The sequence below is a fragment of the Lysinibacillus boronitolerans JCM 21713 = 10a = NBRC 103108 genome (assembly GCF_000772935.1).
GTDB lineage: Bacteria > Bacillota > Bacilli > Bacillales_A > Planococcaceae > Lysinibacillus > Lysinibacillus boronitolerans.
In genome coordinates, this window is sequence record NZ_JPVR01000080.1 from 230,687 (window position 1) to 395,027 (window position 164,341).

157 protein-coding genes (1 of these 157 only partly in view) are annotated in these 164,341 nt (G+C 37.9%); 4 read left to right on the forward strand and 153 right to left on the reverse strand.

Features of this window, described 5'->3' with window-relative positions:
- From CD31_RS19605 to CD31_RS19885, 56 genes are all read right to left on the reverse strand, one after another.
- A protein-coding gene (locus CD31_RS19605; RefSeq protein ID WP_036080268.1) for a glycerol-3-phosphate dehydrogenase/oxidase crosses the window boundary here: on the reverse strand, nt 1-92 show its 5' portion. 1,555 nt of this gene lie to the left of the window's left edge; only the first 92 of its 1,647 coding nucleotides appear in the window; it begins with the start codon at nt 90-92; its stop codon lies off the left edge, out of view.
- An 18-nt stretch (nt 93-110) separates the two neighbouring features.
- Nucleotides 111-1,604 carry a glycerol kinase GlpK gene (glpK, locus tag CD31_RS19610; RefSeq protein WP_036080270.1) on the reverse strand — a complete coding sequence of 498 codons (1,494 nt, stop codon included), beginning with the start codon at nt 1,602-1,604 and terminating at the stop codon, nt 111-113.
- Nucleotides 1,605-1,622: 18 nt separating this feature from the next.
- A complete protein-coding gene (mutL, locus tag CD31_RS19615) occupies nt 1,623-3,485 on the reverse strand; it encodes a DNA mismatch repair endonuclease MutL (protein ID WP_016991956.1) in 1,863 nt (620 codons plus the stop codon).
- A 15-nt stretch (nt 3,486-3,500) separates the two neighbouring features.
- On the reverse strand, nt 3,501-6,071 hold the full coding sequence (gene mutS, locus CD31_RS19620; RefSeq protein ID WP_036080273.1) for a DNA mismatch repair protein MutS: 2,571 nt from the start codon (nt 6,069-6,071) through the stop codon (nt 3,501-3,503).
- 128 nt (nt 6,072-6,199) lie between these two features.
- Nucleotides 6,200-6,859, reverse strand: a complete 660-nt coding sequence (gene cotE / locus CD31_RS19625; RefSeq protein ID WP_176408483.1) for an outer spore coat protein CotE — start codon at nt 6,857-6,859, stop codon at nt 6,200-6,202.
- Nucleotides 6,860-6,993: 134 nt separating this feature from the next.
- A complete protein-coding gene (locus CD31_RS19630) occupies nt 6,994-7,431 on the reverse strand; it encodes a YlbF/YmcA family competence regulator (RefSeq protein ID WP_036080276.1) in 438 nt (145 codons plus the stop codon).
- Nucleotides 7,432-8,976 (reverse strand): tRNA (N6-isopentenyl adenosine(37)-C2)-methylthiotransferase MiaB, encoded by a 1,545-nt coding sequence (miaB, locus tag CD31_RS19635; protein ID WP_036080279.1) that lies wholly within the window; start codon nt 8,974-8,976, stop codon nt 7,432-7,434. It abuts the gene before it with no gap.
- A 204-nt stretch (nt 8,977-9,180) separates the two neighbouring features.
- The gene (locus tag CD31_RS19640; RefSeq protein WP_036080282.1) at nt 9,181-10,449 is read right to left on the reverse strand and encodes a carboxylate--amine ligase; all 1,269 of its coding nucleotides are present in this window, start codon (nt 10,447-10,449) and stop codon (nt 9,181-9,183) included.
- Between the two features lie 115 nt (nt 10,450-10,564).
- Nucleotides 10,565-11,575 carry a histidinol phosphate phosphatase domain-containing protein gene (locus tag CD31_RS19645; RefSeq protein WP_036080285.1) on the reverse strand — a complete coding sequence of 337 codons (1,011 nt, stop codon included), beginning with the start codon at nt 11,573-11,575 and terminating at the stop codon, nt 10,565-10,567.
- Nucleotides 11,575-12,357, reverse strand: coding sequence for a DeoR/GlpR family DNA-binding transcription regulator (locus CD31_RS19650; protein WP_016991950.1), 783 nt, complete (start codon nt 12,355-12,357; stop codon nt 11,575-11,577). Before CD31_RS19650 ends, CD31_RS19645 begins: the two co-directional genes overlap by 1 nt.
- Entirely contained in the window at nt 12,354-13,355 is a 1,002-nt protein-coding gene (locus CD31_RS19655; RefSeq protein WP_036080288.1) for an ABC transporter ATP-binding protein, read from the reverse strand. The genes CD31_RS19650 and CD31_RS19655 overlap by 4 nt, the downstream gene beginning before the upstream one ends.
- Entirely contained in the window at nt 13,352-14,137 is a 786-nt protein-coding gene (locus CD31_RS19660; protein ID WP_036080291.1) for an ABC transporter permease, read from the reverse strand. Before CD31_RS19660 ends, CD31_RS19655 begins: the two co-directional genes overlap by 4 nt.
- Nucleotides 14,134-14,979 carry an ABC transporter permease gene (locus tag CD31_RS19665; RefSeq protein ID WP_176408484.1) on the reverse strand — a complete coding sequence of 282 codons (846 nt, stop codon included), beginning with the start codon at nt 14,977-14,979 and terminating at the stop codon, nt 14,134-14,136. The genes CD31_RS19660 and CD31_RS19665 overlap by 4 nt, the downstream gene beginning before the upstream one ends.
- A gap of 71 nt (nt 14,980-15,050) precedes the next feature.
- The gene (locus tag CD31_RS19670) at nt 15,051-15,887 is read right to left on the reverse strand and encodes an alkaline phosphatase family protein (protein ID WP_036080293.1); all 837 of its coding nucleotides are present in this window, start codon (nt 15,885-15,887) and stop codon (nt 15,051-15,053) included.
- Nucleotides 15,877-16,965, reverse strand: a complete 1,089-nt coding sequence (locus CD31_RS19675; protein ID WP_036080295.1) for an ABC transporter substrate-binding protein — start codon at nt 16,963-16,965, stop codon at nt 15,877-15,879. Before CD31_RS19675 ends, CD31_RS19670 begins: the two co-directional genes overlap by 11 nt.
- Nucleotides 16,966-17,200: 235 nt before the next feature.
- The gene (locus CD31_RS19680) at nt 17,201-17,578 is read right to left on the reverse strand and encodes an ELKS/Rab6-interacting/CAST family protein (RefSeq protein WP_244905015.1); all 378 of its coding nucleotides are present in this window, start codon (nt 17,576-17,578) and stop codon (nt 17,201-17,203) included.
- A gap of 314 nt (nt 17,579-17,892) precedes the next feature.
- Nucleotides 17,893-19,275 carry a sensor histidine kinase gene (locus CD31_RS19685; RefSeq protein WP_036080300.1) on the reverse strand — a complete coding sequence of 461 codons (1,383 nt, stop codon included), beginning with the start codon at nt 19,273-19,275 and terminating at the stop codon, nt 17,893-17,895.
- Complete coding sequence (locus CD31_RS19690) at nt 19,263-19,925, reverse strand: response regulator transcription factor (RefSeq protein ID WP_036080302.1); 663 nt, start codon at nt 19,923-19,925, stop codon at nt 19,263-19,265. Before CD31_RS19690 ends, CD31_RS19685 begins: the two co-directional genes overlap by 13 nt.
- Before the next feature lie 19 nt (nt 19,926-19,944).
- Nucleotides 19,945-20,697, reverse strand: a complete 753-nt coding sequence (locus CD31_RS19695; protein ID WP_036080305.1) for a lantibiotic immunity ABC transporter MutG family permease subunit — start codon at nt 20,695-20,697, stop codon at nt 19,945-19,947.
- A 3-nt stretch (nt 20,698-20,700) separates the two neighbouring features.
- Nucleotides 20,701-21,429 carry a lantibiotic immunity ABC transporter MutE/EpiE family permease subunit gene (locus CD31_RS19700; protein WP_036080306.1) on the reverse strand — a complete coding sequence of 243 codons (729 nt, stop codon included), beginning with the start codon at nt 21,427-21,429 and terminating at the stop codon, nt 20,701-20,703.
- A 1-nt stretch (nt 21,430) separates the two neighbouring features.
- Nucleotides 21,431-22,138, reverse strand: a complete 708-nt coding sequence (locus CD31_RS19705) for a lantibiotic protection ABC transporter ATP-binding protein (RefSeq protein ID WP_036080310.1) — start codon at nt 22,136-22,138, stop codon at nt 21,431-21,433.
- Between the two features lie 173 nt (nt 22,139-22,311).
- Nucleotides 22,312-23,178, reverse strand: coding sequence for a 2-oxoacid:ferredoxin oxidoreductase subunit beta (locus tag CD31_RS19710; protein ID WP_036080315.1), 867 nt, complete (start codon nt 23,176-23,178; stop codon nt 22,312-22,314).
- Complete coding sequence (locus CD31_RS19715) at nt 23,178-24,917, reverse strand: 2-oxoacid:acceptor oxidoreductase subunit alpha (RefSeq protein WP_036080317.1); 1,740 nt, start codon at nt 24,915-24,917, stop codon at nt 23,178-23,180. The genes CD31_RS19710 and CD31_RS19715 overlap by 1 nt, the downstream gene beginning before the upstream one ends.
- A 262-nt stretch (nt 24,918-25,179) precedes the next feature.
- The gene (locus CD31_RS19720; RefSeq protein ID WP_004224903.1) at nt 25,180-25,446 is read right to left on the reverse strand and encodes a stage V sporulation protein S; all 267 of its coding nucleotides are present in this window, start codon (nt 25,444-25,446) and stop codon (nt 25,180-25,182) included.
- A 179-nt stretch (nt 25,447-25,625) separates the two neighbouring features.
- Nucleotides 25,626-26,423, reverse strand: coding sequence for a TIGR00282 family metallophosphoesterase (locus CD31_RS19725; protein ID WP_036080321.1), 798 nt, complete (start codon nt 26,421-26,423; stop codon nt 25,626-25,628).
- 135 nt (nt 26,424-26,558) lie between these two features.
- The gene (locus tag CD31_RS19730) at nt 26,559-27,665 is read right to left on the reverse strand and encodes an acyltransferase family protein (RefSeq protein ID WP_036080322.1); all 1,107 of its coding nucleotides are present in this window, start codon (nt 27,663-27,665) and stop codon (nt 26,559-26,561) included.
- Nucleotides 27,666-27,746: 81 nt separating this feature from the next.
- Complete coding sequence (locus CD31_RS19735; RefSeq protein ID WP_036080325.1) at nt 27,747-29,255, reverse strand: lipopolysaccharide biosynthesis protein; 1,509 nt, start codon at nt 29,253-29,255, stop codon at nt 27,747-27,749.
- A complete protein-coding gene (locus CD31_RS19740) occupies nt 29,245-30,336 on the reverse strand; it encodes a glycosyltransferase (RefSeq protein ID WP_036080330.1) in 1,092 nt (363 codons plus the stop codon). Before CD31_RS19740 ends, CD31_RS19735 begins: the two co-directional genes overlap by 11 nt.
- 5 nt (nt 30,337-30,341) lie before the next feature.
- On the reverse strand, nt 30,342-31,694 hold the full coding sequence (locus CD31_RS19745) for an O-antigen ligase family protein (RefSeq protein ID WP_036080334.1): 1,353 nt from the start codon (nt 31,692-31,694) through the stop codon (nt 30,342-30,344).
- Nucleotides 31,691-32,872 (reverse strand): glycosyltransferase, encoded by a 1,182-nt coding sequence (locus CD31_RS19750; protein WP_036080337.1) that lies wholly within the window; start codon nt 32,870-32,872, stop codon nt 31,691-31,693. The genes CD31_RS19745 and CD31_RS19750 overlap by 4 nt, the downstream gene beginning before the upstream one ends.
- 127 nt (nt 32,873-32,999) lie before the next feature.
- Nucleotides 33,000-34,118: a glycosyltransferase family 4 protein gene (locus tag CD31_RS19755; RefSeq protein WP_036080340.1), complete on the reverse strand. Its 1,119-nt coding sequence runs from the start codon at nt 34,116-34,118 to the stop codon at nt 33,000-33,002.
- 94 nt (nt 34,119-34,212) lie between these two features.
- A complete protein-coding gene (locus tag CD31_RS19760; RefSeq protein WP_036080343.1) occupies nt 34,213-34,977 on the reverse strand; it encodes a tyrosine-protein phosphatase in 765 nt (254 codons plus the stop codon).
- 31 nt (nt 34,978-35,008) lie between these two features.
- Entirely contained in the window at nt 35,009-35,710 is a 702-nt protein-coding gene (locus CD31_RS19765; protein ID WP_036080346.1) for a CpsD/CapB family tyrosine-protein kinase, read from the reverse strand.
- Nucleotides 35,710-36,438, reverse strand: coding sequence for a YveK family protein (locus CD31_RS19770; RefSeq protein WP_036080349.1), 729 nt, complete (start codon nt 36,436-36,438; stop codon nt 35,710-35,712). The genes CD31_RS19765 and CD31_RS19770 overlap by 1 nt, the downstream gene beginning before the upstream one ends.
- Before the next feature lie 227 nt (nt 36,439-36,665).
- Nucleotides 36,666-38,225 carry a ribonuclease Y gene (gene rny, locus CD31_RS19775; RefSeq protein WP_036080352.1) on the reverse strand — a complete coding sequence of 520 codons (1,560 nt, stop codon included), beginning with the start codon at nt 38,223-38,225 and terminating at the stop codon, nt 36,666-36,668.
- Nucleotides 38,226-38,752: 527 nt separating this feature from the next.
- Entirely contained in the window at nt 38,753-39,817 is a 1,065-nt protein-coding gene (gene recA / locus CD31_RS19780; RefSeq protein WP_016992835.1) for a recombinase RecA, read from the reverse strand.
- 161 nt (nt 39,818-39,978) lie between these two features.
- Nucleotides 39,979-41,238 (reverse strand): competence/damage-inducible protein A, encoded by a 1,260-nt coding sequence (locus tag CD31_RS19785; RefSeq protein ID WP_036080562.1) that lies wholly within the window; start codon nt 41,236-41,238, stop codon nt 39,979-39,981.
- Nucleotides 41,239-41,254: 16 nt separating this feature from the next.
- On the reverse strand, nt 41,255-41,833 hold the full coding sequence (gene pgsA, locus CD31_RS19790; protein ID WP_036080355.1) for a CDP-diacylglycerol--glycerol-3-phosphate 3-phosphatidyltransferase: 579 nt from the start codon (nt 41,831-41,833) through the stop codon (nt 41,255-41,257).
- A 47-nt stretch (nt 41,834-41,880) separates the two neighbouring features.
- On the reverse strand, nt 41,881-42,816 hold the full coding sequence (locus CD31_RS19795) for a helix-turn-helix domain-containing protein (protein WP_176408485.1): 936 nt from the start codon (nt 42,814-42,816) through the stop codon (nt 41,881-41,883).
- 16 nt (nt 42,817-42,832) lie between these two features.
- Entirely contained in the window at nt 42,833-43,618 is a 786-nt protein-coding gene (locus tag CD31_RS19800) for a DUF3388 domain-containing protein (protein WP_026023397.1), read from the reverse strand.
- Between the two features lie 215 nt (nt 43,619-43,833).
- Nucleotides 43,834-44,091 (reverse strand): DUF3243 domain-containing protein, encoded by a 258-nt coding sequence (locus CD31_RS19805; RefSeq protein ID WP_004224939.1) that lies wholly within the window; start codon nt 44,089-44,091, stop codon nt 43,834-43,836.
- A 45-nt stretch (nt 44,092-44,136) separates the two neighbouring features.
- Nucleotides 44,137-44,865, reverse strand: a complete 729-nt coding sequence (ymfI, locus tag CD31_RS19810; RefSeq protein WP_036080361.1) for an elongation factor P 5-aminopentanone reductase — start codon at nt 44,863-44,865, stop codon at nt 44,137-44,139.
- The gene (gene yfmH / locus CD31_RS19815; RefSeq protein WP_036080363.1) at nt 44,862-46,163 is read right to left on the reverse strand and encodes an EF-P 5-aminopentanol modification-associated protein YfmH; all 1,302 of its coding nucleotides are present in this window, start codon (nt 46,161-46,163) and stop codon (nt 44,862-44,864) included. The genes ymfI and yfmH overlap by 4 nt, the downstream gene beginning before the upstream one ends.
- Nucleotides 46,160-47,431, reverse strand: a complete 1,272-nt coding sequence (gene yfmF, locus CD31_RS19820) for an EF-P 5-aminopentanol modification-associated protein YfmF (RefSeq protein ID WP_036080366.1) — start codon at nt 47,429-47,431, stop codon at nt 46,160-46,162. The genes yfmH and yfmF overlap by 4 nt, the downstream gene beginning before the upstream one ends.
- Before the next feature lie 170 nt (nt 47,432-47,601).
- Entirely contained in the window at nt 47,602-48,561 is a 960-nt protein-coding gene (locus CD31_RS19825; RefSeq protein WP_008178940.1) for an ABC transporter permease, read from the reverse strand.
- A gap of 1 nt (nt 48,562) precedes the next feature.
- The gene (locus CD31_RS19830) at nt 48,563-49,609 is read right to left on the reverse strand and encodes an ABC transporter permease (RefSeq protein ID WP_004224945.1); all 1,047 of its coding nucleotides are present in this window, start codon (nt 49,607-49,609) and stop codon (nt 48,563-48,565) included.
- The gene (locus CD31_RS19835; RefSeq protein WP_036080373.1) at nt 49,609-51,156 is read right to left on the reverse strand and encodes an ABC transporter ATP-binding protein; all 1,548 of its coding nucleotides are present in this window, start codon (nt 51,154-51,156) and stop codon (nt 49,609-49,611) included. Before CD31_RS19835 ends, CD31_RS19830 begins: the two co-directional genes overlap by 1 nt.
- Before the next feature lie 377 nt (nt 51,157-51,533).
- Nucleotides 51,534-52,619 carry a BMP family lipoprotein gene (locus CD31_RS19840; RefSeq protein WP_036080376.1) on the reverse strand — a complete coding sequence of 362 codons (1,086 nt, stop codon included), beginning with the start codon at nt 52,617-52,619 and terminating at the stop codon, nt 51,534-51,536.
- Between the two features lie 53 nt (nt 52,620-52,672).
- Nucleotides 52,673-53,401 carry a GntR family transcriptional regulator gene (locus CD31_RS19845; RefSeq protein WP_036080379.1) on the reverse strand — a complete coding sequence of 243 codons (729 nt, stop codon included), beginning with the start codon at nt 53,399-53,401 and terminating at the stop codon, nt 52,673-52,675.
- A 199-nt stretch (nt 53,402-53,600) separates the two neighbouring features.
- Complete coding sequence (locus CD31_RS19850; RefSeq protein ID WP_036080382.1) at nt 53,601-55,892, reverse strand: FtsK/SpoIIIE family DNA translocase; 2,292 nt, start codon at nt 55,890-55,892, stop codon at nt 53,601-53,603.
- A 154-nt stretch (nt 55,893-56,046) separates the two neighbouring features.
- Complete coding sequence (locus tag CD31_RS19855; protein ID WP_016992825.1) at nt 56,047-57,714, reverse strand: ribonuclease J; 1,668 nt, start codon at nt 57,712-57,714, stop codon at nt 56,047-56,049.
- A 279-nt stretch (nt 57,715-57,993) separates the two neighbouring features.
- A complete protein-coding gene (dapA, locus tag CD31_RS19865; RefSeq protein WP_036080389.1) occupies nt 57,994-58,893 on the reverse strand; it encodes a 4-hydroxy-tetrahydrodipicolinate synthase in 900 nt (299 codons plus the stop codon).
- 13 nt (nt 58,894-58,906) lie between these two features.
- A complete protein-coding gene (locus CD31_RS19870) occupies nt 58,907-59,944 on the reverse strand; it encodes an aspartate-semialdehyde dehydrogenase (RefSeq protein WP_036080392.1) in 1,038 nt (345 codons plus the stop codon).
- A gap of 82 nt (nt 59,945-60,026) precedes the next feature.
- Nucleotides 60,027-60,617: a dipicolinate synthase subunit B gene (locus tag CD31_RS19875; protein WP_004224962.1), complete on the reverse strand. Its 591-nt coding sequence runs from the start codon at nt 60,615-60,617 to the stop codon at nt 60,027-60,029.
- Nucleotides 60,611-61,390 carry an NAD(P)-dependent oxidoreductase gene (locus tag CD31_RS19880; protein ID WP_016992822.1) on the reverse strand — a complete coding sequence of 260 codons (780 nt, stop codon included), beginning with the start codon at nt 61,388-61,390 and terminating at the stop codon, nt 60,611-60,613. The genes CD31_RS19875 and CD31_RS19880 overlap by 7 nt, the downstream gene beginning before the upstream one ends.
- A gap of 9 nt (nt 61,391-61,399) precedes the next feature.
- Nucleotides 61,400-61,663, reverse strand: a complete 264-nt coding sequence (locus CD31_RS19885; protein WP_004224966.1) for a YlmC/YmxH family sporulation protein — start codon at nt 61,661-61,663, stop codon at nt 61,400-61,402.
- A 142-nt stretch (nt 61,664-61,805) separates the two neighbouring features.
- On the opposite strand from CD31_RS19885, the gene CD31_RS19890 reads away from it, so the two are divergent.
- The 4 genes from CD31_RS19890 to CD31_RS19905 are packed head-to-tail and all read left to right on the forward strand — an operon-like array spanning nt 61,806 to nt 64,275.
- Nucleotides 61,806-62,183 (forward strand): GntR family transcriptional regulator, encoded by a 378-nt coding sequence (locus tag CD31_RS19890; protein WP_036080396.1) that lies wholly within the window; start codon nt 61,806-61,808, stop codon nt 62,181-62,183.
- Nucleotide 62,184: 1 nt separating this feature from the next.
- Nucleotides 62,185-63,027: an ABC transporter ATP-binding protein gene (locus CD31_RS19895; RefSeq protein WP_036080400.1), complete on the forward strand. Its 843-nt coding sequence runs from the start codon at nt 62,185-62,187 to the stop codon at nt 63,025-63,027.
- A 2-nt stretch (nt 63,028-63,029) separates the two neighbouring features.
- Nucleotides 63,030-63,650, forward strand: a complete 621-nt coding sequence (locus tag CD31_RS19900; protein ID WP_036080403.1) for an ABC-2 transporter permease — start codon at nt 63,030-63,032, stop codon at nt 63,648-63,650.
- A 10-nt stretch (nt 63,651-63,660) separates the two neighbouring features.
- A complete protein-coding gene (locus tag CD31_RS19905; protein WP_036080407.1) occupies nt 63,661-64,275 on the forward strand; it encodes an ABC-2 transporter permease in 615 nt (204 codons plus the stop codon).
- A gap of 410 nt (nt 64,276-64,685) precedes the next feature.
- On the opposite strand, the gene CD31_RS19910 is transcribed toward CD31_RS19905, so the two are convergent.
- The 97 genes from CD31_RS19910 to CD31_RS20390 form a co-directional block, all read right to left on the reverse strand.
- Complete coding sequence (locus CD31_RS19910) at nt 64,686-65,909, reverse strand: M16 family metallopeptidase (RefSeq protein WP_016992816.1); 1,224 nt, start codon at nt 65,907-65,909, stop codon at nt 64,686-64,688.
- Between the two features lie 89 nt (nt 65,910-65,998).
- Complete coding sequence (gene pnp / locus CD31_RS19915; protein WP_036080410.1) at nt 65,999-68,113, reverse strand: polyribonucleotide nucleotidyltransferase; 2,115 nt, start codon at nt 68,111-68,113, stop codon at nt 65,999-66,001.
- An 806-nt stretch (nt 68,114-68,919) separates the two neighbouring features.
- Nucleotides 68,920-69,441 carry a DoxX family protein gene (locus CD31_RS19920; RefSeq protein ID WP_016994541.1) on the reverse strand — a complete coding sequence of 174 codons (522 nt, stop codon included), beginning with the start codon at nt 69,439-69,441 and terminating at the stop codon, nt 68,920-68,922.
- Between the two features lie 422 nt (nt 69,442-69,863).
- Nucleotides 69,864-70,133 carry a 30S ribosomal protein S15 gene (rpsO, locus tag CD31_RS19925; protein WP_004224992.1) on the reverse strand — a complete coding sequence of 90 codons (270 nt, stop codon included), beginning with the start codon at nt 70,131-70,133 and terminating at the stop codon, nt 69,864-69,866.
- 173 nt (nt 70,134-70,306) lie between these two features.
- Entirely contained in the window at nt 70,307-71,254 is a 948-nt protein-coding gene (gene ribF, locus CD31_RS19930) for a riboflavin biosynthesis protein RibF (protein WP_016994542.1), read from the reverse strand.
- Between the two features lie 12 nt (nt 71,255-71,266).
- Nucleotides 71,267-72,178 carry a tRNA pseudouridine(55) synthase TruB gene (gene truB, locus CD31_RS19935; RefSeq protein ID WP_036080413.1) on the reverse strand — a complete coding sequence of 304 codons (912 nt, stop codon included), beginning with the start codon at nt 72,176-72,178 and terminating at the stop codon, nt 71,267-71,269.
- Between the two features lie 107 nt (nt 72,179-72,285).
- The gene (gene rbfA, locus CD31_RS19940; RefSeq protein ID WP_004225003.1) at nt 72,286-72,627 is read right to left on the reverse strand and encodes a 30S ribosome-binding factor RbfA; all 342 of its coding nucleotides are present in this window, start codon (nt 72,625-72,627) and stop codon (nt 72,286-72,288) included.
- Between the two features lie 76 nt (nt 72,628-72,703).
- Nucleotides 72,704-72,982 (reverse strand): DUF503 domain-containing protein, encoded by a 279-nt coding sequence (locus CD31_RS19945; protein ID WP_010858486.1) that lies wholly within the window; start codon nt 72,980-72,982, stop codon nt 72,704-72,706.
- Nucleotides 72,982-75,264 carry a translation initiation factor IF-2 gene (gene infB, locus CD31_RS19950; protein ID WP_036080418.1) on the reverse strand — a complete coding sequence of 761 codons (2,283 nt, stop codon included), beginning with the start codon at nt 75,262-75,264 and terminating at the stop codon, nt 72,982-72,984. The genes CD31_RS19945 and infB overlap by 1 nt, the downstream gene beginning before the upstream one ends.
- Before the next feature lie 14 nt (nt 75,265-75,278).
- Entirely contained in the window at nt 75,279-75,587 is a 309-nt protein-coding gene (locus CD31_RS19955; protein ID WP_016994544.1) for a YlxQ family RNA-binding protein, read from the reverse strand.
- Complete coding sequence (rnpM, locus tag CD31_RS19960) at nt 75,584-75,862, reverse strand: RNase P modulator RnpM (protein ID WP_004269250.1); 279 nt, start codon at nt 75,860-75,862, stop codon at nt 75,584-75,586. Before rnpM ends, CD31_RS19955 begins: the two co-directional genes overlap by 4 nt.
- Nucleotides 75,863-75,998: 136 nt before the next feature.
- The gene (gene nusA / locus CD31_RS19965) at nt 75,999-77,138 is read right to left on the reverse strand and encodes a transcription termination factor NusA (protein WP_016994545.1); all 1,140 of its coding nucleotides are present in this window, start codon (nt 77,136-77,138) and stop codon (nt 75,999-76,001) included.
- A 24-nt stretch (nt 77,139-77,162) separates the two neighbouring features.
- Nucleotides 77,163-77,639, reverse strand: a complete 477-nt coding sequence (gene rimP / locus CD31_RS19970) for a ribosome maturation factor RimP (RefSeq protein WP_004269252.1) — start codon at nt 77,637-77,639, stop codon at nt 77,163-77,165.
- A gap of 334 nt (nt 77,640-77,973) precedes the next feature.
- Nucleotides 77,974-82,305: a PolC-type DNA polymerase III gene (locus tag CD31_RS19975; RefSeq protein WP_088364070.1), complete on the reverse strand. Its 4,332-nt coding sequence runs from the start codon at nt 82,303-82,305 to the stop codon at nt 77,974-77,976.
- A 270-nt stretch (nt 82,306-82,575) separates the two neighbouring features.
- Nucleotides 82,576-84,282 carry a proline--tRNA ligase gene (locus tag CD31_RS19980; RefSeq protein ID WP_036080425.1) on the reverse strand — a complete coding sequence of 569 codons (1,707 nt, stop codon included), beginning with the start codon at nt 84,280-84,282 and terminating at the stop codon, nt 82,576-82,578.
- A 131-nt stretch (nt 84,283-84,413) separates the two neighbouring features.
- On the reverse strand, nt 84,414-85,676 hold the full coding sequence (rseP, locus tag CD31_RS19985) for an RIP metalloprotease RseP (protein WP_016994551.1): 1,263 nt from the start codon (nt 85,674-85,676) through the stop codon (nt 84,414-84,416).
- A 46-nt stretch (nt 85,677-85,722) separates the two neighbouring features.
- A complete protein-coding gene (gene dxr, locus CD31_RS19990; RefSeq protein WP_036080428.1) occupies nt 85,723-86,868 on the reverse strand; it encodes a 1-deoxy-D-xylulose-5-phosphate reductoisomerase in 1,146 nt (381 codons plus the stop codon).
- Between the two features lie 61 nt (nt 86,869-86,929).
- Entirely contained in the window at nt 86,930-87,730 is an 801-nt protein-coding gene (locus CD31_RS19995; protein ID WP_016994553.1) for a phosphatidate cytidylyltransferase, read from the reverse strand.
- Nucleotides 87,727-88,521: an undecaprenyl pyrophosphate synthase gene (locus CD31_RS20000; RefSeq protein ID WP_004269258.1), complete on the reverse strand. Its 795-nt coding sequence runs from the start codon at nt 88,519-88,521 to the stop codon at nt 87,727-87,729. The genes CD31_RS19995 and CD31_RS20000 overlap by 4 nt, the downstream gene beginning before the upstream one ends.
- 309 nt (nt 88,522-88,830) lie before the next feature.
- A complete protein-coding gene (frr, locus tag CD31_RS20005; RefSeq protein ID WP_016994554.1) occupies nt 88,831-89,388 on the reverse strand; it encodes a ribosome recycling factor in 558 nt (185 codons plus the stop codon).
- Nucleotides 89,388-90,113, reverse strand: a complete 726-nt coding sequence (gene pyrH, locus CD31_RS20010) for a UMP kinase (protein WP_004269260.1) — start codon at nt 90,111-90,113, stop codon at nt 89,388-89,390. Before pyrH ends, frr begins: the two co-directional genes overlap by 1 nt.
- Nucleotides 90,114-90,328: 215 nt before the next feature.
- Complete coding sequence (gene tsf / locus CD31_RS20015) at nt 90,329-91,216, reverse strand: translation elongation factor Ts (RefSeq protein ID WP_016994555.1); 888 nt, start codon at nt 91,214-91,216, stop codon at nt 90,329-90,331.
- Between the two features lie 101 nt (nt 91,217-91,317).
- Nucleotides 91,318-92,037, reverse strand: coding sequence for a 30S ribosomal protein S2 (rpsB, locus tag CD31_RS20020; protein ID WP_004269262.1), 720 nt, complete (start codon nt 92,035-92,037; stop codon nt 91,318-91,320).
- A gap of 156 nt (nt 92,038-92,193) precedes the next feature.
- Nucleotides 92,194-92,772: a hypothetical protein gene (locus tag CD31_RS20025; protein WP_036080433.1), complete on the reverse strand. Its 579-nt coding sequence runs from the start codon at nt 92,770-92,772 to the stop codon at nt 92,194-92,196.
- Between the two features lie 9 nt (nt 92,773-92,781).
- A complete protein-coding gene (locus CD31_RS20030) occupies nt 92,782-93,084 on the reverse strand; it encodes an RNA polymerase sigma factor (RefSeq protein WP_036080436.1) in 303 nt (100 codons plus the stop codon).
- A 23-nt stretch (nt 93,085-93,107) separates the two neighbouring features.
- A complete protein-coding gene (locus tag CD31_RS20035) occupies nt 93,108-93,878 on the reverse strand; it encodes a FliA/WhiG family RNA polymerase sigma factor (protein ID WP_036080567.1) in 771 nt (256 codons plus the stop codon).
- A 438-nt stretch (nt 93,879-94,316) separates the two neighbouring features.
- On the reverse strand, nt 94,317-95,537 hold the full coding sequence (locus CD31_RS20040; protein WP_036080439.1) for an amidohydrolase: 1,221 nt from the start codon (nt 95,535-95,537) through the stop codon (nt 94,317-94,319).
- A gap of 28 nt (nt 95,538-95,565) precedes the next feature.
- Nucleotides 95,566-96,789: an amidohydrolase gene (locus CD31_RS20045; protein ID WP_036080443.1), complete on the reverse strand. Its 1,224-nt coding sequence runs from the start codon at nt 96,787-96,789 to the stop codon at nt 95,566-95,568.
- 20 nt (nt 96,790-96,809) lie between these two features.
- Entirely contained in the window at nt 96,810-97,214 is a 405-nt protein-coding gene (locus CD31_RS20050; protein ID WP_016994558.1) for a nucleoside deaminase, read from the reverse strand.
- Between the two features lie 274 nt (nt 97,215-97,488).
- The gene (locus CD31_RS20055; RefSeq protein ID WP_036080446.1) at nt 97,489-97,860 is read right to left on the reverse strand and encodes a hypothetical protein; all 372 of its coding nucleotides are present in this window, start codon (nt 97,858-97,860) and stop codon (nt 97,489-97,491) included.
- The gene (locus CD31_RS20060; RefSeq protein WP_004269269.1) at nt 97,860-98,363 is read right to left on the reverse strand and encodes a chemotaxis protein CheD; all 504 of its coding nucleotides are present in this window, start codon (nt 98,361-98,363) and stop codon (nt 97,860-97,862) included. Before CD31_RS20060 ends, CD31_RS20055 begins: the two co-directional genes overlap by 1 nt.
- Before the next feature lies 1 nt (nt 98,364).
- The gene (locus CD31_RS20065; RefSeq protein ID WP_016994561.1) at nt 98,365-98,997 is read right to left on the reverse strand and encodes a chemotaxis protein CheC; all 633 of its coding nucleotides are present in this window, start codon (nt 98,995-98,997) and stop codon (nt 98,365-98,367) included.
- Nucleotides 98,998-99,006: 9 nt separating this feature from the next.
- On the reverse strand, nt 99,007-99,453 hold the full coding sequence (locus CD31_RS20070; protein ID WP_004269272.1) for a chemotaxis protein CheW: 447 nt from the start codon (nt 99,451-99,453) through the stop codon (nt 99,007-99,009).
- A gap of 27 nt (nt 99,454-99,480) precedes the next feature.
- The gene (locus CD31_RS20075) at nt 99,481-101,553 is read right to left on the reverse strand and encodes a chemotaxis protein CheA (protein ID WP_036080449.1); all 2,073 of its coding nucleotides are present in this window, start codon (nt 101,551-101,553) and stop codon (nt 99,481-99,483) included.
- Between the two features lie 15 nt (nt 101,554-101,568).
- Nucleotides 101,569-102,723, reverse strand: a complete 1,155-nt coding sequence (locus CD31_RS20080) for a protein-glutamate methylesterase/protein-glutamine glutaminase (RefSeq protein WP_016994562.1) — start codon at nt 102,721-102,723, stop codon at nt 101,569-101,571.
- Complete coding sequence (locus CD31_RS20085) at nt 102,724-103,599, reverse strand: MinD/ParA family protein (RefSeq protein WP_016994563.1); 876 nt, start codon at nt 103,597-103,599, stop codon at nt 102,724-102,726. It abuts the gene before it with no gap.
- Nucleotides 103,596-104,789, reverse strand: a complete 1,194-nt coding sequence (gene flhF, locus CD31_RS20090) for a flagellar biosynthesis GTPase FlhF (protein ID WP_036080451.1) — start codon at nt 104,787-104,789, stop codon at nt 103,596-103,598. The genes CD31_RS20085 and flhF overlap by 4 nt, the downstream gene beginning before the upstream one ends.
- Nucleotides 104,786-106,819 (reverse strand): flagellar biosynthesis protein FlhA, encoded by a 2,034-nt coding sequence (flhA, locus tag CD31_RS20095; RefSeq protein WP_036080453.1) that lies wholly within the window; start codon nt 106,817-106,819, stop codon nt 104,786-104,788. The genes flhF and flhA overlap by 4 nt, the downstream gene beginning before the upstream one ends.
- Nucleotides 106,820-106,842: 23 nt before the next feature.
- Nucleotides 106,843-107,931, reverse strand: a complete 1,089-nt coding sequence (flhB, locus tag CD31_RS20100) for a flagellar biosynthesis protein FlhB (RefSeq protein ID WP_036080455.1) — start codon at nt 107,929-107,931, stop codon at nt 106,843-106,845.
- A gap of 1 nt (nt 107,932) precedes the next feature.
- Nucleotides 107,933-108,706 carry a flagellar biosynthetic protein FliR gene (gene fliR / locus CD31_RS20105; RefSeq protein WP_036080456.1) on the reverse strand — a complete coding sequence of 258 codons (774 nt, stop codon included), beginning with the start codon at nt 108,704-108,706 and terminating at the stop codon, nt 107,933-107,935.
- Nucleotides 108,707-108,710: 4 nt separating this feature from the next.
- Nucleotides 108,711-108,980, reverse strand: coding sequence for a flagellar biosynthesis protein FliQ (gene fliQ, locus CD31_RS20110; RefSeq protein WP_004269285.1), 270 nt, complete (start codon nt 108,978-108,980; stop codon nt 108,711-108,713).
- Nucleotides 108,981-108,993: 13 nt separating this feature from the next.
- Nucleotides 108,994-109,659, reverse strand: coding sequence for a flagellar type III secretion system pore protein FliP (gene fliP / locus CD31_RS20115; protein ID WP_036080458.1), 666 nt, complete (start codon nt 109,657-109,659; stop codon nt 108,994-108,996).
- Nucleotides 109,656-110,339, reverse strand: coding sequence for a flagellar biosynthetic protein FliO (locus CD31_RS20120; protein ID WP_036080460.1), 684 nt, complete (start codon nt 110,337-110,339; stop codon nt 109,656-109,658). Before CD31_RS20120 ends, fliP begins: the two co-directional genes overlap by 4 nt.
- 4 nt (nt 110,340-110,343) lie before the next feature.
- Entirely contained in the window at nt 110,344-110,706 is a 363-nt protein-coding gene (locus CD31_RS20125) for a response regulator (protein ID WP_004269288.1), read from the reverse strand.
- Between the two features lie 21 nt (nt 110,707-110,727).
- Nucleotides 110,728-111,951 (reverse strand): flagellar motor switch phosphatase FliY, encoded by a 1,224-nt coding sequence (gene fliY, locus CD31_RS20130; RefSeq protein WP_016994568.1) that lies wholly within the window; start codon nt 111,949-111,951, stop codon nt 110,728-110,730.
- A complete protein-coding gene (fliM, locus tag CD31_RS20135; protein WP_004269290.1) occupies nt 111,944-112,939 on the reverse strand; it encodes a flagellar motor switch protein FliM in 996 nt (331 codons plus the stop codon). The genes fliY and fliM overlap by 8 nt, the downstream gene beginning before the upstream one ends.
- Nucleotides 112,940-112,970: 31 nt before the next feature.
- Nucleotides 112,971-113,399: a flagellar basal body-associated protein FliL gene (gene fliL / locus CD31_RS20140; protein ID WP_036080462.1), complete on the reverse strand. Its 429-nt coding sequence runs from the start codon at nt 113,397-113,399 to the stop codon at nt 112,971-112,973.
- Entirely contained in the window at nt 113,389-113,610 is a 222-nt protein-coding gene (locus CD31_RS20145) for a flagellar FlbD family protein (RefSeq protein WP_016994570.1), read from the reverse strand. The genes fliL and CD31_RS20145 overlap by 11 nt, the downstream gene beginning before the upstream one ends.
- Before the next feature lie 94 nt (nt 113,611-113,704).
- Complete coding sequence (flgG, locus tag CD31_RS20150; RefSeq protein ID WP_036080465.1) at nt 113,705-114,646, reverse strand: flagellar basal body rod protein FlgG; 942 nt, start codon at nt 114,644-114,646, stop codon at nt 113,705-113,707.
- A gap of 86 nt (nt 114,647-114,732) precedes the next feature.
- Nucleotides 114,733-115,101, reverse strand: coding sequence for a TIGR02530 family flagellar biosynthesis protein (locus CD31_RS20155; protein ID WP_036080468.1), 369 nt, complete (start codon nt 115,099-115,101; stop codon nt 114,733-114,735).
- 15 nt (nt 115,102-115,116) lie between these two features.
- A complete protein-coding gene (gene flgD, locus CD31_RS20160) occupies nt 115,117-115,809 on the reverse strand; it encodes a flagellar hook assembly protein FlgD (RefSeq protein WP_036080471.1) in 693 nt (230 codons plus the stop codon).
- 2 nt (nt 115,810-115,811) lie between these two features.
- Nucleotides 115,812-117,083 (reverse strand): flagellar hook-length control protein FliK, encoded by a 1,272-nt coding sequence (locus tag CD31_RS20165; RefSeq protein WP_036080474.1) that lies wholly within the window; start codon nt 117,081-117,083, stop codon nt 115,812-115,814.
- A gap of 26 nt (nt 117,084-117,109) precedes the next feature.
- A complete protein-coding gene (locus tag CD31_RS20170) occupies nt 117,110-117,718 on the reverse strand; it encodes a MotE family protein (protein ID WP_016994575.1) in 609 nt (202 codons plus the stop codon).
- Between the two features lie 4 nt (nt 117,719-117,722).
- On the reverse strand, nt 117,723-118,172 hold the full coding sequence (gene fliJ / locus CD31_RS20175; RefSeq protein WP_036080477.1) for a flagellar export protein FliJ: 450 nt from the start codon (nt 118,170-118,172) through the stop codon (nt 117,723-117,725).
- A complete protein-coding gene (gene fliI / locus CD31_RS20180) occupies nt 118,173-119,498 on the reverse strand; it encodes a flagellar protein export ATPase FliI (protein ID WP_036080569.1) in 1,326 nt (441 codons plus the stop codon).
- A 5-nt stretch (nt 119,499-119,503) separates the two neighbouring features.
- Entirely contained in the window at nt 119,504-120,292 is a 789-nt protein-coding gene (gene fliH / locus CD31_RS20185) for a flagellar assembly protein FliH (RefSeq protein ID WP_036080480.1), read from the reverse strand.
- Complete coding sequence (fliG, locus tag CD31_RS20190; protein WP_008180783.1) at nt 120,285-121,298, reverse strand: flagellar motor switch protein FliG; 1,014 nt, start codon at nt 121,296-121,298, stop codon at nt 120,285-120,287. The genes fliH and fliG overlap by 8 nt, the downstream gene beginning before the upstream one ends.
- Before the next feature lie 15 nt (nt 121,299-121,313).
- Complete coding sequence (gene fliF / locus CD31_RS20195; RefSeq protein WP_036080483.1) at nt 121,314-122,906, reverse strand: flagellar basal-body MS-ring/collar protein FliF; 1,593 nt, start codon at nt 122,904-122,906, stop codon at nt 121,314-121,316.
- 120 nt (nt 122,907-123,026) lie between these two features.
- Complete coding sequence (gene fliE / locus CD31_RS20200) at nt 123,027-123,332, reverse strand: flagellar hook-basal body complex protein FliE (protein WP_004269303.1); 306 nt, start codon at nt 123,330-123,332, stop codon at nt 123,027-123,029.
- A gap of 26 nt (nt 123,333-123,358) precedes the next feature.
- Nucleotides 123,359-123,820 carry a flagellar basal body rod protein FlgC gene (flgC, locus tag CD31_RS20205; RefSeq protein ID WP_016994579.1) on the reverse strand — a complete coding sequence of 154 codons (462 nt, stop codon included), beginning with the start codon at nt 123,818-123,820 and terminating at the stop codon, nt 123,359-123,361.
- 3 nt (nt 123,821-123,823) lie between these two features.
- On the reverse strand, nt 123,824-124,216 hold the full coding sequence (flgB, locus tag CD31_RS20210) for a flagellar basal body rod protein FlgB (protein WP_016994580.1): 393 nt from the start codon (nt 124,214-124,216) through the stop codon (nt 123,824-123,826).
- A gap of 1,037 nt (nt 124,217-125,253) precedes the next feature.
- Nucleotides 125,254-126,033 (reverse strand): GTP-sensing pleiotropic transcriptional regulator CodY, encoded by a 780-nt coding sequence (codY, locus tag CD31_RS20215; RefSeq protein WP_004229266.1) that lies wholly within the window; start codon nt 126,031-126,033, stop codon nt 125,254-125,256.
- An 87-nt stretch (nt 126,034-126,120) separates the two neighbouring features.
- Nucleotides 126,121-127,521 (reverse strand): ATP-dependent protease ATPase subunit HslU, encoded by a 1,401-nt coding sequence (hslU, locus tag CD31_RS20220; protein ID WP_036080485.1) that lies wholly within the window; start codon nt 127,519-127,521, stop codon nt 126,121-126,123.
- Nucleotides 127,521-128,066 (reverse strand): ATP-dependent protease subunit HslV, encoded by a 546-nt coding sequence (hslV, locus tag CD31_RS20225; protein ID WP_004229270.1) that lies wholly within the window; start codon nt 128,064-128,066, stop codon nt 127,521-127,523. The genes hslU and hslV overlap by 1 nt, the downstream gene beginning before the upstream one ends.
- A gap of 21 nt (nt 128,067-128,087) precedes the next feature.
- Nucleotides 128,088-128,987 (reverse strand): tyrosine recombinase XerC, encoded by a 900-nt coding sequence (xerC, locus tag CD31_RS20230; RefSeq protein ID WP_036080487.1) that lies wholly within the window; start codon nt 128,985-128,987, stop codon nt 128,088-128,090.
- A 287-nt stretch (nt 128,988-129,274) separates the two neighbouring features.
- A complete protein-coding gene (gene trmFO, locus CD31_RS20235; protein ID WP_036080490.1) occupies nt 129,275-130,588 on the reverse strand; it encodes an FADH(2)-oxidizing methylenetetrahydrofolate--tRNA-(uracil(54)-C(5))-methyltransferase TrmFO in 1,314 nt (437 codons plus the stop codon).
- Nucleotides 130,589-130,607: 19 nt separating this feature from the next.
- Nucleotides 130,608-132,686: a type I DNA topoisomerase gene (gene topA, locus CD31_RS20240; RefSeq protein ID WP_016994084.1), complete on the reverse strand. Its 2,079-nt coding sequence runs from the start codon at nt 132,684-132,686 to the stop codon at nt 130,608-130,610.
- Nucleotides 132,687-132,777: 91 nt separating this feature from the next.
- Nucleotides 132,778-133,674 (reverse strand): DNA-processing protein DprA, encoded by an 897-nt coding sequence (gene dprA, locus CD31_RS20245; RefSeq protein ID WP_036080493.1) that lies wholly within the window; start codon nt 133,672-133,674, stop codon nt 132,778-132,780.
- A gap of 198 nt (nt 133,675-133,872) precedes the next feature.
- Nucleotides 133,873-134,775: a succinate--CoA ligase subunit alpha gene (gene sucD, locus CD31_RS20250; protein ID WP_004229280.1), complete on the reverse strand. Its 903-nt coding sequence runs from the start codon at nt 134,773-134,775 to the stop codon at nt 133,873-133,875.
- Nucleotides 134,776-134,792: 17 nt separating this feature from the next.
- Nucleotides 134,793-135,953, reverse strand: a complete 1,161-nt coding sequence (gene sucC / locus CD31_RS20255) for an ADP-forming succinate--CoA ligase subunit beta (protein WP_036080495.1) — start codon at nt 135,951-135,953, stop codon at nt 134,793-134,795.
- A 162-nt stretch (nt 135,954-136,115) separates the two neighbouring features.
- A complete protein-coding gene (locus CD31_RS20260; RefSeq protein WP_036080498.1) occupies nt 136,116-136,418 on the reverse strand; it encodes an EscU/YscU/HrcU family type III secretion system export apparatus switch protein in 303 nt (100 codons plus the stop codon).
- Nucleotides 136,415-138,304: a hypothetical protein gene (locus CD31_RS20265; RefSeq protein ID WP_036080501.1), complete on the reverse strand. Its 1,890-nt coding sequence runs from the start codon at nt 138,302-138,304 to the stop codon at nt 136,415-136,417. Before CD31_RS20265 ends, CD31_RS20260 begins: the two co-directional genes overlap by 4 nt.
- Nucleotides 138,305-138,360: 56 nt before the next feature.
- On the reverse strand, nt 138,361-139,122 hold the full coding sequence (locus CD31_RS20270) for a ribonuclease HII (protein WP_036080504.1): 762 nt from the start codon (nt 139,120-139,122) through the stop codon (nt 138,361-138,363).
- Between the two features lie 164 nt (nt 139,123-139,286).
- Complete coding sequence (gene ylqF, locus CD31_RS20275; RefSeq protein WP_036080507.1) at nt 139,287-140,165, reverse strand: ribosome biogenesis GTPase YlqF; 879 nt, start codon at nt 140,163-140,165, stop codon at nt 139,287-139,289.
- 57 nt (nt 140,166-140,222) lie between these two features.
- On the reverse strand, nt 140,223-140,792 hold the full coding sequence (gene lepB, locus CD31_RS20280; RefSeq protein ID WP_036080510.1) for a signal peptidase I: 570 nt from the start codon (nt 140,790-140,792) through the stop codon (nt 140,223-140,225).
- Nucleotides 140,793-140,897: 105 nt separating this feature from the next.
- Entirely contained in the window at nt 140,898-141,242 is a 345-nt protein-coding gene (rplS, locus tag CD31_RS20285; RefSeq protein WP_016994916.1) for a 50S ribosomal protein L19, read from the reverse strand.
- Nucleotides 141,243-141,358: 116 nt separating this feature from the next.
- Complete coding sequence (gene trmD, locus CD31_RS20290) at nt 141,359-142,096, reverse strand: tRNA (guanosine(37)-N1)-methyltransferase TrmD (RefSeq protein ID WP_026023516.1); 738 nt, start codon at nt 142,094-142,096, stop codon at nt 141,359-141,361.
- A complete protein-coding gene (gene rimM, locus CD31_RS20295) occupies nt 142,096-142,611 on the reverse strand; it encodes a ribosome maturation factor RimM (RefSeq protein WP_016994914.1) in 516 nt (171 codons plus the stop codon). The genes trmD and rimM overlap by 1 nt, the downstream gene beginning before the upstream one ends.
- A 374-nt stretch (nt 142,612-142,985) precedes the next feature.
- Complete coding sequence (locus tag CD31_RS20300) at nt 142,986-143,219, reverse strand: KH domain-containing protein (protein WP_004269410.1); 234 nt, start codon at nt 143,217-143,219, stop codon at nt 142,986-142,988.
- A 15-nt stretch (nt 143,220-143,234) separates the two neighbouring features.
- Nucleotides 143,235-143,507 (reverse strand): 30S ribosomal protein S16, encoded by a 273-nt coding sequence (gene rpsP / locus CD31_RS20305; protein ID WP_004269411.1) that lies wholly within the window; start codon nt 143,505-143,507, stop codon nt 143,235-143,237.
- 94 nt (nt 143,508-143,601) lie between these two features.
- The gene (gene ffh, locus CD31_RS20310) at nt 143,602-144,960 is read right to left on the reverse strand and encodes a signal recognition particle protein (protein WP_016994913.1); all 1,359 of its coding nucleotides are present in this window, start codon (nt 144,958-144,960) and stop codon (nt 143,602-143,604) included.
- A 12-nt stretch (nt 144,961-144,972) separates the two neighbouring features.
- Nucleotides 144,973-145,308, reverse strand: a complete 336-nt coding sequence (locus CD31_RS20315) for a putative DNA-binding protein (protein ID WP_016994912.1) — start codon at nt 145,306-145,308, stop codon at nt 144,973-144,975.
- A gap of 302 nt (nt 145,309-145,610) precedes the next feature.
- Complete coding sequence (ftsY, locus tag CD31_RS20320; RefSeq protein WP_036080514.1) at nt 145,611-146,882, reverse strand: signal recognition particle-docking protein FtsY; 1,272 nt, start codon at nt 146,880-146,882, stop codon at nt 145,611-145,613.
- Nucleotides 146,879-150,460 (reverse strand): chromosome segregation protein SMC, encoded by a 3,582-nt coding sequence (smc, locus tag CD31_RS20325; protein WP_036080517.1) that lies wholly within the window; start codon nt 150,458-150,460, stop codon nt 146,879-146,881. Before smc ends, ftsY begins: the two co-directional genes overlap by 4 nt.
- A gap of 3 nt (nt 150,461-150,463) precedes the next feature.
- Nucleotides 150,464-151,228, reverse strand: coding sequence for a ribonuclease III (gene rnc, locus CD31_RS20330; RefSeq protein ID WP_012293239.1), 765 nt, complete (start codon nt 151,226-151,228; stop codon nt 150,464-150,466).
- A 388-nt stretch (nt 151,229-151,616) separates the two neighbouring features.
- Nucleotides 151,617-151,853, reverse strand: a complete 237-nt coding sequence (gene acpP / locus CD31_RS20335) for an acyl carrier protein (RefSeq protein WP_009371143.1) — start codon at nt 151,851-151,853, stop codon at nt 151,617-151,619.
- Nucleotides 151,854-151,911: 58 nt separating this feature from the next.
- Nucleotides 151,912-152,658 (reverse strand): 3-oxoacyl-[acyl-carrier-protein] reductase, encoded by a 747-nt coding sequence (fabG, locus tag CD31_RS20340; protein WP_036080520.1) that lies wholly within the window; start codon nt 152,656-152,658, stop codon nt 151,912-151,914.
- Nucleotides 152,651-153,604: an ACP S-malonyltransferase gene (gene fabD / locus CD31_RS20345; protein ID WP_036080521.1), complete on the reverse strand. Its 954-nt coding sequence runs from the start codon at nt 153,602-153,604 to the stop codon at nt 152,651-152,653. Before fabD ends, fabG begins: the two co-directional genes overlap by 8 nt.
- 18 nt (nt 153,605-153,622) lie before the next feature.
- Nucleotides 153,623-154,615: a phosphate acyltransferase PlsX gene (plsX, locus tag CD31_RS20350; protein ID WP_036080522.1), complete on the reverse strand. Its 993-nt coding sequence runs from the start codon at nt 154,613-154,615 to the stop codon at nt 153,623-153,625.
- 2 nt (nt 154,616-154,617) lie between these two features.
- Nucleotides 154,618-155,190, reverse strand: coding sequence for a transcription factor FapR (fapR, locus tag CD31_RS20355; RefSeq protein WP_016994907.1), 573 nt, complete (start codon nt 155,188-155,190; stop codon nt 154,618-154,620).
- A 132-nt stretch (nt 155,191-155,322) separates the two neighbouring features.
- Nucleotides 155,323-157,368 carry an ATP-dependent DNA helicase RecG gene (recG, locus tag CD31_RS20360; RefSeq protein ID WP_036080523.1) on the reverse strand — a complete coding sequence of 682 codons (2,046 nt, stop codon included), beginning with the start codon at nt 157,366-157,368 and terminating at the stop codon, nt 155,323-155,325.
- A gap of 129 nt (nt 157,369-157,497) precedes the next feature.
- The gene (locus tag CD31_RS20365) at nt 157,498-158,646 is read right to left on the reverse strand and encodes a M20 metallopeptidase family protein (RefSeq protein ID WP_036080525.1); all 1,149 of its coding nucleotides are present in this window, start codon (nt 158,644-158,646) and stop codon (nt 157,498-157,500) included.
- A 174-nt stretch (nt 158,647-158,820) separates the two neighbouring features.
- Nucleotides 158,821-159,729, reverse strand: a complete 909-nt coding sequence (sdaAA, locus tag CD31_RS20370; protein ID WP_036080527.1) for an L-serine ammonia-lyase, iron-sulfur-dependent, subunit alpha — start codon at nt 159,727-159,729, stop codon at nt 158,821-158,823.
- Between the two features lie 14 nt (nt 159,730-159,743).
- Entirely contained in the window at nt 159,744-160,406 is a 663-nt protein-coding gene (gene sdaAB / locus CD31_RS20375; protein WP_036080529.1) for an L-serine ammonia-lyase, iron-sulfur-dependent subunit beta, read from the reverse strand.
- A gap of 351 nt (nt 160,407-160,757) precedes the next feature.
- A complete protein-coding gene (locus tag CD31_RS20380; RefSeq protein WP_036080531.1) occupies nt 160,758-162,407 on the reverse strand; it encodes a DAK2 domain-containing protein in 1,650 nt (549 codons plus the stop codon).
- 18 nt (nt 162,408-162,425) lie between these two features.
- Nucleotides 162,426-162,785, reverse strand: coding sequence for an Asp23/Gls24 family envelope stress response protein (locus tag CD31_RS20385; RefSeq protein ID WP_004269431.1), 360 nt, complete (start codon nt 162,783-162,785; stop codon nt 162,426-162,428).
- A gap of 108 nt (nt 162,786-162,893) precedes the next feature.
- Entirely contained in the window at nt 162,894-164,099 is a 1,206-nt protein-coding gene (locus CD31_RS20390; RefSeq protein WP_036080533.1) for a GGDEF domain-containing protein, read from the reverse strand.
- Between the last annotated feature and the right edge of the window lie 242 nt (nt 164,100-164,341).

Genomic DNA, 164,341 nt, shown 5'->3' on the forward strand with positions numbered 1-164,341 from the left:
GCACCTGTAATACCACCACCAATGACTAATACGTCAAAGCTATAGTGCTCTAGATAATATATAATTTTTGGTCGCTGCTCAAATGAAAACATACCTTTCTCCCCCAATAGCTATGATTTAAAAATTCGTGTTGCCTCAACAGCCTTCTGCCAGCCTGTATACAGAGCCATGGCTTGCACTTCATCCATGTGAGGTTGGTAGGTTTGCCCACTCACCCATAATGAGGATAAAGCCTCTTGGTTTGGCCAAAAGCTTGTCGCCAGTCCTGCTAAATAGGCTGCACCGAGGGCTGTCGACTCATTCAATTTTGCTAGTTCTACTTGTAGCTGTAAAACATCACTTTGGAACTGCATTAAAAATTGATTTTTGACAGCTCCACCATCTACACGGAGTACTTCAATCGGAGTACCTGCTGCTTCTTCCATTGCATCTAGTACATCTTTCGTTTGATAGGCTAATGATTCTAGTGTTGCTCGAATAAAATGTTCTTTTGACGTTCCTCGTGTTAACCCAAAAATGGCGCCACGTGCATCTGTATCCCAGTAAGGTGTACCGAGTCCAACAAAGGCAGGGACAACATAGACGCCATCCGTATTGTCTACTTTTCTAGCATAGGTTTCTGAATCCTCTGCTGTACGAATCATCCGTAGTCCATCGCGTAGCCATTGGATAGCTGATCCTGCTACAAACACACTACCCTCCAATGCATAGGTCACTGTCCCATCTATTCCCCACGCAATGGTCGTTAGTAAACCATTTTCAGATGTCACTGCCTGCTGTCCTGTATTTAAAAGCATAAAGCAGCCAGTGCCATACGTGTTTTTCGCCATTCCTTTGGTAAAACAAGTTTGTCCAAAAAGTGCGGCTTGCTGATCACCCGCAATACCAGCTATCGGAATTTTTTCTCCAAAAAATATACTTGGAGCCGTTTCTGTGTATATTTCTGATGAATTTCTCACTTCTGGAAGCATGGACATCGGAATAGCTAAAAGCTCGCAAAGTTCCTTATCCCACTGCAATTCATGAATATTGTAGAGCATTGTTCGAGCTGCATTTGAGTAATCGGTCACATGGGCCTTTCCCTTTGATAATCGCCAAACAATCCATGAGTCAATCGTCCCAAATAATAAATCGCCATTGTCTGCCTTTTCACGCGCACCTTCAACATTATCTAAGATCCATTTAATTTTAGTCGCTGAAAAATAGGCATCTAAGCGTAGCCCTGTCTTTTGCTGGAAACGTTCTTCATGTCCTTGTTCTTTTAATGCATTCACTATGTCCTGTGTTTGACGTGATTGCCAGACAATCGCATTGTAAATCGGCTGACCTGTGTGTTTATCCCACACCACTGTTGTTTCGCGCTGATTGGTAATGCCGATCGCATGAACCTCACTTGCTTCATAGCCACTTTCGGTTAATACAGCCGCAATTACGGACAAGATAGATCCCCATATTTCATTTGCATTATGCTCTACCCAGCCAGCCTTTGGAAAAATTTGTTGAAATTCCTTTTGTGCTACATGAACAATTTGACCTTTTTTATTAAATAAAATGGCTCTTGAACTTGTCGTTCCTTGATCAATCGCTAAAATAAATTCGCCCATCCATTTTCCCCCTCTCCCTTACATAACCCGTTTAAACATTTTTTCCACTTCATACGAAGTAAAGTGAATAAGCACTGGACGTCCGTGTGGGCATGTAAATGGATTATCTGCATTGCGTAAATCTCGTAGCAATGTTTCCATTTGCTCTTTTGTTAAATAATGATTGGCTTTGATCGATTTTTTACAGCTCATCATAATCGCTGCTGCCTCACGTAGCTTTTTGATATCAGCCTTTTTAGTTGTCAGCACCTGTTCAATTAAATCCTCAATGATTTCCTGTTCCTCCCCTTGTGGGAACCAACTCGGGTGTTCACGCACAACAAAAGATGACTGTCCAAATTCCTCTAAAAATACGCCTACAGCTTCTAATTCATGCCTGTGTTCTCGTAAGATCAATGCCTCATCGGCTGCATAATGGAATGTTAATGGTAACAATAATGCCTGACGTTCATGAGGATTGACTTGACCGACTTTTTCACGGAAAAATTCGTATTTAATACGTTCCTGTGCAGCATGCTGATCAATTAAATAAAAACCATCCTCCATCTGCGCGACAATGTATGTGCCATGGATTTGCCCTACTACTTCGAGTTCAGGAAAGGGTTCCTTTGTAGGCGCCTCTTCCAATACTTCGGAATGTGCCACTATAGTTACTTCATCTTTTATTTCAGCCTCCATTTGAGGTGTAGGCTGCCAACTTTCCTCTCGAACAGTAGAAATAGGCTTAGGTTCAACTATCTGCTCACAATTATTTTCTTGAATGGTTTGGACATCATATAATTTTTCTACGATGGCATTCATTTTCTCCACATCCATCTTGGGAGCAGGCTTCCAAATGTTTAATTGCTCAGTAGCTGGTTTAACGATTTTTTCTTTCTTTTCCATTTGCGGGACTCGAATAATGTTGCGTATTGTTTCACGAATGGTTTCTTCTATTAGCTTCAAAAGCTCAGGCTCTTTACTTAAACGAATTTGATGTTTTGCAGGATGCACATTCACGTCTGTTAAGTAAGGATCACCTTTTATAAATAGAACAACTATCGGGTAGCGCTCAATAGGTAAATACGTATGGAAGGCATCCACAATAGCCTTTTGTACTAAATAATGCTTGACCCAACGACCATTTACAAATAGGGACATATAATTTTTAGAAGCACGTGTTACCTCTGGCAAGGTTACAAAGCCAGAAATTTGATAATCATGTGACTCGCCTTGGAAAGACACCATTTTCTTGGCATTATGTACACCATAAATAGCAGCAAGTACTTGTTGTACATCTCCTCGGCCATTTGTTTGTAGTAATTGTTGACCATTATGCAGTAATCTGAAAGCAATTTGTGGGTTACCAAGTGCGAGGCGATTCATCAGGTCTATTGTATGCCCAAGTTCAGTTTGAATGGTTTTCATATATTTTAAGCGCGCGGGTGTATTAAAGAATAGCTGTGATACAGTTAAATCAGTCCCTTTACGCAACGGACCAGGCTTATGAGTGAGGATATGTCCACCTTCAAGCTCTAAATGTGTGCCAGATTCACCATTTGATGTAATCAATGTCATTTTAGAAACAGAAGCAATGGATGCTAAAGCCTCACCACGGAAGCCAAGTGTCCGGATACGGAATAAATCATGTTCCTGATGAATTTTACTAGTAGCATGACGAGAGAATGACATGAGTGCATCCTCTTCATCCATACCGCTACCATTATCTATTACTTGAATGGAAGTGAGACCCGCTTCTAGTAAAAAAACATCAATGGACGTACTTCCAGCATCAATAGCATTTTCCACAAGCTCTTTGACAACAGAAGCTGGCCTTTCTACTACCTCTCCTGCTGCGATTTTATTAGATAGCCATTCGTCCATAATTTGTATGTTTCCCACTAACGTATCACTCCTTTATTTTTTAGCGTTCACTAGCTCTTGCTGTAGCTCATATAAAATATTCATCGCCTGCATCGGTGAAGTACCTAGAATATTGACCTTTTCTAATTTCTTTAGCACCTTTGCCTCGGATGGAGAAATCGACTCTTCCTCTGCAAATAAAGACATCTGCACTGGTTGTTCAGCTATCACCTGTGTTTCGGCAACTACCTCTTTCCCTGCCTCAAAGTTCTCAAGTAATACACGGGCTCTAGCTAAAATTTCCTCAGGTAATTGAGCAAGCTGTGCCACATGAATACCATAGGATTTATCAGCCGCTCCTTTTTTTACCTTATGCAGGAATACGACCGTACCATTTTTTTCGGTTGCCGAAACATGCACATTTTGTAAGCGTGGCAAATCCTTTTCAAGTGCTGTCAATTCATGATAGTGCGTAGAAAATAACGTATTTGCCCCAATTTTGTCATGAATATATTCCATCATTGATTGTGCCAAACTCATACCATCATATGTCGATGTTCCACGTCCAATTTCATCAAATAGCATCAAGCTATTTTTTGTTGCATGCATAATTGCATGTTGCGATTCAAGCATCTCCACCATAAATGTAGATTGCCCTGCCGCTAAATCATCAGCCGCTCCAATCCGAGTAAAAATTTGGTCGGTAATAGGCAATCTCGCTTTTTCAGCGGGTACATAGCAGCCCATCTGTGCCATAACAACTATTAATGCAACTTGACGCATATAAGTACTTTTACCTGACATATTCGGTCCTGTAATAAGCATCATATTGTTCTGCTCTTCTAGGACACAATCGTTTGGTACATACATTTGCTTATTCAGCATTTTTTCAACTACAGGATGACGTCCTTCTATAATTTCTAGGGCACGTCCACCATGAAATTGCGGTTTCGTAAATCGATATTTTTCTGAGACACTTGCAAAGCTTAGTAAAACATCTAATTCACTAATGCTTGCTGCCAGTGCTTGGACACGTGGAATATAAGCTTTTAATACATCACGAATTTCTACAAATAGGTTGTACTCTAATGTTAAGCTTTCTTCTTCAGCATTTAAAATCAATGCTTCTTTTTCTTTTAGTTCCTGTGTAATATAGCGCTCCGCATTCGCCAATGTTTGTTTGCGCTCATAGCGTGTTAAATCTGCTAAATGAATATTTGATTTTGTAATTTCAATATAGTAACCAAAAATGCGATTATAGCCTATTTTTAAATTTTTAATACCTGTTTTCATACGCTCTTCTTGTTCAAGTTGGGCAATCCAATCCTTACCATTACGAGCAGCATAGCGAAGTTCATCTAAGCGTTCATTATAGCCATCACGGATAACATCCCCTTCTTTAATGGTAATAGGGGGATTATCGGTAATCGCTTTTGCTAATAATGCCTCGACATCTGAACATGTATCAAGGTCTGCACCTAAATGCTGTAACGTTTCTTTATTTGAACCCATTAACTGTTGCTGGATAGTTGGCACTTGGCGTAAAGAATCACGCAATTGGGCTAAATCTCGTCCACCCACATTACCAAAAGCAACACGACCAGCCAAACGCTCTAAATCATATACCTGTTTTAAGGATGCTTGAAGCTCTGTTCGTACAAAATATTCTTCCAATAAATCCGTCACAATCGCTAGTCTAGCCTCTATTGCTGAACGTGTGGCAAGCGGCTGGTGTAGCCATTGCTTTAATTTTCGCCCACCCATCGCTGTCACAGTGTCATCTAATAGCCATAAGAGTGTACCTTTTTGATCGCCACCACGAATCGATTGAATCAGCTCTAAATTGCGCTTTGAGCTAGAATCAATGCGCAAATAATTTTTCATTTCATTAAAAGTGAATGCCTGAATATGTGATAAAGATCTCATTTGCGTTTGATCAATATATGCTAACAATCGAAGACATGCAATTTGTAACGGTTGTGGTACAGCTTCTAAATAGCCTGCTGCTTTGTGCATAGGCATTTCATTCACTTCAATTGAAAGCACGATACCAGCATTGACGGCATGCTCTGCTAATAATAGCTGCAAACTATCCGTTACAATCAGTTCTCGAATGCCATATGCCTGCATTTGCATTAATAAAGCTTTCCCATCGCCTTCAATAGAAGACGCTACTGCCTCACCTGTTGATAAATCTAAATAAGCATAGCCAAATGTTGTGTCATCTAATTGCTCTGCCGCGCCAATAAAATGATTAGATTTACCATCAAGGGCCTTCCCTTCCATAATTGTTCCTGGTGTGATAAGCTGAACCACTTCACGTTTGACCACACCTTTTGCTTGCTTTGGATCTTCTGTTTGTTCACAAATAGCCACTTTATAGCCCTTTTGCACAAGTGTTTCAATATAATTTTTAGCCGAATGATGCGGCACACCGCACATTGGTATTCGCTCTTTTGCGCCTGCATCTCGGCTTGTTAATGTAATTTCTAAAATTTGTGAGGCATTGATTGCATCCTCAAAAAACATTTCATAAAAGTCACCTAATCTAAAAAATAAAAAGGCATCTTTGTAATCTTCCTTTACCTGTAGATACTGTTGCATCATTGGTGTATATGTTGTCATATCACTATTTACCTCGCTCTTGCCTTATAGATATATTTATTATAACAAAAGATACATGCGAAACGCTTCAATCACCTTTTTTAAGATGCTAGCATTTCGCATGTATCAAAAAATGATGTTTAGTAGACTTATCTTGGACGTTCATCAGGAAACGATGAAGACTCTAACACATACCTGCCTTCTCCTTCAGAACTAGAAGATGAGCTAGAACTAGAGCTTGATGAGGATGAAGATGAGGATGAACTTTCATCACTAAGGTTCCAATCTTCTTCATAGTCTAGTGGATGCACACTAATACAAATTGTTGTTTCACCCATTACTTCAACAATTACTTCACGTTCTACTACAATTTCAAATTTCGTACCACATGGAGAGATTATCGCTTCAATACAATTTGGTTCTTGTATCACACGTACACGAACATCATCACCAACACTAATTTCACCTTCTCGATAGTGAAGCTTCACTTTGTCTTTATAGTGAACCGTTTCAGAAAACACAGCTGTTTTCGAATGATTACTATAGGCATACCATACATTGACATCAAATTTCCCTGTTACTTCTACAAATTTCCCAACTTTTTTTGCAGAGCAAGTATGATTGATTACCCAGCATCCTAAAATACTTGTCGGTTTATTTGTTGGTGATAATGTCACACGTTCTTCCGTTCTCTTCTTCCCTTTGGCAACTACTGCTTTCGTCACGATTTGTCGTAAACGTTTCAGCGCAATTCCTCCTTCGACTCTTTTCACTCCATCATATGCAGGTAGCGCCCATTGGGTGAACATATATTTTTAGAGAATGAAATGGATCATTTAAAACTTTTCTGTGAGAGGCCTAAGATAGCCGCTGTAAGCTTCAATAGAAGAAGACGTAAAAAAAGCTCGAATGACAGCATTCGAGCTTTGATTTCTATCATCTTTTAAGAGCAGCTACCTGGCTGAGTGTTTTCTACATACGAGCCTGTTTCACCACGAAGTACATCGCCACCAGTTGAACGAATAATTTCATTTGTTACATTATTTGCGATTGTATTCGAAACAAGTTGCAATAAATCATTTACATCGCCTTGTGATTCTTTAAATTGTTGTACGACTGGGATGGCATTAATTTCTTCTTCGATTTTGGCAATTTTATCTTCAATCATTTTTAATGCTTTTTCTTTCCCTAAGTGTTGGAAATTAACAGCTTGTTTTTGTAAGCTTTTTAAACTTGCAATACGTTCACGTACATGTTGATTTTCATTAATTTGCGCTTCTGCTTTTTTGAAAAATTCAACCTCTGGCGTATTCGCAATCATATGTGCAATTTCGTGTGATTTTTTAATTAAATCTTCTTTTGTATATAAGACTTGTGTCATTTACGCTTCCACCTTTTCATTTTTTACTACTTCTACAAATTCACCAGTAAGTGAATAAGATGTAGTCTCTGTTATTTTTACTTTTACTAATTGACCAATTACTTCTGCTGGTGCTTTAAAGTTAACTAAACGATTTTTCCGCGTATAGCCCGCTAGCACATCGTCGCGCCGTTTACTTGTTCCTTCAACTAATACTTCGACAACCTCTCCATTTAAACGCTCTAATGCTTTGCGTGAGTATTCGCCCACCACTTCATTTAAACGTTGAAGACGCTCTTTTTTTACCTCTTCAGGTACATTGTCGATCATTTTCGCAGCTGGTGTGCCTTCACGTGGAGAATAAATATACGTAAACGCTGCCTCAAAGCCGACTTCACGGTACAAGGACAATGTTTCCTCAAACTGCTCCTCTGTTTCATTCGGATAGCCAACGATAATATCTGTTGTTAATGTTACTTCAGGAATTGCCGCTTTAATTCTATCCACTAAACCGAGGAAATGTTCGCGTGTGTATTTACGCGCCATAATTTTTAGCACGTCATTCGAGCCAGATTGTACTGGTAAATGGATGTGCTCCACTAAATTGCCACGTTTTGCAAGAACTTCGATTAAATGATCGTCAAAGTCACGTGGATGACTCGTTGTAAAACGGATCCGTGGAATATCAATCTTTCTTAATTCATCCATTAAATCTCCAAGACGATAATTAATATCCTCAAAATCTTTGCCATATGCGTTGACATTTTGGCCCAGCAACATAATTTCTTTGTAGCCCGCTGCCGCTAGCTCACGAACTTCAGCAATAATCTCCTCTGGTCGGCGACTACGCTCTTTACCACGTGTATACGGAACAATACAATACGTACAGAACTTATCGCACCCATACATAATATTAACCCAAGCCTTAATGGAACCAAGACGTTTTTTCGGCAGATTTTCAATGACATCGCCTTCTTTAGACCAAACCTCTATGACCATTTCTTTCGACATGTAGGCTTCTTTTAAAATGTTTGGCAGACGGTGAATATTGTGTGTACCAAATACCATATCGACATGTGGATAGCTTCTTAAAATTTTATTAACCACAGATTCCTCTTGCGACATACAGCCACATACCCCTATTAGCATCTCAGGGTTTTTTCGTTTATATTTCAACAGGAAACCAAGTTCTCCAAATACTTTGTTTTCTGCATTTTCACGAATAGCACATGTATTTAGCAAGACAACGTCAGCCTCTTCAATCACCTCTGTTGGTGTGTAGCCTAGCTGCATAAAAATCCCTGCCATTACTTCTGTGTCATGCTCATTCATTTGGCAGCCATAAGTTCGAATATAGAAGGTGCGATCTTTGCCCATTCCTGCGAACTCTTCTGCAATGCTAAAATCCTTATGATACTTGACATCTTCTTTCCCACGTTTTTTAGCATCTTTTAAGGAAGGAGCTGTAAAGACCCTCTCAAAATATTTACTATAATCCTTTTCAGGCTTGTCTTCTTTTTTGGGTTGATTGACTTGTTGATTTGCTAAGCGTTGTTCCTCATTCATCGCAATCAGGTAACTCCTTTCAAACGAAATCCATGCACTTGAATTCCCATTTTATTATTATACTGAATAGTTGATACTTCCTACAAGGTTTGCGCCTCAAATGTCGTGGTTTCGACTTAATTATATGAAGATAGGCGTAATTATCCATCAGCTCTGGCGTTCTATCCTGAAAGTTTTAAAGCCCTATCCTTCATTTCACATATGCTAACCATTGCTTTTGTTAAAATACTTGCTGTATTTTATCTGTAAATATGAATGATACAATTTCAGCTTTATCCAACGCTTTATATTCATATCTTCTTTATATAGTAATGCATCCGTGTATTGCCCATCTTTCTTTAGTTGCTTTGCTTCTATTTTTAATTTTTCATTCTTCATGTATTTAAATAACGTTTTTGGTGGAAGGAGTGACCATACATGCTTTGTCTGGACATATGTTCGTTCATGATGAACTTGGAATAAATAATCATCCACCACATATTGCATTAAATTATACCCGCTTGCGGTCACATAGTAGCTTGACGCCCCTGCGCGCAAATTCATTTCAAATAGCTTGTATTTCCCATCCCTGATGTCATATTTCATATCAAAATTAGCAAAGCCTGTATAGCCGATGTCCTCTAAAAAATACCGAATGGATTCCATTAGCTGTTCATCATAATCGGTCATGACCGCTAAAGAAATGCCTTTGTTTTGTGGAGATGGATCTTCAAGTAGCTTGTTGCTTACACACATTAACTTTACTTTTCGATCCCTTCCTACATATACGTCTAGAACACGTATATAGGAATCATCGCCTGGAATAAATTCTTGAACGATTAAGGTGTCTTGATAGCTAGAACGATAAATACAGCGAATGATGTGCTCCATCTCTTCGGCATCATGCACTAGATATATTTTTTTCTTTTCAGGAAAGGAACAGTTCGTATAGGTCACGGCATTGGAAGGTTTAATAATAATGGGATACTGGATAGGGAGGTCTCTATTTGGATGATGTTCCTTTGTTATGATGATGGTTTTGGGGTATTTTAACTGATATTTATCACAAAGCTGGTAAAACTTTTCCTTAGTTTGGACCATTTTTAGTAAAGCCTGATCTATATAAGGTAAAATAAAGTACTTTTCAAGCTTCTTTTTATTTTCAATGATAAGCTCAGCATAATAGCAGTCACACACTAATAGAATCAATTTCTTTTGCTGGCACTGCATGGCTACTCTGACTAGCGCTTGTACAAATAGGGCTGGGTCATCTAAATGTTCAACATATTGAAAATCCAGAATACCGCTATTTTGCGTTGCAATTCCCTGAGAGCCCCCCAAAAAGAGTGAGCGCATCGATCTTCCTTTTTTAGCTGGCTCAATGACAAGACTTTTCACGCGATAGGCTGCATAAAAAGAGCGGGCTACCCCGTAGGCATGTTGACCCGATTGTATAATAATTGGCAAAAAGGGTTGTTCTTTTATGGATGTCAATTGGACTCTCCTCACATTAAAAAGATGAATTTAATCATGTGTATGCGAGCTAAATTGTAGTTATGTAATACGAGTAAAAGGCACTATATCGAAGCTGTAGTGCCCTATACTCAACCTATAATGTAATCATTTTTTTAACTCGCTGTTCAAAGGAGACAACGGCTTGAACGCCATGACTCTTTAGTAGCTCTGTATTAGCAGATGTAAATTTACCTAAATCATCTGGGAAATGTGCATCAGAGGATACAGTAAAAGCAACTCCATGTTCAAGTAAGGTTTGTAAAAAACGAGGGCTCGGGCACATTTCCTGTACAGGGTAACGATAATACAGCCCGGCATTGATTTCAGTGGCGGTTTCAGTAGACGTTAGTGCCTTTGCAATACGTTTATACCAAGCTTCAAGAAACGCACGATCCTCCACCTGATAATTAAATACTTTAAAATTATCTAAATGGGCAACAAAATCAAACATATTGGAAAGAATCATTTTCTCAACTACTTTAAAAAATCGCTCATAATTTTGTTGTAAAGAAAGTTGATCCATTTGCTCAAAAAGATATTGTGTTTGCGGATTATCAAAGCCCCACCCATCGACAAAATGGACAGAACCAATTACATAATCCCAAGGATAACCAGCTAGTAAAGCTGTTAATTCCTCCTCTCCACCAACAAAATAATCTGCCTCTATACCAAGTCTCAACGTAATCCCATGCTGACGCCATTTTTCCTTTGCCTGCTGAATGGACGCCACAAAAGCATCTATGTTTTCTGTCATCACACGATCCAGCCAATAGCGCTGTACCTGCCCAATTTCACTATCATCCAGTCTCATATAGCGCTCAAAATAGGCACGTGTTTCTTGAAAACGATATAAGTGATCGACAATCCCCACCTCACGTAAGCCAAGCTGCTTTGCCTGTTCGAGATATAAATCCAACCATTCCTCACTATAACAGCCATTTTTCACGCGCTGTGCTAGCCGCTGTAAATGACAGGTCATTTGTTGCTTAGAGCCTTTTTCCGTTTCATCATCCGAATGAAAAAACTCCAGTGCCTGCGATGTACGCTCTAGCCAGCGAAATGAATAAGGCCCCTCTTCTAAATGTACGTGATAATCAATTGTCATCAGTTCTTCCCTCCATTACATATCGTCCATTTTTCCTCATAAGCCTGCCATTCTAATGGACAAGTGCTTTCGCAAAGAATTTCTGTACATTCATCAAGATGACAGATTTGAAAAAATGATTTGCCATTAATTTTGGATCCATCGGCTAATAAATAACTCACTTTGCTATGCTTGAGCATTTTCTTAGAAATAAGAGATTCATCCAAATCGTAATCATAAACAATGCCCTCACTCATACCACCACACGATAGAAAAGCCTTATCAAAATTCATATTATCTAGCATTTCTAACGTCATAGCACCTGCAACAGAAGATTGTTTTGGATTCGCCGTGCCCCCTAGTAATATGACCTTGCCTGTCATGCGTCGTTCTTCTATGGCTAAATTAAATTGAATAGCTGCTGCAATTGAATTCGTTACAACCGTTATATCTTCAACAGCTAGTAAAAAATCGGCTATATGTACTGTTGTAGTACCTGTGTCTACTGCAATAGTATCGCCGTCGCAAATGCGTTTTGCTGCCATCTGAGCAATTTGTCTCTTTGCGTCCTTGTGCATTTGTAGCTTGCGTAAAAATACCGGTTCATTGCGTACATTCGTATATTTAATAGCCCCACCATGAACCCTTGATAATAAATGCTGTTGCTCTAATTCATCAAAGTCTCGGCGAATTGTTTCTGGTGCCACCTGAAGGGCATCGGCAATATTAGCAACAATAATTTTTCCTTCTGTATCTAATTGTTTTAAAATAAATTCAAATCTTTCCAGTTTAGCGTAAGTCATGATAGCGCAATCACATCTTCTTGTGCGACATAACACTTATAGGATTTTCCCATTTCAATCGAGTACCCTTGTTGATGCAGTTGTTCCATTGTAAACGTCATTTCTCCTTCAAACGTAGTACGAATAATATTGCCGCTCATTAATGATTGTTTGGCAATTCCAGAGAGACACAAGTCTCCATCTCGTTGATCGAGATGCAGTGCTTCAGGTCGTATGGCAAATTTAGTGGATTGACCTATTAAAGATTTGCCAAGCATTTTTTCTAAAGATTGGCGTGGAAAAACATTATAATGACCGATGAAGTTAGCAATAAATTCATTATTTGGTCTCGTATAGATTTCCGTTGGCGTACCTGTTTGGGCAATGCTGCCATTATTCATAACGAATATTCTATCCGAAACAGCCATTGCCTCCTCCTGATCATGTGTAACTAGAATCATAGTCATATTTAATTTTCTTTGAATTGATCGTAAATCTGCTTGAAGTTTTTTACGAATTTGAGCATCGAGCGCGCTAAGTGGTTCATCTAATAGCAATACTTTAGGACGGACAATTAATGCACGAGCCAGAGCAACACGCTGCTGTTGACCTCCAGATAATTCTTTCGGGTAAGCATTAGCTTTCTCACTTAGATGAACAAGCGCAAGCATTTCATGAACACGCTGCTCCATATCTGTCTTATTGACTTTTTGCATACGCAAACCAAAAGCAACATTTTCGTGCACAGTCATATTTGGAAAAAGTGCATAGGATTGAAAGACCATACCTACTTGACGATCCTTCGGTTGTACGCCATTCATATCTTTTCCTTCAATCGAAATCTTACCTGCCGATGCATCTGTTAAGCCCGCAACAATCCGCAAAATGGTACTCTTTCCACAGCCACTAGGACCTAATAGTGTGATAAATTCTCCCTTTTGTATTTCCATATGAATATTGGTTAAAACAGATACTTGTCCATATTTTTTATGAAGCCCTTCAATAATAAGATAACTCATAGATTTGTAGCACCTTTCGATCGTTTTGTTACGATTGCAATGACGAATGTTAAAAGACCCATCAGCACGAGATAGATGAATACAACTGCACTAGCTATATGTCCACTTGTGCTAAGCTTTTTCATTAAATAAATTTGAACGGTTTCAAAGCGAGAACCGACAACAAGATTAATTAAGACAAACTCACCGAATAAGACTGAGAAGGATAACAATGCTCCTGCAAATAAGCCCGGATAAACGGTAGGCAGTAAAATTTTTGTGAATGCCTGCCTTTTCGATGCACCTAGCAATTGTGCCGCATCAAGTAGCTGTCTCGCATCTATATTTCTTAAACTATTTCGTGTACCTTGATAGATATAAGGAAGAATCCCCACAACATAGGCACCTAAAACAACGAATATCATCGGTATACCTATTTTGCTATAAACGCGTATAAGCCCAACAGCTAAAATAATGCCTGGAAAAGAATACACCATCACCACTGCCATCTGTATCCACTTTTCATATTTAGGAAAGTACAAGACAATGACAAAGATGGCTGGCACAATGACGAGGAGTGCGATACTAACTGCACCACCTGCTAAAAGTACTGAACGACCAAATGCCTGAATAAAATCGGTATCCCGAAACAATGTAGCAAGCCATTTTAGCGTAAGTCCCTCTGGCAATATCGATTTATTCCATTTTGTTGCAAACGCATAGAGCATTGTTGCTAACACAGGTAATAGTAAATACCCCACTAGCAGAAGGAAAAAGAAATCAGCCAAACCACGCTTTTTCATTTTACTTTCCTCCTTGTTTTAGAGATGCTCCATTCACTGATAAGCATGGCAGTCACCATTGTCACTGCTAATATTACTGCAATGGCGCTGGCTAGCTCTGGCTGAGCAAAAATATCACCTTTTATTAAGGAGCCAATACGAATCGCCACTAAATTATAATTACTGCTTGTTAATGCATAAGCAGAGGCATACGCACCCATTGCATTGGCAAACAATACACTAAAGGTTCCCACAATTCCTGGCAGCATAACAGGGATACCAATTTTCATCCAAAATTGCCAGCTGGATGCCCCTAGAAGGGCTGCTGCCTCCTTCCACTGTTGTTGAATCCCATCATAAATGGGGTAGAGCAGCATAAGCGATAATGGCAGCTGAAAATAAATATAAATTAGTAACAATCCGCTCCAACTGTAAAGTGAAAAGGACGTCAACACATCAATATCCCATTTGTCAAATAACAATGTAAATAAACCACTATTGCCAAGTAAAACGATAAAAGCAAATGCTAGCGGAATACCTGAAAAATTGGAGGTTAAGTTCGTTAGTATTATAATTTTCTCCCGTACTGGCTCTGAAAACTTCATCATGGCATAAACCGCGAACAATGTGATAAGTAACGCAATCATAGCCGAGATAACAGATAATGTAATACTATTTTTAAAACCTTGGAGAATGTAGTCGTTCGTAAAAATCGATTCATACTGCTTCAATGTAAAGCCCTCACTATTTTGAAAGCTTGTAATGAGCATATATAGTAGCGGTACTAAGAAAAACAGTAATAGTAATACAAGAAAAGGCGAAAGCCAAGCAATGGATTGCCGCTTCGATATCAACACACTCACTTCTTTCTATAAATGACTTGCGGCTTATGGGGATAATAGCCGCTCCTTACAATAAGAGCGACTACTACTATTTAAACCTCTTTTGGTGTAAACACACCGTCTAATAAGAGTGGCACCATATCATCTGCAGGCTTGATATTTAATAAATGACAGCACAGTGGTGCAACTTGTAATTGTGAAATAATGCCTTCTTTTATACCAGCCTTTACAGCATCTGAAATGACAAAGAGCGGGACATGACGATCCTCATGCGTTGTGCCGCCATGATTCCCATCTCTTGTCATGCCATGATCAGCCGTAACGATCACCTCATAGCCCTGTGCCATACACTTTGGAATAAATAATGATAATAAGGCATCCATCGCTAAAACACGATTGCGATATTGGGCAGAATCCGCCGTAAATTTGTGACCATCATCATCGACATTCATTGGATGAATATAAAGGAAATCAGGCTGCTTTTGATCCATTAACCATGATGCATCGGCAAACACATGACTATCTGGATAATGATCCTCAAAATAAAATATACCGTTGTCAATTGGTAATTGTGTATCGAGTTGTATCCTGTCCTCCATATGATTAAATGGTGCTCTATTATAAAGTTCACTCACCCAATAATAGGCGGAGGCTGCTGTAGATAAACCGTGCTCCTTTGCGACATGAAAGACACTTTGCCCGTTCGATAAACGCACTGTCATATTGCTGGTAACGCCATGGACAATAGGGGGAGTACCCGTTAAAATCGTCTCATACAATGGTCTCGATAAAGATGGCACCTCTGAGCAAATCTTATAGCGAGCAGCCACCTGACGCTCGACTAGATGGTGTAAGAATCCCATATGTGTACAGGCTGTATCAAAGCGTAATGCATCGATGACAATGAGAACCACTTTGTTATTTTGCATGGATTAACACCTGCTCTTGATAAAGTTGAGGGATTTGCTTTGTTGTTTCTTCCCATTTCTTTTGATCTTTTACTGGCTGTGCATTCGTATACATATCAGCTGGTAATAATAAATCCTTTACATCTTGTGGAAGTTCAACGTTGTCTCGAATCGGACGAGCATAGCCTTTTGCTAAATTTTCTTGACCAGCGTCAGATAAAATGTATTCACGTGCTAGCATGGCAGCATGTGGGTTTTTAGCATATTTATTAATAACTGTTGCATAACCAGAAGTAACAGATCCTTCCTTTGGTATCACTACATCAAAGCGCTCCTCGTCGATTTGGTGACGATAGCCTAATGCATTAAAATCCCATAAAATCGCAACATCGATTTCACCTTTTTCTAGGTTCGCTACTGATGGATCCCCCTGTAAACGACCTTGCTTCGCTAATTCAGCAAAGAAATCTATACCTGGCTGTATGTTCGACTCATCTCCACCAAATGCCATAGCAGCTGCTAATATGGCAAACTGTGCTTGGTTAGCTGTTAATGCATCCCCAATACTGACTGTGTAATCTCCATTTTTCAGATCTTCCCATGATGTTGGAGCATTCTTCACATTATTTTTATCTGTCAAGAAAGAAATGGTACCTGTATAGCCAACAATCCAGTGTCCTTCATCGTCTTTTGCCCAATCAGGTATTTCATCCCAATATGATGTTTTGTATGGTAATGTTAAGCCCTTGTCCTTAGCGATTGGTCCAAAAGCAATCCCGACATCTCCAATATCTGCTGTAGCATCTTCCTTCTCTGCTTCAAACTTCGCTAACTCCTCGGCACTCGACATATCCGTATCCTTGTGTTTGATGCTATATTCGGTCCCGAGTTCCTCCCAGGTTTCTACCCAATTCGCCCATGTATCTGGCATACCGACAGAATTAACAGTGCCCTCTTCCTTTGCTTTTTCTGTAATGTCCTCAAGCGATAAATCCTTGTTTACCTCATTTGCACTAGATGAACTGTCAGAACAAGCTGCCAACATGGAAATAGCTAATGCACCAATTAGACCTTTTTTCCACAGTTTTTGAATTGCCATGTGTTGGACCCTCCATTTGTTTTGCTTTATTTTTATTTGCTTACAAACGTTATGTTATAAAACAAACATTAAGCAAGTATGGAGATGTTAAGAATATTTAGTAAAAATTATTGAGGAATTATAAATATCTATGAATTTAATGAATAAATGAAGTAGACTTGTAAAGCTGAAGGGGGAAGATAAGGAAAAACCTAAGTATGTGTACGTTTGCTTTACAGACGTACACATACCTAGGTTATTTGGAGAGACCTAAAAAATCAGCATATGTATGCGGCTCATTTTCCTTGAGAATTGTTAAAAATGTAAATGCCAGTTGCACAACTGACCACCATCTCATATTGTAGGACATTTCAAAACGAGAGGGCTCTAATGAAAAGACATCTTGAAAAATATCTAGCGGTTCTATTTGCTCATCCTTTAAAATGGATAGAAAACCAAGAAATAACGTATGATCTTTAACCTCAATCAATTTGTCCTCTACAAGAGCATCAATATTTTCAGGCTGCTGAAAATTACACTGAGTTGCAACATAACGTTCTAAATCCTGAGCACGCTTTCGGTCTTCACGTTCCTTTTTTTTTGCAATAAAATCAATGACGTTATTCACGTCCATCGCCTCTTTTTTTTCTTTTATTGTAGCATTTTTTATAGAAACATTGCCTGAAAGAGCCCTTTATCCAATCCACTTAAATGGTTTGTTTTTTATTAAATTCCTCTAAAAAAGTAGCCAATTTGTGAAATTCCACAGAAAAGCTTTCTTCTCCAATTGCGCCTTTATTTCTATAGAAAAAGTCCTTTATAAGGATAATTAGTTGTAAAACCTTACCTCCAATAAAAAGGACTAACTTTATTCTAGGGTAAACATAAAGGCCTTCAATAGAGCAATGACTTTAACCTATACCTGAAGTGAATTGAAAAAATAGGCTATCATTCCATGCTCATAACAGGAATAGTAACTGTCACTTTCCCTCCTCCCGTTATCGAATCATTAGCGAGTGTCAATACCCCATCATGCTTTTTAATAATTGACTCTGCAATATAAAGGCCCATACCATGATGATTTGTTGTGTTTCTACTTTGGTCTCCACGATAAAATTGTTTGGTAGCCTCTATTAAATCTTTTGATGAAAAACCAGTACCACTATCTTTCACAGTAAAATGAATAACATCTTCCTTTCCTTGAACAAATAAAGTAACTTTGCCGTTATTTGGTGTGTGCTCAACTGCATTGACAATCACATTTAATAGAGCCCGATAAAAAAGCTCTTCCTCTATCATAATGGAAGTAGGTAGCCTGACCTTTTCTACACTAACTTCAAGATTTTTTTCTAAAGCAAGAGCTTTCATTTGTTGTTCGACCTGTTGAATAAAAGAATGCATGGCTACATTTGATTTTGATGTGACAATACCTTGCTCCATATTCGAAAGATCCATTAATTGCTTTGTGAACTTTTCAATTTCAACCGTATTTTTTAATATATATTGGTTATATTCTTTTTGCATTTCGTCTAGTGCAGTGTCCGATAAAAGCTCGGCATTTCCCTTAATAATTGTCAATGGTGTTTTCAGGTCATGTGCCAGTGCTGATATTTGTTCTCTGCGCAATCTTTCTGCCCGCCATTGCTGTGTCAAAGAAGTATTTAATGCTTCCTTCATTTGTTCGAAGGAAAGAGCAATATCATCAATTTCTTGAATTCCAGATGGTTGTAAATGAAATGCCAAATTCTGATGTTGTATTTTTTCAATAGCTTCTTGCAAGCCCATCATTTTTTGTTTTAGTCTTCTGCCAAAATGAACAGCAAGTACCGCTGCTTGTACAACAACTCCAATAATAAAAACTAATAAAACCGTTAATTGCGGGTTAGGTAAATAATTTCTTATGATCGCAGATCGATACTCAGGGACTAAACTATAGCGTAAAATACATACTTCCTGTTCGCGCTCAATAAATGCATAAAATCGAGAACTTCCTTGCTTCTCTCCCTTTTGTTTTAAATGCCATGCATAGGAAGCCTCTTCTTTTGTTAAATTGCCTGAAATAAATTCTCCCTGCATAGAAACCACTGCATAATCTACAAGATCAGGGATCATCTCGTCCGTTACCGAGCTGCTTGTCGCAATTCGGTCTTTTGCTAAAGTGATTTGTGTCTCTGCATAATTTGCAGGTAAAATAATATTAGCTGAAAAGGCAAACATAAATAGACCTATTAATAGAGCTACTAAAAGAATGATGCCAATGCAAAGAAAAAATAAATATCTCAGGAAAAATGTATGCAGATGTGTTCCTTTCCTCGGTTTTATGGTTTCCACTTATAGCCAATCCCCCAAACCGTATCAATAAGTTCTATATCAAATGCATGTAACTTTGAACGAATATTTTTAATATGCTCTGTTATCGCTGTACTGTCACTTTTGCCATCAAATCCAAAAATCGTTTCGTATATTTGTTCTTTAGAGAATACTTGCCCGCGATGACGTGCTAAAAATTCACATATTTCATACTCACTTTTGGTTAACAGAACACGCTCATTTTGAACAAATAGTTCTTTACCGGAAAGATTAAAATGAACTTTACCATTAAAAAGGATATTCCGTTTCTCTCTATTTTCACGTCGAATATGAGCATTGACCCTTGCCCTTAGTTCTCCAATACTAAAGGGTTTGATTAAATAGTCATCTGCACCCAAACCAAGACCAAACATAATATCTTCCTCTAAGGATTTAGCGGTAAGAAAAAGAATTGGACAATCTACAGCATGGCGAATTTGCCTACATAACGTAAATCCATCAATAGCAGGCATCATAACATCAAGCAAAATCAAATCATAGGAACCTAGCTCCATCTTCTCTACTTCTGTCGAATTAGACACAATGCTTACTAAATGTTCATCTTTCTGTAGTGCATTTTTAATCAGCATTAAAATATCAACTTCATCATCAACTACTAATATATTTGCCATAATCAACCATCCATTCCCACTATTCAGATGCTCTACCTTCCCATCTCCAAAACCATAAGCAAGACAATGCAAATGCTAATATGATTCCGCCTAAACACCAAACTATGCTAGTCTGGATACTTGCCTCGAGCCATGTTAAATTTGTACCCGCCGATGCTAAAATCCATAAAGTAACAAAGTGACCGCTCCATCCATACGGTAAAAACGGCCAAATAGTATCCCCTAAACCAGTAAGCAACAAAGCAACCAGCAGAGCTTCTACAATACCTAAACCAATCGAAGCACCTTTCCCAAATTGTAAGCTCACAAATAAATGTAAGATATAAAAGATAATATGGCTGCCGAATATAATACAGGCAGCAATACTATAAAATAAATAGTCAAAATCTAGTTCATGTAATAGTTCTCTAAAACCAATACTAAAAATAGCTACAGACATAAAGATGGCTCCAAAGCTATACATCAATAATAATACAAGCTTACTCAGATATGCCTTTATTTTTAATTTTGTTGTGACTAGCATGCTTTGATAATGACCTGCATTTGCCTCCTGCTCGGATGCCATTGCACATACTAATCCTATAATAATAGGTAGTCCACACGCTAAGCCTTGAAAATAGGCAGTTATTTTTCCATGAGAATCCCATGGTGAATAGGAATAGTAAGCTAAAAACAGTCCAGAAATAGCTATGGGGACAAGTAGATGTGTAAGTAACAATTTCGTGCGTTTTGTTTTAAGACATTCTGCTTTCAATAATCGTAACATGTCCATTTGCTATTTTGCCTCCCTTTTTTGAAACCACTTTGTTGTGAGAAAACTTATTATGATAAACCAAGCAATTGTTATCAATAAGCCAGGAAATATAACATCTTTATCGAGTAAAGAACTTCCTTCAGGTACAGGCAGACCATTTGGTAATATGCCGAGGGTTGAGCATAGTAAACGTGCACCAATCGTAAATGGATAGCAATACCATAGCTCTCCATCAGCAAATACTACAATCCCTACGATATTGGCCACTACATTAAGCAAAATAGCCAAATAGGTCCCTAATTTAGCTGACAGAAAAAGACATAAAGGAATTTGCCACAAAAATGTTACGAAAATAACTAGAGAACTTAATAAGCTGCTTGTTATTGGTAATGTATGACCAAATAGCCAGCCCCCTGCTGTAATTCCTCCAAAGAACATACTAGTGATAAGGAAAAGCCATACACCTGATGAAAGTATTTTTCCTAGCCAAACTTTTTTGAGGTCAAGCGGTAGTGCCAGTATACTATGGTATTTCAACTTCTTATCTTTTTCGACCACTAAGGCACAGCAAATCGTCATTGCACCTGGCAGTAGCATCGTATACCACCAGTTATAAGCACCTGTTTGAAAGTAAGCACCTCCCATAAGTACAGCGCTTAAAAGTAAGGTTATAAGAGGCGTAAGCCAAAGAAGTTTGGGAATAAAAGTTCGCTTCCATTTTAATCGTTCTGCTTTTATGATGGCTAACATGCTAGTGACCAGCCTTTCTGTTGGCAGTGACAACCTGCATAAAGAGTGATTCTAATTCATGACCTTGTGGAGCTGGTCCCTGATAGCCCAGCTTGCCATCAGCAATAATGCCAATATCATCCACGACTTGTTCTACCTCATGCAAAATATGACTTGACAAAATAACAGTGATACCTTGTTCTGGAAAGGAGCGAATGAGCTTACGCAGCTCTTGTATACCAATTGGATCCAAACCATTTGTCGGCTCATCTAAAATTAACAACTTCGGTTTGTTTAACAGTGCAATGGCTATACCTAATCGTTGCTTCATTCCTAAAGAAAACTGACCTGCTCGTTTTTTCCTCGTGTTCGTTAAATCTACAATTTCCAATACTTCGTCAATCCGACTTTGCGGTAAGCCTAACGCGATCGTTCGAACTTTTAGATTTTCTTTAGCTGTTAAATTATCATACAAGGGTGGTGTTTCAATTAAGGCTCCGATATTCTGCAGATCTTTTCGAGTCCATAAATGTCCATTAAAAATGATATCTCCTTCATTAGGTCGTAGCATGCCCGTTATCATCTTTAAGGTTGTAGATTTCCCCGCTCCGTTCGGTCCAAGTAAGCCATATACCGTATTGCGTTTAATTTCTAAAGATAAATTGTCTACGATTTTTTGTCCTTTAAACGTTTTATTAAGATTGTTTGTTTTCAAAATCAAGTCTTTCATAATTAGTCATCATCCTTTCAATGACCTAAGTGTAAAAAATAAATATAAGGATTTTATAAGGATCATATCAAATACTCAAAGTGGCTATGTATTTACCCACGATCAAACACTTACTAAAGCACAAAAAAAGCATTTGGAATGATGACATTCCAAATGCTTCGTTTCTATCTTTTTTACATAAATTCTTTTATTAAATCATTAAAATCATTTTCGCTCATTTTGATATCGATATCTGTTAATGGTAACTCAGAGTAGCCAGGTACTTTTTCTTGATAAGACCTTGTTTCCGTATCATGATAAATAATGCCTGTTACTAAGCCCTCATGCTCCATCACTGTACGCATCGCCATACCACGATCTGACTGGTCATAACCTTCAACATCCGCTAATTTTGTTAGGTTTTCTTTAAACCAATCATAGGTGTTCACTTTGTTATACGTTACACAAGGTGAAAAGACATTGATAAACGAGAAGCCTTTATGGTTAATACCAGCTTCAATTAGAGCTGTTAATTCTTTAATGTCAGTAGAGAAGCCCTGTGCCACAAATGTCGCACCACTTGTTAATGCTACCTCTAATGGTTTCAATGATGGCTCAATCGCTCCACCTGGTGTAGATTTTGTAATAAATCCAGCAGCAGAACGTGGAGATGTTTGACCTTTTGTAAGACCATAGATTTGGTTATCCATCACGATATAAGTAATATCAATATTACGGCGGATTGCATGAATTGTATGCCCCATACCAATTGCAAATCCATCACCATCACCGCCTGAAGCGATGACATGTAAATCACGATTAGCCATTTTCAAGCCCTGTGCAATCGGAAGTGCACGACCATGAATACCATGGAATCCATAAGAATTGATATATCCTGAAATTCGACCTGAACAACCAATTCCTGAAATGACAGCAAGTTCATTTGGTTCAATGCCAACATTTGCAGCAGCACGTTGGATAGCTGCTTGTACGGAGAAGTCTCCACAGCCTGGGCACCAGTTTGGTTTCACTGTATTACGAAAATCCTTAAATGTTGCCATTAGCGAGTCAACTCCTTCACACGATTTTCTAATTCACCTGGCAAGAATGGTGTACCATTATATTTAGTGATTGTCGCGATTTTATCGTGACCACCAACATTCATCTTCATAATATTAGCTAATTGACCTGTATAGTTATTTTCTACAACGATCACTTTTTTCGCTTGTGTAATAAGAGGTGCCATTTCCGCAGATGGGAATGGGTGAATTAAACGAATATGTGCATGATTCACTTTCATTCCTTGCGCATTCAGTCGTTCTTGCACTTCCTCAATAGCTCCTCTTGTTGAGTTAAAGCCTACTAATAAAATATCGGCTTCCTCATGTGGTGCATTGACATAGACTGGGTTATCAAATTTCAAGCTCTCTAATTTGCGGAAGCGTTTATCCATTTGAGTTTGGCGATTACCCGTTGCCTCAGATGGCTTCCCTGTTTCATCATGTTCAACACCTGTAACGTGATGAATACCATGTAATGTTCCTGGTAATACACGAGGTGAAATGCCATCTTCTGTATCTTCATAACGCTTGAAGTAGGCTTTATCTGCCGCTTCCTCAAGATCATCCATCACAATTTTACCGCGACGAATTTCAATTTTATTATAATCAAATGGCTCAACAGATTGTTTACCTAGAGATAATTGTAAATCTGTCATTAAGATTACTGGTAATTGTAATTCCTCTGCAATGTTAAATGCTTGGATCGTATCAAAGAAAGCTTCCTCCATCGTAGAAGGTGCAATGACTACCTTAGGAATTTCTCCATGTGTACCGTAAAGCATAGCCATCAAGTCAGATTGTTCTTGCTTAGTTGGTAACCCAGTTGAAGGGCCACCACGTTGTGTATCCACTACTACTAAAGGTTGCTCAGTCATACCTGAAAGACCAATTGCTTCCATCATTAATGAAAGACCAGGACCAGCAGAAGCGGTAAAGGAACGTACACCGCCAAAGTTAGCTCCAATAGCCATTGTTGCTGCAGCAATCTCATCTTCCGTTTGGATGACAGTGCCACCGAACTTCGGTAATTTTTTAATTAAATATTCCATAATTTCAGAGGCAGGTGTAATTGGGTATGCTGCCATAAAGCGTGTCCCAGCAGCTATTGCGCCAAGTGCTATTGCGTCGTTCCCAATCATAAACATACGACGTTTACCATCCGCAGGTGCAAGCTCCCATTCGCCTATACGATCACCTAAAAGCTCATTCATAATTTGACGACCACGTGTAATGGCTTCCATATTTTTTTGAACGACTTCTTCGCCCTTTTTACCAAAAATATCATCGACAACATTTTGGAATACTGCATCTTCTAGGTTTAGCAATGACGCAGTTGCTCCGATAGCCACCATGTTTTTCATTAACGAAGTACCAAGCTCTGCTGCTACTTCAGTGAACGGTACTGCAAATAATGGAGCTTTTGAATCCTCTGGTTTAACAGGATCAAATTTTGCATCAGCTAAAATAATACCCTTCTCTGTAAGCTCTTTATAATTGACATCAATTGTTTCTTGATCGAATGCCACTAAAATATCTAAATCATCCGCAATTGAACGTACTTCTGTTGGACGAACTGTAATTTTATTATTCGTATGGCCACCTTTAATTCGAGAAGAGAAGTGACGATAACCGTATAGGAAATAGCCTAGACGATTCATTGCCATTGAGAAAATCTCACCTGTACTCTCAATCCCTTCACCCTGTTGCCCACCGACTTTCCATGAAAGCTGATGTAACATGTCAACAACTCCTTAAATCCAATGTGTACTATTATTTTTCCTTCATAAGTTTAACACGAAGAAACCGTCTGGACTATTGTTTCTCCACGATTTAGGCGAAAATCAGACCTTTGACTGAAAATCCTGTTCATAAAGTTGTAATTTTCAAATCTAAGCAAAATCACGCCCCTATTTCAAGTGACATCTATCATATGTAAATAGGAAAACGAAAAAATGCTCCACCACAATATTATGTGACAGAGCATTTTACTTCATTACTTTTTTATCGAATACGTTTTTCCACTAGCAGCTTTAATGCTGTTCGTTCTTCTCCAGCAATCAAAATATCGGCAAACGCCGGCGCGCAAATTAAATCTGTGCCACTTGGCGCTACAAATCCGCGTGCAATGGCCACTGCTTTCACGGCTTGGTTAAGTGCACCTGCCCCAACTGCTTGCATTTCTGCCTGCCCTTTTTCTCTGATTACCGCGACTAATGCACCTGCAACTGAATTTGGATTAGAGCGTGATGATACTTTTAATGAATCCACAATTATTCCTCCCCGTTTCGCGAATAGTGTTTACGCTCAACAACTCATGTGTCCCCCTTTTTGGACCTCAAGTTATTGTCCGTAGCACATTTTATGCTCCGCAAAACGGAAATAGACTAGTTTGACAAAGAAACCTATATCCCTGAAAAAGAAACGTAAAAAAACATTCTTCGACTTATCTACCCTTGAAATGGATAGTCTTCATTTATATAAATGCGTTCACAGGCAATAGCTTTCCCTGTGCGATCATTTATCTCTACAAAGAAACCACTTAAAACCTCTCGCCCTTTTTTCGGAACTTCAAAACGAGATGGCATGTTTGTTTGGAATTTGTAGATGACACTTTCCTTCGTCATACCTAAAATTTCATCATATGGACCTGTCATACCAACATCCGTGATATAAGCTGTACCTTGAGGGTAAATTCTTGCGTCTGCTGTTTGCACATGTGTATGTGTGCCTACAACGGCTGAAGCCTTCCCATCTAAATGCCAACCAAGAGCAATTTTTTCACTAGTCGCTTCAGCATGAAAATCCACGAAGACAAGTGGAGATATTTGTCGTGCTTCTGCAATCAATTGATCTGCCATTGCAAACGGATCCTCATGTGGAGGTAAAAATACACGACCATGTAAATTAATGACGGATAATGTCACACCATTTTTAGAAATTTGAACCATACCTTTACCAGGTGCTTCATTTGAAAAGTTTGCTGGTCGAATTAAATAATCCGCATCATCAATAAAATCAAAAATGTCTTTATTGTCCCATGTATGATTGCCCATTGTAATGACATCTACACCTATTTGTAGCAGGCTGTTATAAATATTACGAGTAATCCCTCGTCCAGCTGCAGCATTTTCCCCATTTGCAATCACAACATCTGGTTTATACTTCTTTTTTAAGCGAGGTAAATATTTTTCCACCGCATCTCGACCAATTGAACCAACAATATCACCAATAAATAGAACTTTCATTATGCAAGACCACACTTTCTCTAAATAACAACTTTTAGTTTACCATCTTTGCTTTAGCAATCGCAAAGTAAAAACGTAAGCCATACTCAATTTACGCTTTGGAAACTATTATCTTATTGGATAGCACCAGTTTATCTAGGATTGATGTACGGGTAATTGTGCATCTTTATTAGAGGAGTTCCCATTGTTAGTGAGTTGCCCTACAAAAAATGCACCGAATTGCCATTTACTCATTACATAGGTTATACAAATAGAGCAACTAATACTGATAATAAATGAAATGGCAATGACAGAGAAGACACTTAATGTTTCGATAACATTCGTTAAAAAAATTTTAAGTAGGCTATTAACTAGGGGATGTAATAAATAGATACCGAAGGAATATCGACTAATAAAAATGATAAATTTCGGCATTTTTCTTCTGGTACTCGCGATGAAAAATAACAGAAAAGCTATACTGAATGTATAAAGGATAACGTCTATTCTCTTAGAATGAACTTCCGTAATGATACCTGATAGTTGGGAGGCTAGCAAAATGCTTACTGTGATTAGCGATACTATTAGTAGCAGATGACGAAAACGCTGTAACAACGATAGAAATTTTTCATAATTTTTCCCACAATAATAAGCTACTATAAAATAAGCAATCCACGCAGGAAATGGCATCTTATTAAAGAAATCCCATTGCAAACTAATATAAGACAAATACGGAAAATACTTATATGGATCCAAAAAATTAAAAAAGGCTAAGTAACCAAAATTAATAATAAACGCAGTTATTATTACTTTATGGGCTGGATATCTCGATACAATAAATTTCACAAAAAATGGATGTATGATATAAAACTGAAAGATAATTACGATAAAATAACCATGAAAATCACCTTCTAAATAATTCAGTAGGAGTTTTTTTGCAAATTCAATAGTAGGTGATTCAATTGATTTAAGAACTGCATCAAGGAACCCAATAAAAAGAAACGGAACTAAAATATATTTATAACGTTTTACATAAAACTTTTTCGGCAAACGATCTGAATAGGAAAAGGCAATGACAAACTCTGAGATAAATATAAAAAGAGGTGTCCCGAACATAAAGATCAGCTGAATTGATGTCAGGATTACGAATTGTGGGCCTTCTTCTATGTTATACATGTTCAACGCCAACGTAACACTATGCATTAACACAATTCCTAAGCAAGCAACGAATCGTAGTAAATATATTTCTTTGACTTCTCTTTTCATCATCATCACCTGCCATTTCAAAGGAATCTATTTGCCTTTCAATTATGCTTCTTACCTTACTAAAATGCAGGGATAAAATTATTAACTATCGGTAATTGTCCGCTTTAATTGCATCAAAATATCTCGCATTGCTTTAGGCTCAATAATAAAATTACCTACTAATACAATAAACATCGTCCACAGGGAAATACATATAGCTGCTACAAGCCATGAACTGGCACTTGTAATATGGAGCTCAAAAAAGAATATAAATGGTGTCGCTGCAAGAAATGCAAAGATACTATTACGCACAATTTTTTTGACAGTATCTAAAGGGGAACTTTGTAAAATCACTTTTGAAGAATAAATGATTAAATCATAAGTTCGGTAGACGTATGAACAAATTCCTCCTAGTAATATTCCTTCTGCGCCAAAAAACTGTACAAAAACAAGAGACGCTACTAGGTTCATTAATGCTTCCATAATGGCACGATTTTTCGTCTCTCCAAAATGCCCTGCAGCGTTCACTAACGTATTCGCAGGAATCCGAATTGTATTCACAATTCCTACAATGACAAACAATATTGCCAGCCATGGCCTTATGTAATTGGCATCTTCAATACCCGCTGTATAAATTGTTATAAAAGGCAATATTAAAATAGCCGTACATGTGTAACTAAAAGCAATAATGCCATAAAAAATATATTCAAAATGATGAAACTGTTTCCGAAGTGCGTCCTTATCCTCTTTAACGAGAATATCACCAAAAGCTGCTAATATCGCCCCTGAAAAAGTGGAGATGAACAATGTGATTGCATTAAACACCATACTATAAACTGTAAATACACTAACTTCTGTTAAGCCTAAAAAAATCGTTATTAAAATAAACGGTGTGTTAAATATAATTAACGAGGCAATTTGATGAATTAAAGCATCCCATTTATTTTTAATTGCTAACGTATTAGCTTGTTCTTTACTATTGAAATACGGATATTTTTTTTTAACATATAATTTTAAAAAAAGAACATCAAGTAACATTAAGGCACTTGAACTAGCAACGACAACGACGATGGAAAAGCCAAGGACTATCAAAGCAATTGACAATAATGCACTCATAAAAAGCAAGATTGTTTGAATGCGAAAAATAACATAGCTTTTTTGATCTGCCGACAGTAGGACTAAATATTTCCCTATAAAAAAATACTCCCACATGCCACTTATCCCCAAAATAAGTACCATGTAAAAAGCTGTTCGAGGGTTCACCTCATCGCCTACTATTAACGGATAACAAATGGCCAAAATGGCGACTAACCCAACAAAGACATAACCCGAGCGTCTATAAAAAAGATTAGTTGCTGAAAGAATTCCATTTATTTGGTCCTTATCTCTCTGGGCCAGTGGCTTATAGAGCGCCACTATGGATGCACTACCAACACCTGCCTCTACTATTTTTAAATAACTTAAAAATTGCTTAATCGACGAAACAAGCCCGTTTGTAGCAGAGCCATATGTTGTCATAAATAGTCGAGGCAAAATGAAATTAATAACCGCTGCAACAACTTGTAGCAATACATTAGACATTAAATTTAAAACTACCCTCTTAGTTCTCATGCTGGTAAGCACCTTTTCTTTTAGTAAAAGTGGGAATTAATCCTTTACAATCAATTATCCACCGATTGATCCTATTCAACATGAAAAGTAATAGAATTTGTTTTTTCCTTAATAACCAAATGTAGGCCTTTGATTTGAGCGGCATATTTGTCATACGAATAGTGTGCAACGATTCATGAAACGCTTCATGAATCAACATTTTCTTGATAAAGATACGCTTTTCATGTAAACGCTTAAAGTTAAATCTATTCATTTCATTATTCACTGCTGCAATCATTAAATAAGTAAAATAATACTGAAGTTGTTCAGTAAAATTAGGAACCAGGTCTGCTTTTCTGTGCTTTAAAACTTTCAATTGTTCATACAAAATAAGTATTTTGTTAAAAAACAGCTGATCATAACTAGCTGTCATGGAAGCAGTATGCTGACGGTAATGGTAGAGGTATTGATTTTCTAATATATAAATACTTTCTGCATCAAATAAGCTTGGATACGTACAAGCAGCATCGTCCCCCATGCAAATTTTTTCATCCACATCAAATAGATTTTTCTCTAATAGGCCTCTTTTAAATATTTTATTAGACAAAGATGGAAATAATCCAAAACGGTAATACTCGCCCGAATATAGCATAATTGGATACACTTCTTTTTCCAGCCTATCCTTCCTGTACAAACCGGGCGCGACAAGCTGCGCTCTCTTCACTTCTTGGAGTGGATAATTTTCTACAATGTCACAAATGACAATATCTACATCAAAATCACGTGCAGCATTGCATAATGATTTGTACATATCCACTTCAATCCAATCATCACTATCTACATATCCAATATACTGTCCTTTGGCGACGCTTAGCCCTGCTTTACGGGCACTGACAGCACCACTATTTGCTTGATGAATGACAGTAATTCTTGTATCAGCTTCGGCATATTCATCGCAAATTACTGAGCAGTTATCAGTCGAGCCATCATTCACTAATATCAACTCAAAATCCACGAATTCCTGTCTCAAAATGCTATCAAGACACATATTTAAGTAAGGCTCCGTATTATAGATGGGGACAATAATGCTTAAAAATGGCACTCACCTCACCTCTCATTCATCGTAAGTAGTTCCGTCTTACTTTTACTCATAGTCAGAGCTAACATAATTAATAAAATATGATATGGAAAATAATCCATGACAAATGAATCAAGTCCTATATTCGCTAGTAACACGATATAGAGAGGAATAGCGTTAATTGAGAGGATTTGAAAGCCTGGTGTATTAATAATACCGACATTCTCTCTAAGTACTTTATAGAGGCTTGAAATGTATAGTACTGACAAGGCTACTCCAAGTAAGCCTATATAATAGGGAGTTGATAAGTACATTGTATGTGCCATCTTCACCTTCGCAAAGCTTGTGCCAAATCCTGCTCCCAAAACAAATACTTTCGTGTTTTGAAGGATTTCATTGATAAATATGCTCCAACTACTCACTCGACCAGTGGTAATAGCATCTGTCGATATTCCTGACCCGAAAAACCGAATCCAATAAATTCCGAATAAAGACTCGTAAAAAAAATAGAGTACAGCCCCACATATGATCACTATAAAAGTTGAAAACTTAATGGCTGTCTTCACATTATTTTTAATGAATACGATGAATGTCATCAAAATGAAAACGACGAATGTAATAATAAACATTTTGGAATATGTCAGTATGCCAAAAAACGCTAATATTACGAGTAATACAATTGACTTTTTCTCCTTTTTTCCATCCAGATTAAAAAGCACTAATAAACAAGCCATTGCTATTAATACTTGCAAACTAAAGTAATTTGGATCTAAATCTAAACCCGTAAATCTTGTACTAATTGAGTTCATTGTCTTCACTGTATTCACAACGGTCATTGACTCTATAAAATGATCAATTTTTGGAACAGAATAACTGATTAATCGAACGATCGAAGCAGCTAGTAAACCCAATGCATAGATATACGTATACCTTCTGAAATATGCCCTATCATTGATAGTCACTACTGCACAAAAGAGCACACTATAATTCAACACAAAGCCTAAAACTGCTATAAGATTGCCACCACTAACTAACGTTACGGCCACCGTATAAAACGCAAATAAGAAAAATGTCAATAAGAGACGTTTTGATATGCCTTGCTTTTGTAAAAAGATCGTCAAAATACTTAACAAAATATAGAAAGAACTAAGTACGACAAGCAGTGAATAGCCAGATATATCAAATTTAATGACATAAACCCATGAAATAAAAAACAATAAATAGTGAATTCGATGCTGCTGCTTATCTAGCAGCATCGCCGTACTTGTTAAAAGAAAGAAGATCCAGAGAAATAGATTACTACCTGTATATATTTTTAATACGACAAAGATACTAGAAATAATGCAAATGAGCACACTAAAATTTTTATTTTCCACTATCATATAGCATCAAACTCCAATTCTAGTTGCTCTTGAGCTTTTTCGTTTGTGTAGTGATTTTCTTCTATGTAATTTTTCATATTATTTAGTAATTCTGTATTTTTCATTACATTGGCAATGACTTGAAAGATGTCTTCAACATTAAAGCCTGTTATCAACCCGTTATGACCATTACATATTTGCTCACCTGCTGCTGCAAAGTCCGTTGTAATAACAGGCGTTTGTACAATTAATGCCTCCCCTATGACCATTGGATAGCCTTCATAGGCTGATGTTAAAATGAATACATCACTACATTTTATATAGGGATACGGATTTTTTATTTCCCCTACAAATTCAACTACATCCTCTACGCCTAATTGCAGAGCTAGTTGCTGATTGGCCAAAAGGTCTGGTCCATCCCCTAAAATGCGCCAGCGGAAATTATTTATAGAAGCTTCCTTTAACAACTTACACAGATGTGGAATAAGGTCGAACCTTTTTGTACTATTTTCAATGCGCCCAACAGATATTAAATCCAACTCGCTTTTTAGAAACGGTGTATATTGACATGCCAGCTCTTTAATCTCTTCAATTGGGAAAAAGTTATAAATCACTTGAATTTTATGTTGATATTCAGGAAGAAAATTTATCAAATTTTCCTTACATGCTACCGAAACACAGAACAATCGATCAAAATTTTTATAGGTTTTGACACAAGCTTCATAATTAAAATTCGCTTTAATGGGATCTGTATGGATCCATGCGAACTTACGATCTGCTACCACAAAGTGATCTACAAATAAATTGGTACCTCTATTGAAATATTGATTAGGTACATCATTAAAATAAGAAATGGCGATATCATAATGACCATTAATACGATGTTTTTTTAATAGCATCGAGTAGAAGTTGTGGGAACCTATCAATCGAACGACTATCATACACAAAATTCGTAAAATAATATGCCATATGTTACTTCCTTTTTTCACTTCAGCAAAAGGTGTAGCAATTAGTTGCAACAGTAAGTTCCCTGTATTTACCTTCACATTGGAGGGAATATCGTTCATTAATTCCCCGCCACTAAATGTAAAAACATCTATCTTATATTGCTCGTAGAGGCTGATTTCTTTTAGCATATTAATCAATGCCTTTTGGATACCACCCATTTGAAAATTTTGTGCAACAAATAATATCTTCATATTTAGTCCCCCTAAAAATCCAATACTATTGTAAATTTTCATATTGCTCTTACGATTGTGGATGAACAAATTTCCTCAATTGGGATATCGATTGCCGCTACGAGTCACTCCGTCCTTCGCACAGCTTTTATAAATTACTGTATAAATCAGTGATTCGTTTCTCCATTTTCGCCCAGCTATAACTTTCTTCGTAGAGTGCCTTCATTTCATGAGAAATTTCTGACCATTCTTTTCTACGCTTTACCAAATTCTCAATTCCTTTTTGTAAACTCTCTCTATTATAATCAATAAGTTCTCCAAAATTATTTGCTGCAACTACTTCCGACATTCCCGTATTTTTTACCATAATCAAAGGTTTACCAAGCATTAATGCTTCATAGAATTTATTGGGTGCAGCATAATAGTGGTTAGAAATGTTAGGATCATAAATAGCCGTCATAATGTCACAACTATTTTCTAACTCTATTGTTTTTTCATAGGGTAACTTACCGTAAAAGTGAATGTTGTCATGCATTTTTGAAGTTTGCAGCAATGTATCGGCTAATTTACCAAATCCACCAATATGCAGCTCATAACTTGGCGTATTCTTTACTACTTCAACCAATTCATTAATCAACCGATTTTCAGTAAGTATGCCTACATAAACTATTTTTACTTTTTTCGGATTCAAATCTAAGCGATTATTTGAATCTATATAACGCGGGGTATTATATATGATCTCTATTTTTTTAGGTGAAGCTTTAGCAATCTGTTCTTTACGCTTTTCTGTACATATAATGACTGCATCTACACTATTCATAAGACGTAAATCTATACTTTCAATGACCTTTCCAATACTCACTGGTCCATAAAATGGTGAGGTATACGAATCAAACATGTCATAGATTACTTTTTTACGAAGTAATTTCCCACATATTGTACCTATTAGTGCTGTATCAAAATCACAAGCGTGAATCATATCATACGTATTTTTATGGCGAAGTAACCACTGAAAAAGTTTAATCTGAAATTTTATAATTGGAAATAAATTCCTTTTCAAACCTCCTCCAAATGTTGCAGGAATACCAAACCTTGTAATACGGATTGCATGTTCACCTTCTAGCAGTTGGTCCTTTACTTTATATTTATTATCCCTATCCCAAGCTAAAATGTGGACATTCCAATTATTTTTCACAAGGCAAAGTGCTTCTTTTTCAACCCTTGGGTCTGGTGAAACAGGGTTACTCCTCATAAAAACAACTCGCATCCCATACGGCCCCCTTAAACACTGAATGTCTCCAGCGCTTCAGCTACTTGTTGCTATCTTTTATATCCTTCCAGCTGAAAGATGCTCTCGCATTTTAAAAAAACTTCCACCATTTTTTTGTGAAAGTATCATCTGGTTCATATACAATTAATGGCTGATTGTTTATGATTCGTTCGTTGTTCTCAAGCAAAAAATCTACCATATCTAAGTCTTTTTGCTTTTCTAAATATCGAAGACCCCTTTCAAATAAGAAAGGACGTGTACTTAAGTTATGCACATCCGAACCATATGTATGGACAAGATTCGAGCGCACAAATTTTATTGAAAGCTTTTGGATGGCTTTTCCAAACAATCCTGCTAAACTTCCTGCTGTAATTTGTGCAAGTGCCCCCTCCCGTATAATTTGTTCCAAATGACTTGGATTTTCTGTAATGACTCTATTTCGTTCTGGGTGTGCAATAATGGGTGTTATGCCTGCTGTTAATAACGAGTAGATGATATCCTTTGTATATTTTGGAATATGATTAGAGGGGAGTTCCAACAGCAAATAATTGGAATGTGCTAATGTATGTAATTGTTTTTTTTCATACAATTCTAGTATATTACCCGCCAAGCGTACCTCTTGTCCCGTGTAAAGTTTTAACGGCATGTTACGTTGGTCAATTGCCATTTGCAACTGTTTGATTTGTTCATTCACTACATTAAAAGGAACATTATACAATGGATGTAAAGCATGCGAAGTGGAAACAATCGTTGTAATCCCCTCCAAAACTGCCTGCTCAAATAAACAAAGTGTCTCTTCAATCGTTTTCGGACCATCATCGACATCAAATAATATATGACTGTGTATATCAATCACTGTACTTCACTTCCCTGTCTAAGTACTTGAATTAATAATAATATTGTTCATAATATTGATGGAGTGGCATTTTATAGTTATTTAATATGACGCCTAAAATATTTGCTTTTGAGGCTTCTAGGTTTGACTTTGCTTTTAACACACTTTCATTTTCTGCAACTCCACTGTTTACAATTAATAATGTACCATCACATTTATTGGACAAAATTTGAGCATCCGTCACAGATAAAATCGGTGGCGCATCAAAAATAATGATGTCAAACTCTTTCTTTAGGTTTTCTATTACACTCTCCATTACATTAGAAGCCAGTAACTCTGCTGGATTGGGTGGAATAGGCCCACTCGTCAAGACAAATAGATTAGCAATATCTGTACTATTGATAACTTCGGACATTGTAAAATGTCTTGTTAGTAAATTTGATAGTCCCCTAGCATTTTGCAATAGAAACGTATAATGCATTGTTGGTTTACGTAAATCTGCATCTACGATGATGACTCGTTTTCCTTCTTGTGCAAAAACAACGCCTATATTCGCTGCATTGGTTGACTTTCCTTCACCTGGTGTTGCAGATGTCACTAATATTGTTTTAATCTCTTTATCTGGCATTGAAAATGTAATATTTGTTCGGATTGTTCGAAATTGTTCAGAAATAAAAGATTGGCCATTTGCAATCGTCACAAGTTTTCGTGCCATTTTCACTAGCTTCTTTTTTTTCTTTTTTTTCCAGAACATTATGATCCCCTCCTCGTTTTACGGGATTTTATCCTAGCACTTTTATTGTGAGAATCACTAATTTGACTAATCAAGCCTATAATCGGTAGCCCTATCAACTCTTCAATATCTCGCTCTGTCTTGATTGTAGTATCTAAGCTCTCTATTATAATTATGAAGGCAGCACTTAAAACAAAACCAATAAACGAGGCTGCTACAACATAAAGAGTTTTATTTGGCGCAATCGGTACAGGCTCCTTATCTAATTTTGCAACTGACAAAATATTAACATTATCAACCGTCATTAAAACTTGGATCTCCTCTTGAAACACATCTGCTATTGTATTGGCAATTTCAACAGCCAATTCTGCTTGCTTGTCTACAACATTAATATTGACGACTTGCGAATTATTGGCACTTGATACAGTAATTTGATCCATTAACACTTCAGGTGTGACATCCAAATCTAGCTTATTTATAACTTTAGATAAAATAGCTGAGCTTGTAATGATAATGTTATACGTATTAATAAGTCGGAGATCTGTTTCAACCTGTTGTACGCCTAAATGTGGTTGCTCTATATTTTTTTGGTTAACTAAAATTTGCGTTTCTGCCTCATAGGTAGGTTTTAAAATAAAGATGCTAATAAAGGCCGTAACCAACCCTACGAAAAGTGTAAAACTTATGATAAAAAGAAGATTTTCTCGGACTATTTTCAATATATCTTGTAATGTGATCGTTTCTTTCAATGCTCTTCACTCCTTGTCAAAACATAAACCAGTTGTAAAAACGGAGTATAACTAGGCTGGTTAATTTTTAAAAGGTATTCATGTTGAGGCTAGTTCACTATGCTTTATTCCATACTATATTGTTGGAATCATCCATTTATTCTTACTGGGTAGATTACATCGAATTTTATTCACATACAAAAAGGCATCCCCTGACCTCGGTCAAGGGATGCCTAATATTTTATTATTTATTTCGCGTATTCCACAGCACGTGTTTCGCGAATAACTGTTACTTTAATATGACCTGGATAATCGAGTTCTTCCTCAATACGTTTGCGAATATCACGTGCAAGACGATGAGAGGCTAAATCATCAATTTTTTCAGGTTGTACAATAATACGAATTTCACGTCCAGCTTGAATCGCAAAAGATTTTTCTACGCCATCATAGCTTTCTGAAATTTCCTCTAACTTTTCAAGTCTGCGGATATAGTTTTCAAGTGTTTCACTACGTGCACCTGGACGAGCTGCTGATAATGCATCAGCTGCAGCGACTAATACCGCAATAACAGATGTTGCTTCAGTATCACCATGATGCGAGGCAATACTATTAATAACAACTGGGTGTTCCTTATATTTTGTTGCTAATTCCACACCAATTTCGACGTGGCTTCCTTCAACTTCATGGTCAATTGCTTTTCCAATATCATGTAATAAGCCTGCACGGCGAGCCAATGCTACATCTTCGCCAAGTTCAGCAGCGAGTAATCCTGCCAAATGTGCAACTTCAATTGAATGTTTTAGGACGTTTTGTCCATAGCTTGTACGATATTTCATGCGGCCTAAAATTTTCATTAAATCTGGATGTAAGTTATGAATACCAATTTCAAATGTAGTTTGCTCACCTGTTTCGCGGATTTGTTCATCCACTTCACGTCGAGCTTTTTCCACCATTTCCTCAATACGAGCTGGGTGAATACGACCATCCTGTACAAGTTTTTCAAGTGCAAGTCGTGCTGTTTCACGGCGAATTGGATCAAAGCCTGATAATATAACCGCTTCTGGCGTATCATCAATAATTAAATCAATTCCTGTTAACGTTTCCAATGTGCGGATATTACGGCCTTCACGACCAATAATACGTCCCTTCATTTCATCATTTGGCAAGTTCACAACAGATACAGTTGTTTCTGCTACGTGATCTGCAGCAAAGCGTTGTAGTGCTAATGATAAAATTTCACGTGCTTTTTTATCTGAGTCTTCTTTCGCACGTGTTTCAGCTTCCTTCGTCATCACAGCAATATCAGTTGATAACTCTTTTTCTACTTCATTGAGGATAATTGATTTAGCTTCATCCCTAGTTAAAGCAGAAATACGTTCTAGCTCTGTTTTTTGTGATGCCATGAGCTCGTCCACTTTGCTCTCCATCTGTTCAATATGCTGTTGTCTTTCAGCTAGAGCTTGTTCTTTGCGCTCTAAGCCAGCTTCTCTCTTATTTAGAGCATCATCTTTGCGATCAAGATTCTCTTCTCTTTGCAATAAACGGTTCTCTTGTTTTTGAAGTTCTAAACGACGTTCACGAATGTCATTTTCAGCTTCAGTACGAAATTTGTGAGTTTCATCTTTGGCTTCAAGTAGTGCTTCTTTTTTCATTGCCTCCGCTTCTCGTTTTCCTTCTTCAACGATTGTTTCAGCGACATGTTTAGCACCAGTGATTTTTGAGTCATTCACTTTTTTCATGTAGATATAGCTAACAGCGGCACCAACGATGAGTCCAAGCAAAGCGGAGATGATAGTAATTCCATCCATATGAACACCTCCTCTTGCTATTTGGGTATTACAGTTTCAGTCGGCGCATACATCTATGTCGCCTTAGCTAAAATGCACCAGATTTTGTTAGAATTTGTGCAAAACCCGTTTCATTGGCCAAAGGCATTATCTTCATCCAGTAGGCGTTTAGACATCCATTTTAAAGGACAATTCACTATAAAACATTTGCTAAATGAAGATAAAATGTACTGCCTATTTAAAGTCATAATTCAGAAATTATACATATTTAATTGTATAGCTAGCCTCAAGCTCTGTCAAGGATAGTCGGGCGTCTGTTCGCCACCTTAGCCAAAAAAAAGTAAGTCCTATCCATTCAGCGAATTTTTTTCCTATTACTATTTCACTAGAAAATTTTCACGTTAAATACAATTAATAAAAAAACAGTACATTAGAAATAAACACCGAAGTACATAGCTTCTCTCTTATTATGTGTAAAAATTTAAGAATATAGACAAAAAAATGCATTGCCCCCTCAATAAAGTGGGAACAATGCAATCATTCATTAATTATTCTTCTTCAAGAAGTAACATTAATTCTTCATCCATCTCTTCTTCATCATCATGTGCAGCAATTGTATAAGAAGAAGCCGCAATACCATAGGAAGCTCGGATTTTGTTTGCTATGTCTTCCAGGACAGCAGTATTTTCCTTTAAATACTGTTTAGCATTTTCTCGTCCTTGACCTAAGCGCTCATCGCCATATGCATACCAAGAACCGCTTTTTTGTACAATGTCTAATTCCACACCTAAATCGACTGTTTCGCCTTCTTTAGAAATTCCTTCTCCATACATAATATCTACTTCAGCTGTACGGAAAGGTGGTGCTACTTTATTTTTAACAATTTTAATTTTAGTTCGGTTACCAACAATATCATTACCTTGTTTAATAGCTTCTGCACGACGCACTTCTAAACGGACAGAGCTGTAGAATTTAAGTGCACGTCCACCTGGTGTTGTTTCTGGATTACCGAACATAACACCAATTTTTTCACGAACTTGGTTAATGAATATAGCAATCGTTTTTGATTTATTAATTGCACCTGATAGTTTACGTAAAGCTTGAGACATTAAACGGGCTTGTAAGCCGACATGAGAGTCACCCATATCCCCTTCAATTTCAGCTTTTGGTACTAAGGCAGCAACAGAGTCAATTACGATAATATCAATAGCACCACTACGCACTAATGCTTCTGCGATTTCAAGTGCTTGTTCACCTGTGTCAGGCTGTGATAATAATAGCTCATCAATATTAACACCTAATTTTTGTGCATAGATTGGGTCTAATGCATGCTCAGCATCGATAAATGCTGCTTGTCCACCTGTTGCTTGTACTTCAGCAATGGCATGCAGAGCAACAGTTGTTTTACCAGATGATTCTGGACCGTATACTTCAATAATACGTCCACGTGGATATCCACCCACTCCTAATGCAGCATCAAGTGCAAGTGAACCACTTGAAGATGTGGCAATTTCTAAATCGGTTTTTTCACCGAGTTTCATGATGGAACCTTTACCAAAATTCTTTTCAATTTGTTTTAGAGCCTGTTCTAAGGCTGCTTTACGATCACTCATTCATTTTCCTCCTTCGAAAACTGTTCACTGTTTTTATCTATCTCTACTATACTTGTTTTTGAGAAAACACGCAAGAAAAAAGCGAACATTTATTCGATTTTCCTTCAAAATAAAAATTTGGATAGTTTTCCTCTACCCAAATTCCTATGTTTTACTCTATTTTAATAACGTTTTGTGTAGCCACGTTCTTCTAACAGCTGCATTAAATAGTGGCATGTAAATTTCACCGCACGGAGTCGATTCGTATTCCGCATGCCTGATAAATGAAGTAAATATGTAAGCGGCTCCTCATCATTTATGGCAATACCAATCCAAACAGTACCTACTGGCTGATGATCATGCGCAGTGGGACCTGCTTCTCCTGTAAGGCCAATCCCAATATTTGTAGCAAATTTCTCACGAACAGCACTTGCCATGGCCGCCGCACACTCAGCACTCACAACACCATGTGTATCAATTAATTCTTGTGAAATGCCTAGCTGTTTTACTTTCGCATCTGCTGCATAGGTAACAACGCCTCCTATAAGAGCATTGCCTACCCCTGGAATTTCCGCAAGCTCAGATTGAAATAACCCAGCAGTTAAACTTTCTGCAGCCGCGATTGTTAGCTTATTATCCAATAGCATTTCTACCGTTTTTGAGGCAAGGGAATCATCATCTACACCATATTGATAATCACCAACAAGTGCTTGTATTTCCGCAACCTTTGCCTTAATAAGCTCCCTAGCTTGCTGCTCTGTTGCGGCTTTAGCTGTTACGCGTAACGTTACCTCACCATCAGAAGCAAGTGGAGCAACTGTTGGATTGGTTTGTGCATCTAAAATATTTTGAACTTGTACTTCAAGCTCGGCCTCACCAATTCCATAAAATCGCATAACATGTGATGCAATGATCCCTCCATCATTAAGCATCGCAGCAAGTTTAGGTTTAGCCTCAAATTGAAACATTGGTTCTAACTCTTTTGGAGGTCCTGGTAATAAAATATAAGTGCGATCACTTTTTGTGAAGATCATACCTGGAGCCATTCCATGGTGATTAGCTAATACTTCACTCCCTGCTAAAATTAATGCCTGTTTACGATTATTTTCCGTCATTGGACGTCCTCGTTTAGCAAAAAATTGCTCAATATACGTCAATGCTACTTCATCAAACTCAAGAGAAACACCAAGATGACGTGCAATCGTTTCCTTCGTTAAATCATCTTTTGTTGGACCCAGTCCTCCCGAAAAAATAATGAGATCTGCACGAGACTCTGCCACTTCGATAGCTTGCTCTAAACGCTTTGCATTATCGCCCACTACGGTATGATAAAAAACGTTGATGCCAAGCTCGGATAGCTGGCTTGAGATAAATCTCGCATTTGTATTCGTAATTTGACCTAATAATAGTTCTGAGCCAACCGCAAGAATTTCAGCATTCATGATCCCAAGACCTTTCTTATTTAGACTCAAGTAATACACGTCGATTTAGATAGAAATAATCCCACCCTGACCAAAGTGTAAAGAACAATGCAATATAGAGCATGATTGTATCAAATGGAATACCAACCAATGTAAAGATTGTATTGTGTAAAAGAGCAGCAGCAATCGCTACAATTTGTGCCCAAGTTTTAATTTTACCAAGCTGATTGGCAGCGACCACTTCTCCTCCACCTGCCAAAATCAAACGTAAACCCGTAACAGCAAATTCACGACTAATAATAATGATAATTACCCAAGCAGGTGCCATCTTAAGCTCGACCATTAAAATAAAGGCTGCTGAGACAAGTAACTTGTCAGCTAAGGGATCTAAAAATTTCCCAAATGTAGTCACAAGGTTATACTTACGTGCGTAATAACCATCCACCCAATCGGTTGTTGAAGCAAAGATAAAAATAAGTGCACCTATAAAATGATGGATTGGCATCTCTGCACCAAAAAGCGATAATGTTCCCCAGCCAAAATCAAACATCATAACAATGACAAAGAATGGAATAAGCAAGATTCGAGAGATGGTAATTTTATTTGGAATGTTCATTTTTCTAACACCTTTCATGATGAAAGAAAGTAGTCATCATAGGATGACTACTGTTCTTTATTGAAATTGATGACGATATTTTGCGTTACAATTTGTTGTGCATACGTTAGAAGTTCGTCATTAATATAGATTTTAGCTTGCGTTGAATTACCGAGACGAATACGAACATAGTTTTGTGTTGAGGCGTCAAATTCAACTACTTCCCCGGCATTATAGACACGCGTATCTGTTAAGATTTCTTGTTGCTGTTGATTGCGAATACCAACAAATGTAGGGCCTGATATTTCGATTTTAAGTTTCATTGTATCCGTCCCTGTTAACGTATAAGAAGTTGTCGCTCCATCTGCTTCAACAGTACCCGCGGAAATTGTTTGCTTCATCTCTTCAGTTTGATCAGTGTCATCTTCATCAGTTGGTGTTTCTTCTGTAGCTTTTGTATCATCTTTATCTTTATCATTTTTCTGTGCATCTTTATTTTCTTGTTCTTTTTTATCCTTCTCACTATCAATTGGATTGACATTTGTGTCATATTCCATCTCAGGAGTTGGATTTACTTCTTCGCTTGTCCCTGGACTGTTTTTTGATTGCCATAGCACCCATATAGCCACAATAATGACTACAATAAATAAAGCAACAATGATTTTTGGCATAGCCTCCATCATTTTATTCGAAGGGCCTTTCGTTACTTTTCTTCTGCTAGGGCTATTCGTCATCGATTGACTTACTTGATCATTTGGAGTGCTCGGTAGTTCATTTTTATATGTCTCTAAAATTTCTTCCGCGTCCAAACCAACAGCTTCTGCATATTGTTTAATAAAAGCTCGTACATAAAACGAGCCAGGCATAATGGAATAATTGCCCTCTTCAATTCCTACTAAATAACGTTTTTGAATTTTCGTTATTTCTTGTAAATCGTCTAAGCTGTAGCCTTTAGACAGTCTCGCCTCTTTCAGTCGAGTCCCTAATTCTGCCACTAATAACACCTACTTTAACATCAAATTAAAAATTAAATCCACCAAAAGAATCGGATTCGGACATATGATTTTTTTCCATTATTTCATAAGTAATTTCTTCATCAGTGTGATGACGTAATTCAATGATATAATCAAAATCCTCTATTTTATATTCTGAGTGCTGAACAAACATATCTGGATGCTCTACAACTTTTATACAAGGCATATTCATCATTTCACGCACTAATTGCAAATGTTTCTCATCAGATGAACGTCGAGTCACAATACCATCTAGAATAAAAATATTGTTACGACTAAATTCATCTCCCACAAGCTTATTACGAACTGTTTGCTTAATCATTGTAGATGATAAAAAGATCCACTTTTTATTGGCGCAGACACTTGCGGCTACTATGGATTCAGTTTTTCCCACACGTGGCATCCCACGAATACCAATCAGCTTATGCCCCTCTTTTTTAAAGAGCTCTGCCATAAAGTCAACTAAAATACCTAGTTCGTCTCTTACGAAATGGAATGTGTTTTTTTCGTCTGCATCTCGAGGAATATAACGACCATGCCTAATGGCTAATCGGTCACGAAGTTTTGGTTGTCGAAATTTGGTTACGTTAATATGTTCCATTGTCGAAACAATTGTACGAAAACGCTCAATTGCCTCATCATTGTCTGTATGCACTAACATACCACGTCGATCCTCATCTACACCATTTATTGATATAATATTGACACGAAGCATCCCTAAAAGTGAAGCAATATCTCCTAATAATCCAGGGCGATTCACCTGAATTTCATATTCAAAGTACCAATCGCTCAACACACTCGTTCCCTTCCTATTAGTTAACGTAAAAAATCCTTTATAAGTTCCATCATAGCTGATTTTTTATGTAATGGAAAGTTAGAATACATGGAATTACAGCGTTATTTGCTAATTTTTTTTGACGCCTGTTAAAAGGCTTACATATGTTCCCGTTTTTACAGATAAAAAGTTTATTGTATAACAAAAAGAGGAGATTGGCTCTCCTCTTTTATTTACTGCACATGCTTATTTTGTACAAGCTTAATGACACAATTCGCTAATGCATGTTTTTCATCTTCAGAGGCAACGCCCCATAAATCCGACAGCACTCGCTCTTGTTCGTTTTTAGGATCGACATTTGTCGCCAAATATTCCCCAATTTGGACAGCAGCCGTTTGAATCATTTTCTTCGGCATACCGCTTGATTCAGCTTGCATAACGTTTTGCCCTAAAAACGATGTCCATTTTTGCCAGTTTTCTAAAATGGTCATATTCTTCCTCCTCCTTTACACAAGTAGTATGTGCAAAAGAGATTATTATATGTACCAGCCTCCATTTAATCGTACGATTTGTCCTGTCACATAATCAGCTTTACCAGACAAATAAAAACGTACCATTTCAGCCACATCCCTTGTTTGTCCAATGGAACCTAGTGGGATATCGTCCAAAATGTATTGAAGCTCTTCTTGACTTAGATGGCTGTTCATTGAGGTATTTATAAAGCCAGGAGCAATAGCATTCACTCTAATCCGAGATAATGCCGCTTCTTTTGCATAGGATTTAACAAAAGCATGTTGCGCACCCTTAACAGTTGCATAAAGTGCCTCCCCTGCTGAGCCAGCCTCTCCCCAAATGGAACCTATAAATAGTACATAGCTTACTTCATGCTTGCGAAGTTTTCCAGAAAGTAAAGCTGTTAATCTCATAGGATTTTGAACATGAACACGCCATAAAGCATCCATATCCTCCACTGTCGTATCTTCGAGCAATGAATAATGGGCTTGTCCATTGGCAAAAACAATTGCCTGCACATTGAAAATTTGCGCGGCTACTAATTCTGCTCCATTAACGATTGAAAAATCCCCCTGTACAAGCATAAATTCTTGTGCAGGGAAATTTTCGGAAAGCATTTCACATAATCTCTGTGCCGCATTTTGATTGTTTGAATAATGTACATAGATGGACCAGCCGTCCTCAGCTAAGCTTTGACAAATGGCGTGACCGATATCACCTGATGCACCTAAAACAAGGGCAAATTTTTTCACTGTGCATCCTGCTTACTTGGCAGAATTTTAAAGACTGTTTGCTGTGTTTCACCTTGGATAGAAGCAAATGCTTTTTGTAAGTCCTCAACGGTTAAAGTCTCAAGTACTGGTACTACATCAAATAAATTCATGTCATTAAAAGAATATCGTGTGAATTGGTTTGCGATAAACTCGATCGAATTTAGTGCACGTAGGAAGAACCCAATTTTTTTGCGTTTTATACGATCCAAACCAGCAGGATCGAATTGGCTATTTCCTTCATATTTTGCTAATTCGTCCATAATCGTTTTTGCCAATTTATCAGGCTCTGCTGAATCTGAACCAATCATGGCAAATCCAAAGCCATTTTCTAAGGTAAAATCAAAAGCATACGTCTCATCAATTAAACCTTCCTCGTAAACACGTTCATAAAAATCAGAAGTACGTCCAAAAATAAGTTCAAGCGCAATTTGAACGGACAACTCATGCTTTAACATGTCCTGACCTGATAAATTAGTGTCTTTCGCTTTTAAACCAACATAAATTTTTGGTTTTTGAACATCCATATTTAATGTACGTTCCTTAATGGCTACCTCTGTTGGTTCTATATCAAAGAAGCGTTGAATTGGCGTTGGTTCTGGGAACTCTTTTTTACCTTGATTGTCACGAATAAACGTCATCATTTCCTCTGGTTCTACAGCACCAATCACAAATAACAACATATTCGAAGGATGATAAAACGTATTGTAGCATGTATATAAATGCTCTGCTGTAATGCCATCAATCGATTCAATCGTACCAGCAATATCAATTTTCACAGGATGATGATGATACATATTTTCGATTGTGCCAAAATATAGACGCCAGTCTGGTTGATCGTCATACATTGTAATTTCTTGCCCAATAATTCCTTTTTCTTTATTGACAGTAGCCTCTGTAAAATATGGTTCTTGGACAAAATTCAATAATGTTTCTGTACTTTTATAAATATTGTCGGTAGACGAAAATAAATAAGCTGTACGTGTAAACGATGTAAATGCATTCGCAGAAGCACCATATTCGCTAAATTTTTGGAAAACGTCTCCATCCTCTTTTTCGAACATTTTATGCTCTAAAAAGTGCGCAATACCATCTGGTACAGTAATACTTTCTGTTTCGCCAATTGGTACAAACGTACGATCGACAGAGCCGTACTTTGTTGTGAATGTAACAAATGTTTTAGAGAAGCCCTTTTTCGGCAATATATAAACATCTAAGCCATTGTCTAGCTTTTCATAATAAAGTGTTTCATCTAATTGTTTAAATTCTATTGTTTTCATTGTGCGGCTTGCTCCTTTCCACATAAGAAATAGACCGCTTCAAGCTGCACTTGCTTTGCCATTGCAACAACATCTTCCTTTGTCACAGCTTTCCACTTATTTGCCCAGGCTTCAACTGAAAATTCCTCAGGTAAATCTTTATATTGATCAAAAATTTCGATTTGTCCTCGTGCAGAATCTAAGGACTCTTTTAGCTGATTTGTCAGCATAGCCTTTGTTTGTTCCAATTCTAAATCTGTAATGTCTCCAGCCTGCATGACGGCAAGTTGTTCTTTAATTAAAGATAGCGCTTTTTCTTCATTTTTAGCTTCAATACCAGATACAACAAATACAAGTCCATAATGCGATGCATAGGAACTAGAAGCATAATAAGCAAGGCTCTCTTTTTCACGAACATTCATAAACAACTTGGCATGTGGATATCCACCAAAAATGCCATTAAAAATTTGCATCTTAGAGAAATCTACATCACCAAATCTAACAGGTGTGCTAAAGCCAATATGAAGTTTACCTTGTTTCATTTCATGCTGTTCTCTTACATAATCATTGGCAGGATGTTGTTGTGGAAGCACTGCTGGCACTTCCTCAGGTGTACGATCATTAAATGGTAGCGCTTTTTTTAATTTCGCAACAATTTCCTCTTCATTAATGTCCCCAGCAACATAAATATCAATTTTGTCGTTAGCTAGCATCGATTGATACGCCTCAAATAAAGAGGCAGGTGTAATTTTTTGAATTTCTTCGACACTACCATTCGCTGAAATGGATGCTGGTTCATTTGGTCTCAGGATTTGTTGTAGACGGAATTGTGCAAAGCGAGATTTATCATCAAAAATAGATTCAATACGTTGAATAACTGTCTTTTTCTCACGCTCAACAACGGATTCCTTAAAGACACCATTTTCTAGATTAGGCTCAAAAATAGCTGTATGCAATAAACCAAGGACTTCGTTTAAGACACTTGTATTCGCTAGATAATGATCATTAACAGTCTCTACATTCATAAGAACTGTATGCTCATTTCCGCGCTTCGATGTATCAAAATACAAAACTGTACCATACAAGTCATCTAAAAAGCTTCGAAAAGCAGCCGTTGTCTTATATTTAGCATTACTGTGCTGCAGTACATTTGTTAACACTGTACGCTCTGATGCACTTTTAGCTGTTAATGCTCTTCTCCATTTAATTGAAAAATTTACGGTTTTAAATTGGGTCGTTTGTCGGATATGCAAATTGACACCTTTTGCAAAAGGTATTGTTTTAAACATATGAAACCCTCCTATCCTTCTTAATATAACGATGTACTACACATACTATACATGTCTATTGTCTATAATTGCAAAAGGAATCCAAAGTATGTATGGGAAAAATTAAAAATTACGCCAATCCTATATAAAAAGGACTGAGCATAGCTTGCTCAGTCCTTAAAATGCTTTTCTTAACGTTTACCTTTAATATAAGGCTGTCCACTCGCTTTTGGAGCGTTTGCTTTACCAATAAAGCCTGCTAAAGCAAGGATTGTTAATACATACGGTAAGATTTGCAGATAAACGGCTGGAACATTTTCGATAAATGGAATCTGGTTCCCTGCAATACTTAATGTTTGTGCTAAACCGAAGAATAAAGCTGCACCTAGCGCACCAATCGGATGCCATTTCCCGAAAATCATGGCAGCAATCGCCATGAAACCTTGACCAGCAATTGTTGCATGTGAGAAGTCGTGCGTAATTGTTTGTGCATAGACAGCACCACCAAGTCCACCTAGAGCTCCAGAGATCATAACAGCAATATAACGCATTTTATTGACGTTAATCCCCATTGTATCTGCCGCCATTGGGTGTTCACCTACAGCGCGAAGGCGTAAGCCAAATGGTGTTTTATAAATAATAAACCAAGCACCAAAAGCTACCACAAACGCCAGAATAGACGTACTGTAAACATCATGGAACAATAAACGTCCAAAGAACGGAATGTCCTCTAAATAAGGAATACCAAAACGGCGAATCGGTTGGTCAATCATATCTGTTTGACCTTTATCATAAATCATTTTTACCAAGAATACAGTAGCAGCTAAGCCTAATAAGTTAATCGCTACCCCTGATACCGTTTGATCGGCACGGAATGAAATAGAAGCAACGGCATGGAAAAGTGAGAAAATCGCACCAATTACAACAGCCGCTAGCATTGCTACCCAAACAGTTGCCGCACCTAATGATGAAGCAAATTCTAAATTGATAAATATACCAACAAAAGCACCGACAATCATTAAGCCCTCTAGCCCGATGTTGACAACACCAGAGCGTTCAGAGAATACCCCACCGATGGCTGTAAAAATCAAAGGTGTTGCATATAGAATCGCTGAAGGGATGATGAAATATAACATTTCTAAAAAGCTCATGTTATTGTCCCTCCTTTTTCTTGCTCAGCTTTTGTAAGCCTACTCGAATAATATAGCCTGATGCAACGAAGAAGATAATCAATGCAATGATAATGGATACGATCTCTTCTGGGATACCCGCAGCATTTGGCATATTTAATGCACCATATTTTAAAGAACCGAAAAGGGATGCCCCAAATACTACGCCAAGTGGTGTATTGGCACCAAGTAAAGCAACGGCGATACCGTCAAAACCAATTCCTGTAAAGCCAGGTTTAATGGATGCGTTTTGGAACGTTCCTAATGCTTCCATCGCGCCGCCAAGACCTGCAAACATACCAGAAATCGTCATAGCTAAAATAATATTTTTATTGACACTCATACCTGCATAATCAGCAGCATTTTTGTTAAAACCTACTGCTTTTAGCTCGTAGCCCCGTGTTGTTTTTTCTAGAATGAACCACATCACAACTACCATTAAAAGTGCAACAATGATCCCATAGTGAAGACTTGAATTGTCTGTAAGCTCTCTTAAAAACGGAGAACGTAAAGAGGCTGACTCATGGATACGTTCTGTTTTAAAGCTGCCATCGGACAATTTTTTAATTACTGCATTTGCAATATAAAGTGCAGTGTAGTTTAGCATAATTGTCGCAATAACTTCATGAACTTTAAATTTCGCTTTTAAGAAACCTGCAATAAAGGCCCAAAATGCACCTGCAGCTGCTGCTGCAAGCAATGCTAATGGTAAGTGAATGATTTTAGGCAGTTCAAACGCATAACCTACCCAAGCTGCGGCTAACCAACCTAAAATTAGCTGACCTTCAACACCGATATTGAAGAGCCCTGTGCGGAATGCAAATGCTACAGCGAGACCTGCTAAAATATATGGTGTAATTTGACGAATTGTGTTCCCGATTGAATATGAATCTCCAAAAATACCTGTCCAAAGAGCGATATAACCTTGCACTGGGTCATAGCCACTGACTACCATGACGATAGCCCCTACAATTAAACCGATAATGATAGAGATGATAGGAACGAGTATATTAATGACACGATTTGACATTAGTCGTTCCCCTCCTTCGCATCACGCTTGATATTTTTTTTACTTTGCCCTGCCATTAGTAAGCCTAGCTCTTGTTCAGTCGTTTCTTTCGGATTTAACTCATCGACAATTTGTCCATCATAGATAACGGCAATTCGATCCGAAACATTCATCACCTCATCTAATTCAAATGAGATTAGCAAAACGGCTTTCCCTTTATCACGTTGCTCAATTAGACGAGAGTGAATGAATTCAATAGCTCCTACATCAAGTCCACGTGTTGGTAGAGCAGCAATTAATAGATCAGGGTTACGGTCAATTTCACGACCAATAATTGCTTTTTGTTGGTTACCACCTGATAATGCACGAGCTGGTGTCATCTCCCCATTACCAGTACGCACATCATACTCTTTAATGATTTGGCGAGCTTTCTCTGACACCTTTTTATAGTCCATGACAAAGCCCTTCGCTATTGGAGATTGGTAATATGTTTGCAATGCAATATTATGACCAATTGGGAAATCTAAAACTAAACCATGCTTATGACGGTCTTGTGGAATATGTCCTACGCCTTCCTCTGTAATTTTACGAGGCTTCATGTTAGTAATATCTTTACCATTCAGCTTGACTTTACCACTTTTAATTTTGCGTAGACCTGTAATGGCTTCAATTAATTCAGATTGACCATTACCATCAATACCCGCAATACCCACGATTTCACCTTTACGAACATTTAAATTAAGACCTTTAACTTTATCAATATTTCGATAATCTGTAACAACCAAGTTCTCAATTGCAAGCACTTCGTCAGTTGGTGTCGCATCCGTTTTTTCCGTTTTGAATTCAACTTGACGGCCAACCATCATTTCAGCAAGCTGATCAGGATTTGTGGCAGCGGTTACAACAGTGCCAATCCCTTCTCCCTTACGGATAATCGTCACACGGTCTGAAACTTCCATAATTTCTTTTAGCTTATGCGTAATTAAAATAATGGATTTACCTTCTTCGATAAGACGACGCATTATTTGAATTAATTCGGTAATTTCTTGCGGTGTTAATGATGCAGTTGGTTCATCAAAAATTAAAATTTCGGCACCGCGATACAATGTTTTTAATATTTCTACACGTTGTTGCATACCAACCGTGATATCCTCGATTTTGGCGTTTGGATCCACATCTAATCCATACTTTTCAGAAAGTGCTTGTACTTTCTTTGCCGCATCTTTTATATTCACAATTCCCATTTTAGTAGGCTCAGTGCCTAAAATGATATTTTCTGTTACTGTAAAGTTTTCTACCAACATAAAATGTTGATGCACCATGCCAATCCCTAAATCATTGGCAATATTCGGGTTTGTAATTTTTACTGCCTTCCCACGTACACGAATTTCGCCACCTTCTGGTTGATACAAACCAAAAAGGACATTCATCAAAGTCGATTTACCTGCACCATTTTCACCTAGCAATGCATGAATCTCGCCTTGTTTCAGTTGGAGGGTGATATTATTATTCGCCACGAAATTACCGAATTCTTTACGGATTCCTAGCATTTCAATCACATAATCCAAATTTGTCACTCCCTTAATAGGCACTATTATTAAGTATTTTTGCCTTAGCGTATAGTATCTGCTGCTACATGATGGATGGTACAGATAAGCCATACGTCCAGTAATGAATTTTCTACCAGAGGCTATATTTTATTGACCGATTTAATATCCCACGTATAGAGGTAGATGTTTTGCTAAATTAATACAGGAAAGGTCATCGTTAGAAACCTTTCTTCTATTAACTTGTTACCATCATTATTCAAATCATAATTACTACCTCTATAAGGTTCCTATAAATCTAGCTAAATAGAGTATTGCGAATAATCTAAATATAACGATAGATTGAAAAATCATCATAAGGTCCTTCTAAAAGTCCCTTATGATGATCAAAAGATGAATTATTTTTCCACTTTTTCTGGAACTTTGATTTCACCCTTAGCAATTTTCTCTTTATATTCGTCGATTACTTTTTGTACATCTTCTGGAATCGCACCGCGAGAATCCGCAAGTTTAACGCCATCTTCAGCTAAACCGTAAACAAGTGTTTCTCCACCTGGGAAATCACCATTTTTCGCTCTATTTGAAATATCTACTACTGCTGTATTAACACCTTTTAACATAGAAGTTAGTGTAACGTTTGTTTTATCGTCTACTTTACCTTCTTCGTATTGGTCAGCATCTACACCGATAACCCATACATCAGCATTTGGATCTTTCGCTTTACGCTCTTTTGCTTCAGAGAATACACCGTTACCAGTTGCACCAGCAGCGTGGAAGATTACATCTACCCCTGAAGAATACATGCTGTTCGCTGTAATTTTACCAAGATCCGCTTTATCAAACGCACCAGTATATTTTACTTGAATTTCGATATCTGGGTTTACTGCTTTAGCACCTTCAACGAAACCAGCGTGGAAACGGTTAATAACTGGAATATCAACGCCGCCTACGAAGCCGATTTTACCTGTTTTAGATGTTTTCGCTGCAGCAACACCTGCTAAGAAAGCACCTTCTTGCTCTTTGAACAGTACGTTTACTACGTTGTCTGCTTCTACTTCAGCATCGATTAATGCAAAGTGATTATCTGGATTTTCAGAAGCAACTGCATCAATTGCATCAGCCATCATGAACCCGATACCAAATACTAGGTTAAAGTCACGACGAACTAAGTTGTTTAAGTTTGTTTCATAGTCAGCATCTGAAGCTGATTGTAGGTAGTCAAAACCACCATCACCTTTTGATAAACCGTGTTCTTTACCGTAAGCTTGTACACCTTCCCATGCAGATTGGTTGAATGATTTGTCATCCACGCCACCTACGTCAGTAACCATTGCTACTGAGAAAGCTTCTTCTGTGCTTTCGCCGCCTGAAGCTTTGTCATTTTCTTTCGCTGGCTTTTCGTCGTCTTTCGTACCACAAGCACCTAAAATAGCACTTGCCGCTAATACTGATGTTAATACTAAACCAAATTTACGTTTTTTCATTTAATTAACCCCCCAAAGGTATTGTAATTAGCAGGAAAAAATTTAGAAATGTTCTACACCCGTTTACGAACTACATGGAAGCTGAATTTATCAGCTCGGAAATAATTTTTTGAATAGAGCACTACTTGATCATGATCATCATAATGCAATTGCTTTAACACTAAAAGAGCTGTCTCACGTCCACAATTTAAAATCGGTGAGGCTTGTTCATGATACCCAACTGGATCAATATAGGTTACAGCATAAGCTACATGAATTTTGCCAGATTGCTCAAGTGCAGAGAACAGTGAAACTTCTTTTTTTTCGACAAAGTCAGTAGGCAGGAAGCTTGCAGGTAGCCTGTCTATGCAGTATACTACTGGCTCACCATCCGCTGTTCTGACACGTTCAATCGTGAGTATTTTATCGTCGCCATCACTTTGGAAGCGTTTTAAATCTTCCTCAGAAGGCACGTGCTCAGTCGCTTTTAAAAACCGCGAACCTGGCTCCATACCTGCTGCCTCGATCATAGAAGAAATACTAGATAGATGCTCGATGCCTGATGTAAACAACGGCTTCGGGTTGACAAAAGTCCCAACCCCATGTCGGCGCACAATCACATTTTCCTCTTCCAACAGTCGAAGTGCTTCTCTAAGTGTTGCTCGACTGACTCCTAGTGATTTCGATAATTCAAATTCTGAAGGCAGCTTTTCATTTTCTTTAAAAATGCCAGCCTCGATGTCAGATTTTAAACGATCGATAACTTGAAGATAGAGATGACGATGATCTGCTTTAATAGTCACATATATCACCACCAAAATCAGAGATCAGACATCTGATGTACAACATTCCTACTAATCGTTCATAAATATAACATTTTTGCAGAATGAAATAAACAGTTTTGAGTAAAATCTGTTATAGAATTCATTCTTTCTTTATTTTATCTGCAAATTTTTGGACATAAATACAGTTACTCTCACCATTTTCAGCTTCATTTTTTGTTTAGTTATCGTATTGGTGAACAAGTACTTGACGAGGTTTACTACCCTCTGGAGGCCCAACAATACCGCGTTGTTCCATCTGATCAACAATACGTGCAGCTCTTGAATAACCAATTCGGAAGCGACGTTGAAGCATTGAGACAGATGCTGTTTGCATATTGACAACTAATTGGACTGCTTCATCATATAAATCATCTGTTTCCTCTAAAATGGTTTCTTCTTCAGTAGGAATCATCTCCTCCTGATACTGCGCTTTTTGCTGTTCTATAACAAAATGAACGACTGCTTCCACTTCTTGATCTGATAAAAAGGCACCTTGCACCCTTTTTGGCTTAGAAGCTCCAGCAGGTAAAAATAACATATCACCTCTTCCTAGTAAACGTTCGGCTCCACCCATGTCTAAAATTGTTCTCGAATCAATTGCGGAAGAAACTGCAAAAGCAATTCTGGATGGAATATTTGCTTTAATGACACCTGTTAGAACATCTACACTTGGTCGTTGTGTGGCAATTATCAAATGAATGCCAGCAGCCCTTGCCATTTGTGCTAAACGTGTAATTGAATCCTCTACATCACTTGAAGCGACCATCATCAAATCCGCTAACTCATCTACAATAACCACGATATATGGTAGCTTTGGATGCTTCTCCTCTGTTTGTTCATTAACCTTTTGTACATGTGCATTATAACCCTCTATATTTCTTGTACCTGTATGAGAAAACAAATCGTAGCGACGTTCCATTTCAGATACCACTTTTTTCAGTGCTTGCGAAGCTTTACGTGCATCTGTTACGACAGGCGCTAATAAATGAGGAATCCCATTATAAACGTTTAATTCAACCATTTTTGGGTCAATCATCATGAGCTTCACTTCATGCGGTTTTGTACGCATTAGGATGGATACAACAATGCCATTTATACAAACACTTTTCCCACTGCCTGTAGAACCAGCTACAAGTAAATGTGGCATTTTATTGAGCTCTGCTAGTACAGCTTGTCCTGTAATATCACGGCCAAATGCTACCTGTAATAATGCTTCAGGCTTAGCACCATCCTTCGATTCCAATACCTCACGAAGTGTTACAATGGCTACCTCACTGTTAGGTACTTCAATACCAATCGCAGATTTCCCTGGAATTGGCGCTTCCATACGAATATCTTTAGCTGCTAATGCTAATGCAAGATCATCTTGCAAATTGACAATTTTGCTTACTTTCACACCGATATCAGGTAAAATTTCATATTTTGTGACAGCAGGACCTAAATGCACTTGTGTCACCTTTGCCTTTACTCCAAAGCTTTGTAACGTTTGCTCAAGCTTTTTGGCATTCGCTTGAATCACTGAATATTCACCACTTTGATCATGTTGTGGTGGTAATTGTAATAAATTATATGATGGAAGCTGATAGTCTGCATTTTCTACTGCATCTGTGCCCTGAATCTGGACATCATCCGTTGTTTCTTCTAGTTCATTTTCCAACAAGTGAGTTGTATCAAACACTTCTCTTTCCTGTGAAACATTCTGTGTAAAAGCAGAAATAATCGGCTCATGTGGTATTTCTTCTTCCTGTTCAGGCATATCTATAGATTGATTAACGGCTGCTACCTCATCTCCACTCTCTACTCTTGAACGACGATTATTTGGCTTTTTCGGTGTATTTTTTTTCTTATCACGGTGCTTTTTTTTCCATTTGCCAAATATATCTGGTGTTTTTTCTGCTAAATAAGGCACTAATGCTTTTCCAGTGACAAGAATTAATCCGATAAAGAAAATAACCCAAGCAACAACTTTTGCCCCAGAGGCTTCAAATAACACATGAAGCCCACTAAATAGTAGGGCACCAATCATACCACCCCCCAAAGCATTACTGCGATGGATGATGCCTTCTGTATTAATCAAAATTCGCCATGATTCACGTAGCACAGAATCAGAGAGTAGACCACCTGATTTGGATAGTTGTTCAAATAATATGCCATGACTAAAAATCGTTAAGCTCATAACAATGAGAAACATGCCCAGTATTAATCGATCCTTTATCCCAACTTTTTTACGACCAATCATCATTAACAATGCAACAAATATAAGCATAAATGGAACAGCAAAATGTAAATTACCTAAAAGGAACATGGCGATTGTTTGTAGAATCCGCCCGATCATGCCGTATTCAAAAATCATAATGACTGCTAGCGCAATTAAGAGCAACCCTAAAATTTCGTACATAAGCGGATGCATTTCTTTTTTTTCTGTTGTCGCCTTACTTTTAGCAACTTTTTTTCTCTTACTAACTGCCATCTATTTCACCTTCTTCTGCAATCCATTCTATATATGTAGCGAATCATCACATGTAGAACTTGATTATTTCAAAAAAAGGATTTTCCACCGCAATTGGGAGAAAATCCTTTTTCATTTATTTTTTCCTCAAAGCATATACGATGAGTTTGTTCAATTAATATTCCATAATAATAGGAATAATCATTGGGCGACGTTTTGTTTTTTGGAATAAATACGTATTTAGCGTATCTCGAATTTCTTGTTTAATATTCGTCCATTCAAAGGTTTCTTTCCCAACGTACTTTTCAATCACATTCTTCGCAATGTCAGAAGCCTCAATCATTAATTCCTCTGATTCTCGTACATAGACAAAGCCTCGTGATAAAATTTCTGGGCCAGAGGCAATTTTCTTTTGTGCTCGATTTAATGTTACCACCACAATGAAAATACCATCCTGCGATAATAATTTACGGTCACGAAGTACAATATTACCTACATCGCCTACACCAATACCGTCAATTAAGACATTACCAGCTTGTACACGACCACTCATGCGCATTTTATTATTTTTATATTCTACGATATCCCCTTTATCAGCGATAAAAATTTGGGATTTTTGCATACCAAGCTGTTGTGCTAATTTTGAGTGTGCAATTAGCATACGGTATTCTCCTTGTACAGGAATAAAATACTTTGGTTGCATTAAGTTTAGCATCAGCTTTAAATCTTCTTGACTACCATGTCCTGAAACATGAACATTTTTGCTAGAAGTCAAAATTTCAGCGCCTGCTTTTGACATAGAGTTCATTGTATTTGCCATTTGAACTTCCATGCCAGGAGAAGGTGTAAAGGTGATTAGTACCGTGTCACCTTGTTTAATTTTAATGTCACGATGGTGTTTACGGACAATTTTTTCTAAAGCATCGAGGGGTTCTCCTCTATTGCCTGTTGTAATAATGATAATTTCATCATCTTGATATTTTTGCATTTCCGATATCGGAATTATTGTATCTTCTTCAACTGTTAAATAGCCAAGCTGTACGCCTAGATCAACCGCTTTTTCCAATGGTTTACCCACAATCACAACCTTACGGAATGATTTCTGGGCTTGAGCAAATACTTGTTGAATTCGAATAAAGTTTGATGCGTAAACAGCTACTAAAATACGACCTGGTGCTGAGTGGAATGTTTTTGATAATTGTTCTTCAATGACAATCTCTGATGTCGTATATCCTGGTCGCTCAGCTTCGCAAGACTCCGATAATAGAATAAAGACGCCGTCTTCTCCTAGCTGTGCCATTTTTGCTAAATCAGGTTTAAATTTACCTGTCGCTGACTGATCGAATTTAAACTCTCCTGTATGAACAATCGCGCCTTCAGATGTATGGAACACTACCCCTAACGAATCGGGAATACTATGTGTTGTGTGGAAGAATGTTACATACGTTGAGTTAAAATTCATACGACTACGGTTTGTTACTTCAAAAAACTTCACCTGATGTGGTGCAGGTAATTCTTTTAAATGTTCCTTTGCTAATGCAATGGTTAATTTTGATCCGTACACAGGTGCCTTTATTTTTTGTAATACATAGGCAATAGACCCAATCGCGTCTTCATGACCATGTGTTAAGAAAATACCCTTCACACGTTCTTTATTTTCTTCTAAGTACGTAATGTCAGGAATCACGATATCTATACCTAGCATTTCATCTTCTGGGAACATTAAGCCGCTATCCACCACAAATAGTTCTTCATCAATTTCTACTACGTACATTGCTTTCCCAATTTCGCCTACACCACCAAGAGGGATGATGCGGATTAATTCATTTTTCTTTTTTGTCAATTTATTTCCTCCTAAAAAATATCCCGAACAGCAACCACTTAACATTTATTATACGGTTTGCAAAGCTTTTGCACAAATTAAAAATACATGTTTCACGTTGGAAATAGATTTTCCTGCTATTTGCTTATTGCTAGCAGATGGCAAACAAAAATTGGATATCCTGTATAAATAGAGCTTAATTAGTATTTGTGAGGACAAGGAGTTACAGATTTGGTTAAAACATTTTATTTTATAAGATATAAAAAAACGAGGCTGAAATGCTATCAGCCTCGTTACTATTTATCTAAAACTCTTCGCTTTTTCTTGATACGTATCCCAAATTCGGTCAAAATTAGCTTTCTCTTCATCTGTCATTTCCATCATTGGCAAACGGACATTGAGTGTATCAAATCCTAATTTTGTCATCGCATATTTAATCGGTGAAGGGTTGGGTTGAGCGAACAGCGCACGTACTAAAGGTAATAAGGCTCGGTGAATTTTGGCTGCTAGCTTATGATTTCCTTCTTCAAACGCTTTAATCATTAATTGCATATCATTACCTACCACGTGTGCAGCTACAGAAATAACACCCGCTCCACCAATGGCCATTAGTGGGAGTGTTAAACCATCGTCCCCACTATACACTAAGAAATTATCATCTGGATCTACATTCTCAATAACATCACCCATCTGATCTAAGTTACCGCTCGCTTCTTTAATCCAAGCAATATTAGGAATCTTGCTTAATGCAACAGAAGTTTCATAGGCAACATTGACCCCTGTACGCCCTGGGACATTATAAAGCATAACTGGGAGACTCGTTTGTTTAGCAATGGTTTCAAAGTGAGCATAAATCCCACGTTGATTTGGCTTATTATAGTAGGGAGCTACAAGCATAATGCCGTCTGCTCCATTTTCTTCTGCTTTATGTGTCATTGCAATAGAGTAAGCTGTTTCATTATCCCCAGTACCTGCAATAACTGGTACGCGACCTGCTACTTTCTCTACTGTAAAGCGAACAACTTCAATCTTCTCTTCTGTAGACATAGTTGGGTTTTCAGAAGTCGTACCACAAGCAACAATACAATCAGTACCATTGTCTATTAAATGATTAATAATACGTTCTAGTTCTGGATAATTAATCGTGCCATCATTTTTGAACGGCGTAATCATAGCCGTTCCAATTCGACCTAAATTCATCCTTACACCCCTCTTATAGTAAGTTATCCTCAAGCATTGCTTCTGCAATTTGGATAGAGTTTAATGCGGCGCCTTTTAATAAATTGTCAGAAACGATCCATAGATGGAACCCTTTGCTGTTGTCTAAATCTTGACGGATACGTCCTACAAAAGTAGCGTCTTCCCCTTCTGCATAAATAGGCATTGGGTAAGTTTGTGTTGCAATATCATCTTGTAATACCACACCTGGTGCATTGCGTAATACATCAAAAATCTCTTGGATTGACGCTTCTTTCTCTACCTCAATATAAACAGATTCAGAGTGACCTGAAACGACTGGCACACGAACACAAGTAGCAGCTACTTTTAGCTCTGGTGCATGCATGATTTTTTTCGTCTCATTAATCATTTTCATTTCTTCGTATGTAAATCCATTATCTGTGAATTTATCGATTTGTGGAATGACATTACGAGCAATTGGGTAATGACGTTTATCACTACCAGACGGTAAAATATTGGCTTCTACATCTTTACCTGCATCCCAGTTTTCGCTTTGTGCCTTTAATTCTTGGATCGCAGAAATCCCCGCACCTGATACTGCCTGATAAGTTGAAACAATTACTTTTGTTAAACCAAATGCATTACGAATTGGTTCAAGTGCAGCTACCATTTGAATTGTAGAGCAGTTTGGATTCGCAATAATCCCTTTATGCTCCGCTAAGTCGCCTCGATTCACTTCAGGCACAACAAGCGGTACCTCTGGATCCATACGAAAATGGCTTGTATTATCAATAACTACTGCACCACGCTTAGCTGCTTCTGGTGCAAGCGCGGCAGATACTGAGCCACCAGCTGAGAATAAAGCGACATTGACGCCTTCGAAAGCCTCAGGTGTCGCTTCTTCAATTGTATATGTTTCACCATTAAATTCGATTGATTTTCCTGCTGAACGAGCAGAAGCTAAAAATTTAATATGTCCAATCGGAAATTTACGTTTAATCAACTGCTCCATCATTTTTGTTCCTACTGCTCCTGTTGCCCCAACAACCGCAACTGTTAACTGCTTTGTCATCTGTCATCTCTCCTTGAATACATGTTCCATAATGTGTGCTATTGTATCACAAAAATACTGAAAATTGTGTGTAATCTCTTATTTATTTGAAATATTGTATCAACAGCGGTTGTAATTGCTTTTTCTGCGTAATTGCTGCATGAACAGTATCCACCATTTGCTCAAAATCAGCAATTAAAGAATTTGGTTTGGAGTGAGGGGCATCCTGACCAAATGGAATAAAATATATATTTTTGGCATTTAACAATTTCATAATATTTATGCCATTTAAGCCTAGTGCATCATTTGTGGAAATACCTAAAACTACAGGCGAACCATTACGCAAAGTTGCCTTCGCTGCCATTAATACAGGGCTATCTGTTGCTGCATTAGCAAATTTACTAATGCTATTGCCTGTCATGGGGGCGATGACCATTGCATCTAATGGATTGGATGGGCCAAATGGCTCCGCCTCTTTTATAGAAGAAATAACTTTTTCTCCTGTCAAAGCTTCTATTTTTGCAATCCACTCTTCTCCTGTACCAAAGCGAGTAGCTGCATGTAAAACGGAATGCGTAATAATTGGAATAACTGTTGCTCCGACATCAATAAAATTTTGGATTTTAGGTACTACATCTTCATACGTACAATGGGAAGCAGTAATACCTAGGCCAATTCGTTTCCCCGTTAACAATTTTCTTCCTCCTCTATTGCCTTGCACAATATTGTAGCTGCATCATGTGCAAAGTATTTCCCAGGCAATGACGGCAATAGTACATACGTTTGTAGTTGCTCAGAATCTATATCTAAACAGCCTGGCTCTGAAGCCAAGTCGTATAAAACTGTTGGAACATGCTCTATAAAAGACTCTGTAATCCATTTAGCAGGAATTGTATTTATAAAAATGCCATCCGTAATAGACCATTGGCGATCATCTAAATTCGTTGCTTTATAACCATATGCTTTTGCTTCACTCACTTGTACAACTGAACGTGCAACAATATGAACATTTGCACCCATCTTAACTAGTAAAGAGGCGAGCATTTTTGCGATGCGCCCAAAACCTGCGATTGTGAAATTTTGTCCGTAAATACATTTTTGCTCGAGTCCGTAAAACGTGGCGATAAATCCCTCTGCTGTTAATCGAGCATTTTGCCAAATAAATGATTCTTGCTGTAAATAGCAAATAGATTCATTTTTCTCTAGTAACTGCTTCCAATGCATTGTTAATCGACCTGTATAAAATTTCACTTGTGATATACCATAGAGCTGCTCAACTTCTATTTTTAATGGAAGAATGGGTAGTACAATTTTATTGGGCTGGAATTCTAAAACAAGTTTATTTAACTCTTCGTTCCATACGGTCGTTCTTTTATAAAACACTGTTCTCGATGGACTTCTTAGCATTGTAGCTAGTTCCTTTAACCGGGAGTCCTCACCGATAACAAGCCATTTTTCGTTTTCCAAAAGCTCACCTCACTGTAAATATTCTGACTGTACTGTAGATGTCTTATTAAATAAAATACGATCTTCACCAATTAAAATAATTTCGTGCCAAGGTATCATTTCACTAACTTTCATTTTCTTTTTTTGGAATGGTAGTTTATCTTTCACAATTTCAAAGCCATGTATTTTCCCTGTTTGCACATCTAATAGGCATTCTGTATGTGCCAGGATGCCAAAATGTACGCCACCCTCAATTTGAATTAACTCCTTATCCACCATCTCAGATAGTAGCATGCCTCATCTCCCTCCTTGAGCCGTTACCTCAATATATGCCGAGTTTTTGCAAATCGTGACCCCTACCAAAAGTACGAATATGTTGCATTTTCATCACCAACTGTATATAGTGTGTATATACAGTAATAAGAGGTGATGATTTGTGCATATCCATTTAAGTAATGCGAGTGAAAAACCTATTTATGAGCAAATCACCATACAGCTCAAAGAGGCTATTTTGGCTAATAAATTACAGGCAGGTGACGCACTACCGTCTATCCGCGCTCTAGCAAAGGATTTAAAAATAAGTGTGATGACCACTAAACGGGCTTATGCTGATTTAGAGCGAGACGGTTTCATTGAAACAGTCGCTGGTAAAGGGAGCTTTGTCACAGAACGAAATCAAGACTTTCTACGTGAGGAGCTATTACGGCAGGTAGAGGGGCATTTGCAAAGAGCAGCAAAAATAGCGAAAACCGCTGGACTTTCTAGTGAAGAATTGCGAGAACTACTATCTTTAATGTTAGAGGAGGATCAGTAAAATGAACGCCATTGAAATTCATGATTTACATAAGGGCTTTGAAGGCTTTTTTCTCAAAAATATAAGTTTTTCCGTCCCTCAAGGCACTGTCATGGGATTTGTTGGGGAAAATGGGGCTGGGAAATCAACAACGATAAAATGCATGCTGAATTTACTAAAAAAAGAATATGGCGAAATTTTGCTATTTGGCAAAGATCATGTCGAACATGAACTATCGATAAAAAACGACATCGGCGTTGTATTTGACGATTTACATGTACCAGAAACGCTAAATGCGACGCAACTCGACAAAATCATGAGCAAAGTATTTCAAACATGGGATTCAGGCTATTATTTTGAAAGGTTAGCTCAATTTAAGGTGCCAAAGAGGAAGAAGATTAAGGAACTATCACGAGGGATGAGGATGAAGCTATCGATCGCCTTAGCATTGGCACATCATCCAAAACTATTGATTTTAGATGAGCCCACAAGTGGATTAGACCCTATTATTCGGGATGAAATTTTGGATTTATTTTTAGCATTTATGCAGGATGAAACGCACAGCATTTTATTTTCTTCTCATATTACAAGCGACTTAGAAAAAATTGCTGACTATATTACGTTAATTCATAATGGTGAAATTTTATTGAGCGAGAGTAAAGATGCTCTTTTATATGAATATGGTATTTTCAAAGGAAATAGTGAGGAAGTAAACGACTTACCGAAGCATGCTATTCTGAGAACCCGTCCTGGTACGTTTGGAATAGAAGCATTAGTGCTGAAAAAGGAAGTAAATGAGGCTTTCAGACTTGAAAGACCTTCTATAGAAGATATCATGCTATTTTTTGTGAAAGGTAGTGTTTGAATATGGTAGGACTTATCTTAAAAGATTTAATGACCATTCAACGTCAAATGAAAGCACAAGCATTTGTTCTTGTATTTCTTCTTGTGATGGCGATATTTATGCAGCAAAGCTCAATGCTCCTAGCTATTATTGTCTTTATTGTTACGATACAAGCGATAACTGCGCTTAGCTACGATGAACAAAGTAAGTGGGATAAATATGCGAATACTTTACCAATTTCTAAAGCGGATATTGTTTTTAGTAAATATATACTTAGTGTGATGTTAATGATTATCGGCCTTGTGATGGCTTTACCTATCCTATTTTTTATCAATTTCTTTACCAATAACGAAACAGAATTTTTCCTAACGTTTAATTTGATTGTAACATTGGCGCTCTGTTCGTTAGCCGTGTTACTACCTATCTATATTAAATTTGGCTCTATTAAAGGAAGGATCGTCCTAATTGCGCTATGTTTTATCCCTGGCTTCTTAACAGGGATGTTTAAAGAATATATTCCTGATATGCCCCAAACCTTTTTATATTTAAAGCAATATGTCTATTTAACACCTTTTGGCGGACTTTTACTGCTATGCCTCTCCTCTTTAGTTTCTACAGCTATTTATAAAAGAAAAGAGTTTTAGGAGGTATCTCATGCGAGCACTATTGTTACAAAGAATTGTCGTACAAAAATGGATTATTCTTTTTGCAATGATTATATGTTTACTTTTTAATTTTGTTCACATACCTTTTGTAGATAGTCCTTCCATTGGATTATTTGTTGTCGTTATTTCTGCCAACCTCGTAGATAATTTATATAGAGGCGATCGTCAAGTAAAGTGGAACGTGTATGTCAATACTCTACCACTTTCAAAGAAGACACAATTGCAATCCGATTTTCTATTTTGCTATGGTCTTATTTCGTTACTCTTTATTGTCCTAGCGCCAACGTATTTCTCACAACCTGAAGCCTCTGAAAATTTTATAGAGCATTTAGCTATGTACTTTGCTTATATAAGTAGCGCCTCTTTCCTCATCTGTAGTCAATTTTATATTCAGCATCTTGAGGAAACAGAGGGAATGCGAACAGTTAGAATGCTTACAGCTGTTGTGCTTATCATTCTGCTAAATTTTGTTATTCATTACTATTTATCACTAGTAGCAGCAAATTTAATTATCTTGTTCATACCAACACTGGTTAGTATCCTCATCAGTTTTATTGTGTTTTACAAATGTCTTTATTTATATATGGCAAAGGAGATTTACTAAACAGTCATCAAAAAATAGGCTACTTTATTTGGCTGCTTATTTTTAATCGTATTGAATAACAAAACAGTTAATTAAAATGGAAATGGATTTCCGTTGCAGGCTACTTGCATTCCTATGGGTATGCGCAAAGCTGCCTCTTTCGCTACCTCTCCGTTTAGAGATTGGTCTGTCTCGTGAAGTACCTTCCACGCCAGCCCAAAGTGTTACCTTTTTAGCAAAGGTATGCACTCCTCATTATGGAGGGCTGCTGTCACTTATCCAAATTGGAAATAATAGGCTATTTTGCTAATGATGATAAACGAATAGAAAAGGAGAACTTTGAAAATAATCAAAGTTCTCCTTTTCTAGGTATCAATATAATAAAAAATTCGTTATAGCCTGGAAAAAATGCTATCCTTATTAAAATATTTTTATTCGCTAGGACCAATGATTGAGATAGCTGGTTCTGCTTTTAAAATTTTAGCAATCAGTCGATCTACTGACTCCATCGATACAGCATCTATCGATTTAAGAACCTCGTCTACTGTTCGATGCTTACGATGGACAAGTTCACTTGTTCCATTACGATTCATACGCGCCCCTGTCCCTTCTAACCCAAGGACAAAGCTACCTTTAAGCTGCTCTTTCGCATTATCAAGCTCCTCCTCTGTAACACCACCCGCTACAATATCTAATAAAGTGGCATCGATCGTGTGCTGAAGCTGCGCTAATTGCTGTCGACTAGTACTACCATAAATCGTAAAAGCACCTACATCGGCATAACACGATTGATAGGAAAAAATTGAATAGGCAAGCCCACGCTCTTCTCGTACTTCCTGAAACAAGCGAGAGCTCATGTTACCTCCAATAATATTGTTAAGCGCAATAAAGCTATACATATCTGGGTCTTTTACACCGATTGCTGGATATGAAATCGCAACATGTGCCTGCTCTGTATCGCGTATTTTTGTAATTTCCCCTGGATAAAATGAAGGATTTGTCAGGACAGGCGCCATAGCATATGGTGAAGGTTGATAGTGTCCAAATAAATCTTCAATCGTTTGCATAAGCTGAGATGAAATATTACCTGCAATCGAAATAACAACGGACTCTGGCCCATAATGTTTATCCATATAATGTCGTATAGCATCTGCTGTAAATGTCTTTAACGTAGCAGCTGTGCCTAGTATTGGACGACCGAGTGCATCATTCGGATACATGACGCCCCACAGCTTCTCATGAACATCATCATCAGGAGCATCTTCGCTCATTAATATTTCTTCTAATACTACTTGTCGCTCTTTTTCTAATTCTTCTTCCGCAAATGTAGAATTGAAAAACATATCCGCTAGTATTGTGACCGCAAGCTCCGCATGATGATCTAAAACTTTAGCATAGTAACATGTATTTTCTTTCGATGTGAAGGCATTTAGCTCTCCTCCGATTCGATCAAATTCTTCAGCGATTTGACGAGCTGAGCGAGTTGCTGTTCCTTTAAACAACATATGCTCAATAAAATGTGTGATACCATTCTCTTCAGGTAGCTCGTAGCGAGAGCCCGCATTCACAAAGATTCCTAATGCAACCGATCTCACATGATCAATTTGCTCTGATACAATACGAACACCATTCTGACATGTATGTACTTGAACCAAACTATCTCCCCCAATTATAAAAATCCTCTACTATTCTTCTTGCTACTATCGAAAAAGGCTGCGCAATTTACGCAGCCTTTTGATCGATATTATTTTTCTTGTTCAGCGCGCTCTTTTTCCTCTTGAATTACTACTTTGCGAGATAAATTCACACGACCTTGCTTGTCGATTTCAATCACTTTCACAAGTAATTGATCGCCAAGTTTTAAGACGTCCTCCACTTGCTTCGTACGTTCCTCTTGAATTTCAGAAATGTGAAGCAAGCCATCTTTCCCTGGGAAGATTTCACAAAAGGCTCCGAATTTTTCAATACGCTTCACTGTTGCTAAGTAGTATTCTCCTACTTTTGCTTCACGTACGATATCTTCAATAATTTGTTTTGCACGTGCATTCATTGCTTCATCAGCAGAAGAAATATAGATTGTACCATCTTGCTCCGTATCAATCTTAACGCCCGTTTCTTCAATAATTTTGTTAATTTGTTTACCACCTGGTCCAATTACATCGCGAATTTTATCAGGATTAATTTTTACAATAACAATTTTTGGTGCAAACTCAGATAATTGCTTACGTGGCTCTGCCAGTGTAGCAAGCATTGATTCTAGAATATGCATACGTCCAACTTTTGCTTGTGTCAGTGCTTCTTCTAAAATATTGCGAGATAAGCCATCAATTTTAATGTCCATTTGTAGCGCTGTTACACCTTTAGCTGTACCTGCAACTTTAAAGTCCATATCGCCTAAATGGTCTTCCATTCCTTGAATGTCCGTTAAAATAGAATAGTGCTCGCCCTTTTTAATAAGACCCATAGCAATACCTGCCACTGGTGCTTTTAATGGAACACCTGCATCCATCATGGCTAAAGTAGATGCACAAATAGAAGCTTGAGAAGTTGATCCGTTTGATTCAAGTACTTCTGATACACAACGAATTGTATAAGGGAAGACCGATTCATCAGGAATTACTGCTTCAAGTGCACGCTCACCTAACGCACCATGACCAATTTCACGACGACCTGGCCCACGGATTGGTCCTGTTTCCCCTACAGAAAATTGCGGGAAGTTATAATGGTGCATAAAGCGTTTTGACTCTTCCACACCTAAACCGTCAATAATTTGTACATCACCAAGCGCACCTAATGTACAAATAGAAAGTGCCTGTGTTTGTCCACGTGTAAATAGACCTGAACCATGTGTACGTTGTAATAAGCCTGTTTCAGAAGAAAGTGGTCGGATTTCGTCGAGCTTACGACCATCTGGACGAATCTTATCTTCCGTGATTTGACGGCGTACTTCTTCTTTTACCATCTTATCAAGAATTGTATACACTTGTTTCATTGTTTCGTCATCTGCTTCTTGCTCTTCATAGGAAGCGATAACTCGATCTTTAACAGCTTGGATTGCCTCATCACGTGCATGTTTCTCAGCCGTTTGAATAGCATCATGCATATCAGTCTCACAAGCTGCTTTTATATCGGCTTGAATCGCTTCGTCAATTTCAAATAGTGTCACTGGTAACTTTTCTTTACCAACCTCTGCCACAATCTGCTCTTGGAAAGCAATGATTTTTTTGATTTCTTCATGACCGAACATAATCGCTTCTAACATAATTTCCTCTGGTACTTCAAGCGCACCCGCTTCAACCATGTTAATAGCATCTTTGTTCCCTGCTACAGATAAATGAATTGTTGAGCGATTCGATTGCTCTACTGTCGGGTTGACAATGAATTCTCCATCAATATAACCAACTTGTACACCTGCTATTGGCCCATCAAATGGAATATCAGAGATCGCTAATGCTAGTGATGAACCAACCATTGCTGCCATTTCAGATGTACAGTCAGGATCATTTGACATAACCATAGAAATAACTTGTACTTCATTACGGAAACCATCCGGGAACATCGGACGAATCGGACGGTCGATTAAACGGCTTGCTAAAATCGCCTTTTCAGATGGACGTCCTTCACGCTTAATAAAGCCGCCAGGAATTTTACCCGCAGCATATAGACGCTCTTCATAGTTTACTGTTAATGGGAAGAAATCAAGTGGTTTAGGTGATTTTGACATTGTTGCTGTAGCAAGTACAGAAGTATCGCCATAGCGTACTAATGCGGCTCCGTTTGCTTGTTTTGCTAACTGTCCTACTTCAATTACAAGTGGACGGCCAGCCCATTCATAGGAATAGACTTTCTTTTCGTTCATTCAATGAACCCCTCTCTATTATAAAAACACTTACTTCGTCTGTATGTACTAATAGTAAGTGTACCAAAAATGCTTGTTCTATGCTAAATAATATTTCATGAAATAATCATACATTTAAATTCAGTTATTGCCAATTTATTTAAGATTTATTTCTTTATTTTATCGAAAAAGCATTTTTGGTATATGGATTTTTTTATATTGATTCCTTCTTGACGAAAAGTAATGTATGTAAATGGAAATAACTGCTTCGCTAACATTAGTTTTTCACGTACAAGTTTAAACAATAGACTTATTATAACATGGAGCTTATCATACAACATCTTATAAGGTAAAAGAAAGTCGAATCAGCTAGAAAAGTTAGTAGCTTGGTAAATAATAGTCGGGTTATACAAAGTGTTGAAACACAAATTTTAACTTTTTAGCAAAGGTTTTTAAATAAAGTGAAGGTTTTCACTACTCATTTTATGGAGGCTGTTGTCACGCATCAATTCTCCACCGTGAAAATAGGAGCCCATTCTCTCTACTACTACAGATAATGGGCTATTTTGTTCACTACTAGTATGAAAGAGGAAAAGACACTTTTGCAGAATGGTTAGCCAGCTTCTTTCCTAGGGGATTTAGCGGTTCATTGGACGCCCCCTGGAAAGGACGCAGGTGGAACAGAAATCACCACCTCTCCTTGCAAAAAGATCTCTTCTGCTAGTGACGTGTTCTTTTTTCAACAATATGAATACCCCACCCATATAATGGGTGGGGTATTCAGACTAATGAGTAGTCTCCTAATATAAGATATCTAAAAAAGTTTATTATGTAATTTTAGCAACAGGTTGAACTACATCTTTTTTCTTATTTCTCGCCATCTTTTCACTTATGATAGGCATAATGAAGCGGTCGAGTCCGAATTTCCCAGCATTGTAACCTGCAGCAGCTATAAAGATTGCAAGTAAAATATCCCACGGATTACTAGATATCGTACCTGCCATTAAGAAAGCAAAATTCATGACCATACCGAAAAATGCAGCATATGTCGTTAAGCATCCCAGAATTAATCCTAGCCCTACTAAAAATTCTCCCCACGGCACAAGAATGTTAATTAGCCCAGCATTTGGCAAAGCAAATGATTCAATAAACTTTACATACAGTGGATATGCAAGCTCTTCTCCACTTGTCACTGGATTTGTAATCGCATTGGCTAAAAAGCCAGATGCATCAAAGCTATTAAACAGTTTTCCCCAACCTGCTGTAAGCCAATGCCAGCCTAAATAAACACGAATAACTGTTAGAATAACTGCAACAATATTATTCTCTCTTAATAATTGGTTAAACATCCTACTCACCCCTCTAAATGATTTAGTTTACATTTCACCATCTAGTTTTCTAACCCAAAGCCATCGTTTTACTAGTATTTAATGATAGCATTTAGATTGTATGATTGACGCTTATGTACCAATTGTTTGAGCCTCTATCTATAATTTGCTGGATTGATTTCATGAAATATAATAGCAGTCTACTTCAATTGCACTTGCAAATGATGATCGCAATGACTATAACATGGGCTGTGAAATGTGATTAGAATATATCACCCTTTTATCCAGTATCAAATCATTTTTATCTATCGTTCATCGTAGTGTAAAAAAGTTATGGCTTATTGTTGAACAAAATATTATGAACAATGTTTATTTCAAAAAAAAAGACTGTAGACAAACGAATGTTTGTCTACAGTCTAATATAGGATTACGTTTGCTATGAATTAGCGACGTAAGCCTAAACGGTTGATTAATTCACGGTAACGTTGTACGTCTGTTTCACGAAGATATTTTAATAAGTGACGACGACGACCTACCATTTTAAGAAGACCACGCTCAGAGTGGAAATCTTTTTTGTGAGTACGTAAGTGAGTATTTAGAGCGTTGATTTCCTCTGTTAATACTGCAACTTGTACTTCTGGTGAACCAGTGTCACTTTCGTGAGTACGGTACTCAGCGATAATTTCGTTTTTACGTTCTTTTGTAATAGCCATTTGTATGGACCTCCTAAATTATAATTAATCCCCATTAGCACAGTAAACGTTGGAGTCATCGATATACCGAGCTAAGGTTAAGCATTTATGCACTTATGAATATTATCATACATTACTTAGTCAAGCAAGTAAAACGTCGACTTGGATAATGTGACTACAATGATGAAGTCGTATTATAGCGCGTTAAAGTAACGGATTGCTTCTTGTTTATCCTTTTCAATTTGCGATTTCAAGGCCTCAATACCATCGAATTTCCGTTCACTTCGAATACGTTTATACCATGCCACATGTACTTCTTCACCGTAGATATTTTTATCAAAGTTTAAAATATGGACTTCAATCGATAATTGCTTATCATTTGGGTCTTTGAAAGTTGGTTTATAGCCTACATTACAAACACCATCATACCAGCTATTTTGCACAAGCAGACGAACAGCATAGACACCACTTGCTGGAATAAACGTTCCCTCTAAAGCTTGGACATTTGCTGTAGGGAAGCCAATAGTACGGCCACGCTTATCACCATGTACAACAATCCCATTGATTTCAAACGGTCTCCCTAGTAAGACTGTTGCTTCTTCCATATCGCCTTCTTGTAATAGCTTGCGGATACGGGTAGAGCTGATTTTCTCAACATCATCTGTTTTCTTCTCAACAATTGTAACGCCATAATCACCATTGCTTAATACACGCATATCTTCCATTGTTCCCTTACCAAATGCTCCAAATGAATAATCGAAGCCAGCTGTCACATGCTGAACATTTAACCCACGGATAAATGTATCGATAAATGCCGCTGGTGAAAGTTTGGCAAAATCAGAAGTGAAGTGGACAACGAAAACCGTATCCACACCCTGTTCTTCAAACAGCTGTAATTTTTGCTGTAAGAGTGTAATATAAAAAACCTTTTCGTTACGTCCACCAAGGACTAATGAAGGATGTGGATCGAATGTCATCACTGCAGTAGGAATTTGTCGCTTGTTTCCTTCTTCCTTAGCTGCCTTGATAACTGCTTGATGCCCTCTATGTACACCATCGAAAAAGCCAAGAGCTAATGAATATGGCTGCATGCTTTCTCGTTGCTGTAATTGATGTGGGTATTTTAAATGAATGACCTCCATTGAAAAATCCTCCTACTCTATCGTCGGAAACATCTTATGTGGCTTCATCAACCCATCCTTTGTAGGGTGAGCCCGATAAACCGCAACTGCCTTTCCATTGATTCCGTATACAATTTTATCATGACTATTTAATAATGCATCTGCTGGAAGCACTTGTCCATTGAAAATTTCTTTTTCATTAGCACTCGTAATCTCAATATATGGATAGTCTGCTAATGCATACTCGACAGGTAAAATACAGGTAGCTATTTGCTCATCCTCCATTAGCTCAGCAACCTGTGCTAACGTAAAACAATTATCCCGTGTAAAAGTACCGGAAGCAGTTCGTACAAGCTCCTTCATATGTGCTGGATAGCCAAGAGCCTCACCAATTTGCACAGCTAATGTTCGAATATATGTCCCTTTACTACAAGCGATACGTACAGGAAATGTGATTTCTTGCCCCTCATATTGTGCTAGCTCATCAAGTAGCTCCAAATTATAAATTGTTACTTGGCGAGTAGGTCTTTCAACACTTTCGCCTTTTCTCGCATATTCATAGAGGCGCTTCCCATTTACTTTTACTGCTGAAAACATGGGTGGTGTTTGTTCAATAACGCCAGTTAATGAAGCTAAAACCTCTAACACCTGCTCACGAGAAAAATTTTTTATCGTAAGATCTTCTTCAACGGTTTCACCCTCAGCATCCTCGGTTGTCGTAGAACGACCTATTGAGATAATGGCTTCATAGGTTTTCCCTGCGTCAGTTAAATATTCTGCTATTCGAGTTGCTTGGCCAATACAAATTGGCAGTACGCCCTCAACACCTGGATCAAGTGTCCCTGTATGCCCAACTTTTTTTGTCCGTAAAATTTTGCGTAATTTAAAGACACAGTCATGGCTCGTCATGCCTCTTTCTTTCCAAAGCGGTAAAATACCGTTCATATAGCTCCTCCCAAATTGCCTACTCTATAATTCATTGGCAATATAACCTTTTCCATGAAGATAAAAAGTCTGCCTGCATAAACATGCATGTGGCAGACTTTTTTAGCTTATTCTTTGTGTAAATCTCTAAGCAATGAATCAATACGGTTACCATATTCAATCGATGAATCAAATTCAAAGATTAATTCTGGTGTACGTCGTAAACGAATACGTGATCCGATTTCAGAGCGAATGAAGCCCGAAGCTTTTACTAAAGCTTTAAGCGTTTCCTCTCGTTCACGTTCGTTGCCTAAAGATGTAATATAAATAGTCGCTTGCTGTAAATCACCCGTTACTTCAACACCTGTAACAGTCACAAAACCAACACGCGGATCTTTTATTTTACGGCCAAGAATATCACCAAGCTCCTTTTTCATTTGCTCGGCAACACGGTTTGAACGTAGAGACATAATTTGTCACCTCTATTTCGATGTACAGATAGTTGATATATTATTGCTGTTCACACTCTCAACTATCTACTATTACTTATAAATAATCTCGCCACACATTAAGCTGTTCCCATGACGGATTTGACTGTAAATAATGGAGCGCGTGATTAATTTCCCGTTCAGCTGCGTCCTTTGATGAGGAAACAGCAACAAGTGCTAATTTCGTACGCTGCCATACATTTTGATGGTCAATTTCCGCAATAGAAACATTAAATTTCTGCTTTGTGCGGGTAATCATACGCTGTAAGACAGCACGCTTTTCCTTTAACGAATGGGCAGTTTGAATGATAAATTCAACCTCTGCATACACGATCATTAGGCGCGTTTAACCTCTTCCATAATATAGGCTTCAATAATGTCGCCTTCTTTTATATCGTTGAAGTTTGTAATCGTAATACCACATTCGTATCCTTTTGCCACTTCTTTTACTTCATCTTTGAAGCGTTTAAGCGTATCTAGCTCACCTTCAAAAATAACGACGTTATCACGGATCACACGTACACCTGAATCACGTGTTACCTTTCCTTCTGTTACATATGAACCAGCAATTGTACCAACTTTAGATACTTTAATTGTTTGACGAACTTCTGCTTGACCAATAATTTTTTCTTCAAATTCAGGATCAAGCATACCTTTCATTGCTTGTTCAATCTCTTCAATTACTTTATAGATAATGCGGTGTAAGCGAATATCTACACCCTCTTCTTCTGCTGCACGTTTTGCGTTAACATCCGGACGGACGTTAAATCCAATAACAATCGCATTAGAAGCTGCTGCAAGAGAAATATCAGATTCGGTAATAGCTCCAGCACCTGTGTGAATAATTTTCACATTTACGCCTTCCACATCAATTTTCATTAGAGAGGCTGCCATTGCTTCAACAGTACCTTGAACGTCAGCTTTCACAATTAAGTTAAGCTCTTTCATTTCGCCTTGGCTCATTTGTTCAAATAAGTTATCAAGCGTTACACGTTGTTTTTCTGAACGTTGTGCTTGGATCGCTGACATTGCTCTTGTTTCCCCAACTTGACGCGCTGTTTTCTCGTCTTCAAAGACAACGAAACGGTCACCTGCTTGAGGTACATCATTTAAACCTGTAATTTCAACTGGAGTTGATGGGCCAGCTTCTTTTACACGACGACCTTTATCATTTACCATCGCACGTACACGACCATACGTATGACCTACAACAATTGGGTCACCTACTTTTAATGTTCCATCTTGTACTAAAAGCGTAGCAACAGAGCCACGACCTTTATCAAGCTGCGCTTCGATTACTGTTCCAAGTGCTAAACGTTCTGGGTTGGCTTTAAGCTCGCCTACTTCAGCTACAAGTAAAATCATCTCTAACAATGTATCAATGCCTTCACCTTTTAACGCTGAAATTGGAACGAAAATTGTGTCCCCGCCCCATGCTTCAGGAACTAAGCCATGCTCTGTTAATTCTTGCATTACACGATCTGGATTTGCCGATGGTTTATCCATTTTATTCACAGCCACAATAATTGGTACTTCAGCTGCCTTGGCGTGATTAATAGCTTCTACTGTTTGTGGCATAACACCATCATCAGCAGCTACCACTAAAATTGTTAAATCCGTTACTTTTGCACCACGTGCACGCATTGTTGTGAAAGCCGCATGTCCTGGTGTATCAAGGAATGTAATTTTCTTGTCGCCTTCTGTAACTTGGTATGCACCAATATGTTGTGTAATACCACCAGCTTCTCCTGCTGTTACTTTTGTATGGCGAATAGAGTCTAATAAAGTTGTTTTACCATGGTCAACGTGACCCATAATTGTTACAACTGGCGGACGCTCTGATAAATCTGCCTCGTTTACTTCTTCTGTTTGCTCGAAGTGTGTTTCTAAATCCGTAATATCTACACGAATTTCTTCTTCCACTTCTACACCATAGTCTGCGCAAATTAATTCAATTGCATCCTTATCTAATTCTTGGTTAATTGTTGCCATTACGCCAAGCATGAATAATTTCTTAATGATTTCAGATGGCTCACGGTGTAATTTTTTTGCTAATTCTGCAACTGATAATGATTCAACAAAAGTAATTTTTTCTGGAAGTTCCTTTTGTTTCACTGGAATTGATGGTTGATGCGTTTTTGGATGGCGACGTTTGCCTCCATGAATCCCTGGTTTTGGACGTTGGTTGTAACCACCGCCACCTCTACGATTATTATTGTTATTATTATTATTTTGTGTCATATTTCTATTTTGATTACCTTTTGTATTCTTAGATTTTTCGTTAGACGAATTTGAGTTTTGCTGTGCATGTTGCTGATTGTTTGCTTTTGGCTTAGAAGTAGCAGATTGCTGCCTTTGTCCTTCTTGCTTTTTCACCGAATGCTGTGGTTTTTGCTGGCCATTTGATTGAGGCTTTTGTGCCATGTTTTGAGTTGATTGTTTTGCTACATTTTTCTCAGGTGTTGCTTTAAATGTTTGATTTAACTTTGCCACAGCGTCTTTTTCCAACATAGACATATGGTTTGTTACACTCACATTTAATTTACTTAGTGCTTCAATAACCTCTTTACTCGTTTTATTCACTTGCTTCGCATATTCATGAACTCTGATTTTGGTCATCTGCTCACCCCCGATTAGTTTTCGTTGAGTAGACTAGACAATTTACTTGCAAAACCTTTATCGGTAATAGCTAAAGCCACTCGGGCCTCCTTACCTGTAGCATGTCCTAGATCATATCGATCTCCAATTACATGATACTCAACGTTGTAGTACGTGCACTTATCTTGAATTTTTTTACTAGAGTTTTTAGAAGCATCGTTTGCAAGCAGTACTAGTTTAGCATTGCCATTGCGGACTTCCTTTACTACTAACTCTTCTCCTGAAATCACCTTACGTGCTCTTGCCGCGATTCCAAGCAAATTAAATATTGCTTGATTCATCATAAAATAGACTCCCTACGAATCAGCAAAATAAGTTCCTCATATATTTCTTCAGGAATTTTCACATCAAGTTGGTGCCCTAATACATTTTTCTTACGCGCGAGGTCAACTGCCTGCTCTGATTTAGAGACATAGGCACCACGCCCCGGCTTTTTCCCGGAGACATCTACACTTACTTCGCCCTCTTTCGAACGAACAACACGTATCATCTCTTTCTTTGGTAGCATTTCTCCAGTTGCTACGCATTTACGAAGAGGTACTTTTTTGTTTACAGCCATAAGAATCACCATTCCTCTCTGAAGCTTGTCGTAAGAGGTGGACAAGTCTTGCTCTACTTGACGCTCTGACAGTATTCAGTCGGCGTAGGGGGCCCACTGAATACTGTCAGCTAACTTGTCACACGGGCTTTCTTACTTATTCTTCGTCGTCTTGATATAAGTCAACTGCTACATCATCAAAATCACTTTCTGCATCATCAGCAGGGATGAAAGTGCTTGTAGCCGAAGGATAAATACCTAATTCACGAGCATCAGTCTCACTCTTAATATCAATTTTCCAGCCAGTAAGCTTCGCTGCTAGGCGTGCATTTTGCCCGCGTTTCCCGATAGCTAGAGATAATTGATAGTCTGGGACGACAACTGTTGTCGACTTTTCTTCTTCATTCACTTGTACATCTAATACTTTTGATGGGCTTAATGCATTAGCTACAAATACAACTGGATCTTCAGACCATTCAACGATATCAATTTTTTCACCATTTAGTTCATTGACAATCGTTTGTACACGAGCTCCCTTTGCCCCAACACATGAACCTACTGGATCCACTTCCTCATTATGTGCAAAGACAGAAATTTTAGAGCGATCTCCAGCTTCACGTGCAATTGATTTAATCTCTACAATACCCTCATAAATTTCAGGTACTTCCATCTCAAATAATCGACGTAACAACCCAGGATGTGTACGAGACACAATCACTTGAGGTCCACGTGTTGTACGTTCAACTTTTGTAATATACACCTTAATACGATCATGTGGATGATAAGATTCACCTTGGATTTGTTCATTAACTGGTAATGCCGCTTCTACTTTCCCTAGACCTACATAGATATTACGAGCATCTAAACGTTCTACAACGCCAGTTACGATATCATCTTCACGATCTACGTATTGCTCATAAATTAAACCTCGTTCCGCTTCACGTACGCGTTGTGTAACTACCTGCTTTGCAGTTTGTGCAGCAATGCGTCCGAAGTTACGTGGTGTTACTTCCTGTTCCACGATGTCCTCTAGCTGATAGGCTGGATTAATAACTTTTGCATCTTCTAAAGAAATTTGCAAACGATCATCCTCTACCTCTTCTACAACATCTTTACGTGAGAATACACGAATTGAGCCCTTATCTAGATTTAAGTCCACTCGAACATTTTGTGCTTGGTTAAAGTTGCGTTTGTAAGCTGTAACTAATGCCGCTTCAATGGCTTCAATTAACACATCTCTTGAAATTCCCTTTTGTTCTTCTAGCGCATTCAGCGCATCTAACAAATCACTACTCATTTTGTTTTCACTCCTAAATATGCTTTATGCTGAAAAATCGATGGCAAGTCGTGCCAATGCAATTTTTTCTTGTTCAATTGTTACTGTTATTTTACGTGTTTTAATACGCACTTCCATCACTAATGTATGTTCATCGTATGACGTTAAGTAGCCTTGGAATTCCTTCATGTCCTTGATGGGCTCATAGGTTTTTACATAAATAAATTTACCAACTGCTTTGACAAAATCCGTATCTTTTTTTAATGGACGTTCCGCTCCAGGTGAAGAAACTTCTAAATAATAGTTTTGTGTAATTGGATCTTTTTCATCCAATAACAAGCTTAGTCGTTCACTCACTTGAGCACATTGATCGATGTCAATTCCACCCTCAGGTGTATCAACATAGACACGTAAAAACCAGTTACGTCCTTCTTTTACGAACTCAATATCCACTAGCTCAAGATTTAACTCATCCACAATTGGTTTAGCGAGCTCTTCAATTAAAGATGGTACTTTGCTCATTATTTCCTCCTGTATTTATCAGATTCTAGCGTATGATTGTTCATCACTATGAAGTTAACGCAGTAATGAACCATAATAAAACAGAAATTCCACCAGTTGCTTTGGTGAAATTTTACGGTCTTACCTGCTGTTAGTCAAAATTTGTTTTGCTACGGTTAAACAACAGAAAAGAGCGGGTATGCCCCACTCTTTTGCTGGAAAAATATCAACAAATTATTACCATAAGAATAGCACAGTTCTCGACACAATGCAAATTTCCTTCATTCTAGATAACCATATTGTGTCAGGAATTTGAATTTACATTGTGTCCTTTCAATGCAAAACAATTGCAATACTAGAATAGCGATAACTGATTAGCATCAGGCATGCCTTCTAAACAACCAAGCTGGTCCATGTATTCAATAAGCGTTTTGGAAACACGACCACGTTGCTGTAAATCTTCCTTGGATAAAAACTCTCCCTCTTCACGAGCAGCTACGATTGTTTTCGCCACGTTGGTTCCAAGACCCGGAATCGCATCGAACGGTGGGATGAGTGAATTGCCATCAATGACAAACTCACTAGCTTGTGATCGATACAGGTCCACCTTTTGGAAACTCATACCTCGTTCACACATTTCTAGCGCAAGCTCCAACACCGTTAATAAGTTTTTCTCCTTAGTGGATGCATCTAAGCCTTTCATATTGATTTCATCAATACGTGCTCGAATCATTTGCGATCCTTGCACCATTGCAATTAAATCAAAATCATCTGCTCGAACTGTGAAATACGCTGCATAATAAAGGATTGGGAAATGTACCTTGAACCAGGCAATACGTACTGCCATTAGCACATATGCTGCGGCATGGGCTTTCGGGAACATGTATTTTATCTTTTTACAGGATTCAATATACCAACCTGGTACTTTATTGGCGAGCATCTCCGCTTCAAATTCTTCTGATAAGCCTTTCCCTTTACGAACAGATTCCATAATTTTGAAGGCTAATGACGGCTCTAGACCTTGATAAATTAAATACACCATAATGTCATCACGACAACCAATTACTTCTTTTAGCACACATGTACCGTTTTGAATTAATTCTTGTGCATTTCCTAGCCATACGTCTGTACCATGGGAAAGTCCAGAAATTTGTACAAGCTCTGAGAATGTCGAAGGCTTTGTATCTTCTAGCATTTGACGTACGAAACGCGTACCGAATTCTGGTATACCTAATGTCCCTGTCTTACAACCAATTTGCTTTTCTGTCACGCCTAAAGATTCAGGAGAACTAAAAATTTTCATAACGACAGGATCATCGGTCGGGATTGTTTTAGGATCGATTCCTGATAAATCCTGTAACATTCTTATCACCGTCGGATCATCGTGTCCAAGTATATCTAGCTTTAAAATATTGTCATGGATAGAGTGGAAATCAAAATGGGTTGTGCGCCATTCTGCATCCTGCGCATCTGCCGGGTACTGTACTGGAGAGAAATCATAAATGTCCATATAATCTGGAACAACAATAATTCCTCCAGGGTGTTGCCCAGTTGTACGTTTTACTCCTGTACAGCCTTGAACTAAACGATCAACTTCTGCACCACGAAAATGTAAATTATGATCACTTGCATAGCCTTTTACATAGCCATATGCTGTTTTCTCTGCCACTGTACCGATTGTTCCAGCACGGAATACATAATCCTCGCCAAATAGCACCTTTGTATAGTTGTGCGCTTGAGGCTGATATTCACCCGAGAAATTTAAATCGATATCAGGTACCTTATCACCTTTAAAACCAAGGAAGGTTTCAAATGGTATGTCTTGTCCATCTTTTTTATAAGGTGTCCCACATTCCGTGCAGTCTTTATTTGGTAAATCGTAGCCTGAGCTGACAGAACCATCATCAAAAAACTCGGAATGTTTACAATTAGGACAAATATAGTGAGGAGGTAATGGGTTAACCTCTGTGATTTCCATAAAAGTAGCTACTAATGAAGAACCAACCGAACCACGGGATCCTACTAAATAGCCATCAGCTAATGATTTTTTCACTAGCTTGGCAGAAATTAAATAAATTACTCCAAAACCGTGCCCCAAAATCGATTTTAACTCTTTCTCAATTCGAGCTTTCACGATTTCTGGTAACTCCTCGCCATAAATACGATGGGCCATTTCATAAGTTAAATTGGTTACCTCATCATCAGAACCCTCAATTTTTGGTGTATATAGGTCATCCTTAATTGGTTTGACGTCACCTATACTTGCTGCCACTTTTTGAGTATTCGTCACAACCACTTCTTTTGCAAGATCCGGTCCTAAAAAATCAAATTCTTTCAGCATTTCATCAGTTGTTCTAAAATGGACCTCTGGTAGCTTAGAGCGATTCAAAATATTCGCTCCACCTTGTGAACCAATAAGTATTTGCCTAAACATCCCATCTGTCGGATCTAAATAATGAACATTTCCAGTTGCAACAACAGGCTTATCTAGCTTCTTCCCGAGTTTCACAAGTTTACGGATAATATCTTCTAATGTCCATTCATCACGTACAACATTGCGTTCGATTAATGGCGCATATACAGCCTTCGGTTGCACCTCAATATAATCATAAAAACGAGCGACTTTCTCTGCTTCCTCTGGAGACTTATTCATCATCGTTTCGAATACTTCACCATTACTACAACCTGATCCTACTAATAAGCCCTCACGATATTGTTCAAGCACTGCACGTGTCACACGAGGAACACGATAGAATGTTTTTGTATGTGAGTGTGAGACGATTTTAAATAAGTTTTTTAAGCCTGCATTATCTACTGCTAAAATTGTACAATGCATAGGTCTCCCTTTTTTATAGGCATCCCCACCACCAATATGCTTATTGAAGTCATCATGGTATTTAATAGCTAGCTCATCAGCATCCTTCAATAGCTGCAGCAGGAGATACCCTGTCGCCTCAGTATCATAAATTGCTCGGTGATGCTGTGTTAATTCAATATTGAATTTTTTACACAGCGTATTCAAACGGTGGTTTTTCATTGTAGGATAAAGCAATCTTGCTAGCTCTAATGTATCAATGACAGGATGGACTGTCTCTTCAAGACCAAATTTTTTATAGCCTGTATATAGGAAGCCTATATCAAATGATGCGTTATGAGCGACAACGATTGCATCACCGATAAAGGCATGAAATTCTTTAATGACCTGCTCTACCTCTGGAGCATTTCGAACCATATCATCCGTAATCCCTGTTAATTCGATGGTCGTTGCTGAAAGTGGATGATGTGGGTTTGCAAAGCTTTCGTACTTATCGATCACTTGCCCATCTTTAATTTTAACTGCAGCCAATTCAATAATGGTATCGTATGCAGTTGATAGCCCTGTCGTTTCTACGTCAAAAACAACATACGTTGTGTCTGCCAATAAACGATGCTCTGGAGCATAGGCAATCGGTACACCATCATCAACTAAATTTGCTTCCAGACCATAAATAATCTTAATGCCATGTTTTTTCCCCGCTGCATATGCTTCAGGGAAAGATTGCACAACGGCATGATCCGTAATAGCTATGGCTGGATGCCCCCACTTTGCAGCCTGAGCAACAAGTCGATCAACAGGTGTAACAGCATCCATTTGGCTCATTGGTGTATGCAAATGTAACTCAACACGCTTTTCACCCTCTGGTGCTAAATCCTGTCGTGTTGCTTTTTTGATTTCATTAATATCATTCGCCATGACGATTAAATCACGAATAAACGTATCTGTTTGCACAGAGCCTCGAACTTTAACCCACATGCCCTTTTTCAAATGTTGCATTAATTCAGCATCATCATTGTCACGAGAAAACATTTTTACAACAATGGAATCTGTATAGTCGGTAATTTTAATTTGTAGTAAGGAACGTCCACTTTTTAACTCTTTAATTTCCGTATCAAAGACAAATCCTTCAATAATAACACGTCGTTCTTCTTCAACAATCCGTTTAATTTCCATGACTTCATCATCTTTAATATGCATCCCAAGTTGGAATGGACGGTCACCAAGGTTGGCCAGTGCTGGATTGTCCTTCTTCTCCTGCTCCCGCTTTTGGAAATCTTGCATCGCTTGCTGTGCTAGAGCCACTTCTTCCAGACGTTTTTGCTCCATAAACGCTTCCTGTGCCGCGATCATTTCTTCTGTTTCTTCTTGTAGCACAAAGTCGATTGCCATTCGAGGGAAACCAAATTGTCCATAGCTTTCTGCCAGTTTGTCAGCATATTTAGTTTTGAGCATCATAAATTCCATTTCCTGCATACAGGACAATGTGATTTTTTGGCCGTTCCATGTTGGTATTTGGGTGATAAGACAATTTTTAAGCGTTGGAGCCATCTCATCAATTTGTTCCACAACATTTAGCCAGTACGCTTGCACCAGTTCTTCTGTGACATTTTTATCTAATGTTTCAAATGTCGTATTAACTTGGGCGATGGCTGAAAATTTCTCTGTTAAATGCGTACGGAAAAGCTGATATAACGGAAATGGTAGTATATCCTTTAGCTTAATAGTGAAATGCCAAAGTCTATCCTTTTTATGAACTGTCAGGCGTGATAGTTCACCTTCCTCAAAAAATGACATATATACATCATCTGTTAACTCTAGTTGTTGCAAGAGCATTCGAAGTCTCATTCTTGCCTCTTGTTGCTGTTCCAATCTAATGACACCTACTTTCAGAAAGAGGCAGTTTCTTTAGCCTCATGTTCTAGTTCGTCTCAAATGCATGTGAAAACTCAAGAAAAAAATTCGCTCCCACACTGCGGGCGCTCTTCAAGTTTAACAGAGATTTTACCATCTGTTGTTTCTTGCTTGGCTCACTGTCCCGCAGAAGTGTCGCGAATTATTTATATCTATCTTATCAAAATTATACGAAAGCCTCTATCAAAAGCATCGAATTCCAATTATAAACAACAATTTAGCTCGTCGTTAATTTTTACGGAAAAATTCGTTAAGGCGATCAATTACTTCTTCTTTTTTCCATTCAAATGTTTCACCTGTTTGACGGAATTTCACTTCTACAATACCTTCTGTTGCTTTTTTACCAACAGTTACTCGAACAGGTAAACCAATTAAATCAGCATCCGCGAATTTTACACCCGCACGTTCAGGACGATCATCTATTAGTACATCATAACGGTATGATTTTAGTAAGCCATAAAGCTCCTCTGCTAATGCCACTTGTGCCTCATCTTTTGTGTTAACTGGCACAACATGAATATCATACGGTGCTAATTGTGTTGGCCATGTAAAGCCATTGTCATCTTGGAAGTGCTCCGCTACAGCAGCTAGAATACGAGATACGCCAATACCATAGCACCCCATAATAAATGGTTGAGCCTTACCTTGCTCATCTAAGAATGTACCATTCATTTTATCAGAGTATGTAGTACCTAATTTGAAAATGTGACCAACCTCGATACCTTCTGCAAACTTAATGTTCCCTTGTCCATCAGGAGATGGATCTCCCTCTTGAATAAAACGAATATCTAAATAATCATTAACAGCAAAATCACGCTCTGGGTTAACATTGACTAAATGGAATCCATCTTCGTTTGCACCTGCAATACCATTACGGATAGATTTAATAGCATGGTCTGCTACTACTTTTACGTCTACTGGTAATTTCACTGGGCCAATTGAACCAACGCCACACCCTAATAATTCTTGAATTGCTGCTTCACTAGCAAGTTCTACAGATCCTGCATCAAGTGCATTTTTCAATTTGATATCATTAATTTCATGATCCCCACGTGCAAGGACTACAACAAGCTCTCCATCTACATCAAAAACTAGGGATTTGATCACATTAGCAGGTTCTACCTTTAAGAATGCTGAAACATCTTCAATTGTTTTTTGCTCTGGTGTTGCTACTTTTTCCACTTCTTTTAAAGCTTCATCAGATGGTTGATAATCAACGATTACTTCAGCCATTTCGATATTTGCTGCATAATCAGATGTATCAGAGTATGCAATTGTATCTTCACCGATTTCAGAAAGCACCATAAATTCATGTGTTCCTTTACCGCCAATCGAACCTGCATCTGCAATAACAGCGCGGTAGTTTAAGCCAAGGCGGGAAAAAATATTAGAATAAGCACGATACATATCTTCATATGTTTCATCTAAACTTTCGCGTGAGGCATGGAAAGAATAAGCATCCTTCATGATAAACTCTCTTCCGCGTAGTAAGCCAAAGCGAGGACGTTTTTCATCACGGAATTTCGTTTGAATTTGATACAACGTTAACGGTAATTTTTTATATGATTTAATTTCATCACGTACTAAAGTAGTGATGACTTCTTCGTGTGTTGGTCCTAATGCAAAATCGCGGTCATGACGGTCTTTTAAGCGCATTAATTCTGGACCGTATTTTTCCCAGCGACCTGATTCCTGCCACAGCTCAGCAGATTGTAGAGATGGCATGAGAAGCTCAATGGAGTTGATAGCTTCCATTTCTTCTCGGATAATTGTTTCAATTTTTGTTAGCACACGTTTTGCAAGCGGTAAATACGAGTATACCCCACTTGTATTTTGACGAATAAACCCTGCACGTAGTAATTGCTTATGTGATTTTACCTCAGCATCAGCAGGTACTTCACGTAACGTTGGGATAAATGTTTTACTTTGCTTCATTCAGTGTTCCACCTTTTTCAATAGATAAGTTTATACTCTCAATAGCATAAACAAATTTAGCTTTGAGCGCAATGTTTCATCGAAATTGCGCTCAAAGCTAGGAAATCAACTTTCATTTAACTGTAAATGAATTAAAAGAAAAATCGTTGTATATCGTTCCATGTAACAACCACCATTAGAATCATCAGTAGGACGATTCCTACAAAATGTACAATACCTTCTTTTTGACGGTCAATTGGTTTACCACGTAGAGCTTCAAAACCAAAGAATAATAATCGGCCTCCGTCAAGTGCTGGTAATGGAAGTAGGTTCATAATTCCTAAGTTAATACTTAGCATTGCTGCCCAATTCATTAAGTTCATAATACCATACTGGGCAACTTGCTCTGTTGCTTTATAAATACCTACAGGACCAGAAAGTGCATCTATTGTGAACTTACCAGTAATCAGCATACCTAATAGTTCAAATATTTTCACAGTCATATTATAGGTTTCTTGTGCTCCATAGACAACTGCTTTTAATGGGTTAAATTCTCTTGGGCTTTCATAGCGCACACCTATTTGACCATATTTTTCGCCATCCTGTTGGATTTCCTTGACGGTCATATTTAAGTTCACTGATTGTCCATCTCGTTCAACTGTCACAGCAATATCTTCGTTTGGATGATCTTGAACGATAGCAGCTAAATCTTGCCATTTTTCAACTGCTTGTCCGTTAATAGCTGTTACTCTATCTCCTGCCAGCATCCCTGCCTGTGCAGCTGGATCATTCTCTACTACTTCCGTGATGATTGGCTCGTATGTTGGTACACCGTGGATCAAACCAATCACTAAATAAATCACAAACGCAAGAATAAAGTTAAACAAAGGACCTGCAAAGATCGTCATCGCTCGTTGGCCGACTGTTTTTGCATTAAATTGACGATCCTGTGGCGCAATGACTAGTTCACGACCATTTTCCACTAGCACACAGTCTCTAGCTACTTGATAACGAACTAAACGTTCTTCTTCATCATAGCCCTCTACAAATAACTCCTTCTCTAAATCAGCGCGTTCAACTTCTAAAAATAATAAATCTGGTAACTGCTTATTGTTTTGATTGAAAATAATTTTTTTTACAACATTATCCTCATTTACAATAAGCCCTATTCGGTAGCCTGGCTGTAATTCAGTGCCATCCATATCCTCGCCGGCCATACGTACGTATCCCCCGATTGGTAATAATCGAATAGTATACATTGTTTCGCCATGCGTTTTTCCATAAATTTTGGGACCCATTCCGATCGCAAATTCACGTACTAAGATACCTGCACGTTTGGCAAATAAGAAATGTCCAAGTTCATGGAAGAAGACGAGCATACCAAATATTAATATAAATGCAATGGCTGTTTGCATATTACCCCACCTTTAATAGCGATTAGTTAACGTTACAGTGCTTTCGTTATTTTACCATGTCTAACACTATTTTTCTTGTCTCACTATCCACATGTAATATGGTTTGTAAATCTGGTATTGCAATGTTTTGGTGTGCTTGCATCACACGTTCAATCGTTTCATCAATTTCAAGGAATGTGATTTTTCCTTGTAAAAAGGCTGAAACTGCCGCTTCGTTTGCTGCATTCATTGCTGTCAGAATCGTACCACCCATACGACCAGCCTCATACGCTAAACGCAAGGCAGGGTATCGCTCAAAGTCCATCTCTTGAAAATGTAGTTGACCAATTTGCGCTAAATTTAGTCGCTGACCATTTTGTAATGGGATACGGTCTGGGTAGCTTAAAGCATATTGGATTGGCACACGCATATCTGGTGTACCTAGCTGAGCAATAACACTAGTATCATGATACTCAACTAGAGAGTGAATAATACTTTCTCTATGCAAAAGTACATCTATTTTATCATATGGCATATCAAATAAAACATGTGCTTCTATGACTTCTAATCCCTTGTTCATCATTGTAGCAGAATCTATCGTAATTTTTGCACCCATAGACCAGTTTGGATGATTAAGTGCATCTGCGACCGTCACTTGTTTTAATTGCTCTCGCGTTTTATCACGGAAGCTACCACCAGAAGCGGTAATAATCAAACGTTCAATATTTTTCGGATTCTCACCATTCATTGATTGGAAGATGGCAGAGTGCTCACTATCTACAGGCAAGATGGTTGCTTTGTATTTTTTGGCCTCTGCCATCACTAAATGACCAGCAGTTACAAGCGTTTCTTTATTAGCAATAGCAATCGTTTTGCCCATACGAATGGCTGCTAATGTTGATTCAAGCCCTACACTTCCAAGCACAGCATTGACAAGAACAGTCGAATCTGGATGTGTTGCGACCTCTACAAGTCCTTTTGCCCCAAATGTAAATTGGATATTTGGAAACTCATTAGCAAGCGTAAGTGCATCTTCTTCTAATTGTACTGAAACTAATTCGGGCTTTAATGTTTCAATCATTTCTCGCGTTTTCTCTAAGTTCTTTCCTGATGAAAAAGCTACTAATTGAAAAGCATCACGTTGTTCTTTTAAGATGTCGTAGGTTTGCCAACCAATTGAACCAGTTGCACCTAATAAACTAATTTTTTTCACAACAAATTGTCCCCTTTTTCTATCTAAGCAAATGATTTAGCAAGAGTATTTCCCTATACAATTAATTACTAAATAAATGTAAAAAATGGAGTAGAGGCACGACAAATAATAGACTATCAAAGCGATCTAAAATTCCCCCATGCCCTGGTAAAATATTGCCTGAATCTTTTACATCAAAGTGGCGTTTAATAGCAGACTCTACCAAATCCCCCATTTGACCAATGATTGAGGCAAAAATCGTTACTAAAACAAGTGATATATAACCATTTGCGAATGGGTAAATGAGTTGCATACCAACTGCAAAAATAACAGCAATGACGATTCCACCTATAAAGCCTTCGATCGTTTTCTTAGGTGAAATTTCTGGCCATAACTTATTTTTCCCTAATTTTCTACCTACAAAATAAGCACCAGAATCTGTTGTCCAAACAACTAATAAGCAATAGACAACATACTCTAATCCAACATTTCTAGTTTCAATTAAATAATGGAATCCTAAGCCCACATAAAATGCGCCTAATAAAATAAAGCCAACTTCATCAAAGGTTATTTTATTTTTTACTAATACTACGTAAATAAGAAGTAGCATCATTAGACCATAGACTACCATTAGATTAGATGAATAGCCTATTAATTCTACAACCTTTTCACTCCAGTCCTTCGGGATAACCAGTAATATTAAAGTGACTAGCCCTAAGAAGCCAGGCACAGAAAAGATGGAAATACCTTTCATCTTAAGTATTTCATAAAAACCGACAATAGCCATTGCGAGCACAAGTATGGTAAACGGTACTTTGCCATAAATAACGAATGGAATAAAAAGTGCTGCTGCAATTATTGCCGTGATAATTCGTTGTTTCAAGTTGTTTCTTCTCCCTTCAACCCACCGTAACGGCGATTACGTTTCTGATAGTTTTCCACCGCTTCCAGTAAGTTTTCCTCACTAAAATCTGGCCACAATGTATCTGTAAACCAAAATTCTGTATAGGCGAGCTGCCATAACATAAAGTTACTTAATCGCACTTCACCACTTGTACGAATTAAAAGATCTGGCTCAGGTAAATGGGCCGTCATTAAATGAGATGTTAAGCAATCTTCTGTTATGTCTTGCATCGTTAATTGACCGTCCTGCACTTTTTGAAGCATCATTTTCATGGCATTGACCATTTCAGAACGACTACCATAATTCAGCGCAAAATTTAAAATAAGCCCTGTATTATGCTTCGTTTCTTCCATTGCCTCATACAACGCTTTTTGTGTATGGGCAGGTAATAAAGAGGGGTCTCCAATCATTTCGACACGTACATTACGCTCCATCATTTCTGGTAAAAAGGAACCTAAAAACTCAACAGGTAGCCTCATAAGAAAATCAACCTCAGGTTTTGGTCGCTTCCAATTTTCAGTGGAAAATGCATAGACAGTTAAGACTTTAATACCCAAATCTGACGCAAATCTCGTCACCTTACGCACCGTCTTCATTCCTTCATGATGACCAGCCACACGTGGCATAGCTCGTTTCTTCGCCCAACGTCCATTTCCGTCCATAATAATCGCTACATGGGCAGGAATCGGCTCGCTTTTAGCTAGGGCCACACGCTCCTCCAATGATAGTGTATCCATATTTATTTGTTTACCTAATAGCTTTTTAAACATGCTAACTCCCCCACTACAACTAATCGGACGTATACTAACCTATCATATCAAACAAAAGCGCCTTTTGTCTTTTTTTTCCCTCTAAATTGACTATGTATGTACTAGCTTATTTTAGAACTATACACATATTAAAGAATGAGTTTGTTAAAAAATGATGATTGTATCATTAATGACCTTTTCACATTCATACATGCTCTCTACTTGAGTCAGCAATTTGGCTATGAATAATAAAGAGAAAAGACGTCCTGTTAAGTATAGGACGCCTTCATCTCCTCAAAAAGTTCCATCATAGACGTGTAAAAGGTTTGTTTACACCTCTAAAATTTCTTTTTCTTTATCTTTCGCTACTTGATCTACTTTTACAATGAATTCATCTGTTAATTTTTGAATATCTTCACCATAGCCACGTAGATCGTCTTCTGTGATTTCGCCAGCTTTTTCAAGTTTTTTCAAATCATCATTTGCATCACGACGAACATTACGGACAGCAATTTTTGCGTCTTCCGCTTCTTTTTTCACTTGTTTTACTAGATCCTTACGACGCTCTTCTGTTAAAGCGGGAATCATAAGACGGATGACAGAACCATCATTTGTTGGTGTGATACCAATATCTGATTTCATAATTGCTTTTTCAATATCACCTAAAATTGATTTATCGTAAGGTGTGATTACTAATAAACGAGCTTCAGGTATAGAAACACCCGCAAGTTGGTTAATTGGTGTTGGCGCTCCATAGTAATCAACCGAAATACGATCTAATAGAGATGCATTCGCACGACCCGCACGAATAGATGCTAGTTCGCGTGAGAAAGCTGCGATTGTTTTGTTCATTTTTTCTTTTGCTTGTTCTAATACTTGTTTAGCCATTATACATTCCTCCTAACAACTGTTCCGATTTTCTCGCCTTGTACAGCACGTTTAATGTTACCCGGCTCCGTAATTGAGAAAACAATTAGCGGGATATCGTTATCCATACATAAAGTAGAAGCCGTTGAATCCATTACTTGTAAGCCTTGTTGGATAACGTCTAAGTATGTGAGTGTATCATATTTAATGGCTGTCTCATCCACTTTAGGATCCGCTGAATAAACGCCATCGACATTGTTTTTAGCCATTAAAATTGCATCAGCGTCAATTTCTGCTGCTCGTAATGCGGCAGTCGTATCAGTAGAGAAGAACGGATTACCTGTCCCTGCTGCAAAGATAACGACACGCTTTTTCTCAAGATGTCTAACTGCTTTACGACGAATGTATGGCTCCGCTACTTGAGTCATCACAATAGAAGATTGAACACGTGTTTCAATGCCTAATTTTTCAAGTGCATCTTGTAAAGCTAGGGAGTTCATTACGGTTGCCAGCATGCCCATATAGTCCGCAGCAGCACGATCCATTCCCATTTCACTACCTATTTTCCCACGCCATATATTACCGCCACCTACAACAACAGCAACTTCTACATCAAGATCTACTACTTCTTTTACTTCTTCTGCAACAGACTTGATTATTTTTGGTGATAAACCGAAGCCCGCTTCTCCAGCTAACGCTTCACCACTTAGTTTAATAACTACTCGTTTATATTGCGGTACACTCATTGTAAACCTCCGTAAGACTTTATTTAAAACATCCCTATTCCCTTTTCCATTATAGTATATCTAACAATAATTGCTAGTTGTGAATAAGGCAGAATAGAAAATTCTTCAATTTTTCATTCACTTCGGAAAAATAGGGAACACGCTATGTTGTGTTCCCCATTTTTTTTGTCTAGATAATCTAGATATTATTTGATTAGAATCAAATGCAAGCTAAATTAGTTACCTTTAACTTGGCTCATTACTTCTTCTGCAAAGTTATCTTCACGTTTTTCGATACCTTCACCAACAGCGTAACGTACAAAGCCGTTTACAGAACCACCAGTTGAAGCTACAAAATCACGTACTTTTTGATCTGAGTTTTTAACGAAAGTTTGGTCAAGTAAGCAAACATCTTCGAAGTATTTACCAAGACGGCCTTCAACCATTTTTGCAACGATGTTTTCTGGTTTACCTTCGTTAAGAGCTTGTTCAGTTAATACTTTACGCTCACGTTCAACTTCTTCAGCAGAAACTTCATCACGAGAAACATAAGTTGGGTTGATTGCTGCAATGTGCATAGCAACATCTTTAGCAGCTGCTGCATCAGTAGAACCTTCTAAAGTTACTAATACACCGATACGGCCACCCATGTGTAAGTATGAACCGAATGCGTCTGCATCAGATTTTGTTTTAATTTCGAAGCGACGAAGTGTAATTTTTTCTCCAATTGTTGCAATAGCAGTTGAGATTTGATCTACAATTTTTACGCCTTCAGCATTTGCAAGCTCTAAAGCAGCTTCAACTGATGCAGGTTTAGCAGCAAGTAATTGCTCAGCTAAAGATGCAACTAATACTTGGAATTTATCGTTTTTCGCAACAAAGTCAGTTTCAGCGTTTACTTCAAGGATGATTGCTTCGTTACCTTGTTCTAAAATGTAAGTTGTACCCTCTGCAGCGATACGGTCAGCTTTTTTAGCAGCTGAAGAAAGACCTTTTTCACGTAGGAAATCGATTGCAGCTTCTAAGTCGCCATCAGTTTGTACTAACGCTTTTTTACAATCCATCATTCCAGCGCCAGTTTTTTCGCGTAATTCTTTTACTAATTGTGCAGTAATGTTTGCCATTTAGTGTTTCCTCCTCAAATTGGTTGAACATAATTTAATGATAGGTTCTAAAAAAGGTGATAAGGGTTTTGAGCCACTTATCACCTTTTTGTAAACGTGAATTACTCAGCAGCAGCTTCTACAGCTGGAGCTTCTTCTTCACCTTGTTTTGACTCGATTAAAGCGTCAGCCATTTTAGCAGTTAAAAGTTTAACAGCGCGAATAGCATCATCGTTAGCAGGGATTACGTAGTCGATTTCATCTGGATCACAGTTAGTATCAACAATACCTACTAGAGGGATGTTTAATTTACGAGCTTCTGCAACCGCAATACGTTCTTTACGTGGGTCAACCACGAACATTACGTCTGGAAGATCGTGCATATCACGGATACCGCCTAAGAATTTGATTAGACGTTCGTGTTCTTTTTTAAGTTGGATTACTTCTTTTTTAGGAAGAACTTCAAAAGTTCCTTCTTCTTCCATTTTTTCGATTTGTTTCATACGTGCAACACGTTTTTGAATTGTACCGAAGTTTGTAAGAGTACCACCTAACCAACGTTGGTTGATGTAGTAGTTGCCTGAACGTTCAGCTTCATCTTTGATCGCTTCTTGTGCTTGTTTTTTCGTACCAACGAAAAGAACTTTACCACCGTCTTGACCAACTTGACGCATGAAGTCATAAGCTTCCTCTAATTTTTTAACAGTTTTTTGTAAGTCGATGATGTAGATCCCGTTACGTTCAACGAAGATATATTTCTTCATTTTTGGGTTCCAACGACGAGTTTGGTGACCGAAATGTACACCAGCTTCAAGTAATTGTTTCATAGAAATTACTGACATGTGAATTTCCTCCTAATATGTTTGGTTTTTATCCTCCGCATTTATCATCTACAACAAGCTACCCTAATCTTAGAGCACCACTTACTGTATCAAAATACGTGTGTAGTAATAACACCATTTGCAACTATATCATAGCTTTGAACGATTCGCAACAATTTAGTGATGGAATTTTAGTAAAAGCTCGATTTCTGTTTTACCCTTTTGCAGTTGTTTCGCTATTTCCTCTGGTGATTTTCCCTGCTTTGCTAATTCTAGAGCCTGTTGTTCCACTGTCAGTACTTTATCTGGTTCTTTTTGCTCCTCCACTTTTAGAGGTGAAGCTGTTTTCACCATTTTGGAACCTGTATGTTGCTGACGTGAATAAGCATTTGCGACAATATTCTTAGGTACATAGATACGAGCATCTTTCTCTAAAGATAGAGAACTATCACTTTTCACCTCCTGTACTACTGGCAAAGGCGGCTCCTCCTGAGGTGACATATATTGTTCCGTGTGCTGCATGCTACTAGCCGCTATTTCCGACTGTGAGACATTTTGTAACTCTTTAATAAGACGATCATTTTCATCTTTCATTTCTGTTAAGTACACACTAATGGTATCATCCATTTCCCGCATTAATCGTTCTTGCTTCTTTTCCAAATCTTTAAACTTTGCTAACTTTGTATTTAAAATGATAAGAAAGTAAAAAGAAATTAGCTGTAAAAAGAATAGCACCGCTATTAGAATGGTTGTCATTGTAAACTCCTATCCACTAAAATCCACGAAATTCCCTTTAAACGGATGTTGTGCCTGTTTTTCTTGTTGATCCTTTTTTTTCTTTTTATGAAAGCCTGTTAAATACTCACCACCTGCATCTTCATCCTCACTAATTTCATCCATACCTTCTGATGTGTTGACAATTTTTTGTTTGCGCTCTACTTCTTTTTTTAATGCTTCATTTGCATGTGCTTGCTGAGCTAATACTTGTTGCTGTGCCTGATCCGCCATTTTCCCTGCTTCAAATGTTTTTGGTATAGCAATCTGTAACTCGACACCTTTTAAACTCATTGGAATCTCTCCCTCAAGGATATTTACGCATTAATCATTTCACTAGATAATAGCTTTCGTAGCTTTAATAGCGCTTTTGAATGAATTTGTGAAATACGGGAAGTTGATAGTTCAAGCATTTCACCAATTTCAGTCAAAGTTAACTCCTCCGTGTAAAATAAACTAAGGACAAGCTGTTCTTTTTCATTGAGTTTCTGTATATTTTCCGCTAGATCATCTAATAACTCTGATTTAATGATTGCTTGCTCAGGTGTTTTTGTTGTATCGTCGCGTATGACAAATGACTTGCCATCTGTTTCTTCTTGATCTTGTTGTTCATTAATAGAAAGAACATTTGAAAAAAAATGCTCTTGCACAGTTTGATAAACATCTTCAACAGATACTTCCATATGCTCCGCAAGTTCCTCAGGCGTTACATGACGCATATATTTCTGCTCTAGTTGTTCAATCTGCGCATCTAATTTTTTGGCTTTTTCACGCGCTGACCGTGGTAACCAGTCTTCTTTTCGTAGACCATCAATGATGGCTCCTCTTACTCTAAACGAAGCATATGTATCAAATTTTAAATCTCTGTTAATGTCAAATTTATTTAATGCATCAAAAAGTCCTACCATCCCTAAACTCGTTAAATCGTCTCGTGATACGCTTTTTGGCAGACCTGCACCAATACGTTGGACATGATAAGATACTAAAGAAATGTATTTTTTTATAAGTAAATCACCAGCATCTGGATCACGCTCATGTATCCATCGATTCCATAGTTTTTGCTCATCGTTCAGAATTGGTTGTGTCATGAAATCCACCTCTCTAAAAAACGCTTTTTCACGCTCATGTGCCAACGACTACCTGCGCTCTTAAAATTTATCATTCAACAGGATTTCTCAGCTATTTTTATAAAAATCCACATGTAAGCTAATTTAGACGTGAGCCCTGAATAGTTAAAGCCCGATAAGCAGTTGCCATCTTTCCTATATTATAACAAGAATCGACTATAATTTCATTTGTTTCTCTTAGTCTCTAATATATTCCTTTGTTTTTTAAAGACATAGAAAAACTGTATCCTGATTGTGTAATGACACGTGGATACAGTTGGATATAATGAAGCTTTTAGTTTATGAAGCTATTGAATTCTTTCATATAGTTTTAGCAATACTATAGAACAACAAACAAATTGAGCAAAAGAACAATAATACCCAAAATATAGAACAAACTCTTTAGTAATAAATTATGCTTTAAATCGAACTAGAGACAAAGTTCCCCTTGAACATGGTTGCCTTGCGTTGAGATCTTCGAGCAATTGCTTCAGCAGAGCAAGAGGCCTCCAAGAACACCATATTTGCACTATCTCCCACTTTTGGCCATGTTTGCTCACCTGCTTGATTAAGTGGGGTTTTTCCACCTGTAATAAATTGAAGGGTTTGAGCTAATGAGCGTTCATCCCCCCAACCTGAGCTTTTTGCCAAACGACCAGCTCGTTCTAATAAATCTCCATTACCAAACGGCGACCAAACATCAAAGATATTGTCACAGCCAATTGCAACGGGTACGCCTTTACTGTTTAACAAACCAACAGGCGGGAACTTTCTACGTAGGGGGACACTCGTCACAATGGTAATGCCTGCATCACGTAAGATGTCTGCCATTTCTTCTGCCTCAGAGCGTGAAACATCTCCTAGCCCAAAGGCATGGCTAATGGCTACTTTCCCCTGTAAACCAGCTTCCTTTGTTAATTGGGCTAATCTCTTCATTGTGAAAGTACCCAATTGGTCTGGGTCATGCAAATGCAAGTCAATCCCTGCGTTTCCTTCAACAGCGAGTTCCACCATTTGTTGTAGAGAAGCCTCAATATCACCATCCACTGTAGCTGGATCGACACCTCCTACAAATCCAGCCCCAGAACGTAAAGCCTCTCTTATTAAACTGGTTGCCTTTGTTCGTAATAGACCATGTTGCGGAAAGGCAACGATTTCATAAGACAATTTCCCTTCAAAAGTTTGGAAAGCTTTTTGAACCTCCTCTAAATTTTTCAAACCTACCTCAGGATATAAATCCACATGCGTACGTACATGTGTAACCCCTAACTGCACATAACGACTAAGTAATTCCTCAGCGCGTTGTTGTATAGTTGTATGCAATGTTGGCAGTACCTCTTTTTCAATCTCACAGCGTTCAAAAATATTATTCACAGGTGTAACTGCCCGCCATTTGTCGCTCAAGAGAGTTTTATCCAAATGACAATGTTTTTCTATAAAAGAAGGTAGTGCTAATAGCTGTTTCATATCTTTTTTTGGATAATCATCATTTAATTGACTATCAGCAGCAACTATTTCTGCAATGGTTCCATCTTTAATGAATAGATGAGCACAAGCCGTATTCGTTTTAGTTATCGTGCCATTTACAAAGTGATAATCTGTTTCAAGACGTACATTTGTTAACCAGAAAGTAGAGTTCATTTTAGATTTATCCTTTCTTCTTCAATAATTAAAGCTTGCCTACAACTATATTTCCTTTAAAAAGCACTGCCACTCTCCTTGCTCTCCTTGCGACTGCTTCTGCTGAGCAAGTTGCTTCTACAAACACGACATTGGCTATATCTCCAATTTTCGGCCATTGTAGCTGTCCATCCTTGTTTAAAGGTGTTATGCCTCCAGTAATATACTTTAGACTTTGACCAAGTGAACGTTCATCACTTAAGCCAAAGCGTTCAGCTAGCGTGCCTACTTTTTCTAGGCTGTCACCTATACCAAACGGCGACCAGTGATCTGTAATACTATCATCACCTAACGAGATATGAACACCTTTTTGATCTAATAACGGAATAGGGATGGTATGATCCAAAGGAACAGACGAAGTAATGTCAATACCGTGATGAGCTAGTAACGCTGCCACTTCACTTGCTTCATTAGTAGAAACATCAGCTAAGGCCATGGCATGACTAATTGTCACTCGGCCGTGCCAACCTGCTTCCTCTGTTAATGCAGCTAATCGTTTAAAGGTAAAAATACCAAGATGACCAGGATCATGGATATGCAGATCAACATTTGCATTAGCTTCTACTGCTAATTCCATCACCGTTTGTAAGGATTTTTCTATATTTTCATCAATCGATGCTGGGTCTACACCGCCTACTAGAGACGCTCCACTTCGCAAAGCTTCCCTTACTAAAGAAATAGATTCACTACGTAAGAGGCCATGTTGTGGGAAAGCGACAATCTCCAAATCAACTTTATCTTTGTAAGCCTCTTTAGCTCTTAAGACTGCTTCTAAATTTTTCAATCCGATAAACGGATCAATATTACAATGCGTGCGAATATGTGTTGATCCTGCATGTAATAGCAAATCTAGTAACTTTTTTGCTCTTCCCTCTGCAACAGGCAATAAGCTTGGCAGTAGAATCTCTTCTTCTTTTAATCTTGTAATAAGACCTTCTGTGGGAATCGAAGGAGCCTTCCATGGTCCACCAAAATAGGTTTTATCAATATGAATATGCATATCTCTAAAAGAAGGGAGCATTAAATAACTATGTGCATTTCGTTTAGGCAAATCAGTCTCTAAAGGCTGATCTGCACTTATAATTTGAGTTATTTTACCATTTTCGACCTGTACATTAAAAAGAGCTGTTTTTGTTTCTATAACAGCCCCATTATCGTAACCATAACCCGTTTCTAATCGTACATTTGTTAGCCAGTATGCTGTTGGTATCATTGATTGGTCCTCCCCGAATTTTATTGAAGATTAATAGCTAGATGAACCATTTGAATGGCCCTCTCTTGATGTGGTAAAGAAAGTTGATGATAGACATAATCTTGACTAGAATTACTAGCATTAAAATAATAAACTGTAGAAATTTTAGAATAATAAATGGCGCTCAAACACATAGGACATGGCTCCGTGCTTGCATACATTTCGCAACCTTCTAAATTGGTCGTTTTCAGTGCATGACAAGCTTGACGGATTGCTTGAATCTCTGCATGATTCGTTACATCATTGGTGATGGTAACCTCATTTACACCAGAGCCAATAATTTGTCCATTTTTGACCACAATTGCACCAAAAGGAGCACCATGTTTTGTTCTTTCATTTTCCTTAGCTAGCTCAAGTGCTTTTTTCATAAAGTCATAAGATTTCATACAGTTCCCTCTCCTAGAAATTGCAAATTTCTCTTTCCTTTTCAACAATTGAAATTATCCATAATCAACATTTTTTCTGTTGATTGATTGACAGAACAAGCTACATTTTTATAACTTGTGGTTTTCTGATTAATAGCTTTTACCTTTGTACAAATATGCTAACATGAGGACTGTATATATGAATAATATAAAAAAAATAAATTTTACTTAAGTTTTTCGTATAATACAAACTTCAAGCCAAATAAAAAAAGAGTCGTTATTCACGACTCTTTTTTTATGCATTCACTTGTTGATCTTCTTCTCGATTCATCATCGTTCGTACTACTTGTGCAATTTCCTCGGTATTCTCATCTTGAAATTCAACCGTAGAATTAGCTGTTGGCACTTCATGGTTTACGCCTTCTGTAGAATCAAGTTCCTTTTCTTCTAATTCACCTTCAACCGCTTCCTCATCTACTTCTGGTGTAAACAAGATGTAAGCAATTAGAAAACGTACAATGAACATTACAAAAAATGCGATGGTTGCTACAATAAAAGAGCTAATTAGGATTCGCAGAGGCGTAAATGGTTTTTGAAATGTACTAAAAAAATAAATCGAAAAGGCAATTAATGCTCCCCATAGGTTGTAAAATATAGAACCAAACATTAGATTTCACTCACTCCCTGGTTAACTGTTCGGATATGTAATATCGACGTTGCAGGATTAAATTCAATCGTTCTACCACTATTTCCACCAGTATCCTCTGCCACTAAAGGGATGCCCTGTCTCTTTAATTCATTTTTGACAGCTTCTACATTGCGGGGACCAATACGCATTGTATCTTTGTCAGAAGTAAATTGGAACATCTGCGCACCCCCTGCAATTTTTGCCTTGAGCTTAAATTTTTGAACGCCCTCTAACTTTAATAAATCAATCATTGCAGCAATCCCTGAATCTGCAAATTTCGCGACATTGATTGACTCAGCTCTTCCTAAACTGGAATCTGGTAACATCACATGGATTAAACCAGCAATTTTTTTTGACTCATCATACAAAATAACACCAACACATGAACCAAGACCAGAAGTTCGAATCGTGTTAGGTAGCTTTACTACATCCATTTGTGCAATTCCCACTTTAATCACTTGTCCACTACTATTGGTTAACATATCACGAAACCCCTAATGCTTTAAAAATCGCATCAAATGAGTCAGGATCTGGTAGTAGGAAGAAATGGCCCCTCACCGTTTCATGGTCTTCCACACCTTCTTCAAAAATGGATGTATTTATAACAATAACATTATCACTGACATGAGATAATTCTATTAAACCAATGCTTATTATAGCTCCAAACATATCAACACTTAGACCTGGCACAGTCGGATAAATTTTTAAATTAGTAAAATCCGATAAGGCAGATAAATAAGAGCCCGATAAAATATTTCCCATTTCTTGCATAGCTGATAAACCTAACTCTGAAACAGGTCGTTTTTCAAAGTCAAAAGAATCGTCGAAAATGAGTCGACGTATAAAGCGGTTTGCTTGTTCGATAGGTAAAATAAAGAACATACTTCCTTCAGCATCACCTTCAATACGAAGGAAAATGCCAACAACAACGTTTTCTGATCCACCAGCCAACTCCATCATATCGTTAAAGGACACCATTTCTACCTTTGGAACGCGCATATCAATTTTTTTCCCAAGTAAATTGGAAAGTGCTGTCGCGGCATGCGCAGCACCAATGTTTCCAATTTCCTTTAATACATCTAAATGTAGTGATGTAATTTTTTGATTAAATGTCATTATCGATCCCTACTTTAGTGGATTTAATACTTTTTCTAAATGTAATAAGATTAATAATCGCTTCTCTACTTTAGCAACGCCTGAAATAAATTCTTCTTCAAGTGAGCCAACGACTTCAGGTTGCGGTTCAATAGCACTTGCAGGAATATCGATAACGTCGTTAGCGGAATCCACTACAAAGCCTACTTCCATATCTTCTAATGAAATAATGATAATGCGTGTTGTTTCCTCATGTTCAGAAATAGGTAATTCAAAACGTTCACGTAAATCCACAATCGGTGTGACAACACCTCGTAGATTGATTACACCTTTTACGTATTTCGCTGTTTTCGGTACACGTGTGATATGCATTAATTTCTCGATACCTTGAACATGGGACACAGGAATTGCATATTCTTTATCTGCTAACTGAAAAACTATTACTTTAATACTTTCTTGCTCCACTGCATTTGTCATACTTTACACCTCTCTTATTCATTCACCTTATTTAATTAGTGCGTTGCAATCTACAATTAAGGCTACTTTACCATTGCCTAAGATTGTTGCTCCTGAAATGGCAAAGATATTTGTTAAGTAATTTCCTAAAGACTTCAAGACAATTTCTTGTTGGCCAATGAATGAATCCACCACTAAACCAGCAAGTTTTTCACCCTTACGGACGATCACTACTGAGTGGAATTCTTCATCTTGATGCTCTTGACGAGGTACCTCAAAGATTTCCTCTAAGAATACCAATGGTACAACTTTGCCACGGAAGTCGATTACTTTTTGATTATGCGCATTCATAATCTCTGATGAACGGATAATAGATGTTTCAATAATAGAAGATAGTGGAATTGCATAAATTTCCTTTTCAATCTCCACAAGCATAACTGAAATAATCGATAATGTCAGTGGTAATTGAATCGAGAAGATGGATCCAACATCTTGTGTTGATTCAATTGAAATATTGCCACCTAGTGATTCGATCGTTGTTTTTACAACATCTAAACCTACTCCACGACCAGATACATCCGAAATGACATCTGCAGTTGAGAAGCCTGAGGCTAGGATAAGCTCATTTATTTGTTTATCAGACATTGAATATGATTGTTCTTGTGTAACAATACCTTTTGAAATAGCTTTCGCTAATACTTTTTCTCGATTTATGCCCGCTCCATCGTCTTCAATTTCAATAAAGACGTAGTTTCCGCTATGATAGGCACGCAATACGACTGTTCCTTCTTCAGGCTTGCCTTTTGCACGACGAGCAGTTGGATTCTCAATGCCATGATCCACAGAATTACGGATCAAGTGAACAAGCGGATCTCCAATTTCATCGATTACTGTACGATCTAGTTCTGTTTCAGCACCAATAATTTCAAGGTTGATTTTCTTATTTAAATCACGTGATAGCTGACGAATCATTTTCGGGAAACGATTGAAAACTGTTTCTACTGGTACCATTCGCATTGTTAAGATAATAGTTTGCAAATCGCCCATCACACGACTCATACGCTCTACTGTTTCATTTAGCTCGCCATGATTGACTTCAGTAGAGATAGATTGCAGTCGACCACGATCAATGACAAGCTCTTCAAACAAGTTCATTAAAATATCTAGCCGTTCTATATTTACACGAATTGTTTTATTACCTACAGGTGCATGATTTTTATCAGTCTTTGCAGGTGTAGCTTCTTTGACTGGTTTTGCAACAGGCTCAGCTTTAGCAGTAGGCGTATCAGTTGGAATAGCAGCTACTTCAGCCACTGCTGTTACAGTTGCTGCTACCTCTTGATGAGCTTCAAATTCTTTTTCACTAAATTTCCTTTGGTCAATTACTGTCACAATTACTTCATCAACTTCAGAAACTTTCATTAGCTTTTTCTGCATATCCTCAGCTGATGTTTTTGTGACAAAAGCCACATAAAACTGTTGGTCAAACTGCTCGTCTTCTAGCTTTTCAACAGATGGACTTGATTTAATGACATCTCCATCTTTTTCCAGAATCTCAAACACCATAAATACACGTGCTGCCTTAAGAAGGCAATCCTCGCGTAATGTTACTGAAATTTCAAAAGCATTAAAGCCTTGTTCAGCCGATTGTGTAATGACTGTTTGTTCAAACGAATCATATTCTAATACACTTTCAACAACCGGTGCAGCAATCGTTGCTACCACCTCTGGGATTGCTTCCTCGCCTAGTTCTATTCGTTTTAGCTGTGCAACAGTTGAGGAAACATCACGCTTACCATCCCCACCGTTAGCAATATCCATCACCATTTCCTCTAAATGATCAACAGATTCAAATACAACATCTAAAATTTCGGGTGTAACATGAATCTTTTCATTACGGATGGCATCTAAAACATTCTCCATTTTATGTGTTAAATCTGCTAAATCTTCAAAGCCCATTGTGGCAGACATACCTTTTAATGTGTGTGCAGAGCGGAATATTTCCCCAACAATTGCCAAATCATCTGGATTTTTTTCTAATTCTAATAAATGTTCACTACACGCTTGTAAATGCTCTTTACTTTCTTCAATAAACATCTCTAAATATTGATTGACTTCCATAAGAGGACACCCCTTTTAAGGCAAATATTTCATTATTGTTTGTGCAATATCATCTACATCTGCAACTTCATCAACAAGTTGCGTTTCTACTGCTGCTTTCGGCATACCATATACAATGCAAGTTTCTGCTGATTCTGCAATAGCAATGACATTGCCAGTATTTTTTAATGCTTTTAAACCATTAGAGCCATCATGGCCCATACCTGTCATAATCACTGCTACTTTATCAAAATCTTTATATTGACTAACATCTTCGAACATAACATCTACAGAAGGTCGATGGCCAGATCTTGGTGCTTCTTGATTATCAAGAACAATGCCAAAAGTCGTCCCTACTTTTCTAAGCTTTAAATGATACCCACCTGGTGCAATATAAGCCACTCCATTTTGCAAAATATCACCCTGTTCAGCTTCTTTAACAGAAATTTCACTTAGCTGATCAAGTCGGGTCGCAAGCGATTTAGTAAATCCAGCAGGCATATGCTGAACAATTAATATAGGAGCTTGAATAGACTTAGGAATTTTAGTAACAACCTCTTGAAGTGCGCGAGGTCCTCCTGTTGAAGTGCCAATTAGCACAATCTTCTTTCCTACCTTACTCCATTCTACCATTGGTTTAGTTACGGCTACCTTAGTAGAAACAACATTAGTAGACGTATTTGTTCGTCCATGTTGTTGTGGTTCCTTTATTACGGTACTCACCCTTGTCACTTGTTCTTGTTGTCGTTTACTACCAGAAGGTTTTTTCAATTTGGAAATTGGCACCGTTGCAGCTTGTTCCACTTTGTGCACAAGTTCATTTTGAATTTTATGTAAATCAAGGGAAATGGTCCCGCTCGGCTTGGCAACAAAATCGACTGCCCCGCCCTCAATCGCTGCAATTGCATTTTCTGTCCCACGTTGCGTGGTACTTGAGAGCATTACTACAGGAACTGGACATTGTATCATAATTTCTTTTAAAGCGTCGAGCCCATTCATTTCAGGCATCTCAATATCCATTGTCACAACGTTTGGCTTCAACGATTGTATCTTTTTGATCGCATCTTTACCATTTCGAGCTGTTCCAACTACTTCCACCTTCGAGTTGCCAACAAAAAAGTCACTAATTAGCTTTCTCATAAAAGCAGAATCATCCACAACTAAAAGCTTGCTTTTATGCAAAAAGTCCAATTAATCACGCCCTTTCGAGAAAATACTTCTAAGTTTCGTTAAAAATTTTTTCGTTGTTTGATCATGTGCGTGTATTTCCCCCGCACGTTGCTCCATAAAACGAACGACAATAAGTTGCAATGTCTTTGATATTAATGCGTCTGGATAAGCAAGAGAGAATGGCACTTGCTCGCGCACTGCCTTACGCACAACTGGGTCTTCAGGTAATGAGCCAAGAATGATCGTTTCTTTATCTAAAAAACGTTTCATTGTTAACTGTAAACGTTCATTCGTTTCTATTCCTTCTTCTTTACTGAAAGCACGGTTACAGAGAATATAAAACTGCTTATCTGGATCTCGAACATGAATATATTTCATCATAGAGTACGCATCTGTAATAGAAGTAGGTTCCGCTGTTGAAATCACGATAATTTCATCGATGGATGTGAGTAAATCTAGCGACCAATTTGTCGCACCAGCCCCCATATCAAATAAAATATAATCATAGTTTTTTTGAAGTTCTTCAAATGCTTGAATAAGCCGTTCGAACATACTATGAGACCAATCAAGCACACTCGTCATACCTGACCCACCTGAAATATACCTTAAATCGTAAGGCCCTTCAAATATTACCTCATCTAGTAACTTATTTCCTTCCAAGTAATCTTTTAAACTATAAGAAGCATTTTTCCCAATTAAGACATGGATATTTCCCATCCCAATATCCATGTCTACAATGACAACTTTTTTTCCCTTTTGGGCTAAAGTCATGGCAAAGTTCATTGTGAAGTTACTTTTACCTACTCCACCTTTGCCACTTACAACTGCAATCGCTCTACCTAGTTCGCCTTGCTGTTTCATCATTTTTAAGCGTAATGCTTCAGCTTGGTCTCTCATTTTTCTTCACCTTGAAAAAACAAATTAAGTACTGCTTCTAAATCAGCTTCTTCAATATCTTCTGGTACTTCTTGACCATTCGTATAGTAAGCAAGTCCTTTATTATATTTAATCATTAAATTGATCATTGTGCCAATAGAATTTGTTTCATCAATTTTTGTAAAAATGAATTTTTCAATTGGTAATTGCTTAAATTGATCTACAATATTCTCCATATCTCTTTCTTTCGTTGTCATTGCAAGGACTAAATAAGATTCTGCTTGATCATCGAATTTTATGAGACGTTGGAGATCATCAACGTATTTGACTTCTTTATAATTTCGACCAGCTGTATCAATAAATACCAAATCTAAATGTGATAATCTTTGGATCGCTTGTTCAAAATCTGTTGCATTGTAAGCAATCTCAACAGGAGCTTGTAAAAGACCAGCATATGTTTTAAGCTGCTCTATTGCCGCAATCCGATAAGTATCTGTCGTAATAAAGCCAATCTTTTTCTTTTTTTCTAACACAGCTCTAGCAGCCATTTTGGCAATAGTTGTAGTCTTCCCAACACCTGTTGGCCCTAAAATATTTATATATTTTCTTTCGTAGGACAATCCTCCGACTGGAAGTACTTCTAGCTTCTTACGTAGTAAATTTTTTGTTATCAATTTACATTGCGAAAAATTTATTTCAGATGCTTCTTTGAAATGCATAAAAAGCTCATCACCTATCGTTGTGATGAGCTCTTCACTTAGCTCTTGCTGTCTTAAGTATTCAATGAAGGGTAAGAGTTCATCGGGATATTGAGCTTGGGTAGTCTTTTTATGCATAGATTGCATTAATGATTTTAAATCAGCAATTTCTTTTCTCAATTCTTCTGAAATGCTAGCGTCCTCATGTACTGCTACATCCTGGGGTGGTTCCTGATGTATTTTTGCTTGAATAGCATTTGTAATCTCTTGTAACCTTGCATTTTCTTTTTTTGCTACAGGCAGAACAGCAGGTGATGGTACTGAAGCCACTTGACGTGGCTCCATTGCATCAACACCTGCAACCACTTCAAAACTCTTCTTTTTTATCAAGCCAAAAAATTTCTTTGTAATGACGACTTTTGAATTTAAAATGACTGCGTCCTCACCTAATTCTGCTCGCACCTGCTTCATCGCCTCTGGTATGGATGATGCATAATATTTTTTCATTTTCATTGAACATTCACCACCCCAACACTTTGAATTTCAACCGAAGCATCCAATTCATTATAGGATAGAACCGGGATTTGTGGGAAATAACGCTCCGTTAATTGTCGTAAATACATCCGAACTGCTGGAGAGCATAATATAATAGCTGATTGCTCCATAAAGGAAACACGCTCTACTTCCGCTGCAATAGTTTCTAATACTGTTTGAGAATCTTGTGGGTCCATCGCTAGGTAATTTCCGTGATCCGTTTGTTGGATACTATCCGCAATCATTTTCTCTACTTTACCTGAAACCGTAATCACCTTTAATACCGAACTATCCCCAACATACTGCGCTGTAATTTGGCGTGCCAATGCTTGACGCACATACTCAGCTAAGATATCTGTATCACTCGTTAATTTAGCATAGTCTGCAAGTGTCTCAAAAATAATTGGTAAGTTACGCACAGATACATTTTCTCGAAGAAGCTTACCCAGTACCTTTTGGATTTCCCCAGTAGATAAAGGTGCAGGTGTTAATTCTTCTACTAAAATTGGATGGGATTCCCGTAAGTGATCGATTAACTGCTTTGTCTCTTGACGGCCCAATAACTCATGAGCATTTGCTCGAATAATTTCTGTTAGATGTGTTGACACCACACTTGGTGGGTCTACAACCGTGTAACCATACATTTCTGCATCCTCTTTTACTTGCTCTGTAATCCATTTAGCTGGTAATCCAAATGATGGCTCCACAGTATCAATACCTTCAATAGAATCATCGTCGCCTGGGCTCATCGCTAAATAATGATCTAGTAAAAGTTCACCTCGTGCCATTTCGTTCCCCTTTATTTTAATTCGATATTCATTTGGTTGAAGCTGAATATTATCTCGAATACGAACTACTGGGATAACGATACCTAACTCCAAAGCAAGCTGTCGACGAATCATGATAACACGGTCTAACAAATCTCCACCTTGAGCGGCATCTACTAAGGGAATTAATCCATAACCAAATTCAAATTCAATTGGGTCCACATTTAATAAATTCACAACATTTTCAGGGCTCTTCATGCCGTCAGTAGCCACTTCTTCCTCAATCTCCTGTAATTCTTCTTCATCCTCTGGCTTCTTACGCTCCATCATATAAGCTCCCGCAATTAACGATAGACCTATTGGAAGTGTCACCCAGTTTGGAATTGGCGTAAATAGCCCTAGTAATACAATCGTACCTCCTGCTACATAAAGCAGCTTTGCTTGAGCAAATAATTGCCCTGTAATGTCTTGACCAAGACTACCTTTAGAAGAGGCTCTTGTTACGACAATCCCTGTAGCAGTTGAAATAAGCAAGGCGGGAATTTGGGATACAATACCATCCCCGACAGTTAGTTTCGAAAAATGAGTTGCCGCTTCTGCAAAGGGAAGCCCCATTTGTACGACACCAATGATGATACCAAATAATAGGTTGATAATAACCATTACCATCGAAGCAATGGCATCCCCTTTTACAAATTTTGTAGCACCATCCATTGCACCGTAAAAGTCCGCTTCCCCCGCAACTTTTTCACGTCGTTCGCGTGCTTCCTTTTCGGAAATAATCCCCGCATTTAAATCAGCATCAATACTCATTTGTTTACCTGGCATCGCATCAAGTGTGAAACGCGCTGCTACTTCTGCTACTCGTTCTGCACCTTTTGTAATTACAATAAACTGAATTAACACTAAAATTAAGAAGACGACTAAACCAACAAGGATATTTCCTCCAACTACGAAATCACCAAAGGTTTCAACGACCGAACCTGCATCTCCATTTGCTAAAATTGCACGAGTTGTGGAAACACTTAGTCCTAATCGGAACAAAGTTAATAGTAAAATCACCGAAGGAAAAATGGAAAAATCCAATGCTTCTTTCATACTCATTGCTGTAAGCAATACAATTAATCCTAATGTAATATTAATGACAATTAAAAAACTTAACATCCACGGAGGAAGAGGGATGATGAGCATCGCAACGATTAAAATAACCGCACCTAAAACCCCAATATCGCGAACTTTCATTTGTGTCCCTCCTACAAAAAGCCTTAAATTTTTCGCTTAATACGGTAAACATAAGCGAGTATTTCTGCTACTGCTTTGAAAAATTCCTCTGGTACCTGATCGCCTATTTCTACTTGATCATACATAGCACGTGCTAAAGGTCGATTTTCAACCATTATTACATCATGTTCTTTGGCAATCAATTTGATTTTTTGAGCAATAAAGTCTGTCCCTTTCGCAATAACACGAGGGGCATCCATACTGTCCTCATTATATTTGAGGGCAATTGCATAGTGAGTAGGGTTGGTAATAACTACATCCGCACTAGGAACCTCTGACATCATACGTCTCATCGCCATCTCACGTTGGCGTTGTTTGATTTTTGATTTGATTAGAGGGTCACCTTCACTATTTTTATATTCATCCTTAATATCTTGCTTAGACATTTTAAGATTTTTTTCATACTCATGTTTTTGATACATCCAGTCTAAAACGGATACACAAAGTAATACTAAAGAAGCCGCTATACCCATAATACCAACAAGCTTCCCTACCGTAATGAGTGTCATCCATGGACTTTTAAATGATAATGCCAAAACTTCCGGTAAGTTGGACCAAATAATAATTGTTGTGACACTTCCGATAAAACCAATCTTTAAAACAGACTTTATTAACTCCACAATGGCTTTCACGGAAAATATCTTTTTTAACCCTTTAATAGGGTCCATCTTTTTTAAATCAAACTTCATTGGCTCTAACGTAAAGAGAAAGCCAAATTGCAAAAAGTTACCTGCAAGTGCTCCGACAAATGCAATCGCCATAATTGGCACAATGATAAAAGCCATTTGAATCAAAGTTTCTGTAAATAAGCGCATCACACTATCAATCGTTAGTGATTCAATGCGTATGTTATGAATAAAGGTTTGCCTGAAAAAGGCTAATAGCTCATCACGCAAAGAGCCTGCAAAGAAAAACAAAAAGATAAATACCATTAACATTACAATGGCACTAGAAATATCTTGACTCTTGACAACTTGCCCCTTTTTTCGAGCATCCTGTCGTTTTTTCGGTGTTGCCTTTTCTGTTTTTTCACCCGCAAAAAATTGTAGCTCTAAATTCAGTAGTAGTCTCATATTATCCACCACCTAAAATGGCCATTAAATCACGCATCCCATAAATCATTATCGTAATAAGCTTTTGAATAACTTGAATCATAACGGCCATCATTGTAAATAACACTAAAAAACTAACACCAATTTTAATAGGAAAACCGACAACAAATATATTTAATTGTGGTACTGTTTTTGCAGTGATCCCTAAAGCTAAATCGACCAAAAATAAGGTCGCTACAACAGGAGCAGCCATCTGGAATGCTATGGCAAAGACTGCTGTGAAAGTTTTGATAATAACTTGAGGAAAGTTTTCGCTCATAAAATTTGGGAATTGATCCATAGGGAAAAATTGATAGCTGTAGTAGATTCCATTAAGAATCATATGATGGCCATCAATCGCTAACAATAAAAGCAGTGCTAGCATATAAAAAAACTGACCAATTAATGGACTTTGAGCACCTGTTTGCGGGTCAATTATATTGGCAATAGCAAAACCCATTTGAAAATCGATAAAGCTTCCTGCAATTTGAATTGCGGACATGATGATATAGCCCATTAGACCGAGTAATAGTCCAACTAGTGCTTCTTTCATCACTAATAATATGTAATCATCATTGAATGCAAATGGCTCAACATCAATTGTATAGTACATCATCCAAGCTAAAACCAATGCGAGAGTAATTTTGACTTGTGGTGGAATGGTTCTATATGAAAAAAAAGGAACTGTAACAAAAAAGGCTGAGATGCGCACAAGTACTAATAAGAAAACCGTTAAATGCGGAATTAATTCATTCATGTACTCACCCTATATAACGCGTTAAATTCTCGAATATGTCTCTCGCATAGCTTGTAACTTGAGATAGCATCCAAGGACCGAAGAATACGATGGCCACTAAGACCGCAATAATTTTTGGTACAAATGCTAATGTTTGCTCTTGTATCGAAGTTGTGGCTTGAAAGATACTTACCGCTAAACCAGAGATTAAAGCAACTAATAGTAGCGGACCGCTTGTTAGAAGGATAATCATAATAGCACGCTCTGCAATGGAAATAACCAACTCACCTGTCATAATGTATCATCCCCTAAAAACTTTGTAGTAACGATTTCATAACGAGATACCAGCCATCAACCAGTACAAATAATAATATTTTAAATGGCAATGAAATCATTACTGGCGGTAACATCATCATCCCCATCGACATTAATGTACTCGCGACAATCATATCGATCACTATGAATGGAATAAAAATCATAAATCCAATTTGAAATGCAGTTTTAATTTCACTTAAAGCAAAGGCAGGTACAAGCATAGTCAGTGGGATTTCCTCCACTGATGCTGGTTTTTCTGCTTGATTATATGTTAAAAATAAATCTAGATCTTTTTGCCTAGTATGCTTACTCATAAACTCTTTAAATGGCACACTAGCACGATCATAGGCTTCTTCTATACCAATTTCTTCAGCAAACAATGGCTGTAATGCCTCTTTATTAACCTCTTGAAAGGTTGGTGCCATGATAAAAAACGTTAAAAATAGTGCCAGCCCAACGATTACTTGATTTGGTGGCATTTGCTGTGTTGCCAATGCTGTACGCACAAAGGATAAGACAATGACTATACGAGCAAAGGATGTCATTAAAATTAAAATACTTGGTGCAAGTGATAAAACTGTTAGTAAAAGTAAGAGCTTTACAGATGTCGAGACGTTCGTTGGATCGCTGTTGGAAAAAATATTGATTAAATCATTCATTTACCATCCTTCTCCTTCTGCTTCCATCTCTCTATCTCATCACTACGCTCCTGTTTTATTTCGGATAGCTTTTTTTCAAATAGATTGCCAAATGAATCTTGCTTTTGCTGCTCATTTTGCATATTTATGCTATCTTTTCTCTTAAACTTAGAAAGTACTTCTGCAATATACGGTGATGTTGCTGCAAATTCTTGCCTTTCGTTATAAAGTGCTAAAAGAGCTTCAACTTCTTCAGGATCTGTAATTTCTCGTAAAAGCTGAACATCTTCTCCGACCCCAACTAAATACAATGTTTTACCTACCTGTAAAAGCTGAACTGACTTTTGCGCACCTAACGATAAACCGCCTAAATTTTGTACCATTTGATTACGTTGGAAGTTTAAATTTCGTTTATTTAAAAACTTCATCAATCCATAAAATAAAGCTACAACAAAAATAAGCGCCAAAACCATTTTTATGTATTCCCATGCAGATATATCTCCAGCTGCTGTTACAGTTGGTTCTTGTTTAGCAGCTGGATCAGTCGTATCTCCATTACAAGCTTCTGGGTCTTTTATGCAATCCGTGACACTATTTGTGTCAGCGTCTGCATAGACAGAAGTTGGTGTCGGGTACAAAAACAGGAAGGATACAAGAAATGCGAAAATCATCGTGAAACGAAATGATTTTAACATTTTCATGCAATCATCCTAGCGCTTTTTGAATCGCTTCAATTACACGATCTGCTTGGAAAGGTTTTACGATAAAGTCTTTCGCACCAGCTTGAATCGCATCGATTACCATTGCTTGTTGCCCCATTGCTGAACACATGATTACAGTTGCACTTGGATCTGTTCCCTTAATTGCTTTAAGAGCTGCAATACCGTCCATCTCTGGCATTGTGATATCCATTGTTACTAAATCTGGTTTTAGTTCATTGTACTTTTCGACAGCTTGTAAACCATCTGCTGCCTCTCCAACTACTTCAAATCCATTTTTTGATAAAATATCCTTGATCATCATGCGCATAAATGCAGCGTCGTCTACAATCAAAATTCTTTTAGACATGGTTAACTCCTCCAATTGAAACTATCTTAAATTATTTAAACGCTCTGCTTGACTTAAAACATCTGTAATACGGACACCAAAGTTTTCGTCAATAACAACGACTTCCCCTTTAGCAATTAAACGACTATTGACTAAAATATCAACCGGTTCCCCCGCTAATTTATCCAGTTCAATAATTGAACCACTTGAGAGTTCTAAAATCTCTTTAACAGAACGTTTCGTACGTCCTAACTCTACAGTAACTTGCAATGGAATATCAAGTAGCATATTTAAATTTCTAGCTTCAGATTGAGAGATTACATTTGTATCGAAGCTAGCAAACTGCGCTTGTTGCACATTGACAGGCTGTGCCGGTCTTGCTGGTTGTGCAAATTGTTGTTGCTCCTGATAAATCGGTTGCTGCATCGGTGCTGATTGCTGCTGATAAACTGGTTGTTCAGATGGTGGGGCTACAGGAACATGCTGTTGTACAGGTGGTGGTGCAACTGGTGGAGCTTCAGGTGCAATCGTTGCTGCCACAGGTTCCTCAAATACTCCTGTTTCACCTAATAATGATTTTACAATATTTTGACTAAATTTAAGCGGTAATAATTGCATTAAATTTGAATCAATTAAATTACCAATTCTTAATCTAAATGAAACTTTCACCAGCAAATCGTCTTCTGGAATATTTTCTCGACCTTCATCTTGCGAGATGTTCATTAAATCAATTGTCGGTGGAGAAATATCTACTTTTTTGTTGAAGACCGTCGACATCGATGTAGCAGCTGAGCCCATCATTTGATTCATAGCTTCTTGAACAGCACTTAGCTGAATTTCACCTAAGTCTGGCTTCGGATTTAATCCATCGCCACCTAACATTAAATCTGCGATAATTGCTGCATCGGATTGTTTAATAACAAGTAAATTCATACCTGTCAAACCAATTGTATATTCAACTTGTACAGCTACATATGGATGAGGAAATTCCTCTTCTAATTTATTGCGATTAATCATCGAAATACTTGGTGTAGTAATATCTACTTTTTGACCCAATAACGCTGAAAGAGCAGTGGCAGAGCTACCAAAGGATATATTGCCTACCTCTCCTAATGCATCTTGTGCAAACGAATCAAGGTAATCCTCCACTCGTATCTCATTTATTTCTTCATTTGTTGAAGCATCAGTGTCGTTGTTTTTATCTCCCAACGTCTCGCCCCTTAATAGCGCTTCAATTTCTTCTTGGGAGAGCATTTCATCACTCATCTTCGTCTCCTCCTTTCAAAGGGTCGATAATCTGGATTGCTAATTTTTTACCTTTTTTACCTGGTTGAACAGTAAATTTCGGCAATGTTCCTACTTTTAGTAGTAATGGTGCTTCGATTTTTTGATCTAACTGTATAACATCTCCAACTTGCATTGTTAGGAAATCTTCAATGGTGATGTCTGTCAAACCTAATTCAACTGAGAGTGGCAATTGGGCTTGTTTCACACGTGTTTCAAGCATTTTTGTTTGCTCTGGTGACATCTCCTTCGTATTGGTTTGCATCCAATAACGAACTGAAAGATTTGGAACAATTGGCTCCAACACAACATGTGGAATACAAATATTAATCATACCGCTTGTCTCACCAATAATCGTATTTAACGAAATTACAACAACCGTTTCATTAGGTGAAATCATTTGTAAAAATTGTGGATTTACTTCAAGTTCCACTAATATTGGGTCAATTTCCGCAACATTTTCCCATGCTTCGCGTAAATTGTCGAATGAGCGTTCAAAAAGGTTTGTCATAATTTTTGTTTCAATTTCCGTTAGGTTATCTACATTACTATGACTCGCCCCACTACCGCCCATTAGGCGATCTAACATTGAATAGGCAATATTCGGATTGATTTCCATCAATATATTACCATCTAATGGTGGCACTTCAAATACATTAATGAGTGTCATATTTGGAATGGAACGGACAAACTCTTCAAATGGTATTTGGTCTACTGATGCAACTGTAATTTGTACATAGCTTCTAAGCTGTGCTGAGAAAAAGGTTGTCAATAGTCGTGCGAAATTTTCATGTATTCGGGTCAAACTTCGGATTTGATCTTTTGAGAAGCGAAGTGCTCGTTTAAAATCATAGACTTTAACCTTTCGTCCCTCGTCCTCTTTTTTTATGTCATCCGCTGACATTTCCCCTGTCGATATAGCGGAAAGCAGCGCATCTATCTCGGATTGAGATAACACATCTCCTGCCATTTGCCCACCTCCAATTCAAGCAGTTTCTGTTTTATTGAGTAATGAAGGAGGTAAAATATACTTCCTGGACTTCTCCTTCTTGCATTAACTCATTTAATCGTGTTTTTAATGATTTTTGGAAAATTTGTTTCCCTTGCTTACCTTCTAAGTCCTTTTTCTCCATTTCAGAAAGCTCTTGAATGGCAATGTTTTGCACTTGGAAAACGCGCTTTGTTAACTCTGCACCAGCTTCCTTGCTTGTCGTTTGGATTTTTAATGACAGGCGTACAACTCTATTATCTGCTAGATTTGTCGTGATCTCTGGTACCTCCACTGTAGCCTCTACAATCTCATCAATGGACGGCTCAACAGCACCTGTTGGTTTATTAAATTGCGTGAGCAATACAAACAAAATAACCCCAATCAGAATGACTGCTACTAGTAAAATAATAATTATTGTTAGCATTTTATTATTCTTCATCTTCTTCACCTCGTAGATGCGGGTTGGATAGTATTTGTATATTGTTATAAAAGGCAGTTACCTTTTGTCGCACCTCTTCTTCACTCTCTAAAACAATTAATTTTGTTCCAGTTGTTAATGTAATAGTCGTATCTGGAAATGATTCGACTGTTTCTATGTATAAAGCATTTAAGGTAAATGCTTTGCCATTTAGACGTGTTAGTTCAATCATGAATTAGGGCCGGGTCTAGCATGAGAGCCGGCCCGACCCTCCCTCATATGAAAAATATGTTTGTAAAAATGTCCGTTATGAAAGGACTATATTATTATCGTTTTAAGTTTACTAGTTCCTGTAATATTTCATCAGATGTTGTGATGATACGCGTATTTGCTTGGAAACCACGTTGCGCTACAATCATCTCAGTAAACTCTTCAGACAGGTCTACGTTGGACATTTCAAGAGCACCTGAAACAGCTTTACCGATACCAAATGTATTACCTACACCTATTTGAACTGCTCCAGAGTTTGCACTTTCTTGGAAGTAGTTATTCCCTTCTTTTGTTAAACCTTCTGCATTAGGGAATTTAGCCATTACAATTTGACCTGCAAATTTAAGCCCTTCACTATCTACGAATGTAACTTTACCATCAGAACTTATAGACATTGATTGTGCATCTGTCGGGATTCGGATTCGGGTCCCAGTTACTTCAGTTTGCAATTCGTCCCAATCTTCCGAATCGTATTCTAATGCCGTGCCAGCATCTTCAACAAGGGGTAAATCCACATCGTCTTCAGCTGTTCCTTCCCAACCTTGGATACCAACTACATAGTTCCCCGATGCATCTACTAAGAAACCTTGCTCATCCATATAGAAGTTTCCAGCGCGTGTGTAAGCGACACTGTCAAAGTTTTCTCCCGCAACTGATTCCCCGTCTCCATCTGGATTGTACTTCGCAACCATAAAGAATCCTTCACCCTCAACAGCAATATCCAAAACACGACCAGTAGTTTGGCGTGATCCAGATCCATGAATAGTATCAATTGTTGCTAAGCTTGAACCTAATCCTACCTGTTGAGGATTCGTACCACCTGCTGTCAAACTCGGACCAGAGGCACCTGCCTGTGTTTGCGACATTAAATCTTTGAAAATTACTCGCCCTTTTTTAAAGCCATAAGTGTTCACGTTGGCGATATTATTACCAATCACATCTAGCTTTGTTTGGAAGTTTTTAAGACCTGAAATACCTGAATACATAGAACGTAACATAAGTTTTCGTTCTCCCTTCGTTTTATATAGGGTGAGCCTCTATCAGTCAGCTCACCAAGGCTTCCTTACGTAAGAAGGTCCAGCCTTTAAAGTACAATCGTACCGTCAATATTTGTAAATAATTGTTGTTTTGCTTCCGTGCGATCCATTGCTGTAATGACAGTAGCGTTTTTAGCACTGACAATTAAAGCTGCTTGATCCATCAAGACTAATGGTTGTTTGACACCTTTTGAGTGTGCTTCAAATACCTTATCCGATACAACCTGCCATTCTTGTTCAGAGATATTAATTTTACGCTCAATAATACGTTCATTCGCATGCTTGCTCACCTTTAGCTCATGTTTAGAAGCTTCCTGTAAATGCGCTTTAAACGATTGTTGTGTATTGATTGGCTTAGGTTGTACTGTACGAATAGATGGATGCAAGGGTACACGATGAATTGAAAACTTATCCATCACTATTCTCCACCTTTATTCGCTAATCACTGTAAAATCTTTATCTGTTAGTCTTTTATCATTATCTAGCACATAATTAATGACCCCATCTTTATTGGAAACAGAGACGATTCGCGCTTTAAGTTCTTGGTCACCGTCTTTATACGTTACATTTTTACCAATCAATTGGCTAGCTTTCACTAATGGAGATTCAGGTACACTATTATTGCCATTTGAGCTAGAGTCGCTAGCTCCACCTAAAATACCAGATATATTACCAGGAGCAATCTCTTTCCCATCAGCTAATTTGAACACAACATTTCCATCTACAAATTTAAGGGATTCTATGACGCCTGTTCCTTCATTTATCACTGGGTTTCCTTTTGCATCTTTTTCTTCCGTTATTTCATGCCATTTGACTTCTTTGCCAATAAAGGTTGTATAACTCATCATCTGTGTTTGTTGCTGAGATGCTAGTAAAGATTCCATTGCCTTTGTCATATTTTGCATTTGCTCTAAAGAAGAGAACTGCGCCATTTGAGAAATAAATTCTCGATCATCCATTGGATTCGTTGGGTCCTGATGCTGTAATTGTGTAATTAACAATTGTAGAAAGGCATCTTTGCCAAGCTCACTATTTCCTGTTTGCTTCGTTGGCTTTCTATAATTGGAGTAGTAAAGATCATCCGTTATTGATGTATTTGTCACTTTTGTTGTAGTATCTGCCATAATTACACCTCCTCACTTATTAAATAATCACTAAAGGACATTCCTTCATCTTCGTCATCACTTTTTTGATCTTGTTCTTCGTCCTGCTGTTGTTTAAAGAAATTATTGAAGAAGCTTTGATCACGTTGTTGACGATCGGCATCTTGTAATGATTGTGCAATATCAAGGCGATCTACTTGTATATTTTGCTGAGCAAAAGCCTGTTTTAGCTGATGTGCTTGGTTATCAAGCAATTCACGTCCATGGGCTGTAGAAGCAAGTATACGGGCTGTAAGAACTCCATCATTTTGTACAAGTTCAATACGAACCGTCCCTAGATTTTCTGGATACAATTTTATGGTTAAACGTGTAATACCTTGAGCATTCGAAATCTGTGCTCGATTGATAATGGCTTGCATTTCTTTTAGTAAAGCTTCGGATTGAGCAGGCTTAGCCGTCGGTAACGTTACATGGAATGTGTCTGGTTTCGTTTGTACAGTTTGTGGCGTCACCATGTCATTTGTATTTGTTTCACTTTGTTTCGTCACTTGGACTTGCTGAACAACTTGCTGGAAGCCTTGTAATGGCAATGTAATAGTTGTTTTAGTTGTTGTTACCTGCAACGTTCCTACTTGCGTTTGTAAAGTCGTTAATAGGCTTTTCACCGTCGTTAACAGGTCTTCTTGAGGTGCTGTTAAGTCGGTCTTCTGCCCTACTAATTGCGCTAATTTCAACACTTGAAGAAGTTGTGATGCCTCTTTTGGTGTCACTTGACCTTCACCTTGTAACGCAGTGCTTATATTCGCCTGTAGTACTGGTGCTTGGGCATCTACTAATGTTAAGAGCTCCCAAACATCACTTGCTTCCTTTTCTTCTCCTAGTAACTGTTGGACGATTTTTTGAAGCTGCTCTTCATCAATCCCTAAAGCATTTAAAATATTTTCTAAATGAAGCATTTCATCCATTGCCACTGCCTTACCGTCTTCTCCAAGTTGAAGCATTAATAAGCCATCATCGTGAGAAATCCCCAGTAGATCTAGTACTTCCTCCATTGAGTCAGCATTTAATACCGCTTGTAAATCCTCGAGTTCATTTGTTGAAGTCGTTTGTGATGACTGGGTTGTTTGAGTTGAAGAAGTTAATACTTGCCCAAAAACAGAACCAAAATTTGATAAATTATCTTTCTTCGGTGTGCTGTCTATTTTTCCATCAGCGTTTCCAACTGTTGTTGACTTTGTTGCTGCAGTTTTTGTAGGTACTGTTTTATTAATCATTTGCATCATCGCTACATCCACTATTTTTTCACCTCCTTTCAATTATCCTATTGTTTAGCCATAAGTTCCGTATATTTTGCTGCATCTTTTGCATCCATTTTCTCTAAGATGGCTGCTAATTTATCAGGCTTTAAATTCGTTAAAATTCGCAGTGCTTCTGTATCACTCATATTGATTAACACAGGTGCTGCGGCTTTTGGTGACATCTTATCAAACGTTGATAAAATATCGTTAAAATCACGCTTTACATCATCTTGTTCACGATTTAATTTTTCAATTTCAAATTGAAGTTGTTCCTTTTCAGTCAGCAGCTTCTCTTTTTCAGTTATAGTTGTATCTAGTTTTTTCTGAAGCTGTGTAATTTCTGCTTCTTTTTCTTGGATCTCTGCCTGTAAACCTACTATTTTAGAGTCATTATTAACGACAGCATCCTTTGCTTGTTGTTCCTCTGACGGGATAAAAGGTAAACTACCAATTGCCTTTTTTCCTAAATCAAAGACATTTGTATTCATTAAGGTTGCCACAACAAGCAAAACCGCTACTACAAACATAATCGGCAGTACAATCCAAGTAAAAAACCTTAGAAAGCCCCCAGATTTTTTCTTCGGTTGCTCTTCTGCTAATTCTGTTGCTATTCGATTGTCTTTCTTTGCCATGAAATCACCTGATTTCTTTCTTGTTATACGTTTGTAATGAAATTTCATCTAAAAAAAGGCTTTCTATACGATCTTGCTCTTGTTGGAAATGCTTAAAATCCTTTTCTCTCATTTTTTCAAATTTACGTACTTCCAAATTTTTTTCTAATAGTTTTTCTTCATGCCAATTCATCTTTGCACGGGCTTGTATCACTTTTTGTTGCACATCTGCAATTGTCTTCTCGAGACTATCAATAAAACGACTATAATGATGAATTTCATCTATGGATGAGCCGACCATTAAACGATCCTGCTGAAATGCAATTAAATCTTCTTTCTTTTTTAGCAAATCATATAATTTCGTTGCTATTTCTTCAAAAGAACGGACAGATTCCTTATAAGCCATTTCGGTTTCGTTTTTTTCCTGTTCGCGAATAGTTAACACTTTTTCAAAACGATACACATAACTGACCATCTATTTCGCACCACCGTTCGATAATGTTATTAACTCATTGACACTTTCTTCTAGGGTCACTTTATCTAAGTAACCCTGTTTAAGATAAGCAGTAATGAGCGGTTCATAATAAATTGCTTCATCAATTTCTTTAGAGGTTCCTCTTTTATAAGCACCAATATTAATCAAATCCTCTGATTTGTCATATGTATAATAGAGCTCTCTTAATCGTTCAGCAGCTTTTTTATGAGTTGGCTCTGCAACGTGATTCATCAGACGACTCACACTTTTCAAGACGTTTATTGCTGGATATTGCCCTTTGTTGGCAAGATTTCGATCCAATACAATATGACCATCTAATATCCCTCGGACAGTATCCGCAATCGGTTCATTCATATCGTCCCCATCTACTAAAACCGTATAGAATGCTGTTATAGAGCCCTTTTCATTAGTGCCTGTACGTTCTAGTAATTTAGGTAAAATCGCAAAAACAGAAGGTGTATAGCCTTTTTGTGCTGGTGGTTCTCCTGTGGCAAGTCCAATTTCACGTTGTGCCATAGCCACACGTGTAACGGAGTCCATCATCAACATGACATTTAAGCCTCGATTTCTAAAATATTCAGCGATTGCTGTAGCTGTAAATGCCCCTTTAATCCGCATTAATGCTGGTTGATCGGAAGTGGCTGCAACAACAATAGACCGACTTAAGCCTTCAGCACCTAAATCACGTTCGATGAATTCTCGAACCTCACGACCACGCTCTCCTATTAACGCAATGACATTCAAATCAGCTTGTGTATTTCTTGCGATCATACCAAGTAATGTACTTTTACCTACACCTGAACCGGCGAAAATACCAACACGTTGTCCATTTCCAACCGTTAGCATACCGTCAATAGCCTTGACTCCCACTTCAAGCCTTTCATTAATCGGTGGACGAGTTAGTGGGTTTGGTGGATCTTGCTCTGTAGGGACTGTCATGAGACCTTTAGGTAATAGTGTGCCATCAATTGGATTCCCCATAGAATCCAATACTTTGCCGATCAACTCAGGACCCACTTTTACTTCCAGTGGAGCACCCGTCCCTTCGACAAGGCAGCCAATAGATATTTCACGTAAGGAGGTAAAAGGCATCAAGACGACTATTTCATCTTTAAAACCAACGACCTCTGCTAAAATAATTTGGTGACCATGATTTACAGTTTCCACATGAATTTTACAGACATCACCTATAGAACTATCTGGACCTTGCGACTCAATCATTAAGCCAACAACTCTAGTAACCCTACCGAACTTTTTAAAAGTTGGGATATGCGGAATTTGTTCAATTAATTGAGCCGCTTTCATCAAGATCATTCCTTACTCTCTAATATTTCATGTAACTTTAATCTGAGTGCATTTAATTGCTCATCGATGCTAACCATAATTCGCCCATGATTTGTTTCAATATAGCAATCTGTCTCATTGTCCAAATCTTCATTAACAAAAATCATAAATGGTACGTCTATTGGGAACATTTCTGCTAATTCATCTCGATTTGCCGTAATTAAAGCATAATAAGCTGGCGAAACATAAATTTTAATTTCTTTCATTTCTCTCGCTTCTTTCAGCCCTCTGCGCACAATCGATACAAATAATTCGTTATCCTGTTCTAAAGAAGTGCCAATAATTCGTTCTGCAGCCGTTAAACCTAGCTCTAAAATTACCGCTTCTTGATCCTCAATATATTTTTGAGCATTTTCTTTCGCTAGCATCATTGTTTCATTCGCTGTTTGAAGTGACTGAGCCATTGCTTCAGTGGCTTTATTTAATCCATCTTCATAGCCTTGTCCAAATCCCTCATCATAAGCTTCTTGAACACGATTGGGCCTCTCTTCCTCCCAACTTAGCTTTAAATGTTCAATCTCTTGAAAGTGCAGATGTTTTTCCTGTTCAAACATCTCTCGTTCCGCTTGCAAAGCAGTTCTTGCTTCAGCAAGTAAACGATCTCGCTCTGCCATGATTTCATCTAACGTTAGTTGATGCTGAGGAAGGGCTTCGTCTTGGTATTCTTCCATCGGTTCAAACATATCACGGATCTGTATTTCTTTTACATTATCGCTATCAGACTGTGTGTAAATAGAACGGATGATTCTAGACAATGACGTCATCTCCTCCACCACGAGCTATAATAATCTCTCCAGCATCCTCTAGACGACGAATAACAGCAACAATTCGAGATTGTGCCTCCTCTACGTCACGTAAGCGTACAGGTCCCATGATTTCCATTTCTTCTTTAAATGTTTCAGCCATACGTTGTGACATGTTGCGGAATATAATATCTTTTACCTCTTCACTTGATACCTTCATTGAAAGCAGTAAGTCTTCGTTTTCACAATCACGAATAACACGCTGAATAGAACGATTGTCGAGTGTAACAATATCCTCGAACACAAACATACGTTTTTTGATTTCTTCTGCAAGTTCTGGGTCTTGTATTTCCAGTGCATCGAGTATTGTTTTTTCTGTTTGTCGATCTACTCCATTTAAAACTTCAACGACTGCATCAATACCGCCCGTTTCTGTATAATCCTGCGTAACAGTTGATGATAATTTACGCTCTAACACAGATTCAATTTCGCTGATCACTTCTGGAGAAGTCGATTCCATGACCGCTATACGTTTAGCAATGTCAGCTTGTACTTCCTGTGGTAAAGAAGATAAAATAACCCCTGCTTGCCCTGCCTCTAAATAAGAGAGTATCAGGGCAATTGTTTGAGGATGCTCATTTTGGATAAAGTTAAATATTTGCGCTGGATCAGCTCTTCTAGCAAAATCAAACGGACGCACTTGTAAAGAAGATGTTAGTCTATTAATGATCGTTTGTGCTTGTTCTACACCAAGTGCTTTTTCTAATACTGTTTTTGCATAGCCAATACCACCTTGTGTGATATAGTCCTGCGCGAGTGCAATATTGTGAAATTCTTCAATGATCTCTTCTTTTACATTTGATTCTACTTTTTTAACACTTGAAATTTCTAATGTTAAACGTTCAATTTCTTCCTCTGTTAAGTGTTTATAGACAGAAGCTGAAACCTCAGGCCCTAATGAAATTAACAAGAGAGCGGCCTTTTGTTTTCCGGTTAATTCTTTATCTTTCTTGGACACAGCCGAACCTCCTAGTTAGTCTTCAGCAATCCAACTACGCAGTAACTTTGCAAAATCGTCTGGCTTTTCTTTGGCCATTTTTTCTAGCTGCTTACGACGCATTGTAGCTTCCGTTTCAATTTCTTCATTAATATCATCAACCATTAATTCTTCTTGTTCCTCTAGGATACTTAGTTCTTCTTCTTCTTTCGCACGCTTACGTGAACGGATAATGAAGAATGCTAGTAATAAGATAACAGCTAACAAGATACCCCCGATAACCCAAACCCACCATGGAATGATTGGTTTTTCATCAGCTACCTCTGTTGCTTTACCGTATAATGGTTGTACAGATACCGCCACTTTTTCATCGATTTGCTCTTGAGTAAGTTCTGCTGCTACGTCTTTGGAAATTGTTGTACGTACAATTGTACTTAAAATTTTCTCAATATCTTCACGAACACCGTCTGGTAATGACGCTGCGTCAGTTGCTGTCGGTGGTTCAACAATTACTTGAATCCCAATATCCTGAATTTTATAAGGAGCTTCTTGAATATCCTTACGTATACGGTTCACATCATTATTAATCGTTTCTTCCGTACGCTCATAATCACCATTTCCTGCTGTACCTTCATTATATGTTGTGAAGTTATCGGTAGTTGTTTCAGCCTCAGGTGTTCCTGCAGCAGCTGCTCCTGTACCAGAATATTGCTCTGTAATACGCTGAGCACTAATAGCAATACCTTCCATATTTTCTTCATCAACAGGTGTCACAAGATTTTCTTCACGGTTTTCTTTCTTGAAATCAATATCCGTTGTGACAGAAACCATTACTTTATCTTGTCCCATCAATGTTCCAAGCATATTTTGCACTTGGCGTTGTAAATCTCTTTCTACCAATTTCTTCATTTGCAATTGGCCTTCAGCTGTTGTTGTGGAAGTACCATCAGCTGTTGCTGCATTCAGATCAAAGTACTCTGAGAATTGGTTAGAGATCACGATATTTTCAGTCTTTAAATTTGGAATACTTTTTGACACTAAATTGTACATAGTAGTAATTTGCTGTTCCGTAAATTTATAGCCAGGGTCTGTATTTAAAACGATAGATGCTGTTGCCTCTCCTTGAACATCTGTGACGAATACCCCTTCCTCAGGAACAGTAATCATCACTTTTGCATCTTTTACACCTTCCAAGTTTTTGAAAAGTTTAGCAATTTCAGTTTCAGTTGCTGCTTTTTTTAATAGGTTAAATTCATTATCAGTCATACCAAATCCTGAACTATTAGCAAATGAGTAATCAATTGATCCTGTTTGTGGATATCCCTCTGAAGCTAACTGCACTAATAAGGAGTCAACTTGTTCTTCTGGCACTAAAATAGATGTTCCACCTGGAGCAATTTGATAGGTCACACCTTGGGAATCTAGCGCTTCCTTTACTTGTCCAATTTCACGTGTTGATAAATCTTTATAAAGTGGAACATATGTAGTTTTGGAAGCAAAAAATGTCACAATTGCTGCTAGTGCGATTACAACTACCACGGAGCCAATCATAACTATTTTTTGCTTTTTACTTCGACTTGTCCAAAATTGACTGGTGTCGTTTTTTATTTTTGTCAATCGTTCATTCATTATGAATCCTCCGGTTATAGTGAATAACCTAGCCATCAATAATTTGCGAACATAATGAGCCACTTTAAATTGTGGTTGTTAATCTATATTGAAAAGAGGTTTCTTATCTTTACAATAAAATTAAACACTCATGCGCATTATTTCTTGGTAAGCTTCAATCACCTTATTGCGAACTTCAATTGTTGCGTTTAGGGTAATGCTTGCCTTTTGCGAAGCAATCATCACTTCATGCAACTCCACATCTTCACCTTTAATTAGCTTCTGAGTAAACTTATCAGAAGTTATTTGTTGATCATTTACTTTTGCAATTGCTTCTTTTAGCGAGTTCGCGAAGCTTTGTTGCGCTTCATAAGGTGTTGCATTAAGTTTATTCGTGTTATTTACAACCTGAGTGGGTGTCATTAGCGAAATGGACGAAATGGCCATGTATGTATCTTCCTTTCTACTTAAATTTATTTACCAATCTCTAGAGCCTTCGTAAGCATGGATTTATTTGCATTAAATACAGTTATATTAGCCTCATAAGAACGAGTAGCCGACATTAAATCAACCATTTCTTTCAACGGATCGACATTGGGCATATTTACATAACCATCTGCATTTGCATCTGGATGAGTTGGGTCATATACAAGTTTGAAAGGTGTTTCTTGATCATCTGAAATTCGAGTAACTTTTACACCATTACCAACACCACTTTTTGCATTTTTACCTAGTGCTATATTCAAAAAATTTGAGAATTGTCCTTCTTGTGCTGCTAGCGTCACTGACTTACGTCGATATGGTTCCCATTCCCCATTCACTTGACGAGCGCGAGTTGTATCCATGTTAGCCATATTAGAAGAAATAACATCCATACGTAAACGTTGCGCTGTTAAAGCGGAGGCAGTGGTATTCATCCCATGAAATATAGACATCTATTACTTACCTCCTTTAATAACGGTATTCAATGTGTTTAATTTCCCATTAACACGATCGATTAGCGCATTATAATAAATTTGATTCTCTGCTAATTTTGCTTGCTCGGCATCCATATCTACAGCATTCCCATTGTTTCTATATCGCAAGTTCTCCACAATATTAACACCTGGTGTAGATTGTCGAAACGTGAAATCATAATGTCTATTATCAGTACGATATGCAGAAATAGCTATGCTCTTCTGCTCTTGCAGCATATCCTTAAAACTTACATTTTTCGCCTTATAATTAGGTGTATCGACATTGGCGATATTATTTGCGATTGTTTTATGATTTAAAGTGGCATAGGAAAGTCCTTTTTCCAGGCTACTAATAGTTCCTCCAAATATATTCAAAACTGTTCACCTCATTTTATTTCAATCTATGTACTTGTTAATTTATCCAATAATACAATTGTAATTAAGATGATACCTAGTGTCTATTGTCTTTTGTCACTTTTTAATAGTCTATACGCCCTATTTTTTCTCCCTCTCAACCATGACAAAACTTCCCCATCCTTTGTGCCTCTAAGCTTCAGTAAAGATTATTAATCATCTAGTTATTTTACACCATTTCGACAGTGTTTACGATTTTATTGTGAAATATGCCTTTTTATGAGGTTAATCGCCTTTTTTAATCTTAATTAAGAAAGGTCCCTTTTTACTAGTTCGATCAATAGTAGAGTATTTTATATAGAGATACTATACGTTTATTCACCATTCTTCCAAAGTAACATATATGGAATTTTTATATGCTAATGGTAGTGACAAATTATCGAACATTCTTAGGCTAAAAGCAACGAAATCCATGTTTTTGTATTAAATCTCTAAAAAAGAAGAGCTATAAAATTTCGAAAATACGCAAAAAAGCGTCTATATTTACCATAGACACTTTCATAATTTTGAAAAACAATACAATTAATAAACTTTTTAAGAAAGGTGAAACGCGTTAGCGTTTGCTTCTCTCACTCTGTTCTAAACTTCTTATACTCGTGTTGCTAACCTTTCATCTTATAAAACTACCACTCTGTTTAAGGTCTCATCTTTCTCACTATCTCACGCAGAAATCTATAGGCTTTCCACTCTAATCCTTAAAGGTGTACTCTCTTTTTAGCGAACGTTGCTTTATCACGCTTTGTTGTGACTATTCACCTTTTCACATTGAAAATAGACATAATACGTTTTATATTTTCTACTGCTATTATGAAAAGGCATTTTTGTATCCTGATAGCTAGCTGCATTCCTAGTGAATTAATCACTCCCCTGTATGCTGGCGGAACGAAAATCAGCCCTTCTCCTTTCCAAAAGGTCATGTACATCATTCTCTTTTTCAACAACAATAAAAGCGTCTATGTTTGCCATAGACGCTTTCGTTAGCTTCTTATAAGAAGCATTTATTTCATTTTAATTTCTGCTAAAGCATTTAAGAATTTATCGTTTAGTACTTTAATATAAGTACCTTTCATACCTAAAGAGCGAGATTCAATGACACCTGCTGATTCAAGTTTACGTAATGCGTTTACGATCACTGAACGTGTAATACCCACTCGGTCAGCAATCTTAGAAGCAACTAGTAAACCTTCATTACCATCAAGTTCTTCGAAAATGTGTTCAATTGCTTCTAACTCACTGTATGAAAGTGAATTAATAGCCATTTGCACGACAGCTTTGCTACGAGCTTCTTCTTCAATTTCTTCAGACTTTTCACGTAAAATTTCCATACCAACTACTGTTGCACCATACTCAGCTAAAATTAGATCATCATCTTCAAATTGTGAAGATAAACGAGCAAGGATTAATGTGCCTAAACGTTCCCCACCACCAACGATTGGTACAATTGTAGTTAAAGCGTTTTGGAATAAATCTTTATTTTCTACTGGGAAAGCAGTATGTTCATTATTAATGTCTAAATTTGAGGATGTTTCAGAGATCGTAAATAAGCTATGTGTGTATTCTTCTGGGAATTGTCTCTCTTCGAACATTTTTTTCATACGCTCATTTTCAATTTGTTGGTGAATTGAAATACCCAATAATTTACCTTTACGACTTAAAATATAGACATTACTATCGATAATATCACCTAATGTATCGGCCATTTCCTTAAAGTTTACCGGCTTACCAGCAGAAGCTTGAAGCATCGAGTTAATTTTACGTGTTTTTTCTAATAAATTCATTATATGTTCCTCCTATAAATAATCCGAAGAGTATTTACTAAATATTCTAAAGGTTTTTATTATTGAATGATACTAATCAGCTTTATCTTACAGTATAAACTGTGACAAATCTTTGTTTTTTACTATACCCGCAAGTTTTTGATCCACATACGCCGCATTGATCGGGATACTTGCTGGTGCAATTTCAGATGCCTCAAACGATAGTTCTTCCAGTAAACGTTCTAATATCGTGTGTAAACGACGGGCTCCGATATTATCTGTTTCCTGATTCACTTCGGTTGCTATCTCAGCTATTCGTTCAATAGCATCTGTCGTGAAATGAATTTCTACGCCTTCTGTCTCTAAAAGTGCTTTATATTGCAAAATTAATGATTGATCTGGTTCTTGTAAAATACGCACAAAATCCTGTTTTGTTAATTTTTCTAGCTCTACCCGAATTGGGAAACGGCCTTGCAACTCGGGAATTAGATCTGATGGTTTTGACATATGAAATGCCCCAGCAGCAACAAACAACATATAATCCGTTTTCACTGCACCATACTTCGTAGTAACAGTAGAACCTTCTACAATTGGTAAAATGTCACGTTGAACCCCTTCACGGGAGACATTCGCCGAAGTATTTCCTTCTTTACTAGCAATTTTATCGATTTCGTCAATAAAAATGATACCCGATTGCTCAGCCCTATTAATGGCTTCCTGTGCTACTTCATCTGCATCTATCAGCTTATTTGCTTCTTCTATTGTTAAAATACGACGTGCGTCTTTTACTTGCACACGGCGCTTTTTCTGTTTTTTAGGCATTAAACTAGATAGCATATCCTGCATACCACTATTCGCAGACATATCCATCCCAGTTCCTTGTAACGCATCAAAAATGGATGGATTTTGTTCTGTTACCTCTACAGTAACCCACTCATTTTCTAACTTACCATTGCGTAAATCAATCGCAATTTGAGCACGCTTCGAGCGAACTTCTCCATCATCTGCTGATGAATCATCATTTGTTGGTTGTTCTTTCCCACCGAATAGCATTTCAAACGGATTTTGCATCGCCTGTTTTTTACGTAAAGAAGGCACCAAAAGTTTCACGATTGCTTCATTTGCTAATTCTTCTGCTTGTTCTTTGACAGACTCCATCATTTCTTCTTTAACAAGACGATGAGAAGCTTCTACCAAGTCACGTACCATTGATTCAACATCTCTACCCACATAACCTACTTCGGTAAACTTTGTCGCTTCAACTTTTACAAAAGGAGCATTAGTAAGCTTTGCAATCCGTCTGGCTATTTCTGTTTTACCAACACCAGTTGGCCCAATCATCAAAATATTTTTCGGAATAACTTCAGCCTTCATATCTTCATTTAACAACGAACGACGATAGCGGTTTCGTAACGCAATAGCTACAGCTCGCTTAGCTTCATTCTGCCCAACAATGTAACGATCTAAATGCTCAGTAATTTGTCTTGGCGTTAAATTTTTTTGTGTCATTAGTTCAGCGCCTCCACGATAATATTATGATTCGTAAATACACAGATTTCAGCAGCTGTTTCTAATGCCGCTTCAGCAATTTCACGAGCAGTCATTGTTTCACCTGCATATTTTTTTAATGCTCTACCTGCAGACAATGCATAATTGCCACCAGAACCAATGGCCAAAATGCCATCATCAGGTTCAATCACTTCTCCTGTACCTGAAACGAGTAATAAAGTCGTTTTATCCATTACTAGTAGCATTGCTTCTAGCTGGCGCAGCATTTTATCACCACGCCATTGCTTTGCGACCTCAACGGCTGCACGCTGCAAATTACCGTTATACTCATTTAATTTGCCTTCAAACATTTCAAAAAGTGTAAAGGCATCAGCAACTGAACCTGCAAAACCAGCGAGGACCTGCCCATTAAACAGACGTCTGACCTTCCTTGCTGTACCCTTCATCACAACTGCATTTCCCAATGTTACTTGACCATCACCAGCCATGGCACAGCCTCCGTTATGATGAACCGCAAATATCGTTGTTGCATGAATTTGTCCCATCTGCCTTCCTCCTTAGCTCTATTATGCCCTTGGATGAGCATTCATATATGTTTGACGAAGATGCTCTTTTGTTACATGTGTGTAAACTTGTGTAGAAGATAAATGTGAGTGACCTAATAACTCCTGCACAGTCCGCAAATCTGCGCCATTATTCAATAAATGGGTGGCAAAAGTATGGCGAAGCATGTGTGGGTAAATTTTCGTATGGAGTGAGGCCTTGTCAATCATTTCGTTTAAAATATGACGTACCCCTCTAGGAGTAAGTTCCCCACCACGCATATTGACAAACAACTGCTGATGATTCGTTTTTTTCATCAATCGTGGACGAGCTTGCTCTATGTAGTCCTGCATTGCTAAACTCGCAAATTGACCAAATGGAATGATTCGTTCTTTTCGACCTTTGCCCATTACTCGAATGATCGAATAATGAAAATCCACATCCTCTACATGAATTGAAGTCAGTTCACTCACACGAATACCTGTTGCATATAACAGCTCTAATATAGCTATATTTCTTAATGATTTCAAATCATCACCAGTATTCGCATCAAATAACTGTTTTAATTCTTCTTCGTAGAAAAAATTGGGTAAGCGTGATTCTTTTTTCGGATGATAGAGCGAACGAAATGCTCCGTCATCTAATCCGTACTGTCTATTTAGAAAGCGAAAAAAGGAGCGGATCGAGGAAATTTTCCTAGAAATAGAAGCCCTCGCCCTTTTCTCATCGTACAACTTTGTTACATAAAGACGTGCATGTATATATTCAACACTTGCTAAATCATGGATTCCCTCCGTTTGTAAAAAGGTTAAAAAATCTAGCAGGTCTGATTCATATTCTCGCACTGTATGAACAGAGAAGTTCTTTTCAACTTGGATGTAAAGCATGAACTGTTCGAGTGCATCTTGGGACGAAACTAACACGGAAAGATTCACCACCAATAATTTATTAATAATTTTCTCAAATGACTGACACTTGTAATATAACGGATATACAATTCTTTGTCATCTCTTACAAGTTTGTATCGTTTTTCTTATCATTAATAAACATACATATTGACACTAAACCTATCTTCATAATATAGCAAGTGTAAATAGTTATATTATGAGAAAAACTCCATACAAAATAATAAAATACGTCTAATTAAGCATTTTGTCTACAAAAAGAAAAAGCCTCTAAGAGTATATCAACTTTTAGAGGCTTTTGGCAATTAAATTGTTTGTGAATTCACAAAATTTCGAATTGTGCTTATTGCGCGTGTTGCATGCATTTCCGCACGCTCTGGTTTAGAACGACGACCAGGTGGTAAGTCCGGGAAGATGCCGAAGTTTACATTCATAGGCTGGAAGTTTTTCGACTGTGCTTCTGTTATATAACGCGCCATGCTTCCTAATGCCGTTTCGAATGGGAAAATAATTGGCTCTTGTCCTAATGCTAAACGAGCTGCATTAATTCCTGCAATTAATCCACTACCTGCTGATTCAACATAGCCTTCTACACCTGTCATCTGACCTGCAAAGAAAATATTCTTTTGCTCACGAAGTTGATATGTTTTTTCTAAAACTTTCGGTGAATTAATGAAGGTATTTCTGTGCATGACGCCATAACGCACAATTTCTACATTCTCTAACCCAGGAATGAGCTGTAGTACTTCTTTTTGCGGACCCCATTTTAAATGCGTTTGGAAGCCAACAATGTTGTAAAGCGTGCCTGCTGCATCGTCTTGACGAAGTTGAACAACTGCGTAAGGGCGTTTTCCTGTTTTTGGATCCTCAAGACCAACTGGCTTCATCGGACCAAATAACATCGTTTTCTCTCCACGAGCTGCCATTACTTCAATTGGCATACAACCTTCAAAGTAAATTTCTTTTTCAAATTCCTTTAATGGCACAACTTCCGCTTCGATTAGTGCTTGGCGGAAACGATCGAATTCTTCCTTTGTCATAGGACAGTTTAAATAAGCCGCTTCCCCTTTATCATAACGAGATTTTAAATAAACTTTATTCATATCTATACTATCTTTTTCGATAATGGGTGCTGCTGCATCGTAAAAGTATAAATAGTCTAAGCCAGTTAAACCTTGAATTTTTTCAGCCAAAGCTTTTGAAGTTAATGGTCCTGTTGCAATAACTGTAATACCTTCTGGAATTTCTGTGACTTCTTCATGAATAACCTCCACAAGTGGATGGTTTTTCACAGCATCAGTTACATACCCTGCAAATTCGTGACGGTCTACTGCTAGAGCGCCTCCAGCAGGTACTGAACATTGATCTGCTGCCTTTAAGATAACAGAATCTAACATACGCATTTCTTCTTTTATAACGCCTACAGCATTCGTTAACCCGTTTGCACGCAATGAGTTAGAACAAACAAGTTCCGCAAATTTATCAGTATGGTGGGCTGGAGTCTGCTTTACAGGACGCATTTCATAAAGTTTAACTTTTATACCACGCTTAGCAATTTGCCAAGCTGCCTCGCTACCTGCAAGTCCTGCTCCTATTACATTTACTACTTGTTCAGTCATGTTTCTTACCATCTTCCTATCATTGAGTTGGTGCTTCTTCATAGTCACATTTCGTACATTGAATTTGCACACCTTTTTTTATCTTTTTCTCTACTAATAATGCACTACATTTTGGACATGGTCTATTAATTGGCTTGTCCCATGAAACAAATTCACATTCAGGATACTGATTGCAACCATAGAATAGACGCTTTGTTTTACTTTTTCGCTCCACAATTTCGCCCGTTTCACAGGAAGGACATTTCACACCAATAGGCTTCATAATCGCTTTTGTATTTCTACAATCCGGGAAATTAGAACAAGCCATAAATTTGCCATATCGTCCGAGCTTAAAGACCATTGGAGATCCGCAAAGTTCACAGTCTTCACCTGCAGGCTCATCTTTAATGACAACCTTTTCCATAGCCTCATCCGCATGTTTTACATGGACTTCAAAGTCCTTATAAAATTCTTCCACAACTTTTTTCCATTGTCGATTACCTTCTTCAATATCATCTAAATCTTGTTCCATCTGTGCTGTGAATTCGATGTTTATGATATCTGGGAAAAATTCTAGTACGAGTTGGTGTACGATCTCGCCCAGCTCTGTTGGCATAAAGCGTTTAGCATCTAATACAACATAGCCACGGCGCTGAATTGTATCGAGGGTCGGTGCATATGTGGACGGGCGCCCAATTCCTAGTTCTTCCATTGTTTTAACAAGTCGCGCCTCAGAATATCGTGGTGGTGGCTGTGTAAAATGTTGTTTAGGCTCAATTTCAAGCGATTTTACTTGATCACCAATTTCCATCTCAGGTAAAAGTTTTGTTGTCTCTTCTGTTTGATCATCAGTACCTTCAATATATAGTTTCATAAAGCCTGCGAATTTAACTTGTGAGCCGTTTGCACGGAATAAAACATCACCATTTTGAAGATCTACAGCTACCGTATCAAGTACTGCTGGTGCCATTTGACTTGCAATAAAGCGCTCCCAAATTAAGCGATATAAGCGTAACTGATCACGGCTAAGTACTGCCTTTAATTCATCTGGTGTCCGCATTGTACTTGTTGGACGTATCGCTTCATGAGCATCCTGTGCATTTGAAGCTTTCTTGGTTTGCTTTATCTCTGTTGCAATGTATTCTTTGCCATATTTCCCCTCAATATAGGTAACCGCTTCTGCTTTTGCCGTATCAGAAATACGTGTGGAATCGGTACGCATATAAGTGATTAACCCGACTGTTCCCTCTTTTTTTCCAATATCAATACCTTCGTATAATTGCTGTGCTAGCATCATGGTCTTCTTAGCTCGGAAATTTAATTTTCGTGCTGCTTCTTGCTGTAACGATGATGTTGTAAAGGCTGGTGCTGCATTACGTTTACGTTCCTTTTTCGTTACATTGACAACATCAAAGTTTGTTCCTTTAACATCTTTTAAGATTGCCTTTACTTGTGCTTCATTTGTTAATTTTATTTTGTCTTTACCATTTCCATAGTAAAGAGCATCAAATGATTTTTTTCCTTTTTCAAACGTTCCTTCAATTGTCCAATATTCTTCTGGTTGGAAGTTTTTAATTTCATTTTCACGATCAATGATCATGCGGAGCGCTACAGATTGTACCCGACCCGCTGATAAACCTTTTTTCACCTTTTTCCATAAAATTGGACTAATGTTATAGCCAACAAGTCGATCCAATATACGTCTTGTTTGCTGCGCATCTACTAAATCCATGTTAATTGGACGTGGATTTTTAAAAGACTCTATAATCGCATCTTTAGTTATTTCATTAAATACAACACGACAATCTGAGTGAATATCAATATTTAATGCAGTCGCAAGGTGCCAAGCAATTGCTTCTCCCTCGCGGTCTGGATCGGCCGCTAGATAAACTTTCTTTACTTTTTTAGCTGCAGACTTTAATTCCTGTAACACAGGTCCTTTACCACGTATCGTAATATATTTAGGCTCGAAATTATTTTCAGCGCTAACGCCCATCTGACTACGTGGAAGATCTCGTACGTGTCCAACCGACGCTTTCACTTTATATTTCTTTCCTAAATACCGTTCAATTGTTTTTGCTTTTGCTGGTGATTCTACAATCACTAAATAATCCGCCATCTATGTCTCCCCCTTAGCGAGGTCTATTACTAATTTTTTAAGTTACCTGTTGCAAAATGTATAACAGATTTTAAGATAATGCAACTTTTTTTCAATTTTTGTTAGAAAAGAGGTCCATTGTTTCAATGATTTGATGACCATTCACTATCGGAATTGCTCCTTCTAAAAGCAATTGATTTGTCCCCTTCGATTGAGTTGCATCTATAGGACCTGGCACCACAAATACATCTTTTCCTTGCTCTAATGCAAGCTCTGTTGTAATGAGTGTGCCACTTTTTAATGCCGCTTCTGTCACAACTAATGCTCGCGATAAACCACTAATGATTCGGTTACGCATTGGGAAATGCCATTTTTCAGGCTTCATATAAGGAGGATATTCTGTCATTAATAACTGGTGCTCTGCCATTTGTGTAGCAAGAATGCGATTTTCTGCAGGATAGAGATAATTAAAACCATGTCCAAGCACTGCTATTGTATGACCGCCCATATCCATTGTCGCCCTATGTGCCATTGTATCTGCACCTCTTGCAAGCCCACTAACAACCGTATAATCACGTTGAACAAGAGGTGGGACAATTAAGTCTATCGCTCTTTTCGAATACGCTGTCGCCTTCCTAGAGCCTATAATAGCTATCTGTTTTTTGTTTGTTAACAGGGAATATTGACCTTTCACATACAATACAGTAGGTGGACTTGATATTTCAAATAATTGCGCTGGGAAATAGGGATGATAAAACGGGATGGGGAAAATATGAGCCCGTTCATAGGCCTCTTCAAGTGGTATTGTCATAATTTGTCGAAAGCGCTGAGAAAGTTGAGATGCTTTATGTGCCGATATTTGTAAAACCTTTGCGATGTCGTCATAATGAATGTCTTCAAAAGTGCTTAAAAAATTCACAGGAGACAACAATTGCTGAAGTTTCTGAAGTGGTAATGGGTATACATAATGTAAGGCTAGTAATCTCTGCGTATCTACTGCTAGGATCATTCAATAAACCTCCTTTTATAATAGAAGAAATTAAATGACCGCATGATAATTTTCAACACAACATTTCATTATTATTTATAACATCTGCCACAAAATTGTTGATTTCTTCATAAGTAAGTAGGTAATTGTTGAATGAAGTATGATAAACAGTGTATAAATAATGAAAAAGATGTAGCCGTAATGGCTACATCTTCCATTTTAATGGGTTTTACACTTTTCGTATAGCCCTTTTTCTTTAATTACTTTAATCAATGTTTCACCAATTACAGAAGGTGTTTCTGCAACTTCAATACCAGCTTCGTTCATTGCTTTAATTTTCTCCGCTGCTGTTCCTTTACCGCCAGAAATGATAGCACCAGCGTGACCCATACGTTTTCCTGGAGGTGCAGTTTGTCCACCAATAAAGCCTACAACAGGTTTTGTCATATTTGCTTTAATCCATGCAGCTGCTTCTTCCTCAGCTGTACCACCGATTTCACCAATCATAACCACTGCGTAAGTTTCTGGATCATTATTAAAGGCTTCAAGTACATCAATGAAGTTTGTACCGTTGACAGGGTCTCCACCAATACCTACTGCAGTTGTTTGACCAATTCCAGCTTGTGTTAATTGATGTACTGCTTCATATGTTAATGTACCGGAACGAGAAACAACTCCTACATGGCCTTTTGTATGAATATAGCCAGGCATGATACCAATTTTACATTCATCAGCTGTAATAACACCTGGACAGTTTGGACCTACTAGGCGAGTGTTTTTGCCTTCCATATAACGTTTAACCTTAACCATATCAAGGACAGGAATATGCTCTGTGATACAGATTGTTAATTCTAATTCAGCATCAACAGCTTCTAAAATTGCATCTGCCGCAAATGGTGCAGGTACATAGATAACTGAAGTTGTAGCACCTGTTGCAGCTACAGCTTCTGCTACTGTATTGAAAACAGGAACTCCCTCGATTTCAAGTCCACCTTTACCTGGTGTTACACCTGCTACGATTTTAGTACCATACTCAAGCATTTGCTTCGTATGGAAAAGAGCTGTTTCGCCCGTAATCCCTTGTACAATTACCTTCGTATCTTTGTTAATAAATACAGCCATTGTTCTCCCTGCCTTCCTTAGCCTACTAGTCCCACAATTTTTTGTGCACCGTCAGCCATTGAATCCGCTGCAACGATGTTTAAACCAGACGCATTTAAAATTTCTTTTCCAAGTTCAACATTTGTACCTTCTAAGCGTACAACTAATGGCACAGCTAAACCAATCTCTTTAGCAGCCGTTACTACACCCTCAGCGATAATGTTACACTTCATAATTCCACCAAAGATGTTAACGAAAATGCCTTTTACGTTTGGATCAGAAAGGATAATTTTGAAAGCCTCTGTTACTTTTTCAGCTGTTGCACCGCCCCCTACATCTAGGAAGTTAGCAGGGCTTCCGCCATAATAACTAATTGTATCCATCGTTGCCATCGCAAGACCAGCACCGTTTACCATACAGCCAATATTTCCATCTAATGAAATATAGCTTAGGTCATATTTTGATGCTTCGATTTCTTTTGCATCTTCTTCGTCGAAATCGCGTAATTCGACAATATCCTTATGTCGATATAATGCATTAGCATCAAAATTGAATTTAGCATCTAGTGCTACAACCTCGCCTTGCCCAGTTACAACAAGAGGATTAATTTCTACAATTGATGCATCTTTGTCGATAAATGCTTGATATAAGCCTAACATTAATTTAACAGCTTTCCCTACAAGGTTTGCTGGAATATTCATATTAAACGCCATACGACGTGCTTGGAAGCTTGTTAATCCAACTACAGGATCTACTACTTCTTTGAAGATTTTCTCCGGATTCGTTTCCGCTACTTCTTCAATATCCATACCGCCTTCTTCAGATCCCATTACTGTAACACGAGATGTAGCACGGTCTAATACTAGACTTAAATAGTATTCTTTTTGGATATCAGAACCCTCTTCAATATACAAACGTTTTACTTCTTTTCCTTCTGGACCTGTTTGATGAGTCACTAAAATTTTTCCTAATAACTCTTTTGCGTATGTGCGCACCTCGTCAAGGTTTTTAGCGATTTTGACACCGCCTGCTTTACCGCGTCCACCTGCATGGATTTGCGCCTTGACTACTGTTACGTTTGAGCCAAGTTCCTTCGCTACTTTTACTGCTTCATCAGGGGAAAAAGCAACTTTTCCGTTTGGTACAGCTACACCATATTTTCTCAGAATCTCTTTCCCTTGATATTCATGGATATTCATAATACATCCTCCCATCAAACATTTGCATAGAATTGTTTTACTAACATAGACTATTCTAACGAAAGATTCTGATAAAGTCTACACTTTGTCTTTAGTTCGAATTTTCTCTCTTATTATGACGCTTTTTTCTATTTTGTGTACTAAAACAGCTTGCAAAAATAATCAGAATAATTCATTTTTTCTATATTTTCGCGCATGTTGTTGATCCAAACGATAAATAAATGCGAAAACTTCAGCTACAGCCTGATATAATTCTTCAGGAATAGACTCGTTTAAATCTAATTGACCAAGCAACTGCACAAGGTTAGGATCCTCATAAATCGGCACATTATGCTCATTTGCGCGAGCTAAAATATTTTCTGCAATTTTCCCTTTTCCCTTTGCTACAACAGTGGGACTATCAAATTGACCAAGCTTATACGTAAGCGCAATTGCCTCTTTTCGGGTAAATTTTTCTTCGCTCATACGCGGATATCCACCCCACTCTGCTCCTCTCGCTGTTCTACTACAGGACTTATTTTTTCCGTTTGCCCTTTGTCAAATTGTTTAATAAACACACCTGAAAGTTGATAATTTTTTTCTGCCAATCCAATTTTTAAGGCAGCCTTTAACGGCTCGGCAAGTGATTGAATTTCCGAATTTTCATTAAAGACCGTTACTGTGACAACTCTATTTTGAACCTGCATATCAATCACTGTTTCTTGCATGGAAGCCATTTGTAAATAAAACAAAACGCGTGCATAGTTAGCATCAATTTTGCCATTATCTTTCATGCGACCATTCCACTGTAAGGTTGCATCCATCTTCTTACCAAAAAATTCAAGTGGGACTTGCATGATGAGCTGATGTTGATGACCATTTTCTCCTGAAGATAGCTGCATTCCATTCATACGCGTCATAAGCATCTCTGCCGCTTCCTTCATTTGAGGGGTTATATTAGTTTCCTGCAATAATGTATGGAGCTGTGGTTTTAGCTGATGTGCAATCATGTGTAAATCAGCAGACTTGTTCCCTAGTGTTGCCTCATAGCTAATTCCTAAATTTTTCAACACCGTTTTAAGAGCATGTTCCATTGCTTTACTATCCATTGAATTTTGCACTAGTGCATCTGCTTGCGTTACAACTTGTTGTATGAATGGTTGCGAAGAATCAATACTATTTTTTACAAGATTGCGCATGAATGCCTCATTCTGTGAAGGAGAATTGGCCTCTTGCCTAAATAGGGATAACAAATGATCTTTCACCGAAAGTGCATGGGCATCCTGTGTAAATAAACGATCAGCTGTATTTTGAGTAAATGCTTTTAATAACTGATCCTGCATTTGTTTAGCAAAAACCTCTAACGTTTGTTTTGTTACTGGTAACTGATTAAAACGATCCACCAGTTGATTGATTTGCTGTTTTTGCTCATTGGTTAATAAATTTTGACTTCCAGTCCAGGATTTAAGTTGCTCCACTAGTTGACTAGCATTTTCTGGCCTTGTAGCAAGTATGGTTTGAATCACTTGACCAGCTTGCTGCATTGGCTGAAAGGCTTTTGCTTCATTCATATTTGACCAGTTTTGCAATGTAGCTTGCTGAGGCAGAATCCCCGACTCTTTTAAAATTGATAAAGCTTGCATTTTTTCACTCATTGTCGCAGCGCTATTGGTTAAACTTTGTAAAACCCTAGCAAGCACAACACTACCTGTTTCTACTTCAAAGGGCTTTGCAATCGCTTGTATTTGTTGCATTAAATTTTGCCTCAATGACTCAGATAGAGCTGTATCCTTCGCTAAAAGCTGAGCAAAGTTATCCATGATAGTGGTCATACCAGAAGTCTTTTGACCACTCATCAATGCTTGAAACACATCATTTGTCATAGGCATTTTAAGCTCTATCATTTTTTGAATGGTTTGCAGAGCATCTACTTTTGATATACCCTCTGGTAATGCCTTTAACCACATTTCAGCTTGCAACATTTGTTCTTTCGAAATGGGTAGCTGCGCTTTCATAAAATGCCCTAATAATTGCTGCATCTCTGCTGATTTAGGCAAATTCATGGATTCTAATAACTGATTAATTTGCTGACTAGGGGTAGCTGCCTGTGCCATTGGTCCAGTCACTATTTTCAATTCCGTTTGTGGATTTGTTCCTGTTACCTGAAAGAAATGGGCATCCCCAGCTTTTAACGGCACTTCGAGTTTAGCTATAAATTTTTGATTACCTACTTGTATTTCTGCCATTTGATCTGGATATAATTGCTTAATTGTTCCGTGAAATACTTGTCCTTGTTTTAAAGCAAGTGGTTGATTTGTCGAAGTTATTGCATTTTGCTGCAGTTGAATCGGATTAAATGATGTGGCTGTCATATACATACTCCTTTCATCAATTACTCCTTCGTGTAATTGTCTACCGTATTTTAACTTTATGAAAACATAGATTTTATTGGTTCAAATGATTTACGATGGTGAATAGTCGGTCCAAACTCTTCTAACGCTTTTAAATGCTGCTTTGTCCCATACCCTGCATGTTGCCCAAAGCCATACATCGGAAATTCCTCGTCTAATTGCTCCATATACTCATCCCGTGCTGTTTTAGCTAAAATGGATGCAGCTGCTATCGCTAAGCTCTTAGCATCTCCTTTTATAATCGAATCTTGAGGAATTGTAATAGGTAATGTCATAGCATCGATTAAAACAACATCAGGCTTCGTCGATAATGATTCAACACTTGCCTTCATAGATTGTTTTGTTGCCTCATATATATTCAGTTCATCAATTTGTTCGGCAGGTTGAAAATGAATTGAATAGCTTATGGCATGCTCTTTAATTAATGTTGCAAAGCCGTTTCGTTTATCCTTCGATAATTGCTTTGAGTCATTCAGACCAACAAGTGCCTCACAATTTGTCGGTAAAATTACAGCTGCCGTCACGACCGGTCCTGCTAGTGGTCCCCGTCCTGCTTCATCTACACCCGCAATAAATGCATCAGTTCCCCCATAGCTTAAATCGAATGCAACTTTTTTTTGGTGCTCTTGCAGTAATTGACGTTTTTTATCCTGTCTCTTTTGCCAAGTTAGCCATGCCTTTTGTATACCTGCTCTTTCATCCGCTGCAATTTCTTTCATCCAATCTTGCCATTCTTCAGCAGCCTTCAATGCACTTGTAATTTCCTTAATGGTTTTCATTGTGTACTCCTTCTTACTTCTATTCAATCAAACTATATCATGTTCGGTTCTTATGTAGTCTCTTTAACTCGAAAACTATTTTCCTCTCTATCATCATTATCGGTTAAAAAATGTATTCCTAAAAGAAAAACTGCCACAAAAGAACGTGTGACAGTTTCAAATCCTTATAGTTGTTCAGTTGTTTCTTTTTCTAACTGCTCGTCCACAAAATCAAAGGTAAGTTTACCTAATTGTAATCCACGGATATCTCGAACAATTAGTTGGGCCACTTGATCATAATCTATTTCTCCACCAGGACCAAATACACGACGTAGCTTACCAATATGGTCAAAAGTATCCACTAACTCCTCATGGATAAACTCGAGACCGTAACGCTCCTCCATACGCTTTGGATAATGATTAGATAAGAATCGTAACCCATAGACAGCTAGGTCTTCCATATTTGTAATAGTATCCTTAATAGCTCCAGTTAAAGCTAATTTAAAGCCAACTTCTTGATCCTCAAACTTTGGCCATAAAATACCTGGTGTATCCAATAGTTCAAGCTCTTTACCTACTTTGATCCATTGTTGTGCCTTTGTCACACCTGGTGTATTGCCCGTTTTAGCGATATTTTTTTTCGCTAAGCGATTAATCAATGTGGATTTGCCCACATTTGGAATGCCCACAATCATGGCACGAATAGCCCTAGGTTTCATTCCTTTTGCTTTCATGCGGTCAAATTTTTCTTTTAAAATTTCTTGTGCCGCTTTCGTGACTTGCTGTAAGCCCTTGCCCTCAAGTGAGTTAATGGCTACTGCTTTATGACCACGCTTTGCAAAATACTCTACCCATTTCCGTGTTTCTTGTTCATCTGCCATATCCGCTTTATTTAAGATCAAAAGACGAGGTTTTTGGTTAATGACTTCATCAATCATCGGATTACGTGAGGATAGCGGTAAACGTGCATCTATTAATTCAAATATAATATCGACAAGCTTTAATTTTTCAGTTACTTCACGTCGGGCTTTAGCCATATGCCCTGGAAACCATTGTATCGTCACAGCTATACCTCCTAAACTAAAAGAAAAAGGGAGTAATTTTGCTCTCCCTTTCATGCATTACTTTACAATTTTTATGTCACTAAACGGCCAGAAAATCAGACTGGTATTACCAATAATTTCTTTCTGGTCAACAAGGCCAATATGTCGACTGTCTTTACTATATCGACGATTATCTCCCATAACAAAGATATACCCCTCAGGAATGGTATTGCTATCCAAGGAAACATCAATGTCATTTAAGGTGAAATCTTCTGTTAAGGTCCCCTCAGTAATTTGCGCTTTATAGGCATCTAAATAGGGTTCATCAATTGGCTCACCATTTATATACAATTGATCATCCTTATACTCTAGTGTATCTCCTGGCAATCCAATTACACGCTTTATGTAATTTTTTTGTTCAGGTGCATGAAATACAACAATGTCAAAGCGTTTTGGCTCACCTATTTTATAACCAATTTTATTCACAATCATTCGATCGCCATCTTCAAGGGTTGGCATCATGGACTCTCCATCAACTGCAATGGGTGTAAATAAAAAATATCGAATAACTGCAGCAATCGCAAATGCAATTAATAGTGCTTTTGTCCATTCCCATAATTCATTTTTTTCTTTCACTTGTTTTTCCATTGAGAATTGCCTCCTCGTCTAACACCATTTTAGATGATAGTGAATAAAGATGACAAGCAAAAAGAAAAGAGGCTTGAACACAAGCCCCTCACTTTTAAGTCATAATTATCGAATTTCTTTAATACGAGCAGCTTTACCACGTAGGTTACGTAGGTAGTAAAGTTTAGCACGACGTACTTTACCACGACGTACAACTTCTAAGTTAGCGATTTTTGGTGTGTGTACAGGGAATGTACGCTCAACACCTACACCGTAAGAAATTTTACGAACTGTGAAAGTTTCGCTAATTCCGCCACCACGACGTTTAATTACTACACCTTCGAAAATTTGGATACGTTCACGAGTACCCTCTACTACTTTCACGTGTACCTTAACAGTATCACCAGGACGGAAAGCTGGTAGATCAGAGCGAAGCTGAGATTTTGTAATTTCTGCAATAATGTTTGACATTGTTTTCTCTCCTTAGACAGATGCTCTTGCACGCAATCTATGCCACAGCGGAACACCGTAATTCAGTACTTCACATAGAAGTACAGATTAGATGTTATCATAAATAGGGTCGGCAATCAAGCATCTAGATGATTGTTTTTTAGTTTTTCTAGATACAATTTTTGCTTATCTGTTAATGGATATTGCTCCAGTAAGTCTGGACGGCGTTCAAAAGTTCTTTTCAGTGACTGTTCCTCTCGCCATTGCTCGATTTTAGCATGATTCCCCGATAATAAAACATCGGGTACCTTCATGCCACGGAACTCAGCAGGTCGTGTATAATGTGGATGCTCAAGTAGACCCGTTGAAAAAGAATCCTGGATATGTGAATCCTCTTGCCCTAAGACACCGGGTAATAATCTAACTACACTATCAATAACAGTCATAGCACCTAATTCCCCACCTGTTAAGACAAAATCGCCAATGGAAATTTCGTCTGTCACGAGGTGCTGACGTATACGCTCATCATAGCCTTCATAATGACCACATAAGAACACCAACTCTGTTTCCTGCGCTAGCTCTTCTGCTTTTTTCTGCGTAAAGCGTTCACCCTGAGGACACATTAATATGATACGTGGCTGTTTATCTGCCGTTATAGCCTCTACTGCACTAAACATCGGTTCAGGCTTTAATACCATACCTGCACCACCACCATATGGATAGTCGTCAACCTGATTATGCTTGTTCCCTGAAAATGTACGAATATCCGTTACCTCTAACTTTACAGCACCCTTTTCTTGTGCCTTCTTTAAAATAGATGCACCAAAAACGCCTGAAAACATATCCGGGAACAGGCTCAATACATGAATATTCATCATAATAAGCCTTCCATAACATGAATGACTATTTTTTTGTCCATAACATCAATATCTTTCACGATATCTTCTATATAAGGGATATAGTGTTCTTTCTTAGAGCCTTTTACTACCCAAACATCGTTTGCCCCTGTTTGCAGGATCTCTGTCACAACACCGATTGTTTCGCCCTCTTCAGAAATAACTGTGCAGCCTATTATTTCATGGAAAAAGAACTCATTTTCTTCAAGAAGATCATCAGTCATTTGATCTTTAGTCACTTTCAGCATGCCTTCTTTAAATGGCTCAACCAAGTTGATATTGTTCATGCCTTCAAAAGTTAATAAAATAAAGTTTTTATGACGACGCATAGAGTCAATCGTTACCCAGGTTGGCTTCTTATCGTCTTTTTTAAAGGCAGCAAGCTTATTTCCTACCGCAAAACGCTCTTCTTCAAAGTCTGTTGTCGATAATACACGTACCTCACCACGAATACCGTGCGTATTGACAATTCGACCTACATTAAACCATTCCATTCTACTTTCACCTCGTAAAAAACATGCTTATCTCCACAATGCATCTCGCTTATCCAAAAAAGGTTCCGTTCTTGCAAATGTGCTTTGGAAGAATGTTGTTTTAGCTAAGACTCATTTGTCTTGTTAAGAATAATATAAGCAATATCCTTTAGCTATACTCCTTATTCAAGCTTTAATTTCCACTTAAATAGAAGTCATAGCGATATGCTGATGTTAAAAAAAGATAAAAAAAGGAAGGAACCTACAAGCTCCCTCCTTTTTCGTCCAGATTTTACGCTTCATACTAAAAGGCCACTTCGAACTCCTAAGCGACATGTAAACACACCTATCAGGACTCACTAGTACTTGTTGCAAGAGCGTGAAAATCTTTTCTATTAATCCAATATATCGACGTAGGTCTTCTTTTGATGGTGACTACCTGCCGCTGAATAAACAATTGTACGAATCGCTTTTGCTACTCGCCCTTGCTTGCCTATGACTTTCCCTCTATCCTCTGGATGAACAAAAAGTTTATAAACAATTCGATTTGCATTTTCATCCGTCTCAATACGAACTTCTTCTGGATAATCGACTAACGGTAAAACGATTGCTTCAATCAGCTGCTTCAAAGACGTCGCCCCCGATTATTTACTGAATTTTTGGTTATGGAATTTTTCCATGATACCTTGTTCTGAGAACAAGTTACGTACTGTATCTGATGGTTTTGCACCGTCAGCTAACCATTTAAGAGCTTTCTCTTCATCAATGTTTACAGTAGCTGGTTGAGTTAGTGGGTTGTAAGTACCAACTGTTTCGATTTGACGACCGTCACGTGGTGAACGAGCGTCTGCAACTACGATACGATAGAAAGGAGATTTTTTAGCTCCCATACGTTTTAAGCGAATTTTAACTGCCATTTTAATAGCACCTCCGAATAAGTTTCACACAAGATAGTATATTATCAATGTTTAGGTTGTTTGTAAAGTGTTTTTTCTTAACACCTAAAAATTATTATTTAAACAATGAATCAAAGCCTGGTAATTTCATTTTTTTCTTCCCTTTACCACTTGTCATTCCAGTCATTTGCTTCATCATTTTTTTCATTTCATCGAATTGCTTAATGAGACGATTCACCTCTTGAATAGATGTCCCAGAGCCTTTCGCAATACGCTTTTTACGGCTACCATTCATGATTTCTGGGTTGGTCTTTTCAGCAGGCGTCATCGAGTAAATAATGGCCTCTACACGCCCCATTTGCTTATCATCAACTTTTACATTATCTAAGCCTTTGATTTTGTTAGCACCTGGTAGCATTTTTAAAATTTCATCAAGAGGGCCCATTTTCTTGACTTGCTGCAATTGCTCGACAAAATCATCAAAAGTGAATGTTTGAGATTTAAACTTTTCTTCTAATTCTTTTGCCTTAGCTTCATCTACATTTGCCTGAGCTTTCTCGATAAGTGACAGAACATCGCCCATACCTAATATACGAGATGCCATACGCTCTGGATGGAATGGTTCAAGCGCATCCATTTTTTCGCCCATCCCGACAAATTTAATTGGCTTTTGTGTCACAGAGCGGATAGATAATGCAGCACCACCACGCGTATCACCGTCAAGTTTTGTTAAAACAACCCCAGTAATACCGATTGCTTCATTAAAGCTTTCTGCTACATTGACTGCATCTTGACCCGTCATGGCATCAACAACTAGGAAAACCTCATCTGGCTCTTTTAATGCACGAATATCCTTTAACTCTTGCATTAGGTCTTCATCGATATGAAGTCGACCAGCTGTATCGATAATTACCACATCATGATGCTCTTCCTTTGCCAATTCAATTGCCTGACGTGCAATTTCTACAGGAGATACCTCGGTACCTAATGCAAAAACAGGTAGTGATAACTGTTTTCCTAATGTCTGTAATTGTTGAACAGCTGCTGGACGATAAACGTCAGCGGCAACTAGTAATGGTTTACGATTATATTTTTTTCGTAGAACATTTGCCAATTTACCTGTAGTTGTCGTTTTACCCGCACCTTGTAGACCAACCATCATAATGACAGTGGGTGGCTTCGTATTAAACTTAATGGGACTTTGTTCGCCCCCCATTAATTCTGTTAGTTCATCCTGTACAATTTTAATAACTTGCTGACCTGGCGTTAAACTTTGCATAACATCAACACCGACAGCACGTTCACTTACCTTTTTTACGAATTCTTTGACTACTTTTAAGTTAACATCCGCCTCGATTAAAGCAAATCGGACTTCTCGCATCATTTCCTTAACGTCTTGCTCTGATACTTTCCCTTTGCCTTTAATCTTTTGGATCGTTCCTTGGAGTCGTTCCGCTAATCCTTCAAAAGCCATTGCTTTCGCCTCCTAATCCCATTCTTTCAGCTGTTCAATAAGTGCTAGCTGCTCTTCAGCTGTCATACTCTTTTCTGTAATCCCCATTGTTAGCTGTGACAGCATTTGGGTACGTTGTTGAAATTTTTCAAGTAAACATAATTTTTCTTCATATTCCTCAAGCATCGCTTCTGTACGACGAATATTATCGTAAACAGCTTGGCGTGAAACACCATACGATTCAGCAATTTCTCCTAGAGAGTTATCATCCAAATAGTATAGCTCCATATAACTTCTTTGTTTATCAGTTAATAATGCTTGATAAAAGTCGAAGAGAAAGTTCATGCGTGTTGTTTTTTCAAGTAGCATCGAATGTTTCTCCTCCCGCTATTAGTCATTTGTATCATAACGAAAAGCGCCCGTCTGTGTCAAGGTAATCTCCTTGTCTAAAAGCTTAAATTGCTGCTTTCAGGCATTTCTTGCCTTTGGCTAGTATTACTCTTTTAAACAAGTCAATTCACCTATACACAGTCGAGCGTTTTTATCCTATACGTGTCAGCGTCATTTTATCCATTTTTGTTCAAAAACTGAAGCAAACTAAGCATCCAGCTTCTCCAAAAGAAAAGAGATAAATGCCAAGCAAGATAAAATTATTTAGCTACAGTTAACTGTTACTCTTCATTATTTTCTAGTTCCTTATCCAAACCATCGGCAAATAGTCCATAAACATATCGTTCTGCATCAAATGGCTGTAAATCATCCATTTTCTCACCAAGACCCACAAATTTTACAGGAATGTGTAACTTGTTTCGAATAGCAAGGACAATACCACCTTTAGCTGTGCCATCAAGCTTTGTTAAAACAATCCCTGTTACATTCGTTGCTTCTTTAAATGTTTGTGCTTGAACAAGCGCATTTTGGCCAGTTGTTGCATCTAATGCTAATAATACTTCATGTGGAGCATTTGGAATTTCACGTGAAATCACACGATGAACTTTTTCAAGCTCATTCATTAGGTTCACTTTGTTCTGCAAGCGTCCAGCTGTATCACAAATCAACACATCTGCTTTTCTATTTTTTGCTGCACGAATCGCATCGTACATTACTGCTGCTGGGTCAGAGCCCTCTGATTGTTTAATAACCTCACAGCCGACACGATCTCCCCATACTTGTAATTGATCAATAGCACCAGCACGGAACGTATCACCCGCAGCTAATACAACTGATTTCCCTTGAGATTTTAAACGGTGCGCTAGCTTACCTATTGTCGTTGTTTTCCCAACACCATTTACGCCAACAAATAGAATAACAGTTAGTTCACCATCTGGCTGCATATTTAGCTCAATTAAATCTTCTTCACCTTGCTCATAAATTTCTACAAGCTTTTCAGAAATCACAGCTTGGATGCCATTTGTATCTTTAATATTTTTACGTTGCACTTCATAACGTAGTTTATCCATGAGTTCCATGACTGTTTCAAATCCAACATCAGCCTGTAATAGTAAGTCCTCTAATTCTTCAAAGAAATCTTCATCCACTTTACGATAACGTGCAACAAGGTCATTCACTTTTGAAGTAAAGGAATTCCGTGTTTTTTCAAGGCCAGCCTTGAATTTTTGTGTTATTGACCAAGCAGAAGGCTTTTTCTCTTCCAGTGGTTCGGCCTCTACTACTGCTAGCTCCTGAACATCTGGCTGTCCTTCTTCTATTTCAGCTGAGGGGTCTGCTTGCACTTCAATTTCTTTCACAATCGTCATTGCTGATGCTTCTTCACCTTGTTCAGGTACTTTTAGATCAGCAGGCTCAATGGCAGCAGGCTCGCTTAATTCCTCAAGCTCCGGCTCCGACTGGTCAGACTCCTGTTCTTTGTCAGCTGTGTCTAGTTTCTCTTCCTCTTCCGGATTACCCATTAATTTATCTTTTAAACGCTTAAAAAAACTCATGCTTGTTCGCTCCTTTGCTCCGCAAGTACGGGTTCATCTTCTAGTTTTACTGATACAAGTTTCGATACACCTGATTCTTGCATTGTTATACCATACAAGACATCAGCCCCCTCCATTGTACCTTTACGATGAGTAATCACAATGAATTGTGTGTCGAGACTAAACTTTTTCAAATATTGGCTATAACGCACAACATTCGCCTCATCTAAAGCCGCCTCTACCTCATCAAGAATACAAAATGGCACAGGTCGAATATTTAGAATGGAGAATAGTAAAGCAATCGCCGTAAGTGCACGCTCACCACCAGAAAGCAAGCTTAAATTTTGTAATTTTTTTCCTGGAGGCTGTGCCACAATTTCAATACCTGTTTCCAATAAGTTTTGTGGGTCAATTAAAACCAAATCAGCTTGACCCCCACCAAACAATTCACGGAAAACACGTTTAAATTGCTCTCTAATAGCATAAAACGTTTCACTAAAGCGCAACGTCATTTCTTCATCCATTTCTTTGATTGCTTCATGTAATGTTTCCTGTGCAGCAAGCAAGTCCTCCCGTTGTTCAGTTAAGAATGTATGACGTTCTAGCACTCTATCATATTCCTCAATCGCACCTAAATTAACGGGTCCTAGCTCTTCAATGGATCTTTTTAACAATTTCACACGTCTTCGCACAAACTCTTCATCTTCTATTGCTAGAGCTTCTTTTTCAGCCTCTTCGAATGTTAACTGATAATTTTCTTCGAGTTGTTCGATAAAATTATCCATTTCAAATTCTACCCGATTACGTTTTAACTCATTGGCACGTATTGCTTCAAGGTATCCTTTATGAATACGTTGCAGTTCCTTGAGTTGTTCTTCTAATGTAGAAAGTTCTTGTTGCTGTCCTAATTTCTGCTCTTTCTTTTCAGCAATAGTCTCTTGTAGGGCATCTCTTCTTGCTTTCCATGTCATAACCTGTTCCTCGACCTCTTCATCACTTAAATGATTTGTCGATTCATCAGATTGAAGCCACACTATTTCCTGAGAAATATTTTTGACTTTTTGGTGCGCTTTGTTTAATTGTAGTGCTAGTTCAGCAGTCGTAATTTGAACTTGCGACAGCTGTTCCTGCATAACCGCTAACTGTGAACGTTTTTCAGCAAGCTGTTCTCGTAATACATCTTTCTCTGTCTCACCTTGTAACTTTACCTTACTTAATTGTTCGACAGTTTCATTGATTTCGACAAGGACGATAGCAAGGGTATTTAAACGCTCCTCTGCTGCCTGTTTTTGTATCAATAATGCTTCCTCACGAGTTTTTACATCCTTTGTTTCAGTTGAAGCAAAGTTTACTCTGGCCGATAAGCTTTTTTCAACGACCTCTAGCTCACGAATACGACTAGACTGTTGCATCTCCTCTTTTCGTAATTGCTCTCCTTCAAGCTTTAGTTGCTCTACTTGATCTCGCAATTCCGCAAGCTTCTCTTTTTCGGCTGCAACAGCCTGTTCAGCACTATAAATGGAAGCTTGTAACGATTCTAGCTTAATGATTAAATCATCTAGCTCAGCTTTTCTTGTAAAGAGTGAGGATTGCTGTTTCAGAGCTCCACCTGTTAAGGAGCCCCCTGCATTGACAATATCTCCTTCAAGTGTGACAACTCGGTATCGGAAACCACATATTCGGGCAATTTGACTTGCGCCTTCTAAATTTGCTGCCACTATGACATTTCCTAAAAGATTTTCAACAATTGTTCGATTGTCTTCATTAAAAGTGACAAGCGCATCTGCCATTTGAACAAAGGCAGGGTGTTCAGTTGCTAGCTGAATAGTGCCTGGATTAATTTTGCGTGATTTCATGACTGTTTTCGGTAAAAAAGTAGCACGTCCAGCACGTTTTTGTTTTAACCAATGAATGGCCTGCTGTGCGTGGCGTTCATTGGTTGTGACAATATGTTGAGAGGCTGCGCCTAACGCTGTTTCGATCGCTTGTGAATACTTTCCTTCAACTTGGATTAACTCTGCTACTGCACCTTCAATTCCTTGTAGTTCGCCTTTATCTCGCGCAAGTAAAACTTCTTTAACACCTTGGAAGAACCCAGAAAAATCAGCTTCAAGTTCAGCTAATGTATCTTTTCTAGCCTTTAGTTGTTGTTGATGCTGATAGGCTTTGTACAACATATCCTGCTTTTCTGTAAAGGATATGTTGACATTTTTCAACTGTATTTGTAATGTTTCATGTTGCTCTAGTTTTTTCTGCAAATCATTGGTTGTTAAGGAATGTTCAGCCACTAGCTTTTCTTTTTCAGCAATGATTTGCATAAGTTCCTGTCCAATTTCATCTGTTTGATTGGACATTTTTGCCGCCATTGCTTTTTGTTGCGCTAATTGCTGATCGATATTTTTCAATTCATTCTTGACTGTTGCCTCTTCATTTAATGAATCGATATATCGATTTTTATAGTCTTCTATTTCTTCCTCGATTTCTGTCACAGATCGATTTAATGATTGTTCTAACTGCTTGATGCTCTGCTTTAACACGGATACGGCTTGTTGCTTCTCGGAGAATACTTCTTTTTTCTCCTGTTCTTGAACCAAGAGTAATTCTACTTCCGCCTTAGCCTCTTGTAATGTCGTATTCAGCTGCAGTAGTTGATTCGACGCATTTTGGCGTTTTTCAGCCATCAATGCCTTACGGCCATCCCAACGCTCTACCTCCATAGTGGCATTGACAAGCTCAGCCTGCGAAACATCCAAATAATCATCTAGATCTTTTAATAGCTTCCGTATATTGGCGGTCCGTTTCTCAATCATTGAAATATTTTGAGCTTGTTCTAGCTCTGTTGCAGAAAGCTCCGTAAATTCCTCTTTTAGCGCATGCAAAGATTGTGCACAATTTTTAAAATCATGCACAAGAATTGCAATATCAAAATCCTTTAGCTCAGAAGACATTTGTACATAATCTCTTGCACTAGATGCCTGCATTTCAAGCGGCTCTAATCGGTTGTCTAATTCATGGAGAATGTCTAATACGCGATACAAATTTTCATCTGTCTCAACAAGCTTATGCTCAGCTTTTTTCTTTCTTATTTTATACTTTAAAACGCCAGCTGCCTCTTCAAAAATAGAACGACGATCATCAGGTCGGCTATTTAAAATTTCATCGACACGGCCTTGAGAGATGATTGAAAATGCCTCTTTTCCAAGTCCTGAATCCATAAACAAGTCCGTAATATCCTTCAGGCGACACTGTTGGTTATTTAATAAATATTCACTATCACCTGAACGGTATACGCGTCTTGTTACACTGACTTCTGTATAAGAAAAAGCAAGTTGCTCGTCAGTATTATCTAAAATAAGTGTTACCTCTGCAAAGTTGAGTGGCTTACGAGAGTCACTCCCAGCGAAAATAACATCTTCCATCTTTGCTCCACGTAACGACTTTGCCGATTGCTCCCCAAGTACCCAACGAATCGCATCTGTGACATTACTTTTTCCACTGCCATTTGGTCCAACAACGGCTGTAACACCAGGTACAAAATCAATTCCAATGCGTTCCGCAAAAGATTTAAAGCCAATCACTTCTAGTCGTTTTAGGAACATCTATTAAGCCTCCTCTTTTGCAGCTTCTTCACGCATCATTCGCATTGCACATTGTGCAGCTTGCTGCTCGGCTTCTTTTTTTGATTTTCCACGACCAATACCAAGCTCTTGTCCATTTAATAATACGCTTGATACAAAGGTACGATTATGTGCAGGGCCTTTTTCATCGATAATCTCATAATGAAGAAGTCCATTATTCGTTTGCTGTACCATTTCTTGCAATTGACTTTTAAAATCCATCACATGCGAAAAAGCACCGACTTCTACTTTTGGGAACACGATTCGTTCTAAAAATGACACGACCGTTTGTAAATCTTGATCTAAATAAAGTGCACCTACAAATGACTCAAATACATCTGCAAGTAGCGCTGGACGTTCCCGACCACCTGTTAATTCCTCACCTTTTCCAAGCAATACAAAGCGTCCAAAGCCTAGCTCGTTAGCAAAAATCACTAGTGATGGCTCACATACAATGGAAGCTCTTAACTTTGTTAGCTCACCCTCGCTCATATTTGGGTATTTCTCAAAAAGATATTTAGAAACAGACAGTTCAAGTACTGCATCTCCTAAAAATTCAAGACGCTCATTATCCGTAAATAGTTTACGGCGATGCTCATTCACATAAGATGAATGCGTGAATGCTTGATACAATAAATTTTTATTAATAAATGTGATATTTAATTCATGCTGTAACAGCTCAAATTGGTTGCGTACTTTTTCAGGAAGTACGCCAGATTTCTGCATAGTTCCTTTTCTTTTCATAGCCATTGAACAAATCTGCCTTCCTAATAGTTTCTACCGTTTTAGTGTACCTTTTTCAGGGCGTTTATGCAAAAGTATTTCGGCTTAAACACAATGTTTTGGAAATTTTTCCGGAAATTCCTCTTGATTCAGCATACATCTCCCATTAGAGAGAATTTTGAAGCCGACTTGTCATTAGATTTTTAACATAAAAAAGGGACGTGAATAGATCGAAAACCGATCCATTTCGTCCCCTTTAAATACATCTTCATTCATTGAATCTGCTCCTTCTAACAAGGAATGCAGAAAAAGTAATTTCTACTTTATTCAAGCTACCATAAAACCATTGTATGATTACGATGACCATTACACCATTAGAGGTGATCTATTTTCACTAAATAAAGTTTTAACGAAATTAGTTTAATTTACTTTCGATGTATGAGATTGCAGTACCTACTGTTGAGATTTTTTCAGCATCTTCATCAGAAATTTCCATATCGAATTCGTCTTCAAGCTCCATTACAAGCTCAACTACGTCTAATGAGTCAGCACCTAAATCATCACGGAAAGAAGCTTCAAGCGTTACTTCGCTTTCTTCCACACCTAAACGGTCCACGATTACTTTTGTTACGCGTTCTAATACTGTAGACAAATGATTCACCTCCCCTCAAATGATTATACAAAAAATCAGCGTATATGCCTAATTGAAATTACATGACCATACCGCCATCAATATGAAGTGTTTGCCCAGTCATATAATTAGCGTCATCCGATGCTAGGAAAGCTACTGCTTTTGCGATATCCTCTGGCTGACCAAGTTTCGCAAGAGGAATTTGTGTTAGCATACCTTGTTTGATATCCTGTGGCAATTGTTCTGTCATTTCTGTTTCGATAAAACCTGGTGCAATAGCATTAACTAATATATTACGAGAAGCTAATTCCTTTGCCGTCGTTTTCGTTAATCCAATAACACCTGCTTTAGCCGCAACATAGTTGGCTTGACCAGCATTACCCGCTACACCAACGATGGAAGAAATATTAATGATGCGACCTGCACGTTGCTTCATCATTTGACGTGTGACCGCTTTCGTACAAAGGAAAACACCTTTAAGGTTGGTATTTAATACATCGTCCCATTCGTCTTCTTTCATACGCATGATCAAGTTATCTCTTGTAATACCAGCATTATTAACTAAAATATCAAGGGAACCGTATGTTTTCACTGCAGCATTCATTAAAGCTGTAACTTCTTCGGTCTTTGAAACACTAGCTTGCACAGCAATTGCTTCGCCACCGTTTTCTTGAATCATCGCCACTACTTCTTCTGCTTTTGCCTGTGAGCCACTATAGTTCACAACAACCTTAGCACCTTCTTCTGCAAGCTTTAAAGCAATAGCGCGTCCGATTCCTCTTGAAGCTCCCGTTACAACGGCTACTTTTCCTTCTAATTTACGCATTGATTGACCACTCCTTCGACGCTTCTAAAACTGCTTCTAACGAAGCTTCATCATAAACACAATAGGCTGCAACAGAGCGATCAATTTTTTTCAAGAGACCGCTTAATACTTTACCTGGTCCACATTCGATAAAGACGTCAACACCCTGCGCAAGCATTTCGCGCATAGAAGCTTCCCATTGTACAGCACTATATACCTGTTCAACTAGCTCTTGTTGTATTGCTGCTACATCTTTCAATTCCTTCGCCATCACATTGCCAATTACAGGTATTTCAGGTGCGGATAAAGGAATTTCTGCCAATGCTGCTTGCAGTTTCTCTGAAGATGGTCGCATCAAATCCGAGTGGAAGGGACCACTTACAACTAAAGGTATTGCTCGTTTTGCACCAGCTTCTTTAGCAGCAACGCTTGCTTTATCTACACCTTCTTTCGTACCCGAAATAACAATTTGTCCTGGACAATTCACATTTGCCACCTGAACAGAGTCACCCGATGCCGACACCTGCTCTGTTACCTCGTTCAATGCCTCAAGTTCCATTCCTAAAATTGCTGCCATTGCACCTTGTCCTGCCGGCACAGCTTCATTCATATAAAGACCTCGTTTATGCACAATCGACACGGCATCATCAAATGACATAACGCCTGCTAACACCAATGCACCATATTCTCCAAGTGAATGACCTGCTGCGTAGTGTGGTTGAATACCTGCTGCGCGTAACCTTTCAGCCACCATTACACCAGTAGTAAGAAGCGCTGGCTGTGCATGATATGTCAGTGTTAGCTCTTCTGCTGGACCCTCTAACATTAATTTAGATAATTCAAACTGAAGAGCTTGATCTGCACGATCATAAAACGCTTTACTTTCTACAGCATTTTCAACAAACTCTCGACCCATTCCAACTACCTGCGATCCCTGTCCTGGAAAAATAAATGCTATTTTCGTCATTTGAATAATCCCCTTTGCTTAATCAATTTCTATGTGACGTACTGTCTCCGTAATCGTCGAAATAACGGTATGCTCTACCATCGTATTGGCTTGTCGAATGGCACTGAAAATCGCTTTTGCATTTGATGATCCATGTGCCTTAATAACAGGTGCTTGTAAGCCAAACAATCCTGCGCCACCATACTCTGTATAGTCCATTTTATTTTTCAAGTCACGTAAATTATTTTTCATGAGCGCTGCTGAAATTTTCGTTTTCGTTGAAGACATAAAGGCATCTTTTAACATAGAAAATAAAGCACCCGCCGTCCCTTCAATAGACTTCAATACCATATTTCCTGTAAAGCCATCCGTTACAACAACATCAGCTACGCCTTCCAGTAAATCACGTGCTTCTACATTTCCAATAAAATTCAAATCTGCTTCCTTCAATAATTCGAAGGCAGCTTTTGTTAATTCATTGCCTTTTTTATCCTCGGTACCGATATTTAATAAGCCAATACGTGGTTTTTGTATACCTCCAACCTTTTTAGCATAAATATCACCCATAATGGCATATTGCACTAAATGCTCTGGTCGAGCATCTGCATTTGCCCCTAAATCAAGCATTAAAAATCCTTTACCATCTAGCGTTGGTAGCGTTGTAGCTAATGCTGGTCGGGCTATTCCCTCAATGCGACCTACTTTAAATAGGCCACCCGCCATCAGGGCCCCTGTGTTCCCTGCAGAAAGGCAAGCATCTGCTTTACCCTCTTCTACTGCATCCATCATACGCGCCATTGAAGAATCCTTTTTTCTACGAACAGCACGGGCAGGATCATCAGTTCCTTCTACTACTTCCTCACAATGTATAACCTTTAATCGATCGTGTTGTTTTAAAAATGGTTCCAGCTTATCTTGATGACCATATAATTGGATTTCTAAGTTTGGAATTTGCTCTAATGCTAAAAATGCACCTTCAACAACTGATTTTGGTGCGTTGTCTCCACCCATTCCATCAAGCGCTAATTTCATTGTTACTCACCTTTACCTTTCGTGCGGTACATATCAAATTCACCAACAAAAACGGTTTCACCATTAACAGTAGATGTTACCTCGACTTTTGTACGATGTTTTTGTTCATCTCGTCCGATAACAATCGCTTTTGTAATAACACGATTTCCAGCTCGTACAGGTTTCACAAACGTAATATTAGAATGTACGGTTAATGCTAGTTCATCATCAATTACTGCAACCGCTAATGAATTTGCTTGCGCAAACAAATGATGACCACGTGCGATGCCATTACGCTGAAACACATGCTCTTCTTGTACATCAAAAATCGAGAGTGCTCGATGATCTAATTCAATATCTACAATCTCACCAATGACCTCATCAATCGGGAGAGATTTTACTTCATTTTCATAGCTTTTTGAAGCAACATCTTTAATTCGCTCGCGTAATTCTGGTATTGATAATTCCATACGGTCTAAACGAATTGTTTGGACACTTACCTGAAACTGTGTTGCTAGCTGTTCATCTGTGACGAATGGATTTTCAGCTATCGTTTCAGATAGTAGTCGCTGTCGCTCTTTTTTCGTTCGTCTCAACTTCATCCGCCACCTTTTGAGTTGTTATTAGCACTTGGTACTAATATCAGTATATAGAGTATAAAAAAAGAATGCAAGACTTGTTTTGAAATCAAGTACTTACATTCTTTCTTTGCTAACATGCTTCCCACATTAATCGAAGCGCTCTCCTTGTAAAACACCAGTATCTTCTAGCATTTTACGCAAGTATTGATAGTCGTCATCCTGCCAAAACGCTTTTGTTTCAAGCATCTCTGTGGCATCTTTTCTAGCGGTCTCCAGAATACGATAATCATGTACTAAATCAGCTACTTTAAAATCTGGTAAACCACTTTGCTTTCTACCAAAAAAGTCTCCTGGTCCCCTTAATTCAAGATCTTTTTCAGCTAAACGGAAGCCATCATTTGTTTCCGTCATTGATTGCATACGTTCTTTTCCCTCATCAGACTTAGGGTCAGCAAGTAAAATACAGTATGATTGATGCTCACCACGTCCAACACGGCCTCGAAGCTGATGCAATTGTGCTAAGCCAAAGCGTTCAGCATCATAGACTATCATAAAGGTAGCATTCGGTACATTTACACCTACCTCTACAACGGTTGTAGAAACTAAAACCTGAATAGTCCCTTCACTAAAAGCACGCATAACCGCATCTTTTTCATCAGCGGATAAGCGCCCATGCATTAAACCGACATGGTAACGATCTTTAAAATAAGTCGCTAGCTGCTCATATATTTCCACAGCATTTTGAACATCAAGCTTATCGGATTCCTCGATAAGTGGACAAATCGCATAGGCTTGTCTTCCAGCCGCTAATTCTAATTCTAGTTTAGATAAAACGGAGCCGAATTGCTCTTTCTTCATCCAATGCGTTTCAATCTGCTTACGCCCTGCCGGCATTTCATCAATCATCGATACATCCATTTCCCCAAATGCAGTAATAGCTAATGTTCGTGGTATCGGAGTAGCTGTCATAAAAAGCACATCGGGATTCTCCCCTTTATCACGCAAAATACGTCGTTGCTCAACACCAAAGCGGTGCTGTTCATCCGTGATGACAAAGCCTAGCTTATGAAAAACAACATCTGGCTGGATTAGCGCATGTGTACCAATGACAATATCAAGCTCTCCATTTGCCAAATCAGCTAATAGGACACGTCGCTCCTTTGTTTTAGTGGACCCAGATAACAGGGCAACACGAACGCCAAATGGTTGGAACCATTCTTTCAAGTTCTCTAAGTGTTGTTCTGCTAATATTTCAGTCGGTGCCATTAAGGCTCCTTGAAAACCTGCTGTTACGGCCGCATATAGCCCTATTGCTGCTACGACGGTTTTACCTGAACCTACATCCCCTTGTAGCAAGCGATTCATTCGGTGTGGTTCCTTCAAATCCTTACAAATTTCATTCACCACACGTTTTTGGGCATTCGTTAATTCATAGGGTAATGAAGCGATAAAATCCCGTAATTTATGCACATCAAATTGAATAACTGTACCGTGTTCACTATCCTTCCTAATTTTCCGCAAAGCTTGAATACGCAATTGAAAGTTTAATAGCTCCTCATAGGCAAAACGTCTTCTTGCTTGTTTAGCATGTCCAGCATCCAACGGAAAATGAATACCCTCCAAGCCCTCTCTTATTGAAACGAGCTTATACGACTCTTGTAAATATTGTGGAATGGTATCTGGCAACATGGCCCCACAGTCATCTAACACTTGTCGCATATATTTACGAAATCTTTTTTGGGGGATCAAACCTTTCAGACTATAGACAGGCTCAAAGTCAACTTGATCCGTTTTAGGACCAAATGTAATTGAAGTGCCATTGATAACTTGTCTACCACGATCCCATTTACCAGTCACCGTAATAATAGAACCAGGTACAAGCTTTTGCTTTAAATAGCCCTGATTGAAAAATACGACTTTCACTAAATGTCTTCCTGCTAAAACAGTTACTTGGAGTCTTGACTTATTGCGGCCTAAAAATAAAATCGTAGGCTCCCGCTCCACCTTACACTCAACTGTAACCCGTTCGTTATGTGGCGTTTGCGTTAAATCTTTTAAACGAAAATCTTCATGTCGATGTGGGAACGTCCATAATAAATCAGCTATTGTATTGATTCCTAGTGATTCAAGATGGGCTGCTGTTTCTTTCCCGACGCCTTTTAATTCATTGACGGGTCCATATAATTCAGTCACCTTATCCCACAACTCCCTTCATTGATTGTTTATGTAGTGTTATACTCTCTATCTAATGTACCATAAATTATTTCCCTAACCCTACACATAAGCAAAAACCCTACCAATGATTGATAGGGTTAAACTACATCATTTATATTTCATAATAATATCAATGAAGAGCTTTATGGCATCAGGGAAAACATCTTCATCTAAATCAAACCTTGGATGATGATGAGGATATTGGCTTTTCTCACCGCCCATTCCGACAAATATAAATGCACCAGGTTTATGCTTTAGATAATAGGAAAAATCCTCACCACCCATAACTGGATCGACAAGCTCAAATACATCCTTCCCAAATTCTTCACAAACAATAGATTCCACAAAGCGAGATTGCCGAGGATCATTGATAAGTGGAGGTGTCCCTATAATAAAGTCGATTTTCCCCTCCGCTCCAAACGAACGGCAAATCCCTTCTGTTAAACTCACCATCTTCGTTTGAATCGTAGCTACGGTTTCTGGTGTTAATGCCCTAATCGTTCCTATTAATTTTGCTGTGTCTGGAATAATGTTATACGTTGTTCCTGCTTGGATATTGCCTACTGTTATAACGCCAGCATCTATAGGATTAATAGTTCGACTAATGATACTTTGAAAGGCTTGCATTAAATGGCTTGCAATATAGATTGGATCAATCGTTTCATGCGGCATTGAGCCATGTCCACCATGACCCTGAATCTCAATTTCAAAATCATCAACAGAGGCCATCATTGGTCCATGTGTTAATCCAATTTTCCCCTTCTTTAAACCCTGCCATAAATGGATACCAAAAATAGCATCGACACCTTCTAGAACGCCGTTTTGAATTAAATAATCTGCTCCACTTGGTGTAATTTCCTCAGCTGATTGAAAAATAAGCATTATATTTGGCTCAATTTCTTTCTTATTTCTAGCTATCCATTCTGCAACTGCTAATAAGATGGCTGTATGACCATCATGTCCACACATATGAGCCACTCCTGGCTTTTGGGAGATATATGGCTTATCACCTTCTTCAACTATCGGTAATGCATCTATATCGGCCCGTAAAGCAATCGTCTTTGTACCTTTTGTCCCTTGAACCATAGCTACTACGTTTGGGGAATCATACGCTAATATTTCTATTTGAAGATGTTCTAATCTTTTGCGAATAAATTGACTTGTTTCAAATTCCTGACCAGAAAGCTCTGGATATTGATGAAGATAACGTCGATCTTCTATTGCTTGTTTTGCTAAATATTGCAAATCTATTTCCACTAAAAAAACTCCTTTTATTTTCCTTTAACGCTCTACATAAGAAAAATTCCCCTGAGGTCCTATGCAGATGACTTGCCACTACTATTCCTTGTACTTATTTCATTATACTAAAATCTTTCTTAACGAAATCAACATAAAAACATGCTACCTATTTAGATAGCATGTTTCTTGTTTTTATTGAAGGGCTTTAATACTCTGTAAGCCACCATTTTCAAGAATGGCTTTACTGATCGCCTTACCTGTTGGAGTTGCTGCTAGACCGCCTCGTGCCGTCTCTTTAAGATTAGGACTCATAGATTGTCCGATGCGATACATAGCACCAATTACTTCATCACATGGAATACGACTTGTTACACCAGCAAGTGCCATATCCGCTGCTACAAGAGAATTAGATGCACCCATTGCATTACGTTTAACACAAGGTACTTCAACCAAGCCAGCTACGGGATCACAGACAAGACCTAGCATGTTTTTTAGTGTAATGGCAAATGCTTCTGAACATTGCTGTGGCGTACCTCCAGCCATTTCGACAATAGCAGCAGCAGCCATACCCGCAGCTGACCCAACCTCTGCCTGACATCCGCCAGCAGCTCCAGAAATGGAAGCGTTATTGGCTACCACAAATCCAAATGCTCCTGACGTAAATAAATAACGAATCATTTGCTCACGTGTTGGATTTAGTTTGTTTTTTACAGCAAATAGTGTTCCTGGTACTACACCCGCCGAACCTGCTGTTGGTGTTGCACAGATTGTGCCCATTGCCGCATTTACTTCATTAGTTGCAACCGCTTTACTTACTGCATCTAATAATAAGTCACCTGAAAGTGACTTTCCTTGCGCAATATAATTTTGAAGCAATACGGCATCCCCACCAGTTAGACCTGTTACTGATTGCACACCTTGTAATCCACGTTCAATTGCTTCTTCCATTACCGTCAGATTTCGATCCATTTGCTGGATGATTTCTTCACGCGTTCTACCTGTGATCAATATTTCCTGTTCAATCATAATTTCTGATATTAATTTTTCTTCTTTCTCTGCTCGTTCAACAAGTTCACGAACATTATGAAATAAAACGTCCATCACGGGACACCTCCTTAGTTATTAATTTTTGAGACCTTTGTAATATATGGAATTAAAGATATTTGCTGTAGCACCTTATCCTCAATGTTTTGATCAACTTCAATGACCATTAAAGCAGTTAAACCACGTTCGATACGTGAAACCTCCATATGCCCAATGTTGACTTCATGCATTGCCAAGCAATTGGCTACATTGGCAATACAGCCTGCACGATCATCATGAACAACAAGAATAGCTGGCATGCCACCAGTTAAACGTAACTTAAAGCCATTGACTTCACTAACTTCAATTTTTCCGCCACCAATCGAAATACCGACTACTGACATTTCCCCTTCATCGTCTCCAATGACAAGTCGAGCCGTATTTGGATGCTCCGTATTAGCTGTTTCAGGAATAAATTCGTATGTTAATCCTGCTTTTTTGGCATCTTCAAATGCCGTTTTAATACGATCATCAAATGTATCGTAATTTAATAAGCCTCCTACAATCGCAACATCTGTACCATGCCCTCTATACGTTTCTGCAAATGATCCATATAAATGAATTTTTGCCCATTTAGGTTGTCTACCAAATAAATCCCTTGCAACACGCCCGATGCGAGCTGCTCCTGCCGTATGAGAGGAGGAAGGCCCAATCATGACTGGTCCAATAATATCAAATACTGAAGTAAACTTCATACAAACACCCCTCTATTCTATTCGTATAATAATATTTATTTTTATTTATATCATGCTTGATAGTTACTATAAAAGTAAAGCATTTAATTTATCAACTTTCAGAAAATTACCACTACTATAATTTATAGTAAATATTTATGCTTCTTTATTGTCCGCACCATATATACACAACTATAAAAGCGTTGACATTCCAATATTTCCAAATTTTATATCCTGTGGGTACGTACATTGAATTATTCATATTTAGTACGTTTTTAATAAATTTAATCCAACATTCTCTTTGTAGCATAAACAAAAGCAGTACACGTTTTGTGCACTGCTTTCTTTACGGAATAGCAAAGTAGCATGTAATTATTCTACTGAAATAATATATGGATATAACCCTTGTTTGCCATCAAATAATTCAACTTCTACATCTGGATAATTCTCTTCTATGAAAGCTACCAACTCAGATGCAGCTTGTTCAGTTGTATCTTCACCATAAATGACTGTAACAATCTCAGCATCTTCATCGACTAAATCCTTGATTACTTTTTCAGCTGCATCCTTTAGTGCTGGTGTAGAAAGGACAATTTTACCTTCTGCCAATGCCATAAAATCATCTTTGCGAATTTCAACACCATCTATAGATGTATCACGCACTGCATAGGTAACTTGACCTGTCTTCACATTTGCAAATGCGTCTGACATTGTTTTTTTATTTACATCAACAGCCGCCTCTGGATTAAACGCTAAAATCGCTGCCATTCCTTGAGGAATCGTCTTAGTAGGAACAACTGCTGCATCAATTTCTAATAGTTCAACCGCTTGCTCTGCTGCCATCACTATATTTTTATTATTCGGTAAGATTAATACTTTTTCTGCCCCGATTTCTTGTACAGCTTTCACGATATCTTCAGTTGAAGGATTCATTGTTTGACCACCTTCAATGACATAGGAAGCACCGATAGAGCGCAATAAATCTGCTACACCCTCACCCATAGCAATCGTGACAATAGCATACGGATGCTTTTCTACTTTTTTGGTAGGCGTTGGCGCTTTATGTTCTTCACCCACGATTGCTGAATGCTGCTCACGCATATTATCGACTTTAATTTTTATAAGACTACCGTATTTTTGTCCAATCGATAGAACAGAACCCGGTTGCTCGGAATGGATATGAACCTTCGCAATTTCCTCATCTGAAATCACAAGTAAAGAATCACCTAAAGGATTTAGCTCATTACGGAATTGTTCCTCATTAAAAGGTTCTTTTCCATCTTCTAAGCGTACCATGATTTCTGTACAGTAGCCAAATTCAATATCGGCAGTGTTCATGAAATCTTGTGCTCTATGATGTTCTGCATTGATTAAATCATCAAGTGTCGCATCATTTTTCTCAGGAAGAGCCTCACCCTTCAAGGAAGCTAAAAATCCTTCATACACAAATAATAAGCCTTGACCACCACTATCTACCACACCGACTTCTTTTAAAACAGGTAGTAGGTCAGGTGTACGATCCAACGATGCCTTTGCCTCTGCTGTAAAAGCTTCCATTACGGCAATGATATCGTTTTCAGTTTCTGCTACTTCTACACCTTTTTTCGCAGCTTCACGTGCTACTGTTAATATCGTTCCTTCTACTGGCTTCATAACAGCTTTATATGCCGTATCGACACCTGCTTGGAAGGCTCCAGCAAAGCTCTTTGCATCAATTGTTGACTCTTTTTCAATAAACTTCCCAAAGCCACGGAATAATTGAGATAGAATAACGCCTGAATTTCCGCGCGCTCCCATTAACAAGCCCTTTGATAATGCCTGTGCTGTTTTACCAATATGCTCTGAAGCAGCATGCTCTGTTTCTTTTGCACCAGATGTCATCGATAAGTTCATATTTGTACCTGTATCACCATCTGGAACTGGGAAAACATTTAATGAATCTACATAATTTGCATTTTGGTAAAGGTGATGCGCACCCATTTGTACCATTTCAGCAAACTTTATACCGTCTAAAGACTGCATTCGATTTACTTCCTCCTCTTAATTCGCTACACGAACGCCCTGTACAAAGATATTGACAGATTTTACGCTCATACCTAATGTTTTATCTACTGTATATTTCACTTTCGATTGTACTTGATAAGCCACTTCCGAAATTTTTGTCCCGTAACTAACAATAATGTACATATCTATATGTAAATCGTCGTCCTGTTGTCGAATTACAACACCTTTTGCGAAGTTTTCTTTACGTAAAATATCAGTTAGACCATCACGAATTTGATGTTTAGATGCCATGCCAACAATACCGTAGCATTCTACAGCAGCTCCACCAGCAATTTGTGCAAGTACATCTGTTGAAATATCAATTTGGCCGAATTCATTGTTTAATTCAATTGACATAGAAATGCCCCCTTGGCTCTTTTTGACTAAACTATATTGTAACACTTCCGTTATAATTTAAGCAACCTAAGGGGGTATTGAAAGGCTTCATAGCAACGTTTTCTGACTTTAAATAGACGCATTTGCTTCTTCATCAAATATGGCCATTTTACAATAATAGTTATTTCGTCCGTTTTGCTTTGCCAAATACAACGCTTGGTCAGCTAATTCACAACATGTTTGTAAATGCTCATTTTTTGCGATTTTAGCCTGACACATGCCAATACTGACCGTAACTTGTTGGGCAATAGTAGATTGTATATGTGGAATATGAAGTTGTCGAATTCCTTCTAAAATTTCTTCACACACAGGTTCGGCAAACTTGTGAATCTGCTGGCTTATCATAACAAATTCCTCGCCTCCCCAACGGGCAACAAATGCATCATACTTCCCTGCAATTTCTTCCAATAGAGAGGCGACTTTGACAATTGCTGCATCGCCTTGTAAATGTCCATAGTAATCATTAAATTTTTTAAAGCAATCAATATCAATCATTATGACTGTTAAAGGTTGCGTTTGATGAAGTTGCTGTGCTATCTTATTCAATTTTTGATTAAATGCACGTCGATTAGGTAGATTCGTTAAAGAATCTTTTAATGCTTGCTCTGCTAATTCATTATTTTTAATAGCCAACAATTCTGATAGTCGCTTCGTTTTGGTCATTTCCTCATTCAATAAAATATGCTGGATATGGATTTGTTTACGAACCTTATAGGTCTGATATTGAATCATTACACCAATAGGTATTAATAATGACATGGGTAATATAATTTTTATATTTTCACTCGATATTCCAGCACTCATATATGCACTCACAATAATGGCTGAGGCAGAAAGCAAAATAATGCAAACAATTTTTCGTAAAGGTAATACGAATACTGTACAAATAATGATTAAAATAACCTCATACAGTGCTGCATGACGGAAAAAGTAAACATCCAATACCGATATCGCAGTAATCAATAGCATTATTGTGTAAATATAAACAACAACCAACCGTTCATACTTCTGTATATTTAAAGGAGTAATATGAATTCGCTTTTCTCGGATAAACAATAATACTGCAACATCTATATAAAACATGGCGATATGAATGGCAATATAGACGGGAACCATGGCTCTTTCCGCCTTCACAAAAAATACCTCTCCATAATGTATTACCGAAATAATGACTGATACATACATGAGTGTCCAAGCAACTATTCTCATCCCTTTTAAATTCGACTGAACCATTTCTTCGCGAATAAAAAAAGCTATTTTTTCTTGATTTTCCATCATGCTCGCTCCTCATGCCCACTTTCAAATAATTATAATGTCCTATATGTATCGTCATGATAATGAAAAATACAAGTCAATCTAAATTTTTCTGATAAATAAAAAAGTTGATACCTTTATAGCATCAACTTTTTACATTGTATTCAATTAAATATCAAAAAATTTATCTAGCTAAAATAGACTTTTAATAAGCGTATCAATCATAACAGGCATCTCTTTAAACGCACTATCCACATGCAATC

Coding starts and splice junctions, on each gene's coding strand:
- glpK (WP_036080270.1), bottom strand. CDS start 1,604: ATGGGCGAATTTATTTTAGCGATTGATCAAGGAACGACAAGTTCAAGA.
- mutS (WP_036080273.1), bottom strand. CDS start 6,071: ATGACAACATATACACCAATGATGCAACAGTATCTACAGGTAAAGGAA.
- cotE (WP_176408483.1), bottom strand. CDS start 6,859: ATGTTCACCCAATGGGCGCTACCTGCATATGATGGAGTGAAAAGAGTC.
- CD31_RS19630 (WP_036080276.1), bottom strand. CDS start 7,431: ATGACACAAGTCTTATATACAAAAGAAGATTTAATTAAAAAATCACAC.
- miaB (WP_036080279.1), bottom strand. CDS start 8,976: ATGAATGAGGAACAACGCTTAGCAAATCAACAAGTCAATCAACCCAAA.
- CD31_RS19645 (WP_036080285.1), bottom strand. CDS start 11,575: ATGACAATTGATTATCACGTACATTTAGAAGAGGGGCCTTATTCATTT.
- CD31_RS19650 (WP_016991950.1), bottom strand. CDS start 12,357: ATGACTTACGCTAAACTGGAAAGATTTGAATTTATTTTAAAACAATTA.
- CD31_RS19655 (WP_036080288.1), bottom strand. CDS start 13,355: ATGAGTTATCTTATTATTGAAGGGCTTCATAAAAAATATGGACAAGTA.
- CD31_RS19660 (WP_036080291.1), bottom strand. CDS start 14,137: ATGAAAAAGCGTGGTTTGGCTGATTTCTTTTTCCTTCTGCTAGTGGGG.
- CD31_RS19670 (WP_036080293.1), bottom strand. CDS start 15,887: ATGCAAAATAACAAAGTGGTTCTCATTGTCATCGATGCATTACGCTTT.
- CD31_RS19675 (WP_036080295.1), bottom strand. CDS start 16,965: ATGGCAATTCAAAAACTGTGGAAAAAAGGTCTAATTGGTGCATTAGCT.
- CD31_RS19680 (WP_244905015.1), bottom strand. CDS start 17,578: ATGGACGTGAATAACGTCATTGATTTTATTGCAAAAAAAAAGGAACGT.
- CD31_RS19690 (WP_036080302.1), bottom strand. CDS start 19,925: ATGGCAAATATATTAGTAGTTGATGATGAAGTTGATATTTTAATGCTG.
- CD31_RS19695 (WP_036080305.1), bottom strand. CDS start 20,697: ATGGACATGTTACGATTATTGAAAGCAGAATGTCTTAAAACAAAACGC.
- CD31_RS19700 (WP_036080306.1), bottom strand. CDS start 21,429: ATGTTAGCCATCATAAAAGCAGAACGATTAAAATGGAAGCGAACTTTT.
- CD31_RS19705 (WP_036080310.1), bottom strand. CDS start 22,138: ATGAAAGACTTGATTTTGAAAACAAACAATCTTAATAAAACGTTTAAA.
- CD31_RS19710 (WP_036080315.1), bottom strand. CDS start 23,178: ATGGCAACATTTAAGGATTTTCGTAATACAGTGAAACCAAACTGGTGC.
- CD31_RS19715 (WP_036080317.1), bottom strand. CDS start 24,917: ATGTTACATCAGCTTTCATGGAAAGTCGGTGGGCAACAGGGTGAAGGG.
- CD31_RS19725 (WP_036080321.1), bottom strand. CDS start 26,423: ATGAAAGTTCTATTTATTGGTGATATTGTTGGTTCAATTGGTCGAGAT.
- CD31_RS19730 (WP_036080322.1), bottom strand. CDS start 27,665: ATGAAAAGAGAAGTCAAAGAAATATATTTACTACGATTCGTTGCTTGC.
- CD31_RS19735 (WP_036080325.1), bottom strand. CDS start 29,255: ATGAGAACTAAGAGGGTAGTTTTAAATTTAATGTCTAATGTATTGCTA.
- CD31_RS19745 (WP_036080334.1), bottom strand. CDS start 31,694: ATGATAGTGGAAAATAAAAATTTTAGTGTGCTCATTTGCATTATTTCT.
- CD31_RS19750 (WP_036080337.1), bottom strand. CDS start 32,872: ATGAAGATATTATTTGTTGCACAAAATTTTCAAATGGGTGGTATCCAA.
- CD31_RS19755 (WP_036080340.1), bottom strand. CDS start 34,118: ATGCGAGTTGTTTTTATGAGGAGTAACCCTGTTTCACCAGACCCAAGG.
- CD31_RS19765 (WP_036080346.1), bottom strand. CDS start 35,710: ATGTTCTGGAAAAAAAAGAAAAAAAAGAAGCTAGTGAAAATGGCACGA.
- rny (WP_036080352.1), bottom strand. CDS start 38,225: ATGGATGGAATTACTATCATCTCCGCTTTGCTTGGACTCATCGTTGGT.
- recA (WP_016992835.1), bottom strand. CDS start 39,817: ATGAGTGATCGTAAAGCAGCCTTAGAACAGGCTCTAAAACAAATTGAA.
- CD31_RS19785 (WP_036080562.1), bottom strand. CDS start 41,238: ATGAATGCTGAAATTCTTGCGGTTGGCTCAGAACTATTATTAGGTCAA.
- pgsA (WP_036080355.1), bottom strand. CDS start 41,833: ATGAACATTCCAAATAAAATTACCATCTCTCGAATCTTGCTTATTCCA.
- CD31_RS19805 (WP_004224939.1), bottom strand. CDS start 44,091: ATGACCATTTTAGAAAACTGGCAAAAATGGACATCGTTTTTAGGGCAA.
- yfmH (WP_036080363.1), bottom strand. CDS start 46,163: ATGAAAACAATAGAATTTAAACAATTAGATGAAACACTTTATTATGAA.
- yfmF (WP_036080366.1), bottom strand. CDS start 47,431: ATGTTTAAAACAATACCTTTTGCAAAAGGTGTCAATTTGCATATCCGA.
- CD31_RS19825 (WP_008178940.1), bottom strand. CDS start 48,561: ATGAGCTTTTTAGAAATGTTATATTTCATCATCCCTTCAGCGATTCTA.
- CD31_RS19830 (WP_004224945.1), bottom strand. CDS start 49,609: ATGTCAAATCGTGTCATTAATATACTCGTTCCTATCATCTCTATCATT.
- CD31_RS19840 (WP_036080376.1), bottom strand. CDS start 52,619: ATGAAAAAACGTAAATTTGGTTTAGTATTAACATCAGTATTAGCGGCA.
- CD31_RS19850 (WP_036080382.1), bottom strand. CDS start 55,892: ATGGCAGTTAGTAAGAGAAAAAAAGTTGCTAAAAGTAAGGCGACAACA.
- dapA (WP_036080389.1), bottom strand. CDS start 58,893: ATGAATTTAGGTCGAATTGGAACGGCTATGATTACGCCGTTCAAAAAT.
- CD31_RS19870 (WP_036080392.1), bottom strand. CDS start 59,944: ATGACAAAGCAGTTAACAGTTGCGGTTGTTGGGGCAACAGGAGCAGTA.
- CD31_RS19885 (WP_004224966.1), bottom strand. CDS start 61,663: ATGCTACTATCTGAGATGGTGGATAAGGAGTTAATTCAAATTGAGGGT.
- CD31_RS19895 (WP_036080400.1), top strand. CDS start 62,185: ATGAACGCCATTGAAATTCATGATTTACATAAGGGCTTTGAAGGCTTT.
- CD31_RS19900 (WP_036080403.1), top strand. CDS start 63,030: ATGGTAGGACTTATCTTAAAAGATTTAATGACCATTCAACGTCAAATG.
- CD31_RS19905 (WP_036080407.1), top strand. CDS start 63,661: ATGCGAGCACTATTGTTACAAAGAATTGTCGTACAAAAATGGATTATT.
- pnp (WP_036080410.1), bottom strand. CDS start 68,113: ATGAACGAAAAGAAAGTCTATTCCTATGAATGGGCTGGCCGTCCACTT.
- CD31_RS19920 (WP_016994541.1), bottom strand. CDS start 69,441: ATGTTTAACCAATTATTAAGAGAGAATAATATTGTTGCAGTTATTCTA.
- rpsO (WP_004224992.1), bottom strand. CDS start 70,133: ATGGCTATTACAAAAGAACGTAAAAACGAAATTATCGCTGAGTACCGT.
- ribF (WP_016994542.1), bottom strand. CDS start 71,254: ATGGAGGTCATTCATTTAAAATACCCACATCAATTACAGCAACGAGAA.
- truB (WP_036080413.1), bottom strand. CDS start 72,178: ATGAACGGTATTTTACCGCTTTGGAAAGAAAGAGGCATGACGAGCCAT.
- rbfA (WP_004225003.1), bottom strand. CDS start 72,627: ATGTCTCTACGTTCAAACCGTGTTGCCGAGCAAATGAAAAAGGAGCTT.
- CD31_RS19945 (WP_010858486.1), bottom strand. CDS start 72,982: ATGATCGTGTATGCAGAGGTTGAATTTATCATTCAAACTGCCCATTCG.
- infB (WP_036080418.1), bottom strand. CDS start 75,264: ATGACCAAAATCAGAGTTCATGAATATGCGAAGCAAGTGAATAAAACG.
- CD31_RS19955 (WP_016994544.1), bottom strand. CDS start 75,587: ATGATGAATCAAGCAATATTTAATTTGCTTGGAATCGCGGCAAGAGCA.
- rnpM (WP_004269250.1), bottom strand. CDS start 75,862: ATGGCTGTAAACAAAAAAGTACCTCTTCGTAAATGCGTAGCAACTGGA.
- nusA (WP_016994545.1), bottom strand. CDS start 77,138: ATGAGTAGTGATTTGTTAGATGCGCTGAATGCGCTAGAAGAACAAAAG.
- rimP (WP_004269252.1), bottom strand. CDS start 77,639: ATGAGCAAAGTACCATCTTTAATTGAAGAGCTCGCTAAACCAATTGTG.
- CD31_RS19980 (WP_036080425.1), bottom strand. CDS start 84,282: ATGAAGCAAAGTAAAACATTTATCCCAACGTTACGTGAAGTACCTGCT.
- rseP (WP_016994551.1), bottom strand. CDS start 85,676: ATGCAAACAGCCATTGCATTTATATTAATATTTGGTATGCTCGTCTTC.
- CD31_RS20000 (WP_004269258.1), bottom strand. CDS start 88,521: ATGTTTAAAAAGCTATTAGGTAAACAAATAAATATGGATACACTATCA.
- frr (WP_016994554.1), bottom strand. CDS start 89,388: ATGGCTAAACAAGTATTAGAACAAGCAAAAGAAAAAATGAACAAAACA.
- pyrH (WP_004269260.1), bottom strand. CDS start 90,113: ATGAGTGTACCGCAATATAAACGAGTAGTTATTAAACTAAGTGGTGAA.
- tsf (WP_016994555.1), bottom strand. CDS start 91,216: ATGGCAAACATTACTGCACAATTAGTAAAAGAATTACGCGAAAAAACT.
- rpsB (WP_004269262.1), bottom strand. CDS start 92,037: ATGTCAGTAATTTCTATGAAACAATTACTTGAAGCTGGTGTACATTTC.
- CD31_RS20025 (WP_036080433.1), bottom strand. CDS start 92,772: ATGACAACCATTCTAATAGCGGTGCTATTCTTTTTACAGCTAATTTCT.
- CD31_RS20030 (WP_036080436.1), bottom strand. CDS start 93,084: ATGAGTTTAAAAGGTGTCGAGTTACAGATTGCTATACCAAAAACATTT.
- CD31_RS20035 (WP_036080567.1), bottom strand. CDS start 93,878: ATGACACAACCAATTCTGAACGATGAGCAAAAACTATGGAATCGATGG.
- CD31_RS20040 (WP_036080439.1), bottom strand. CDS start 95,537: ATGAACTCTACTTTCTGGTTAACAAATGTACGTCTTGAAACAGATTAT.
- CD31_RS20045 (WP_036080443.1), bottom strand. CDS start 96,789: ATGATACCAACAGCATACTGGCTAACAAATGTACGATTAGAAACGGGT.
- CD31_RS20050 (WP_016994558.1), bottom strand. CDS start 97,214: ATGAAATCTTATGACTTTATGAAAAAAGCACTTGAGCTAGCTAAGGAA.
- CD31_RS20055 (WP_036080446.1), bottom strand. CDS start 97,860: ATGTTTGGTTCTATATTTTACAACCTATGGGGAGCATTAATTGCCTTT.
- CD31_RS20060 (WP_004269269.1), bottom strand. CDS start 98,363: ATGTTAACCAATAGTAGTGGACAAGTGATTAAAGTGGGAATTGCACAA.
- CD31_RS20065 (WP_016994561.1), bottom strand. CDS start 98,997: ATGACATTTAATCAAAAAATTACATCACTACATTTAGATGTATTAAAG.
- CD31_RS20070 (WP_004269272.1), bottom strand. CDS start 99,453: ATGACAAATGCAGTGGAGCAAGAAAGTATTAAAGTAATAGTTTTTCAG.
- CD31_RS20075 (WP_036080449.1), bottom strand. CDS start 101,553: ATGGAAGTCAATCAATATTTAGAGATGTTTATTGAAGAAAGTAAAGAG.
- CD31_RS20085 (WP_016994563.1), bottom strand. CDS start 103,599: ATGAGAGACCAAGCTGAAGCATTACGCTTAAAAATGATGAAACAGCAA.
- flhF (WP_036080451.1), bottom strand. CDS start 104,789: ATGAAAATGAAAAAATATTATGCATCATCCATACCAGAGGCGATGAAG.
- flhA (WP_036080453.1), bottom strand. CDS start 106,819: ATGAAAGTTCGCGATATTGGGGTTTTAGGTGCGGTTATTTTAATCGTT.
- flhB (WP_036080455.1), bottom strand. CDS start 107,931: ATGAGACTACTACTGAATTTAGAGCTACAATTTTTTGCGGGTGAAAAA.
- fliR (WP_036080456.1), bottom strand. CDS start 108,706: ATGAATGAATTAATTCCGCATTTAACGGTTTTCTTATTAGTACTTGTG.
- fliQ (WP_004269285.1), bottom strand. CDS start 108,980: ATGACAGGTGAGTTGGTTATTTCCATTGCAGAGCGTGCTATTATGATT.
- fliP (WP_036080458.1), bottom strand. CDS start 109,659: ATGAATGATTTAATCAATATTTTTTCCAACAGCGATCCAACGAACGTC.
- CD31_RS20120 (WP_036080460.1), bottom strand. CDS start 110,339: ATGAAAATGTTAAAATCATTTCGTTTCACGATGATTTTCGCATTTCTT.
- CD31_RS20125 (WP_004269288.1), bottom strand. CDS start 110,706: ATGTCTAAAAGAATTTTGATTGTAGACGACGCTGCATTTATGCGCATG.
- fliY (WP_016994568.1), bottom strand. CDS start 111,951: ATGAGTGATGAAATGCTCTCCCAAGAAGAAATTGAAGCGCTATTAAGG.
- fliM (WP_004269290.1), bottom strand. CDS start 112,939: ATGGCAGGAGATGTGTTATCTCAATCCGAGATAGATGCGCTGCTTTCC.
- fliL (WP_036080462.1), bottom strand. CDS start 113,399: ATGAAGAATAATAAAATGCTAACAATAATTATTATTTTACTAGTAGCA.
- CD31_RS20145 (WP_016994570.1), bottom strand. CDS start 113,610: ATGATTGAACTAACACGTCTAAATGGCAAAGCATTTACCTTAAATGCT.
- flgG (WP_036080465.1), bottom strand. CDS start 114,646: ATGTTACGTTCTATGTATTCAGGTATTTCAGGTCTTAAAAACTTCCAA.
- CD31_RS20155 (WP_036080468.1), bottom strand. CDS start 115,101: ATGGATAAGTTTTCAATTCATCGTGTACCCTTGCATCCATCTATTCGT.
- flgD (WP_036080471.1), bottom strand. CDS start 115,809: ATGGCAGATACTACAACAAAAGTGACAAATACATCAATAACGGATGAT.
- CD31_RS20170 (WP_016994575.1), bottom strand. CDS start 117,718: ATGGCAAAGAAAGACAATCGAATAGCAACAGAATTAGCAGAAGAGCAA.
- fliJ (WP_036080477.1), bottom strand. CDS start 118,172: ATGGTCAGTTATGTGTATCGTTTTGAAAAAGTGTTAACTATTCGCGAA.
- fliI (WP_036080569.1), bottom strand. CDS start 119,498: ATGAAAGCGGCTCAATTAATTGAACAAATTCCGCATATCCCAACTTTT.
- fliF (WP_036080483.1), bottom strand. CDS start 122,906: ATGAATGAACGATTGACAAAAATAAAAAACGACACCAGTCAATTTTGG.
- fliE (WP_004269303.1), bottom strand. CDS start 123,332: ATGGCCATTTCGTCCATTTCGCTAATGACACCCACTCAGGTTGTAAAT.
- flgC (WP_016994579.1), bottom strand. CDS start 123,820: ATGTCTATATTTCATGGGATGAATACCACTGCCTCCGCTTTAACAGCG.
- codY (WP_004229266.1), bottom strand. CDS start 126,033: ATGAATTTATTAGAAAAAACACGTAAAATTAACTCGATGCTTCAAGCT.
- hslU (WP_036080485.1), bottom strand. CDS start 127,521: ATGACACAAAAAAATTTAACGCCAAGACAAATTACTGAGCATTTAGAT.
- hslV (WP_004229270.1), bottom strand. CDS start 128,066: ATGGGACAAATTCATGCAACAACGATATTTGCGGTTCATCATAACGGA.
- trmFO (WP_036080490.1), bottom strand. CDS start 130,588: ATGACTGAACAAGTAGTAAATGTAATAGGAGCAGGACTTGCAGGTAGC.
- topA (WP_016994084.1), bottom strand. CDS start 132,686: ATGGCGGATTATTTAGTGATTGTAGAATCACCAGCAAAAGCAAAAACA.
- dprA (WP_036080493.1), bottom strand. CDS start 133,674: ATGATCCTAGCAGTAGATACGCAGAGATTACTAGCCTTACATTATGTA.
- sucD (WP_004229280.1), bottom strand. CDS start 134,775: ATGGCTGTATTTATTAACAAAGATACGAAGGTAATTGTACAAGGGATT.
- sucC (WP_036080495.1), bottom strand. CDS start 135,953: ATGAATATCCATGAATATCAAGGGAAAGAGATTCTGAGAAAATATGGT.
- CD31_RS20260 (WP_036080498.1), bottom strand. CDS start 136,418: ATGAGCGAAGAAAAATTTACCCGAAAAGAGGCAATTGCGCTTACGTAT.
- CD31_RS20265 (WP_036080501.1), bottom strand. CDS start 138,304: ATGACAGCCACATCATTTAATCCGATTCAACTGCAGCAAAATGCAATA.
- CD31_RS20270 (WP_036080504.1), bottom strand. CDS start 139,122: ATGAAAACCATTAAGGAAATTACAAGTGCATTGAAGGCTGCTGAAGAA.
- lepB (WP_036080510.1), bottom strand. CDS start 140,792: ATGGAAAAACAAGTGAAAGAAAAAAATGAATTATGGGAATGGACAAAA.
- rplS (WP_016994916.1), bottom strand. CDS start 141,242: ATGTCAAACATTATTGCAGAAATTACAAAATCTCAGCTTCGCTCTGAT.
- trmD (WP_026023516.1), bottom strand. CDS start 142,096: ATGAATATTCATGTATTGAGCCTGTTCCCGGATATGTTTTCAGGCGTT.
- rimM (WP_016994914.1), bottom strand. CDS start 142,611: ATGGAATGGTTTAATGTAGGTCGAATTGTCAATACGCACGGTATTCGT.
- rpsP (WP_004269411.1), bottom strand. CDS start 143,507: ATGGCAGTTAAAATTCGCTTAAAACGTATGGGAGCTAAAAAATCTCCT.
- ffh (WP_016994913.1), bottom strand. CDS start 144,960: ATGGCTTTTGAAGGATTAGCGGAACGACTCCAAGGAACGATCCAAAAG.
- CD31_RS20315 (WP_016994912.1), bottom strand. CDS start 145,308: ATGCTACTTGAAAAAACAACACGCATGAACTTTCTCTTCGACTTTTAT.
- ftsY (WP_036080514.1), bottom strand. CDS start 146,882: ATGAGTTTTTTTAAGCGTTTAAAAGATAAATTAATGGGTAATCCGGAA.
- smc (WP_036080517.1), bottom strand. CDS start 150,460: ATGTTCCTAAAACGACTAGAAGTGATTGGCTTTAAATCTTTTGCGGAA.
- rnc (WP_012293239.1), bottom strand. CDS start 151,228: ATGGCTATGAAAAGAAAAGGAACTATGCAGAAATCTGGCGTACTTCCT.
- fabG (WP_036080520.1), bottom strand. CDS start 152,658: ATGCGTAAATTAGAAGGAAAAGTAGCCGTTGTAACGGGAGCTTCAAGA.
- fabD (WP_036080521.1), bottom strand. CDS start 153,604: ATGACGAAAATAGCATTTATTTTTCCAGGACAGGGATCGCAGGTAGTT.
- plsX (WP_036080522.1), bottom strand. CDS start 154,615: ATGAAATTAGCGCTTGATGGAATGGGTGGAGACAACGCACCAAAATCA.
- sdaAA (WP_036080527.1), bottom strand. CDS start 159,729: ATGGACGTTTTATTTCATAATGTTCGTGAACTTGTTGAACGAGCAGAG.
- sdaAB (WP_036080529.1), bottom strand. CDS start 160,406: ATGAAGTTTACTTCAGTATTTGATATTATTGGACCAGTCATGATTGGG.
- CD31_RS20380 (WP_036080531.1), bottom strand. CDS start 162,407: ATGCAGTCTTTAGACGGTATAAAGTTTGCTGAAATGGTACAAATGGGT.
- CD31_RS20385 (WP_004269431.1), bottom strand. CDS start 162,785: ATGTCAATTGAATTAAACAATGAATTCGGCCAAATTGATATTTCAACA.
- CD31_RS20390 (WP_036080533.1), bottom strand. CDS start 164,099: ATGGAAAATCAAGAAAAAATAGCTTTTTTTATTCGCGAAGAAATGGTT.